The following is a 230,686-nucleotide window of genomic DNA, read 5'->3' as shown; positions in this document are numbered from 1 at the left end:
AAACGCATCTGCATCAAATTTCTGCAAATCCTCGATATGCTCACCGATACCTATATATTTAACCGGAATGTTCATTTCCGACTGAATAGCTATGGCAATGCCACCTTTAGCTGTTCCGTCAAGTTTTGTGAGGATTATTCCCGTAATATCAGCAACCTGACTGAACTGTTTTGCCTGTGCGAGTGCATTCTGACCTGTCGTTCCGTCAAGTACGACAAATGTTTCTCTGTATGCGTCAGGATATTCTCTCTCAACTATCCTGTTTATCTTTTTTAACTCCTCCATAAGATTTTTCTTATTGTGGAGTCGTCCTGCCGTGTCACATATAAGTATATCAGCATTTCTTGCCTTTGCCGCATTAACTGCATCAAATACGACTGCCGCCGGGTCTCCGCCCTCCTGACCTGCGATAAGCTCAACTCCTGCTCTGTTCGACCATTCGGTAAGCTGTTCAATAGCTGCTGCTCTAAAGGTATCTGCTGCCGCAAGAATAACTTTCTTGCCGTCCGCCTTAAACTGTGACGCAAGTTTTCCAACAGAAGTTGTCTTTCCGACACCGTTTACTCCTATAAGCATAACAACCGATTTTTTATTTTCAAAATCATATGCATCATCATGCACACGCATCTGTTCCTTTATTGAATCAATAAGAAGCTGTCTGCAAACTGCAACCTCTTTAATCTTATTTTCCTTAACCTTAGCCTGAAGATTTTCAATTATCTTCTCAGTTGTGGCAACACCTATATCCGCCATAATAAGGACTTCCTCAAGTTCCTCATAAAAATCGTCATCAATCTCAGAAAATCCACTGAAAACATTTTCAAGACCGGAAACAAAGCTGTCCCTTGTCTTAGTCAGACCATCGATAAGCTTTCCAAAAAATCCTTTTTTCTTAGGCTTTTTGGCAGACTCCTCTGCCGTCTTGATTTCGCCATCATCAACATTCTGCGAATTATCCGCTGCTTCATTTGAAACATTTTCATTATCTGGAATGTTATTTTCACTTGAAATGGCTTCATTATCAGAACCATTGTTTTCATTTGATGCTTTTACAACCTCATCATGTGACAAATTTTTTGTTTCTGGATGAATATCATTCTCAATCTTTAAAGACTCTGTTTCTAAATGAACGGCTTCATCATCCGAACTGCTTCCTTCACTCGATGCTTCTACAGCCACATCCTGTGATTTATCCTTATCCTGTGTAACTTCGCCACTCTGTAAAGACTCAGTTTCGGAATGGATGTTTTTCTCGCTCTGTAAACTACTCTCCATATCAGAATTGGCATTTGTCTCCCCACTCTGTAAAAAGGCTTCAGCTTCAGAATTTGTTGCTTCCTCATTCTGTAAGTTTTCCGTTTCAATTTTCTGTTCTTCCTCAATATGTTTATTTCTTCTAAACTTATTCTTAATACTTTCCCACATAATTCCTCCAAATTCTTTAACTTTACTCTACCATATCATACAAAATCATATAACATAATAAATGAATTTCAAATTCCTAATTTACATAATATCTTATCTTTATTAAATATATCAACACAGCTTAAATCAAATCTCTTTAATTCGCAATCTCTTTCTCATCCAGCAGATTGACCGATACAAGTGTCGAAACACCTTTTTCCTGCATCGTTATTCCGTAGAGAATATCCGCAGCATTCATTGTTCCACGCCTATGAGTGATGACAATAAACTGTGTATCTTTCGTCAGTTTATGCAGATACTCCGCATACCTGTCTACATTTGAGTCATCAAGTGCCGCCTCTATCTCATCGAGCAGACAGAACGGTGACGGCTTCAAGCTCTGTATTGCAAACAGTAATGCAATAGCTGTAAGTGCCTTTTCTCCACCTGAAAGCTGCATCATATTCTGGAGTTTCTTTCCCGGCGGCTGTGCGATTATCTTTATCCCTGCCGTAAGAATATCCTCATCTTCCATAAGTTCGAGCGTTCCACGACCACCGCCAAACAATTCCTTAAACACTTTGTCAAAACGGCTTCTTATCTCTGCAAACTGCTCCTCAAACTGTTTTCGCATATCATTGTCGAGATTTTCTATTATCTCCTCCAAAACCTTTGCAGCCTCAATAAGATCATCATGCTGTGTCGTTAGGAGTTCGTATCTCTCTGATACTTCCTTATACTGCTCTATGGCATTTACATTTACCGAGCCTAACGATTTTATCTGTTTCTTTATCTCTGCTATCTTGGCTTTCATTCCTGAAACGGTAAGCTCTGTCTGCGTTTTAAGTGCCAGTGCACTGTGATATGTAAGTTCATACTGTTCCCACATATAATTTGTATAATTGTCAATACTCTCCGTCAGCTTTTCTTTTCTTCCGGCAAGTCTGAAACTTTCCATTTCAAGTTCATTTATATTTTTTGACAATTCCTCTCTCTTGTCAAGGAAAGTCTTGTTTTTTTCAGAAAGTTCCTCTTTTTCCAGATTTTGCTTTTTAATCTCAAGCTCTGAATTTTCTATTTCTTCTTTTGTTGTTTTGATGATATTTCTGGTTTTTATTATCTCATCCTGTTTTTGTTTAATCTGACCACCAATATTTCTACTGTCCTCGATAGTCTGTGCAAGCTGCTTGGATACGGTATCTTTACCCTCACTTGCACGGAGCATATTTTCATTTATAAAGCCCTCGCTTTGTGCAAGTGATGTTATCTTAAGCGTAAACTCAGAATCTTTTTGCTCCAACAAATTAAGTTCTTCTCTTACTTTGTCAAGTTTTTCCTGATACCTGCTTATCTTTTCATCAAAATCCTTTGTCTCGTCTTCGCTCTCCGAAATCCTACGGCCAATGCCGTCCATAACACCCTTTAACTTGTCCTTATCCTCCTCTATCCTCATTCCTTCGATTCTGATAAGCTCAAGCTGCTCCTCGCTCTTCTTAAGATCTGAAACCGCACGCTCATAACCAATTTTTTCCGTATTCTGTTTAACTATAAGCTCCTGTCTTAGTCTGTTGTTGGCACCGATTTTTTCACGCAGCTCTTTTATCTCTTTTTCTCCCTGCTCTATCTGTGCCGCATACTCTGTTAATTTGGTTTTGAATTTTTCAACATCTTCCTCAAGCTGTTTTATCTGTCTTCGTCTGCCTAAAAGATTATTGTTGTTTTTAAATGCACCACCTGACATCGAACCGCCCGGATTTAAAAGTTCTCCCTCGGTCGTTACTATCCTGAGTGTGTGATGATATTTTGCCGCAAGTGCAATGGCATTGTCTATATTATCGACAACGACAAACCTTCCAAGAAGATAATTCACGAGGTCATTATACTTTTCATCTGCCGACACAAGCTCTGATGCCATCCCGATTACACCTTTTTCAGCCATAACATTGCGGGCATTATTTGCCGCTTTTTTATGAATATTTGTAAGAGGTAAAAATGTAGCTCGTCCATATCTGTTTTTTTTCAGATATTCTATCATCTTTTTTGCCGTCTGCTCATTGTCGGTTACAATATTTTGTATGCTTCCGCCAAGTGCTGTCTCAACCGCTATCTCATATTCTTTTTTAACTCTTATGATATCGGCAACTACACCTATGATTCCCGGTGTATCCTCTTTTCTCTCCATGACACGCTTTATACTCTGACCGAATCCCTCATACCTCTCAGTCATGTTTTTAAGAGAATTAAGCCTTGAATTTTCCATATGGAATTTCTGCTGTGTATCACTGTGCTCTCTTCGTCTGTTCTGATTTTCTTCGTTTATACCATTAAACTTTTCCTGCATTACTGCATTTGAATCATCTATCGCTTTTATCTTTTCAGTTATCTCATCATAAACTTTTTTATGTGACGAGATTGTCTCTGTAAGAACAGATGCCTCAGACTTATTTGCAAGCACTCTTTTGTTTAACTCGGCTCTCTTAATATTGTTCTGCTCAAGCAAAGTCTTATATTTTAACTCTTCACTTTTTATATCAGCCGCCGCATTTATTCCGGCAAGCTTCATATCCTGAACGGACTTTATGTCATTTTCTATTTCAAAAGCTGTCTCTTTTTTATTTGCAATAAGTTTTTCATTCTCTTTTGCTAAAAACTTTATCTCTTCTGTCTTTTTGCTGTTTTCTTCTTTTTGGACGGCATACTGTTTATGTTCATCCTCAAAATTTTTAATACGCTCTTTATAGCTCTCTATAGCTTCCCTATAATGATTTTCACTCTGTCTGATACCGTTTATCTGCTCGTTTAAAAGTCTTATATCACCCTCACAGTTGTTTAACATGACACGCGACTGATTCAGTCTGTCTTTTTTTAATTCTATGCTCTTTATCTTTTCATCAAGCTCTGACTGTACTCTCTCATAATCACGCTTGCTTTTTTCATATTCCTGATTGGCATTTTTAAGATCATTATCAGCGATTGCCTGTTTTCCCTCAAACTCCTTTATTTCCTCATGAATACGGTCATACTCAATAAGGAACATATTTACATCCTGAACCCTCAGCTCATCACGAAACGCAAGATACTGTTTTGCCTTTGCTGCCTGCTTTTCAAGAGGCTCTACCTGTTTTTCTATCTCGGAGAGAATATCTTCAATTCTTTCAAGATTATGCTTTTCCTCTTCAAGATTTTTTTGTGCAGCAGCTTTTCTTCTCTTATATTTAACGATTCCTGCCGCCTCATCAAAAAGTTCTCGTCTCTCCTCAGGTTTTCCGCTAAGTATCTTATCTATCTGTCCCTGTCCGATAATCGAATATCCTTCTTTACCGATACCTGTATCAAACAAAAGTTCCTGAACATCCTTAAGCCTGCAAGCCGTGCCATTTAATAGATATTCACTCTCTCCTGACCTGTAAACTCTTCTTGCTATCTTTACTTCCTCATAGGGAACATTTAATTTATGATCTTCATTGCTTATGGTAATGGCTACATATGCAAATCCAAGCGGCTTTCTCATCTGAGTTCCTGCAAAAATAACATCCTCCATTTTTGCACCGCGAAGCTGCTTTGCACTCTGCTCTCCAAGCACCCACCTTACAGCATCGGCAACATTGCTCTTACCGCTGCCGTTTGGCCCTACGATAGCCGTTATGCCGTCGTGAAATTCAAATATCAATTTATTGGCAAATGATTTAAAACCATGTACCTCTAAGCTTTTTAAATACATCTGATGTTTCTCCTACTTATGATTTATGAAGTTTAAGTATAGCCTGATAAGCTGCTGACTGTTCTGCTTTTTTCTTTGTTCTTCCTGTTGCAGTCGTAAGTCTCTCTCCATTTATGTTTACGGCAACCGTAAATGATTTGTTATGGTCAGGTCCTTCTTCTTTAAGCAGCTCATATTCCATCTCAAGATGCTCTCCCTGAACAATTTCCTGTAAAATAGTCTTGCTGTCGTAAAACAGCTTTTTATTTTCTATATCTTTTAATATATGTCTGTCAATATATTCTTTCGCCTTTTCAAATCCACCATCAAGGTAGACTGCACCTATAGTCGCCTCAAGTGTATCAGACAAAATAGAGTCTCTCTCTCTACCGCCTGTAAGATCTTCACCTCTTCCAAGCATCACATACTCACCGAGATCTATATCTCTTGCACATAGTGCAAGCGTCGGCTCACATACCCAGCTCGCTCTCATTCTTGTCATGTCACCCTCAGGCTTTGTAGGATTATCCTTATATATCTGTTCACTTGAAACAAGCTCAAGTACGGCATCTCCCAAAAATTCAAGACGCTCATTACACATATATTTTTTTAATCTGTTTTCATTTGAATATGAACTGTGCGTAAGTGCTGTTATAAGCAGTTCTACATTTTTAAACTCATATCCTGTTTTTTTCTGAAACTCTAATAATTTTTCCTGTTTCATCAGGCACACTCCTAACCTTTTAAGCCCTATATGCCAACGGTTTTGTCAAGCTGATATTCATAGGTCTGCTCTACTATCTGCTCATACTATCTGCCGCTAAAGCAGCCTGCCTATATGTCATATTTAACATATAAGCTCCAGCAAATCTCCAACCGTGTCAACATCTTTCAGACTTTCTTCGTCTATTGATATATCGAATTCCTGTTCAACTCCCATAAGAATCTGAAAAAGTTCCAACGAATCAGCACCGAGGTCATCCACAAAACTCATTTCTTGAAATATTTCCATATCTCCAATACCTAAAACTTCTGCAATAATCTTTTGAAGCTTTTTAAATTCCATACGAGCACCACCTATTCAATAATAAGATTTTCTTTTATTTTTTCATTTATCTTTTCTTCATTGAACTGTATGCACTGTCTTATAGCCTGAGTTATCTCAACACTTGTTGAACTTCCGTGGGCTTTCACTACAAGCCCGTTTAAACCGAGCAAAGGTGCTCCTCCCTGGTCTGATGTATCAAACTGCTTAAGTGTTGATTTAAGTGCAGGTTTGATAAGAAGTGCTCCTATTTTACTTCTGAGGCTTGACATAAGTCCCTCTTTTACTTTTCCAAGAAGTGTTGCTGCAAGACCTTCATATAATTTAAGGATTACATTTCCAACAAATGCCTCACATACTATAACATCTGCATCTCCCTTTGGTATATCCCTTGCCTCTATACTTCCAACAAAATTTATATCTTTACATTCTTTGAGTAATGGATATGTCTCTTTTACGAGCATATTTCCTTTTTCTTCCTCAGCACCAATGTTTACAATGGCAACACGGGGGTTTTTTATGCCGACTATCCTCTCCATATATATTGAGCCCATCTTTGCAAACTGAACAAGATGAGATGCTCTGGCATCCACATTTGCTCCACAGTCAATAAGAAGTGCTGGACCTTTTGCTGTAGGAATAAGCGGTGCGAGAGGCGAACGCTCTACGCCTTTGATTCTACCCACAACAAACTGACCACCAACAAGTATTGCACCTGTACTTCCGGCTGATACGAAAGCATCCGCTTCGCCATGTTTTACAAGGTTCATACCGACAACAATAGATGACTGTTTCTTTTTTCTTATAGCCATTACCGGTGGTTCATCAAATCCTATAATATCCTCTGCATGAACTATAGTTATACGCTCTTTATCATAAGTATATTTAGCAAGCTCTGATTTAATGTCATCAGTTCTTCCCACCAGTACAACATTTATCTTTTCATTTTCATTAACAGCATCAACGGCACCTTTTATCGGTGCTTCAGGTGCATTGTCACCACCCATGGCATCAACTACTACTTTAATAATATCACTCATATTTCACCTCATACTGTATTTTTTTATAATCAGTTTTTTATACACAATTTTCATTTTACTAAAAAACTTAAAATAGTGCAAGTTAAAACAGCAAAACCGACAAAAAGCCTGTTAACTATCTTCACTGTCCACATACAAAAACAAACATAACAAAAAGCAGCCTGCTACCTGGCTGCCTTTTTATAGAAAAATGATTTATATGTAGAAAAGCCTGAATCTCCAGGTGATATTATCTGTTCTGTACTTCCAACAAACAATATGCCGTCACTTTTTAGAGACGCATTAAACTTTTTATATATTTCCGCCTTAGCTTCCTCCGTAAAATAAATCATCACATTTCTGCAGATTATCATATTGCAATCTGAAGGATATGTATCCTTTAAAAGGTTGTGTTGTTTAAATTCTACGCATTTCTTTATATCATCCGAAATCTGATAACTTTTTGTACCGACTTTAGTAAAATATTTCGTGATATATTCTTTTGGAAGTCCCTTAAGACTCTTTTCATCATACAATCCAATATGAGCTTTTTCAAGAACAACCCTGTCAAGATCGGTTGCTATGACCTTTATCTTATTTAAAGGTATAAATTTTGAGAGAAGCATTACAAGCGTATATGGTTCATCTCCCGTTGAACACGCCGCACTCCATATCTTGAGATTATTTCCAAAACGCTCGAAAAGGTATGGAAGTATCTCGTTTTCAAGAAGTTTCCACTGCTCAGGATTACGATAAAACTCTGATACATTTATCGTAAGATAGGTAACAAAATCATCGAGCATTTTTTTATCTGATTTGATAGCTTCTATATATTCATCATAACTTTTTATATTATTTTTTGTTATCAACGAATCAATACGCCTTTTCATCTGTCTTTCTTTGTAACTACTAAGATCAATCTTCGTAAGCTGATATACTTTTTCTTTAAACTTTTCATAATCGCCCATTCTCTCGTCCCTCCTTAATCAAAAACGCCAATCCGAACAAACGGACTGGCGCTTCCAAGAACATCCTGTGTTCTGATTACTCAGTTACTTCCTCTTCTTCCTGATCATTGTCATTTAAAAGAGCTTTTATACTTAAGCTGATCTTATGGTCTTCTGAATTAAAGTCAACAACCTTTGCTTCTACTTCCTGACCAACCTTTAATACATCTGAAGGCTTATCTACATGCTCTCTTGAAATCTGTGAAACATGGAGTAATGCATCAACTCCCGGCTCAAGCTCAACAAAAGCACCGAAATCAGCCATTCTTGCAACTTTGCCTTTCACAACAGAACCTACGCTGTACTTATCAGCAGCGTTTAACCAAGGGTTCTGATCCTCAAACTTAAGGCTGAGTGCAATCTTATCATCCTTGATGTCTTTGATAAGAACTTTTGTCTTGTCTCCGACATTAAATACTTTTCTAGGATTCTCAACACGACCCCATGACATTTCTGAGATATGGAGAAGTCCGTCTGCTCCGCCTAAATCAATAAATGCACCAAAGTCTGTAAGATTCTTAACTGTTCCTTCTACAACATCTCCAACATGGATTCTTGCGAATAATTCTTCCTGAAGTTTCTTCTTTTCTGCAACTAAAAGCTGCTTTCTGTCACCGATGATTCTTCTCTTCTTAGGATTGAACTCACTGATAACAAACTCTATTTCCTGTCCTGCATACTTTGAAAGATCTTTCTCGTATGTGTCTGATACAAGACTTGCAGGGATAAATACCTTTGTCTCTTCAACAACAACACTTAATCCACCTGTTAATACATCTGTTACAGTTGCCTTTAATACAGTGTGATTCTCGAAAGCTTCTCTGATGTGCTCATTACTCTGCTCCATAGCTAAACGCTTGTATGTGAGAAGAACCTGTCCCTCACCGTCGTTTACTTTAAGAACTTTAGCTTTCATCTTGTCGCCCTCTTTAACAACTTCTCTAAGGTCGATGCCTGACTGATTGCTGTATTCATTTCTTGTAATGATACCGTCAGCCTTATAACCGATATTTAAGATGATCTCGTCTTCCTTAACGCTGATAACTGTCCCTTCTACAATCTCTCCATTGTGGATTGTTACTAATGATTCTTCCAATAACTGTTCAAATTCATTATTCATTTCTGACATATGATTGAACCTCCTTAATAATATTATTTGGGGTTGAAGCCCCGGCAGTAATACCCACGCTACGAAAAGATTGAAATTGCTTCAAATCCAGGTCATCAAGTGTCTGTATAAAATATGTGTTCTCACACTCTTTTCTACAAATTTCATAAAGTTTCTGGGTGTTTGAACTATGTTTTCCACCTATTACTAACATCGCGTCGGATTGCCTCGCAATAGTACCCGCTTCTGTCTGACGCTCTTCGGTAGCGTTGCAAATTGTATTCATAACATCTATATCATAACTCTTTTTGGATAAAATATCAACTATATCTTTGAATTTCTTGTAATTAAATGTCGTTTGTGACACAATACACAATTTTTTGCCGCCGAAATTGTCTAGTTTTTCAGCCTCCGAAGCACTTTCTATAACTATCGGTTTGCTGACGCACCAGCCTTTTATCCCCTCTACTTCAGGATGATTATCACTTCCGACAATCACAACCGTTTTCCCATCCTCAGATGCCTGCTTTACTATTTTGTGTATCTTTGACACAAAAGGACAGGTCGCATCAACGATATTTACTTTTTTTTCTTTAAGTGCATTTATGACATTCTGCGGCACTCCGTGTGAACGTATTATTATAGTTGTATTTTCTTTTTCACTTATATCATTAACAGAATCTATGACTTTTACACCTTTTTTTTCTAAATCTTTTACTACCTGCTCATTGTGGATGATAGGTCCGAGTGTAAATACCCTGTTATCTTTCTTAGCCTCAGCATATACCATGTCAACGGCACGCCTGACTCCGAAACAAAATCCTGCACTCTTTGCAGTTGTAACTTCTCTCATATCGCTCCCTTTTATCCGTGACAATGGCTTTTCTTAACATAACCTGAAAGCACATTCTCCGATGATTTTATTTTGTAGCTTCAAATGTTTACTGTTCACACCTACAGTGCGACCAGTAACGATTACAGCCCATTATAAATGCATCTTCGATGCATGGGGCTGTAATCCCATAAAATTCAGTCATTGGCGCATAGCTTGACAGCAAATGTCAAGCTTGCGAATGAGCTGTAGCTTCAAAAGTTTCAATTATCGCATCAACCACCTGCTCAATGCTCATATCAGACGAGTCGATAAGCACGGCATCCTCAGCCTGCTTTAAAGGTGCTGTCTTCCTGTTCATATCCTGCTCGTCCCTTGCTATTATATCTTTCTCTATCTGGTCGATGTCACACTCTATTCCTCTTTCAACCTGCTCTTTATATCTTCTTCTCGCTCTCTCTTTCGCACTCGCCGTAAGGAATATCTTTGTCTTTGCATCAGGCAGTACACATGTTCCTATATCCCTGCCATCCATTATGACATTTTTCTGTGCAGCAAGCTGTCTCTGGAGATTTAAGAGTTTTTCTCTTACAGCAGGATATTTTGATATATTTGAAGTCATCATGCTGACCTGTTCTGTTCTGATAAAGTCATTTACATTTTCTCCATTTAAGATAACCTGCTGTGCACCGTCAACATAATCTATCGAAACATCAATATCCACACATTTTTCACTTATTGTCTTTTCATCCTCGGCTTTCACACCGGCTCTTATAAAATAAAGTGCTATTGCCCTATACATAGCTCCCGTGTCAACATATATAAAATCAAGTTTTTTTGCCGCCTTTTTTGCTATCGTACTTTTTCCGGCTCCTGCCGGTCCGTCTATTGCTATATTATACATATTTCCCTCCGTTGTCCTGTTATGTGCTCTCGAAATCTTCTAAACGAAGAATTTCAGTTCATTCCTGCAAGATACCCTGTTGACCATGCTATCTGAAGATTGTATCCTCCCGTGACCGCATCGAGATCAAGAACCTCTCCGGCAAAGAAAAGACCCTTAACTTTCTTTGATTCCATAGTCCCCGGATTTATCTCCTTAACCGACACACCGCCTTTTGTTATTATGGCTTCATTAAATCCACGCAGACTGTCTATCTTAAATGTCACTCCCTTTAAAAGACTGACTAGCTTATGTCTTTCTTCTTTTGTTATGTTATTTACCTGTTTCTGCTCATCAATACCTGAAAGTTCCACTATCACCGGAATCAGTTTTGACGGCAGAAGCCTTGACAGACTGTTCTTAAAATAACTGTTTTTATTTTCGGAAAAATCTCTGAGTATCCTCTCATCAAGCTGTTCATTTGACAAAGCAGGTTTTAAGTCTATACTTATCTTTACATCAGACATATCCTTACCTGCAACAAGTGTACTCGCACTAAGTACAAGTGGTCCGCTCACGCCAAAATGCGTAAACAGCATCTCGCCAAGTTCCTCATATACAGCCCTGCCTTTATCGGTAAGCGTCATTTTCACATTTCTAAGTGAAAGCCCTTGCAATCTCTTTGGTATATCAGAGTCAATATTAAACGGCACAAGTGACGGATAACATTTTGTCACCTTTATGTCTGCATCTTTTGCAAATTTATAGCCGTCCCCGGTCGAGCCTGTTGACTGGTAAGAACAGCCGCCTGTCGCAACTATAACTTTATCAGCCGTATAATTTTCACTCCTGCTGCCCGACTGTACTTCTACACCTTTGCATATACCGTCTTTAATATCTATTTTATTTACCTTTGTATTTAAAAGTATCTTTACTTTTCTTTTTTCAAGTGCTTTTTTCAGTGTCCTTATCACATCAGATGACTTATCAGACTCCGGAAAAACCCTGTTTCCGCGTTCAGTCTTTATCTTAAGTCCTTCGCTTTCTAAAAAGTCCATCATGCGGTAACTGTCAAATGTATAAAAAGCACTGTATAAAAACTTTGGATTTGACCTTACATTTTTCAGCAGATTTTCAACATCGCTGTCATTTGTTATATTACATCTTCCCTTGCCGGTGATATAAACTTTTTTTCCAAGTTTTTCGTTCTTTTCGATAAGAAGCACACTATCTCCCGACTCTGCGGCAGATATAGCAGCCATAATTCCTGCTGCTCCTCCTCCGACAACTATTACTTTATCCATCTTTTGTCAGCCTTTCTGTATCACATTTTTCCGTCGTCAAGAACTTTCCAGTTCTTAATGAGATAATCCACAAGTGATATTACCGTCAGAGCGATAGCCGCATAGATAAATATATTTTCGATAATATCTATCACTTCACCGTCAAAATTCACAATAAGGAGCACTGACATCACCATCTGGACAGTGGTCTTAATCTTGCCCCACCAGCTTGCAGCGAGCACAATGCCCTCATTTGCGGCAACAAGTCTGAAACCACTTATGATAAACTCTCTGCTTATGATAACAATAACTCCCCATACCGGCATAGGATTATCAGGTACAGATACAAAACATATGAGTGCCGTGCTGACAAGCAGTTTATCTGCAAGTGGATCCATAAACTTTCCGAAGTTTGACACAAGATTGTATTTCCTTGCGATAAATCCGTCAAGCGTATCCGTAAGTGATGCTATGATAAAGATTGCAACGGCAATATACTTAGAATTTCCGACAACATCCGTAAGCATAAAAAATGCAAAGAACGGTATCATTATAACTCTCAACATTGTTATTTTATTTGGTAGATTCATACTGTGATCCTCTCATTCTATTATTTCGGCTATAAGGTCATACTCATCTGATCTTGTTACCTCGACCTTAACAAAATCGCCTGAATCAAGATTGTAATCTGACTGAATGAAAACATATCCGTCAACATCCGGAGCATCCATATATGTTCTCGCAATATATACTCCTTCGTCTGGAAGTCTTCCCTCTATCATTACCTCGTATATTTCTCCCACTCTTGAATTACTCTTGTCAAAAGCAATATCCTGCTGTATCTGCATTATCTCGTCACGCCTTGCTTCTTTGACTTCCTCGTCTATCTGACCGTCCATCTCAGCCGCAGGTGTGTCTTCTTCTCTTGAATAAGTAAATACGCCGAGCCTGTCAAACTCCATTTTCTTTACAAACTCTTTTACCTGCTCAAAATCATCTTCCGTTTCACCCGGAAATCCCGTTATAAGAGTTGTCCTAAGTGCAATGTCAGGGATTTCCTCTCTGAGTTTTGCAACAGTTTTTTCTATCTGCTCCCTGTTCGTCCATCTTCCCATTCTCCTAAGCACATCATCTGAACCGTGCTGGATAGGCATATCAAGATAATGGCAGACTTTCGGAAGATTTTTTATCGCAGATATAAGCTCATCCGTAATCTCCTCAGGATAACAATATAATATCCTTATCCATTTAAGCTCATCAATCTTAGAAAGTTCCTCTAAAAGCTTTGGCAGACTCTTTTCGCCATAAATATCCTTACCGTAAAGGGTAGTCTCCTGTGCGACAAGGATAAGTTCCTTTGCTCCGTTTGCAACAAGATGTTTTGCCTGTGCGATAAGATTATCCATTGGAACACTTCTGTAATGACCTCTGACTTTTGGAATAACGCAGTAGGTACAACACTTGTCACATCCCTCAGCAATCTTTAAGTACGCATAGTAACCGCCTGACATACTGTCTCTGTCGGTAAGCGGTGTCGGAAGATAATCAATGTCCTTTAAAGACTCTAAAACTCCTTTGCCGCCTAAAGCTTCATTTATCTTTTCTGATAAATCCTCATATCCCATCGTTCCGACAATAAGGTCAACTTCAGGAATATCCTCCTTAATCTCATTGTGGTACCTCTGTGCAAGGCAGCCCGCTGCAACCAGAAGTTTGCATCTTCCCTCCTTGTAACCACCCATCTCAATAAGCGTGTTGATGCTCTCCTCTTTTGCATCACCTATAAAACAACAGGTATTTACAACAATAACATCCGCATCATCAATATCATCCGTAAGGACAAAACCGTTTTTTCTAAGAGATGTAATCATCATCTCACTATCCACAAGGTTCTTATCACATCCCAATGATACAAAAAATATATTCACTGTATTCCTCTTTTCTATAATTATTCTTCAACTGAGCTTACACAATTATGCATAAGCATTGCGATAGTCATAGGACCTACTCCGCCCGGAACAGGTGTTATCGCACCGGCCTTTGGCTCTACATCTGCATAATCAACATCTCCACAGAGTTTCCCGTTCTCATCTCTGTCCATTCCGACATCAATAACAACAGCCCCCTCTTTGATATAATCGGCAGTTACAAATTTTGTCTTACCTATCGCAACGATAAGTATATCCGCACGTTTTGTAACTTCTTTTAAATCCTTTGTATGCGAATGGCAGATGGTAACAGTTCCGTTTTCCCTAAGCAAAAGCATAGACATAGGTTTCCCTACGATATTGCTTCTTCCTATGATAACGCACTCTTTACCGTCAATCTCTATATCAGAACGCTTCAAAAGCTGAATGATACCTGCCGGTGTACATGAAACAAAACCTTTCTGTCCTATGCTAAGTCTTCCGACACTCTCAGGATGGAAACCGTCAACATCTTTTTCAGGTGCGATAGTCTTAATAACCTTATCCTCATCAATATGATTAGGAAGTGGAAGCTGAACCAAAATTCCATTAACTGAGTCATCTTTATTTAACTTCTCTACAAGTTCAAGAAGCTCTGCTTCCGTAGTCTCCTCCGGAAGTTCATACGCAAGTGATCTTATGCCAACATAAGCACAAGCCTTTTTCTTATTGCCAACATAAACAGTTGAAGCCGGGTTATTACCAACCTGAATAACCGCAAGAGTAACCTCAACACCCTTTTCCTTAAGAGCAGCCACTCTCTCCTTGAGTTCATCCTTAATCTCCTGTGAAATCTTCTTACCATCAATTATCTTTGCCATATTATGTCGTTTCCTTTCTGTCATTTATCTAAACATTAAAAACACTTCCACCCACAAACTCACGCATAAGCGAATTTTTAGGTATTCCCTCACTGCTTATCGTAAGGAAATAATCAAGGAATTTAAGCAGCCTTTTTGCTTCTATATACTCCGGTGCATCCTTTGGTATTCCAAAGAGTATCGCTTCGGCATATGGTTTTAATACCGCAAGCTCATATATGAGTGCCGAATTGAACATCACATCTGCTTCCTCCTGGAACGGGAATATATATTTGTCCTCCCCCCTCCTTACCGACGGCCACATTGAGATGGTTTTTGCTGCCGATGAACCTCTCGTTCTCGCATCTCTTACCATTCGTCTTATAAGTCTGCCGTCAGTTGTCGATATTCTATTGTGCTCATCAATATTTAACTGGGTAAGTGCACTTATATATATCTTAAACTTACTTTCTTTCGGGAGTGAATATGAAAGTTTGTCATTTAAGCCGTGAATACCCTCAAGCACAAGTATATCATCCTTTCCAAGTTTTAGAAAATCACCTTTGTATTCCCTATGTCCCGTAAGAAAGTTAAACACCGGCATCTGAACGGTCTCTCCGGCTAAAAGTGCAGTCATATCCTTGTTGAACTGCTCCACATCTATAGCTTCAAGACACTCAAAATCATAGTTTCCGTTTTCATCTATCGGCGTATCTTCCCTATTTTTGAAATAATTGTCGAGCGAGATAGGATGCGGTGTTATGCCAAATGTCCTAAGCTGAATGGATAATCTGTGCGAAAATGATGTTTTTCCTGATGATGACGGTCCGGCTATCATCACAAACTTTTTACTCGCATCCCCGGCTATCTTTTCCGCTATCTGTGCGATTTTCTTTTCCTGTAATGCCTCCTGCACAAGAATAAGGTTTGATGCCCCTCCATTTGCAACAATTTCATTTAACGCTCCTACAGTTCTTACATTAACCACTTTCCCCCAGTTTCCGGCTTCCTGAAGTGTCTTAAACAGCTTCGGACTCGGAACATGATTTTTCACTTCCGTAGGAGTTTTCTGGTTTGGCATATTCACCATAAAACCATTATCATACTTTTCTATCGTGAAATATTTAAGTAATCCGCTGCCTGATGGCATATAGCCGTAATAGTAATCCTCAAAACCGTCAAGTGAATAGATATTTGCCGTTGACACTCTCCTATACTCAAACAGTTTCTTTTTATCATACATCTTGTGTTTTTCAAAAATATCCGATGCTTCCTGAGTGCTTACTACACGCTTTTCAAAAGGTATATCCTTTTTAACAAGCTCGTGCATCTTTTCCTCGACTTTTTTTAAAATTTCATCCGTTATTTCAATGCCCTCTGCTTCACAGTAGCAACTGTCACCTATCATATATTTTATAAATACATTTTTGAGCGGCATATCCTTACACACTTCGTAAAAAGCATCCAGCAACAGCAGATTTACGCCTCTGACATATGTTTTGTGACCGTTTGGGTCCGAAATATCTAAAAATTCTATCTCACAATCAGTTTTTATCTTTTTATTTAACTCGATAAGCTTTGCACCCTGTTTTGCCAAAATTATGTCATATTTGCAATTATCTTTAAAATCTTTTGAAACTTCTCCATATGTAATCCCGGTCTCATATTCCTTTGTTACGCCGGAAACTGTCACTTTAACCATATCCACACTATCCCTTTCCGCTCACAAAATTTTATTTACTGCATCCTACATATTGTCTTTAACAATAAATCATATTCAGCAATTATCTTTTGTTTACTTATTTCTTCATCGGACATACCGCTTTTTTTTAGTGAAGCCATCACTTTTTCCATGCGTTCTTTTTCCTTAGCCAGAAATTCAGCAAAGACATCATTCTTTGCAGCTATCAGGTATTTCCCATATACATAATCAGCTTCATCGTATGTCTCATCAATATTTATTATACTTCCGGAATGATTTATTTCCGCAACTTCTTTATTATGCTGTCCTAAACATTCCATCATGTCTTTTCTTACGGCCCTTATTACAACATAGTATTTTCCCATGTCAAAAACCATCTTTTCCATATCTATGAAAAAACCGAGTTCATGAAGACATCTTCTGACAAGATATATTTCTGACTGCGGTGATAAAACAAGTTCACCAGCACTAATCGTCTTGTCTTTCTCTTTCATAAGAATATCTCTTATCAAAGCACCTCCCATACCGCTTATAAGTATGGTATCAGCTTCGCCGCTTTCAAGTTTATCAAGACCGTTTGAAAGTCTCGTCTCTATCTTATCCGTAAGTCCCGCTTGTCTTATATGGCTTTTTGCCTTTTCTAACGGACCTTTATTTATATCCATGGCAATCCCGCATCTTGCCATTTTATTTTCAATAAGATAAATGGAAGTAAAACCGTGGTCACATCCTATATCCGCAACAGTTCCTCCAGTGCTTACACATGATGCGACCGTTTCAAGCCTTTTAGAAAGTTTTGTCTTACTCAAGATAATCCTTTAATTTACGGCTGCGGCTAGGATGTCTTAATTTTCTAAGTGCTTTTGCTTCAATCTGACGGATACGCTCTCTTGTTACCTTGAACTCTTTTCCTACTTCCTCAAGTGTTCTCGCTCTGCCGTCCTCAAGACCAAAACGAAGTTTAAGAACTTTCTGTTCTCTCTCCGTAAGAGTTCCAAGCACCTCATCAAGCTGTTCTCTAAGTAGTGTAAACGCTGCGGCTTCTGCCGGTACAGGTACATTGTCATCCTGGATAAAGTCACCAAGATGGCTGTCCTCCTCCTCACCGATAGGAGTTTCAAGTGAAACCGGTTCAAGCGATATTTTCTGAATTTCCCTTACCCTGTCAACAGGCATATTCATATGTTTCGCTATCTCCTCAGGCTGTGGCTCTCTGCCGAGTTCCTGAAGAAGCTGTCTTTGCACTCTCACATATTTGTTTATCGTCTCAACCATGTGAACCGGAATACGGATTGTTCTCGCCTGGTCTGCAATGGCTCTTGTTATGGCCTGGCGAATCCACCATGTAGCATATGTGCTGAACTTATATCCTTTTTTATAATCAAATTTTTCAACTGCCTTTATAAGACCTAAGTTACCCTCCTGAATAAGGTCAAGGAACAACATTCCTCTGCCGACATAACGCTTTGCGATACTTACTACAAGTCTTAAGTTTGCTTCTGCAAGTTTTTTCTTTGCCTCTATGTCACCATTTTCCATACGCTTTGCAAGCTCTACCTCCTCATCAGCAGAAAGAAGCGGAACTTTTCCTATCTCTTTAAGATACATACGAACAGGATCGTCAATACTTACTCCGTCAGGCACCGAGAGGTCGATATTTTCAATCTCGTCCTCGTCAGGCACTTCGCCGCTCTCCTCAAGTTCAAGGATAAGTGCATCATCGTCGGCATCGTCCTTGTCATCTGAAATTCTCAGTACATCAACACCGCTTGCCTCAAGCAGATCAATAACCTTTTCCGTCTTTTCTTCATCAAGCTGAACATCAGCCAGGAAATTGTTGATTTCTCCAAGCTCCAGCACATTTTTCTTGCTCTTTGCAAGCTCTTTCAAAGCAATAAGCTTCTGTTGAAATTTCTTCTTTTCTTCTTCGATATTCTTTTCTTCTGCTTTCTTAGCTGCAGATTTTTTCCCTGTGCTTCTAGCCGGTTTCTTCTCTGTTGCCATATTGTTCCATCCTTTCTTTTATGTAACAAACTTCATCATCTACCGTATAAATGACTTCGTTTATACTCTAACCATCTTTTAGAGAAATATGCATTTTATCTCTGTTCTGAATTTTATTTTTTTCAATCATTAGCGACTGAAGTTTTGTTATATCTGTCAGATTTTTTAATTTTTTATCAATACTGTATTCTTTTATCTTAAACACCAGCTCATTGAGTGCTCTCTCTTTCTCATCGCTGTTCATATTGACCTTAAAGGTTGTCTGAAAAATATCTGCTATCTCTTTCTGCTCGTCTGCTTCCTCAAAATGATTTACTATCCTTGCCGGAATAACCTCACCCTTTTCAAACTGTTCATATAAAAGTTCTGCCGCCTTTTTATACGGTTCTTCCTCAAAATCTTCTCTGCCAACGATATCGCTTACTTTCCCAAAAAGCTCAGGGCTGTCTACAAGCCATGAAAGCAGTAATTTATATGAATATTCTATTCCTTTTTCCTTAGGTTTCCTGCCGTTTTTCTGATATCCATCACTCTGACTAAATGTTTTCTTTGTCCTGCTTGAAGCCATATTCGCATTTTTTATGACAAGCCCCCGCAAATCTTCTTTTTTTATTGAATATTTTGCTGATAATGTCTCGATATAATTGTCTCTCTGAACCTTATCTTCAAACACGAGAAGTTTTCTTGCCATCTCGTGGTCGAACTTTGTTTTTTGTTCAGGATCAGTTATATCATAGTTTTTTCTGAGAACCTCTATCTCAAACAAAAATGCGTTCTGTGCATCATTTATCCGCTTCTCAAACTCCTCATTTCCAAGAGCTTTTATAAACTCATCCGGGTCTTTATACGGGTCCATATGGATAACTCTGGCGTTTATTCCTGCATCCCTGAGCATCGGTATCGCTCTCAATGCTGCTTTGATACCTGCCGCATCGCTGTCATATGTAAGAAGCACCTCATCGGTATATCTTTTAAGTATGACTGCCTGCTCTGAAGTAAATGCTGTTCCCAGCGATGCCACCGCATTTGTAAAGCCTGCCTGATGCAGTGCTATAACATCCATATATCCCTCGCAGAGAATGATATTTTTTCTTTTTCCAAGTTTTGCGTAATTCAGACCAAATAAATTTTTACTTTTATTGAACAAAATAGTTTCCGGCGAGTTCAGATATTTTGGTTTTGCATCACCCATGACCCTGCCGCCAAAGCCGATGACTCTGTTGTTTATATCCATTATCGGAAACATTACCCTGTTCCAGAATTTGTCATAAGCACCATGCTCGTCTATCTTAAAAAGCCCTGTCTCACTTAGCTCTCTGTCAGAATAACCCTGATTTTTAAGATAGCCATAAAGCTCTCTGCCGCCCTGACCTGAATATCCAAGTCCAAAATGCATTATCGTTTCATCACTGAGTCCCCTGTTTTTAAAATAGTCATACCCCTGTTTTCCGCCCGGAGACTTTAACTTTGCATAATAATATGCTGCCGCTTTTGCATTTATCTGTACAAGTGTACTCCTGAGATTTTTCTGTCTTTTCTGTTCAGGTGTCAGTTCCGTCTTTGGAAGTTCTATACCTGCCTGTTCAGCCAGAAATTGCATCGCTTCGGGAAATGTATAATTTTCATATTCCATAACAAATGTGATGACACTTCCTGCCACTCCGCATCCAAAACATTTATACATCTGCCTTGCGGGATTTACACTGAACGACGGTGTTTTTTCACTGTGAAACGGGCACAGTCCGACATAACCGCTGCCCGAACGCTTCAGATTTACATATCTTCCTATAATCTGAACGATGTCACTTCCGGAACGAACTTTTTCAATCTGTTCCTCTGTGTAATACATATGCTCTCTGAAACCTCCTATCAACAAAATAACTAACATAAAACGCACACGCACAAATCTTGTGTCATGTTACCCTCTATGTTAGTTATTCGACATTAATTTTAAATTTCCTTTTTTAATCTGAATTTTTTAATTTAAAATTACAAAACCATCACGCAAGTTCTCCGATATAGTAAAATCCTTTGCTCTCGCAGAGTTTTACATCTACTATACTTCCTATAAGTGACTTGTCCCCCTTAAAATGAACAAGATAATTTTTGCTTGTTCTTCCGGTCACAAGTGTGGCATCATGGTCGTTTATCTCCTCGACAAGAACTTCCTCCACTTTTCCAACATCCTCTGCTGCTTTCTTTGCCGCTATCTCTTGAACCTTTGCGAGAAGTCTGTCAAATCTTTCCTTTACAACAGCCTCATCAACCTGTTCTTCCATTGCGGCAGCAGGTGTTCCCGTTCTCTTGCTGTAAATAAAAGTGAACGCACTGTCGTACTCCACTTTTTTGACTACATCCATAGTCTGTGCAAAATCTTCTTCTGTTTCTCCCGGAAAACCTACTATTATATCGGTAGAGAGTGCTATATCAGGAACGGCTTTTCTTATCTTTCTCACAAGTTCAAGATAGCCCTCTTTTGTATAATGACGGTTCATTTTCTGTAAAAGCCTGTCACTTCCTGACTGTAACGGAAGATGCATCTGCTTACATACTTTCTTTGACTCACCGAGATACTCTATAAGTTCATCTGAAAGATCCTTTGGATGGGAAGTCATAAATCTAATCCTCTTAAGTCCCTCTATCTTTTCAACTCTCCTCAAAAGTTCTGTGAAAGAAATAGGATTTTCAAGATTTTTACCGTATGAATTTACATTCTGACCGAGAAGCATAACCTCTACAACGCCGTCTTTTACAAGACACTCTATCTCGGCGATTATATCCTCAGGCTCTCTGCTCCGCTCCCTGCCCCTCACATATGGCACTATACAATAGCTGCAGAAGTTGTTGCAGCCAAACATAATATTTACACCACTCTTAAAATGATATTTTCTCTCAACAGGAAGTTCTTCAACTATCTCTGTCGTGTCTTTCCACACATCTATTATCATTTTTTTTGACTCTGCCCGGTCAAGCACTTTCATCGAAAGAAGTTCTGCAAATTTGAATATATTGTGTGTTCCAAAGATAATGTCCACATTTCTGTAACTTTTCTTTATCTTCTCGACAACACTCTCCTCCTGCATCATGCAGCCACAGAGCATAGTTATCATTTCAGGATTTTTATTTTTAATCTTTTTTAACTGACCGAGTCTGCCATAAACCTTAAGATTTGCATTTTCCCTTACGGTACAGGTATTAAATATTACAAGGTCTGCGTCCTCATCCTCAACGACCTTATATCCTATCGTCATCAGGATACCGATTATCTTCTCTGAATCCCTCGCATTCATTTGGCATCCGAATGTATTTACACAGCAGGTAAGTTCTCTGCCTTTTTCTTCTTTTTTAAGTTCCATCCAATGTTGCAATTTCTTTATGAAATAATACTGTCTTTCCGGTTCTTCCTGCGGTGGCGGCAATGTAATGTCAATATCTTTTATTTCTTCTTTTATCGTATCATAATTCATCTGTCGTTTACCTCAGCTTTCATTTTTGTATCATTGTTTTTGTCGTTGTCAGGATAATTCTATTATCGTTCCATAATTTGCAGGAAGTTTAACTATAATATTTCCATTTTCTGCCTTCGCCTCAACTTCCTCATTTTTTGCCTTATTGCTTCCGTCAAGGATAATCTTTGCACCCATGCACTCAGTGCGTGGATTTATCGTAAGAACTGCTTCGTTATCGTCATTATTTAAAGCCACGATAACAGTCTTTTTATCAATACTTCTCGAATAAGCAAACTGTCTGTTCGTAAGCAGAAGTTCCTCATATTTACCTGCACTTAACACCTCGTAATCTTTCTTAAGTTTTCCAAGCTTCGCACACAGGGCTGTTATCTCATTATTTTCATATGCACCCTTAAAATCATCAAGTTCAAGGCATGGACGCAGATTCCAGTCAGAACCGTTTTCTTTCTTTCCCTCAATAGCAAACTCCGAGCCATAATATACCGATGGAATACCGTAAAGAGTGTATAATAATATATAAATATTGTAAAGATGTTCTTTATTGTTTACTTTTGAATAAATCCTCTCCACATCATGATTATCGACAAATGTATATAATCTCGTGTCACCACATATGCCTAAAAGCCTCTTTACAGAATGTGCTATTTCAAAATAATTATGGTCATTGTGTCCCGAATAAAGACCTTTATGCAGTTCATAATTTGTAACGCTGTCAAGCATATCGCCGTTTGCCCATCTGCTGTAATCACCGTGTATAACTTCTCCCATAAGCCAGAAATCTTCTTTTAATCCCGATGTGAAACCTCTTAATTCTCTCATAAAGTCAAAGTCGAGTACATCTGCCGCATCTAGTCTTATACCATCTATATCAAATTCATCAATCCAGAATTTTATCGCTTCAAAAAGGTATGACTTAACTTCAGGATTTCTCTGGTTTAACTTGACTAATAGATTATAGCCGCCCCAGTTTTCATAGGAAAGTCCGTCATTGTACTCATTGTTTCCGCCAAAATTCACATTGCAAAACCAGTCTTTATATGCTGAATTTTCACGGTTTTTGAGCAAATCCTGAAAAGCCGGAAATGTTCTTCCGACATGATTAAAAACTCCGTCCACTATAATGTGCATACCTTTTTCATGGCAATGTGCAACATACTTTTTGAAATCGTCATTTGTGCCCAGCCGGCAGTCTACCTGTTTATAGTCCCTTGTCTCATATCCATGTCCCTCTGACTCAAACAAAGGTCCGATATATATTGCCGTAAATCCAAGTTCTGCCGCATGGTCTGACCACTGTGTCAGTTTGTCAAAATGCTGTTCCTTTTCTCCGTTGTTCTCTTTTTTACATCCGCAAAGTCCGAGCGGATATATATGATAAAAAACTGCTTTATCGTACCACTTCATATTCTGCCTCCTGTTGTTTATTTTAATCTTTGTTATTTATTGTCAGTTATTATGTGACACTGCACCTGTAAATGTCTTTATCCCAAAAATCCCAAGAACTGCTATGACAAACAATACAAACATAACCGCTATATTTATGATATTATTGCCGCTGCCAAGCACTATCGGCAGGATATAACTCGTCCCGTTGAAAATTATATGTGTAAGCATTGAGCAGAGTATGCTCCCTGTTGCCTTTACGATAACCCCTAATACTATTCCAAGACAGAACGCATATAATCCCTGCACGAGATTCATATGGTAAAGACCAAACAATGCCGCCTGTAATATATTTGCCACCCAGTAGTCAAAACCGATATAAAATCTGTCAAATATTGCTCCCCTGAAAATCATTTCCTCAGATACCGGACCTATAAAGACTGCATAGGCAAGTGTCACTGCCATGTTTCCTGTCTCAAAATTTGACATAAGCTTTGTATAATTTTTAAATACTCCCGGCATAAGTGCGGTCAGACCGCTCAAAAGAAAAGTAAGTATTATGCAGCATCCTGCGGCTGTAAAAAATATCATCATTATATTTTTTACTGAAAATACTTTCCTGTAATCCATACTATCGGCTCGAAATCCTGATTTCTTATATAATATGGCACACCATATAAATGACAGTATCGCACTAACTGCCGATATTGTAAGCATCAGATTTGTACTCTTGGTTGTGTTTAATATTGTAATCTCTGCAAGTGCCCTTGCATATCCGATTCCCTGAGCAATCCCAAATACCGTATATCCAAGCACACATAACATATACGCAATAAGCTGCATAAGTATTATGCCGATAAATATAAACAATGCCTTTGTCACCATTGTGACCCTAAGTCTTTTTAACTCTATCTTCTCTTTATTATCCAAATCTTTTCCTTTCAATACATAAACGCATACTGACGAAAAAATCCGAACAAGCATGATGTCCGGATTTTTCTTTTATGTTACAACTGCAATTATCTCTTTCGCTGTAAAAATTCTGGTATCTTAATTCCACCATCTTCACTGCCCCTTGAATATGTAGGCTGCGGCTGTGGAACAACAGTTGGTCTTACCGTTGACTGTGCACTGCCCTGAACACCTGAAGCAGTCTGCTTAACCTGTTTAGGTACCGGTGTCACCGGTCTTACAGGTGTGGCAATCTGCCCTTCTCTTGTAGGAAAGTTTGTCTTTGGTGTCTGCTGCTTTATAAATGAAGATGCCTGCTTAGGCTGTTCTGTGTTATCTTCATCAAGCCCTGTTGCAATAACAGTTATCTTAACCGTGTCATCGCCTGCCCCGTCACTTACACCAAATATAATGTTACTGTTTTCGCCTGTAAGTTCCTCTATATATGAAGCTGCTTCTCCGGCTTCCTGAAGACCTACATCTCCGGCAATATTTATGATGACATCTGAAGCGCCCTCTATAGTAGTCTCGAGAAGCGGACTTGATATGGCCTGTTTTACCGCATCAAGACATTTGTCATCACCGGTACCTGTTCCAATACCGATATGTGCTACTCCCTTATCTTTCATAACTGTCTGCACATCTGCAAAGTCAAGATTGATAAGTCCCGGTACATTGATAAGATCCGTAATACCCTGAACACCCTGCTGTAATACTTCATCAGCTTTGCTTAACGCATCCTGCATAGATGTTCTTCTGTCAACTATCTCAAGAAGTTTGTCGTTTGGTATAACGATAAGTGTATCTACATTATTTTTAAGATTTTCTATACCTGCCAGTGCATTGTTCATACGGCTTCTTGCCTCAAACTTAAATGGCTTTGTAACAATACCTACAGTAAGGATACCAAGTTCCTTTGATATTTCTGCGACCGCCGGTGCTGCTCCTGTTCCGGTACCACCGCCCATACCACATGTTACAAATACCATATCTGCACCTTTTATCATCTCTGTTATATCTTCACGGTTTTCCTCGGCAGCAGCTTTTCCAACTTCGGGATTTGCCCCTGCTCCAAGACCCTTAGTAAGTTTTTCTCCAATCTGGAGACATGTTGCAGAATTGCAATTCATAAGATGCTGCTTATCTGTATTTATACATATAAACTCAACACCTTTTATCCCCTCTTGTATCATTCTATTTACGGCATTATTTCCGCCACCGCCAACACCAACTACGATTATTTTAGCGGTTATTTCTGAATCATTTGTTTTTATCTCTAACAACGCTGCTCCTCCTTAATCTGCTCACAAATTTCCCTAAGATATATAATACTAATTAACTTTTGAATAATCAAGAGAAAGTTTGTTCTTTTAATTGTTTTTTATTATAAATTTTGTCAATTTCTACATTCTTCTACTAATTATTTGTCTTTAAAATGATTTTGTCTCCAGAATGATAGTCAGACATATCAATACTTCCTTTTAAATTTCTCTTTGCTGTAGTCTTTAACACATCCGACAAAGCGGCAAGCTCATCATCATACATATCTTTTTTTCCAAGAAACACCCTTACCTTTCCCGAATAAAGCATTATACCGTCAGAGCTTGAATGTATCCTTGAAACATTTATCTTATAATGGCTTATAAGCTGCGATATATTCATTATCTTTGAAAAAAGTTTTTCATCCTTTACGCTGAATGCTTTACCTATGGAAAATTTTCCAAACTTTATGCCTGTTACCATCGGCACATCTTTTTTATGTTCTGAAAGACTTTGAAGAACTATTCCGTCTTTATCGAAATATACATACTGCCCCATATATTTTATGCATCCGCTTATCTTTTTATCATAGATATGAAGCACAACAGTATCATGGCTTTCATATTTTACATCAATATCCTCGACAAAAGGCAGTTTATTTATGCCATACAATTTGTTATACACTCTGAACACCAGTGCATTGTCGGAAAATTTTCTGCAAAAAACACTTTTTTCTATTTCGCTGTCAGAATATACACTTCCACCCTCTATCTTAACCGTGTCTATATGAAACCAAAAATATAATACAAAAATGATTACAATTACGACGCAAAGCGTTGCAAAGAAACGTTTTAGTATCCTCATAAGCTGTTTAACCTCTTTTCTCTTTTTGAAACACCGAGTACGATTCCCATCTCCGCCATCATTATCATCGCAGATGTTCCACCGTAACTTATAAACGGAAGCGGTATTCCCGTTGACGGTATCGAGTTTGTCACAACGGCAACATTTATAACTACCTGTATCGACAACTGCAGCATTACCCCGGCACACAGCATCGTGCCAAATATATCCTTAGCCTTATAACCTATCTGAATAACTTTAAAGAATAGTATTATAAATGCGATAATGACACCCGCCGCACCTACAACACCAAGTTCCTCGCAGATTACCGAAAATATCATATCATTGTACGCCTCAGGTATATATCCGAGCTTCTGCACGCTGTTTCCTATGCCGTTGCCAAACAATCCGCCTGTAGCAATGGCATATAATCCCTGCTTTATCTGATGTGCATTTTCATTTGTCTCTACATGAAGCCATATCTGTATCCTCTCCATACGGAAAGGATCACCGAAAATTATATAAAGAGCTGCCGCCATCATCATAACTACTATACATACAACAAAATATCCGTTTTTATTGCTTGCTATAAAACACATTCCAACACTTATCCCTGCCACTACTATAGCAGAACTTAAGTTTTCTTTAGCAATCACTGCTATAAGCGGAGTTGTAAATGCCATTACTTTCAAAAAACCTGAGAAGGTGTCAAAGATACTTCTGTTTATGTATGCCACATACGATATAAATATTATGACAACTATCTTTGTTATCTCCGATGGCTGAAACTGGACTGGACCAAATTTCAGCCATCTTCTCGCACCATTATAATCAACACCGATAAAAAGCACGGCAATCTGCATAACAAGTGCAATAACATATAAAATATGCACTACTCTTATTTTCTTGTTTTTAGAAAAAATCTTTCTAATAAAAATATGGTAATCAAAACCTGCAACAAAAAGCATCATTGCACAGCCTGCCAAAAGCCCTGCTGCCTGTGACTTCACAAATCTAAGCTCTGAGCCGAGCAGCATGGCATTGTAAACTCCGGCACTTCTTATCATAACTATACCAAAGACTGCTATTCCTATAGTCAGTGCAATGAGTACATAGTCATATTTAGAGTAAATTTTTTCTTTTCTCGGTCCGGTTGTCTTTTCTTTACTCCAGGCTGTTGACATACTCCTTAAATAACTTACCTCGCTCCTCAAAGTTTTTAAACATTCCCCAGCTTGCACAGGCAGGTGATAATAATACCGCATCCCCTGATACCGCCTGTTTACTGCTTACTTTCACGGCTTCTTCTAATGAATCTGTCATTATGACATTCTCAAAACCTGCTTTTTTAGCAGCAGCAGCTATCTTATCCCTTGTCTGTCCGAGAAGCACAAGTGCTTTTACTTTATCTCCAAACGAAGCTATCCATTCATCATATGATGAATCCTTATCATAGCCTCCACCTATGACAACGGTAGGTCTTACCATAGCTTCAACTGCTTTTATCGCCGCATCAGGGTTTGTTCCCTTTGAATCATTATAATATTTAACACCGTTTACTTCTTTTACATACTCTATCCTGTGCTCTACGGCATTAAACTCTTTTACGGCTTTTCTTATGCAGTCAAGTGGCACGCCTGCGTGCATTGCTATTGCAACGGCAGCCATAACATTCTCATAATTATGTTTTCCTAAAAGTTTCATATCATGGATGGTACAGATTTCTATCGTCTCCAAACCATCATTATACATAATCTTTTCACCATCAAGCCATATGCCATGTTCAAGTATATGCTCACTGCTAAACCAAAATACCTTTGCAGGTATATCTTTTGCTATCTTTTTAAGGTATTCATCCTCATAATTTAAGACACATATCTCATCTTTATTTTGATTTTTGGCAATCCTTGCTTTTGTTTCGACATAACATTCCATAGTATGATGTCTGTTTAAATGATCAGGTGTGATGTTAAGTATCGCACTTATCTGAGGATGAAACTTATTTATAGTTTCAAGCTGGAAACTGCTGACCTCTGCAACTGTCACTGACTCGTCTTTCATCTCTGCGGCATATTCCGTATATGGAAGTCCTATATTTCCGACAACAAACACACTCTTAAAATATGTTTTCATAATCTCACCCGTAAGTGCCGTCGTTGTTGTCTTACCATTTGTGCCAGTTATCGCAAACAGTTTTCCTTTTCCGCAAAGATATGCGAGTTCTATCTCTCCCCAAACCGGTATATTGTTTTCCTGAAGTTTCACCACAAACGGGAGGTCAGTCGGAACGCCCGGACTAAGTATTACAAAATCAATACTGTTCATTTTCTGTTCCGGCAGTTCTCCTATTATGAGGTCAAATTCCGCTTCTTTTGGAAATCTTTTCATTATTTCTTCTGACGAAAGCGAAGCATTTCCCTCAAGCAGGGTTACCTGTGCACCCACATGATTTAATAAATTTACAGCGGCGACTCCGCTTTTTCCTGTACCTACAACTAAAGCTCTCTTATTTGTAAATTTCATAACTATCCTCTTTTCTTCATTCTCTTATCAGTTTTAATCCAATATGGCAGCTATACACATAACTGTCGTAACTATTGAAAACAATGCCACAACCGTTGTCTCCCGCCAGCCGCATTGTTCAAAATGGTGATGCAGAGGTGCCATTCTAAACAGTCTTTTTCCACCGCTTAGTTTAAAATAGACAACCTGCAATATTACTGACAAAACCTCTGCCAGATAAATTATCCCTACTATTGCTATATATAAAGGCATTTTCAACTCCACAGCCATAGCGGCAACAAAACCTCCAAGTGCCAGCGAACCGGTATCTCCCATAAAAACGAGTGCCGGATAAACATTGAACAGCAAAAATCCCATCAATGCTCCCGCAACACAACCGCCTGACAAAACAAGACTGCTGCCGCTTTTTAATGCTGCAATAGAAAAAAACACCACTATAAGTAATGTCACACTTGACGCAAGTCCGTCAAGCCCATCGGTCAGATTTACACCATTGACCGTCCCTATCATTATGATATAAATGAAAATAAAAAACAACCATTTAGGCATCGTAAGATAAATGCCATCTCTTATTCCTCCGGTAAATGGCACAAGCATCTCACATTCATCCGAAATCCTTACCATATAATAATAACAGAACAATAATGCCACAACACCTTGCAAAACAAGTTTCTGAATAACCGTAAGACCGAGAGACCTTTTCAAAACAACTTTTATATAGTCATCTAAAAAGCCTATCGCACCAAATCCTAAAAAAGCAAATAAAAGCAGACTCATCTGACGGTTCATACTTATTTCAAAAATATTTATTATAACCGCACTTATCAGTATTACAAGCCCACCCATTGTAGGTACTCCTGCTTTCTTAAGATGCCCTCTGGGGCCATCGGCTCTTATCTGCTGATTCACATTAAAAAACTTAAGAACATAAATCATAACCGGACAAAGCAGTGTACTTACCAAAAAAGCTGCAAATATCGAAAAAAACACAGATACATATGTCATATAATTCTCCATTCTTACGCCTATTTGCACATGGCGTGATTATTTAGGTTTCCGGTCACCCCTAAATTGTAAGCTGCAGACATTCTTTAGCACGCTCTAATTTCCACTGTAACCGTAATCCTCTTTTCCATCAACATAAGGCAGTATATCATCAAGCAGCTTTGAAATAACAGGTGCCGCAATAGTTCCCCCATAATAAATCCCGGATGGTTCATCTATCAGCACCAAAGCTATGACTTTCGGATTTTGTGCAGGGGCAAATCCCATGCATGATGCAATATATTTTCCGCTTCTTCTTGGAAGTTTTTCCGAAGTTCCTGTCTTTGCACCAACTTTATACCCCTCTATTGCCGCTTTCTTTCCACCGCCCTCTGACACAACGGTCTCCAGTACATTCTTCATAACATCTGATGTTTCTTTTGATATGACATTCTTTTTTGAAGTATATCTGATATTTGTTTTTTTCTGAGTTTCGGTGTCCGATATGCTCACTCCAAAATGTGGAGTTATCATCGTACCCCCGTTTATAACGGCACTTATCGTGGTAAGTATCCTTATTGGAGACAACTGAAACGACTGTCCAAAAGACATGGTCGCAAGCTCAACTTCACCGACATTTTTTTGTTTATGCATTATCGTACCCGCTTCCCCCGGAACATCTATTCCGGTCTTGTCGAGTATGCAAAACTTTTTTAGATACTTAAACATATTAGAAACACCAAGCCTTTGTCCGATTTCCATAAAAACCGGATTGCAGGAATTCTGGACTCCCTGCACAAAAGTTTCTGTTCCATGCCCCGTTGTTTTATGACACCTTATTCTCCTGTCTGCCACTAATTTATAACCGGGACAATTAAAAGTATCCGTAAGCTTGACAACTCCCTGCTCATATGCGGCTGTAGCCGTAAAAACCTTAAACACGGAACCCGGCTCATATGTATCGCATATACAGCCGTTTCTCCACATCTCATTCAATTTCTTATTCAGCTCTTTTATATTTTTGGTCTTATTCTTTCCACTGAGTTTATACGGTTCATTAAGATTAAATTCAGGCACATTTACCATGGAATAAATCTCACCGTTATTCGGATTCATAACAAGTATCTTTACATTTTTTGCATCTTTGGCTTCCATTACATTGAGTGCTGCCTGCATGGCAAACTTCTGTATATTTATATCGATACTTGTGTAAAGATCTTTGCCCGCCTTTGGCTCTATCCTCTCTTCTGCCCTCTTGTCGATTTCAATGCCGCGTGCATTTGTAGTCGTAAGTATATACCCGGCTTCTCCTTTCAAATAATCGTCATACTTTACTTCAAGCCCGACAATCCCCTGATTATCTGCACCCGTAAAACCTATAACTTTAGATGCAATATTGTTAAAGGGATATGTTCTTTTATAATCCTCATCAACCATAACACCATCAAGTTCAAGATTTCTTACCCTATCGGATATTTCCTTGTCAACATTTGACTTTATCTTTTCTCTTGAAGAAACCTTTTCAACCTTTTTTCTTATCTCACTTTCATCAATATCAAGAATTTCTGATAGTTTTTTTATCACCTTCTCCGGCTGTTTAATCTGATTATGTATCACTGAGATAGTCGAAACAGATTTATTTCCGGCAAGAACAATCCCGTTCCTGTCCAATATCCTACCCCTGCTTCCCTTGATACTTCTCTCCCTCTGCTGAACTGCTTTTGCCTTTTTTCCATAATAATCAGCACGGTATATCATAAGATAAACAAGTCTGCCAATAAGCAAAAATGAGCAGAAACATATTACAGCAAATACAAATAACAGGCGTTGCTTTTGTGGTGTCTTGCAATACTTCATAGTCAGTCCTCTTTTTGAATATGGCTATTAAGTATTGTATTACAGGTATAGATTTTTATGCACCAAAAAACGAATTATCCGTTATTTTTTTTACTTTTTGCAACTTTATAAGTTCTTGAAGAAAATCCTCCCTTTGGAACTTCAAGAAGCTGATTTCCTTTTTTTGTTGACGGCAGTGTGATTTTTTTCGCACTGTCAGATTTGCCTGTCTGTTTATATATACCCAACATCGGAAGAACATCTTTAAGAACTTCACTCACAAACTCAGTAGCATATGTACTATGTGCCTGGTCTGAAACATGAGGTTCATCAATAACAACATATATCATAAGTTCCGGCTTATCCGTCGGTGTAAAGCCTGCAAATGAAACAAGATATTTTCCTTCATTTCTCGGCCATTTCTCAGCCGTACCCGTTTTTCCGCCTATAACATACCCTTTTACTCTTGCAGGGCTTGCCGTGCCCTCGTCATCCTCAACAGTCTTTTCAAGATATTTTCTTATAAGTTTGCTCGCATCTTCCGAGACAACTCTCTTTACAAGTGTGTTATCATTGGATGAAACAACTGCTCCACTCTCTGAATTTATCTCCTTAACAACATGAGGCTGATAATAATTTCCGCCGTTTATAACTGCACTAAATGCTGATGCAAGCTGAATCATCGTAACAGTCTGACCCTGTCCAAAACTCGAAGTTGCAAGCTCGACCTGATGCAGTTTTTCTTTGCTGAATATACCGCCCTCAGCTTCGCCCGGCAGGTCTATACCAGTCTTTGAACCAAAGCCAAAACTTCTGACATATTTTGCAAACCTGGTTGCACCAAGATCCGCCGCCATATGCATCATCACATCATTACAAGATTTCATCAAAGCCTTACACGGATCTATATCTCCATGGCCTCCGTTAGAATATGCCACACATTTTATATATGTAGGTCCTATCTTCTGACCTCCGTCACAACGATAATGTTTTCCGTCATATGTCACGCCCTCGTCAAGGCTTGCCGCAACCGTAACCGGTTTAAAAGTCGAACCCGGTTCGTACGCATCGGAGATACAGAAATTTCGCCATAATTTCTGTAATTCTTCACCCTTTTTCTTTGATGACATTTTTGCTATCTTAGACTTTGAAAATTTCACCGAAAGATTTCTAGGATCATTGAGATTATAACTTGGATAATCTGCCATCGCATATATCTCCCCATTTTGGGGATTCATAAGGATAACACCCATATTTTTTGAGCCGGTATCTTTCTGAAATTTTTTCATTTTCTTTTCCAGTACACCCTGCACATTTATATCTATAGTCGATACTATCTTATTTCCGTTTTTTGCTTCCTTTACTTTTTCTATAAGATTAAGATTTGAATCATAATAACCAAAGCTTTTGCCATTCACACCATTAAGACTTGAATTATACCAGCTTTCAATACCTCCAAGTCCGTTACCGTCAGAAGAGCAAAAACCAAGCACCGTACTTGCTACCTCAGAATATGGATAAGTTCTTATATATTTTTCTTCAAACCACACACCTGTTATATCACTGTCCTCATCTGCGAGTTTATTAAATTCTTCAACAATTTTTCTTTGAATTGATGTATATTTCTTCATCGGATAATACATAGAATTAGGTTTTTTTGACAAAATTGAATAAAATGTTTTTTCGCTGATACCAAACACTTTTTTTAAAGCGGCTGCTGTTGCTTTTTTCGATGCATCAGCGTCCTTATCCGCTGCCTGTCTGTTTTCATCTGCCTCTATAACCTGCTTAGGCTCTAATATAAGATCATATACTTTGGTACTCTTAGCAAGGGTATTGCCATTTCTGTCGACAATATCCCCTCTTTTATAATGAATCACCTTATTTACATAACTTTGCTGAGACAAAACTTCTTTTTTATACTCTGTTCCTTTGTTTACATTTAAATAGATTACTCTGACACCTGCACCCATAATAAGTGCAAATATAAGCAGTATGGCTATAACCAGCTTTACTCTTGATTCCCGCCTTAATCTGTTTATATTTCTTCGTCTTATTTTTTTTAACATCGTTTTGTCCATTGCAACAAACCTCTACCAATCTGACAATCATCTGCCGCTCACATTTATTGTGCATCCGGCAATGATAATATTCTATTTATTCGTTGTTTCAGGCACTTTAGCGTACTGCTTAACCATGTCGCTCTTTTTGTTTTTATATTTAAACACCTGATTATTCTCTGCTCTTACCATGCCAAGTTTTCTTGTCGCTTTTTTATATATCTGCGACAAATCTACTCCATTTAATATTTCCTCATACTTCTCATCATTTGAAATCTTCTGCTCCTGAATTTCTGACTGAAGTGCGACCACCTCTTTTTTCAGTGCAACACTTCTGTTCTGTGCACTTATAAATGATGCAGTAACTCCTATAAGGATAATTGCAACACACATCATAAAAACTATATTAAACACTGAAACACCAGGTATTGCAATATTACCCGGATCGAGTTGTCTTCTTCTGCGTTTCTCACGCTCTATTCTCTCTTCTTCTCTTCTTTTTGGTACAGCTTCAAGCTGTCTGACTGTATTTCCCTCAACATATGTGTTTTTCCTGTAATTAGGAATGTGCCTTCTCTTATTATTTTCATATGTATAACCGTTTCTGGTATATTCTGACATTTGACTCCTCCTTGTTCTGCCACTAATTGTGCTCAAATATTCTCAGTTTTGCGCTTTTTGAACGCGGATTAACTTCCATTTCCTCTCCACTTGGAAGTATAGGTTTTCTCGTTATAACTCTCCCTTTTGGTTTTCTCCCACATACGCAAACTGGAAAATCAGACGGACAAACACAAGGGTTTTGTGCCGTTCTAAATGCATTCTTCACAATTCTGTCCTCAAGAGAATGAAATGTGATTATACAAAATCTTCCTCCCGGATTTAGTAAGTCTATCATGTCATTAAGATTTTTCTCCAAAACATCCAATTCATGATTTACTTCTATCCTTATTGCCTGAAATGTCCTTTTTGCCGGATGTCCTCCCTGCTTTTTCATCTTCATCGGTATCGCATGGTCGACTATTTCAGCCAATCTTTTAGTTGTAAGGATAGGACTTTCCTGTCTCTCCATCACAATATGTTTTGCAATATTCTTTGCAAATTTATCTTCGCCATAATTTTTTATAATATGGAAAAGTTCACTTCCCGTGTACTCATTTACAACCGTTTCCGCTGATAACGGCTGTCTTGTATCCATACGCATATCAAGAGGTGCATCCATTCTGTAAGAAAAACCTCTCTCTGCCGTATCTAACTGAAATGATGATACTCCGAGGTCAAGTGTTATGCCGTCAACACCTGAAATACCAAGTTCATGAACAACATCCGGCATATCCGAATAGTTGCTCCTGACTATAGTTACCTTATCACCATATTTTTTCAATCTCTCCGTACTGACTTTGATAGCATCTTCATCCTGGTCTATACCAATAAATCTGCCATCCGTGCCAAGTCGTTCACACACATGACCGGCGTGCCCGGCACCTCCGAGTGTTCCATCAACATATGTGCCATTTTCCTTAATGTCAAGTCCCTCTATAACTTCATCAAGTAGAACCGACTTATGAACAAATTCCATAATAACCCTCACTTCTGCACTAATATTCTTACTTATAACGAAATACCAAGCTCGTCCATAGCCTCATCAAGACCCGCTGTCTCCTCTATTTCCTCCTCAGCTTTAAGTCTCTCCTTGTCCCATACTTCTATACGGTTCATCATACCAAGAAAAACAACATCTTTTTCCAAGCCTGCACTCTCCCTTAACAATCCGGGAATAAGTATCCTTCCCTGTTTATCAGTTGTAACTTCCATAGCCTTTGATAAAAACTGACGCTGTAATCTTCTTGTATTCTGGCTTGACGAAAGACCCATCAGCTTGTCTGCAAAATCTATCCACTCCTGCGACGGATAGATAAAAAGGCAGCCATCTAATCCTTTCGTTATAACGAATGTATCGCCCAATTCGTTTCGATATTTGGCAGGAATGATTATTCTGCCCTTGGTGTCAATAGTATGCTCATACTGACCCATAAACATAATAATCACCCACTTTCTACCACCTATATGCAATTTGTCCCCACTTTTAACCACTTATATCCCCTATAATATAACTTTTCCCCACTTTTTGCAAGTGGGTGACAAAAAAAAGTCATATTTTTCTCCTTAACCTGTTTTCTTGTTGACAAAAAAGCAAAATAACATTATAGTATTCTAAGTACGAAATCGGACTTAAGATAAGGAGCTGATATTATTATAAAAAATATACCTGTATATAAAGATATTCATTCTGATGAAAAACCGGTTATAAGTAAACCGCTTTTGGAATTTAATAAATTTTACAAAGAATTAAATGACCTTTATCACGAAACAGCCTTAAATGCAGGTCTTTCCGAAAGTTCCTTTGACATATTGTACTCGGTCTTTGAACTCGGTGACGGCTGCCTGCAAAGTGACATACAAAAAATTTCTTTTTTGCCAAAGCAGACTATCAATTCTTCGATACACAAACTTGAAAAAGAGGGATATATATATTTTTCAGATGGAAAAGGCCGCTCAAAGCACATAAATCTGACACCGACAGGCAAACTACTTATACAGGAAAAGATATATCCCATAGTAAAGTGCGAAAACAATTCCTTTTCTTCATTAAACAAAGAAGAACAGAAACTTTTACTTAGTATGTGCAAAAAATACATCATATCGCTGCACAATGAATTTAATAAGCTCAACGAATAACTACAAAAGAATAAAATTTAGATTACTTTTGTTTTTGACAATCACAATAAATCAATAAACTCAACAAATGACTGCGGAGGTAAATTATGGGTATCCAATTATCGGAACATTTTACATTTAAAAAACTTTTAAAATTTGTATATCCGTCAATAATAATGATGATATTTACATCAATATACAGTGTCGTTGACGGATTATTTGTATCAAACTTTGTTGGCAAGACGGCGCTCGCTGCTATCAATCTCATACTCCCTTTAATTATGGGACTAAGTGCTCTCGGCTTTATGATGGGAACAGGCGGAAGTGCCATAGTTGCAAAAACACTCGGTGAAAAGAAAAACAAAAAAGCAAACGAATATTTTTCATTGATAGTTTATACGACTATAATCGGCGGTTTATTTTTTGCTGTTCTCGGTGCCATCTTAGTCCGTCCCGTAAGCATCGCTTTAGGTGCAACCGGTGAACTTCTCGACAACTGTGTACTGTACGGACGAATAAGTTTTATATCTCTTATGCCGTTTATGCTCCAAAATGTTTTCCAAAGTTTCTTTGTTACTGCCGAAAAACCAAAACTCGGACTTATGGTAATCGTTGCCGCCGGTCTTACAAACATGGTGCTCGACTATGTTTTCATCGCCGTACTCGGCTTTGGTTTAAAAGGAGCTGCAATAGCAACCGTATGCGGCGAATGTGTAGGCGGTCTTTTACCACTTGCATATTTTGGCAGACACAACAAAAGTCCGCTTAAGCTTGGCAAAACACATTTTTACGGCAAAGTCCTTATACGCACCTGCTCTAACGGTTTATCAGAACTTATGACAAACCTGTCAAGTTCCATCGTAAACTCATTATATAATCTACAGCTCATGAAATTTGCAGGTGAAAACGGTGTTGCCGCCTACGGAACCATAATGTATGTAAACTTTATCTTTGTTGCAATATTCATCGGATATTCCATTGGAAGTGCACCTATAATAAGTTACCACTACGGTGCCCAAAACCACGATGAACTTAAAAACCTTTTCAGGAAAAGCCTTACTCTCATCTGCATATGGGCATTTGCACTTTTTGTACTCGCACAATTCCTAGCCGCACCGGTTTCTAAACTGTTTGTAGGCTATGATCGTTCATTATATGAAATGACTGTCATGGGATTTAGAATATATTGCTTTGTATTCCTTATAAACGGCTGCAACATATTTGGCTCATCGTTCTTCACCGCATTAAACAACGGCCCCATATCTGCCGCAATATCATTTCTCCGGACGCTCGTATTCCAGTTGTCAGCCGTACTTCTGCTGCCGATGATATTAGGGATAAACGGTATATGGTCATCTGTCGCAGCCGCCGAACTCCTGACACTGTGCGTCACCATAACTTTCTTTATAAGAAAGAGAAAATATTATCATTATGCGTGAACTCAGTAAGAGTATAGAACTAAAGTTATGCACCCATAAAAAAATTCAATTTAGCAACAAATGATTTTCATGTAAAGATAGCCAAAATAGATTAAAAAAGTAAAACGGCGGCCTTGATATTTAAAATCAAAGTCACCGTTTCTTTGTACCTGCTTTTATGTCTGTATTAAATTTCTATCTGTTTTTAACCTTTGCCATTATCTGTCTGTAACTTTCTTCTGACCGCTTTATCACATTATTTGTCTGCAGATTTTTTCTTTTTAAACATCACGATAAGTATAATCGCAGATACAACGGCAACTGCCAAAGATAATACCTGTGATACCGCAATATGTGTTCCCGGTATCAAAAGCTGGTCCGTGCGAAGCCCTTCAATCCAGAACCTGCCCAGGCCATAACCTAAAAGGTATATAAGAAACAACTGTCCGTCATATTTTTTCTTTTTGGTAAAGAAGATTATTATCAGTAAAACAACCACATTCCACAATGATTCATATAAAAATGTCGGATGCACCTGAATGTACGAAACATTGTCTATATCAACAAGATGCTTTATCATGTCATGTGTGATATTTGACTGTGCCACATCGCTTCTCTTAAGCTGCATTGCAAAAAGTCCGTTTGTGTAACCACCAAATGCTTCTCTGTTGAAAAAGTTTCCCCAGCGTCCTATTATCTGTCCGATAAGAAGTCCTGCACACGCAGTATCTACAAGTTTCAAAAATGAGACTTTTCTAATCTTTGAGAATACAAATGTTGTGATAACTCCGGCTATCACTCCTCCATAGATAGCCATTCCGCCACCTCTTGTATTGATTATCTCTTTCAGATGCTTACTGTAATAATCCCAACTAAACACCACATAGTAAACTCTTGCACCTATAACGGCAAATATAATATCCCACAAAGCAAGGTCGAGATACATTTCCTTATCCTGCCCTGTTCTCTTTGCCTGCCATGCCGCAATAAGATAGCCACATACCATGCCAAAAGCAATAATGATGCCATAATACGCAATGGCAAAACCACCGATTGAAATGCTCTTGCCAAGTTTTTCAATCTCTATCCCTAAATGCGGAAATCTAACATCAGCTCCCATCAGTTTCCCCCTTAAATGCAATAGTATTAAACATTAAATCTAAAAAGAACTACATCTCCATCCTGAACAACATAATCTTTTCCCTCAGAACGCACAAGACCTTTTTCTTTTGCTGCATTCATGCTGCCCTGCTCCACAAGATTGTCATAACTTACAACTTCAGCTCTGATAAAACCACGCTCAAAGTCAGTATGAATTTTGCCTGCCGCCTGAGGAGCCTTTGTGCCCTCTGTGATAGTCCATGCTCTTGTTTCATCTTCTCCCGTTGTAAGGAAACTTATCAATCCTAAAAGTTTATAGCTGGCTGCTATAAGTTTGTCAAGTCCTGACTCAGATAAACCAAGATCCTCTAAAAACTCTTTCTTCTCATCATCTTCTAACTCTGCAATTTCCTGCTCTATCTGTGCACAGATAACAAAAACTCCTGAGCCCTCTTTAGCAGCATATTCTCTTACTTTTGCAACATATTCATTGTTAGCTGCATCATCCGCCAAATCATCCTCTGAAACATTCGCTGCATATATTACAGGCTTATATGTCAAAAGATTAAAACTCTCTAACAGTTCTTCCTCATCCTCATCTTCCGGCTCATATGTCTTTGCAAGATTTCCATCCTCAAGATGCTTTTTTAACTTCTCAACAAGATTAAACTCTTTAACAAGTGTCTTGTCATTTTTGACACTCTTTGCAAGTTTTGCATATCTGCGGTCTAATATCTCAAGATCCGAAAATAAAAGCTCTAAGTTGATAGTTTCAATATCACGCAGCGGGTCAATGCTTCCATCTACATGAACGATATTTGTATCATCAAAACAGCGTACCACATGAACGATGGCATCAACCTCACGGATATTAGCAAGAAACTGGTTTCCAAGACCCTCGCCCTTTGATGCTCCCTTGACAAGTCCTGCAATATCGACAAACTCAATAACTGCATGAATAGTCTTTGCAGAATTGTGCATCTGTGTCAAAACATCAAGTCTCTTATCCGGCACCGGAACGACTCCTACATTAGGTTCAATCGTGCAGAACGGATAATTCGCTGCTTCTGCTGCTCCTGCTTTTGTAAGTGAATTAAATAATGTACTCTTTCCAACATTTGGAAGACCAACAATTCCTAGTTTCATTTTATCTTATACCTATCCGGAAACACCCTGTTGTATGGAATTTCCGCCTTTCTAAATAATCACGGACTACTACACTGTCCAGAACACTTATTCAGACTTTTAAATCTTTGCCCGTAAAATCAACTTCTTTCTGCTGTGTAAGCATAAAGAGTTTGCTACAGCCTATTATTATATCATAAGTTCTGCAATTTTGAAACTACCAAAATAATATTCACCAGAGGGAGCAGCCATAAAAATAAAAAGAAATAGCATCCCACACCGTCCAAAGTTTAGGATGCCATTCTTATAAACATTTTAACACTGAGGGCAAATCGGAGTCATATCCGATTCACTTTCTAAGTAGATTATACACTAGGGCATTTGAGAAATCAAGTGCCCTTTTTAATTGTCCTGTAATTCTGCATCAAGGCTCAAAAGTCCATATTTTCAAATGGATTCTAAATAGATGTCACTGTCACCATTAACTGCCACTACCTGACAGATTTTTCATTATTGTACTTTATCACGCATCCTGACAACAAGTTCATAAACCTCAGGTCTGCGTTCTTTTAAATGTTCATCAAGTATATGTCTTCTCTCTTTAAAACGCTTTGCAAGCTCCGGATGATGCTCGGAGATATGTTCGTAAACCTCTTTTCTGTGTTCTTCAAGCTTTATTGCGAGCGTCTTTTCATCTTTTCCTGAAATATTAACGATTTCTTTTAAATGTTCTTCAAGATGTTCAAGCCACTCATCCTGGTCAAGCTCCTCCATATGCGTCCATGCTCCGTGCATAAGCTTCTCAACATCAATTTCTCCTACATCTTTTTTAAGCTGCTTTATCTGATTTACTATCTGTTTTTCTATTTCTTTTTCCGTATGCTTTCCAAAAGCCCAGACAAACTCCTGCACACGATTATCCGCTCTTTTTCTTGAGCCGCTTATCTCCTCGTTGTCAACTCCTCCCTCCAACGGATACGGACGGTTTATCCCCATATCCTTAAGAGCGATATGTATTGTTCTTCTTGCACAGCCTGCCTCTACAAGATAGCCTATCCCAAGTTTTCTCATCTGTTCGTTAAGGTCTGCGATATGCTCAGTTATATAAAATCTTATGCCTTTTTCCTCAAGGCTCTTTTGCAAAATCACAAGTCGGTCCGCCGCCGTTATATCAATGCTTCCTACACCGCTCGCATCTATTATGACAGCTTTTGTGTCGGCTTTTAGACTATTTTCTATATCTTTTTGCAAAACCGAAACATTTGCAAAGAAAAGATTACTGCTAAATCTATAGATAACAACTCCCTTTACCTCGTGTATCTGTCTGCCCTCCTCAATATCACGGAAATGCCTGTGTCCCGGCTGTATTCCAAGAAAACATCTTGCCGGCTTTGAAGTCCTGATTATCATTTCTGAAAAAGATAAGATTATTCCTATAAGAACACCGTTTATCGTTCCAAGAAAAAGAACTCCCATAAACGCACCGGCAAATATCAGACACTCAGTCCTGCTGACTTTCCAAAGCCTTGCCGCAAGTTCAAACTCTGTTGCACCTGCCAGTGCCGAGATAACTATAGCCGTAAGCACCGGCACAGGAAGATAACCTATAAAACCTGTTCCACACAACAGTAATGCCATCATTGAAATTCCTGCAACGATACCCATAAGCTGCGTTTTTCCCTGATACTGCTCACCCATTGCCGTTCGTGAGACAGAGCCATTTATAGGACAACATCCCGTAAGTGATGCGAGAAGATTTCCCACCGAAAAAGCGAGTATCTCCTGATTGTCGTCTATCTTGTAGCCATTCTTTTGTGCAAAATTATTTTCGGCAAGAAGTGTCTCGGCAAGTATCACGACCGCCACGGAAAGACTGACCGTTATAACATCCTTTAAAGGCACGACTGAAAAATCAGGCAACGCCCACTTCGGAAGCCCCGTTTCCACTTTATCAAGCGTCTTTATGCCCCATGAACCGACCGGCAGAAAATATGTCATAACTGCTCCGGCACCCATCAACAATACCGCCATCGGAAACTTAGGCATAACTTTTTTAGAAACAGTAAGTATTATAAGCGCCGAAACACCGAGTATAAGCGATGGTATATTTATACTCCCTATCGTTTCCGCAAGATGACTTAAAAGTTCGGGCAATTCCCCTGTTCCCGAAGTTCCTCCGAGTAGTTTTGGCACCTGCATCAATATTATAGTAGTGCATATCCCCGTTATAAACCCTCCCATAACGGGAGCTGATATATAATTTACAAGTTTTCCTGCTTTCATAAGATAAAACACAAAAAGCCAGAGTGCCACAAAAAATGTTATCAGAGGAACTGCTGTAAGTGCTTCCTTTGAACCGCTCTCTATCCCAAAACTGATAAGTGCCGAACCTACAAGTGCCGCCGGAGCCGCATCCACACCAAACACAAACTGTGGTGATGTAGACAGCAATGCAAATGCGATTATTGGAAACACCGAACCGTACAGTCCACAAACGGCTGGCAGCCCTGCTATCTGTGCATACCCCATCGAAATAGGAATTGAGACAGCCATAATGATTATTCCCGCAATCATATCTTTTATAATATTCTTTTTTTCATATCCTCGCATAGTCCCGGCAAATGTAACGCTCATATTTATCCTCATTTCTTTTTTAGTCAAGTCCGTCATTATAAACTTTATTAATGACTGCCTGTGCCGACTCCATCTCGTGTTTTTTACGAAATCTCTCACGGTCATCAAGTATAGCCAGCATCTCATCGATAAGCATTTCCTCACTCAGACTGCTGACCCGGTAAAGATACCCAAGCATCCTCGTCGCCGTATAGTCAGTATTCATATAGCGGTATGCTATCTCTTTGCAAAGTTCTTCATTAAAACCTTTTTTAAGCAGTTCATTATATAACACACCGCTTTTTTCTGATGGCATATTTTTAACCTCACTTTATTTTACATAATAAACATAGTCATTTTTTCTTTCTGCTGCCTGTGGCAACGGCTCAGCCGCATAGCCTATGGCACAGTGACCTATACCCTCATAGTCACCCTCTATTCCTAAATCTTTTAAAATCTTCTTTCCAAAATCTGATTCAAACTCTTCCTTTGCCCTGTGAATCCAAATGCTGTTCACACCAAGACTCTCAGCAGCATTCATAAGATTACCCATGACGAGCGAACCGTCATATTTATATGTAGGCATAGATTTGTCTGCCAAAACCATAAGAATTGCAGGTGCACCGTAAAACGGATCAAAGCCCTCATTCCATCCCCCTATCTTACGGTTTTCCTCTGCAATTTTGTCACGAAGCTTCTTGTTCGTCACAGCGATTATTATAGGTGACTGCTTACCCATTCCTGTCGGTGCGTAAGTTCCGGCTTTGATAATTGCCTCTAACTTCTCGTTTTCAACAGGCTCACTTTTAAAATTTCTGCAGCTTCTTCTTGATTCTAATACTTTTAATGTCTCGTTCATGATAAGACCTCCTTAAATTTTCTTTAATTTTATATTGCTTTTGCATTTGCTAAGCTTAAATATATATGTGTTTGAATTTTGCTATTATATGTTAATTTTGCTATACCGGTTGCCCTTTGCATTATTAATTATAGTAAATTTTTAAAAATTGTAAAGTGTGGTAACTGTTCCGCCCCTCAAATATAGTCTGTACTACACGAGTTTACTCTTTATATTGTAGATTTAAAACTGTTAAGAAGTCCAAGCACTGTGTTATTGTTGCAGCCTGCTCATTATATTGCAGCTTCAGAACCGTTACAAAACATCGGCACTCTCCGTATAATATTTGCATAACTGAAATTTCTAATATATAATAATGAAACAAGATTTCAACTGAATTTAAAGAAATGAGGTTTTATTGTATATGATTAAATTGATTGCTACAGATATTGACGGTACTCTTGTCAAAGACGGTACTCTCATAATAGATCCTGAATATATGACTGTTATAAGCAAACTTATTGATAAGGGAATTATCTTCACCGTCTGCTCAGGCAGACAGTTTTCAAGTGAGCAGAAACTCTTTGCTCCCATCAAAGATAAACTGATGTATATAACTGACGGCGGTACTGTCGTGCGTACTCCTGACAGGATTTTAAAAACATATCCCATGTCAAATGAACTCTGGAAAAATATGTGCCGCATGGTAAGGGATGAACTTCCTGCTTGTGATTATTTTGCGGCAAGTCCTGACCTTTGCTATGCTGAAGACGGTGCAAGTCCAATTTTCCACAGACTCAGGGACTCTTATGGTTTTGAGATGCGTGAAATCGATGACCTGACAAAACTTGAAAATGATGATATTATAAAATTCACTGTTTACCATCCCGATTCCTGCGAAGAACTCTGCTCACCGCACTTCATACCTGCATGGAAAGACAAAGCTCATGTCACATCCGCCGGAAAAGAATGGGTTGACTGTAATCACAGCGGCATAAGCAAATGGACTGCCGTTTCATTTTTAATGGACAAATACAATATCACACCTGATGAAGTCTGCTGTTTCGGTGATAATCTCAACGATACCGAGATGTTAAAAGGTGCAGGCGAAAGTTATGCCGTATCAAATGCAAGACCGGAGGTTATTGCGGCAGCAAAGCATACCTGTGCCCCTTATTGGGAAAATGGAGTGCTGGAGGTACTTAAGCGGTTTTTGTAGGCTAAATTTTTGGCAAATCCATAACGGCAGATATGCTTACCGCATATTATAGTATCGGTTGTAATTTATCAGAAATATATTGCTTATCGAAATTAATTATGATAAGAAAACAAAAATACACAAATGTAAGATTGAGAGTTTTAATTCATGAGCAATCGCAAAATATGATTTATAAATAAGGTCTGTATTGTCTGATTTGATAATACAGACCTTTTAATAGTGTAGAAAAGGTGAATTACAAGCAAGGAAACATTTTATGGCTTCTATCTATGCAAAGTTTCATAACCTCTCACTTTACTGACAATAATCTCATTCATTTTATCATAAGACTCCCAGTCTTCTTTTGAAACTTTCACACCCGCCTTAACTATCAGAAATTTAATCAATTCAAAAATCTGTTTTGATGAAAATCCCGTCTTTTCCTTTATCCATTCCTCAGTGACTGATACTATCTCATGTGCAGCAAGATTTCTTATAGCCTGTTCAATATCCATTATTTCCTTTATTTTCTGCTTTAAAACATTGTCCTCAGAGTATTTATTTATCAATGGAACCATCTGTCTTGTTCCAACATCATTAGGCTTAAAATTACCATCAAACTCATTTTGCAAAGTTTCATAAATATCCGTTCCATTTAACTTTCTTGTATCAAATTTTCGGAGTCCGTAACGATTAATCTTACAATAATCATTTATATCAATGTTACACTGACTTTTTAATATAAGTTCTGATAAATCTGCCGTAAGTGGTGTAAGCCCTCTTATAAAATCAGCATACTCTCCCTTTTTAATCTTGATTTCTAAAGCTAATGCGTATTCAAAAAGCGAACGCTGATTTCCTGATTTAACAGGAATTAAATCTATCTTTTGTTGTGCCAGCAGCTTATCTACAACTTTTGAATTAAGTTTTAATCTTTCAACCGCAATATTTATAAGCATCTTGTCATCATTTGAAATAAAATCATCAATTTCCTCAGCAATCGTAAGTGCTGCCATGTAATCATAAGAATTTATGAACTTACATATCGAATCAATTTTAAGTAAAGCTATAAGATTTCCACTCTTTGCCTCTATACATCTGTCCTCATAGTTTTCCTGATTATCTTCGTCCATTTCCCAATACGTTTCAACATCATATTCAACACTATTTTCTCCATGCAGATTGCTTTTTCCAAGCGGTGTTGAAACCTGAACCGGCTTAAATCTGTATTCACTCAATATCGCCATTACAAGCAATGCACTTTTCATCGCTGGAGTACCTGATGCAATATTAACTATAAGTTCATCTCCATCTGACATTTCTTTTTCTATATCTCTGATAATACCTCTGAAATCTTCATAAAATACATCATACACCTGCACATTTTTAAGTTCCGGTCTGAAAATACATTCTACTTCGATTTCTTTTCCTATCATTTCAGACAGCTTCTCAATGCAATAAACATACCTATTGTCTTCTTTGTGATGTTCCATCATCTCTGCCGACAGATAAAGATATACCTTATCGGGTTTATACTTTCTACAAATATGTAACATTGAACCGTCTCTGTAATTTTTAATTGGATCCGTTGTTCCGATAGGTGAAAATAAAATTCTTTTTGCCATTTATCTTTCCTCCATAATCAAAAAATCAATACTTCCTCACTAATCTCAGGCTTTGCATTTCCCCAGCACATAACTTCTCCATTTCCATGTATTTTGTAAAGTTTTACACTGTCTTCATTGCTCACATACTGCGGTATTCCTGAAACCATCTGTTTAAACAATCTTTTATTAACTCTTATTTCAAATGCAGACTTCTGGACACGGGTTCCATAGCTCTCCATATATTTAGCAAATTTAGTCCGCTTCTTATTGTCTACTATATCATAAATCAATAATGAAAAACTATCTACTTTTCCCTTTGGTTCTTCAAAAGTATAATTTTCAAATAAAAGTTCTTCATCTTCCATACCATACCTCACATTTAATCACTTATTGCCTGATACATTTATCATACCTATAACAAACAACAACTATTTATCTTATAGTTATAGGTTTATATTGTTCAACATCACCTAAATCAACAGTTCTTGACAACATTCTCACCTGATGCCATATCGCCTTTCTAAAACTCATACGCTCATTTATATAACTGAGATATTTTGCTTCACTATGTAATTTTTTCTCCATCTTAGATAAAAATATCTTCATCCCATCCTTTTTCAAAAGACAGGCACCCGTTTCCTCATCATAATAAAATTCATCAATAGAAATCTCATGCCCCTGAATCAGACTCATAACAACAGAATCCACCAACACGGCACGCCATTCCTCCATCATATCGCTTGCTAATGTCGGATGATTTTCCCTGTCCTGATGCAAAAATCCCGCAAATGGATTCAATCCGTGACTTTCAAGTTCTCCATACAATTCATACATAACAAGTGTATAACCTAAACTTAACAGCGAATTAAATGGGTCTTTAGGAGGTCTTCTATTTCGTCCTGAAAACTTAAAATCAGTTTCCACTAAATCAGATAATATCTTAAAATAATATCTCGATGCCGTTCCCTCATATCCCATTATCTGCTCAACCGACTCCGCTTCAATCACTTTCTTTCTGGCATTGGATATTTGAAACAGATTATCACTCTCATCAATATTGCTATTTCGTAAATATCTTTTAACAACAACAAGCTGATTATTTATTTTCGCCTGAATAATCTTCTTAGATAACTTCACACAAAAATCTTTATCCTCAGACAAAAAAATCTGCTTCTTCAACCGCTTGATATTAACATGACCGGTCGAAATCAGACATCCAAAATAAGAACCATTCTTTGAAAAATAGCTGACTCTTATTCCTTTTTCGAGACAAAATTTTGTGCACTGTGTACTCATCTGAGAATTGCCAAAAATAGAAATCGCTTCAACAGTTTCCTTAGGCATCTTAGAAACCTCACCGCTTTTGTAAGTTATCTTTAAACATCCTCCATCAATGCTCATCTTAGAGCCATCTTCAACTACATAGACAAAACTCATAGGCATCCTCCTTTTGTGCTTTATTTTTTTCATATATCTTCAACTTTAATTCATAACATAGTGATTATTATTTTAAAGTATTTGATGATTTTACACAACAAAAATATTATGTCCCCATATAGGGATTCTTTTATTTAATGAACAAAAGGACTTCCTGTCATTCTTGCATCTGAAGTTCTCGTCCCCTCTCTGGGGATTCTTTTATTTAATAAAATATGGTCCTGCAAAAAAATTTAAAAGGAAAAGAGTTCTCGTCCCCTCTCTGGGGATTCTTTTATTTAATTAAAATAAATTCTGCAATGGCAAGAGAAAAACTACTGTTCTCGTCCCCTCTCTGGGGATTCTTTTATTTAATAAATTTTAAAACACAATGAATGGGTAAGAGAAACAAGTTCTCGTCCCCTCTCTGGGGATTCTTTTATTTAATAAAGAACTAAAAATGCAATGGCAAGGCGGCTCAAAGTTCTCGTCCCCTCTCTGGGGATTCTTTTATTTAATAAGGATGGTTGATTTTATGAAAGAATATAAAGGTTCTCGTCCCCTCTCTGGGGATTCTTTTATTTAATTGGAATAAGTATATGAATAGCCATTATGATATTTGTTCTCGTCCCCTCTCTGGGGATTCTTTTATTTAATCTACATTTGGCGTAACTCCATCAACAAGATAAAGTTCTCGTCCCCTCTCTGGGGATTCTTTTATTTAATTAAGGCACAAAGATGTATAATAAGTATATCAAATGTTCTCGTCCCCTCTCTGGGGATTCTTTTATTTAATTAAAATACAAAATTCGGAACAAACAAGATTGCTAGTTCTCGTCCCCTCTCTGGGGATTCTTTTATTTAATGTGTCAAAACAAACTTTATATAAGTATGAAAATGAGTTCTCGTCCCCTCTCTGGGGATTCTTTTATTTAATTATTGCTACAAAGATTTATTGTGCATCAAAGCATGGTTCTCGTCCCCTCTCTGGGGATTCTTTTATTTAATGTAAGCTGATTATACCACAGTCGGCGAAATGGTACAAGGTTCTCGTCCCCTCTCTGGGGATTCTTTTATTTAATGATATTTTGATTATGAATCATTCGGCAGGGATTTGTTCTCGTCCCCTCTCTGGGGATTCTTTTATTTAATCCTGTCTTAGAGAACTCCGATAAACACTTGGCTATTTTGTATGTTTGCGACTGACACATATAAGTACAATATTTCAGCCACAATATTTTCATAAAAACCTACTCAAAGCCCGTGTTTATCGGTATCGGGGCAAAATTATGATTCTTCAGATATTTCTATCCGACATTTGCCCATTTCGACTATATTACCACAATAATTTGTGCATTTCAACATACGCGGAGATACTCCAGCTTCTACATCTTTGTTGTAATGATGTTCACTAAACTTTTTACTCATAAATCTTGCAATAACTTCCGTCCCTCTTTTTTCACCAAGTAGATTATATATAACCGTTTTTGTTCCATATCCACATCCACCGCCAAGATAGATTGTATTTTTTTCTGCTGCTATTTTTATAAACTTATCTACATATACTTTTTTATACATATTATAGAAATTCTGTACTGCCTGTTCTATATCTGCTTTTGTTAATGAAACAATCTTTGTATCAATACTTAAATCAAATTCAGCAGTTACTCCTGCTCTTAAGCTTTCTCTTAAAATATTAGGTACATTTTTACCACCATTTAATCCTATATCTACTTTCTGGCATAAAGTTAAATCTTTATATTTAAGAGGTTTACTATCACTGACAATAACACCCTTCATCTCATCATTTAAAGCATCTTCTCTTTCTTCTTTACAATTCAAGTTGTTAAAGCATAAACTTTCTGTCTGTTTTACTTTGCTACCTAAAAAAATCGGAGTCACATTTCGTCTTCCCCTGCCATATTTTCCCGGATTTTTCATAATATCTTCTGCAAGCAGACAGGTTCTTATCGCTCCCTTTAAACTACTCCCCGGAATATATGGCAATCCATAAGCATCTTTTACAAATTGCTGTATCGCAACCTGTCGGTTAAGTTTTTCCAAAGCATCGGAACAATCCATATGTATATTACAGAATTTTTTAATTTCATAATTATTATACCCAACAGATTTCAGCCAGTTTAATAACGGCATATTTTCACTCATAAGATACTGTTGATATTCGTTATCCAGATTTCTTTTTAATATATCATGAAACAATCTGTTCATATCAGGTATATATACTTCCTGACTATTTCTATAATATACATACTCTTTTTTATTTATCTCTTTTCCCGAACCTATAAAAACCGGTGAAAGCGTTTTTAATTTAATCTTGTATCTTTTAATATAATTCTCCATATCTTACACCCCCAGCATTATAGGTTTTGCATATCTCCATACAGGATGCGTCCCCTGTCCGCCCACATTATATATATCACCGTCAAATCTCTTTTTCATATATGAACCGGCTTTTAAAAAGTAAATGTCCTGCTTTTTTACAAGTTCTTCTGCATAATTGTTTGAACTTATATAACCGCTTCTTTTTTCAAGCAGATAGTTTGAACCATCTAAAACATCCTCAATCTCGCTATCCTTTGGAAGCGATGTGGTCAGCAATATGTAATGTTCTGCATTATCTTCTAACTTTCCGACAATACTTTCAGATAAATTCTGAGGAAGCGTTGAAAACTTTCCAAGCCCCGACGATGTTTTACCTCCTATTCCTTGAAGTTCAAGTGAATATATCAGATTGTCAATCATATTTCTGTCATCTTCATCTTCATATCCAAGAATAAAATATAATCCACATTTCAATTCGTTGTTAAAATGATATATTCCAACAGAAAATAGTTCTGTTTCTTCCTCATTTCTCAGATTGACCGACTGTCTGACTTCAAATTTTCCAAGTTCACTTAATCTGTCATTTTCTTTTTTCACATCAAGTTTTCCTGCAAAATAATCATCTAATTTATCCAATGAAAGATATTTTAGTTTCTTCCATTTTTTTCGGTCTTTTATATCACTTTCAGAGCTTTCAACAGTATATAACGGTTTAGGAATATAAAGGTCATTGTCAATAAAAGGAAATCCGTCACTTATTTTCAATTTCCCACTATTAAATTTTTCATATACATTTTGCAAGTTCTTTTCTCCAAACTTTAAAGCTTCTATACAAAAAGCAGAAAATAGTGTATCTGCACAAAATGTACTTTTGGTATCATTTAACATTCCATCACCAAAATGAACCCCCGTCTGAAAGCATAATTTATATGCTATATATTTCATACAACCTCTTTTCTTTATTCTGCCAATATCTCGTTACATTTGTCTATTATCTCATCTGCGACATCACCCACAACAACATCTGCCACAACACCTGAAAACTTCACTTTTCCATATCCTCTTGAGCCGCTTCCACCAAGATAATCGTACGACAAAAGCGTCATTCCCTCTTTTAATAAAGTTATATCCTCTATTATCTCATCCTCGTTTTCAACATTGTAGATTAACTGTAACGGAAATGTCGCACCTCTTACTACACGCTCTATCTGACGTGGGGTTGCTTCTGCAGTCTCTCTATTAATTGTATTCTCAAATTTTATCTCAGTCTGACTTTGCACTCCTATCTTTTTTAATTTTTCCCAGTTATCCTTATCCATTACCATATCTGAAAAAATCAATCTGCTGCTATGCAATTTATTGTCATTCTTTAATTTATCTTTTTTAGCCCACCCAAACAGTCTCAATATATTGTCAGAATCATCATCTGCCGTTTCTTCTATGCCATTTGGATAAGCCTTCGACAAAAGACTTCTTATCTTTCCCTTAAGACTGCTTCCCGGTATCATCGGAAAATCACTATACGCATCTCTTATAACAGGTGAATCAATCGCCCCTATCGCTGCAAACGCATCAGATGCTCCTATATGTAATCCTGAAACTACTTCTATTTCCCCTGTTATTTCTATTTTTGCAAACATAAACTACCTCCAATTCATTTTTTATTATAGTCTTATTCAATCTTTTCCACCATAAAATTTATGATATGCTACTATTGATTCCATATATTTACAAAACAGAATACATCTCTGTTTATCATCACCAATCCATTCAATTGTTTCAAATATCTCCGCAACCCTTATCAAATTTCTAATCGGATTCTCAATCTTTTTCCCATTCTTTTTTTCTTTTTTATTATTATCCTCTCGACCGGCTTCATATGCAAATCGCATTTTAAGGTACTTAAGTCTTTCCACTATATCTTCATTAAGCTTATCTGACGGATAATGTAACACTTCATTATATATAGTTGATACCATACTCAAAAGACTTCTTATTTTAGTTGTAGTTAAAAGCAGTTTCCCTTCTTTGTCACGCACTAATTCACTTACTACATCTTCTGCCTTATCCACATAATTTGTTTTTTCTAATACCACTATTTAACCCTCCTTATCCTATTGTGTATTCTCTAAAGTCCTTGTAAATAAGTCATTCAAAGAATACATTATGTTAATTTAATATTCATCTCTTATAAGATACACATATAAGTATATCGCTGCTATAAATTCTTTTCTGTCTTTCTCACACCCTATCCATTTGTAAATAGTTGATGAAAAGAAATTAATTTCTTTAATCTGCCCTGCTTCTTTATCTTTTTTTAATGCTTCTTCAAGTCTCGCAAGTGTATATGCAAGTCTCGCAAGATTTATCTTATCATCCTCCATTCCACGAATCAGTTCCAAAATTCTATACAAAAATGCTTTTCCCTTTTCTGGAGTTTTCACAAAAAACTTTTTAAGGAAATTTAATTTAATCTTTACTACATTATTTTCAAAGTCTTTCCACGAAAAAGTCATGTCCTGAGTAAGACTCAAACTATTATTTCCACTTTTCTCCTGTGGTGGTGTAAAAAGCGTTATCGCATTTTTTGATTTTTTTTCACATTCCCTTGAACAATTACCTGATTTATTGCAATCTTTACATAAACCTATTTTCTTTTCCAGTTCTTTATAATTTTTTGAACATTCCTCAAGTTCACCCGTAAGTCTTGCCATATTGTTAATAGGATACTTTGCAGGATATATTCCGATTCCACCTGATATCGTAAGTGTGTCTTGTGAAAATTCTTTTAAACTTTTTTGAAGGTCAACCGCAAATCCAACTACATCATCCCAGCTTCCGACTACAAATACATCATCACCGCCTGAATAAACAATAGTTGCATTTCTATTTCTTTTTTTCCCTTTGTCTTCTTTCTTTTTGTCAACTATGTAAAACTCACCATTTTTAAGAATATAGTTTATATGATATTTAAAAAACATTGACATTTTTCGCGAGAATGTCGCTGTTCTCGAAATTGTCATATATTTTTCTCCATACTTTTCACTCACAAAACCATTTACAAACGCATCTGCAAGATTATCTACATCTGCACGAAACACCGCAATACGATTTATTCCCTCTGATTTTTTAGCAAGCTTTTCAAAACTGTCTCCTAAAGTGTAATCTCCTACCCACAGCTTTTTAACCACTTTAAAACCCGTATAAGATTTATTTTTAGTGTATGCCCTAATATAAGAACTATCATCCTGTTTCATTTTCTCGAGCAGTTCTTCCTTGTTATATGCAACAAGGTATCTGCCAAATGGAAGCGGAAGTGCCACTTTATCCTTTGGATTTTCAGTGACTATATAAAAACCTTCATATAATATATTCTGCGACATATCTATCATAGCATTACATACACTACATATATCATCATCTTCCAATAGTTTTGATGCTCTCCTGCATACCCTGCATTCACGGGTACCATCTTTTTTACCCTTGGAATTTAATTTTATAATCTGTGCCGCACTGTATCTTTTCATCTTCTTTTGAGATATCATTTTTGACACATTTTTAAAAATTTGTCTGTATGTCCCTTCCGGCTCATTGTGAAGTTCATTTGCACTGCACTCTGCATATCCGCATCCCAAAAACAAAGCAGTTTTAAATTCATCAAGCAGCCATTCATTTATTTTTAACTCAAACTCCACTATCTTCTGTTTTATATTTTCTGTATTTGCCGTTATTATGTAAGCGTGTCCTCCGCCTGAATAGATAAGATTTGATCTCGACATACCTATATAGTCTAACAGTTCATCTATAAGATTTTCCATAAATATTTCAAGATAAAAAGACCTTGAACGGAGCATCTTTAGTGCATTTTTACTTGCTATAGTATAAATAAAGTCCTGTATTCCTGACATATCCATACTAAATAACAAAAATACTTTTTTGCCATAAAATCCTGTTGCCCCCTTAAATAATGTTTCCTTATAATCAGAAATATTATTTTCGTCCAGCCATTCCTTGATACTTGCTGCTATCGCCGCCGTAATTTTAACATGGTCATATAACGAAATGTCCGCAACCTCAGACTTCATAGTTGATGACGGAATATAGGATAACTGAGCTTCTAATACTTCAAGTAATGAATTAAGATAATTTTTATTCCATGTAATACCACGAAGATTTTTCTCTATTTCATTTACTATTTTTCCATAAAAAATCTCATCAAAACCTGTTGAAACAGAAGTCGGATAATTTATATTTTCGTTTAACTGCTCCGGACTATAACATAACTTTTCATCATTGCAATTTAATAAGTTAAAAATACTCTGTAATGACATTTCCCTGTCAAATCCTGGTTCTTCTTCCTGAGTTTTACGCCTGTCGCTTGCTGAAGCTATATTGTCAGCAATGTATGTAATATATGCCAGTGAATTATTTTCTATCCGGGCATTTTTTAATAATGAAGCATGATGATAAAGCACCTGCTCTAATATCTCCCTGTCCTCAATATGCACAACATCTTTTAAATATTCATATCCGCTTCTGCTGTGATTTCTTCCATCATTATATCTATACAGTAACTTACCAATATCATGCAATAGTGCACCTATTGCCAATTTTACATTTTCTTCTGTCAATTTATTCGCCCCTTTCCTTATGTTCTACACTTATCGCTCCCATACCTATTGAAGACTTAATACCTACCCCAGTATATTCCCCAAGCATAAGAAGATAATTTACAAGATTCACAAGACTTTGTGAACTCTTGACAAGTATCGTTATCTTTCCTAAAAATGCCGGTATTTTCACACCCTCAAGATAAAAAACTGTGCTTTTAAGATTATACTGTGTTATAAAAGTCTTTTCTTCCAGCAAAGCAAGTACCTCATCATCGTAAACTTCATTGTCACTGCATATGGCATCATGCTTTTTCATCAAACTCCTGAATATCCAATGAATAGTGGGATAATTTTTATAATCCCCCTCACTTTTAAATGAAGTCGGTGATAAAAAATTAATCGTAAAAAAATGTCCATAATCAGTAAAATACTGTTGTTTCATAAAACTTTTCATAGAAATCTGTTCCATCTTTTTACCGATAATTTCAAATTTCATATCACTGTATTTAACATTTATAACTAAAACATCATCTTCCATAAATGGCTTTATAACTTTTTCAAAAGCCTCTTTAGTAGCGGTTAAAATATTCCACCATATATTATTGTCTTTGTATTGTATATATTGGCTATAGGGATTTATCTGATTTTCGTGCAGCCATGCCGCCGTTTTAGAACCCACAACTTCCATTAACACACCTTGAAAAGCCGATGACATACTCATAGAAATTTTTTTATCTGAATCTGCTTTTAAACTTAAAACTAATTTTGCTAACATTTAAACCTCCTCTTTTGTCCCCTTATATTATTATTATACAACGCCATGACATTTTGTGCAACTTTTATTTTTTCAAGTTTATATTTTCTGTTTTTTTATGCAAAAAGACGATTATAATACAACAAAATCACCTCATAAATTTGCATCTTATGAGGTGATTGCCATATGTTCAAATATAATATTAACTGCTTTATTTTATTCCCTCAAACCTCTCCTTCGCCTCTTTTACATACTCCCCCGCATTTTTTATATTCGCTTCTAGTTCTTCGTCTCTTATCTTTCTTACAACCTTACCCGGATTTCCAAACACTACCGAGCCGTCAGGCACATCAACACCACCCGTTACAAGTGCACCTGCTCCTATCAGGCAGTTTTTCCCTATCTTACAGCCGTTAAGCAATATTGCACCCATACCGATAAGAGAGCAGTCCCCAATCTCACAACCGTGTATTATCGCACCGTGTCCGACGGTCACTTTGTCACCTATACGAACCGGATACCCCTCATCGACATGAATTACGCAGTTATCCTGAATATTGCTTTTCTTTCCTATATAAACCTTGTCCGCATCAGCCCTTATGGTTGCATGATACCATACATTGACATCCTCGTCCAAAGTGACATCCCCGATTATATCAGCACTCGGAGCCATATAACAATTTCCTTTTTTTATAACAGGCATAATTCTACTTCCCTTTCCATTCTTTATTTAGCCAGGCGGATATTCACAATCCACTTAAAGCCATATAGTTATTGAATACACTTAATAGCCGGCAAAGTGTTTATTTCACTTCTAAAATATATCTATCATAGACAATTATAACAAAAAAACATAATCACCTCAAATACAAAGTATCTTTTATTTGTTAAAAATCTCCTTTACCACATTGTAAGCAAGTTTTTTTCTACGAAATTCATCAACAATCCCCTTATTGTTCATTGTTCTTGGTCTTATGCCAAACCACTCATCACTTATCCTTATATCACAGAACTGCCAGATATAAACACCAATACAGTCTTTATAACCTAATACCGCCGTAAGCTGTTTTCTAAGTGCTTCTGCCTGATACTCCTCCGTCCATTTTGAATCATAATTGTTTCTATAGCCGTAAAGACCTCCTGCTCCTATCTCCGTTATCATAAATGGTTTTCCCACACCTTTAGTTTCATTTTGCACCCATTTATAAAGGTCATCGAGATATTCATCCGGCTCAGTGTCATGATACCACAGAGGATAAATATTATATGAAACCACATCCGGCAGCTCAAAGCATATGTCCGTCTTAACTTTACAGCTTGCAAATGAACACGGTCTTGATGTATCAAGTTTTCTTATTATGTCAAACTGCTTTTTATAACACTCTTTTCCATACTCCGTGTCACTCGCACACTCATTTAATATCCCCCATATATAAATTGACGGATGATTATAATGTGCCGGTATCATCTCCTCTATCACCTTTTCTGCCTGCGGTTCAAAGTTAGGATTTCTCATGTTCTCCTCACTAAGACCTCTCGCATGATTTTCCTCCCACACAAGTATTCCCTGCTCGTCACATATATCAAGAAAAATCTCATCATTTGGATAATGTGATGTCCTTATCGAATTTGCACCCATATCCTTTACAAGCTCAATATCTGCCGCAATAGCCGCAAATGGGAGTGCACACCCAAACTGTGGATGATCCTCATGACGGCAGACACCTTTTATCCTTATTTTCTCCCCGTTTAAAAGTATTTCTTTTCCCGATACTTTTATCTCCCTGAACCCAAATCTGTCAATAAGGTCATCAAACGCCTTTTCATTTCTTAAAAGTTTAACCTCAATATAATAAAGTTCAGGTGTTTCCTGTGTCCATTCATTTATGTTATCAAATTCCATTTCTGCCTTAACAATATTATTTTTTTCTACATCAATATTTTTTAATATTAAATTTTCTCCTGCCACTTTTACCAAAACATCCACGCTTCTGTTTTCAGAATTTTTTATATCATTCTCTCCATCTGACACACATCTGTTATTTTCACTAATATTTTCTGTCTCATTTATTTTAAAACAATCTTTATCTCCATATTTATTACCCTTTGTATTTTCAAGATAAATTTCAATCTTTGCTTTCCATTTTCCGTCTGCTTTGTAAGGTGTAACATGAACATTTCTAATATAAACATCTGATATTTGCTCAAGCACTACAGGGCGGCTCACTCCACCATATGACATATAATCATTTGGTATATGTAATGCACTTTTTTCGCTGAATCTGTTATCGGCTCTTACTGTCAGCGTGTGCTCGCCATATGAAAGATTAGTGCACACGGCATCAAATATCGTATATGCATTATAATGTTTTGCAATCTTCCTTCCGTCAAGCCATACTTCTGCTGTGTGGCTTATCCCCTTAAATTCAAGCCTTATATTTCCACCAGTTTTAAATGTCGTGGTATATTCTCCCTCTCCACGATACCCTGCAAACTTCGGATGACTCTCCCAGCAGCAAGGCGTTGCAACCTTAAAATGTTCACCTGCATATTTGCCCACGCAAGGAGAAAAATCCCAATATTTTCCCGTTAATTCCTGCTGTTTTCTAATATTATGTGTATTAAATGTCCTTACCATATCAATCTGCCGCCTTTCTTTGTTAATGCACTCTCTTTATCCTTAATTAAATTGCATAGATATAACAACATAATGTTATTTTATTGACGCTATTGTTTCAATGGATTATACTAATAAAAAATTGATATATTCTCATATATCATTTTTTATAATCAGATAAACACAATAATATTTTATACAGCCAGATTTGAATTTTATATATTTTAGGTTATTGCAAAACTATCATAACCCGCAATTAACATAACATATAGCCGGTTTCTCCATTATCTATTTCATGAAAGGACAACAGATAATATATATGATAAACATATTAAAAATAGGCGAAAACGCCACCCATGACTCCACTTTTATCGTGGACAGACCACTCGGACATCCCGCCTACCTTTTACTTTTAATAAAAACACCTGCATCTTTTTTTATTGATGCAGCAAATTCTTCCGAGTTCAAAGCAAGAAATCATTCCACGGATAATTTATTAAACATTCCAAAAGACTGTGCTGTTATCTTTAAGCCATACCAGAAACATCTTTACGGTGCAGCAAGTGACTGCCAATACACTGACAACTGGATGCATATAGACAAGGCTACGCTGTCAATGCCTGATAATTTTCCTTTCGGAAATCCGATACAACTGCACAATCCAGATGATTTCTACAATCTGTTTCATCTGATAAACAGTGAATTTTACGGAAGTGCACCACACAAACAGACAATATTAAATTCACTTACCGATGCCCTTATAAAGATGATAACCGATGAGAGCAAGACCACTGAATTTCCTGATTTATATTACGAACTTGCAGCTTTGCGTGAAAAAATTTATTCGTCACCGCAAAATGACTGGAAAATAAATGATATGGCAAAGTCTTTAAATATAAGCTGCGGTTATCTGCATTACATTTACAAACATTTTTTCAATACAACCTGTATTGCCGATGTTATAGAAAGTCGAATCCAGTCAGCCTGTGAACTCTTGTCCTCCACAAACAAAACGATTGAGGAGATAAGTCTGCAGTGTGGTTATAAAAATGTTGAACATTTTATAAGACAGTTTAAAAAATCACAAAATATTACTCCTGCAAAATACAGAAAAGCTCATATCATCACCCAAAGAATATCTCCATATCGTTCTCAACGGTCGTAATTCCTGCAATGTCAAATTTATCGACGAGCACATCAACGACCTCCGGACTTAAAAATGCCGGAAGTGTCGGACCCAAGTGTATATTTTTTATTCCCAGCGACAAAAGAGCCAAAAGTACAAGTACGGCTTTCTGCTCATACCATGCGATATTATAGATTATCGGGAGGGCATTTATATCATCAAGTCCGAAAGCTTCTTTTAATTTCATTGCTATAACTACAAGCGAATAAGAGTCATTGCACTGACCTGCATCAAGTACTCTCGGTATGTCACCTATCATGCCGAGGTCAAGTTTATTATATCTGTATTTCGCACATCCTGCCGTCAGTATCACTGTATCTTTCGGAAGTGCTTTTGCAAATGCAGTATAATATTCTCTGCTTTTTGCCCTGCCGTCACAGCCTGCCATCACGACAAATTTCTTTATCGCTCCTGATTTGACTGCATCAACAATCTTGTCTGCAAGTTTTATCACCTGTTCATGTGCAAACCCGCCATAAATCTCTCCTTTTTCTATCTCTGTCGGTGGCGGACACTTCTTTGCGTGTTCTATTATCTCACTGAAATCTTTCTTCTCACCATATCCGCCCGTAATGTGCTTACATCCCGGATAGCCTGTCGCACCCGTTGTATAGAGCCTGTCCTTATAGCTTTCCTTTGGCGGCACTATGCAGTTTGTTGTCATAAGTATCGGACCGTTAAATTTTTCAAATTCGTCCTTCTGCTGCCACCACGCATTTCCATAATTTCCGACAAAATTTTCATACTTTTTAAATGCAGGATAAGAGCATGCCGGAAGCATCTCCGAATGTGTATATACATCAACCCCCGTCCCCTTAGTCTGTTCAAGAAGCATCTCTAAATCCCTTAAGTCATGTCCCGACACAAGTATTGCAGGATTTTTTCTAACACCTATATTTACCTTTGTTATCTCAGGTTCACCGTATGCGTCGGTATTTGCCTTGTCTAGAAGCTGCATAACGGCTACACCGTTTTTTCCGACCTCAAGTGCGAGTGACACAAGATTATCTACGGAAATATCATCCCTAAGCGTTGCGGCAAGTTCTTTCTGGATAAAAGCGTCTATCTCAGGATTATCTTTTAAAAGTGCATTTGCGTGCTTTGAATATGCACCGATTCCCTTTATTCCATAAGTGATAAGGCTTCTCAACGAGCGGACATTGTCGTTCTCAGTGTCCATAATACCAACTTCCTTAGCTTTCTTTTCAAACTCACTCTCATCACCGTTCCATAATGCCGCCTCAGGAAGTTTCTCTTTGTCCTCGTCTTTAAGTTTTTTTAATAATCTTTCCTTTTCAAGCAATGTATCTTTTATCCTGTTTTTTATCGACTCATTATCAAAATTTGCATTTGTAATCGTTGTAAAAAGATTAAATGTAACCCTGTGATTTACATTCTCATCAACTGCAAGCTTTTTTTCTCTCATTTTCGTTGTCACGGCTGAAAGACCTTTTGTCACATATATAAGTAAATCCTGCATATTTGCTACTTCAGGAACTTTCCCACACATTCCCGATACCGTGCACCCTTTGTTTCCTGCCGTCTCCTGACACTGATAACAGAACATTCTTGTCTGTTTGCTGTCTTTTACGGCTTCATTTCTTTTTGTAATCTGCTCCATGTTAATCCTCCTTATTTTTCGCATTTAATTTTTCATTTCTACATATAGCATAACCACTCTATAAAATAAATTACACTATATTTTATCTGTCACCATTCACTCATTGACAAATATCTTTGCAAGCAGTGTAATGCTTTCAAGTAAACAGTAACTATAATGCTCTCTTACATTATCTGCCATTTCAAAAAAAATATACTACAAAAGGGCAAAACACTACTTTACAGGCATTTTCCTATACAATAAAAAATGCCATACATTTCTGTATGACACCTTTTATTAAAACTACACCATAATCACAAACTGCAGCTTTTTTCAATAGTTTATTTGCTCATTATATCTTTCATGCTTTTAAGTAATTCCAAATCACTTTCTGTCACTCTCATATTGGAAGTAACAGGTTCTTCATCCGGTCTTTTAACAGTAATCTCAATAATAGTTCCTGCCTCTATCTTCTTTGAAAAAAAGTTTTTAATAAAAGCGGCAAATTTAGGATGATTTGATACAAATTTATTTTTTGTCTGATTTAATTTCATCATTGTAAGTGGATTTATCATTATGTTTTGCCCTCCATTTCCTCAACTGCATCCATATAAGTGTTAAGCCACTCTGACTGCTCAACAATAATTTTTATACTTCACTTCTCTGATGTAAACTTCCACTAAATTTCTTTACAAATTTTCAAATTTTGCAACACCTATTTTTTTCATCCATATATATAACATTACTGATAAAGCAGCAAATACCATATCAACAATTATAACATACATAAACAAACCAATTTTGTACGCTTTAACAATAAACACTAATGCTACCGCAATTGCAAATATCCATCCTCCAAACATTGCTATAAATATATTTAAACTTTGTTTTATTGGAGCCGTCTCATTCGTCCATGTAAGATTTACAAAACTAATCCCAAGCAACATTCCAAATAGTAACATAAACACCATATATAAAATCGGAAGTATAAATAACATTATAAGAGTAACCGGTTTTATATCTGCTCTGAATACTATAAGCATACATATATCACAAAACAATACCGGAATCCCTGTAAAAATAAACTGTACCGCAAGTTTTGCCCTAAATATATCCCATGTTTTTACCGGAAGTGAACGTAGCACCCACAGATTTTTTCCCTCCAGTGATACCGACGGAACAACTATATCATTCATAGCTGCCGTTGCACATATTGCTACTGCAAAAAACAGTGGTACCATGCGTACTGCTTCTTTATATTGAAATATCGTATCCGCAAAAACTACAAGCGAATGACCTTTCACGATAAACACCACACCTAATACAAACAGAAACAGAGAGCCAAGCCCACAATTTAACATATAACTCGGACTTGCAAAAAATCGTGCAAATTCTTTTGAGAGAACCGCCGCAAATTGATTTTTCATTTTACTCTTTTTCTCTTTGTATCTGACTTTTGAAACAGTATTATTTGATGTAACAATATTTATAAAGCTGCCTGAAAGCACACGGTATATTAAAGCACATAAAATCACTATCACAACTGTATAGATAAGCATTGCACTTATATCACCCTCACCTATTCTTCCAAACATATATACAGGGTATGCTTTATTTTTAACATTTTCCCCATAAACAACCGCATTAACCATAATTTTATTTATTACTTCCTGTGCTTTAAAAAATACAAAATAATATGCGGCAAAAAATAAAAGTGATGCCAATACAGTAATAAAGCTTTTATTTTTCAATTTTCTGCTTATCTTTGCCACACACCAGCCGAGAATACATGACAATATAAGCACAATGAGTGAAATAATTACTATAAGTAAAATTGAACCTATTACATTTAATACGGTACATTTTGCAACAACCCAGTAAACAATTACGGCAGGCACTATCACTACTGCTGAATACATAAGACCGAGAAGATAAACGCCTGCAAGCCTTGCTATAAGTATCGTTCTTACAGGAACAGGCATTGACAAGAGCAGATCATTGTCCTTTGACATATAAAGACCTGAATATGTATTAAAAACACTGCCAAATGAACCGAGTGATACAGCAACCATACTCATTATAAGAAAATAAAGCCAACTCATATTTACCGCTGCAAATGGTCCGCAGATACCTTTTGAAAAATATGCAAACATTCCGCCCAGCACACCAACCATCATCACTGCATATATGAGCATAAATAATATTGTTGAAACAGTTGAACGCTTTTTATTCTTCTTTGAATCATAAAAATAGCTCCTGAATATCTCCATCATCTGTTTCTTTATAAGAATCCATGTCATTATTCATCCTCCAATTCCAAAAAGACATCTTCAAGACTGTCATCACCTTTTACTTCTTCCATAGTACCAGATTTGATAAGTCTGCCGCCTTTTATTATAGCCACCTTGTCGCAAAGTTTCTCTGCAACTTCAAGTACATGTGTTGAAAAAAAGATTGCTCCGCCATTATCACAAAACTCCCTCATCATTTCCTTTAATAAATGAGATGCCTTTGGATCAAGTCCGACAAAAGGCTCATCCATGATAATAAGTTTAGGATTGTGAAGCCATGCACAAATAATCGCAAGTTTCTGTTTCATGCCATGTGAATATGCTGCTATCGGCTGGCCAAGATCATCCGTAATCTCAAATATATCCGCATATTTCCTAATGCGTTCCTGCCTTGTGTCAGCATCGACTTTAAAAATATCAGCGATAAAATTCAGATATTTTATTCCTGTCATAAACTCATAAATATCCGGATTATCAGGTATATAAGCAATTTTTTTCTTACATTCAATAGGATTTTTTAAAACAGACTCCCCGTCAACAAAAATCTTACCCTCATCAAACTTCAAAATCCCGACAACAGACTTAAGTGTCGTCGTCTTACCTGCTCCATTATGACCTATAAAACCATAAATCTCTCCCGCATTTATGTGTAGAGAAAGGTCATCAACAGCTTTCTTATCTCCATAAATCTTAGTCAGATTCTCAATCCTTAACATAAAACTCCCTCTCTTTCCTTCTTAGGTAATTGCAAAACAAATTATATACTATATTAAGTATGTATTACTATGCTTTCACAAGTACCTATTATACTTTTCATTTTCATACATATAAAAATATACACTTAAATATACAACACTGTCAAATAAATAAACAAAATCTCCACAAAAACACAAAAAAGTTCACCAATAAAAACTGTACTTACCATACAAAATGCAGGATAATATTTTTATCTCTAAATAAAAAACAGCTTTGAAGAAGGTTTACAATTCTGACCGAAGGGCGTTAGAACATCGCCGGTAAATAAGCGAGCGTATTTTGGCTCACCTATGTACCTCTACGCTATTCTCCGAGTGAAAGCGTCCCTAAGTGCAGAATAATACTCCTTCTTCAAAGCGTCCATTAGTCAAAGTAGTATATTTCTACTTAAAATAATCCAAATTTTTTCTTGTAAGGCTCTGTCTCTACCGACATTACGGTATATCCGGTCTCATCTATAACTGCACGGATTTTATCTTCATCTAATGCTTCCTCTGAGATTATCTCTGTTCTTTTCTTACTGTGTGATGAAGAAACTTTCTTTACATCAAATGACTTTCTTATTACATCATTTACATGACTCTCACACATTCCACACATCATTCCATCAATTCCTACTATTGTCTTAACCATAACTTTTTCCTCCTGTTCCTGTTTTTTTGCATTATATCAGACTTTTTCATATTATGTCAGATACTTTCATAATCAAAAAAACATATACTATTTACATTTTTTTATATTAACAAAGTTTAACCGCAATGCGTTTGTTACAACACAAAAGCTTGATAAACTCATTGCCAAAGCACCAAACATCGGATTTAACGTCCAGCCGAATATCGGTATCCATAAACCCGCCGCAAGCGGTATTCCGATAATATTATAAATAAATGCCCAAAACAGATTTTCATGTATATTTCTGAGCGTAAATCTGCTGAGTCTTATAGCTGCCGGCACATCACTTAATCTGCTCTTCATAAGAACAACATCTGCCGCATCCATCGCTATGTCCGCACCTGCCCCGATGGCTATTCCTATATTTGCCCTTGTAAGTGCAGGAGCATCGTTTATTCCATCACCTACCATAGCAACTTTGCCCTGTCCCATCAGTTCTCTTATAACACTTTCTTTTCCATCAGGAAGAACTCCTGCTATAACCTCGTCAACTCCTGCCTGTGCTCCGATGGCTTTCGCCGTTCTCTCGTTATCTCCCGTGAGCATTACAACCCTTATTCCCATATCTTTTAAATCTTTAACTGCCGCCGGGCTGTCCTCCTTTATCGTGTCAGCTACCGCAATCAGACCACACAATTTATTGTCCTGTGCAAAAAGAAGCGGTGTCTTTCCCTCTTTTGCAAGTTCTTCTGCTTTCTGTCTTATCTCGTCTGATACATTTATCTGTTTGCTTATAAATTTAAAACTTCCTCCGGTTATCGTACCGCCGTTATACTGTGCCGTAAGACCGTTTCCCGGAAGTATCTTAAATCCGTCAACTTCATCTGCCTTTATATTTCTGCTCTCCGCTTCATTTACAACAGCTTTTGCAAGCGGATGTTCACTTTTTGCCTCAAGCGAATAGGCAAGTTTTAACAGCGACTTATCATCATATCCTGTCGTTGGTATCATATCTGTCACCTTGGGCTCGCCCATAGTTATCGTACCTGTTTTATCAAGTGCAACTATGTTTACACGCCCTGTCTCCTCAAGCGAAACCGCCGTTTTAAACAAAATACCGTTTTTGGCACCAACACCGTTACCTACCATTATGGCAACTGGCGTCGCAAGACCTAATGCACAAGGACAGCTTATTACGAGCACGGAAATTCCTCTTGCAAGTGCATAACCGGCTTCTTTTCCTGCAATCAGCCATACTATCGTTGTTATTATCGCAAGTACGATAACAACCGGCACAAACACTCCCGACACTTTATCAGCTATCTTTGCGATAGGTGCTTTTGTCGCAGCTGCATCACTCACCATTTTTATAATTTGTGATAATGTAGTATCCTCGCCTACTCTTGTGGCTTCGCACTTGATATATCCTGACTGATTAATCGTCGCAGCCGATACCATGTCTCCTACTTCCTTATCGACAGGTATGCTCTCTCCTGTAAGTGCCGACTCATTTACGGCACTGTTTCCCTCGATTATACAGCCGTCAACCGGAATATTTTCTCCAGGTCTTACAACAAAAATATCACCTTTTTTCACACGCCTTACCGCAACTGTCTTTTCCTCACCGTCAATCAGTACAACTGCCGTCTTAGGTGCAAGATTCATAAGACCTTTAAGTGCATCTGTTGTCTTTCCTTTAGAGCGGGCTTCAAGCATCTTACCAACCGTGATAAGCGTAAGTATCATAGCCGCAGATTCAAAATAAAAATCCATCATATAATTCATAACGGATTTCTCATCACCTGCAGCCTGTGCACCTGTCATTGCAAACAGCACATACACACTCCAAACGAATGATGCCATAGAACCGAGTGCTACAAGCGTGTCCATATTAGGCGAACGGTTTATAAGTCCTTTAAATCCGTTTATAAAGAAATGCTGGTTTATTATCATGATTATCGCCGCAAGAATCATCTGCAAAAGTCCCATTGCGACATGATTTCCCTCAAACCATTTAGGAAGAGGCCAGCCCCACATCATATGCCCCATTGAAAAATACATAAGTACTGCCAAAAAAACTATTGATGCTATAAGTCTCTTTTTCAATACAGGTGTGTCCGTATCCTCAAGTCCGCTACCTGCACCTGTTGCACCCTGCGACTCGTCACCCTTAACAGACGCACCATAACCCGCCTGCTTAACAGCCGAAATAATAGTCTGTGCATCAGCATCACCATCTACTCCCATCGAATTAGTCAGCAGACTGACCGCACATGAAGTAACACCGGGTACTTTCAAAACTGCTTTTTCAACTCTTGCACTGCACGCCGCACAATGCATACCCGTAACTTTAAACTGTTCCATTTTGTCCTCTCTTTCTTACTTTATAAGCTTTTGCAATGTCACCATCAACTCATCCACAACCTCATCTTTTCCCTCCCTTATGTCTCTGACAACACAGGAATGGATATGATTTGACAAAAGCTCTCTGTTGAAAGCATTTATCGCCGCACCAACCGCCGCTGACTGGATAAGAACATCATTGCAATAAGCATCGTTTTCTATCATCTTTTTTATTCCTCGTATCTGTCCCTCGATACGGCTCAGACGATTTACAAGCTTCTTTTTGTCTTTCTCTGCACGCTCTGTCTTTTTTACATTACCACCACAACAGCAGCATTTTACCTCAGTATTATTATTACCATTTATCTTATTTTGTTCCATATATACTAATCTCCATTTCTGCATATGCTTTCTCATATTAATCCTAATTCCTGCATTGCTTTTTGTGTATATCAATTTATACAAAGCCCAAATCTTAAGTATGAAAATTTTTAATTTTCAAACTGATTTCTCCGTCTGCACACAATTTTCAAACCACAAATACCCCTACAGGGTATATATCATGTTTTTCACAATATATACCCTGTAGGGGTATCTTGTCAAGCGTTATTATTGATATTTTTTATCACTTGTCTTTCAATTATTATATTTTATCATACACAAAGTCTGATTATCAGGTCATTGTCCTGTCAAGCATTTTCTAAACATCTTATCTTTACTTTCTTTATCAAAAAACTCTGCCTGCTTACATTCCAGCCGGTTTTTACCCGGCATTTACTCGTTTTTCATCCTCCAGTCAATGCACCTTTGCAAATAATCAACATATTCAGGATTTTGGCACATTTCCTTTCCGTGTGTATCAGAAATCTTTGCAACATCGGTCGCATTGCACTTTGTCACTTTCATAACAATATTAAGTGCTTCCTTGTCTGTGTCATTTGAGATAAATGTTCCAATACCAAATGCTACATTTATCTTTCCGTCAAAATATCTTTTTATCCTGTCGGCACGCTCAAAATCAAGACTATCACTAAAAAGCAGAGTTTTCATTTTCGGATTAATGCCAAGTTTCTTATAATGGGCTATCATCTTATCCCCCCACACTATAGGGTCACCGCTGTCATGACGCACACCGCTGAAAAGTGTCGCATATGTCAACTGGAAATCTCTTAAAAAGCAATCGGTCGTGATAGTATCAGTAAGTGCAGTTCCATTGAGCACCCCGTACTCTTTTACCCACGCATCGAGTGCATACCAGTTTGAATATGCGGGATTATGTTTTTTATTGCCCTGTCCGGAACACATTATCCACTCATGAGCCATAGTTCCGACCGGAGTAAGTTTGTGCTTTTTTGCAAGATATACATTTGATGTTCCCACAAATGCTGAATTTTCCGACTTGACGCTGCTTAATTCCTCAATAGCATATTCCTGTGCCTGTGCAGATAATCTTCTGCGAAGCCCAAATTCAGAATAATTTCCAAGTCGATATTCTCCACTTTCTATCTTCTGTTTCTTTTCTGCAAGCCTTTTTCTGAAGCTGTCAAAAAGACTTTCATAATCATATGCCATTCTAAAATATACTTCATTTACTATTGCAAGTGTAGGGATTTCATACATGGAAGTGTTGAGCCATGTTCCAGCCGTTTCTATTGAAAGACCACACTCCCCGTCCGTAGTAATCTCAAAATCCTCATATCTGGGCTGCCATAATCTTAAAAAATCAACATACGAGCCCTTTATCCATTTGATATTGTCAAGGTAAGTAAGTTCCTCCTCCGTAAATCTAAGATTACAGAAACCTTTAATCTGCTCTCTGATTTCCTCAATCATCTCCGTACTAAAAAACACATCTTTATTTCTGCACTTAAAAGTCCAGGTTGTCTTATAGTCTGAAAACTGGTGATAAATCGCCTGTCCCATTGAAAATTTATACATATCCTGCTCAAGCAGTGATGTTATTATTTGATGTAATCTCATTTCTTTCCTCGTTTCTTAGCAATTTGCAGCAAAGCACAAATATTTAAAAACTTTTCATTTATCAAGTTCTTTTAAAACTTCATTTTCCAAATTTCTATTTACTAAACATCTTAAAATATTCCTGTGCTTTCTGTAATGATACATCCAGCTTCTTTTGAAGTCTTATCAGAATTTCCTCTTCTGAAAGCCCAAATTCATGACCTGTTTCAATGATTTCCTCTGCCCTTCCCTCCAATTTTCCTTCTAACCTTCCTTCCAATCTTCCTTCAAACCTTGTTTCTTCAAATACTGTACACATATCAACACTTCCTTTCCCTGCTATCATATCATAATCCATCTTACAGTTTGCCGCTCCTGCCACTGTCATTATTACTGACTTATCCACATCATGCTCCGATGCATATTGTATTGCTTTTTCTTTTGTTTCTTTTAACTTTTCGTCTTTATTTAATAATATCTCAAGCAGATTGAATAAATCTATATTATTTATATTATGTAATTTCAGATTATTTTTTCTTGCTTCTATCAGATGCATTTTATAATCATTGACAAATGGTTCCACTTCTTTTGGGATGTTTAACATCTCGTGTAATGACAATGCCCCATCCCACGGATTTTCTCCATAATAAACAACTATGGTGATAACCGGAATAAACTTGTCCATCTTTTTCATTTTAGACATATATTCATCTCTTGACATTCCATTTGCATTTTTATATTTTTTTGCATTATCATCATATTGTTTCTTATATGTTCCATAATCATAGCCCATCACTCTCATAGGCATTGCGTAATGTATTCTTTCCTGTCCTTCCATTCCCAGTATTACTAGTTCTACATTATATATTGTAGATTTTTTTCTTATTTTTACATTATCCCTGGCTGCCCCTATACTCTCTGCGTAGTCTTTATGTTCAAGTATTGAGGACTCCTCTGTATCAATATCCTCCAGCTCATCCGCTTTTATAATCTCCTTTCCATCAAACAATACAGCATTAAAAAAATCTGCAAACTGTTCATTATTACGCCAATAGTTTTTTACAACAATATCAGGTTTTAACTTCTGTTTTCTTTTTCCCATAATTACCTCCCAAATTCTCTACCGTCCGTCTATCAGCACTTGTTACAGTTTAAAAAACATAACCTGCAATAGATTTTGGCAATGCTTCGCATCCTAAATTGCCAAAATCCTCACACGAAACTTTTCACTTACGATATTTTCGGTTCCGAAAATACCTACCTACCGTCTATCAAAACTTCCTTGCCCTTAAACGCAAAACCATAGTGATGTATGTTTTCTTCTTTCACTCCCCGTTTGATAAGCTCTGCATCCTAGTTTTTTTCCTCTATCTGTTTTAATGCCGCTGCGACCGTTTCTTCCAGTGAGTTTTCTTTTCTCTGATTTATCACTTTAAATTCGATTACGATTCCCGGAAGTTTTTCATTTGTTTTGTCTATTGGTTCAAGCATTATGTCATAACGACCAAAGCCACTTTCTCTGTTTGAGGTTATGATATAATTTTCTGTCTGGTCTACCATAAGTCCTAATACAAAGCCCTGGAAAAACGCGATGACTTTTTTTGCCATATGCACCCTCCTTACTAAACGAACTTTATATGCTGTCCCTACAATTTTTAATAAATACATTTTAACATTAAAACAATGGTCTGTAAACGATGTTTGCCCCCCAAACCCTGTCAAATAATTTTTCTAAAAATTTTATTATATCATTTTACACACGCCAATTATTGCCGCTATTTTCCATAGCACTTGACTAATAACGATTTATTGCCTAAAATAAAGACTTGTTGTATATTGTTTTTGTAAATAGCATTTATAATTATTAATTATAAGTTTATAAATATTCTTTTACAATTAAAAAATATGCTTTCACAAAGAGAAAATTTATGTTTCTACTAACAAACTCATAACACTATGAGAAAAAACTACGCCATTATAATGGCAGAATGGAGGAAAACAATGGGCGTTACCTATGTTAAAGAAGTTATTTCACCAGAGGAGCTTTTTGAAAGATATCCTCTCCCTGAAGCTCACAAGAAATTAAAAGCAGAAAAAGATAAGGAGATTGCCAAAGTCTTTACAGGAGAGTCTGATAAGTTTCTGGTTATCGTTGGTCCTTGTTCTGCCGACAATGAAGATGCTGTATGTGATTACACATCAAGACTTGCCAAAGTTCAGGAAAAAGTTAATGATAAGATTATAATCATACCTCGCATATATACAAATAAACCAAGAACTACCGGTGAGGGCTATAAGGGAATAGTTCATCAGCCTGACCCGGAGAAAGCACCTGACCTTCACGAGGGACTTATCGCCATGAGAAAGATGCACCTTCGCTCTATCGCTGAGACTCATCTTTTTTCAGCAGACGAGATGCTCTATCCTGAAAACTGGCCATATCTTTCTGATATATTATCATATGTTGCAGTCGGTGCACGTTCTGTTGAGGATCAGCAGCACAGACTTACAATAAGTGGAATCGATATTCCTTGTGGTATGAAAAATCCTACAAGCGGAACTTTAAGTATCATGCTTAACTCCTGCATAGCCGCACAGGGAAGTCATACATTTATGTACCGTGGATGGGAAGTTAAATCTGACGGAAATCCTCTCGCACATACTATTTTAAGAGGTGCAGTAAACAAGCATGACCAGTCGCTTCCTAACTACCACTATGAGGATCTTGTTTTATTAAACGAGATGTACCATAAGTTAGACCTTAAAAACCCTGCCTGCATAATTGATGCTAACCATGCAAATTCAAACAAATGCTACTATGAGCAGCCTCGTATCGTATCAGAGGTACTCCACAGCCGCAGTGTTTCTAAGGATATTGAAAAGCTTGTAAAGGGTGTTATGATTGAAAGTTACATTGAACCCGGAAATCAGAAGATTGGTGAAGGAGTTTACGGAAAATCCATTACCGACCCTTGTCTCGGATGGGACGAAACAGAACGACTCATCTATGAGATTGCTGACAGAATCTAAGTTCTAACACTATCAAAGAAGAATATAAACTTCTTCTGATATGTTGCGATAGCAACTGATATTATGAGCAGGCAGCTAAGCAGATTACAAATATCCGCCTGGCTAAAATAATTTTTCCTTTAAACAAAAAGAACGAACTATATTAAAAATACAGTTCGTTCTTTTTTATTGTATAGAAAAATACCCGTAATGTAGTGTGGTGCCACCGAGAATTGCGATGCAATTCCTGGTGAGCAAAACGCTGGTTTTGCTCTTTTTTATTTTTCATCACATACCTGAAAAATATAAAACTTCAGATAATACGACTCATTTGCTGCCCAGAGTATTGGATGATCTGGAGCCTGTGTCCTGAACTCAACCTGACGAAGTCTCTTATGCACATTTGAAGCTGCCTGTGCTATGGTCTTTGTAAACAGGTCATAGTCCATAAAATGTGAACATGAACAAGTTGCCAGAAAACCACCGTCTTTTACAAGTTTCATTCCTCTCAGATTTATCTCCCGGTATCCTTTTACCGCATTTTTAATGGAATTTCTTGATTTTGTAAATGCCGGAGGGTCAAGAATTACTACATCAAACTTCTCTCCCGCTTTTTCAAGTTCAGGAAGTTTATCAAATACATCGGCACACTCAAATTTAACCGTATCTGAAAGACCATTAAGTTCTGCATTTTTCCTTGCCTGCTCCACCCCAAGCTCTGATGCGTCAAGACCGAGTACGCTCTTTGCACCAGCCTGTCCGGCATTGAGTGCAAATGAACCCGTGTGCGTAAAACAATCAAGAACTTTTGCGTCCCTGCATAATTTTCTGATAGACTGTCTGTTATATTTCTGGTCGAGGAAAAATCCTGTTTTCTGACCTTCCTTTACATCGACATAATATTTGACACCATTTTCAACTATCTGCACATTTGTATCAAATTCATCACCTATAAAACCTTTTATGCGTGGAAGTCCTTCATTTTTCCTGACTTTCGCATCACTTCTCTCATACACACCTCTTATGTTTATTCCGTCTTTTTCCAGAATAGCCTTTAATATATCGACTATCCTTTCTTTAAACCGGTCAATTCCAAGTGCAAGTGACTGCACTACAAGCACATCTGAAAACTTATCAATAACAAGCCCCGGCAAAAAATCTGCCTCACCAAATACAACGCGGCAGCTCGATGTATCAACGGTTTTCTTGCGGTACTCCCATGCATTTTCAAGTCTCTCTCTCAAAAATGCATCGTCTATCTCCTGCTCCGTATTCCTTGTCATAAGTCTGACTCTTATCTTGGAATTTCTGTTTATAAATCCCTTTCCCATAGGGTAACCGTCGAAATCGTGTACGATAACTATGTCTCCGTCCTCAAACGAACCCATTATAGATGCTATCTCATTATCAAATATCCACATTCCACCGCTTTTTATCGTGCGTCCTTCACCCTTTTTTAATGTTACTACTGCCACATTCCTGTCCTCTCTTTACCCTGACATCAAGGCAACTTATATTTATTTCGATATTCTTTATACATATTTTTGAACTTAGGATCATCTGTTTCTTTTAAGTTGTCAAGATATTCATGTGTATCGAAACCATCTTCATTTGTCTGGATGATACAGACTGCTATATTTGAACAATGATCTGCAATTCTCTCAAAATTCGTCGTAATGTCAGAGAGAACAAAGCCAAGTTCGATAGTACATTTTCCTTTACGAAGTCGTTTTACATGTTTCTTCTTAACTTCATCGTTCAATGTGTCGATAACTTCCTCTAAAGGCTCTACTTTTGTAGCCATCGTAACATCCTGTTTCTCAAAAACATCAAATGTCATTGATACTATATCCCTAATGGCTTTTTCATATATCTTAAGTTCAGCTTTCGCCTTATCAGAAAAATGTTCGTCTTTTCTATATACCTCATTTGCCGTATTCATAAGGTTTACCGCATGATCTGAAATTCTCTCAAAATCTCCGATACAATGAAGTATAGTAGATACTATTTTTGAATCAGCATCCGACAGATCTGCGTTGTTGAGTTTCATAAGGTAAGTGCCAAGCTCATCCTCATAATGATCTACCATATCCTCAAGATTCGATACTTCCTCAGCAATGTTTTTATCATAATGATGGAAAAGATCTATCGCCTTAAATAATGCATCCTCCGATGCTTTCGCCATGAGTATGGCTGTTTTCTGTGCCTGATTTACAGCAAATGCAGGTTTCTCAAGGAAACGCTCATCAAGAAGAGACTTAACCGTATGCTCATCTGTCTCATTGTCCTTGATAGTGAGTTTTGCAAGTGTAACAAGGAAGTTTTTAAGAGGAAGCAGACATACTGTTGCGATTATATTAAATGCCGTATGGATAACAGCTATACCTGCAACTGATGCCGAATGGCTCAGGAAATTAAAATGTACAAACGCATTTATTCCATAAAATCCAATCATAAATACAACTGTTCCTATAAGGTTAAAATAAAAATGTACAAATGCAGCCCTCTTTGCATTTTTTCTCGCACCTACCGCAGACAAAAGTGCAGTCACACAAGTACCGATATTTTGTCCCATGATAATAGGAAGTGCCGATGCATAGCTTACTGTACCCGTAAGACAAAATGCCTGTAATATACCGACTGATGCAGATGAAGACTGAATAATCGCCGTAAGCACCGTTCCTACAATAACTCCGATTATAGGGTTGTCACTGAACATCAAAAAAATCTTTGTAAATGCAGGCATCTTTGTGAGTGGTTCAACCGCATCACTCATCGTGCTCATACCTGTCATAAGAATGGCAAAACCTGCCAGTATCGTACCTACATCCTTCTTTGTGTTGCTCTTTGCAAACAATATCATTCCAACACCTATTATAGCAAGAACAGGTGAAAATGATGTCGGCTTCAACAGATTGATGATAAGACTGTCTCCCTGAATACCGGTGAGTGATAATATCCAAGATGTTATCGTTGTACCTATATTAGCTCCCATGATAATTCCAACAGCCTGCTCAAGTTTCATAATACCTGAATTAACAAAACCTACGACCATGACTGTTGTCGCAGATGACGACTGGATTACAGCAGTCACTCCGGCACCCAGCAATACGGCAAATAAAGTCTTAGATGTAAACTTTTCAAGTATTACCTCCAATTTACCACCGGATGTTTTGGCAAGACCATCTCCCATAACATGCATTCCGTAAAGGAATAAGGCAAGTCCGCCAATCATTGTCAATACATTAAAAATATCCATTGTATTCTTCCTTTCAAAATTGATAGTTTCTTCTTTTACGGATACATGAATATAAATCCATGTACTTCTCCTTTTGTAAAAATGTCCACTATCTAATAATTATACCTAAAAAAAATTTACTTGCAATATACAATGTAAAATTTATGTATATTTTATACAAAATTAGATGTTTCTAACCAGAAAAAAGACCAGACATAATTTATTCTGCATTATTGTATGTCAATAAAATGCTAAATTATGTATCCGGTCTCTTTTATTTTAAATTATCCGTTTTTAATCTTCAAACCTTTTTAACCACCTAAACCTCATCGTTTCCGGCTGCTTCCTCCTCTAAAACATATACATTATCATTTGATGCTATTTCTGATTCCTCATTATTCCCATCAAATATTGTCTTAACATTAAATCTGTTGCAATTATCTTCAAGTACACCTACAAGCTCCATACTGACATCCATCTCACTTCTTATCTTTTGCACCTCTCCTGCAAGTGATGTAGTTCCCTGAGCCGCATTTCCAATACCTCTCGCACTATCTTCTATAACAGTTGTAATATTTGATACTGACTCTACAAGCTTGTTGATAACCTTATGCAGCTTTCTTGTCCTTTCAGTAAAATCATTCATCTCATCATTTATATAAATCGAATCGTCACTGTATTTTCTTCCCGAAGCAACAAAATTGTTATAATCAGGTAAAATATTACTGTCAATATATTCTACTATCCGGTTAGAATTTTTGCTAAGCTCATTAACTGCAGAAATAACAGTTTCATTTATATTCTGTATATTATTTGCTGTCTCCCTGCTGCTGTCGGCAAGCTTTCTTATCTCATCCGCAACAACCGCAAAACCTTTTCCGGCTTCCCCTGCTCTTGCTGCTTCAATCGAAGCATTAAGTGCAAGAAGATTTGTCTGGCTTGATATTGATAATATCTCATTAGTAAGACCTTCAACCTGCTCAACACTCTTGCTGTTATCTATAGCTTTCTTAAGATTTTCGATGATTTCTCCGATCATTTCGCCCGTTGTCTGTCGGCTCTCAACTGCATTCTTTTCAAGTTCTGATGCCCTATGCTGCATATCATCCGAATAAGCTAAGATATTCTCACTTGACTTTGCAAACTCTGCAACGCTGTCATCTACATCTTTAACATTTTTATCTATGGTAACAAGTGTTGCCGATACTTCCTGCATAGATGCCGATAACTCCTGCATAACCGCTGAAACATCACATGACCTGTCATTTACAAGGCCTATGCTTTTCTCAACAACGGCAAAGTTTTCCCTAAGTCCGTTTGATGACTCTACGACATCACCTATAACCCTTTGCAAAACATCCATAAATTTATTCATTCCGTTTACAAGACGACCTATCTCATCCTTTGTCCTTACGGTTATCCTCTCGCTAAGATCTCCGCAATTATTTTCAAGCTTGTCGACAACGCTGTCAAGATCTCTTGCAGTTTCCGTAGCCGGCTTTGTTATCGTTATAATACAGGCAAGAATCGCTATAACACTTATGATAACTGATACAACTATCTGAATAACAGACATTCTTATAGTCATATCAAATGTCTGTGCCTGACTCTTATTTGATGCTGCTATCTCATTTTGTATAGCTTCCGTAAGTGCATTAATGGATGATTCTGTCTTGTCCACAAGCGAAGCCAGTTCATCATTTGCCATCTGTATCGCACCACCTATATCGTCCTCACATAGTTTCAATGACTCCATATATTTTTTATAAAGAGCATCATATCTTTCCTTAAATGTGTTAAAACTGTTTACCTCTTTTGCATTTTTTTTATCAATGCTTTTCTCATATTCTTCTATATTATTTGTCACACCCTCTGCCACATCCGAAATTTCTTTTCTGACTTCTGTCTTGGCAGTTTCATTTCCGGTCACAAAATACACAAACAACAGCTTGTGCATTTTGTGAAACCCAATAGAAAGCGAGTCCAGTTTATATATCGCTTCTGAATTTGATTCAGAATTTTGGATACTTGACTTCTTCAGGCTCTTCATTGATGCAATGTTCCATCCCGAATATGCTATACATATAAATGCAAGTGCAAGTATAGGAATGAGTACTTTTAATCTTATTGTTTTCATATTATTTTCTCCTCTATATCCGCTTTTTTCACCATAAATCTTATTACTTATCTAAACATTATACACGCTTTATATTGTTTAGTCTATATAATTTTATGTTTTTATGCCAATTTTTGTAACAGTTCAGCCTTGCATTTCTTACATTCATAAACCTGCCAGCGAGCTGTCAGGCGCTGCTTTGCAATTCTCGTTGGTACTGCACTACTTTATGAGCATTTTCCTATAACATAAAAAATAAAGACCAGGCTTACTTGAAAGCTCAGTCTTTATTATTAATTTCGGTGTCTTACTCTATCTTTTTTCTTTTTTATGGCTTACACATCCTCCGCAAGTTGCACAGTTTCCGGTGCAGCCTCCATTTTTCTTCCCGTTTATGACACTTCTCAATGCAGCAGCCAGTGCCGCCAATATTATTATGCTTATAACAATTGTTGCAACCATTTTTACGCCTCTTTTCCGTTCATATCAGATTAGTATCAGATGATTTTACCTTTCGTTTTACATTTGTGTACAACAGCAGTAACAAACAGATACAAAATCTTATTTTTATTATTATGTTGACTTTTTGTTTATTATTCCTTACAATCGTTAGTATAACCTAACTAGAAATTATTGTCAATAAAGAGATTTCTTCCGTATGACAGAGCGGCAGCATTGAAAAAACAAGTTCCTTGTGTTAATATATATTATGGAATAAATATATGGTGAGGTGAATTATGATGAATACTAACGAATCTTCTGAAAATTATCTTGAAACTATACTTATGCTCAGTAAGACCCTCCCTGTTGTAAGGGGTGTAGATATAGCAAATCATCTTGGCTTTAAGAAGTCAAGTGTAAGTGTTGCAATGAAAAATCTTCGTGAGAAAAAACATATTACGGTTACTGATGCCGGTTACATATATCTTACGGATTCAGGTCGTGAGATTGCTGAAATGATTTATGAAAGACATGAATTTATTTCAAAATGGCTTATATCACTTGGCGTCTCAAAAGAGGTTGCCCTTGAGGATGCCTGCCGCATCGAGCATGTTATAAGTAAAGAAAGCTTTGAAGCCATGAAAAAAAATCTTCATAATTAATATGAACGTTACCACGGAGGAAACATATGATTTTACAATGCAGCCACATCTGTAAGTCTTTTGCTACAGATGTAGTTTTAGATGATGTATCATTTCATATAAATGACAATGAAAAAGCCGCTATCGTAGGAGTAAACGGTTCCGGAAAGTCCACTTTATTAAAGATAATCGTTGGAAAATCCGGATACGACTCCGGCGATATAATTATAAAAAAAGAGGCAACGGTAGGTTATCTCGCACAGAACCAGGAATTTGAATCAGGTGAGAGCATTATAGAAGAAATGCAGACTGCAAAACCTGAAGTCAAAATCCTTGAAAAAAAGATGCATGAACTTTCAGACCGGATGAACAGTGCATCCGGCGATGAACTTGATTCTCTTATAAGACAATATGACAATGCAAGACACCGTTTTGAACAGCTTGACGGATATTCCTATGAAAGCGAGATAAACGGTGTTTTAAAAGGTTTAGGATTTGAGGATAATGATTTTACTAAACCTATTTCTAAACTTTCAGGCGGTCAAAAAACGAGAGTTGCTCTTGCAAAGATGCTCTTACAGGCTCCCGACCTTATAATACTCGACGAGCCGACAAACCACCTTGATATGAACTCTATCCACTGGCTTGAGGGTTATCTTGCCGGATATAAAGGAGCGGTTCTTATTGTAGCTCATGACAGATATTTTCTTGACAAGATAGTAACAAAGGTTGTTGAATTAAGGCAGACACATTCCACAGTCTTTTCAGGTAACTACAGTGACTACTCCATAAAGCGTCAGGCACTTCTTGACTCCCTCATGAAGCAGTATATGAACCAGCAGGCAGAGATAAAGCATCAGGAGGAGGTTATCACGAAACTTCGTTCTTTCAATAGAGAAAAATCCATAAAGCGTGCGGAGAGTCGTCAAAAAATGCTCGACAAAATGGATCGTATCGAAAAACCGATAGAAGAAAACACACAGATGCATCTTCTTTTCACACCTAAGATACAAAGTGGAAATGATGTACTTACCGTCAAAAACCTTTCAAAAAGTTTTGGTACTCTCTCACTCTTTTCGGATATTGCTTTTGAAGTAAAACGCGGAGAAAAAGTTGCCATTATCGGAGACAACGGTACCGGCAAGACTACTATCCTAAAAATGATAAATAAAATGCTCGCTCCGGATACGGGCAGCATAACACTTGGAACTAATGTGCAGATAGCATATTATGACCAGGAGCACCAGGTACTCCACATGGAAAAAACTCTCTTTGAGGAAATCCAGGACACCTATCCTACAATGACAAACACGCAGATACGAAATATGCTCGCTGCATTTTTGTTTACGGAAGATGATGTTTTTAAGAAGATTAAAAACTTAAGCGGTGGAGAACGAGGTCGTGTTTCTCTTGCAAAACTTATGCTTTCAGATGCAAATTTCCTTATCCTTGACGAGCCGACAAACCACCTCGACATAGATTCAAAGGAAATTCTTGAAAACGCCATAAACAATTTTGAGGGAACCGTACTCTATGTATCGCATGACCGTTTCTTCATAAATAAAACAGCAACAAGAATACTTGACCTGACAAAACATCAGATAGTAAATTATGTTGGAAATTATGACTATTACCTTGAGAAAAAAGAGGATAATGAACGTGCACAGCTTAATGATACTATCATCGCTGCCGCTTCATCTGACAATACTGTTTCTGCGTCTGCCAACACGCCAGAAGGTCAAAATGCCACTTCTGACACAAAGCTCAGTTGGAAACAACAGAAAGAAGAACAGGCACGACTTAGGAAACTGGAAAACGAAGTCAAAAAGATAGAAGCTGAGATTGAAAAGCTTGAAAATGAAAATGAAGAACTAACCGAACTTTTACAAACAGATGAAGTTTCGACAAATTCCGTCAAATTGCAGGAGATTTCTTCCAAGATTGAAAAAAACACCAACAGACTTGAAGAACTTATGGAACGCTGGGAAAGCATCCAATAAATAAAAGTCCGACTGCATTGCAGCTTTGATATTTCATTTTTGTAACAAAAAACCGACCGCATTGTAATTTGAAAATTTAATTTATATTACAATGCAGTCGGTTTTTTGTTTTTTTCTAAGCAATATTATTAATTTCTTTTTGTTTTTAGCTTTTTCATTTTCGACTAGAAATCTCTTATATGCTCACCACTGTATATCTCATCTTTCCTAAGCTTCGACATTATCTCCTCTTTTTTAGTTCCGACAAGAAGTTCACTGTTATATTTAAGATATTTTTCACTTGGATTGTCAGAAAGAAACATTGCAATCTCGCTGTTCATCGTAAGCTCCGTCACAAATACGACCATCTCCTGGCCTGCTCCGAGTGTTTCCTCAATAAATGTAAATACATTTTCAAGCTGCTCTGATGCCATGTCCTCACTCTCTTCAAGTATCTTTCTCTGATTTTCAAAACCTGAAAGTGCTTCTTCAAATGCCGCATCAATGTCTTTCTCTGAACTGATTTCTGTTTCTGACAGCTTATTTATAAGATGTTCATTTGCCTTTATCTCATCTTTATTTAAAAATCCTGCCTTTTTATCTCTCTCAAATAAAGATTTTCTTTCCTCATACAAGGTGTTGTAAATTGTTCCCGTTCCCATACTTTTTTCTTCAAGTTTTGCTTTATAACCTTTTAAAAATTCATACCACATATCAGTGACAAGTTTATTTAACCAAACTTTATGGAATGACACTTCAAGTCCGCTTATCAAAAGATTTACGACACTTACTCTCTCATCAAAAGACGCATCAAATATATTTTGGTATGACTGTTTCAACGGATTACCGTCAAGTATCTCCTGAATGCCATAATCATTTTTATATTTCTCATAAAGTGCAAAATAAGCCGCGACATCTTTTGCCGTATCATCATGCTGTATAAATTCGGCTATTATGTCCTCGTCAACTTTTATCCCTATATCCTGATATGCATCATACAGATTGCTTAAATCCTCCCAGCCTCTCGCCGTCACAAACTGCATTCCGTCTATATCAGCCTCTACTTTGTAGAAATTATTAGGTCGCAGCTCAAGATAATTTATTATTGCTCTGTTTATATGGTGGTTTACCGCATATTCTTTCCATATATTAAAGTCAGCGTCAACATCTATCTTTCTCACACGGTCAAGTGTCACCATGTCAAACTCTCTTACCGACTTGTTGTATTCTGACGGATTTCCTGCTGCCACGATTATCCATCCCTTAGGCACTTGCTGATTTCCAAATGTCTTACATTGCAAAAACTGAAGCATTGTAGGTGCAAGTGTTTCCGATACACAGTTTATCTCATCAATAAATAAAATCCCCTCAGGAATCCCACTCTCCTTAATCTTTCTGTAGACACTCGCAATAATCTCACTCATCGTGTATTCGGTTACAGAATACTTTTTGCCGCCAAACTCCTCCTCAACAATAAACGGAAGTCCGACTGCACTCTGCCTTGTGTGATGCGTGATAGTATATGAAACAAGACCTATCCTGCACTCCTTAGCAATCTGCTCCATTATCTGCGTCTTGCCGACACCCGGAGGTCCGATAAGTAAAATGGGACGCTGTCTGATAGTCGGGATAATATACTCCCCATCCGCATCCTTCTTTAAATAAGCCCTCACTGTATTTTTAATTTCGTCTTTAGCTTTCTTTATATTCATTGTTTTTCCTCTCTTATTCCAGCGAAACTTTCATTGCCCATGCCGGCACTGCTGTCTCACTAAGCTTGTCAATAAATACAAATGCCGTATTATAAGGCATCTTTTTTTTAGGATATTTTCCTTTTCCGTCCGTAAAATATAAAAGTCCCTGAAGTTTCTTTATCTCACCTGTATCAATCAGGTTATTTACATATTCAAATGCAGGTCTGAAATCAGTATTTCCACCGCCTGCAAGTTCAAAATTATTTATAAGTATATCTATATCCGTGTCACCTGTAACTGTTATATCCGAATGTACCAGCTCGTCACACTGTATTATATGTATCTTTCTCTTTCTGAAAAAGCTGTCTGTCTCTGACAATATCGTAAATGTTTCCCTCAAAAACTTTTTGACAAGTTCACCGCTCGTTGAATAACTTGTGTCAACAACTATAACAAGCTCCTCTATCCTAAGATTTTCCTTTGTTTCTACCGGCTCTATAAGCGGCATATTTTTATATATCCTAAGACCATATGTATAATAATTTAAGTCATATTCATCCATATCTATCTTAAGCTCTTCCTTTAATATACAGAACTTTCTCAAAAAATTCCTGTAACTTTTCTTTCCTCTCTCAGTCTTTACCTGCTGCTGCCAGAAATTTTTTCCTTTATCGCTGTCTTTCCCCTGACTTTCTTTTTTTATCTCGCTCTGTCTTGATATTTTATCCCACTTATCCTTTGTTTGATTTTGTGCTACTGACATTTTATCTTCTTTCGGCCAGTGCTTGTGTGTATCGGTATAAAATTCCATATGAAGCCTGTTTACCGTCTCGCTGTCAGTTTTCATAAGTTCTCTGTATATAACTGCAGCCGATATACCGTCAGGATTTTCATCTATCTTTTCATATACCTGCATCCTCAACCAGCTAAGCGGTCTTTTTAATATTTCCTTTTCCATATTGTCTATAGTGTACTCGACAATAATATCACACGCAATGCCCCATATAAATAAATCTCTCTCACCTCTCACCCACAGATGGCTGAAAATGCAATGCAAAACACTATGCAGAAAAAGCCTGTCAAGGTATTTAGAGTTTTTCTTAAAAACGCTTATCATATGTTCAGGCTTAAAAAATATACAATTTCCATCTGTTGACATGGTCTCTATCGTCTCGTCAACTTGCGGTATAAGCTCACTAAAAGCAACATCAAAAAATCTAAGCTCCATATAAAGTTCATTCTTAATAAATTTAAAAATATCATTAGAAACCTGCCACTCCCACCCGCTCTGTGTCTGCACTCTCAATTTTATATCCACCTCCCATGCAATCACCTAAATTTTAAAAAGCATATCTCGACTTCCGTATATCCTCTTTTTTCCGACGGTATTTTAATATAAGTGCTGCCGCCTCACCAAAGCCGGTCTCATTTGCCACAACTATTGCTCTTTCTATCATATTCCTGTCACCACTAAACTTTTCGAGCATAAATTTTATCTCATCAATATTTTTATCATAAATACAGCTACCAATGATTTCATTTTTGTTATTTTTCAGATAATCCATATACAAAACTTCTGATGAACTTCCAAGCATATATGGATACATCAGACGATAGAGTGCGATTTTTCCTGCAACCTTTACGCTTTCCTCTGCAGATGCCTTTGGAAATATCGTATCATACTGGTTCATGTCAGCTTTTCCACCATCAAAACACTGTCTTGCCCGAAATCCTTCACCCTCTATGTTTCTTCCAAATATATGTGCAGGAGCTATCTCGTCATAGACTTCACTATATTCAGGATAAAGCACTTTAGCAATAACTTTTTCTTCTTTTATATATGTGACTTCAATCTCTGAAGAAATCCTGCTGAGCACCTGTTTAAGTCCTGTAATGTCACTTATATCACTTCGTAAATATATCTTATTTAAGCTGCGGCAATTCATAAACACATCACTGCCAACCTCTTTTATATTCTTTCCTATTGTAATACTTTCAAGCTTTTTACAGTTGTAAAAAGCATTATTTCCTATCTGCATCACACCATCAGGTAACTTTATGCTGTTTGCAAACTCACCTGCAAATTCATGGTAAATTGTTTTGTCTATATCTATTTCATCATATTCATTCTGTAATTTTTCCGGCAGATGCAGCTTTTCTGAAAAACAATATGGTGCAATCTTATTTATCTTATCACATTCTCTTTTTATATATAAATCTTCATTTTCAATATCTTTATTTGTCTGGTCTTTTTTTCTATCTGCAATATCTACAGTGCCACTTTTTCCAAAAACACGATAAAGCGTAAAGCCTGTCTCATTTTTATCTAATAATAAAATAAGCTCATTTATTTCTCTTATCATTTTTTTGCTGACTTCCTATACTCTAAAAATAATACTGCCATGTTCTGAATTAATTATCGTTACTGTTCACCCACAAACCTGACAACACGGTCAAGCTATACGCTAATAAGCGAATTTCATAAGTTTAAACAGTACCTTTTATCAAAACATGGCAGTCTGATATTTTCAATTTTTTATAATTATTATTTTATAATTTCACTATGAAAATCTTCACCGTTGCCCGTCGCATTGTAAACCCTTCTGCACCTTACTCTCAGTCCGGTTTATGATTATTTCAAAAGTTCATCGATCATCTTATCCATCTGCTCGACATTTTCTTTTTTAACTGTTGATTTGATTGAAACTATATTTTCACATATCTCAATGTTTTTCATACTCTCAAGACTCTCACGCATTTTCTTTGCTGCAAGAGGAGCCCATGAACCATTTTCAACAAGTGCAGCTTTTCTCTTCTGGAAATTCTTTGATTTTAAATGATTTAAGAAATCTTCCATAACCGGGAAAAGTCCTCCATCATAAGTTGCACAGGCAAGCACCATCTTGTCATATCTAAAAGCCGCTTCAACAGCTTCTGCCATATCGTCTCTTGAAAGATCCATGACTTCCATCTTCTCAACGCCTTTTGCCTTAAGTTTGTCTGCTATCTGCTTTGCCGCTTTTGCAGTATTGCCGTGGATGGATGCATAAGCCACAAGAACACCTTCATCCTCAGGCTCGTAACTGCTCCATGTGTTATAAAGGTCGAGATAATATCCAAGATTTTCCTTTAATACAGGACCATGAAGCGGACATATGGTCTGAATGTCAAGTGCAGATGCTTTTTTAAGGAGATTTTGAACCTGTGCACCGTATTTTCCTACTATATTGAAGTAATATCTTCTGGCTTCACAAGCCCATCCCTCATCATCCTCTGAATCGAGTGCTCCGAACTTTCCAAATCCATCGGCAGAGAAAAGTATTTTTTCTGTTTTCTCATATGCTACCATAACCTCAGGCCAGTGAACCATAGGTGCCATCACAAATGTGAGCGAATGACTTCCGAGAGAAATCTCATCACCCTCTTTTACAACGACCTGTCTGTCAGCAAAATCCTCATCAAAGAACTGTGGGAGCATCTGGAAAGTTTTTGCATTTCCGATAAGCTGCATATTTGGATATTTATGTGCGATAAGCCCTATATTGGCTGCATGGTCAGGCTCAAGATGTGATATAACAAGATATGATGGCTCTTTCCCGTCAAGTGCCTCCTCAATATTTTTAACCCATTCATCTGTTGCTCTTGCATCGACTGTATCCATTATCGTAATCTTTTCATCAAAAATAATGTATGAATTGTATGATACGCCATCAGGTACTACATACTGACTCTCAAATAGATCTATATCCTTATCATCCACCCCAACATATTTTATACTTTCTGAAATAAACATAATTTAAAAATCTCCTTTCGTATCCAAAAAATTTTATCTAATAATAAGTGCAGTCATCTACACTAATTAAACATATTAAACATTTTCTCAATAACTTCCACCGTGCCTTCAATACCGTAGCAAGCTGTATTAAGGCACATATCGTAATTTTCTGAATGACCCCAGTGGCGGCCTGTATAATAATTGTAATAAGCCTTTCTCGCCCTGTCCATATTCCTTACTTTTTCAACAGTGTCATCATATGAAGCTCCGGTACAAGCCATATCGTGTTTTACTCTCTCCTCAAACGGAGCTCCGATAAATACTGAGATGTGAGGTATATCTGCGTGCTCAAGCACAACATCTGCACAACGACCTAAGAATATACAGTCACCTTTTTTTGCCATTTCCTCTATCATCTGGCTCTGTGCAAAGAAAAGTTCATCATTTCCTGCAAACTTGCGAAGTGAAAATGGAGTCTTATTAAGCCATCCTTTTTTGCTGTCTGCCTGTGATGCATCGACACTTGAAAAATCTCTGCCTATATGCTCGCACGCCATTTTGATTATCTGGTTGTCATAGTAAGACATATTTAATCTTGTTGAAAGTCTCATACCAACTTCATGTCCGCCGCTTCCATACTGACGACCTATGCAGAGTATTCTGTGATTTTCGTCTTTAAATCTGTCTTTCATCTCAGATATGTTACTTACAAAGCTGTCTGGAAGCTGTCTTGTCGGATTGTACTGCGCAAGCATCTTATTAAGTTCTTCAAGCTCTTTTTTGCACTCCTCCGCAACTGACGGATTCTTTATAGTCGAAATCATATTTCCGATAAGGATAGTCTCGTCTCTTATAAAATGCCTCTTATCTTCGTCAAGATGTTTAAGCATCTTTTTCACCGATAAATCTTTTCCTGCCGGAAATACCTTTCCCATCGTACTTCCCGTTGCTTCATAAACTTTCACATCAAGTTCATAAATCTTTTCAACAAGCTCTTTAACATCATATTTTTCCATATTCATCAATCCTCCATTCCTGCATAAAATACTACCCTGCCGATAAACATCTGTACATATTTTCTAATAACCTACTTTTTTTCCTTTGGATGTCATATATCCGCTTATCCTGCCCGCTTTATAGTCTTTCTTCTTTGTGGCAGCCGGCACTGAAGGATCTGTAGGGTCATAATTTATTGACTCTGCTATTTTTATCGTAGCAGCTTTTCCGAGAGGTCCCGGTTTTTTAGAATTTCCTTTTTCAATTTTAACTGAACTGCCCACCGCTGCATAATCGTAAAGCCACTTTGCATCAGCAACAGTCATTCTTATGCATCCTGCCGATGCTGCACTGCCAAGTTTGTTATAGTTGCTTGCACGAAGTGCATAATGCGACTGACTTCCAACAGCTATCGCATGAAAATAAACATTTCCGACAACATGACTTGCCCATCTGGCATAAACGGTGCTTCCATCAGGCTCTCCCATAGGCTTTAAACTATATTTTGCTGCCGTACCGTTTGAAGAAATCGAATACGAGCCAAGCGGTGTGTAAGACGATGAAATAGAAAGTCCTGCCGCACCTGATGTGGTTGCAGTATCTCTGCCTACCGAAACTGTACAAGTCTTTACCGGTATGATATATGCTTTTTTCTGACTGTCGTATGCATATATAGTAACACAACAGGCAGCTCTGTTCACTACTATTTTTAATTTATTGTTACCTTTTTTTAATTTAAGCACATTTGTGAGATCTGTAAGTTTTTCTCCGTTTTTATAGTAAAACTTATAAACTTTTCCGGCATATTTTTCATAACGCCATCCATTCTTTCCAACCTCTGAACTCTTTACACTGAACTCTTTTGTCTTAAATTTAATCTCCTTATTCCACTGTGTATAACCACACGCAACAACCTGTGTTCTTCCACTTACCATATACTGATAATTTGCAATATATGTTTCATTTGAATATACACCGATAAGTTTTTTTATCAATGTCCTCTTACCGTTTTTTATACTGTAAACTTTAAATCTTACACTTTTTATATTTCCTGGTATATACGCATTTTTAAGTCTGAATTTTGCGGTACCATTTGCCAGCTTAGTTACTGTAAGTGTCCCCGTTTTTACCCTTACTGACGCAGTTCCGGTCTTTTTAAGTATTCTCACTATCCCCGCGTTGTCCGTCACTGAAACTTCTATCTTATAATTTCCAAACTTATAATTTATCGTTTTTAACGGTATATCTGAATAATAATATGTACTTGTACCGTTATGCACCCCCTTTTCCGTACATACAAGTTTTCCTGCACTGTTATAAATATTAAATGTAACATTCTTTACGACAAGTGCTGAATTTACTTTCTCAACAAAAACTCTAAATGTCTGATTTTTTTCTGTTTTTGAAGTTGACTTTGAGCCGATTTTCCCATAAGTAAGTGCAAGATTAAACTCTTTTTGTGCCAGCAGCTCACTGCCGCCTGAAAGTTTGCTGTTTATAACAGTGAATCTCGCGTAATATGTACCATATGTATTACAATACTTTGTAAGATCAACATCCCAGCTTTTTGTTGCAGTCGGAATAACTGTTGCCGTTCCAACTTTTTTCTCATCTTTTCCGTTTTTCTTCAAAATCGAAAGCTGTATCTGACTGTCTTTTCCCGGAATAATAATATCATTTTCTTTATTTACTAAAGATATAGTCCTGTTTGTTTTTGATTTATATCCTGCAACATCTAATGTTAATTTATCCCTGTGTATTGAAAAATCGCACTTTGCAGCAGCCTCTACAGGAGTACCGTCACTCATAAGAAATGAAACCGTATATTCCCTATATGCATATGTGCTTAAATCTGAAAGTGAAAACGAACCTGAATACTGTCCGTTCTGGCAGTTTTCTGCTGTAAATGTCACCGGCTGTTCAAGCACTGTGACCGTATTTTCAGATTCATCTTTATATGTAACCTTTGTTGTCATCCCCGATGTCTGTGCCGTATCTATACCTGCAAGTGTATAATTGCATAAACCGTTTTCTCTGTCAGCATTGACATCTGCACTGTACTGTGCAGCTTTTGCGTTTGGTGAAATCGCAAATACCGCAACTACTATAGCAATCATAAATACTGCCGGCAATGCAATGAACTTTTTTTTGTGTTTACCTTGTTTTAACATTTTGTTCCTCCCATTTCTATCTACAGATATACTATTTATATGAATAGTGCAGCCACTTTTTCACATACATATATTTTACCACTTCTTAATAATGTAATGCAAGTGCGGCAAATGATATTTTGCCCTGTTAAATATTGATGCGTAACTTCACAAACAGTGTCAGGTTTGCGAATGTGCAACTCTCAATTCAGACATAAAAAGAGCGAAATCAGCGTTTTGCTCCTGGTGTCACACTACTTTACGAGTATTTTCTCATGTATATTTTTAATGCTCTCTGTCACAAGTTTCTTAAAGTCGCCTGATACCCTGTCGGCTGTTTCCTGTACTTCTTTATGGCTAAGTGGTGCAACACTCATGCCACTTGCAAGATTTGATATACACGAAATACCGCATATCATCATACCCATATGGTTTGCCGCCACAGCTTCGCAAGCCGTACTCATTCCGACGACATCCGCACCGAGCACTCTCGCCATCCTTATTTCCGCCGGAGTCTCATATGCCGGTCCTGTAAACTGCAGATATGTTCCCTCTTTTAAGTCAATGTCAAGTTCAGCCGCCGTCTTTTTAATCACCTTTCTTAAACTAATATCGTATATCTCGCTCATATCAGGAAATCTCGCACCGAGTTCATCAATATTTTCCCCAATAAGAGGTGACGGCACAAAGCTTGAAATCTGATCCTTTATCAGCATAAAATCACCCGGTCTGAAATCATAATTCACACCGCCGCCCGCATTAGTAAGAAACAAAACCTTTGCTCCCATCAGTTTCATAAGCCTTATTGGAAGCACTACATCAGAAATATCATATCCCTCGTAATAGTGGACACGCCCCTGCATACATACAACAGGCACATCTCCAACATAACCGAAGATATACTTACCCTGATGTCCCGGAACGGTCGAAACCGGAAACCCCTCAATCTCATGATAATCAAGCTCGCAGACAACCTCAATGCCATCCGCAAAATCACCAAGCCCTGAACCAAGCACCAATGCAATCTCCGGCTTAAAATCAACCTTATTCCTAAAGCACTCGTAACATCTGCTAAGCTTATCATAAACTTTATTCATCCACAAAACCTCCTTACTATTATAATTTCCATACGGTTACCTCGATACAGTAAATTGCGAAACTGTCATAATATATGATTAAATTGTGCAAATATAACAAATAGTGTTAGCAGTGTACTCTGTCACCGTCAGCACTTAGTCAGCGTATTTTGCTGACGGGTCAATGCTTTTTTATTGACCTATGTACTGCTACGAGTGACAGGTAGCGAAAGCGTACATGCGGTACTATTTGTTATAGTTGTGCAATTAACACAACCTATAATCAGTTTCGCTCACCTGTATTATCCGGCTAAACCTTTTCCAAGTTTCCCCGTATAAAGCTGGTAATACTTGCCTTCCTCTTTTATAAGTTCATCATGCGTTCCACGCTCTATTATCCTGCCCTGCTCAAGAACCATGATACAATCACTGTTTCTTACTGTTGAGAGTCTGTGGGCGATAACAAATGTCGTTCTGCCTTTCATAAGTCCGTCCATTCCCTGCTGAACAAGTTTCTCAGTTCTTGTATCTATCGAACTTGTAGCCTCATCAAGGATAAGTGCAGGTGGGTCTGCAACTGCCGCACGTGCTATTGCCAGAAGCTGTCTCTGTCCCTGACTCAGGTTTGCACCGTCACCGGTGAGCATTGTGTCGTATCCGTCAGGAAGTCTTGTGATAAAGCTGTGTGCATTTGCAAGTTTTGCTGCATTTACGATTTCATCGTCTGTCGCATCAAGTTTACCGTACTGGATGTTTTCCCTTACTGTTCCGGTAAACAGATGTGTGTCCTGCAAAACGATACCAAGCGAGCGTCTTAAGTCATTTTTCTTTATCTTGTTTACATTGATACCATCATATCTTATCTTTCCATCCTGAATATCGTAAAATCTGTTTATAAGATTTGTGATAGTTGTCTTTCCGGCACCAGTCGCACCTACAAAAGCTATCTTCTGACCCGGTTTTGCATAAAGCACTATGTCGTGGAGTATCATCTTGTCATCATTATAACCAAAGTCAACATGGTCAAATACTATGTCACCTCTCATATGTGCATATGTGGTTGTTCCGTCATCCTTATGGAAATGTTTCCATGCCCACATTCCCGTGTGTTCTTCTGTCTCGACTATATCTCCGTTTGCATCCTCTTTTGCATTGACAAGCTCGACATATCCGTCATCCACCTCAGGTTCTTCATCAAGAAGCTTAAATATTCTGTCTGCACCTGCCATAGCCATTACGATAGAGTTAAACTGCTGGCTCATCTGGTTTATAGGCATTGAGAACGATTTATTAAATGTAAGGAAACTTACAAGACCACCTATCGTAAATCCGCCAATACCGTTAAGGGCAAGAATACCTCCGACCATCGCACAGAGCACATAGCTTATGTTTCCAAGCTGTGCATTTATCGGCATAAGTATGTTGGCAAATTTGTTGGCATTGTTCGCACTGTCAAACAACTGGTCGTTTAACCTGTCAAATCCCTCCATGCTTTCTTCCTCATGGCAAAATACCTTGACTACTTTCTGTCCTTCCATCATTTCCTCGACATAACCGTTTAACTTACCTATATCTCTCTGCTGAGCCATAAAGTAAGAACCGCTTAGTCCGCCAATCTTCTTTGTAACTACAAGTGTAACACCGACCATCACAAGTGTGAGGATAGTAAGCGGTACATTGAGTATCAGCATATAAATAAATACGCTGACAATGGTTATCGCACTTGATATCGCCTGAGGAATACTCTGGCTTATCATCTGACGGAGCGTATCTATATCATTTGTGTAAAGTGACATAATGTCTCCATGTGCGTGTGTATCAAAATATTTAATAGGAAGTGTTTCCATCTTATTAAACATTTCTATTCTGAGTCTTTTAAGTGTTCCCTGAGTAACATATATCATAAGTCTGTTATACAGAAATACTCCTATGACACCTGCACCGTAAAATATTCCTACTTCTGTTATCTTTGCAAGAAGTTTTGAAAAATCAGGGTCAGAACTCTTTGACAAAGGCACTATATATTTGTCAATAAGTGTCTGCGTAAACATTGTTCCCTGATTTGTTGCAAATACACTTGCTATTATTCCGACTACCACTATAAGACAGTGTACCCAGTAATACTTGAATACATATTTCATCAGTCTTATAAAAAGTTTGCCCGGATTTTCTATTTTTGCACCCGGTTTTCCCGGTCCCATTGGTCCTTTAGGCATAAAGCATTAACCTCCTATATTATTTTTCATCAAAATCGGCATTGCCGTTTACCTGTGATTCATATACTTCCTTATATATCTCGTTGTTTTCAAGCAGTTCATCCGATGTTCCAAAGCCGTTTACACAGCCGTCCTCCATAACGATTATCTTGTCACAGTCCTTTATACTTGAAACTCTCTGTGCAATGATTATCTTTGTAGTTCCCGGTATCTCCTCGGCAAACGCTTTTCTTATCTTTGCGTCAGTTGCAGTATCAACGGCACTTGTCGAATCATCAAGTATAAGTACCTTAGGTTTCTTTATAAGTGCTCTTGCTATACAGAGTCTCTGTTTCTGTCCACCTGATACATTGTTACCGCCCTGCTCGATATATGTATTGTAGCCGTCTGGCATCCTGTCGATAAATTCATCGGCACAGGCAAGTTTGCATGCTCTTATACATTCCTCGTCAGTGGCATTTTTGTCACCCCAGCGGAGATTGTCAAGTATCGTTCCGCTGAACAGTACATTTTTTTGCAATACGACTGCAACCTCATCCCTGAGCGTCTCAATGTCGTACCTTCTTACATCAATTCCGCCAATCTTAACCGCACCGTCAGTTACATCATAAAGACGGCTCAAAAGATTGACAAGACTTGATTTAGCACTTCCCGTTCCTCCTATGATACCGATAGTCTGTCCTGACTTTATCTCAAGATTAATATCCTTTAAAACAGAAGTTTTTGCTTCTTTTTTGTAGCTGAAGTTTACATGTTCAAAAGAAATGTCACCACTCTTAACTTCCATAACAGGCTTCTCAGGATTTGTTATGTCAGGTTTCTCATTTATTACTTCGCATATACGCTCTGCACTTGATACACTCATTGTTATCATTACAAATACCATTGAGAGCATCATAAGGCTCATAAGTATGTTCATGCAGTAAGCAAGAAGTGTTGAGAGATTGCCTATCTCCATATCTCCACCTACGATAAGTTTTGCACCTACTAAACTTATGATGAGAATACAACTGTAAACCGTAAGGTTCATAAGCGGCATATTGTAAGCAACCGTCTTTTCGGCTTTAATAAACATCTTATAAACATTCTCACTTGCTTTCGTAAATTTCTTCTGTTCAAAACTCTCTCTTGAGTAAGCCTTTACAACTCTTATCGCATTTACATTTTCCTGAACACTCTCGTTAAGTTTATCGTATTTTTTAAATACCTGGTCAAAATATTTCATGGCAACTTTTATTATAAGTGCAAGGAAACATCCGAGTATGATAACTGCTATAAGATATATAGAAGCAACCCTTGCATTTACATAAAATGACATTGCCATCGCACAGATAAGGCTCGCCGGTGCTCTCATGCACATACGGAGTATCATCTGATACGCATTCTGAACATTTGTTACATCAGTCGTAAGTCTTGTCACAAGACCTGAAGTACTGAACTTATCAATATTTGAAAAACTGAAAGTCTGAATATTGTCATACATAGCCTTTCTTAAGTTTCTCGCAAATCCCGTCGATGCACTTGCACCGTATTTTCCACCCATAGCACCAGCCCAAAGGCTTACAAATGCTGTTAATACCATCAGTGCACCCATAAGGTAAATATGAGTAAGATTACCTTTTTGCACACCATCGTCAATTATTGAACCCATTATCAATGGAATAATAGTTTCCATGATAACTTCCAAAATCATAAATACAGGAGTAAGAATCGAATCTTTTTTAAATTCTTTAACCTGTCCGCCTAATGTTTTAAGCATTTTTGTCCTCCTTATAATTTATTAAATTAAAAACATGAAGCCGTTAGCATAAATATTATACCTCAACTGAAATCTTCAATGTCCTAATCCACTCTCTTATGGCATCATCCCATCCTCTGTCGAGTGTTTTATCCATTGTAAACTCTCTGTGTGTGATACCTGTCACCATAGTAAGTTCACCTTTTTCATATCTTATCTGAAGATAAAGATCAGGCTGCTCGCTTAAATATCTTGAAAACACTCCACTTCCCGCAAGAATTTTTTCTGCTGCCTTATGGCTCGCCTTAAGCGAGAACTTCATATACTCAGGCGTCTTTTTTCCTTTTATGTAATCAAATAAAAAATCCCTTGCCTCTCCCCAGTATAAAAGTTCGGACAATTGATTTTCTTTTTCGTCATCATCATACCAATTTAAATTTCTTTTTCCATTTATTTCAAACATGGCAAATGTTACCACCTTTGACTCTTCAAGCAAAAACTCATCAAATGTCTCCCTTAAAAGCAGATGAGCCATTGTTATCTTAATATCATTTATTTTTAAACTTAACATAAAATCTCAACTTTCCGTTAATACTATTTACACGACAACAAAGACAGCAAAACCGATGCCTTATTTAGCATCAATCTTCTGTCAGTTGTCTTTATATATATGTAGCTTCAAACCATCGGTGAATGTTACTGAACCCACTTTTATACAGACAGTAACATTGAATACTCCGTACATTTGTGCACCTTGTACAGAATAGTATTTGAGCAGTTATGTAATGCCACACCGAAAGTATAGTCCTGTTCATAATTCAGATTGTTTTCCCTAAAATGAATAAGACCATACAAACACTTAAAATGCACAGAAACGAGGTTTTCCATGAAAAAAAATGCTGAAACAATGAAAGAAGTAGCTTCACTTTGCAGCAAATACTGTAGCTGTGACGATTGCGGATGTAAAAATTCAACATCAGCAAATGCATCCTGTCAGAATTGCACACACTATGATGCTAAAAATGTGTGTGACATCGATCTTTATGAAGAAATCGTGACTAACCACAACCTTTAATACTGTCCGACAACCGACAGTTAAGAACTTTTAGGATGCTGCAAAGCGACCGTAAATACAAACAGTCTTTTTAGCATACCAACAGTTCTTATGAGGGGCAATGTAAATTCATTGCCCCTTTTTGCTGTCAGCATTTATATGATTTGCCGGCATTTTTTCTCTGTCCATACTTCACTCCATGTATCGTAATCATTCTATCTGCCGACAAATACAACTATACTTCTCGGCTCAACCATATATTCCCTAAATAGCTGTTTCTCCGATTTGATTTTCCTTTTTCTTTTTTTCTTCGGTGGCACTGTAAAGAATTCTCCCGAATGGGTATCAATGGCAGGATACCATTTTTTACCAACCGTGGGATTTGGAAGTTCAAACACTTTTTGTTCCCAGAACATATTAAAAGCGATATAAATGTCATCATCCTCGGTGATGCCGTATCTGCCACCGAGCAGTATGCCAAGCATCCTGCTGTAATTTGAAAAATCAGCTCTCCACGCCTGTGTGCCGTGAACCGACATATCAGGTATGCCTATGCCTTTCGTATCAAACATCGAAAGCGGTTCTTTTCCATGCAATACACAGTGTTGTTTTCTGAAAGCTATCATCCTTTTGACAAATTCAAATATATCCTGCTCTGACTTTGTGTGTTTCCAGTTGAGCCATGTGATATTATCATCGTGGCAATATGCATTGTTATTGCCAAGCTGGGTATTGCCAAACTCATCACCCGCAAGAAGCATAGGCGTTCCCTGACTGCAAAGCAGCATCGTAAAGGCATTGCGTATCTGGTTCATCCTGCTTCTCATTACGGCTCTCTTTCTGGTCTTTCCCTCAATGCCGCAGTTCCAACTGTAATTAAACTCCGTCCCATCATTATTATTCTCACCGTTTGACTCATTGTGCTTTATATCATATGACACAAGATCCATCATAGTAAAACCGTTTACATGAGTGATAAAATTTATAATAGAATAATCAGGAGCATTTCTCTTAAATCTCTCCGAGAAAGTCTGAACCATACCCTCATCACTCTTTAAAAAGCGTCTTGCATCATTCATAAAGCCCTCATTGTACTCAGCAAGCACATTGTCATTTAGTGCACCTGTGTCATGGAGCATATTTTCATCCCAGTAAGATGTAAGAAGTTTGACTCCTGAAATAATCGGATCCGATACGAGCGAGATTGCAGGCATTACCTCCTGATTTACCCTGAATCCGTCAATATGGTAATTAATGACCCAATGCCTTAAGCAGTCTGTCATAAGATACAGATTTGTCCCCGGTTTGAAATAGATATCCATAAGAACTTCAATCCCTGCAAGATGCATCTGTCTTACAAACTCTTTAAACTCTACATCTGAATGTCTGACATCTGAGGCATAAGATGATTTAGGGGACAGATAATATGTATTTTTAGTGCCATATCCCCAGTAGTTAATCCTGTGTTTCACATCCTCATCACTATCATTTTCAGACGGTGCATTATAGCTGCCCACGTCCAAGCTCAGTTCATCAAACTCATAACATGGCAAAAGCATAAGTGCATTTATACCAAGTTCTTTAAGGTAGGGGATTTTTTCAATGATACCAAGATATGTTCCCTTATCTTTAACTTTTGAGGATGAATGTTTTGTAAAGCCCCTGACATGAAGCTGATACATTATAACTTCACTGAAATCCCTTCTCGGAAGGACATCCTGTTTCCAGTCAAACTCCTCCAGACTTATACCTGCACGCACACTGTCAGGATTTCGTCTTTTTCCCCATCTGTCACGCCCGTGTATGATCTGTGCATAAGGATCGGCAAACTCCTCACCGTCTGCCTCATACATATACTCATATTCCTCCGACAACACCTTTGCTATATTGCAAGTGTCATCACCTTTTATTCCAGTGACGGTAACAAAATAAACGCTTCCCTTTTTGTATTCATCTTTCAAAGGAATGACAGCCGCCGGAAGTTTCCTGCCTATACGATACAGCTTCAGCATACACTTCTTTTTATTTGGAAGGTAAACCGCAAACTGTACACCTCTGACTACTTTTGTGACTCCGAGTGTCAGGGTATCTCCCGGCTGAACATTAAACAACTCCTTTGACATTTTCGTTTTCTCCATTCAATCTGATGTACTTATTTTGTATGCTTATAGCAATACAATAATCTATAGTATTCTTATTTTACTACAAATTCTTTCTATCTGCAAAACATAATTTGTTAAATATTTGTGTTCACCTTGTAAACATTAAATAAACTATTTTAAGATTTTTGCCTTATACCCTTGCAAAATAGCCATTTTTCTGTAAAATAGAAAGAGTTATATAGTTGACCGAACCAAAGGTAAGGTTATACTTTCTGATTTAAAGTCAGAAAAAAGAAAACTTATAGAATTGATAATTATATTTAAGAAAGGAAACATATAAATGATACAAGCCAGTAATATTACACTCCGCCTTGGAAAAAAGGCGCTTTTTGAAGATGTAAATATTAAATTCACAGAAGGAAACTGTTATGGTCTTATCGGTGCCAACGGTGCCGGAAAGTCAACATTTTTAAAAATACTTACAGGTGAGATTGAGCCAAGCAAAGGTGAGGTTATCATCACACCGGGGCAGCGACTTTCCTTCTTAAAACAGGATCATTTCAAATATAATGAATTTGTTGTCCTTGATACTGTCATTATGGGTAACGAGCGTCTTTACCAGATAATGAAAGAAAAAGACGAAATTTATGCAAAAGAGGATTTTTCTGAAGAGGACGGTATCAAAGCCGGAAAACTTGAGGAGGAGTTTGCAAACATGGATGGCTGGAATGCTGAGTCAGATGCAGCCACACTTCTTAACGGACTCGGACTTTCAACTGACATTCATTATAAAAAAATGAGCGAACTTCCGGACAGTGAAAAAGTAAAAGTATTACTTGCACAGGCACTTTTTGGAAATCCGGATATTCTTCTTCTCGACGAGCCTACTAACCATTTGGATCTCGATGCCATAAACTGGCTTGAAGAATTCCTTATAAACTTTGATAATACTGTTATTGTTGTATCGCATGACCGTTACTTCCTTAACAAAGTCTGCACGCATATCGCTGATATTGATTATGCAAAAATCCAGCTCTATGCAGGAAACTATGACTTCTGGTATGAGTCAAGCCAGTTGATGATAAAGCAGATGAAAGAAGCAAACAAGAAGAAAGAGGAAAAGATAAAGGAACTCCAGAGTTTCATCCAGCGATTCAGTGCGAATGCATCAAAATCCAAGCAGGCTACTTCCCGTAAGCATGCCCTTGAAAAAATACAGCTCGATGAGATGAAGCCGTCAAGCCGTAAATATCCATATATTGATTTCAGACCTGACAGAGAGATAGGTAATGAAGTTCTTACTGTTGAACATATTTCCAAGACAATAGATGGTGTTAAAGTACTCGATGATATTTCATTTGTCATAAACAGAGAAGATAAGGTAGCTTTTGTAGGAAGCAACACTATTGCAGCAACCACTCTCTTCCAGATACTTACAGGCGAGATGGAGCCTGACGAGGGTACTTTCAAGTGGGGAGTTACAACAAGTTTTTCTTACTTCCCTAAAGATAACACTGAACTTTTTGACAGAGACGAAACTATCGTAGACTGGCTTATGCCTTTCTCTCCTGAAAAAGACCCTACTTATGTAAGAGGCTTCCTCGGACGTATGCTTTTCCCTGGTGAAGATGGTGTAAAGAAAGTAAATGTACTTTCCGGTGGAGAAAGAGTTCGTGTAATGCTTTCAAAGATGATGATTCTCGGTTCTAATGTACTTGTCATTGATGAGCCTACCGCACATCTTGACATGGAGTCTATCACTGCATTAAACAATGGACTTATCAAATTCCCTGGTGTAATCCTTTTCACTTCACAGGATCACCAGTTTATACAGACTATCGCAAACCGTATTATGGAGATTACTCCTGGCGGACTTATCGACAAACTCACAACTTATGATGAATATCTTGAGAGCGATGAGATGGCTAGAAAAAGACAGATTTTGTCAGTACAGAGCGATGATGAGGACTAAAACATCAAACAATCCTTGTTTGATGTAGCAAAAAAAGACAGTGCAAAGATTTGCACTGTCTTTTTTGCTGAATATCGCTGCTTCTTATATTTACTCTTTATAAAGAAGTTTTTCTATGATAAATCTTGGTCTTTCTTTTACTTCCATATATATCTTTCCGACATACTCTCCTATTATTCCGAGTGATAAAAGTATCAGGCCTCCTATTCCCCAAAGCGATATTACTATGGTCGTCCAGCCCTGTACCGTATGTCCTAAAAGCCACACAATTAGGAAGTATATCAGCATAACGATACTTATCGTAAATACAAGTGTTCCAAGTGATGTTATCATTCTTATCGGTTTTACACTGCATGATGTTATTCCATCTACGGCAAATGAGAGCATTTTCTTTAATGGATATTTTGACTCTCCTGCAAATCTCTCATGTCTCTCATAATAGACAACATCCGTTTCATAGCCTATCATAGGTACTATTCCTCTTAGGAAAAGATTTACCTCTTTGTACTTTGCAAGTCCCTCTAATGCTCTTTTACTCATAAGCCTGTAGTCGGCATGATCCTGTAATGTATCTGCTCCCATTGCCTTCATCAGCTTGTAGAAAGCGTGTGCCGTACTTCTCTTAAATACAGTATCTGTTGCTCGTGTAGAACGCACTCCGTACACTACATCTTTTCCCTCATTGAACTTGTCTATAAACTGCTCTATAACTCCTACATCATCCTGAAGATCGGCATCAAGCGATATAGCCGCATCTGCATAATCCTTAGCTGTCATAAGACCTGCGAGCAGTGCATTCTGATGACCTTTATTATGTGCAAGATTTATACCGGTAAACATCGGATTTTTCTCATGAAGATCAGTTATTATATTCCATGTATTGTCCTTTGAACCATCGTTTACAAAGGCAATCTTACTCTTATCACTTATCTTGTCTTTTTTTATAAGACCTCTCATTATCTCCTCAAGCTGTCTTGAAGTTTCCGGAAGCACTTCCTGCTCATTGTAGCACGGTATAACAAGCCATATTATTTTTTTCATATCATTATTCCCTCCTCTTGCATTATTTAAACATTCCGCCAAGAACCTGGTTTACAAGCTTTCCATCAGCTTTTCCTTTCACCTTAGGCATAAGGACTTTCATTATCTTCCCCTTATCTTTTGCCGTTGGTTCTGCAATCTCAAGTTCTGCTAAAACTTCCTTGATAACAGTCTCTATCTCAGCCTCATCCATCATTTTAGGAGCATACTCTTCTAACACCTTGATAGTATAGTTACATTCATCTATAACATCCGTTCTGTCTGCCGGAGTCATCTCCAAAGTCTCTTTTGTCTGTTTAATAAGCTTTAAGATAATCTGGTCACCCTCTGCATCAGTAATATCTTCTCTCTTGTCTATCTGAAAGTTTTTAAGTGCAGTAAGGAGACTTGACAGTACAGCCTTTCTCTCTTTATCTCTCGCTTTCATTGCAGCCATCATTTCGCCTCTTATAAAATCTACTTTATTCATCACTAAATCCTCCTCGTTTATATTATGTGCTCTCGAAATTTTTCATTTAAAAGATTCCGAGAGTACATTATTTGTTTTTAGCAAAATGGGTATTCCCACACCATTTCCACCATCACACTTTAATTGATATTCAACATTTTATATGTCAATAGTGAAACATCTTTATAAAACAAAAATCGCAGAATAATCCAATGAAAATTCTACGACCTTTAAACTGGGCTACAAGGATTCGAACCTTGAAATGCTGGAGTCAGAGTCCAGTGCCTTACCGTTTGGCGATAGCCCACTATATTTAATTTTGCCAGTTTTTCACTGAACACACCAAATAAACTTTGGTAAAACTGGGCTACAAGGATTCGAACCTTGAAATGCTGGAGTCAGAGTCCAGTGCCTTACCGTTTGGCGATAGCCCATCATCTTTTGCTTTGTTGCTCTGTTTTGTTTCTCTCTCGCTGAGCACTTGCTTAGTATATAACATCTTTTTTTAAAATGCAAGTACTTTTTTCAATTTTTTTAATATTTTTTTGATTTTTTTGCCACAATCTGTCAAAAGCCCCTAATTTACGGGCTTTCTGAGAATAAACTTTTTTCGCAATAACCTATTTCTTATAAGCAAACAATAAAAGAAGCATCTGCCGCTTCTTTTTTCTCGCAACAAATGCTCCTTTTGTCAATCTATCGTCGTACGGCTCCGTCCTCATAAAACTTGCCGTCTTCCATAATCCAAACTTTATAATGATACTAAGGATAAATGCATATTCTTTGTAAGTTCCTCACATAATATAAGTAATGCATCAACTACTGTATGACAAAGTTCCAATATATATTCACAATCACGTTTCACTCCGCTTTGCATACGCATATAAATCTGATGCATCCTTTGAACAAAACCAAGAATTGCTTCAGGTGTGTGAACCGATTCACTCAATCTGCCTCTTTCTACTCCCGGCTCCCTTACATAACTGCGAAGCTCTTTTTTAAGCTCCTCCTCATAGATACAATGATCTTTTAAATTTCCGGGGAAATTCTGATTGTGTGGAAAGGTAAAGTAATCAGCGACATAATGAGTAATCACTCCTAAATGTCTGCAAAAATAGCTATCAAACCCTCTAATCGGGTCAAAATGTGATACCAGTCTGCTGATTTCTTTCTCAAGTACATCAAAGGAATCCTCAATAGTATGTTTCCTTACTAAAAATGAAGGAATACAATCCGGTAATATACTTCCAATATAGAATGCTCCTTTATGATGTTTAAGTGACTCCATACCTTCATTGTTCATCAAGTACCATGCCAATGAAATATGGGATTTCTTTCGCATATCATCCTCCTCACTGTGACATATACACGATTGACATCGCTGTCTTAATTTGTATGTTTATTGTATAACATTTTTTCATTTTTTGCAATAGTTTTCTGACATTTTTTCTGTGTTTTCATAAAAGTTTCACAATTATATATTCTGCATCAAAACTTGACAACTGCATAATATATAGGTAAAATATTGATTGTTTATACATATTAAACGAATATTAAACGATTGGAGTTGATTTTTTTGGATTCTGGCGACGCCTCGAAACTGATAATATTACTTATTTTACTGGTTCTTTCCGCATTCTTTTCTTCTGCGGAAACCTGTCTTACGACAGCAAACCAAATGCGTCTTAAATCTATGGCTGATGAGGGTAATAAAAAAGCTGCATTAGTCTTAAAACTTTGTGAAAAACCTACTAAAATGTTAAGTGCGATACTGATAGGAAACAATATCGTAAATCTTTCGGCATCATCACTTACCACAACATTTGCTATAAATATTGCCAAAAAATCAGGCTTTTCAAATTCTGCAAGCCTGATAACCGGAATTGCCACCGGAATACTTACTGTTTTGGTAATTATATTTGGGGAGATTATGCCTAAATCATTTGCCACGGTAAATTCAGAAAAAATGTCACTTTTTTATGCAAAACCGATATATTGGCTCACATCAGTATTAGGACCTGTATCATATATATTTGATAAGTTTTCAAAGCTGCTTTTGAGAATACTTCATATAGACGCTACAAAACAGCCTGCCATCACTGAAAACGAGCTTAGAACTATTGTAGATGTAAGTCATAAAGAAGGTGTTATAGAGAGTGAAGAACGCCAGATGATAACAAATGTTGTTGACTTTGGTGATTCTCTGGCAAAAGATGTAATGGTTCCAAAAATGGATGTTGAATTTGTTGAGCTAAACCTTACCTACGATGAACTTATCGCGGCTTACTCAAAAGAAAAATTTACGCGTATGCCTGTATATGATGACAGCAGGGATAATGTTGTTGGTATAATAAATCTCAAAGATTTATTCTTTTATCAGGGTGACAAAAACGATTTTAAGATTTCAGATGTTATGCGTGAAGCTTATTTTACCTATGAATATAAAAAAATATCTGAACTGTTTTTTGAAATGAAATCGGCATCAATCCCAATGGCAATTGTTCTTGATGAATACGGCTCTACATCCGGTATTCTTACTATTGAAGATCTGATAGAGGAGATTGTTGGTGAGATAAGAGATGAATATGACACAAATGAAGAAGATGACATCACAAAAACCGAAAATGGTGACTATATCATACTCGGTGTTGCCAAACTTGATGATATAGACGAAGCACTTGGAATTAAGATAGAGTCTGAAGATTATGATTCCATTGCAGGTCACATAATAAACCTTCTGGATCACTTTCCTGATGCTGGAGAGACTGTTTCAGACGACTATGCGACATATACCGTTTTGGAAGCTGCCAAAAATCATATTGATAAAGTAAAACTTCATCTGCTTCCAAAATCCAATAATAATGATGATGAATTATCATCTGATGACAATACAAAAGAAGCACATTCCGCATAGGATGTGCTTCTTTTGTATGTATGTTCTGCTAAGATATATCGGCTGGTTTACATTCTTCAAACTGGCATTTTTCTATGTGTGTTCCCACCTGCCTGTCTATAGCTCCCCCACCTTTTTTGGCTATACATCTTTTAAAATTGCAATGTTTTACAAGTCCTTTATTGCCATACATACTTATTCCTGCCCCACTTTTGGCACGGCAGTTTACAAACACACATTTCTCAATCTCTCCACCCTGCGTATATATTGCCCCGTCCTGACAAAAATTAAATATGCTTTCTTTTATAACCGGACGATATGCATTAAATACAGCTCTGCCACCATATGTATTCCTAAACAATGAATTTTTTATCGTTACATTTGTTCCCTTGATATTTATTCCGCCTGTCCTTAATGCTCCATCAAATTCGCAATTACTTATTTCACACTTCCTTGCACCCTCAAGATAGAGCATATCTGAATTTTCAAGATGGTTTGCCACAATCCTTGCATGTACCAGCTTTAAATTTCCTGCACACATTACAGGATAATTAAGATATAATGCGGCTTTTGAAACACTGAGATTTCCTGATGACTCAACATAAACAGGACAATCCACTATTGTTGATTTATTGATAAGCATATCACCCAAAATCCTTAACTCTCCATTTTTTTTGAGTACCTGAACAAACTCAGCTCCTTCCGGATGGCAGGCAACATATTCTAATTCACGGTCATCAACATCTGCAAGGCCTGAACAAAAAACTGCTGCACCATACTCTGCAACATTACAATTTGTAAAATGACATTTGTCAAGACAGATGTTTTCAACTATATAAACGGCTCCACCACGCTTTGCCTCACAATCGGCAAAACGACACTTACTTATCTTTCCGACACCGCCGCGAACCATTACCGCACCACCATCCTCCGGCGAATAACATCGACTGAAAATACAATTTGTTATCTCAATACTTTCACCCCAGAATCTTATCGCTGCACCTCTTGTCGTATTGTAAATATTTGACTCGCTGACAACTACCTTTCCTGATTCTGCTCTTATAAACATTCCATAATTTCTACAGTCAGCCTCGCATCCTTTTATAACCACATTGCTGTAATCACCCTTAAGATTTATGCAGGAACGGTGACTGTCACTCTTCCTTATAACCTTACTGTTGATTATTTCAAGAGTTCCGCCGTCTAAAAGTATATTTCCATATACCCTTACAAGTGCATGGTCAAACACCAGTTTCATCCCTCTTCTTAGGACTATATCCTCATAAATCTGACATCTGTCCGTTATCCTTAACTCTTTCTTTTCTTCCAATATCCTCTGCGTACACTCAGAATACTCATATATCTGCAAAGCAAAATATTTCATATCTATGAGCTCTATCTCAGGATAAAGGTTTTTTATTATCTGCGACAGTTCAAAACACTCTTTACTCTCTTCCTTAACCGCACATTCAATAAATCTTCTTACGACCTCAAAAATCTGCTCCGATATTCCAAGTTTGTCAGCAAATTTTTTTAAGAATTTAATCTCGTCAGCAGAAATTTCACTGCCTATTCCCGATACATTTAAAAGATCCATTAAAAAAATAATCTTTTCTTTTCCTGTTTTTATATTTTCTAAAACAAACTCACATATCATTTCGTACTCTTTTGAATTTCTAAGAGCCCACGCAATGTCAGACGAATTCATTTTAAGACCATATTTCATAAGCCGTTCAAGTTCAAAATTATTTAGCAATTTTACTTTTTTATTAAGTCCGGCCTGCATTATAACCGCTGAACTGTATTGCATTTTAAATCCATCATCATATGAACAGAACGGATGCTCAGGGGTAAGATAGATTTTTCGCTTGTAATTAAATTTTGTCAATATATCTACAATCATATCTTTCCTCCCTATAACCTCTGCATCTCAAAATCATCATCATACACATTAAAAACGCTGCTCTCCTCAGGCATACATTCCTTATATGTGCAATTCGTGACAAACTGACCGAATTTGCTATATTTAAAATATATTGCTGAGCCAAGATATTTCGCCTTACTATTCTCGAATGTACAGCTTTCAACCTTTACATTTCCTATTGATTCAGAATATAAACTACCGCCGTATTCTGACATACAATTTATAAATTCGGTATTTTCTATGTTTACCCTTGAATTTTTCATCAATGCCAGTGCACCTGCATTGCAATTTACAAAACGGCAGCGCGTTATGACTGCTGATCTTCCTAAGAACTCAACAGCCCTTTCTCCCGAAGTATTGCTTATAGCCGTGTCTGACAATATAAACCTTCCTGTAGTCTGGTTTATACAACCACATTTTCCGCCACAATCAATAAATGAGTATGTAATCTGAACAATTGCCGTTTTTGACAGTTTCATAAAATAATCGTTCTTATTGTCCATAACCCGTACTCTTGCATTATAAAGCCGAACTCTTCCGCCATCCGTTATTATACTCCCGTATATTTTAAGTATTCCACCTAAAACAAGCAGCGAACCGCCTCTTTCTACAATAATATCACCGGTAACTTTAGTCGGTTTATCTATTATAAATGTCTTTCCGGCCTTAACGGTTATATTATCATAGTTCTCCTCAAGCACAAATTCAGGAAAAAAATACGACAGAACTGAATATCTTATCTCATAACCTTTCTTTCTGAAAAGTTCATATGCTTTCCCTGCCTTTTCAGTATCCTTTTTTTGAGCACTTTCACTAAATGTTTCAAAAAAATTTCTCTCAATATCTGAAAACCTGAATATCTGTTGATAATAATCAAGTACCTTTTCACAATAATCCTGCGACCATAGAGATAACTGATATATCTTATACAGGTCTAATACAAAACAATACTGTATTTCTTTCTCTCTTACCTTTTCAATACATTCAGTCAATCTGAAGTCAAAATAATTATTTATATCTGTTATTATCTGCTCTCTTCCTTTTTCTGAGATACATAATCTTACTGACAACGACTCGAAATACTCCTGAAGTTCTTTCATTGCTTTCATATTTCCAAGTGCCATAACACCAAGTCCAAAAGCATACAGATACCTGAAAGAGTCATCATAACGCACCATAGGATGACTTACTTTTTCAAGTTCGCTCTGTCTTTTTTTTAAATATCCTAATATGTCTGAATTAACTCCGGTCTCCATGCACCCACCTCCCCTTATATTCATATAAGTTTTTCCTATATAATTTTTCGTATATCTCATCTGTTTTCTTTACAGGCATCGTCTATCTTTTGCAACTCAATACTTCTTATCATCTCCTTTTTTATTTCTCTCGCTGTATTTTCCACAAGCTTTGCATTCTTTTTGCAATGTCTTATAAAAAATTCATTTTCTCTGCTGGTCGCTCTCATATAATTGCTGCATAAATACTGCTGCAGCCTGCCTGCATCTATCGCATACTCAAGTTCAATAGTATATGGCATAATCCCTATTCTGTTTCTCGGCACATTATATTCATAGCTTATCCTCTTTCGTGTCCACTTTCTTTCAGGACGGTATTTTCCTACAATGTATATGGCTTTTTCTCTTATCGAAGTATAATTTTCAAAAAAATCTCTTATATTGTCAGGATTTTGTGTAAGATTTACCACAACTATATCTGCATCAAACAATATCTGTTTTGTACTAAGATTTTGATTTGACTCCGTATCTATAAAAATATACTCTGAAACTTCTTCTAATATTTCAAACAACTCTCCGTGAACCATACTGAAATCATAATTGAATACTTCTTTGTTAAAAACCATCCCTGATGGCAAAAGACACATATTAGATAACATCAGATCAACTGTCGAATTTTTGATAAGTTCTCTATCCCTATCTCCACAATAAATCCTCTTTAGTATGTAATCCAGTCCGTATTTTACATTGTACCCTCCGGATTCCCTAAGGAAATCCTGCTGCATTGGCTGCAGCAAAACATCTTCAAGACTTTTGTTTCTGCTAAAATGATTTTCCAATAAAATTTCTTTAACTCTGCCTGCATTTCTAAGTGATACCATTGATGCGATACTCGCCATATTGGCTGTAACGCACATCTTCTCCCCTCCATTACTCCAAAATGCTATTTTCATATATATTCTCCATTCTTAAATTTTTCTCTACCCCTTTAATAAAGCAAACGTTTTTGCACTCTGCTTAATGCTGCATACTCCGAATACACTTATTATATTCGTATATTAAAGAATTTTTTTCGCAATGTAAAGTGGTTTTTGCCTTATTTTTGACAAAACTACATCTTTCTCCATTATTCACAAATTTTTGTTTATTTTTTCTACATATCAAAAAAAATGTCACTTATTTCGTAACATTTTTCTCGTATTACAAGACCAGAAAATATTTTTTTCGTCATTTTGCCAAAATTTCCATGATTTTTTTGTGCATTTTGCTACCACTGACTTTTCCATGCACTGCTGTTTTATAGACCCAATGGACTGCATTTACAATATCTTTTTCATAATTGCTGCCTTTTTGAAGACTTAAACTAAACATTATCGTATCGAGCATCACGATTTCTCCTGCCACCTGATATATCCTGTCATAAGTATCTTCATCCGGATTTTCATATTTTTTTGTAAAAATTCGGTAGTCAGCATAATTTTTATCAAATGTTGCAAGTCTTTCTCCATATTTTTTTGTAAAATCATTGTATCTTCGCCGAAACTCTTCTCCCTGCATCTGCTCCTCATATGCATCAAAACTTCCATCAAAATACATACAGTCTTTACAGCTTATTATAATATCTACTGCCATGTCGGCAAAGTCAAAAAAAAGTTCACTAAGTCTCTCCGGTTTTAAATAATATTTTGTTTTTATATCATTTATCAAAATATCAAATCTGTTCTTGTCCTGCGCAAACCAATTTACACCGCTTATATCGACCGGATACATTTTCTTGTCTGTTCCCATCTCATACCACATATTTTTTATTTTATCATTACTCAGATATTCTATTATGACAGGACATGACGCTGCCATAGATAAGAGCACAGTATCTTTATCTGAAAACGACAATCTCGGATATTTACGACAGGTATTACACAATGTCTTTTCATTTGAATTTCTCTGTATGCGGCAAAGACCATCACCATCGAGCATGGCACAGTCACCATTTGTCCTGTTCTTAAACGAATGCACATCGTCTTTCTCTACAATATTTGATAATATATCAGCCCTAAGACTTTTATTCTCAAGATTTTTAAATCTCTCATAGGCTTCTCTGTCAACAACTATCTTCCACCCACTGCAGCAGGTTGTCTGGCAGTTTCCCGCCAGACATTTAAAATCCATGTAATTTCCAAATACATATATCTTCATTAAAACATAAGCTCCGATTTATCTTTGAGAAGTCTTGCTCCTTTTGCAATAAATAAAACCCCGGTCGTAATCCCTGAAACGATAAGCAGTATTCCCATAACGAGATTAAATGAACCTACGGATTTCATTGTCTTATATATCTTCTCTCCCATATAAGTCTCCTTTTGGTCTTTTATTAAACTAAATTTACTTTAATTTTCGTTGAAATTGCTAATATGAGTTTCTATACATTCATTATTTTTAACTATAGTGCTCTGATTTTTATTATTTTACACCATACTGCTCATAATATTCATCGATTGCTGCCTTGAGTTTGTCGTCGATAAGCACTTTTCCCTGACATTCTTTATTGTAAAGACATTCTACAACATCCTCCATAGTTACAATGGCATTTGCACCAAAACCGTATTTTGACTGAATTTCATCGAGAGCACTTGCATCTGTGCTAAGACCTCTCTCCATTCTGTTTAATGAAACTATAAGACCTTTTATCTCAACATCTCCCTGAGCTTTGATGATAGGGAATGTCTCCTCAATAGATTTTCCTGATGTTGTCACATCCTCGATGATAACAACTTTATCGCCGTCTTTTATCTTGCTTCCGAGTAAGATTCCCGTATCTCCATGGTCTTTTACTTCTTTACGATTTGAACAGTATCTTACCTCTTTTCCATATAACTCACTGTATGCAATAGCAGTCGTAACACTGAGAGGAATTCCCTTGTATGCAGGTCCGAACAGTACATCGAAATCATCACCGTAATGCTCATGTATTGCCTTTGCGTAATACTCGCCAAGTCTCTTAAGCTGTGAGCCTGTGACATATGCTCCCGCATTCATAAAAAACGGTGATTTTCTTCCGCTCTTAAGAGTGAACTCTCCAAATTTTAAAACATCACTCTCTACCATAAATTCTATAAACTCTTTCTTATAACTTTCCATAATCAAACCTCTTTTCTATAAAATTTTTTGTCTGTCAAACTCCTTTAAACATCTTCATTCTTAGCTTTTAGCACATTCATGTCTACTGTCAGTCATCTTTATATCTAGACAAACGGCTTATGTTATTACTTCACGCAGCCGATAAGCTCATTTATATCTTTGACTCCGTTTTTATCCATAAATTCGGCTATTCCGTCAATAACATCTGTTGTTGCCGCCGGATTGTTAAAGTTTGCCGTTCCGACTGCAACCATAGCTGCACCTGCCATGATAAACTCCAATGCATCCTCTGCAGTTCTTATACCGCCCATTCCGAGAATTGGTATATTTACTGCATTTGCCACCTGATAGACCATTCTCACGGCAACAGGCTTTACGGCCGGCCCTGACATTCCGCCTGTCTTATTGGCAAGTGCAAATGTTCTTCTGTTTATATCAATCTTCATGCCCGTAAGCGTATTTATAAGTGATACCGCATCTGCTCCGCCTGCTTCCGCCGCCTTTGCCATCTCAGTTATGTCCGTAACATTAGGACTTAATTTCATTATGACAGGCTGTTTTGCATGATCCTTTATCTTTGATGTTATTTGCTCCACAAGTTTGGGATCCTGTCCAAAAGCAATACCTCCTGCCTTTACATTAGGGCATGATATATTTATCTCAAGCATTGAAACATCCTCATTTGCAAGTCTGTCTACAACCTCTATATATTCTTCCGGAGTCTTTCCACACACATTTACAATAATGTTTGTATCATATTTTTTAAGGAAAGGTATATCCCTGCTTACAAATGTGTCTATTCCGGGATTTTGAAGTCCTATCGCATTTAACATTCCTCCGTATGTCTCGCATACTCTCGGCGTATCATTTCCCGGCCACGGAACATTTGCAACACCTTTTGTCGTAACAGCTCCAAGTCTGTTTAAGTCAACATACTCACTGAATTCCTCGCCCGAACCAAAAGTACCCGATGCCGTTGTAACCGGATTTTTCATCTTAACTCCGGCAAAATCTACTGAAAGATTCATAAGCTTCCTCCATTTCGCAATATTTATTCTTTAAGCAAGTCCTCTACCGCCGCTTATTGCTCTACGCAATAGAAACATAGGACTTCCCTGATAGTGTTAAATCTCTATATCCTCTGCATTAAATACAGGTCCGTCTTTACATATTCTCTTGTTATGAACCTTACTGTGCTCATCAATATCTTTTGACTTGCATACACAGCCAAGACACGCCCCTATTCCACAAGCCATCTTTTCTTCCATTGAAATCTGTGCCTCGATGCCTTTTTCTTTTGCGTATGCCTTAACACCCCGAAGCATAGGAATAGGTCCACATGAGTAAAGTACATCCGCATCAAGCCCGTTTTCCTTTATTGCATCTATGACATTTCCTTTGGTTCCGACACTTCCATCCTCAGTTGATACATACACATTTGCATAAGGCTCAAATTCATCTTTGAGGAACAGGTCATTGTCTCTGTAACCGAGCACTACCGAAACATTTTCTTTTGAGTTAAGAGATTTTGCGAGTTCAAGCATTGGCGGTATTCCTATACCACCGCCGATAAGTACTGCCTTTCCTCCTTTAAGCGTAAAGCCGTTTCCGAGTGGTCCGACAACCGGTATCTTATCACCTTTAACCATCTTTGAAAACTCGTCTGTTCCCTTTCCTACAACCCTGTAAACAACTCTAAGACAGTTTGCAGCTTTGTCAATCTCACATATGCTTATCGGTCTTGGCAACAGCCTGCTGCCGTCAGCACTATACATTGAGATAAATTGTCCCGGAACTGCACTGTTCACAACATTAGCATAGGCTTCAAATTCAAGCCACATACTGAATATATCTTTTGTTATATTTTCCTGCGATCTTATCACCGCCATAGTTTTTTTCTTGTCAGCCATAAACCGTATAACCTCATTTCATTTAGTCAAGTGGATTATTCTCAATCCGCTCTGCTACTTGCTCATAACAGTTACTATTTGATGTCACGGATTGCTCTATTGCTGTGCAATTTTTACAATCCTCCAACATCCGGCAATTTATATGTAACCATACATTGCCGGATACTTTTGACCCTTGCGTCAAAATATGCTGTTGATATCGTTTTTCATATTAATGACAGCTTCCCTTGACGCATCTGCAAAATTCTCCTCACCGAATTTGCTGTATGCATCCTGCTTGTATGCTGCGATTATTCCTCTTGACGAATTTACTATAGCTCCAAGACCGTCCTCGTTAAAGTACGGTTTCAGGTCTTTTGCCGTACCACCCTGTGCGCCATATCCCGGTACAAGAATATATGTCTTTGGCATAAGTTTACGGAGAACTTTTCCCATTTCAGGATATGTAGCTCCGACAACACATCCGACATAACTGTAATCATCGCCCATGCAGTCCTCGCCCCATTTTGAAACCATCTCGCCGACAAGCTCATAGAGAGGTCTTCCTTCAACTTCTTTATCCTGAAACTCTCCACTTGACGGATTAGATGTTTTTACAAGAACAAAGATACCTTTCTTTTCTTCTTTGCACACATCAATAAAAGGCTTTACACCGTCACTTCCAAGATATGGATTTACTGTTGCAAAATCCTCGTCAAATCCTGCATAAGACTTTGAGCCAACCTGAACTTTTCCAAGATGACCTACAGCGTATGCAGCTGATGTTGATCCTATATCTCCACGCTTGATGTCTCCTATGACTACAAGACCTTTTTCTTTACAGTAATCTATAGTCTTTTTGTAAGATACAAGTCCCGGTATCCCAAACTGCTCATACATTGCAATTTGTGGCTTTACGGCAGGGATAAGGTCATATGTCGCATCTACTATGGCTTTGTTGAACTGCCATATAGCCTCTGCCGCTCCCTCAAGTGTCTCTCCATGCTGTGCAAAAGCTTTTTCCTGTATATGCTTTGGCACATAGTTAAGCATAGGATCAAGTCCCACGACTATAGGTGCATTTTTCTTCTTAATCTCTGAAACTAATTTATTTATCATTTATCTTCCTCCGTTTTATTTTTTATATACTCTGTTTACTGCTTATAACACTATTAACTGCTATCTCAGCATATCACCTGTTTTGCAATTATCTTATTTGTTTTCCTAGTATTTATATACGATTTTTCCGTCAACTATGGTCGTAATGACTCTGCCTTTGACTTTTTTACCGTCAAAAGGCGTGTTCTTTCCTTTTGATACGAACTTACTGCTGTCTATTTTATACTCCTTAGTAATGTCGGCTATAACTATATCTGCTGCTTTGCCCGGTGCAAGATTTCCTTTATCTATGCCAAGCACTTTTGCCGGATTTACACTCATCTTTTCCACAAGCTGTGACAATGTAAGCACTCCTTTGTCTACAAGCTCCGTATAGCCAAGTGCAAATGATGTCTCAAGTCCGACTATTCCAAAAGGAGCCTTTAACATAGACTGGTCTTTCTCCTCTTTCCCATGTGGTGCATGGTCTGTTGATATAACTTCCATAATACCTGTTTTAAGTCCTTCTTTTAATGCATCAACATCCTCTCTGTTCCTGAGTGGCGGGTTCATTTTAAATCTTCCATTATCCTCCGTTATCTCATCATCAGACATTGTAAAGTGATGCGGACATACCTCCGCACTTACCGGAAGCCCCTGCTTTTTAGCCATTTCGACAAGAACAACGCTGTCTGCCGTTGAACAGTGACAAAGATGCAGTCTGTTTCCTGCTTCTTTTGACATTATAATATCTCTCGCAACGATAACATCCTCAACAGAGTTTGTGATACCCGGAAGTCCAAGTTCCTCTGCCTTCTGCCCCTTATTCATAACACCGCCCTCGACAAGAGCCTTGTCCTCACAGTGCGAGAACATTGGAAGATCAAGTCTTGCAACTTCTTTAAGCGATTTTCTGAACAATGCAGAATCCATAACCGACTTGCCATCCTCGCTTAATGCCACGATACCCGCATCTTTCATACCCTCAATGTCAGCAAGTTCTTTTCCTTCCTGACCTATAGTACACGCGCCTATAGGAAGAATATGAACCGGTGAGCACTCTGCTCTTTTAAGCAGGTCTTTTACACTTTCCGGACTGTCTATGACAGGTTTTGTGTTTGGCATCGGGCATATGGATGTGACTCCACCTCGTGCCGCCGCCTTAGAGCCTGTCTCAATAGTCTCTTTATACTCAAAGCCCGGCTCTCTTAAATGAACATGAAGATCGATAAATCCCGGCATAACAACCTTTTCATCTGCGTCAATTACATTTGTATCTTCATCTTCCACAATAAAATCAGCAACTTTTTTAATTTTTCCATCCTCTATTAAAATGTCTTTTTTCCCATCAATATAATTTGCAGGATCTACCACTCTGCCATTTTTTATAAGAATTTTTTCCATAAATATATCTTATGCCTTTCCCTATATACAGAGAGAGCACCCGCCAAACAATATGACAGATGCACTCCTCTTATTAATAAAGTTCCGCCTTTTCAAGATCTTCAAGCATTCGCTTATTATGAATGTATTTTTCAAAGTCCATATAATCAATCCACTTAGCATCGTTCAGTTCTTCGGACAAAACCACTTCATCCTCATTCTGCTCTGTAAGGCAAAGATAGGCAAGTCCTAAATTACACTCTGATCCAATCATAAATGTCCATGTATAAAGAACTCTGTCAACCTCGGTTATCAGACCTGTCTGTTCCTGTATTGTTCTTACAACGGCTTTATCCGGTGATTCACCAAACTCTGCCTCTCCATCGATAAATTCCCACTGATACGGCTCCATGATATTATCATCGTACCATTTTTCTACAGCCAGATACTTATTATCTCTCTGGACAATCCCCTTAACTAAAATACGATACTTATTCATATGGTACCTCCCATTCATATGCTGCCGTTCACACTTATTGTGTAACCGGTAACATTCATGCTGCTTTATGATTATTTTGCTGTAATATATCCTTTTGCTTTCAAAAGTTCTGCGATAAGAACAGCTCCACCTGCTGCACCACGAACAGTATTATGTGATAAACCTACAAATTTGTAGTCAAATACAGTATCTTCACGAAGTCTGCCAAGAGATATTCCAAATCCGTTTTCATAATTTACATCAAGTGAAACCTGAGGACGGTTATCCTCCTCAATATACTGGATGAAATGCTTTGGTGCATTTGGAAGTCCAAGTTCCTGTGGCATTCCGCTGAACTCTCTCCATATTTTAATGATTTCTTCTTTTGAAGGCTTCTTTCCCTCTTCAAATGTCATAAATACTGCTGCCGTATGACCATCCTGAACAGGTACACGGATACACTGTGTTGTGATAACAGGACTATCTGCCTTTACTATCTCGCCATTCTCAACATGACCCCAGATACGAAGTGGCTCCTGCTCACTCTTTTCTTCCTCACCACCGATAAATGGAATAATATTGTGCTCCATCTCAGGCCAGTCCTTAAATGTCTTTCCTGCTCCTGAAATAGCCTGGTATGTTGTTGCAACAACTGTCTTTGGCTCATATCCTGCTTTCTTAAGTGCATGAAGTGCCGGTGTATAACTCTGAATAGAGCAATTTGGCTTAACTACAATAAATCCTCTTGTAGTACCAAGACGCTTCTTCTGGTCAGCAATAACTTCAAGATGCTCAGGATTAAGCTCAGGCACAACCATTGGCACATCAGGTGTCCATCTATGTGCACTATTGTTGGAAACAACTGGAGTTTCTGTTTTCGCATATTCTTCTTCAATTTTCTTAATCTCGTCTTTAGTCATATCTACCGCACTAAATACAAAATCAACTTTTGAAGCAACACTGTCAACATCGCTGACATCCTGTACCACAATCTTCTTTACGGCTTCAGGCATTGGTGTAGTCATCTTCCAACGACCCCCGATTGCTTCCTCATATGTTTTACCTGCACTTCTTGGGCTTGCAGCTATAGCTACAACCTCAAACCAAGGGTGATTTTCTAATAATGAGATAAATCTCTGTCCTACCATTCCAGTACCACCAAGGATACCAACTCTTAACTTCTTATCCATGTCTTTCCTCCATATAGTTTAACTCACCGACATATCGGCTTTATTCATCTTTTAATTCTACACTATTCAGTGCAATAAGTCAATTTTACTGTGACTACTTTGATGCAGAGATTGATATAAAAGACCAGATATGGTAAAGTATTAAAGGATTATGATTATTATTTTCAGAAAGGATGATTATTTATATGAAATCTACACCAGTCAAAGGAACGAGAGATTATCTTCCAAAAGAAGTTGAAATAAGAGATTATCTTCAGAATGTAATTGCCGAGACATACAGAGATGCAGGATTTGTACGCATTACTACTCCTATCATTGAAGATGCTGTAAACCTTGACAAGAGCGAGGGTGGCGAAAACTTAAACCTTATATTCAGAGTTCTTAAAAGAGGAAAAAAACTTTCTTCTGCATTAAATAACGAAAATGTGACAGAAAAAGAATTATCTGACATGGGACTTAGATATGACCTTACTCTCCCTCTTTCAAGATATTTTTCAAATAACAAAAATGAACTTATGACACCTTTTAAAGTTATTCAGATGGACAGAGTGTATAGAGCCGAAAGGCCTCAAAAAGGTCGTCTGCGTGAGTTTATGCAGTGTGATATAGATATTATAGGAAATGACTCAAGAGACGCAGAGATAGAACTTATCCTCACCACAACAAAGGCTCTTAACAGAGTCGGCTTAAAGAATTACACCGTAAAGATAAATGACCGCCGCATACTTAAGAGCATTTTCTCATATACAGGCTTTGATGATGCCGACAACGAAAAGCTTGCCATTATATTTGATAAGCTTGATAAGATAGGAATTGACGGTGTAAAAGCTGAACTTGAAGAAAATTCATTTGACAAAAATGCAATTGACAAATTCATAGGTCTTTTTGAGAACGGCAGTCTCACACTTGACTCTATCGCAGATGTATGTGATGCAGAATATGTCAATGACCTTAAATATATCATTGATACAGTTGACAAAGCTTCAAACGGAACTATCCCTGTTGAGTTTACTCCATCACTCGTAAGAGGGCAGGGTTATTATACAGGCACTATATTTGAGGTTGCAGCCGATGGTTACAGCGGTGCTGTTGCAGGCGGCGGACGATATGACAACCTTATTGGAAAGTTCTTAAATGAGGACATTCCTGCCGTAGGATTCTCAATCGGCTTTGAAAGGATTTTCGGCATCCTCATGGAACAGAATTATGCGATACCTGACCGTAAAAAGCGTATTGCCGTATTCTATGACAAAGATAATTATGCTGATGCCCTTGCATATGCTGAAAATTTAAGGGATGAATATATGGTTTCAGTTATCGCAAGACCTAAGAAGCTTGGTAAATTCTTAAACAAACTTGAACAGAATGAATTCGACGGCTTTGCGGTTTTCGGAGAAGCTGACGGAGTTAAGTTGTTTGGATAGTTGAGAATTGGCTTACGGACGCAAAAACAGGATTTTATTTTACGCTCAGGGACGGCTCGCGCCTCGGAGAAAAGCGTAGCGGTACATATGTGAGCTTAATACGCTCACTTAGTACCGACACTTTTCTAACGCCCTTTGCTGCAAAATAAAATCCTGTTTTTGCTGTTTCTCGGAAATTTTTAAACACATTTATATATTTAACTTTAAGTAAAACTATTTTTTAGTTATTGTTTATTTTTCCTTTTCTCAGAAATCTGTTTTGATACACTAATATATTCAAAGTTAAGCAGAAATATTTTTATAGTTGTTGTTTATTTTTACTTTTCTCGGAAATCTGTTTTGATACACTAATATATTCAAAGTTAAGCAGAAATATTTTTATAGTTGTTGTTTATTTTTACTTTTCTCGGAAATCTGTTTTGATACACTAATATATTCAAAGTTAAGCAGAAATATTTTTATAGTTGTTGTTTATTTTTACTTTTCTCGGAAATCTGTTTTGATACACTAATATACTCCAATTTAAACAGAAATATTTTTATAGTTATTTTTTATTTTTCCTTTTCTTGAAGTTTTCTTTAACTAACACTAATATATTATAATTTAGGCATGATTTTTTATATTAAAAAAGATGCAGTTTTTTTTCCATATTGAAATACAAATCTGCATCTTTTAATTTTTTATATTTTCTCTTTTTAGTAGTGCATGAATACCATCTGTTTATATTTTGTGAGTTCATATATTCTCGCTGCACTTGATGGACTTAAATTAAGACATCCATGTGAGCCTCTTACTTTGTAAAGACTTGGACTCCAGCTTCCCCATGGCTGCCATTCTGCCTGATGGAATCCTGTTCCTGTCCATGTGATTCGTACCCAGTTTGCTACAGGTGTTGCATAGTTGTCTCCTGTGAGGACTCTATGTCTCGCATGATCTTTTATGAAGAACATTCCTGTTGTTGTCTTTCTGCCCGGTACAGGTCTTCCTGATATTGTGGCACATGAATAGATTACTTTTCCGTTTTTAAATACATATACCATCTGTGAGCCTAGGTCAGCTTCTATATAACTGTTTTTATTCCAGTCATTCATCTTATTCTTTGGATCGTATCTGTATGCTGTTCCGAGCCACTCCGGCTTCTGCGTAACGGTAATCGCCTTTTTGGCTGTCTCATCCTGATTATTTATATAGTCATTTTGCAATTTTCGGCTTATCTTCTTTGTTACTCCCGCCTTTAACTGGGCACACATTTTCTCATAATCAAGCTGCCATCCGTAATCACCACCGGAAAGTCTCATCATCTTTCCTGTATGACTCTTAAACTTTCTTGTTCCGCCAAGAGTCTTATATTTCAGACAAAGCTTTTCCATCCAGTCTCTCATTGCCTGATTGTCAAGAACTGCTTTTCCATTATTATATGTAATCCATTTACTTATGTCTTCCGGTGTCGCACTCTCCTGAACTCCCTTATGTATAGTCCATGTAACCCATCTAAGTGCTGTTGCATTGCATACATTTACTTCTCTTCTGAGTTCTTTATCTTTAGAAGTAAGTGCCGGTTTTTCGTAAATATCCGGATATTTTTTTTCATCAGAAACATCTATTGAAGTTTCACCATTATCTAAAGCTGTCTTTACTGTTTCTGAAAATTTATCCTTATCAAGAGTGTTTCCCACATCTTCTTTTACAACCTGATAACTGTTTTTCTTTTTTGAATATACAGCCTTTGCATCAACAGGTGCCGTAACCTTATAACTACTGTCTCCTTTTACTATTGATGCCGAGCTAAGGATAGAATCTACTTCATTTTCATCATACGATACCTTTGGTTCGATTTTAGTATCATTATTCTTGAAAAGATTTGAATACGAAAACTTGTCATGCTGCTGCTCAAATGCTTTTTTTACGGCATCTTCAACACCGACTTTGTAATCAATATCATCACCATTTATCGTAAGTTTTCCATCTTTTCTTCCCTTAATGTCAAGCTGATATGAACCATAGACCTTTTCCATTGCCTTTACCGACTCTGAAAGTGTCATGCCTGAAACATCCTTGTCACCTATCTTTGTATCAGGATACCAATGACTGCCATAATAAACTCTTATGCCTATAAAAACTGCGGCAGCTATGACTACAACTGCTGCAACTGCTATCAACGCAATCTTTCTTCCAAGTCCTGAGGTATTATTTCCTGAAATACTATTCTTTTGTTTATTAGCGTTTTTCATAATTTCCTCCATTAATTATAACATCTTTTCCCTATTCCACTTTACGAATTATAGTTTTAAATTGATACAATGTCAATACTTAGCGGCATTACATTTTTATTACGATTGTTACAATTTGTTTAAAGCAATACAGCTATCATAGCACAAATATGTGTCTTAACAGTGTTTTTATGATGCCGTACGCACCTCAAAAGTAAACAGTAATATTTTCATTACTTCCTATAATACAACAAAACTTCCGTTTATGCAAAAAATTAAGGAGACCTGATATAAAGCCTCCTTAACTTTTATTATGTACTCTCGGTATCTTCTGAGCGAAGAATTTCGAGATGGATTTATTATGATATTGGTTTCAAAATTTATTTTATTACCAACTTATGCCCCAAAATTGCTGTCTGTTTTCAATCCCTTTATCATATCTTTAAATCTCATCATCACTCTGTAATGCATCAAATCCACTGTCACCTGTACGAACTTTGACTACATTTTCAACATCATATACAAATATCTTTCCATCTCCGATATTTCCTGTATAGAGTGCTTTCTTAGCTGTATCTATAACAGTTTCTACAGGAACGGCACTGACAACAACCTCGACTTTCATCTTAGGAAGAAGTACCACATCAAGTTCTGCACCACGATATTTTGTAGTCATACCCTTCTGAGTTCCACAGCCAAGCACCTGCGTTACCGTAAGACCGTTTACACCGATATTGTTAAGTGATTCCTTAAGATCCTCAAATTTACTCTGTTTGCATATGATAGAAACTTTTGTAAGTTTTGGAATTTCCTCATTCTTTTCAGTTTCAGTTTTCTTATAGGCAGCAGGTTTTGGTGCTGATACCGTTGATACATTTGTAACCTCGACAGCTTTATCAATAGGCACATTTCCCTTAAGGGTCTCAACTGATGTACCTGCTGAGTAGAACATATTTCCCGCCGGCATAAAGTCTGCATATGCTGATGAAAGACCATGTTCAACTGAATCAAGACCCTGAAGTTCTTCTTCTGCAGACACTCTAAGTCCCAATGTATGTTTGATTGCAAGGAATGTAATCGTAATAGTAACAACCGTCCATGCTATTGTTGCTGCCATTCCTACTATCTGAAGTCCAAGCTGTGTAAATCCGCCGCCATAGAAAAGTCCCTCAGCTTTTATTGCTCCACCGTCAAGTGCAATCTGAAATCCCGGTGCTGATTTTGTTGCAAAAAGACCTACGGCAAATGTTCCCCAGATACCATTCATCATATGTACTGCAACGGCACCTACAGGGTCATCAATCTTAAGTTTATAATCAAGAAGCCATACTCCAAACACAACGAGCACACCTGCTACAGCTCCTATAATAAATGAACCTGTGCAGTCAGTAACATCGCAGGATGCCGTGATTGCAACAAGTCCTGCAAGTGATGCATTAAGACACATTGAAACATCAGGCTTGCCATATTTTATCCATGTGAATATCATACATACTACTGTTGCAACTGCCGGTGCTATTGTTGTTGTAAGGAAGATAGAGCCTAAATCCTCAAGCGAAGTAGCTGCTGCACCGTTAAATCCATACCAGCCTAACCAGAGGATAAATACACCAAGTGCTCCTATTGTAAGGTTGTGACCTGGAATAGCATGTGGCTTTCCTGTTCTTTTACTGAACTTTCCAATACGGGGTCCAAGCATTGCCGCACCAATAAGTGCACAGATACCACCAACCATGTGAATACAGTTTGAACCGGCAAAATCATGAAATCCCATCTTTGCAAGGAACCCACCACCCCATGTCCAGTGTGCTTCGATAGGATAGATGACCGCTGAGATAACTGCTGAATATACGCAATATGAGATAAATTTTGTTCTTTCTGCCATTGCTCCTGAAACAATAGTAGCTGTTGTTGCACAGAATACTAAGTTAAATACAAAGCCTGAAAAATCAAAATTTGCATAATCCTTAAATATATTAAATCCCGGTGCTCCAAAGACACCTCCGACATCGTTTCCAAGAAGTAATGAATAACCTATCACGATGAACATCACCGTACCTATACAGAAGTCCATAAGGTTTTTCATAATAATATTTCCTGAGTTCTTTGCCCTTGTAAATCCGGCTTCAACCATTGCAAAGCCTGCCTGCATCCAGAAAACCAGTGCGGCACCTATAAGGTACCAGACGCCCCACAGATTACTGTTAATATAATCTAAAATTTCATTTGACATATAATGTGCCTCCTTTTTATCCTGATGTACCATAAATTTTATATAATTTTACTGTTCAAATTTACTGTATAACAGTGACATTAACAACATACATATACTTTTTCAAATACATCTCGGTATTAACCCGTTTTAATCTGCGTGTCCGGACAACAAATCTAACTGGCAATATAATTTATACACCAGCACAAGTTTTGTGCTAATGCAAAAAAGGTGCCACGATTATTTCTTCGTGACACCTTTGTCATGGCTATTATTATACACTTAATTGCTTTTCTGTCAACCGTTTTTTTACATTTTGTTCATTTTAGTAAATAGGTCATATAATATATTAAAATTATATAAAATCTTTATCAGAATTATACAAAAATATCATATTAAAAAAACTATTACTCTATCATCCATTTTATAAACTGTTTAGCCTCTTCCGTATTTTTTGATGTAGCAGTTATACCAACTACCGGCTTTTTAAGCAGACCGCCGAGTGTCTCTTTATATTTTTTACTGTCACTCAAATAAAGTCCGAAATTATAAGTCTTTCCCTCTGATGACTTTAACTTTTCTGCACTCTGTTTACTTTTTCTTAATTCCTCACCTGACACATATTTTGCAAAATACTTTTTATTTTTGTCATAATCTTTGTAGAAAGATACAGTATCTGATGAGGACGGGTCTGCCATACAGCCCTCATTTGCCCATCTTTTATATGTATCCTCCGAAGCGATGATAACATCAACCACGCCTGAATAAATATATGTCTGTATCTCCTGGTCGCTCGTTCCATTATCGACTTTTACATACTCATTCTTTGTGTCAATGTTCAGATATTTTTCTACGGCTTTCTCAAAATCAGCAACTTTATCCTCATCAAGCACATCATCTTCTATCGCTATATAAAGTACGCAATGCGGCTTCTTTTGAACGGCATTTTTAAAAAAGAGCACTGCAAGTATCGCCACCACGATAACCACCGCCACCGTACCGAGATAATACTGTCTGAAATATGCTCTCTTTTCCCTGCCTTTAAGTTTTTTAAGCTGTCCGTTATTTGCATCAAGACCATCATCTCTTTTCTGATAAATCTCAGATTCATCCTCAAGCATCTTCTTTTTTTCTTCTTCTGAAAAATTCATTGCCATATAACAAATTTCCTCATTTCTTTTTTAATAAATTATAAAAAAATAATCAACAATACAACTAACAAACTCTTTGTAATGCCAATTATTTTTTATGATTGAACTGTTACGATAAATCAGATTATAACTTTTATACATACTATATAAAACATAACTTTTTATATTATTTTTGCACAGATAATTATATAGATAATTGCGAAACTGTCTATATTTTTTACTAAGTTTTACACATATAATCAGTTCCTCAATTAATTATATATACGATCCCCATATATAGACCACCATATAACCCACTATCTGCAATCCGTTCACAACCGCTCCTATAGTCGGAAAAAGGTATCTGATATTTTCTTTTCTAAGACTTATCCATGACAATATAAATCCCGAAATACTTATAATAAAACAGAGTATTCCCACAATGCCGACTATCATCCCGCCATTTCCTTTGTTATTTCCCGACACAAAACAGGTTACGCCAAACATCACCAACGCAAAAATGCCTATAATCACTGCCCAGATACCCGATGCCGGGTGCTTTTTGTCTGTGAGCCTTAACTCACCCTCTTTTTTTCTTTTTTTCCTGCTTCTCATATTTATCTTTATTTCCTCCTGTTTTTCTTTTTGTTCTTCTTTTCCGTCTTATGTCTAAATATAAACATACAGATTGCAAAACATATATATCCCAATATACCGCCCGATGTATTTAATATCACATCATCGACATCACACGAGCCAAGCTTTGATATAAGCTGGATAAGCTCAACCGTAACCGAGCACAGCATACACATAAATGTTACCTTGAATATACTCCTGTTCTTATATGACAGTACAGGCAGCACAAATCCAAGCGGCATAAAACATAAAACATTTCCCATGAGATTTAATAGAACATAGAAACTTCCAAGTCTTCTGTAATAAGTAATATACCTCTGAATCTCCGTAAACGGTTTAAGGTTGTAGTGATATGTATCACTCGGAGTTCTCCCCAGCATCTCACTAAAAAACAAAAAATAGACCATCATAACAAGATATATTATAAATAAGATCCATGAAATGAGCTGTATTATAAATTTATGTTTCTTTTTCATTTTACTCCTTATTCCTATACTTTTTTACATATATAAATTTTTACATATATGGATTTTCCGTACTATTCTCATTCAAAATCCACTCAAAAACACAGTACCCTATATGTTTTATACATATATGTACTGCGACTTTCTTATATAATATATTATACACTGAAAACTTTTGCAATATTAAAAGATATTAAATTTTTATTACAGTGTAACAGTTCAGCCATAAAAAGATAATTGGCAATACAATGAGCTTGTTCATTGTATTGTTAAGTACCTTTTTATGGTAGAATAGCCTTTCATTTCTGAAATGAGTAAACATAAGCTGCAAAGCTGATTGCAAATATCCGCTTTAAATGAAAAGCTGAACGGTTACTGTAATGATATCTCCTCAAAACACAACAAACAGACAGCCTAATACAGACTGTCTGTTTATCACAAATTTATCTCTTGTAAATATTTCTTCATTAGTGACAATTACTGGCGAAGTTCTACATCCATCTCAGCAAGTGCCTTAATTATCTTATCCATTGCAGCATTTACCTCATCATCTTTGAGTGTGTGGTCTTTTGCCCTGAATACTATCTTATATGCAAGTGACTTAAATCCCTTGACAAGCTGTGAACCCTCATACACATCGAAAAGTTCATATGACTCAACAAGTTTTCCGCCCTTTTTGCTGATTACTTTTTCTATATCTCCTGCGAGAACTTCTTTCTTCATGCTAAGACTTATATCTCTTGTCATTGCAGGGAATTTTGGAACGCCCTCGTATTTTACTTCAAAGTCAGCCATATCCATGATAGCTTTCATATCGACTACGGCGATATATGTTCTCTCACCGATTGCAAAGTTTTTCTGTACTACCGGATGAACTTCACCTAAATAAGCTATCTGAACACCGTCATACATAACTTTTGCCTGGCGTCCCGGATGAAGAAATGCTTTTCCTGCCTCTGGGTCATACTCAGCCTTTTTCTTAAGACCGAGTTTTGTCATAAGCGTCTCGATAATACCTTTCATTGTGAAGAAATCTCCGTCACCGTACATTCCGAGTGTAAGCTGCATACGCTCATCAGGAAGCTCGGTAAGAGGAAGCTGTTTTGGAAGGTAAACATTTGCAAGTTCATAAAGTCTTACATTCTTGTTTCTTCTATTATAGTTTGTTGAAAGTGATGTGAGCATACCTCCGAGTGCAGATGTTCTCATAACGCTGTAATCCTCACCTAAGGGATTTGTTATCTTTATGCTCTTTCTAAGAATATCATCCTCTGGAAGATTTAATTTGTCATATACCTTAGGACTCTCAAAGGAGAATGTCATTCCCTCGTTGAATCCATATCCCTCTACCACAATTCTTGCAGCCTTCTCATGTTTGAGTTTTTCTGACAATCCCCCTGCTGTAGCAGAACTCTTTGGAAGTGTCATAGGAATCTTGTCATATCCGTAAAATCTCGCTACTTCTTCTGCAAGATCGGCAAGTCTTTCAAGATCCTGTCTCCATGTCGGAACAATAACTTCTTTCTTATCAGTATCTACTGTAAGATCAAGTTTTTCAAAATATTTTACCATTGTGGCTTCATCTATATCTGTTCCAAGAAGTGCATTTATCTTATCTGCATCGTAAGGGATAACTATAGGCTCTTTCTCTACCGGATAGTAATCGATTGTTCCACCAACAACCTCGCCTGCACCAAGTTCCTCGACAAGCTGGCACGCTCTGTTCATCGCATCAATGGCATTGTTCGGGTCAAGTCCCTTTTCAAATTTTGCCTGTGCATCAGTACGCATACCAAGTTTCTTTCCTGAAAGACGGATGTTTGTGCCGTCAAATGTTGCTGCTTCAAAAAGCATTGTCGTAACATCATCAGTTATCATAGAGTTTTCTCCACCCATGATACCTGCAATTCCTACCGGTTTCTTGCCGTCACATATCATAAGCATAGTATCGTCAAGCTCCCTCTCCTGTCCGTCAAGAGTCACGAACTTCTCGCCCTTATCAGCTTTTCTTACGATTATCTTTTTGTCCTCAATCTTATCAAGGTCATATGCGTGCATAGGCTGTGCATACTCCTCCATAACATAGTTTGTTATATCTACGATATTGTTTATAGGACGGATTCCTACTGACGCAAGTCTTCTCTGCATCCATTCCGGAGACGGTGCAATCCTGATATTTTTTACAACTCTTGCCGTATATCTAGGGCAGAGTTCAGGATTTTTTACTTCAACTGAAATATAATCATTTACATTCTCACTGTTTCCTGTCTCTTTAACCTCAGGTACTACAAGTTTCTTGCCAAATGTTGCAGCAACCTCCCTTGCGATACCTATCATTCCGAAACAGTCTACTCTGTTTGATGTTATCTCGTACTCAAATCTTACATCGTGAAGTCCTAAAAGTTCTACTACATCTGAGCCAATCTTTGCGTCCTTGTACTCAGGGTTGTCACTCAATATATAAATTCCGTCTTTTGCAGCATCAGGGTACATATCAGTTGTTGAACCAAGTTCCTCGATAGAGCACATCATACCAAATGACTCAACTCCACGGAGTTTTCCCTTTTTAATCTTAAATCCGTTTTCTGACTCTCCGTCCTTGTGTGAGCTTGCAACATGACCGCCATCGAGAACAACAGGAACTTTCTGTCCCTCCTTAACATTTGAAGCACCTGTTACTATCTGTACCTCCTTTCCGTCCTCATCAACCTGTACCTGACAGATAACAAGCTTGTCTGCGTCAGGGTGTTTCTCAATCTTATTTATCTTACCAACAACAATCTTATCAAGGTTTTTGTCAAATTCAGTAAATCCCTCAACCTTTGTACCTGATAAAGTCATTGCATCCGTATATTCCTGAGCTGTACAGTCAAGGTCAGGAACATATGCTTTTATCCATGAAAAAGATGTATCCATATCTCTATACCTGCTTTCTTTCTTCGTTTTACATTTTGTGTTTCAAATATAAAAATCACAAAATCGTCAATATATTTCTTATTAGCTTTATTTTTACAAAGCATCATATTTTAAAACTGCTTAAGGAAACGCGTGTCATTTTCATATAAGAGTCTCATGTCATCAATCTCATACTTGAACAATGTGATTCTCTCAAGACCTACACCGAACGCAAATCCTGTGTATTCCTCAGGGTCGATTCCGCTCATCTCAAGTACATGAGGATGAACCATACCACATCCAAGAATTTCTACCCAGCCTGAACCCTTGCAGAAACGGCATCCTTTTCCGCCACACTTAAAACAGGTAACATCCATCTCAGCACTAGGCTCCGTGAACTGGAAATGATGAGGACGGAACTTAACCTTTGTGTCCTCTCCGAAAAGTCTCTTTGCAAATTCCTGAAGCGTTCCTTTAAGGTCTGCAAATGTGATATTCTTGTCGATAACAAGACCCTCTATCTGATGGAATGTAGGAGAATGTGTGGCATCCACCTCATCTGAACGGAAAACTCTGCCCGGTGCTATCATTCTTATAGGAAGCTTTCCTTTTTCCATCTCATGTACCTGAACTGAAGATGTCTGCGAACGAAGAAGTATATCCTTTGTAATATAGAATGTATCCTGTTCATCTTTTGCAGGGTGGTTGTCAGGGATATTGAGTGCCTCAAAATTATAGTAATCATACTCAACCTCCGGTCCCTCAACAACTTCATAACCCATTCCAACAAATATATCTTCAACTTCTTCAAGTGTTATCGTATTGGGATGACTGTGTCCCATTGCGAGTTTTTTGCCCGGAAGTGTGACATCTATCGTCTCACTCTTGAGTTTTTCATCTAAAATAGCTTTTTCAAATATCTCTCTTTTTTCATCTAATCTTTCTTCGATAGTCTTTCTTGCTTCATTTACAAGCTGACCTACCTTTGGTCTGTCCTCAGGAGCAACATCTTTCATCGCTTTTAATACTGATGTAAGCTCTCCTTTTTTTCCTAAAAACGATACTTTAATCTCATTAAGTCTGTCAAGACGGTCTGATGAATCAATCTGTGCCATTGCTTCATCAAGAATTTTTTTAAGCTTGTCTTTCATTTCTTTTTTCCTTTCTTTATTTTCATATAAACACATAAATGTGCGAGCCTTACGGAACTTTTTTTAAATTTTTTGATTGCTGTTCCTCTCACAGAACATTTCTTTCATAACAAAAAGACTTTCCGTAAAAACAATACGGAAAGTCTAATATTATATATAAAGGTACCTCCCGGACTGCACTACAGTCAGGGACGGCTCTTACTTATCTTAAGTACCGCGGTACCACCCTGATTTTCATGTGATATATTATCATTTTCATGTCTGTGCATGAACAATGCTAAAAATATATACATAAACTCTTAATTTGCGGATAACGGTCGCTAACCCCGTCACTGTCTACTAAAATATTACTTTTCACACATATTGCGAAACAAGTAAAAATAAAATTCAACAGTGAAGCTCCTGTGGGAAATTCATCATAAACCGTAACATAAAGATGCTTTCAGCCGGGGACATCTTCTCTCTGGATGAATGATATATGACTACTTTACACATTCACAGCCTTTAAACTTTAATAATATCATATAAATATAATAATATATTTATGTTAAGCATAACAGCTTTAACGCAGACTATTCTATCACATCTGTTTTAAAACTTCAACTATCTTTTCAAATTTCATTCCGTGTGATGCTTTTACAAGTATCGCATCATTTTCTCTTACTATGTTCTTTAATCGGTCAACGGCTTCATCCCTTGTGGCAAAATAATACAAACCATCTGTTTTTCCTGCTGCCTTTGCACCGTCATAGTATTCTTTTGCGAGTTCTCCCGCACATACAATACAGTCAATACCTTTATCTGCGGCATACTCACCAACCTCATAGTGAAGTTTTCTCTCATCACTTCCTAGTTCAAACATATCGCCGAGTATTGCAACTTTTCGCTCCTCTGCCTCTGCAAGCACATCAAGTCCCGCTTTTGTTGATACAGGATTTGCATTATAACAGTCATCCATTATCGTAAATCTGTCTGTCTCCACGATACTGCTATGACCTGATACCGGCTTAAATGCAGCCACTCCTGCCGCTATCTGCTTTTCATCAAGTCCCAATTCAAGACCTATGGCAACTGCCGCAAGAGCATTTGATACCATGTGGTGTCCCGGAACATTTACACGAAGTCTCATTTTTCCTTTCGGTGTAACTGCTGTAAATACTGTTCCTGCAAGACCTTTTGATTCCACTTTCTCTGCATATATGTCATTCTTTTTGTCAAATCCAAAGAAAACAGGCTCTAAACCGTTTACCTCTTTAACAGTGGCAAGTTTATCATCATCACCGTTAAGAAATGCCTTTCCGCCCTCTTTGAGATAATTAAAAATCTCCGTCTTTGCCTTAAGCACTCCGTCCCTGTCACCCAGATTTTCAAGATGGCACTGACCTATATTTGTGATAACACACATATCAGGCTTTACAATCTTTCCAAGCCTTGACATTTCTCCAAAGTCACTTATACCCATCTCAACGATGGCAAGCTCATGTTCTTCCCTGAGTCTGAACAATGTAAGCGGCACGCCTACTTCGTTATTAAAGTTGCCCTGTGTCTTTAAAGTATTAAATTTCTCGGACATAACTGCCGCAAGCATCTCTTTTGTTGAAGTCTTCCCCACGCTTCCCGTGATGCCAACTATCTTTGTGTTCATTACCTCACGGTAATACTCCGCTATATCTTTCAATGCCTGAAAACATGACTTAACTACTATATATCCGTTTTTTTCTGAAATGTTTATACTGTTTTTATCAGGTTCATCCTCAGACAGACAAACAATGGCACCGTCCTCATATGCCCCGTTTATAAATTTATTGCCGTCAACTCTCTCACCTTTTATTGCAACAAACATACAATCCTTTTCAACTTTTCTGCTGTCAGTAGTAATCGAAGATATTTCTATATTTTCTATGCTTTTATCTGCATAAAGTTTTCCATTGCAGATTTCGGATATTTTTTTTAATGTAAGATTTTTCATTATAACTAAAATTCCCTTCTAACAGTTCAGATCACAGTGACTTCAAATCGTCTTTTCCATAATGACTGTTCGTACCTGGTGCCGGAAGTTCTTCTGTCTCACCATTATATGTGGCAAGTGCCTGTGCGATAACCTGCTCACACAAAACTCCGTACTCTATTCCAAGAACTTTTGCTTCCTGTGGTAAAAGACTTGTCGCTGTCATTCCCGGAAGTGTATTTGCCTCAAGACAATACATATTGTCATCTGCATCAAGAAGAAAATCTATTCTCGCATAAGAACCAAGCTTAAGTTCTCTATACACATCAATGGCATATGTCTGCATTTTGTCCGTTATCTCATCTGAGAGCGGAGCAGGACAAACATCCTCTGCCATTCCCGGCTGGTATTTTGTCTCATAGTCATAAACACCTGACTTTGGAATTATCTCAATAATAGGAAGACTCTTTCCTCCAATAACACCAACGGAAAACTCTCTTCCCTTTATGTATTCCTCGACTACTACCTCAGCTTCATATTTAAATGCAAGTTCCAATGCCTTATTATATTCGTCCTCATTTTTTGCAATGCTCATGCCGACACTTGAACCTCCACAGCATGGCTTTACAATACAAGGATAACCAATCTCATCAGGAAGTTTTATCACTTGAGATTTTTTCATACTGAAACCGTTTGGTGTTGGAATGCCACTCTGTAAAAATACTTTCTTTGCCATTCCTTTATCCATAGCAAGTGCACTTCCAAGATAGTCAGAACCAGTATATCTTATTCCAAGAATATCAAATGCAGCCTGAACCTTTCCGTTCTCGCCATCTGCACCATGAAGCCCCATATAGACAATATCAGCCTGACGGCATATCTCGATAACATTAGGTCCAAACAGTCCCTTTTCGTCATCATATCTCAGCTTTTTAACTGACTCAATATCAGGGTCTACCGCCTGTATATCAGTAACATGGTCATCCATCTCATCTGACTTTTCAAAAATATTGCTTACATCATCGCCTCTTTTTTTATATCCGAGAAACACATCAAGAAGGATTGCCTGATGACCTCTCTGCCTCAAAGCCTTTAAGATACCCGCTCCCGAAATCAGGGAAACATCTCTCTCGGTACTAATCCCACCTGCTAAAACAACTATTTTCATTTTAATCCTCCAACTTTTCATAAAATATATAATAGTAATGTATATGTAAATTTATGTCATAGTGCAAACAGATTGTAACATGATATCATGTTACAATCGTTACAATTTGCCGTACATCACAATACATTTTATGATATAGTGTACCACTATTTCGTCGGTCTTGCAATCATTACTACAGATCTGTTTTTATATGCATAATGAATAACCTTATTATGCGAACTGCTGGCAGAAACACTCTTTCCATTTCCAACATACATCTCAACATGGCTTATGTTCTTATATCTTCCGTTTCTCTGGTATGAATAGAATATTATGTCTCCCGGCAATAATTTTGATGATGATACTCCTGTTCTATATATAACTTTATTGTTTTTCTGACACCAGTATCCCATATTTGCCGCCGTAGGTGCCCACGATGAATTTACCCCAAAGTTTACACCATATCTCTTATATGTTCTCCATACAATAGAACTGCAGTCATAGTAATGTGCTGACATTCTTCTTGCCTGACTGTATCTTGTCTTTGTCTTTGAAATCGCAATTTCTTTTTTAGCTGCATTATATGCTTTTGCAGATGCTATCTCCACATTTGCTGTTATCTTTTTTCCATCTACCTTGGCAACCACTTTAACATGACCTGTTTTTTTAGCTTTAATGACACCGGTTGCAGTCACTGCCGCCATCGATGCATTTTTACTTGTAAAACTCATGCTGCTGTCGTCTACCGTACCATTTATGGCAATCTTTCTGCTGCCGCCTTTATAAGTTATCAGATTATTGTATTTTAATGAAGGATTCGTAACTTCGACATTACAGCTTATCTCTTTTCCGTCAACCGAAAAAGTTATCTTATCACTTCCTTTTTTTGTTGCAAAAATCTTTCCATCATCAGTAAATGATACTTTTTTAGAAGATGATTTTTTCCATTTTACTGCACTGTTCGCACAAGTTCCGTTAAGTGCCAGCGCCTTTTTTCCACCTACTGCGACTACCATTTTACTTTTAGCCATAATAGGATTTGTAACCGTAACCGGAACTTCCACTTTTTCTACATCTCCGTTTTTAGCTGTTATGACGGCACTTACATTTGTATTGCCTATTCCTTCTGCCTCAAGCTGTCCATCCGTAACCTTCACTACATTTTCATCATCCGAAAGCCACTTTACAGGTACATCATTCGATAAACTCGTATAGTCATTTATCTCCGGTGTATATGGTTCTGTTCCTACAGCTCTTACAACTACATCCTCAACTGAACTCGGTGTATTTACAGATATATCTGCAACTGCTATCTTTTCACCTTTTCTTCCTTTAGCATAAATAGTAGAACTCTTAAATCCCTGTACCGTCACATCACCTGTATCATTTACAGATACGCTGTCTTTATCTGAGATAAATGTATAATTATCCTTGTCATAGATTGATGCAGCCTCTATTGATGAGGTATTTCCGTAACTTACATTCAGTTTTTCAGGCTCCATTATATTAACCGTAAACGGAACAATAGAAAGATTATTTTTGTATGAAAACTTTATATCAACGATAACAGTTCCGGGCTTCTTCGTTGTGAGATTTCCGTCACTGTCTAATGCTGCACATTCCTCATCTCTATTGGCAATGTTAAACTGATATGAAAGTAACTGTTTATCTTCTTCCCTGCTATAGTTTTCTCCATAATTGTCAAATATATATGTATCGTCAACAAAATCCCTCAGATTTACTATCGTCCCCGCATACACGCTTGTCTCGCTGCTCTTTAAAAGATTTCCAAATGCCGATGCATCCTTATAGAAAAAACACATCATTATTCCAACCAAAAACATACCTAACAGTACCTTACCATATCTTCTGTTACTCAAAATTTTCCCTCCTGACTCATTGTTCATTCATGCTGCATAATACCATTATTCTATGGTTATTTATGCTGCTGTTTTTCTTCGGCATTAAAACCTTCATAAACCATATCAATGTATTCCATTATCTCATCTCTCCCGCTTTTGGTCAATGATGAAAATGGAATGACCGGAGTTCCATCGACAACATTAAGTGTCTGTTTTATCTCTTTTATAAGTTTTGCCTTCTGTGACCTTTTGACCTTATCTTCCTTTGTGGCAATGATAATAGGATTAAAGCCATACTCTATGCACCAGTCATACATCTGTATGTCATTGGCATTTGGCTTATGTCTTATATCAACCAAAAGAAATACAAGTCTCAACACTTTTGAATTTTCAAGATAATTGTCTATCATCTTTCCCCATTTTGCCACTGTATCTTTTGACACTTTAGCAAAACCATAACCCGGCAGATCCACAAAATACAAAGCTTCATTGATATTGTAAAAATTTATCGTCTGTGTTTTTCCGGGCTGCGATGATGTCCTCGCATATGCCTTTCTGTTCATCAAAGCATTTATAAGCGAACTTTTTCCGACATTTGACCTGCCGGCAAATGCTATCTCTACATTGTCATTTTCAGGCAGCACACTTGTTATACCACATACAGTCTCTAAATTAACACTCTTTATCTTCATATTACTCCTTAACTTTCTAATACAAGTTTCCAAACTTCAGGTGCATTTGTGACAAATCTTATGTCAATATTATCAGTAACCTCACCGTCAAATTCCTCAACATCTTTCCTGTTCTTCTCAGGTACAATTACCATTTTCACCCCAGCCGCTTTAGCTGCAAGTATCTTTTCCTTAAGACCGCCTATAGGAAGAACTCTGCCACGAAGTGTAAGTTCTCCGGTCATCGCCGCATCCGCACGCACTTTTTTACCTGTGCACGCCGAATATATCGCCGTAGCCATAGTGATACCAGCCGAAGGACCATCCTTTGGAACAGCCCCCTCCGGAACATGAAGATGTATGTCATGTTTTCCAAAGAAATCATCTTCGAGTATATCTGCCACCTGTGATTTTACATATGACAATGCTATCTTTGCCGACTCCTGCATGACATCTCCGAGTTTTCCGGTAAGCTGCAAAGCTCCCTTTCCATGCATAATGTTTACTTCTATCTCAAGAGTGTCACCTCCGACAGAAGTCCATGCAAGACCTCTTACTATACCTACCTGTGAACTGTCTGAAACAAGATCAAGAGTATATTTATAATTTCCAAGAAATTTTTTGATATTTCTGTTAGAAATCCTTACTTTTGCCGTCTGGTCTTTTGCCGCCTCCACAGCAGCTTTCCTGCATAGAGTACCTATCTTTCTCTCAAGACCTCTCACTCCGGCTTCCCTTGTATAATTTTCTATGATGGTATAAATGCCTTTGTCAGATATATTAAACTGTTCTTTTGTCAAACCGTTGGCAATTCTTTGTTTATCCACAAGATAATTTTTGGCAATGTGAAATTTTTCATTTTCCGTATATCCCGACAACTCTATTATTTCCATACGATCAAGAAGTGGTCTTGGTATTGTATCAAGCGAATTTGCGGTGCATATAAACATTGCCTGTGAGAGATCTACCGGAAGTTCAACATAATGATCCGAAAAATGCCTGTTCTGCTCAGGGTCTAAAACTTCGAGAAGTGCCGATGATGGATCACCTTTATAGTCAGCACCCATCTTATCAATCTCATCAAACAATATCAATGGATTTTTTACTTTTGCACTTCTTATACCTGCGATTATCCTGCCCGGCATCGCACCTACATAAGTCCGTCTGTGTCCCCTTATCTCAGCTTCATCTCTGACTCCTCCAAGACATATTCTTATATATTTGCGGTTCATTGCCCTCGCAATAGATTTGGCAATGGAAGTTTTTCCTGTTCCGGGCGGTCCTACAAGACAGATTATCGGACTGTAACCATCTTTCTTTATTGCTTTTACGGCAAGGCATTCTATAACCTTTTCTTTCACATCTTTAAGTCCGTAGTGATCCTCATTTAATACTTTTTCTGCATTTACTATATCAGTATTGTCTTCACTCATCTTCTTCCACGGTATAGAGAGAAGTGTCTCTATATATCCTCTGATAACTGCACTTTCAGAAGAATTCGAGTTAGTAAGCTTAAATCTCTTTATCTCTTCAGCAATCTTCTTTTTGACTTTCTTAGAAGCTTTTAACTTACTTAACTTCTCGCCGTATCTGTCTGCATCCGTCTCTGAATCATCATCTCCAAGTTCTTTATGTATCGCCTTTATCTGTTCGTGAAGATAATATTCTTTCTGGTTTTCCTCGACCTGTGACTTTACTCTTTTTGCGACATCATCCTGTATGCGAAGTATCCCTATCTCTCTGCTTAAGATAACTGATATATTTTCATGTCTCTGATAAATATCCGTTTCCGCAAGGATTTTCTGTTTAAACTGATAATTTACCTGCATACCTGTCGCAATCTGATTTATAAGACTGTCAAGATCCGTGCAGTCCATTATCTCATCAACAACATTTTTATTTATCCTGCCACGCTCGTTTACATACACAGAAAACAAATCTTTAAGACCTCTTATAAGTGCGATCGTCTCTATATCATAACTTATCTGTCTGCTCTCCTCTACTTTTTCAAGGTCTGCCTTGTAATATCCGTCTTCAAGCACAAGGCTGCCAAGTTTCATCTTCTCCTGTCCAACAATTATGACTCTAACTACATTTCCGGGCATTGTCACAAGCTGTTTAACCTGTGCCAGTGTTCCAATTTCAAATAGATCATTCTGCTTAGGATGCTCTACCTTTGGGTCTTTCTGTGCAACCGCAAAAATATACTGTTTGCCATGCATAGCTTCATTTACAGCTTTTACCGTAGCTTCCCTGCCAACTTCAAAATACACTGTCGTTCCGGGAAATACCACAACATCCCTCAGAGCCACGACAGGCACATTCTTATATTCATTTATATTTCCAATATTATTATTTGAATAAATTTCATTGTTATCTATGTTTTGTTCCACGTTAATTCCTCCATCCTGCAAACACACTTATCATACATTATATAATATAAAAGAGGGATTAACAAGTAATCCCTCTGAATTTTAATTTTTCATTTGAAACAGTTCAGCCATAAAAATATAATCGGTAATATCTGAGCTTGCTCATTGTATTGCTGATTATATTTTTATGGTAGAATAGCCTTTCATTTATTATATGAAGTAAACATAAGCTGCATAGCAGCGACTGACAGTTTGCTGGCAGGTTTACGAATGTAATAAATGGAAGGCTGAACTGTTACTTTCATTGGTAACAGGTGAAAAATAAATCACTGAACTGTTGCGTTATTTATCTCAGATTTTCACAAAATCTATGCACTTTTTCCATCTTCACCGGATGTAAGAAGCTTTGTCTCATTATCTTCCATAATGAGTTTTGGTGACTCTCCATCTAAAACAGCCTCTTTCGTTATAACACATTCTTTTATGTCATCCTCTGATGGAATTTCATACATAACATCTGTCATAACATCTTCCATAATGGCACGAAGTCCTCTGGCTCCCGTCTTTCTCTCAAACGAAAGTTTTGCCACTGCCTTTATTGCTTCATCGTCAAATCTTAATTTCACCCCGTCAAGTTCAAGAAGCTTTTTGTACTGTTTTGTGATGGCATTCTTTGGCTCAACAAGAATTTTCTCAAGTGCTTCCTCTTCAAGAAGATCAAGTGCCACATTTATCGGAAGACGACCGATAAGCTCCGGAATAATTCCAAACTTTACAAAATCTTCCGGAAGAACCTGTCTGAAAAGATCTCCGATATTATCATCTTTTTCATTTGCGATTTCTGCATTAAATCCAATGGACTTCTGTCCTATTCTTGTACCTATTATCTTTTCAAGACCGTCAAATGCACCACCGCATATAAACAATATGTTTGTCGTATCAAGCTGGTAGAATTCCTGATGCGGATGCTTTCTTCCTCCCTGTGGTGGAACACTCGCAACAGTTCCCTCAAGTATCTTAAGAAGTGCCTGCTGAACGCCTTCACCTGACACATCTCTTGTAATAGATACATTTTCGCCTTTTCTTGTAATCTTGTCTATCTCATCTATATAAATAATTCCATGCTCGGCACGCTCCATGTCATAATCTGCCGCCTGAATAATCTTTAAAAGTATATTCTCAACATCTTCGCCGACATATCCTGCTTCGGTAAGTGCCGTTGCATCTGCAATCGCAAATGGAACATTAAGTATCTTCGCAAGTGTCTGAGCCAGAAATGTTTTTCCGGAACCGGTAGGTCCTACCATCATAATGTTACTTTTCTGCAGCTCAACATCCATATCTTTTCCTGAAAGCACTCTCTTGTAGTGATTATACACTGCAACGGACAATACTTTTTTTGCATCATCCTGTCCTACAACATACTCATCAAGGAAACTCTTGATTTCCTTTGGCTTGAGCAAATTTATATCACTATCGTCGAAATATTCATCGTTCTCCATTTCGAGTTCCTCATCCAGAATCTCTGAGCATAGTTCTATACACTGGTCACAGATATATACATTTGGACCGGCTATAAGTTTACGAACCTGATTCTGGGTTTTCCCACAAAAAGAACACTTTAACTTTGAATCGTCTTTTTTATTTGCCATTTCGACCTCCCCTGAACATTTTCTATTTTCTGTTTGTTACTATTTCGTCAATAAGACCATATTCTTTAGCTTCAAGAGCTGTCATATAGTTATCTCTCTCCGTATCTGCTGCGATAACATCAAGTGGTTTGCCTGTATTTTCAGCGAGTATCTGATTTAATCTTTCTCTTGTCTTAAGTATCTGTTCTGCTACAATTCGTATCTCTGTCTCCTGACCTCTTGCTCCGCCTGACGGCTGATGTATCATTACCTCCGCATTAGGAAGTGCAAATCTCTTTCCTTTCGCACCGCCTGCAAGCAGAAATGCTCCCATACTTGCGGCAAGACCCATACATATAGTAGAGACATCACATTTCACATAGTTCATAGTATCATAGATCGCAAATCCTGCACTAACCGAACCACCCGGACTGTTTATATAAAGATGTATGTCCTTTGTTGAATCCTGTGATTCAAGGAAAAGAAGCTGTGATACAACAAGACTTGCAATATCATCATTTACTTCATTTGAGAGAAAAATAATCCTCTCCTGCAATAATCTTGAATAAATATCATACGAACGCTCTCCACCACTTGTTTTTTCAATTACATAAGGTATGCTGTAACTCATTATCGTTCCCCCTTTATATATGTGCCTGTTTTTCAAACGGCATAATAGTGCAAAACGCCAACCGTATGAACAGATGTGTATATAAATTATACACCATCTGTTCTAAATTCGGCTGACGTAAGCTAATAATTATTTCTCAACTGCAGCTTCTGTTACTATTTCAACTGCTTTCTGTACGGCAAGATCAAGACCGATCTGCTTTTTCTCTTCTTCGCCAATAACTTCTTTTAATTTATCGACTTCCATCTGATACATTGAAGCCATATTCTCAATCTCTTTATCAAGTTCTTCCTCAGTTGTCTCGATGTTCTCTGCTGCAACTACTGCTTCAAGAACAAGGCGGCTCTGGATACGCTTAAGTGCCTGTGGCTTAAGCTCTTCGAGCATCTTCTGAGGTGTAAGACCTGTAAACTGCATATACTGGTCGATTGAAAGTCCCTGTGAAGAAAGTCTCTGTGCAAACTCCTGTGTCATCTGACGTGTCTGTGCATCAACCATCTGCTCAGGAATATCCATCTGTGCATTTTCGATTATCTTCCCGATAACAACTTCTTCTCTTTCTCTCTTAAGAGCTTCTTCTTTGTTCTCTGTAAGTTTCTTCTTTAAGTCTTCTTTATATTCTGCAATAGTATCGAAGTTTGATACATCCTGTGCAAAATCATCATCAAGTTCAGGAAGTTCCTTAACCTTAATCTCCTTAATCTTAACCTTGAATACTGCCGGCTTGCCCTGGAGTTCTTCTGCCTGATAATTCTCAGGGAATGTAACATTTACTTCTACATCATCACCAATGTTCTTTCCGACAAGCTGTTCCTCGAAGTTGTCAATGAATGAATGTGAGCCAAGTACCAACGAATAATCATCAGCTTTTCCACCTTCAAACTGTTTTCCGTCTACATATCCGTCAAAGTCAATAAGAACTGTATCTCCATCCTGTGTTGCTCTGTCATCGATGTCGAGCATTCTTGCATTTGATTCTCTTACTTTGTTTATCTCAGCTTCTACTTCTTCGTCTGTAACTTCAACTTCTTTCTTTTCTACTTCAATCCCTTTATATTCGCCGAGAGTAACTTCCGGCTTAAGTGCAACTGTTGCCGTGAAAATAAATGGTTTTCCACTTTCAATCTGTGTTACATCGATTTCAGGCTGTGCAACGATCTCAAGTTCGCTCTCTTTAGCTGCGTCAGCATAAGCATCAGGAATAATTGAATTGGCTGCATCTTCATAAAATATTCCCTTGCCATACATCTTCTCAATCATAGCACGAGGAGCTTTTCCTTTACGGAAGCCTGGCATAGAGATTTTATTTTTATTTTTCTTGTATGCCTTAGCAATTGCGTTTTCAAACTCTTCGCTTGAAACTTCAATTGTAAGTTTAGCCATATTCTTTTCTAACTTTTCTACCTGTACACTCATTTTAATATTTCCTCCTTAACATTGCCGGGAAATCTCCCGTAAATCACCATTTGTATAATATATCATGAATACCCTGATAAAATCAAGCTGTTTCTTATACTTTTTATTGTTTTTTATGCTGATAAACATATTTTTAATATTTATTATCAATATGATATAACTGTTATCTGCTTCCTCCTAAGATACCATGTCCTTTGGCATACAAAACATCAACTACCTCATCAACATACTTTTTGCAAAGCTCATCACTGGAAGCTTCAACCATAACTCTTATAACAGGCTCAGTGCCGCTTTCCCTTAGAAGTATCCTGCCCTCATCTCCAAGTTCATCCGCAACTTTCTTTACTGCTGCCTGAACATCTTTATCCTCTCTTGCTGCAGGCTTATCAGCAACACGAACATTTTTAAGAAGCTGTGGATAAACCTTTAAATCTTTTCTAAGTTCTGAAAGTTTTGCTTTTTTCTCAAGCATTACCTCCATAAGCATAAGCGATGTGAGAACTCCGTCACCAGTAACAGCATATTTGCTGAAAATGATGTGACCCGACTGCTCTCCACCGAGAGAATGACCGTTCTCCATCATGTTCGCATTGACATATTTATCTCCAACTGCTGTCTGCTCATATGCGATGTCTGCTCTTTCAAGAGCTTTATAAAGTCCGAGGTTTGACATAACAGTTGTAACAATCGTATTATTATTTAATTCACCTTTTTCTTTCAGATAGCATCCGCAGAGATAAAGAATAGCATCTCCATCTATAACCTCACCCTTATCATCAACTGCAAGACATCTGTCAGCATCTCCGTCATATGCAAATCCAACATCAAGATTATTTTCCTTAACAAATTTCTGAAGATTTTCAATATGTGTCGAACCGCATCCGTCATTTATATTGATACCATTTGGCTCCATACCGATGGCATATGTCTTTGCACCGAGGGCATCAAAAACACCCTTTGCAACTGAGTAAGAAGAACCATTCGCACAGTCAAGCCCTACCCTGACATTTTTAAAAGACCTTGTCGCAAGCGACATAAGATAACCTATATATCTGTGTCTTCCTATCGCATAATCAACCGTACATCCGATTTTTTCCCTTGTAGCCATAGGAAGCGTATCTTCCGGACTGTCAATGTATGCCTCGATCTTTTCTTCAATCTCAGCCTCAAGTTTATGTCCTTTTCCGTTAATGACCTTAAGTCCGTTATCATAGTAAGGATTGTGACTTGCTGAAATCATGATTCCACAGTCAAAGTCCTCCGTTCTTACTACATACGAAACACTCGGTGTAGGTGTGACATGAAGAAGATATACATCAGCACCACTTGCCGTAAGTCCGGAAGAAAGTGCATCCTCAAACATATAACTTGATCTTCTTGTATCTTTTCCTATTATTATACGAGCCTTGTGCTCTCTGCCGTAATACCATCCGAGAAATCTTCCGACTTTATATGCATGAACAACATTCAAATTTACATTTGCTTCCCCACGAAAGCCGTCTGTTCCAAAATATTTCATCTATCTTTTCCTCCGCTGTCTGCTTTAATTGTCATACAGTATCTTTATATGTAATTTTAATATACCATTTTATATATTTTTTTACACACATATAAAATCTTATCACATTGCCATTGGCAAATCAATATCTTTTCTGAGTATTAGTTCTCATAAAAGTGGCAGCACTTACTTCTTTTGGAGAGCACATCAAAACCATATCCTTTTTCTTTTAATTCGAGTATAATGTTATTTAAAACTGATAATGTCATCTTGTTTGCACCGGAATCGTGCATCAATATTACCGGTTCGTCGTATCTGACATAATCCTTTCTTATATTCTGCATTATCGAGGTCTGCGTTGGATTTCCAACTGAATCCTCGGCACTTACATTCCAGTCTGCATACTCAAGACCGATATTTTTAAATCTCTGTATGATATTGTCCCTGTAGCTGCTTATATATGTATTGGCACTTCCCCACGGAAATCTCACAAGACCGGCATCATAACCAAACTGTTTTTTTAATATATTTTTTACTTTAATAACATCCTTATAATATGTATCACAATTACAATATATCCGGTCTGCCTCATGACAATAAGTATGCACTCCGATTTCATGCCCTTGCGATATTTCTCTTTTTATCGTCTGCTCCTCTCCGTTTATCTGCTGTCCTATGACAAAAAATGTTGCCTTTACCCCCTCACTCTCTAAAATATCAAGATATTTTTCAGTAAGGCAGCTCGGCCCGTCATCAAAAGTAAGATATGCTGTTTTTTTAGTGTTTTGAATATTTTTTCCATTATCTTTTGCAATTACATCTACCACTTTATCCTTTTGCTCTGTTCTTTCACAACCGCATAACATAGTCACAAGGAACAAGGTGAACACACATAACATTATCTCAAAAAACATCATGATTTTTCTGTAAATAATACAAATTACCCCCTCTTTGATAAAAAAACAATTTTTTCATGTATATCTTATGCAAATTATATGGCTATATGCTTGTTGCTTTTAGTTCTTTTTTAGAATATAATTTGTAGAGATTATTAAAAATCGAATGTACTTTGGGAATCTTCTGACCGAATCCTTTCGTCTGTATTTTTTTAGAAGATACCGTGAGTACATAATCAACATGAACGGAGGAAAAATATGAAATTTGGATTTTTCGATGACCCAAATAAGGAGTATGTCATTACAACTCCTAAAACACCTCTTCCATGGATAAACTATCTTGGAAGCAGCAATTTTTTTTCACTTATTTCAAATACCTGCGGTGGTTACAGCTTCTACAAGGATGCAAAACTTCTCCGCCTTACCCGTTACCGTTACAACAACATCCCTACGGATGAGGGCGGACGCTATTATTACATAAAAGACGGTGATACTGTATGGAATCCCGGCTGGCAGCCTGTAAAAACAGACCTCGACTCTTATGAGTGCCGTCATGGTATGGGCTACAGCCGTTTTACATCAAGCAAAAATGATATTGAAGCATCTCTTTTAGCTTTTGTTCCGGTTAATGACAACTGTGAAATAAACCAGCTTAAGATAACAAATAAATCATCTAAGCCAAAAAATATCACTCTTTTCTCTTATGTTGAGTTCTGCCTCTGGAATGCCATGGATGATATGACAAACTTCCAGCGTAACTTAAATATCGGTGAAGTTGAGGTAGTAGGTTCTACTATCTACCACAAGACAGAGTACCGTGAGCGTAGAAATCATTTTGCCGTATATTCAGTAAATACTGATGTAGACGGATTTGACACAAGCCGTGATGAATTTTTAGGTGCATACCGTGGTGTCGCTGATCCTGCCGTAGTTGAGGAGGGAAAAGCCCACAACTCTATAGCAAGCGGATGGAGTCCTATCGGTTCACACCAGATAAATGTCACTCTTGAGCCTGATGAGACAAAGAGCTTTATCTTCGTTCTTGGATATTGTGAGAACCCTGTTGATGAAAAATTTGTCGCACCTAATGTTATCAATAAAAAGCCTGCTGATGAGCTTCTTGCAAAATACAAGACTGATGAACAGGTATATGCAGCACTTGACGAACTTAAACTTGACTGGGAAAGTCTCCTTTCTAAATTTACCGTTAAATCAGACGAAGAAAAACTTGACCGCATGGTGAATATTTGGAATCAGTATCAGTGTATGGTGACCTTTAATATGTCGCGTTCAGCTTCTTACTACGAGTCAGGTATCGGTCGTGGAATGGGATTCAGAGATTCATGCCAGGATCTTTTAGGTTTCGTTCATCTAATCCCTGAGCGTGCAAGGGAGAGAATTATCGACATTGCATCTACACAGTTTGAGGACGGAAGTGCTTACCATCAGTATCAGCCTCTCACAAAAAAAGGCAACTCTGATATAGGAAGCGGTTTCAATGATGATCCTTTATGGCTTATCGCTGGAACATCTGCTTACATCCGTGAAACAGGTGATACTTCTATTCTTGAAGAAATGGTTCCTTTCGACAATGATGAGAGTAAAGCTGTTACTCTTATGGAACATCTTAAACGCTCATTCGACTATATTGTAAACCATAAAGGGCCACACAATCTTCCGCTTATCGGACGTGCAGACTGGAATGACTGTCTTAACCTCAACTGTTTCTCAGAGCATCCGGGTGAATCTTTCCAGACATTTGGACCTAGTGAGGGTCCTGTTGCAGAGTCAGTATTTATCGGCGGAATGTTCGTCAAATACGGCAAAGAATATGCAGACCTCTGTGCATACACAGGTGACCAGACAGAAGCCGACCGTGCAATGAAAGAAGTCGCAGCAATGAACGATGCTGTACTTGACGGCGGCTGGGACGGAGACTGGTTTGTCCGTGCGTATGACGCATACGGCAAAAAGATTGGTTCTAAGGAATGTGAAGAAGGCCAGATATACATTGAACCACAGGGCTTCTGCGTACTTGCAGGAATCGGTGTTGAGACCGGTGAAGCTAAAAAAGCTCTTGATTCAGTAAAAGAAAAACTTGATACAAAATATGGTATCGTATTATTACAGCCTGCTTACACAAAATATCATGTAGAGCTTGGTGAGATTTCTTCTTATCCACCCGGATATAAAGAAAATGCAGGTATCTTCTGTCACAACAATCCGTGGGTATCATGTGCCGAGACAGTTATCGGTCGTGGAAACAGAGCTTTTGAGATCTACAAAAAGACTTGTCCTGCTTATATCGAAGACATCAGCGAGATTCACTGCACAGAGCCTTATGTTTACTCTCAGATGATAGCTGGAAAAGATGCTCACTTCTTCGGACAGGCTAAGAACAGCTGGCTTACAGGAACTGCTGCATGGACATTTGTAAATGTTTCACAATACATCCTCGGAGTAGTACCTACATTAAACGGACTCAGCATTGACCCATGCATCCCGTCAGAGATGGGAACAGAGTTTACAATGACCCGTAAATACCGCGAGGGAATTTACAATATCAAAGTAGAAAATCCTTCAAAGGTAGAAAAAGGTGTTGTAAAACTTATTGTAAACGGAAAAGAATATACAGACACAACTATAGTTCCTTATGAAAAAGGTCAGACACATTATGATGTAACAGTTGTAATGGGGTAGGGTTGAGTTGAACGATATATAAAAATTTCAATGCAGGAGAACAAGCTCTCTTGCACCGAATAACAACAAAATCCCATGTTTACCGTAAATGCGGCAGACATGGGATTTTTTATCTTCTCTTATATTGATAAAAATAATATTCCAGGTCATAATAAGTCCATTCATCGGAGTCATGCGTCATAATCCACTCGTCTGACTCTTCAAGATTTTCAAGGTAGGCATCTGCCTGATACTCATAATCAACTTTCGTTATATATGCTCTTTCACAGTACGGAAAAAACTCCTTATATACTTTCTCACCACCGACAACAAAAATATCCTCATCAGCATAATTTTTAAGTTCTTCCATTGCTTCATCCATATCATGAACTATTTTGGCATTGCCATAAGAATAATTTTGGTCCGATGTTAAAATTATATTTGTCCTGCCGCCGAGCGTAGTCCCACCCGGTATAGATTCCATAGTCCTTCTGTCCCCAACGACAACATTGCCGTCCGTTAATTCCTTAAACAGCTTTTTGTCTGCCGGAATTGACACAAGAATCTCACCTTTATTGCTTATCGCCCAGTTTGAATCTACACATGCTATAAGATTCATTCCTCCCAAGCCTCCTTTTTCTTCTCCTCTTTCACGAAGAGATACATATATTCTTTCGGAATTAGAGCCTTTATATAAATTCCTTCGTTTCGGTATTCCTCCTCCACTATCTGACCGTACTTTCTGACACTTGCCACGACTGAAGCTTCATCGTATCCAAACACCTTGTCTAGAAGTTTCTTTCCATCCGCTATCACTTCGCTTATAACATCAAGCATATTTTCTATACCGTCACCGGTCTTTGCCGAAATCTTGACTGTCCTGTCTGCTACAAGGTCTTTCAATGTATTTTCACTCTCACAAATATCAATCTTATTAAAAGCCGTAACTATCTTCTTGTCTCCGACTTCAAGCTTTCTGAGTGTTTCATAAACCGTAAACATCTGTGCATCCATATCCTCATTTGAACCGTCAACAACATGAAGTATTATGTCGGCATACTTTGCTTCTTCAAGCGTACTTCTAAACGCCTGTATAAGATGATGCGGAAGTTTTCTTATAAATCCTACGGTATCAGTAAACAATATCTCCTCACCGTTTTCTCTCACAAGTTTTCTCGTTGTAGGGTCAAGTGTCGCAAAAAGTTTATTCTCCGATAAAACTCCTGCCCCCGTAAGATGATTGAGAAGGGTTGACTTTCCGGCATTTGTATAACCTACTATCGCAACGACCGGCACCGGGTTTTCCTGACGTTTCTTTCTCGTCAGCTCTCTAGTCCTTTTTACCTGTTCGAGTTCTTTTCTGACCTGTGTTATCCTCTCCTTGATAAGCCGCCTGTCCATCTCAAGCTTTTGCTCTCCCGGACCTCTAGTACCGATACCTCCTCCAAGTCTTGAGAGTTCACTTCTTCCACCGATAAGATGCGAAGCACGGTATCTAAGCTGTGCCAGTTCCACCTGAAGTTTACCCTCACTTGTCGATGCTCTCTTAGCAAAAATATCAAGTATCATAACAGTCCTGTCAATAACTTTCACATCGAGCATATCAGACAGATTGTTAAACTGTGCAGGTGTAAGCTCATCATCACATACCACCGTATCAGCGTGATGCTTTATAACAAGCTCCCTCACTTCCTCAATCTTTCCCTTTCCTATATAAGTTCCCGGATGAATCTTCTCCCTGTTTTGTATAACTTTTGCAACAGTCTCAACACCAGCCGTCTGCCCCAATTCTATAAGTTCATCAAGAGATTTCTCTGTATCATCATTATCTGAGGTGGCAACACCCACCACGATAATCCTTTCTTTCTGTTCCGATATATCAAATAATTTATCTTCCAACTCTAATCTCCTATTCCACTATATCCTAGTCTTTATAAATCTTACTTCTTTTTTCATTTCCTTATCATCAGGATATGTCTTTACATATTCTCTTGCACACTTTAAAGCATCTTTATAATTTCCTGTTTTTTCATACAAAATTACCTGTTTTTTAAGAAGCTTAACCCCTGCTGTCTGGTCATCCGCTTTAAGTCCTTTTCTAACATATAAAAGGGCATTGTCATAATCCTCTTCAAGCATATAACATTTAGCTATCTTATCGTAAACATCTGATTTCTTTGTCGCCTTCGCTAAAGCACTTTCTTTGTCCGCATATTTTTTATACTGTTTTAAAGCAGATTTGTTGTCACCTTTTTTTGCATATACAACACCCTTATAATATATTGCATCAGCTTCACCATTTTTCTCCGCAGAATTAAACATTTCCATCGCATCATCATATTTACCTTGATAATAATACGCTTTTCCTGCCGGAATATACATACTCTCATCACTTGCAACCATATCTATAACTTTATTTAATATGCCTGTTGCAGAATCATTATCCTTTTTCAGCTTGTAAACATTATACAGTTCAAAATATGCATCCACATTTTTTTCTTCTAAGTCTATGGCTTTTGTAAGATCTTTCTGTGCGTTATCATAATCTTTTGTATCCCTGTAAAGCCCCGCCCTCATAATATATGCTTTAGCATATTTATTGTTGCTCTTTATTACCGAATCATATATTTCTTTTGCTTTCTTTACATCTCCCTTAGTCTGGTATGCCGATGCCATAAGACAATTTATCTTATTATTTAGATTATCTACCTGCTTTATATCCAGTGCTTTCTTACAGTCATCAATAACCTTATCATAATCATTTATACCATAATAAGATATTGCTTCACCATAATATAGCTGTTTGTTGTTCGTGTTTGATATGCTGTTTTCCGATGACTGAAAAGCTTTTGAAAAGCGTTTTATTGCATCCTGATATTTTCCTAGATAATTATATGCCATACCTGATGCAATATAATATTCCGCTTTCTCATTGTTCACAGCGATAGCATCGTCAAAACACTCTAAAGCCTGTTTATAGTCTTTATCTTTAATATAATCCATGCCTTTATCATAGAGACTGTCTGCCTTACCACAACCTGTCACCAAAAAAGCTGCACTGCACACAGTTATCACTGCCTTTAAAATAATTCCATGTTTTCTATGCATAAAACTTCCTCATTTCTATATTTTTTAACTCAAATGTTACCGTTCACACCTATAGTGAAACCAGTAACCCTCAACCTCTGATTTTAAAACATATGTCATATAAACGCAAGCAAAAAAAGAATTGTATGACTATAAGCATATATAATCACACAATCCGCTCTTATACTTTACATTTATAATTTCTAATCCCTACATATATAAAGCATGATTTTTAAATTTCAAATAGATATACCATTTAAATATTATGTCTGTTTAAGTGACTCCTTAAAAAATTCTTCATATTTTTTTACTATAAGTTTTCTTCCACTTTTTCTTATAGGAATCATCTTGTCATTTATCATAATAAAATCAGAATCAACAAGTCCTGCCACATACTGCATATTTACAAGGTAACTCTGATGACATCTCAAAAATCTGTCATCGGAAAGTTCCTTCTCAAAAACATCAAGTTTATTATAAACCTTTACAATACCCTGCGTGGTTGTATAAATGTAAACAACCTTATTATCTGATTCCATGTTTATAATATCTTTGTATGGTATAATGAGTGATTTTCTTCTGGATTTAACTTCTATGTAATTCTGATTTTTCTGCGGATGCTTCTGGACATAGTAATCAATTACTGCACCTATGCGCCCTGGCTCATATGGTTTAAGAAGATATCCCATAGCATGAACCTCATATGCCGCTATCGCAAAATCACTGCTTGAAGTGCAATATACAATCTCAACATTTTTATCCATCTGGCGTATCAGCTTTCCGGTTTCAATTCCATCGATCTCATTCATCATGACATCAAGAAATATAAGATCAAAAGGATGATTTTTATAACCTGCGACAAGACCCTCACCATTTGAGAATGGTGTCATATTATATTCAAGTCCCCTGTCAGTCATAAGGAATCCTATAATCTCTTCTAACATCCCTCTATCTATTTCACTATCTTCACACACTGCAACTTCAATCATAATTCCACTCTCCTATTCCAAATCCTACACTACATATAGCATACCCAAAATCAAAGATAAGGTCAAGCAATTTTTGCATTTTTCTCCCATATGATGACTAAATTCGGCAATTTCCACTCTCTATACTTACTTTCATCTCCGTACCGTTCATTATTTTTAATTTCACACGATTACAAATCTCATTTATCACGATTTTTAAAAAATTACAGCCCCACACATAATAAATTTCAACAGATTGCAGACTCACTCCACCGGATATTCTGCATATACTGTATTATTCATAAATATATGCGGAAAACGGGAGGGAAAAATGAATATCTTTGATGACAGAATCTATATTTTCGGAGATGACAGCAGACAACTTGCACTTTTTAATCTATTTCTCGAAAAGGGATATAATGCGGCATACTCAACAGACTGTTTTTCAAATGATAACAAAAAAATCAAATACTCTCACCACTTTTATGAAGACAACTTATGCACCGGAACTGATTTCTTAATCTTTCCTATTCCGTTAAAGAAACGATCGATTGACAATCTTTTTCCATTTGCCCATAAAAATAATTATATTATCGGCGGACTCTTTGATAAAGAACTGACTGCCTTTTGCAATAGAAATAATATATGTTACTACGACCTTTACCTCTCAAAAAATTTTGTAACAAGCAATGCAAAGATAACTGCCGAAGGTGCGATTTTTTGTGCAATGCAAAACTCAACCAAAACAATTGCAGGCAGTAAAAGTCTCGTTATAGGCTATGGCAACTGCGGCTGTAAAATCGCAGGTATGTTAAAATGCATGAACTCTGAAGTCCATGTTATAGAACCCGCAAAAAAAACATATATCGGACGAAATATCCGTTTATATAAAAACATTACAGAAGTCAGAAACATTCACCGATTTGATTTTATATTTAATACGGCACCACAAAAATCACTTGTCGATGGCATCCTCTGCCGCCTGAAAAAAAATGCAACAATAATTGACATTGCTTCAGCTCCCGGTGGTACTGATTTTGATTATTGTAAAAAATACGGCATATGTGCAAAACTTTGTCCCGGAATTCCCGGACATTATGCTCCTGATACTGCTGCCCGCATTATATTTAATGAAATCGTCAACTTAAAAAGGGAGGGATAACCTTGGAAAATAACAAAATCGGATTCGCTGTTACAGGCTCCTTTTGTACCCATTCAAAAATAAAAAATATCATCTCACAAATGTGCACCGACGGGTATGATATAACACCCATTGTTTCATTTAACACAGCATCAATGGACAGTCGTTTTGGCAAATCATCCGTATTTTTATCAGATATAGAAGATATTACAAAAAAGAAACCGATAATGAGTATTCAAGATGCCGAAAAGATAGGTCCCGGCAATTTTCTTGATGCACTCGTCATAGCACCATGTACCGGAAACACACTTGCAAAGCTGACCTGCGGCATAACAGATTCGCCTGTTCTCATGGCTGCAAAAGCACATATGAGAAATGAAAAACCGCTTATTATAGCGGTTTCTACAAATGATGCTATGGGAATGAATTTTCAGAATATAGGCAGGCTTTTCAACACAAAAAATATTTATTTTGTACCGTTCTTTCAGGATGATACAAATAAAAAACCCCGCTCACTGATAGCAGACTTTGAACTTATTCCACAGACAATTAAAGCTGCCCTCACAGGAAGACAGCTTCAACCGGTATTAAAATGCAAGTCATAGAGTACATTGACGCTAATGTACAAACAATACTTTGAGCAAACAGTATATCGCATCTGACACAAACATTATATACAAAAAATATATGCTTAAATGAATGATAACACCAATTACAGCTCTATTTTTATTTTATATTTATTAAGCCAGTAATTTATCTGTATCAGATACGCAAGCATCTGTGGTCCTGCCATAAGCTGACCGTACCACGGTGCACCGTAATCCTTTTCTCCCGCCATAAAATCTGTAAGTTTTTTTTCGTCTATAAGTGAGAGCACCGGTGCACCGTCTTTAATATCTTTTTTCAATTTTTCTATGAGCATTTTCTCATAATATGGATTATATGATTTCGGATAAGGACTTTTCTTTCTGAACAAAATCTCCTCTGGCACTCGGCCCCTCGCCGCCTGTCTCAATACATTTTTTACAAGTCCATTCCTGCATTTCATGTCCCACGGAATATTAAATACATATTGCAAAAGCTTCCTGTCTGCAAACGGAACTCTCGCTTCAAGACCTGAGTGCATACTTGTTCTATCCATTCGGTTTAGCAATGTCTGCATAAAAAAGCGTATATTCAGATAACTTATCTGCCTTCTCTGAGACTGTATCTCATTTTCCCACGGAAGAATATTTATCTCACTTACCGCACTTTCATATGCCGATTTTACATAATCGTCCATATCAAGTTCCACTAATACCTCCTGCCTAAGCAGCTGCTTTCTCGGAGACAAATCGGGTGTCCAAGGAAAAGTTCCGCATTTTAAAAATTCCTCACGGTGAAACCACGGATAACCGCCAAATATCTCGTCAGCACATTCTCCGGTAAGCACTACCTTATGTTTTTTGCTTACTTCTCTACAAAAATATACAAGACTTGAATCTATATCTGCCATACATGGGAGGTCATGTGAATCTACCGAATCATAAAGCAGCTCAGCCTGTTTATCGTAATCACATTTAAGTATCGTATGATTTGTTCCAAGATATTCCACCATCTTTTTTGCGTATGGTGCATCCTGTGACGGCTGAAAACTGTTTGCCTTGAAATATTTTTCATTTCCTGCAAAGTCAAATGAATATGTCGAAAGAATCTCTCCCTTTTCTTTTAATTTCATTGCACATATAGCAGACACAAGACTTGAATCTATTCCACCGGAAAGAAATGTGCATATAGGCACTTCTTTATCAGAAACCATCTGTCTTACTACAGCATCTTCTAATAAATATCTTGTCTTTTCAATCGTCTTTTCATAATCATCTTTATGGTATCTGCTTTCAAGTGACCAATAAACTTTCTTTGTTATACCATACTTTGTGCACACGAGATAATTTCCGGGTTTTACTTCTTTTATTCCTTTAAACACTGCATTTCCTGGCTGCCTTGCCGGTCCAAGACCAAATATCTCATTTAAACCGTTCCGGTCAACAACAGGCTTTACATCGCCATACTTAAATAATGCCTTTATCTCCGAAGCAAAGACAATGCTTTTTTCATCATCAAGCCATGTATAAAAAAGCGGCTTGATTCCAAACTGGTCACGATAAAGATACAATATATCATGTCCCGAATCATATATAGCAAATGAAAATATCCCGTCAAGTTTTTTCACAAACTCAGGTCCGTATTGCAAAAATAAAAGCAGCACGACCTCTGTATCGGACTTAGTTTCAAAATGCCAGCCCTCACTTTTTAAGTTATATCTCAACATTTCCGTATTGTATATCTCACCATTATAGACAATGACATAATCATTATTATTTATAGTCCTTATCATCGGCTGTCTGCCATTATTAACATCCCGAATCGCAAGCCTTGTATGTGCAAAGCCACAATGTCTGCCCAAATATATTCCCGAATCGTCAGGTCCTCTGTGGAAAAGACTTTTTTTCATCTCGTACAATATGTTTCTATACTTGTCACCTGCTTTAAATTCTATTTGGCTCGAAAAAAAACCTGCAATGCCACACATATATAAAAACCTCCATGCATACGCTTTTTTATACTCACAATAGTGTATGCACTTTTATTTTATATATACCTGATATTGCAGGTTATAACAGTTCAGCCTGTTATTCATTCAACACTAAAGCTGCATCTGCTAAGCAGCGTTTCTACTGCCGCTTTATACTCCGTAAGCTTTTTTGCTTTTCTTATCTTTTTTACATATTTATCCGCATCATCAAAATCATTTGCAAAATAAGCCCACAATTCTTTCAGCTTAAATAATATAAATGTGTCTCCATCATATACCTGGCAGAATTTGTCAAAAATCGCCTGATGATATTTTTTAAAAAATTCCTTATCTATTGCACCTTTTCCTCTTATCTGCCCGAAAAGTCCAGGGTTTGCGAGTATTCCCCTGCCTATCATAATACTGTCCGTGTCAGGAAATCTTTCCGTTATCATATCATAATCGGATTTTGTCTTTATGTCTCCGTTATAACATACCGGATTTTTGCTTGTGTTTAGGGCATAATCAAACATTTCAAGATTTGGTTTATTTTTATACATATCCTGTCTTGTCCTCGGATGGATTATAAGCTCATATACCGGATATTTATTAAAAATTTCAATCAGCCTATAAATCTCATCAGGATTTTCAAAGCCTATTCTTGTCTTAACTGAAATTTTCATATCACATTCCGTATATATCCTGTCTAAAAACGCATCAAGCTCCTCAGGGTATCTTAAAAAACCTGCTCCTCTCTTCTTTGAAACAACTGTTCCTGACGGACAGCCGAGATTAAGATTAACTTCATTATAACCAAGTTCCCTCATTTGTCCTGCCGCATTTATAAAACCGTCAGCATTATTTGCAAGTATTTGTGGAACAAGAGATATATTTTCGTTATTCTCCGGAAGTATATCACGCAGTTCTTTATTTTTCATAATACCTGACGGTCTTGTAACAACAAACGGAGAAAAATATTTGTCAACATCGTCAAAAAAATCTGCATAGATATTTCTAAAAATATAACCGGCAACACCCTCTAACGGTGCAAAATATAACTTCTTTTTTTCCATCACTCAATCGCCCTCTTTGATGATACTTTAGCAAGTGCTCTTCTGTCACAAATAATAGAAAGTGCTTCCTTCATATTCTGCATATATGCGTCTTTGCAACATCCACCGTCCTCTCCGTCAAGTGTCCACTGAATATCATCATCACTTATTATATGTATAAAACTGCTGCTTAAATAACACATATTTTCAGCATCAAGCTGTTTTGACAAAAGTGCATTTAAAACCTGCTGTAATTCAATAGGATTTTTAAGACTCTTTATGAGAAGTGCTTCAAAAAGTCCATCATCCATTTTAATATTTTTCTTTTCATAATATTTATATCCTGCAACCGAAACAGAATTACTGATAAGCCCTAATATAAACTCATCCTCAATAACTCCTCCGTCATATTCTATCTTCATATGATGAGGTTTTATATCTGCGATATGTTTTAAAGCTTCAATAAAATAAGCCGCCTTTCCAAGTGCATTTTTCCACTCCTGCGGTGTCTGATAAGAGACTTCAGTAAATGCACCAAACCCCGCAACATATGTAAAATATCTGTCATTGAACTTTCCCATATCGCAGTTAAAAACATCACCATCCGCAATAAGTGATGCTGCATTTTTCATAACTCTTGGAATTTTCAGGCTTGATGCAAAATCGTTGACAGTCCCTGCAGGTATATATCCGCATATAGGTCTTTTTTCAAGCTTCATAATCCCTGTAGCAACCTCGTTCATAGTACCATCACCGCCAGAGCAGACTATATAATCATATCTCTCACCTTTTTTCTCTATAATCTTTGTGGCATCCTCCCTGCCCCTAGTGGCAAAAATAGTAACCTCAAACCCCTCTTTACAAAAAATCTGTATTATCTCAGATAATTTATTTTTAATCTGCTCCTTACCTGCCATAGGGTTATAAATAAATAACATTTTTTTACTCATAAAGTAACCTCACTTATCATCTTAAATATTATGATGTTGGTGTCCAAATGTATTTTGTCTCCAACTGATGCCACAGATTGCTAAATTGCTTTGCAATTTTCGCAATCCTGCAAACACCTCAAATATCATTGTCAGTGTTTGATTTGTCAAGCCGGCAGATAGCAATGTGTGTAAACATACATTGCTATCTGCTTTTGACCTTTGCATCATATTATACCGTTATAATTTACTCTTTGCAAATGTTTTGTTCGGTGTTATGATATAAACTATAAATAATAATAAATGTTTGGAAAATTATCAATATATTATTCGATTGTGCTGATATGATAAACAATCACATAGCCTGGAATAAATTTACCAAACAGAAATAAACCGGAGGTCCCAAATGAAAACTGCTGATTTTTACTATGAATTACCTGAGGAACTTATTGCACAGGATCCTCTTTCAGATAGAGCCGCTTCAAGACTGCTCGTTATAGACAAGATTACCGAAAAACGCACACACACAGATTTCCACCATATAGGCAATTACTTAAATCCGGGCGACTGCCTTGTTATAAACAATACAAAAGTTATCCCTGCCAGACTTATCGGTGAAAGAGAAAACACCGGTGGCAAAGTTGAATTACTACTTTTAAAGAGAAAAGAAAATAATATCTGGGAAACTCTTGTAAAGCCCGGCAAAAAGGCGCGTATCGGTTCAAGGATAGTTTTTGGCGGCGGTATCTTAAAAGCTGAAGTCGTCGATATTATCGAAGAAGGCAACCGTCTTGTTAGATTTGAGTTTGATGGTATTTTTGAGGAAATCCTTGACAAACTCGGTCAGATGCCACTACCTCCTTATATTACCCATCAACTTAAAGATAAAAATATGTATCAGACCGTATATGCAAAATATGAAGGATCTGCCGCTGCACCTACAGCCGGACTTCATTTTACAGAAAAACTTCTTGAGGATATAGAAAAAAGCGGTGTAAACATTGCAAGAGTGACACTCCATGTAGGTCTTGGCACTTTCAGACCCGTAAAAGTCGATGATGTATCAAAACATCATATGCACACTGAGTTTTATCAGGTTTCAAAAGAAGCTGCTGATACTATAAACAACACAAAGAAAAATGGTGGCAGGATTATATGTGTCGGGACTACAAGCTGCCGTACAATAGAGTCTGCATCTGACAAAAACGGAATAGTTATGGCAGGTGAGGGCGACACTGACATATTTATATATCCCGGCTACCGTTTCAGAGTCCTTGACGGACTTATAACAAATTTCCATCTCCCTGAGTCAACACTCCTTATGCTTGTCTCTGCACTTACCGGACGGGATAACATAATGGCAGCATACAAGGAAGCTGTTGATATGAAATACAGATTTTTCTCATTTGGAGATGCCATGTACACTGACGCAAGACGGCTTGTCTACAACCCTGACGGAACATACAATTCACTTTATTTTGAAAACGACGGAAAATTAAAAATCTCTGCTGATGAATACCAAAAAGCAGAGGAAGAATATCACAAAATATTATTATCAGATGGAATAGATAAGGCATGGAACACATTCCACTCTGATAAATGGAATGTATCTGCCTGTGAAGAATGGTGTAAAAATAATTCAGCCAATCATCGCTTTTAACACTATCAAGAAAGTCCCCCATTTCTGTTGCGTAAAGCAATAAGTTATTGGAGGACTTTCTTGTATCAGTAGGGGCAATCCCCTTCTAATATGCTGCGATAGCAGCTAATAGTGTTATGAGCAAGTATCAGAGCGGATTGCGAATATCTGCTTAGCAATAGACTCGGCAAATATCATATCTTCTTTATAAGTTATCTTTATGTTGGTTCTCTCGCCATTTACAATGGCAACCTTTTTACCGGAGAGAACCAATATTTTTGACGCATCAGTAAGTATCCCCCGCTCACTGTAAGTGAGTGAAAAATAAAGTTCTCTAAGCTGTTTTGCATGAAATGTCTGTGGTGTCTGACACTGGTAAATACTGTTCCTGTCAGGTATATTTTCTATCACACCATTGTTACAGTCTAAAATAGTATCAACAGCAGGTATTGCCGTTGTAGCGGCACCATACTCTAAAGTTTTCCCAACATTTTCGGATATTATCCTGGTATTTATAAACGGTCTTGCAGCATCATGCGTAACTATTATCGTATCATCATCAACACCATAATGCTCCTCTATATAAGCTATCCCGTTCATTATTGTTTCATTGCGGCTGTCACCGCCTGTAATTATCTCTATATCCGCCGCTTTTTTTTTCTCACATTTATCTTTGATAATATCTCTTGTATATCCTATCCATTCATCAGGACAAAGAACTATTATCTTCTCAAAACTTTCATACTCTATAAACCGTTCAATGGTATGCACGATTATCGGCTTGTCTCCTATCTCAAGATACTGTTTCGGTTTATCAGCACCCATTCTGCTCCCTACACCACCTGCTAATATCAATCCAAATATCATATGTTTACACCTTTACATTTTATTTTTTCACTATTCTTCTGCTTCTAGCTCGCCGCTTGTCACACGGCATATGTGCATGGCAAGATAACCAATCTCTGCCTTATTTAACTTATGTTTTATCATCCCTGAAATCTCATCACAAATTTTTTCTGCCATCGCAAACTCGTCAGGATATTTAATGCTCATGTAGTCATTAAGGCTCATTTTTAATTTCTCACCCTTTATAGTCCTAACTATCATATAACGGACATGATTCATAAGCCGGTTGTAAGCAAGCGACATTATATCTATCTTTTTGTCTATTGCTCTCTCTACAATATCCACGCACTGCCTGACTGCCCTTGCAGTCTGCATCGCATCCGAAACTTTCTCGTTATCTATTGCTGAATGAACATGAAGTGCTATATATCCCACCTCATCATCATCTATAAGAATACCAAACTTCTCCTGAATTACCGGTATGACACATAATGCAGCTTTGTATTCCATGTGAAACAAAAGCCTTATATCTTCTGTCAGAGGATTGCTTATTCTCTCACCTTTTTTCATTCGCTTTACCGCATAGAAAATATGGTCCGCAAGGGAAAACAGGATATTCCTGTCAATGTCACCAAACATTTTTTCAGCCTCTTTAAGCACTATATCCGCCGTTTCAAGATACTCAGGTGTAACTTCGTCAACTATATCCTTTGCGTCACCTCTCTCACCACATTCCTGAAGTGAATACACACGGCTGTCCTCTTTAAGCTCTGCCGCTGCACCGGGCTTTTTCCCGAAACCGATTCCTTTTCCCATCAAAAGATATTTATCTTCTTTATCTAAAAGATTTTCTTTTCCATGCAACTTTTCACAATCATCCAAAGCTGCAATCACTGTATTGTGATTTAATACTCTCACAACTTTATACATACCTTTTTCATCCTCTCCATAATGTAATCCTTAATGACCATCAGCCCAAGACATCATAGCTAATACACTAGCCGACATCTTGAGCCTGATAATCAAACTTATATTTTATTCTGCTTAAATAATAAGCTTTTGGGGTCAAAAAGTATTTTTACCCCAACATCATAATAACAATTTTACCACCAAAAATCTACTCATAAATATCTATGGCAAAAAGTTCATCTCCTGCCTTTATATCTCCCGTTTTTAAAAGGCGTACTTTCTGATTGTCTTCAAGTTCAGTACATAAAACCGGTGAAACAAGTGATGGTGCATTTTCTTTTAAGTAGTCAATATCTATCTTCATAAGCGGCTCTCCCTTTTTAACCTTCTGACCGCTTTCGACAAACACTTCAAAGCCTTTTCCATCAAGTTTTACCGTATCTATACCTATATGAAGCAGGAGACTAAGTCCTGAATCCGTCATAAATCCGATAGCATGTTTTGTATCAAATACAAATACTACCTCTCCATCCTCAGGTGCTTTTATAATGGCATCCTCAGGTGTAACAACAGCTCCGTCTCCCATCATCTTACCTGCAAATCCTTCGTCAGGTGCAGTAGATAAATCTGCCGCCGTTCCAGTTATAGGACTTGACACAACAACTGTCTTTACAACTTTTTTTTCATTGTCGGCATTTGGCTCATTTTCCTGTTTATCTTCAAGTTTTTTATTAATCTCTCCTGATAAATCTTCACTGCTTTCAGTATATTCCATATCAGGTGCAGTTTCAAGATAATCTTCAAGATTTGATTTAATAACAGTTACATGAGGTCCGTAGATAACCTGTACTCCGTTACCTTTATGGATAACACCGCTCGCTCCCGTAGCTTTAAGTGCCGCATCATTTACAAGGTCAGGATTTATTACAGTACAGCGCAGTCTTGTCGCACAGCAGTCAACCGTATCTATATTTTTCTTTCCGCCAAGTCCTCTTGTTATATCCCTGCTAAGTTCATCCTCTACCGCTACACCGTCGGCATTGTTCCCTTTTGCCCTTCTTGCGTTCACATCGGCTTTTGTATAAAGTTTAACCTCCCCTGCATCATCTTCCCTGCCCGGAGTTTTAAGGTTAAATTTTTTGATAAGGAATGAAAATATAACATAATACAATATAAAATAAATTATACCGACTGGAATTATCCTAAACCAGCTTGTCTTATCATTTCCCTGAAGTATTCCGAAAAGGAAAAGGTCAAGAAGTCCACCTGAGAAAGTAAGACCTACTGCTATATTTAAGATGTGTGCTATCATATAAGCTGCACCTGCAAGTACAACCTGAACACCGAATAATATCGGTGCTACAAAGAGGAATGAAAACTCAATAGGCTCTGTGATACCTGTAAGCATACAAGTAAGTGCTGCCGAGAACAAAAGTCCCCCTGCCTGTTTCTTCTTTTCAGGCTTTGCAGTACGATACATGGCAAGTGCTGCACCCGGCAGACCAAATATCATAAAGATAAACTCACCTGAGAAATATCGTGTCGCATCAGCACTAAAATGTGTAATATGTGCAGAATCAGCAAGCTGTGCAAAGAAAATATTTTGTCCACCCTGAACAAGATTTCCTGCAACATTCATAGTTCCACCGACCGCCGTCTGCCAGAAAGGCATATAAAATACATGATGAAGTCCAAATGGAATAAGAGCTCTCTTAATTATACCAAAAGCAAGTGTTCCAAGATAACCACTGCCAGTAACAAGACCGCCAAGTGCATAAATACCGTTCTGGACTACAGGCCATACGAAATACATTAAAATTCCTACAAACATATAAACGATAGTTGAAATAATAGGAACAAATCTTGAACCTGCAAAAAATGACAATGCATTAGGAAGCTGTATCTTGTGAAAACGGTTGTGAAGTGCCGCAACGCCAAGACCTACTATGATACCGCCAAAAACACCCATCTGCAAAGTATTTATACCACAGACAGAAGCTATCGTTCCCTCAAGCACATCTTTTGATATACTTCCATCAGAAAGAATTTTTCCGTTTATCTCAAGCATACTGCTGATGGATATGTTCATAACAAAATATGCGATAACTGCAGACAAAGCAGAAACTTCTTTTTCCTTCTTTGCCATTCCAATAGCAACACCGACTGCAAACAACAACGGCAGATTGTCAAAAACAGCACTTCCGACCTTGTTCATAATCACAAGCAGTGCGTGCAAGATAGTACCATCTCCGAGAATCTTTCCAAGATTATACATCTCAATAGTTGTCTCATTCGTAAACGAACTTCCAAGTCCGAGTAAAAGCCCTGCTACAGGCAAGATTGCGATTGGAAGCATGAAACTTCTTCCAATTCTCTGTAAGACTTCAAAAATTTTGTCTTTCATAATAATCTCCATTTCTGCACACATTTTTTGCATAATGTGAAATATAATATATTTCACATATAAGATTTGCGTCAAGTGTGCACAGACACAAATCTTGTGTATGAAAAATCGGATTTTTCATACTATCATCACTTTCTGTGATACTTATATGGAAGCGTTCTTCGTAAAGTGCTCTTACAATAAACAATGATGTTGGGGGCAAAAGGTATTTTGACCCTAACTGATGCTGCGGATTGCTTCATTGCTATCTACTTTTGACCTTAACATCATTATATAAAAGTTTCTCTGAAACTTTTCCAAAATTCACTTTATAAACACATAAAAAAAGAGACACTAACTCCACATAAATATACTATTTGCAATTTATGTATAGTTAATGCCTCGATTTTATAAAATCAAGTAACATACTATTTACTATTTTTATATCACTTTTTGGAATTAATGTCAATTACTTTTTTGCAATTAATATATATTTATATGCCTGTTCCTCGTCTATGGCAAATTGTTTTATCAACTGCTCCGCAATCTGCTCATCTGAATAATCTAACCCTGCCAATATCTTAATAGTTCCACTAATTCCCTGTTCTATGCCACGCTCCAGGCCCTGCTCCAAGCCTTGTTCCAATCCCTGCTCCAAGCCCTGTTCAAATTTTTCCTGATAACTCATCTGTAAAGTCATATAATCCAACCTCCATTTCTCGTTATCTCTTACTTTTTTGACTGCCTGCTCCAATTCTTCCGTAAACTCATCTGATGGTGCCTCTCCGTCTATATAATTTAGTAGCTTTTTCATTTCAGGACTTACATCATCAAGTGTCCCTTTTGTATTTAAAATTATCTTTGTAGTATCATCACCAAGCGGTAATTCCAAATCTTCAATACAACGATTTTCAAATGTATATACATGACGACCTAATCCGAACAAATCAAATGTGCATATAAATATAACAAAACTCTTTTTGAGTTTTTTATAGTTTTCTCCTTTTTCCAGTATATTTAAATCTATCATCCCCTGATAATAACGCATCCTCTTTGGCAGATTATCTTTTAAAATCTTTTTATCATACATCCCCCTTAAAAACCTTATTTTGCATATATAGTTTCCACATATCTGTTACAAAAATTTCTATAATACATCATATACTACAATATTTTATATAAGGTATAGCAAAAATCTTCAATAATATTTTCACAAAAAAAGACCGCACCATACTCTCGCATGATGCAGCCATTTTTGTGTAACAAATAATTTGAATATTAATTTTGATTGTTGGTGAAGATGATGTGTTAAGCACATCCTTAACCTAATCTACTCTTGCAGAACTATGCTCATATTAAATTTGGTAATCCTAGTGCTAGTCTTGACATAATTCATGCAAAAATCATGGAGATTGTTAATGCCGAAGTAGAAACTGGTCGTGGTGGCAAGAGTATGTTGGACAAGGTGTAAATACAATCCGTGAATTAGACGAAGCAATGACAGAGGTTCGTAAGGTTTCTGAAGGAACAGAAGCACAATATAAATCTTTTCAACAAACTGTATCTTCTACGGCACAAGAAATAGCGAGTACAAATAAAGAATTGATTAACTCAAGTGCTGATTTCTCACGTCTTGGATATTCACTTGAACAAGCAGAAAGTCTTGCTAAAAATACAACATTGTTTGTCAATGTTGGTGATGGTATAGATATTACTGCTGCGACTGAGGATATGATTACAGCTATGAAAGCTTTTGATATTAAAGCTGAAGATAGTATAAAAATTGTTGACAATTATAATCAGATCGGCAACAAATTTGCTTTGAGTGCTACAGATATAGGCGAAGCCATGAAGCGTTCCGCATCTGCTCTTGAAACTGGAAATAGCTGTTTGGAATAATCTAAGTGATTCCTCACAAGCAGCCACTCTTGAGCTTGTTGCAGGTAAAACAAGAGCCAATAACGTAGCTGCATTGTTAAAAAATTATAAACAAATTGATAATGTTCTTGGGAGTCTTGGTTAAGCCGAAGGTTCTGCTTTAAGAGAAAATGATGCTATAGTTGATAGTATTAATGGTCGAATTAAGATTTTATCTGCTTCTATAGAAAATTTCTGGAAAACAGCTATTGATAATTCTGTAATTAAAAACGGCGTATCTGCTTTAACCTCTCTCGTAGAAGGTGCAATGAAACTCGTTGACACATTTGGTCTTCTTCCTCCAATTCTTACTACTGTAGGTGCAGCTCTCTCACTTAAAAACATCGGTAAATGTTACATGAGTGCATAATGTTTCAAATCATTGTAATTGTTTTGAATGTGCCCACCTATCTCAAGACTAATAATCAAGAGATGGGATGTATAGTTTTAGTCAGCCTATAGATGTTGTAAAATAAATCGTAATTGGAAGTGTGCTACTTCCAGTGCTGGAAAGAAAAACCGTATATTATAAAATAACACACTACAACATGGTCTGAAAAGACGAGCACGAATGTATTCCGAAAGGATGTTGGTGACAACACGAAAAGTCAAATCCAGAAATGGAGGTTATTCGGATATATGGGGCAACCCTAAGTATCGTGTCTTATAAAAGACTAAAATCGGCAATCAGCAACGGACTCTATTATAATCAGAAAATATTATAATGGAAGTGTTCAGAGAGTATAAACAATTTTGAATTATCATCAGATAGCTTGTAATAGGTACTCCATACGCAGTTATCGGACTGTTCCTTGATGAGTGAGAATCATCAGTGACTAGGATATAAAACCGTTAAAGAGTGTTGCTACTCTCCCCTATTACATAGCACAATAGGTAATAGATAAAAGTAGTGTTCGTGTGTACCGTAAGTTTGAAAGAAACACACAAAGAATAAATAAAATAGGAACTGCTCTACTCAGTTCCCATTCTATCTCACTCATGCAAGTCAACCTCTAATGAGGTATCATCGTATTGAGCTTTTATGCTAACTTCTTTATATTCACAAATTTTATCTGTAATGTGTTGGACTGTATCGCACATGAAGTACAGAGACGTTCCAAGTAGAGCACATACAATGATAACGGCAATAAGTTTATATAGAGAGTTGCATTCAACAACATATTTAATCATTTTACTCATAACAGTCACCTCCTATCATTGTCTTTGTTTTCAACATCGTACTATTGATAGATTGGTGTTTGTTTGAGGAACACCTTTTAAAAATGGAAGTAACTATATTTTCATTTGAAGCCGTAAGTGTATTATATAGCAAATTAGAATGTTTTGGTAGAGAGAACATTTATTTGTAAGGAGATAAAATGATTGAAAAAACTTAAAAATTTTATTGAAAATAATTATATTCGTATGAATTATGTATGCTTATGTTTGGTAATTTCAGTATCACTAGCGATAGGATTTTTCTTGTATGGTCCTACAATAGATTGTCTTACCGATTTTGTTGGAATGATAATTGTCTTTATAGGCAATATACTAAAAATTACCGTTGATGTAAATGTAGTTTCAATGTTTTCAAAGACTATTTCATATTTGATTTTAGTAGTATTTTTTGCCTGCACAACAAAATATACTATAAATAAAATTGAAATTTCAGAAATTGATTAAACCAAGAATTCTCAATTTCAATATTGGAGAGAAATCGTAAAAACATTGCAGTAAACATTATGAGCGTAGTCACACGGCTACTCTCTCACTATATGAATCGTATGTTTTATTTAAAAAACTTCAAATAGGTGTTTACAAATCTCAATTATTGTGTATAATATAGATAAGAAATCAGAAGTGGTTTCTTTGTAATCCGTGGATAACGGAAAGAATATTATCCAATTGTAAGTTTGTCTCCGAGAATGACGGGACTAAAATTTAGAATATCATTCAGTCGTAAGTTTATCTCCGTGGATAACGGGATGTAAATTTAGAATATTATCCAATTGTAAGTGTTAGAGAGAGCCTGTAACGGCTCTTTCTTTATATCAGGAGCAACAGATGAAATTAGTAAAAATATCAAATAAATTTTTCAATGATTGTAAGAAGAATAACATACATAAAGAGTTAATGTTTAATGAAGATGGTCGCCCAAGTGTTTTGATTGTTCGTTTGAAATATAAGGGAAATTTCCATAAGTTCGTTGTACCACTTCGTTCAAACATATCTCCTACCACACCCAAAAATCAATATATGTCATTACCTCCAAATTCAAAGACAAAACCACATCATTCTCATGGAATACATTATATTAAGATATTTCCAATTACAGATAAATATGTTCAATCATATTTAATAAGTGATCCGTTTGATTTAATGGTAAAGAACATAATTGATAATAATGAATCTGAAATTATTCAAGCTTGCCAGGATTATTTGTTTGAATGCGAAAATGGTAATAAACATTTTATGACACCTGATATAGATGGAATAATAAAAATGTTAGATATGTTAGACGAAAACAAAGACACCAACTAAGGTGTCTTTTTATATTGCGGTAAATTCACATCTACTCTTCCATCCAAGTTCAACACAAAATAAACGACCTGTCATCCGACAAGTCTTCTACTCTTAGATTGGTGATGATAAATACGAATATTGATTTAATAAAACTTATTCCTCAACCTAACCTACGAAACCTATTTGACGATTCGGAGCTTCTATCTCAAGTTTTGGAACAACCATTAAAAGAAAATTTAACTGTTGTACATGCTGTATCAGTTCCAACGATTTGCCAGATGTGTCCTCTCCGTGGAAACAGACCAAATTGTAGCCAATGTAACCGATTTATCTAATTAAAAGCGGGGTGAAAATATGAACGAAAATTCAAAAAATAATATTACCACTGATGAATCATCAAATAATATCGTAATTCACAGTGGCAATAGTGATACTATTACTATAGATGATATAGGAATAACTTTTAATCTGGAATCTGGAAAACTCCATTTCCTAAATCAATAACTTCTCCACTTGGAATTATTGTAAAGTTTCCATCTACATCTTGTTCAACAGTAAGGACAAACCCATTTGGATATTTAGAGACAATTCTAGTAATATCATTTTCGGTATGAATTGTTCTTTGAATATCATTTGGGTTGCACCTCAATAAACTTACGAAGACTATTGATTATGCAAAAGCAAAAATGGAATCTTTATTTACTGTTAAAGCAAAGAATACGCAAATAAATAAAGAACTTAAAAACACAACAGATCTTATTATTGCTCAAAGAAAAGCTGCAAGTAAATATCAAGGATATGTTGACAAATTAGCCAAAAATGCAACAAAAGGTAAAAAAGGGTTAAAACAATCAGAAGTTAATAAATATATTAAACTCATCAAAAATGGTTCATTAACAAAAAATGCAATAAAATCCATTAAGAATGAAAAACTTAAAACCTTTGTTGAAAATTATCAAACATATCATGACAAAGCCGTTGATGCTAAAAAAGCGGTACAGGAAAATATTGCTTTCGTTTAAAACGCTTTGGTTTACCAGTTTTGGGATTAAGATATTGAGATTGAATCATGCATTCACATTCTCTTTCATTTATCCATCTTATACTTCCTTGTCCATTTTCGGCTCGTTGTTTCGAATTTGCCATAATATTACCTCCAATATGTTTATCACTTTCTTTTATAAGCAACTATCACTCAAAAACCAAAAGTATCACTTTTTAAAAACTCAAAAAAGACAAGTGATAAAGTGATATTTATAAGTGATATTACAGCAAATATAAAATGCCACCAAACACATTACACTGTTAATAATACCCAAAGTTTTGATGTGCTTAGTGGCGTTTTATTGTGCTTTATGCACTAATATATAATGAAATTTAGAACTTATTTGTAGTTTACAATCTTTCCAAAATCAGCCTTAAGACTTGCTCCGCCTACAAGACCACCGTCAATGTCAGGTTTTGCAAGTAATTCTGCTGCATTTCCTGCATTCATAGATCCGCCATACTGGATACGTACAGCTTCTGCTGTTGCTTCATCATACATTTCTGCAACGCAGTCACGGATTCCTTTACATACTTCCTGTGCCTGATCAGATGTAGCTGTCTTTCCTGTTCCGATTGCCCAGATTGGCTCATATGCGATAACCATACTCTTTACCTGATCTGCTGTGATTCCTGCAAGGTCAGATTTAATCTGGAGACGAATCCAATCCATTGTTACACCCATCTCTCTCTGCTCAAGTGACTCACCGCAGCAAAGGATTGGTGTAAGACCTGCCTCGAATGCTTTCTTAACTTTCTTGTTGAGTAAGCAATCACACTCTTTGAAGTAATCACGACGCTCTGAATGTCCGATAATAACATATTTAACACCTGCATCTACGAGCATTGCAGCAGAAATCTCACCTGTGTAAGCTCCGCTCTCCTCAAAATACATATTTTCAGCACCTACTTCTACATTTGTTCCCTTTGTAGCTTCTACTACAGGCACAATGTCGATTGCAGGTACGCAATATACAACATCAACTTCATCATTCTTTACTAAATCTTTTAATTCATTTACTAATGCAACTGCCTCGCTAGGAGTTTTGTTCATTTTCCAGTTGCCGGCAATAATTTTCTTTCTAGCCATTTTTATCCTCATTTCTGCACACGTTTTTGGTGCTCGGTTTCTTATTTATCGTCTGCTGCTACTACACCTGGAAGATCTTTACCCTCTAAGAATTCAAGAGAAGCTCCGCCACCTGTAGAGATATGTGTCATCTTGTCACCGAATCCTAACTGATTGCAAGCTGCTGCTGAATCACCACCACCGATGATTGTTGTAGCATCTTTAAGCTCAGCCATAGCTTCTGCTACTGCGATTGTTCCTTTTGCAAAGTTTGGCATTTCAAAACATCCCATAGGTCCGTTCCATACTACTGTCTTTGCACCTTTAACTGCATTTGCGAAAAGCTCTGCTGTCTTAGGTCCGATATCAAGTCCTTCCATATCAGCAGGAATTTCTCCACGACCTACTACCTTGAAGTTTGCATCATTTGAGAAATCATCAGCTACTGTTGTGTCGATAGGGATGAGAAGTTTAACACCTTTCTCCTCAGCCTTTTTCTCCATCTTAAGTGCATAGTCTTTGTAATCTTCTTCAAGAAGTGATTTACCAACTTCCTCACCGTGGGCTGCCATAAATGTGTATGCCATACCACCACCGATAATAAGTGTGTCTACCTTGTCAAGAAGGTTTTCGATAACGGAAATCTTTGAAGAAACCTTAGCTCCACCAAGAATTGCTACAAATGGTCTTTCAGGATTGTTTACTGCATTTCCGAGGAAATCAATTTCTTTCTGCATAAGGTAACCAACTACACAGTCACCCTTAACAAACTTTGTAACACCAACATTTGAGCAGTGAGCTCTGTGAGCTGTACCAAATGCGTCATTTACAAATACATCACAAAGTGAAGCAAGCTCTTTTGAGAATTCCTCTCCGTTCTTTGTCTCTTCTGCTCTGTAACGAGTGTTCTCAAGAAGGATAACATCTCCGTCATTCATAGCTGCAACTGCTGCCTTTGCGTTGTCTCCAACTACATTAGCATCTGCCGCAAATTTAACTTCCTGTCCGAGAAGCTCAGTAAGTCTCTTTGCTACTGGTGCAAGTGAAAGCTCAGGCTTTGGCTCTCCCTTTGGCTTACCAAGATGTGAACAAAGAATAATCTTTCCACCGTCAGCGATAAGCTTTTTAATCGTAGGAAGTGCAGCTACAAGACGGTTCTCATCTGTAATCTTTCCATCCTGTAATGGTACATTGAAATCACATCTAACTAAAACTTTTTTTCCTTTTACGTTGATATCATCAACAGATTTTTTATTTAACATAAAAAACTCCTCTCACATTTATTATTATAGGCAACCATAAAACTTATCATATACTTATTGCTTCATGGCACAATCCAACCATATATAATGATTATCTTGCAAATACCTATTCTTTAATTATTATCTTTATCTTCTTTATTTTAATTATTGCAACATAGGCAATTACCTTATAATAAAGAAAAACGAGCCCGGTCCTCTAAAAGACCGGACCCGTATATGGATCATATCCGTACTTGATTGTTTAAAACAACCAGTCACATTAGCTGACTAGCAATTCTCTGAGAAGTACTTGATTGTTCGGAGAACAATCTCTAAATCGCAATGATTAGCAGTTCTCTGAGAAGTATTTGATTGTTCGGAGAACAATCTCTAAATCGCAATGATTAGCAGTTCTCTGAGAAGTATTTGATTGTTCGGAGAACAATCTCTAAATCGCAATGATTAGCAGTTCTCTGAGAAGTATTTGATTGTTCGGAGAACAATCTCTAAATCGCAATGATTAGCAGTTCTCTGAGAAGTACTTGATTGTTCTTACCATCTGAGATGTGTAAGAGTTCTCATTGTCATACCAAGAAACTACCTGAACCTCATAAAGGTCATCAGCTACTTTGTTTACCATTGTCTGAGTTGCATCGAAGAGTGAACCAAATCTCATTCCTACGATATCAGAAGAAACGATCTCTTCATCATTGTAACCAAATGACTCGTTAGCTGCTGCTTTCATAGCTGCGTTAATTCCGTCAACTGTTACATCTTTTCCTCTTACAACTGCTGTAAGGATTGTTGTAGAACCTGTTGGTGTAGGAACACGCTGAGCAGATCCGATAAGTTTTCCGTTAAGCTCTGGGATAACAAGTCCGATAGCTTTTGCAGCACCTGTGCTGTTAGGAACGATGTTTACTGCTGCTGCACGAGATCTTCTGAGGTCACCCTTTCTCTGAGGACCATCAAGTGTCATCTGATCACCTGTGTAAGCATGGATTGTAACCATGATACCAGACTCGATAGGAGCAAACTTGTTAAGTGCGTCAGCCATTGGAGCTAAACAGTTTGTTGTACAAGATGCTGCTGAGATGATCTGATCACCTTTCTTTAATGTCTCATGGTTTGTATTGTAAACGATTGTAGGAAGATCGTTACCAGCTGGAGCTGAGATAACAACTTTCTTTGCGCCTGCATTGATATGAGCCTGAGCCTTTTCTTTAGATGTGTAGAAACCTGAGCACTCAAGAACTACATCTACATCAAGGTCGCCCCATGGACAATTGTTTGCATCTGGGAAAGCGTAGATTTTGATTTCTTTTCCATCAACTGTGATAGAATCTTCACCTGCTGAAACTGTATCAGCTTTCTCATATTTACCCTGTGATGAATCATACTTTAAGAGATGAGCAAGCATTTTAGGGCTTGTCAAATCGTTGATAGCTACTACTTCATAACCTTCAGCACCAAACATCTGTCTGAATGCAAGACGTCCGATACGTCCAAAACCATTGATTGCAACTTTAACTGCCATGTTAAAATTCCTCCTAAATATAAATTTTATAATTTGTCCGACAGGAAAACCTGTCCGACAATTAATCATTTGAATGCAGGCTTTCGCTAAAAATCAATATCTTTTACGATATTTTCTCTTCTGCACAAACCTACCTATAAACTATTGTAACCAATTACCCAAAAAATTTCAAGATTATTTTTTAAATATCTTATATTTTATCTCTCAGGTTCTTTCCACAAAATGATATTTCCACTCTCAAATGACTCTTTTACCATGATTATCCTCTGGTTTGATGAACCCCTGAACACAAGATTTAAATCCTTAAGTTCAAGTTTAAACTCACCATCAACCAAAACATCTATATATGACATAAACTTTTTTGTCACTTCGCAGTTTTCAAGCATATTTTCTTTTATGTCATTTTCAAAATCATATCCCGTATAACACCATATGGACTTGTCAGGATATTCTTTTTTTACTTTTTCAAGCAGAGGGATAAGTGCTTCCTGATTGACTTTTTCCATTGGGTCACCTCCAAGAAGCGTAAGCCCCTTTATATAATCAGGCTTAAGATATTGTATTATCTCGTCCTCGGCTTTCTCATCAAAAAGCTTTCCATAGCCAAAATCCCATGTTTCCGGATTAAAGCACTCCTTACAGTGATGTGTGCAGCCGCTCACAAACAAGGATACCCTCACTCCCGGTCCGTTTGCAACATCTATCCTTTTTATATCCGCATAATTCATTACCGTCATCCATCCCTTTCTTTTTAAGGATATTTGTAATCTGCTTCGCTACTTACTCATATAAAATTTGTGCTACGCACAATCAGGTGCCATGTTCACCACCGGCACCTGATTAAAGAGGCCCATCAACCAAAAGTAATAGGCAACTCTTGAATTTTACAGATGAAGTACTCTTGAATTTATCTCTTTAGTCTTTCCGACATTCCAGAAATTCTCTCCAAGATAACCACAGGTTCTTCTGATAACCGTCATCTTGTTCTTGTCCTTATTATGACACTGTGGGCACTCCCATTCAAGGTCATCATTTATGATTATCTCTCCGTCATATCCACACACATGACAGTAGTCTGATTTCGTGTTAAACTCAGCATACTGTATATTTTCGTATATGAATTTAACAACATCCTCAAGTGCTTCAAGATTATTTCTGAGATTTGGTATCTCAACATATGAGATAGCACCGCCTGATGAGATTTTCTGGAACTGGCTCTCAAATCTAAACTTCTCAAATGCATCTATCTTTTCACGCACATCCACATGATATGAATTTGTGTAATATCCCTTATCCGTCACATCTTTTATAACACCGAACTTCTTTTTGTCTATCTCTGCAAATCTGTAGCAAAGACTCTCTGCAGGTGTTCCGTAAAGACCAAATCCTATACCTGTTTCAAGTTTCCATGTATCACACGCAAGTCTCAATCTTTTCATGAGTCTGAGTGCAAAGTTTGTTCCCTTTGGATTTGTATGGCTTACTCCGGTCATAAGCTTTGTTGTTTCATACACACCTATATATCCGAGTGATATAGTTGAATACCCGTCATGTAAAAGTTTGTCTATAGGCTCATCCTTTCCAAGTCTTGCTATTGCCCCATACTGCCAGTGGATAGGACTTACGCTTGATAATGTTCCCTCAAGTGCATGATGTCTTGCCATAAGTGCATCAAAACATAAGGCAAGTCTTTCTTCAAGCAATGTCCAGAATTTTTCCTCATCGCCCTGGGCTATTATTGCTATCTGCGGGAGATTTATGCTGACAACTCCCTGATTAAATCGTCCCTCAAACTTATATTCTCCGTTTTCATCTTTCCACGGTGTGAGAAAACTTCTGCATCCCATACATGAAAATACATTACCTTCATAATTTTCACGCATTTTCTTAGCTGAAATATAATCAGGATACATTCTCTTTGCCGAACATTTAACTGCAAGTCTTGTAAGATAATCGTACTTACCTCCTTTAAGGCAATTATGTTCGTCAAGTACATATATAAGTTTAGGAAATGCCGGTGTAACATACACACCCTTTTCATTTTTGATACCCTCTATTCTCTGATTAAGTATTTCTTCTATTATCATGGCATTTTCCTCTATGTAAGGATCATCCTTATCAAGATTAAGGAAAAGTGTCACAAAAGGTGACTGTCCGTTTGTAGTCATCAGTGTATTTATCTGGTACTGGATAGTCTGCACACCCGACTTTAATTCATCCATAAGCCTGTCATTTACAAACTCCTCAAGTACATCCTCTGTAATAGTATCTCCATATTTTTGTCTATAATGAGCTTCATACTTATCATGACTCTTTCTGAGATATTTTCCGAGGTGTCTTATATCAACTGACTGCCCGCCGTACTGACTGCTTGCAACCGCCGAGATTATCTGTGTCATGACCGTACACGCAACCTGAAAACTCTTTGGTGTTTCAATAAGTTTGCCGTTCATAACCGTACCATTTTCAAGCATATCGCCTATATTTATAAGGCAGCAGTTAAATATGCTCTGAAGAAAATAATCCATATCATGAAAATGAAGTATTCCTTCTTCATGTGCTTTTACTATCTTCTCTGGAAGAAGTACTCTCTTTGTAAGATCTTTCGACACCTCACCGGCTATAAGATCTCTCTGTGTCGATGCTATATATGCATTTTTATTTGAGTTTTCTTCCATTACATCCTTGTTGCTGTTTTTTATAAGGCTCATGATGGAATCATCAGTAGTGTTTGCCCTGCGGACCATCTCTCTTGTATATCTATAGATTATATACTTCTTTGCAAGTTCAAATTTTCCCTCACTCATGAGCTTTTGCTCTATCATATCCTGAATATCCTCAACCATCATGTTGTCAACATGCTTGTTCTCTATTCCGGCAACAATAGAGTCTATTTTCTCCTCATTTACCTGCTCGTTTTTATCAACTTCCGCATTGGCTTTCTGGATCGCAACAATTATCTTATTGCGGTCATAATCAACGACTCTGCCATCCCTCTTGATTACCTTCATCATCATATTTCCTCCAATCTATGCAGTCATGTATAGTCAAATAACTACATGACTCTATGTTCTTTTCCTGACCTGCATTTATATATGTATTCCACATATACAACATGACTCTCTCAAAGAACGCAAGACTTATTATAGCACCTGGGCGAAAAAATGTCCACAATATATTGTGTTTATTTTGCAATAAATCACAAAATATTGTGGACACCCTTTATTTACTATATCTTACTGCTGTAGTATGCCAATGCGGTCAGATTGATTTATGCCCCGGTGTGGTATCAGCAATACGCTGTGTGTCTTTTGACAATCCCATTATTCCTCTTATCTCATCAACAGGAATTTTGGTATATTCTGACAATTCCTCTTTTGTCGGAACCCTTCCCATCTCCTCAGTCATATACTTTGCCGCTTCATTGAGCAGATTTGTGCGTGCGAGAACTGCTGATTCCCAATCTTTATCCGAAGTCACTGTGTCTAACAAAGATTCTATCGCATTTGTAACTTCCATATATATAGCACCATCTATACTGTCAAAATTTGGAACATTATTATCAACAAAATTCTTTTTATTTTCTTCTATCACGGATATTGCTTCAAGTAATCCTACATTTCCCTCAGCAATAAGTTCATCCATCCCTGTTATCCCTTTTTTGACATTCTCCCTGTCTGCATAATTGCGTGCGATTTTTACTACCTGTGCAAGCCTGTTCTCTACAAATCTATTCCTGGCATTTTTATCACCATCCATAAATTTCTGAATCAGATTTCTCTCTTCAGCGTCATCATAATAGTCAAGTTTTCCTATTTCATCCATATAAAGTTTATTGTTATATTCTGCTCTTTTTTTTGACAACTCCTTTGGAGAAGTATTGTTTTCTTTTTTATCATTATGCTTTTCAGATTCGGTTTCCTCATCCGAAAGCTCTTTATCTTCATTTTTATCACTTTCATTACTTTGCAAGTCAACTGCTTTTGGCACAAATCTGTATCCCTCAACCTCTATTCCTGCAAGGGAAAGATAGTAATAAACCTGTTCCATTTTATCATCAGACAGTTCTAAATCACTTAAATATTTTTTCACTTCATCTTTTGCAAGCTTATTATCCTGCGAAGCTGCAATACTTTTGACTGCCTCTAATTCTTCTAAAAATTTTCCCTGTTCTGACATATATCTCTCCTACTTTCATACATAATAAATTTTGCAATAAACATCTTTCATGGATGCAGCTTTCTTATTTTAATACTATACTCATTATTATGCAAGAAAAATGGACTGCCATATGAATATATAATCCTACTGACAATCCATTTCCAAAATACACTTTGTAATATTATCATTACAAAAGCTTAAGTACCTATAATCTTAATTCATAAAATCTTCTTAAAAATCACTCTTAATTATTTCTTAAATGTGAGCTTGAAGCTTACTTTAAGACTCTTCTTAAATTTTAATTTATTAGGATCTACAGGATAATTTGCCTTTTTAGCACCTGTGCCACCTTTACCATATACATTGAAGATCTCAAGACGGAACTTATTGTTCTTCTGGTCTTTCTCAAGATATCCCTGTTTAAGCTTGTTAGCCTTTACTTTTATAGCTTTGCCGTCAACATAAATCTTTACCTTTGAAATTTTAATCTGGCTTGGCTTATATGTTTTCATCGCATTTTCAATATCTACACAAAATACACTTGCTTTAGATGTTTTCTCTTTTGCTCCTGTTTTAAGCTTACTCTTTGTAAGAGTCATTGAAACATTCTGTGTTCCTTTTTTAGCTTTAATAGTCTTTGGTGAGTCATACTCTCCCTTAGCAGTATTCATGTTTGCAGTTACTTTCCACTTGTCATCTGCAAACATAACATATGTCTTAAATTTCTTTGCAGCACTGGCTTTCTGAGTCATTCCTGCTGTTCCTGCTACTACCATTGAGAGTGCTAATGCAACCGACACTCCTTTTTTAGTTAATTTTGAAAGTCTCATATTCTTTTCCTCCACTTTAACGCTTTATTTTTATATAGAATATATTACTCAATATACACTACAATTTTAAATGCCATTGTCAAGTTCATGTACGGGCAGTAACTATTTAATCTTTACTGTATATGTCACCTTTATGGTTTTCTTTGGCATAGTGTACTTAAATTTGGCAACACGGCTGTTCCACATATTGATAATCTGAAGCTGTACAAATCCGTCTGTCTGACCAGGATCAGGTGTTAAAACTCCTTTTTTGATAGTCTTAACTTTTTTTCCGTCAAAGAAAACTTTTACATTTGTAACAGTAACTTTTTTCTTGTCTTTTCCTTTAATATTTGTATCTACATAGAGTGTATTGAATGTCTTGTCTTTTGCGATACATTTATTAAGTCCTGTAAGCTGAACAGTGTATGTCTTTTTACCTTTTTTCATTGTGGTGTCTTTAAACTTTACACTGTTTTTTGACAATTTGTTTGTCGTGTTCTGAAGTTTGTTTGAAAACTTTGCATCGTCATGCTGATTTCTGAATGTAAACTTCGCTGTCTGCAGACAAAGATAAGCTTTATAACTTGCTGCATCGGCTTTCTTTGTGCTTGGTGTTGCTACAACTGAGCTTGCAGTAACGGCTACTGCGACGGCTACTGCCAATACTTTTTTTGCAAATTTACTGAAATACATAAAATTTCCTCCCTTATCATATCATGATCTAGTGTAATATTTTACAATGTGATTATTATTCATTCACATCTTGTTCACAATTCATATTGTATTTTAATCTTTAAAAAGATAATACACAACAAAAACGAAACCTTTTACCCCAAAAATGAGACATTTAACATACCTGCCTTATTTCGGCTTATTTTGCCATTTTTATGTCGTATTTCTGCCTTATCTTGCAAGTATTTTTGTAATCTTAGCTATATACATAGTATGGTAGTCCTTATCTTTATACCATATTTCGTCAATAGTTTCATCAAGAAAATCTTTCGGTTCTATATCAGTCTTTGACATTACCTCACAGATAAATACCATATTTGCTTCGTCAATATAAGGTACTCCATCACAATAATCAACTTTTACTTTTGCGGCTTTCATCTTATCCTCGTCTCTTCCTGAAACTGTACCAAGATATTTCATATCCCTGCGGTATTCTTCTCCCGGAAAACTAAGTGAAAACTTACCCTTTTTATCAATAAACTCTTTTGTGAATCTGCTCTGTCTTATAAACACAAAGACAGAATCCTTTCCCCACATCTCTCCTACTGCTCCCCATGAAGCAGTCATCGAATTTGCTTTTTCTTCATCACCTGCCGTAACAAGCATCCAGTCCTTTCCTATTTTTTTAAACGGATTCATATCCATGTAATCAACTGAAACTTCCTGAAAACTATGCATTTTTTATTCCTCCTAAAAATCTTTTTATATATTTTAGCATAAAATCGACTAAAAAAATGATTTTTTTATTATTTTATGCATTTTTTTCAAATAGATAATAGTTGTTTTGCCCGCCGCATAATGCTATACTATGAATTACTACTAATTTATTGCTTATTGGAGGCTGATACGGATATGAAAGTTGAGATGCACACACACACAAGCGAAACAAGTCCCTGTGCACATATTTGCGCACAGGATGTAATAAAAATGTATAAAGAAGCAGGATATGATACCGTTGTTATAACCGACCACTACAGCAAATGGGTATTTGAAAAGAACTGTGCAAAAACTCCTGACGAAGTCACTTCACATTTTTTAAAAGGATACAAAACAGCTCTTGGCTGTGCAGAAACATATGATATAAATGTATTGCTCGGCTGTGAGGTAACACTCACGGAAAGTCCCAATGACTATCTTTTATACGGTGTAAACGAAGACTTTTTCCATACACATCCTTTTTTATACAATCTTTCCCTCGAAGAATTATCTGAAATATGTCACAATGAAAATATACTTATCGTTCAGGCTCATCCAAATAGAGCCTACTGCGAACCGGTAAATCCTGCACTTCTTGACGGTGCCGAAGTTTTCAACGGCAATCCACGCCACGACAGCAACAATGATAAAACTTATGCCTGGGCATATGAACATGACCTTATCATGACATCAGGAAGTGATTTTCACGAAAAAGAAGACCTCGCTCTCGGAGGTATAATCACAGAGTACGATATAAAGACTGAAAATGATCTTATACAGACCCTTTTGTCAGGAGATTACAGTCTTATAACGCCTGTTGAATAAAATTATATAACACGATTATAACTTAAAGGAATAGCTTTTATGAAAAATAAAAAAATAATTGATATTTCGGATAACAGAACTTTACTCTCAAAGTTTAGTTATTTATATGCAAAAATTAACAGACTTATGAATCACTTTAAGAAAGCTGCTTTATCTGCATTTGCAGGGCAGGCGGCTTTCTTTATGATTCTTTCTTTTTTCCCTTTTTTCATGTTTTTACTGTCGCTTTTCCGGTACACTCCATTTACCAAAAGTATGCTCCTTAAAACAGCATCTGCACTCGTCCCTGAGTACTTTAGAAATTATCTTGGCAGTATAATAAATGAAATATATAATGTGCAGACTGGTGCCGTACTGTCAGCTACGATCATTGTTGCCATATGGCTAGGCTCAAAAGCATTCTTATCACTTATCCAGGGTCTTAATTCAGTCTATAACCTTGATGAGACAAGAAATTATATAATAATACGCATCTACTCCTTTTTTTATACGGTAGTCTTTGCAATTCTTATTGTTGTAATACTTACAGTTATCGTATTTGGAAATAAACTGTATTATTATATCAGACAGCATTTTCCATTTACTGAAAAGCCTCTTGCTTCTATTATAAATGTAAGAGCTGTCATAAGCTTTTTGGTTTTATTTTTGTTTTTCTGGTTGTTGTATGTAATACTTCCAAACCGCAAAGCAACATTTACGCACCAGCTTCCCGGAGCACTTGTGGCAAGTGCCGGCTGGCTTATCTTTTCATACATCTATTCTTTTTATGTAAACAACATCAATAATTACTCAAAATTTTATGGACCAATGACTACTATGGCTCTGCTGATGTTGTGGTTGTATGCCTGTATGTATATACTTTTTCTTGGAGGTATGTTAAATCATCTGCTCGAAAAAAAAATACCGGCAAAAGCAAAAAAGCTGACAAACAATTCAAAAATATAATTAAAATCATATAAAAAACATAAGGCAGACCGTAAAGTCTGCCTTATAATTTTTATGCAATATTTCAAATACTACTATCAATAACCTTTCAACGCTGTCACTTTAACTCCTGAAAAATAATGATTTAATATCTGTCTGTAGTTAAAGCCCTGCTTTGCCATGTTGCCGGCTCCACTCTGACTCATACCTGTTCCATGTCCGAAACCTCCTCCGGTTATCTTAAATCCGCCTGATACTGCATCTATGTAAAATGCTGCACTTGGAAGCATAAAATAACCTGCCATGTCTGTACCATATCTTCGCTTTATCGTCTCACTTACGGGAGCAAGCACTTTTCTTATGTTATACTGGTTACATACTTTATAAGTGTTTTTGTTTCCTCTTATTATAATCTCTGATGCCATCCCGCTTTTTTCACGCTTTGTTATCTCAATACTCTTTATCTTTCCCGTAACAAAACCTGACCTTGATTTGTATTTTCCATTTTTCAGCTTAGTGAGGACATTTGCATTATTTGACACATAACATGAACTCAAAGCTGAATCTATACGGCTTCTTAAGCTTTTTTCCTTAATCTTTACGGACCAGCGGTACCATTCTTCTTTACTGTCATATGTTGTGCAACTCTCATTATTTATAAAGTTTCTGAAAATCTGCTCATTTGACAGATTATATCCTTTTATTCCTGTTTTTCTTCTGAATCTTGCCGTAATCTGAAACCGGCTGTCAAGATATGATATTTTTGACGGTGTATTCCACACATCCTGACCGTCAGCCGTATAACCCCACGATGTTGAAAAATAGTAAGCAGTTACGACTTTCCCTGATTTTTTCATAACTCTCTCAAATGTCCCGTCAACAGCTTTTCTCGACCTTTTGTCCTCAGGAATGTTGTTATATACCTGACAGGCAACACTATCATCAACATCTGCACCATACTCAGCATATTTTCCGGATTTCATCTGATTGTATGCATAACTTCTCGCACATACTGCCTGTGTTTTAAGTGCCTCCATAGGATTTGAGGTTGACATCTCACTTGGAAGTACCGCATAAAGATACTGCTCTATAGGAAGTGTATTTGTAAGCAGAAGCCCTTTTGATTTATATTTTATTGTCATAGTTCCACGATACTCAGGGTGTATATTCTGCCTTTTTATATTAAGCACTTTTATCTTTGCACCATTGTAAGAACCTGCAACTATCTTTTTCCCTTTTAATTTTTTGTCACTTGCATTAAATACTGCCTTTTTTCCAGCCGCATAACTCTTTGTCTTATTATTTACCTTTACATAAAAACTGCTTGAAGATGTAAGCTTTATCTTTTTGTGAAACATATCAGAAAAATTACTATTTGTAATAAGCACCCTTAAAGGTTTACTGCTTTCAGGATGTGCAGCTATGTGTTCCACCCTCCTTTTCTTATGTTTTTTTCTTTTATTTTTAGCAGTATTATTTTTTTTAACAGTTTTTGTGTTCTTTGTTTTTGAACTTTTATTATCGTTACTATCAGCTTTGCTGCCATCTTTTTCACGGTTTATTGTATTTTGTGTCTGTGTTTTTACACTCTTCTTTTTACCGCCAAAATATCCCTCAATATAAGCCTGTAACACTATACATATAAAAACCATGATGCTTATCACAGCTATTATGATAAGCACCTGCTTTTTATTATTTAATTTTCCTTTATTGTTCTTTTTCATCTTTTCCATTCCCGCCTTATTAATTCTAAAAACTATAATCACCGGTACACCTGACATTCATTGTCAGATATACCGATAAAAAATGACTATTTTGCTGATGTTGCCGTCGGTGCTGCAGTTGCCTCAGCCTTTAATTCCTTTTTGGTAGTTTCAAAATCAGATGTAAATGCAGACTCTACCATGTACACTTTCTTTGTATCATTGTCAATGTAAGCGTATCGTCCTTCACCTGCAACCGACTCGTCTCCTGCCGTCAATGTCTTTTTATTGCCGTCTTTATCTGTAATATCGACCTGTAAAGCAGGTTCTTTAAGTCCGTACTGTGACAAATCGGTGCAATCTGATGTAACCTCACTTGTAGCAGACATCTTTTTTACATCACTTACAAGAGTCTCCACCTTGCTCTGTTCAAGGCTGTATTTGGTGTCATCCTTTAACACCCACTTGTTTTTGTTTTTCACGAATGTAAGCTCCGCCGTGCTGTTCTTGAAATGAAGCTCTGCAATATCTGATTCTTTTATTGAATACAGCTCTATATTATTCTCTGCTTCTTCCTTTTTTTCACTATTGTCCTTATGCTTTGTTGCCACAAAAAATACAATTATCAATGCTATTAGGAGAACACATAATCCAATTATTGTCAATAGCTGTCTGTTTTTCTTTGACACTTTTCCGCCCATGTTGTTCCTCCTTTACTTTCTTCTTCTGCTAAACCATATTGCAAAACCTGTTATAAGAAGTCCGACAGGTATGATAATGATTATTACTGTTGCCCAGAAAAACTGCGTTCCCTGTGTAAGTGAAACATATGTGTAAGAAAGACTCTTTGCATTTATTGAAGTTTCCTCAACATCTGAATTTGATAATAACTTGACCGCATTAGTAAACAATGAACCATTGTCAAGCTGGTTTGTTGAGATTACATCATCTGAGAATGCATATGCTGATGCATAAACAACAAGTTTTGCACTCTTATTATCATCAATCTTGTCTGTTACTGAAACACCCATGGCAAATGGTCCGTCAATATCACCTTTTTCCCTTGCTGCCTTTCCTGATGAAGTATCTAGTTTGAGATATGAACCTTTTGATGTAGTCATAAACTCTGATATTGTAAGTGACTTTCTTGCACCCTTAAATTTTGAAATTCCTACCGGAGACGGCATTACAACTACCCCGGATACACCTGAAGCTATCTCATTTGAAGAATCCAGTGTCGGAATAACTGAATTTACATAGTTATAATAATTTCCCTGTGTTTCGCATACCGAACCTATCTGCTCATTAAGCCCGTAATACTTGAGCAATGCCCTTAAATTTGGTGTATCCTTTGTTCCATACTGAAGATTTATAACGGCATTTCCACCTTTCTTCATGTAGGCAAGAATCTTATTTTTTTCTTCTTTGCTTATATCTTTTGTTGCACCATTTATAAGAAGTATATCACAGTCTGAAGGGACTTTATCCTCTGAATAAAGAGTAAGTTCATCAGTATCTATATTCATCTTACTAAACGAAGTTGACATAGTTGTTCCAACTTCCTGTTCATCATGTCCCTTAAGAATATACATCTTTGTCTTTTTCTCTGCAAGCACCTTCTGTATTGCAGACGTTATCTTTCCTTCAACATCAAGATAGTATTCTCCACTGCTTTGAGTGTATGATGAATAATCTGTATTTGAATAATACATATCCGTATTCTGCACATACGATGAATTTTTTGTTGAGTCATTTACAACGATAACATCATTCTGTGCAACTGAGCCGGCTTCACTCTCTGACAGGTATTTACTTGCAAATCCCGGATTTACAACAGGGTCTATCTTTTTAAGTTTAACCTTTGATGATGCCTTAGGATACTGGTCGAGCACTTTTTCAATATACTCTGTCTCCTTGCCGTCCGTTACAAGATAATACAAAGTAACACTGTTCTTTGCCGATTTCAATGCTTTCTTTGTATCTTTAGATAATGTAAATAAACTGTTTGAACTAAGGTCGCTCGACAGATCAAGCTTTCCAAACACAAGATTTACAACAACTACTATTGCTATTACAAGAATAGTTATAAAAGAACTGTAAGCTCCCGATTTAAATTTTTTGTTAGTAAATGATTTTTTAATTCCTCCGGAGCTTTTTTTCATTTTTGCTGTTCTTAATTCTCTACTCATTTTTGCTGCTCCTTTCTAATTAAAACGCTTTTTCTTTATCATCTGGATAGTTAAAAATACAAATAAAAATGCTATTGAAACATAATATACTATCGCATCATAATTTAAAATTCCAAGACTGAAATCATCAAATCGTGTAGACAGAGCAAGCGTATTTAATATGTTTGTAAGCAGGCTTTCATATAATGAAGATTTTACTGCGTAGATTATCCATATTGCTGCCTCTCCGATAACCGCCATCATAACAAGAACAGTTACATTATTCATCATATGATAAAAAACAAGACATATGACAAGCCAGAGTACAGCTATCATGACACACTGTGATACTGCCTCGGTTGGAAGCATCCCGGTGATATTGCTTAAAAGAAATGTAAGAAGAAGTGTGATAAAACTTACAACTGATGCAATAACCTGACTCTCCGTGAGCGATGAGATAAAAAGACCTATTGCTATCGTTGCCGCTCCTAAAAGATAAAATCCTATGATACTGCTGTATGCAGGTGCAAGTCTTACATCAGTTCCATACATATGAATGATAAGCGGATATATACATATCGGAATAAATGCACATGAAAACAGTGTCAGAACCGCAAAATATTTGCCAACGATTATCTTTGTAAGCGATACCGGTGCCGTGTAGAGAAGCTGATCCGTTTTCTGCCTGTTTTCCTCAGCAACTATTCGCATAGTAAGTATAGGCACAAGCAAAACATACATAAATGATATACCACCGAGCGTAACCTCAAAATTTCCAAGTCCGCTTGAAAGATTGTATGCCCATGTATATATTCCTATGATAACGAGGAAAAATGCAAGAAACACAAAACCTATCATTGAATTAAAATATTGTCTTAACTCTTTCTTATATATTGCAAGCATTATTTTTCTCCTCCTTCCATATCTGAAGAATTTTTTTCAGTTTCAGACACATCAAGTTCTCCGCTAATGTCAGCATTTTTTTCTGAATTTTGATTCTCATTTTCGTTCTGCAGTTCACCTTCTGTTTCAGCTTTATCTTTCTTTTCACTCTTTAATTTTTTGAGTTTTCTGCCACCATACTGCTTTGAACCTCCTCTTGTAAGTGCAAGGAACGCATCCTCAAGTGATGTATCAAGTTTATTCATTTCAATGAGTGGGCACTCCGCCTTTGCAAGTGCATAGAACAGATCCACTCTTATATCCTCGTCCTCTGCACAGTAAATAGTAAGACCTGTCGTATCCTCCTCTGTATCTTTGTCATTGTCATAAGATACATTCTTAATACCTGATATAGTCCTAAGTGCCTCTTTAAGTTTTGTTTTATCACCCTTTACAACAACATGAACACCATTTGTGTCAACCATTTTCTTTGTAATATTTTCCGGTGTATCTTTTGTTATCATCTTTCCTTCATTTATGATAATAATCTCGTCACAGACAGCACTAATCTCCTGCATGATATGCGAACTTAAAAGAACGGTATGATTTTTGCTCAGTTCCCTGATAAGTTCTCGCATCTCTATTATCTGACTCGGATCAAGACCTACCGTCGGCTCATCAAGAATAAGTATGTCAGGATTCCCCATCATTGCTCCTGCAAGTCCGACTCTCTGTTTATAACCTTTTGATAAATGTTTTATAAGTCTTTCAGAAACATCAAGTGTCTTTGTCTTTGACATTATCTTATGGACTTCTATATCCCTATCTTTTTTAGAAACTTTCTTAAGTTCTGCAACAAATGAAAGATACTCTCTCACTTTTAAATCAGGATAAAGTGGTGGTATCTCCGGAAGATAGCCTATATTTTTCTTTGCAAGTTCAGGTTCATCCATAATGTCTATACCATCGATAAGGACTTCTCCCTCCGTCGGTGCTATATAACCTGTTATCATATTCATTGTTGTTGATTTTCCTGCACCGTTAGGTCCGAGAAATCCGACAACTTTTCCTGTCTCAACAGTAAATGAAAGATCGTTTACCGCAGCATGATTTCCATACCTTTTAACGAGATTTTTTACTTCAATCACTGTATTTACCTCCTGTTATTTATATACAAAAGAGGATAACATAAGAATGTCAAGATTTTGTGAACAAAAAGGGCTGCCGCACTAAAATTTAGTGCGGCAGCCCTTTTTAATTACTTTTTATAATATTTTTAGCATTTTTCAGGTTCAGGATATTCTACTCCATCTGTATCTACCGTTACTTTGATTATCATCTGCGGCTCTAATGGTGCATCTGAATAGTCAGTTTCTGTTTCTGCTATAGAATTGACTGTGTCCATTCCGTCTGTTACTTTTCCAAATGCAGCATACTGTCCGTCAAGATGTGGTGCATCTTTATGCATAATAAAGAACTGTGAGCCTGCTGAGTCAGGCATCATTGAACGAGCCATTGAGAGAACTCCTGCTGTATGCTTAAGATCATTTTCTACACCGTTTATCGCAAATTCACCTTTAATGGAATATCCAGGTCCGCCTGTTCCTACTCCGTCAGGATCTCCACCCTGTATCATAAATCCTTTTATGACTCTGTGAAAGATAAGTCCATCATAAAAGCCTTTATTTATAAGTGATATAAAATTGTTTACAGTATTTGGTGCGATTTCAGGATAAAGCTCTGCTGTTATCGTTCCCGCTGTTGTCTCAAATGTTACTATTGGATTTTTTGCCATTTTATTTTTCCTTTCTTGCTGTTATATTTTATATTTTATTTTTCTTTCTATTTAATGTCAAGCACAATTACATCCCCCTACACATAATACTGTGCCTAGGCATTCCAAAGTTCCTATCTTCATTTCTTTCCTCGTTTTTGTTTTATATATTACCTGATTGAAATATCACCATCCGAACACTTTATCTCAACTGTTGCCGTCGCAGACTCAATATTTCTCTCAAAAGATGTTTCCGTTTTATCACCATCTGTTATATTCTTTACACTCACATCACCATAACTTGTCTTTGCATTTACCGAAATGCCTTTCCAGTCATCAAATCCTATTACTTTCACATCCCCATAACCTGACTTAATTTTTATATTGCCGTCAAATTTAGTATCCTCAAATCTTAAATCACCGTCATTTAATTTTACGGCTATATCCTCAAACGAACCGTCATTGCACTTAATATCACCATAATTGTCTGTTATATTTATGCCTTTAAGACTGGTATTTTTAACAGAAATATCTCCATCATTTGTTGATATTTTTCCGCTGTCAATATCAGTATCTTCAAACTTAATATCACCATAGCTGTCGTTAATGGTGACAGTATTAAGTTTGGAATCTTTTACCGACATATCACCGTCAGAAGATGCTATTTTTATTTCTTTTGACTCTGTATCTGAAAGTTTTATATCACCTGCATCCACTGAAATATCTATCCTGTCACTTCTAAGCCTGTCCACGGAAATATCACCCTCTGCCATATCAAGCTCCGCACTGCTTATCTGTTTAGCTTCAGGCAGATACAATATAAACTGATTTCTTTGTGTATAATCTTTCGTACCGCTTATCAAGGCTTCAATACCACTCAAATCCATGTTTACCGTAACATGATTTGATTTCTGTCTGAGCTTAAATTCTCCATCGCTCACCTCATACTCTGCCGTCACTTTACCTTTCTCTTTCTTTAGATTGTATGCTATATAACAGTTTTTGTCATCTGATTTTGCAATCTTAAAATCAATAGTATTTAATTTGACATTTATCTTATCAAAATCATCTATCTTTGTCTTTTCTAATATCGCATACTCTTTTTCAAGATTATTACTGTCAGTTGTGAGCATTGAGCTAAAATCAAGCTTCTTTACAACCTTTCCACCGCCCATTGCTCTTCCGACAAAAAACAATCCTGTCCCAAAAAACAGACATAAAATTCCTGCTATCAAAGATATATTTATAAATTTTTTCATTATTTTTTCCCCCTTTTAGATGCTTTCTGTGCAAACTTAATAGTAATATCAATAAGAAATCTGCTAAATAAAACTCCGATTACCGAAACAATAATTCCAACGCCTATCGCTGCAAGTCCAAGCCCTAATAGCATCAACGCCGCTGATATTGAAAGTTTTATCGTAACTACCGCCCTCGCTATAACGGCAAGTCCGGCTATGACTGAGCACACACCGACTAAAAATACGCATAACAAAACTAATACAATACAAAGCAAGATACAAAACATCACAACCAGCCCACTTATAAGAAGCGGTGTAGCAACAGGAATCGCACATATCGCAAGTATAGCTACCCACAATATACCAAGCACCGACCTTTTCCCACTGTCATCCTGTTTCTTTTCATCAGCTTGTTTTTTCTCATCTATCCTCTTGTCAAGAACATTGCTTATAATGTCACAGGCAGCTTCTTTCGGTGTTCCAAGCTCCTCCATAAGTTTCTTTGCTTCATCATCATCTGTCTCAGAAAAATACTCCGTAAAATATTCCATCGCATCATCATAGTCCGCCTTAGGCAGTTTTTTCAGATATTTGCTAAGCTGCCCTAAATATTCATCTCTCGTCATTTTTTATTCTCCCTTCTACTATACCGTCAATCGTATCTCTGTAACTTATCCACTCTGAATTTAAGAATTTAAGTTCTTCCACACCCGCATCCGTCAAAGAATAATATTTTCTTTTTCTTCCCTGATACTCCTTTGTGTAAGTAGTCATAAATCCGTTTTTTTCAAGTTTCTTCAAGATTGGATAAAGCGTGGACTCTTTTATATCCGCCACAAGTTTAACAGTCCGACTTATCTCGTATCCATATGAATCTTCCTTTTGCAGCACCGACAGGATTAAAAATTCTATCAGATGTGCAGATACAGGATAGTACATCTTTACACTTCCTTTCTGTTTGAATTATATGCAAAATTTTTATATATAAAAATATTATATATAAAATATATACATATTATTGTGCTTTGTCAAGTAAAAAAGGGCAAAACCAGCGTTTTGCCCTCCAAGAATTGCTTCGCAATTCTCATTGGTTTTCCTCTACATTACGAGCATTTTCCTATAACATAAAAAAGAGACTGTCGCAATAAGAAAATTACATACATGATATAGATGCTCTATTATAGTAACTACTTCTATATCATGTACGATTTTTCATTAATGCGACAGTCTCTTTAAAAATAACTCTGAACATAATATTTCTATCAATAAGTTTGTTTTCAAATATTATATTTGTTCTACACTATTAAGATTACTGTATGTTATTTTTGTTTTCTGCTTTATTGTGTGTCTGCTGCAGAGCCGTTTATCTCCTCTATAACACAAGTATGATGCTTTTTATCTTTTCCCTCCGCATCATAGCTTATCCCTACAAGAAGTATTTTGTCACTGTAGCCTGACAATGCACCGTGGTATCTGTTATCTTTTATCTGTTTAATCGCAGTGTCCGCCGATTTATTATACTTTAATTCCACTACCATTGCAGGTCTGAATCCCGCATTTGCCCTCGGAATAAACGCAAAATCAGCAAAGCCTTTTCCGGCAGGCATCTCACGGATTATATTGTAATAACCCGGTGCCGTAAAATATGCCATTGTAAGAACACAGCTAAGTGAGTTTTCATCATTATACTTTAAAACAGATGTGTAAGTATCATGAGCAAGTTCTATAAGTTCGGCAACTTTTTCTGCATTTCCATCTATAGTTTCAAAAAGCAGTTCATCACAAGTTGAAATCGCTTTTGCAATCTCTTTCCACCCACCTGTTTGCAATGCAAGTTCAAATGCAGTTGCCACTTCATAGTTTGGCACATATGCACTCTTTCTGTCCGCATCATATCCAAGATAACCCAAATGTATCAATGCCGTTAAAGCATCATCCTTTGATGCAATAGTTGAAAAATCATTTTGAAATGTATTTGGATTTACCATGACTTTTCCACCTGCAAGCATCTTCATAATATCATCCTTTAGTCCTGCATAATTCATCGTTATAAATGTATTTATTGATGCAAATGAAGATGTATTTCTCCAGTATGAATCAAAATCATTTCTCTCTATCGCCATAGAAACAGAGTTTGGATTATACATATGAATACCGTCGATCAAATATCCGTTGTACCATGCTTTTGTACTCTCAAAATCCATATCAAACCGCTTGCATAATTCTTTAACCTCGTCTTCCGTAAACCCATAGTATTTTGTAATCGGACTTGATTTTAACATCGTATATTCACTGAAATTATTTAAAGCCGACTCATCTTTAATCTTCTTTATCGGCAAAATCCCCGTAATATATGCCAGTGCAAGAAAAGATTTTGACTCCTCCGATTTAAACAGCGAGTGTAAAAACTGTAAATACTCGTGTACCAACTCTTTGTTATCACTGTTTCTGATAACACAATCCCATTCATCAATTATTATAACAAACTGAGTATCTGTTATCTCATAAATCTCCTGTATCAGCAAATATAAATCTTGGCTGTAATCTAATGTATCATTATATTTTTTCTTAAAATCTTTACATACCCTCTCCTTAATTGATTCTACTAAATCTTCTTTGTGAAAATCCCAGACTGATGCTATATCCAGATGAATAACATTATACTTGTTCATATATTTTTTATAATCTGCACTTTCAGAAATCTTTGTCCCGTCAAAAAGCTCAGTCGAATCACACCCAAGACTATAATATGCGTCTATCATCCCAGCCGCATGGGACTTTCCAAATCGTCTTGCATGGCTTACCGCAAGACATTTATCCTCCGTTGACAGTCTATCATTAAGATACTCTATCAATTTTGTTTTATCTACATAAATCCTGCTGTTTTTTGCCTGCCTGAAACTCGCATTACTCGGATTAAAATATACACCCATCTTAATTCACCTCATTTCATCTATATAACATTGGTATCCGCAAAATCCTGTTCCAAACTCACCTACAGATTGACACATTGCTGTGTATTTTTCATTATCTTACAGATAACAACACTTAATACTTCCGACTTTACTTACCCCTAGTATATTTTTAATCCGAAACAATGTCAATCGCATTTTTAACACAAAATCGTGTCCTTCTCTTTTTTTGTTTATCCGAATAAAATTTTACGCTAACTTTCACCCCTGTCGCAATCAACTTATTATTGCAAGTGTACAGACGAACAGAAACGGTCACTCTTTAACTTATCTCTCCACAAGTTCATAAGGCTCTTTTTTCTCAATCACATATCCACCTGTCTCATCGCCTGTCACCCCTTTCTTTTTTATTATCTCATCTGCCTTTGTCTTTTTTATCCCCCACTTGTAGTTTGAATCAAAATACTGCACATCCCCCCATTTTGCAAGTGGTACTATATAAAAGTCAAATAAATCTTTCTGTGAAGTTTTCTCATAAACCTGTATCTGTACCGTATAGCTGTCGATTTTTGTAATTCCATTTATACGCTGTTTTTCTGCTATTGATTTTTTACCGGCTTCATTAAGTACGATTTTTTTCACCTTGGCATTATAATTTTTTCCGGTCACCTTACTCAGTTTTTTATAATCCCAGCCGTATTGACCCGCAACCTGATTTATAACTTTTTTTGCATCTTTCTTTTTAGCCTTATATTTCGGTTCCAGTGAAAAAAAATAAACAAACAAATCCCGTGTCCTCGGATATTTGTCTGTTATGTAAGAATATGTTTCATCCCGATAAAGAGAACTTGTCCATTCAAACGCATCTTTTATTTCGGGATATATTATTTTGTTTTTTATTTCTTTTTTTATTTTAGCTGACGGCTTCTTTAATTTTGAATTAAGTATCTTCTTTGCCTTATCACCGCCACTATATCCTGTCTGATAACTTAAAAGTCCCGCAATATTGCATTTGTAAACATTATCAGAAGACTCATATGAGCTGTCAGTTCTAAGATAATAATTAAACATCAGGTCATCAGCAGTTATCATTGTACCAGCCGATGCTTTTAGCCCCTCTTTCAGTCTTACCGTATATGTTGTCAGCTTTTTTCCTTTCTTCTTTTTATCTTTTTTATTATAACGGCTGTCACTTTCAATACTCTCAAAAAAATCCGAACCTGACTTTGCTTTTATCTTCTTTAATTCGTTATATATATTTATATAACACTTATCAAGAATATATCTGTCAGCCTTTGTAGAATAAATAAAAGGTGACAGATTTTTTGACACATCACCTTTTATGTGAAGTACCTTTCTGGTTCTCTCAGAACTGTTTTTGACCTTTACATCAGCCTGTTCTATCTGGGAATATGTGATTTTTTCACTATCACTTTCATTTTTATTTTTGCGGAATGATGTGATTATTATTATGACAAGACAAATGTAAAAAACTACGACAATTATATTTTTTTTCATAGTGTAGATATTATTCCTTTCGTTAATAATAAATATCAATATAATTAGAGTAAATCTACATCCGCGTAAAGTCAATTTAAACCATCATTCAATTTTCGACAGCAAATATCTCGCCATCTACTATCTTAACTACCCTCTTTGCCGCCTTTGCGACCTCAAGGTCATGTGTTATCATAACTATCGTGTTTCCCATATCATTAAGTTTTCTGAATAATTTAAGAACTTCCTTACCGCTTTTACTGTCTAACGCACCCGTCGGCTCATCTGCAAGAAGAATCGCAGGCTCTCCGACTAATGCTCTTGCGATTGCTACTCTTTGCTTCTGACCACCCGAAAGTTCATTTGGTTTATGATTTATCCTTTCCTTAAGACCGAGCATTTCTATCGTATCCATGCACATCTCCTGTGCCTCTTCATGCTCATATCCTCTCACAAGAAGCGGCATTATGACATTCTGGATAACCGTATATGTAGGTATCAGATGATAATTCTGAAAAATAAAACCTATCTTTTCATTTCTGATGCTTGTAAGTTTCTTCTCTTTCATCGAATGTATCGCAAGTCCGTCAAGATAATACTCACCCTCATCAAAAAGGTCCATGCAGCCAATAACATTCATCAGTGTAGACTTGCCGGAACCCGACGGACCAAGAATTGCAACAAACTCACCCTCATCCACGGTAAAATTAATATCTTTCAGAACATGGAGAGACTCTCTCCCCATATCATAAATTTTATTAACATTAACAATCTCTATCTTATGCTCATTATGCTGCTTAACATCGCTCTTTTTATCAATATCCTTATCCGCCTTTTTCTTTCTGAACTTTATCATAAAAATCTTCCTTTCTATAATGTTGTTCCAAATTTAAAGTCTTATCTAGTCATAAACAATAACTTATATTGGATTGAACAAAGACAGCAAATAATATTAACCGACATTTTGTCGCCGTCAGTACTTAGTCAGCGTTTCCTGCTGACTTATTGTACTGCTACGAGCGACAACATAGCGAAAGCGTGCCGGTTGTTATTATTGCTGTTCTTGTTCAATCATCATAGCTTTAAATCATCACGAAACAATCCACATACCTACAACAACCTTTTCCCCACCTGAATCTTTCTCCATTATCATTTTAATAATGTCTCCGTTTGAAAGTCTTGAAAATGTTGTTGTTTTCCCAAATGATGTTATCACATCTGTTCCGACAGGTATCGTTGTACTGCCTGTTTCGTCCGTGAGTGTATAAATCTTCTTGCTGCTTTTATCCGAAGATTTGCTGCTGTCAGACTTTTTATCTGAACTGTCAGAAGAACTCTGACTACTGTTTTTATCTGATGAACTATTCTGGCGGTCTTCGAACTGCGAACTTTCTCCGTTCATATCGGCTGCTCCTCCACTCTGCGAATTTACTCCATTCGTATCGTGTGCTCCTCTCTCCACCATTCATATCGGGTGCTCCTCCGCCCTGTGAACTACCTCCGTTCATATCTGGTGCTCCGCTTGCAGACGGCATCCTGCCTTTCTTTGAATTTGAGTCAGATGCACTCTGCTCTTTCACAACGGTGTATTCTATCTCATTGCCGTATATCGCCGTTATTTTGCAGGCAACAATCTCCTGATTTGATTTCAGTTTAACTAAGCTTATATCATTGGTTGTCTCCTCCGTTTTCTTAGAACATCCCGACAACACAAGGCACATACCAAGAAACACCGCAAGAACTTTTCTACACCTTTTTACATTAAGATACATTTTTCACCCTCCTTAAACTCTTACTCCTCATTTAATGCCTCAACAGGTACAAGTTTTGAAGCCTTTAATGCAGGATAAAATCCAAATACAGTTCCCGTAAATACCGCAAATACTACGGCAAGTGCTGCTCCGAATACAGAGAGTTCTACTCTTACATCAAAATGCTCTACAACAGGCGTTATGCCAAAACTTAGTAAAACACCGAGTATTCCTCCAAGTATGCTTATAAAGCACGCTTCAAGCAAAAATTCTATAAGTATGTCTTTTTTTGTACAACCGATGGCTTTTAATATACCGATTTCTTTTGTTCTTTCTTTTACCGATACGAACAATACATTCATGATACCTATACCGCCTACGATAAATACTATCGCCGCCATTGCAATGAGGAGTGTTGTCAGTGTATTGTTTGACTCTGATGCAGCTTCCATCTTACTTCCGGCATCGGTTATCGTAAATTCTGCATTTGGATAATTTTCTGCGAGAACTGACTGTATATTTTCCATTACCGTATCCACTTTATCAACATCCGATGCGATTACTGTTATCGTCGGGTCTGCATCTGTTCCAACGATATATTTTACTCCGGTACTGTATGGTATAAATATGGAATCATCAGGGCTTATTCCTGAAGAAACAGTTCCTACCTCCGATATTACACCGTTTACTACATATGCTCTGTCGTCTATGTAAATAGTGCTGTCATATGCGTCTTTTACACTTCCAAATATCTCTTTTGCAACAGAATAACCGAGTACGCACACTTTCTCTTTGTTTGTCTCGTCTGATGACTCGATAAAACTCCCTGCTACCATCGTCAGATTACTCATGCCTGCATAATTATTTTTCACTCCTGCTATCGTATAGCTTTCAGCGTCATCGAGCTCTCCTCCATCTACATCAGATTTTGTAGTATAAGATATCGTTATGTCTGAAATGCCCGGAAGAAATGTTTTTAAGTCATCCATATCGTCTTCGGACAAAGTAATCTTTTCCTGATTTATCTTTGAGCTTTCACTGCTTTTACCGCCCTGCATAAATCCACCAAAGCCGCCGGGCATCCCACCCCCCTGCATTTCTCCGCCGCCCTGCATCTGTGGCATTCCACCGCCGTTTGACGAACCGTTTCCTTTTTGTGATTTATCTGAGGATGAATTTCCACTATTCTTTGAATTTCCACTTGAACCGCCGCTGCTTTTTGAGTTTCCGGAGTCTCCCGATGCTCCACCCGGCATCTGCGGCATTCCCTGACCGCCGCCAAAATCACCCTGTCCCCTATTTCCGGACTCAGAGTTTCCATTTGATGATTTCCCTGACGAGCCTGATTTTGATGAACTCTTAGAGTTTGACGATGAACTGTCTGACGACTGCTCATATGAAATATCTATAGCACCCGCGTTCAAATTTTTGAACTGGTCCGCCACATCCATCTGACCGCCCCTGCCTATTGCTATAACCATGACTATCGTTGCCGCGCCCACTACTATACCTATAGAAGTAAGCACCACCTTAAATTTATTCTGAATAAGGTTTATCCAGACAAGTCTTAATATCTCACTTAGTTTCATTCGCTCACCCGGCTTTCTATAAGAACTGTATCACCTTCGCTTAATCCGCTTTCGATCTGAACATTATGTCCGTCTGAAAATCCTGTTTTTACCTGTGTCTTTGTCGTACTTGCATCACTGTTTTTCTTTGTTACATATGACTTTGTTCCCTCTGTCTCAACAGCCTTATTTGAAATATAAAGAACATCCTTTACTTCTTTTGTAACAAATGTAACATCAGTACTCATTCCTGCATAAATACTTGAAACATCACCTGTCATTGTGACTACGACCGGATAACTCACCGTACTTGTTCCCGATGAAGTGGTTGATATTGATGTGACTTTTCCGTGGAATGTCTTACCTTCATATGCAGAAAGACTTATATTTACTGTATCTCCAACTTCTATCTCCGAAATATCGTCCTGTGCGACAGACACTGAAGTTGTGACCGCATCCGAATTCATATATGTAGCTATGTCGGTATCAGTGCTTAATGTCTCTCCGTCCTCATATCCGACAGATGTTACCGTGCCTGAACATTCAGCTTTTATCACCCCTGTTCCTGCATACTTTTCAAAAGTTTTTAATGCTTTCTGTGCATCCTTTAATGTCTCCTGTGCGTCTTTTACATCATCGTCAATTCCATCCATCGCAACATTATAAAGAGTCTTTGCATTTGAATATTGAAGCATTGCCGCATCATATGTCTTTTTTGCACTTACTTTTCCTGTTTTCCTGGCTTTTTTAGCAGATTTAAGCTGTGATTTCAGGTTTTTTAGGTTTGATTTATATTCCGATAACTGCTGCTGATATGAAGCTAACTGCTGTTGCATTATCGTTACAGTGTTTGAACTGCTCTGACTGCCCGTTGAGCCTGCAGTTGTACCTGTTCCTGAAGTTCCTCCGTTTTTATCATCTCCCATACCTGTACCGTTCATGTTTCCTGTATTATTTCCGGCATTACTGCCTGTATTCTGATTTGTCGATGTACTTTTATATATGGTTGTACTCCCGCCTGCTTTTTTAATCTTTTTCTTTAGATTTTTAATCTTTAAAGGAAGTGTCTTAATACCTGAAACTGCCGTATTATAGTTATTCTGTGCTGTCACAACCGCACTGTCAAGGCTTTGCAATGTAGCTTTATATGTTGTCTTTGCACTCTTTCCTGCCGCAATCCTTTCTTTATATTCATATTCTGCCGTAAGTTTATCAGAGTCTCTGTCTACTTTTGCTTCTTTTAATGAAAGTTTTGCCGAATTTACCGCCGCCTTATAAAGTTTTCTCACATTTGAAACACTTTTTGTCGTGAGTTTTAAAATTGTGTCACCTTTTTTTACATTCTGACCCGATGTGATACACACTTTTTTTATAACAAGGTCTGAGTCCGATACGCTCTCATTTCCTGATGATGAAGATGTTGTCTTTGTTGTGGAAGAACTGCTGTCTGAACCCGACTGTCCGCCTGCCATTCCCATTGCACCACTCATGTTCTGCATTCCCTGTGCATCACTTTTATTTGAACTGTCCGAAGATGATGAACCTGAACTGCTTGTTCCTGATGAAGATGATGAGCTGCTTGTTCCCATCGAAGATGTGTCAAGCTCATATGACTGTGTGATAGAACCAATCTCCATTGTTCCACTCTCAGTTATCCCCACTGTGAGGTTTCCTTTTTTCGCCGTGTTCTCTTTAGTTACTGTCGCTGTCTTTGTATCGTCTTTTTTATTATTCACATTAAAAACCACAATAACAGTTATGCACCCAATAAGGATTATGGAAATTATAGCTTTCTTTATCTTTTTCTTATGCGACTTAGATTTTACCGCTGCCTGTTTTTTTTCTTTATCTGCCATTTTTATTTTCCTTTCTACTAATTTTCTTCATTATTCTGATTAAAGATAACCTGCGTTGCAGCACCGCTTGATAACATTTTCTGCGAATTATCAATGGAAACAGTTACCGTATATGTTACTTTTGATACACTCTCCGATGATGAAGATGTTTCAATAGCTGCAACTTTTCCCGTTACTGTCTGCGGCATATTCTGAACACTTACCGAAGCCTCATCGCCTACTGAAATTTTTCCTATATCCGTCTGGTCAACAGTCACATCAATACTGAGTGTATTTTCATTACTGTAACCTGCTATCGCTGTCATACTGTTTAACATATCTCCGCTTTCATATGACATTTCAGATAAAGTTCCCGACATCTGTGCCACAACATTATTTCCTGATATAAGTTTGTTAAATGCTGCTACTCTTGCTTTCGCATTTGTATAATTGTCTTTTGCTTTCTGTAATGTATCTTTTGCCGATTTTATAGCCGCATTATAGACTGTGTCTGCATTTTTATAGGCTTTCACACTCTCGTCATATGTCTTTTTTGCACTTACTTTTCCTGTTGTCTCCTCTGATAAAGCCTGATTGTATGTTGAACTGTAATTGTTCAGGTTAAGTTTTGCATTTTTGTAATCAGTTCCATATAACGAAATATTATTTTTAAGTGTACTTATACTATTTGACAACTGAGTTTTTTTCGTATTGTATTGCTCGTATGTCTTTTCCGCTGATGTTGACGATTTCAAAGCCTTGCTATATGCTGTGTTCTTTGACTCCATGTCTTTTTTTGCCAATGCAAGCTTTTGCTCAACATTTGTTGTCAACTGTGAAATATCACTTTTATTTTCACGACTGAAATCTCCAATATATCTTGATACTGTACTCATTTCATCATATTTTTGTTTTGCCTGTTCATATAATTTTTGCTTTGTGGCAAGAACTTTAGCTTTACTCTCTGCCTGTTTTTTTGCCTTTTTGATTTTTTTATTTACACTGCTCAACTGTTTCTGTTTTGCAGCAAGAGTCTTTTTTGAATTTTTAATCTTCCCTGGATATGTACTTATTATCTTTTTGCTTTTATCAAGCTGCTTTTTCGCTTCTTTTACCGTTCCCGTATATTCCGATAAACTGTCTTTATAATCGATAAGTGCTGATGAATATGCTGACAAACTCTCCTGATAATCACTTTTTGCATCATAAACCGTTTCTTCATAATCAAGTTTTGCCGATGCATATTTCTTTTTATAAGTTTTTACCGCTTTATATAGAATTTTTCTTGTATCTGAAACACTGTCTTTGGTAAGTTTTATAAGTGCATCTCCTTTTTTTACCTCATCACCTGAGCTTTTCAAAACACTTTCCACTTCCAATGCTCCTGTTTTACTTGTACCCTTAAGATTCAGATTGTATAACTGATAGTCCGTTCCTCCCGATGTCGTTCCCTCTGCCTGCAATATATTACTATTCTGCGTCTTTGCCGAAGCAATGTTTTTTTTATCTGAATTATTTGTCTGTTCCGATTGTTCAGATGAATTATTTTTTAAAATCCGGTTTCCACCATATACTCCCACACCTGCTATAACAAGCACTACTGCCATCGTCAATGCAATCTTTCTTTTTCGGTGCATCATTTTTCCTCCTGTCTGCTTACGCTGATTTTTCTTTATTGTTCCAGCATATTCTTGCCAAAGATATTCACAATACGCTTTATATTTTATAATCAAAATAGTACAGTAAATTTGTGAAAATCAAGTGGAAAAGTTGTGTGCAAAATGTGAAACGGAATATTTTTAAATATCTGTCATAAGATGATGTAAGAGGAGAATTTCCCCTCTTTTAAGAAAGTCCGCTCGCCTTTAACACGATAAAAGTGCAGCAAAACATTAACATAATAAATCTGAAAGGCAGGTTATCGCTAAATGAATAAAACTTCCACAACCAATATACGAAAAAGGACAATGCCACGCATATGTAAAACGGTTATCATATTCTTTTTTATAGGTATGCTTATCGGTACTCTTGTCGGAAAGCTTTTTAATCCAATCATCCTGCCTGTGTTAAAAACAATTTACAGCGAAACCATAAGTGCCCTGCCATCAATGGACATACCGTCAGACCAGATAGTCCTCTCATCCTTTAGCAGAAACATCAAATTTGTAATGCTGCTTTTTATTTTCTCAATGACAGACCTCTGGCGTTATTACTGCCTTGTTTTTTCGGTTTATACAGGCTTTTCAAACGGACTCCTGCTTTATTTTAATATTTCACTTTACGATTTTGCCGGAATAGCAAACTATACCTGCTGCATTATGCCGCAATATCTTGTCTTTGTCCCTGCATTTTTGTTTATAATAATGAAGCTTCACAGAATAAACTGCTTAGATGAAACAAAACAAAAAGGGAAACTGTTATTAAAACAATTTCCCTTATTTCTGCTCAGTATTTTACTTATACTTATCGGAAGTCTCGCCGAGGGCTGCATAAATCCACTGCTTTTGATGCATCTTGCAAACTGATTATACATACTGTCAATGCAGGCAACAGACTTCTAATCTTTAAAAATTCAAATAAACTAAATCCGTTTTAATTGCTGCTTAAGCTCCTCAACAGAACCGTCATTTTTTATGACTCTGTCACTTCTGCTTATATAAAACTCATCAGGTTTCTGGCTTCTCATCACCGCATCGCACTTTCCGTCAGAATAGCCCCTGCTTTCCTTAAGCCTTGCTATCCTTATTTCTCTCGGAACATACACATACCATACCTCATCACAGTATTTATCGCACTCCGTCTCGAACAATATGGCACTCTCAAGAATTATATTACCGCCTTTTTCCTTTCTCTGTTCAATATAGTTCTCAATATATTCCTTTACTTTAGGATGCACGATATTATTCAAATCCTGTATCGCACTTTTGTCATTAAACACTATATCCGCAAGTTTCTTTCTGTCAATCTCCCCCGTGTCAGAAAGAATATCCTTACCAAATCTTTCCACCACATCTTCAAAGGCACTACCACCCTTATCCGTGACAATATGACCAATATCATCCGTCAATATAAGCTCAGCACCAATTTCTTCCTTTAAAAACTGTGCCACAAGTGACTTACCACTACCGACACCACCTGTCAAACCAATAACTTTCATCTCAATCCTCTCAATATCATAATAACCACACTAAGCCTTTGCAAAACTTACATAAACTGTAATTAGATTGTGCAACTATAACAAAATAATGTTAGCTGACATTTTGTCACCGTCAGCACTTAAGAGTGGTCTTTTCACTCTTTATGTGCTGCTACGAGTGACATCATAGCGAAAGCGTGCCAGCGGTATTATTTGTTATAGTTGCACAATCAACACAACCTGCAGCAGTTTTGCAAATGTTAGTGTGCCTCAAACCAATCATCCCCCTGCTCCACTTCCGCAATAAGAGGAACTTTAAGTTCAGCCGCCGACTGCATATTTGAAATAAGTATCTCTTTCACCTTTTCAATCTCATCAACACTTGTCTCTACCAGCAGTTCATCGTGCACCTGGAGAACTATCCTTGATTTAAGTTTTTCTTCTTTTAATTTTCTTGCAACTTTTATCATCGCTATCTTTATTATGTCTGCCGCTGTTCCCTGTATAGGCGAGTTCATTGCAATTCTCTCACCAAATGAACGCTGCATAAAGTTTGATGATTTTATTTCAGGCACTGGTCTTCGCCTGCCAAATTTTGTGTAAGAATATCCTGTTTCTTTTGCTTCTTCTACTTTCTCGTCAAGAAATGCCTTTATCGCCGGATATGTGGCAAAGTATTTCTTTATTATCTCGTCCGCTTCTTTTCTCGTTGTGCCAAGATCCTGTGAGAGACCGAATGCACTTATCCCGTAAACTATTCCGAAGTTTACTGCCTTTGCATTTCTTCGCTGAAGATCGGTGACCTCGTCAAACGGTGTGTGGAATACTTTTGATGCGGTACTTCTGTGTATATCATCACCGTTCTTATATGCCTGTATAAGATGTTCATCCTCCGACATATCAGCTAAAACTCTCAATTCTATCTGTGAGTAATCTGCATCAAGGAATACAAATCCGTCTTTTGCCTTAAATACTTTCCTGAATTCACGCCCCATCTCCATTCTGATAGGAATATTCTGGAGATTTGGCTCTGTCGAACTTATTCTTCCCGTTGCTGTTATCATCTGGTTAAATTTGCCGTGAATTCTCTTATCGTTCTCGATAAACACAGCAAGTCCCTCTGCATATGTTGACTTTAATTTTGTAAACTGCCTGTAATCAAGTATCTTTGATATAATAGGGTCTTCTTTCTTTAGTTTTTCAAGAATATCCGCTGATGTTGAGTAGCCTGTCTTTGTCTTTTTTGCAAATGGCAGTTTCATTTTTTCAAACAATATCACACCAAGCTGTTTAGGTGAATTTATGTTAAACTCCTCACCTGCAAGGTCATATATATCACTTTCAAGTTCAATTATCTTTCTGTCAAGTTTTTTTGCAAGCTGTTCAAGAACGGCTATGTCTGCCTTGACTCCGACTCTCTCCATCTGATATAAGAAATATGCCGTCGGCATCTCCACTTCACGGTAAAGTTTTATCATGCCTGTTTTTTCGAGTGTGCTTTCAAGATTTTTATATCCAGCCACAGCCACATACGAAAGTTCTCCCGTATATTCCAAAAGATTGTTTATTACAACATTCTTTTCCTCGTCCGCACTCTCCCTAAGATAATCGTCATCTATCTCCGATACGATTTCTGAAAGTCTGCTTTTTCCAAATCTCTCACTATATGATGGTATCGTCATATCAAGATAATCCCTTGCTATATCGTCAGCACCGTAACTGTCTTTAAGCGGATTTATAAGATATGCAGCTATACTTACATCTGATATTTTATTAAACAGCCTGTCAAAATCCGAATCATCAAAAGCCATCTGTAAAGGTGCTTCCCTATCCTCTGAAAGATTTTCTGCAACTGCCGTAAGATGCAGTTCGTTCTTCCAGTCTATCAATGCGATATGAGGTATTTTCTTTTGAATTTTTTTATAAGTTTCTATCAGAAAATCTCCGTCTGTCTCATCATTTTTTAATATGCTTACGGTTTCATACTCACCATTTTTTTCGTAGCTTAAACTAAGTCCCAAAAACAAATATTCATTTGTGCTGTCACTCTCATCTTCAAGAGAAACTGCTGATATATCATCAAATACAAATGCCATCTGTCCGCCGCTTTTTTTCTTATTTTTCTTTTTCGTAACACCTGAATTTGACCACTCATCGCCAAAAAATGATACTCCAACAACCTCAGGTGCATCCTTTATAAGCTCGTCAGCAAATCTCTTTACCTCTATTTTTTTCTTCAAATATTTAAAATTCTTTGGTCTTTCAACCGCTTTATTCATTGCCTCGGAATCGAATTTTTTTACAAGTGATTTTAGTTCTAGTTTCTTTATCCACTCAAATGCCTCAGATGTAAATATATTTTCAAGTTTTGCATCTTTGATACTGTAATCAAGTTCGCAGTCTGTCTTTATCGTCGCAAGTTTTTTGCTTAAGAAAGCCATATCCTTTCCTGCTCTCAAAAGTTCCCTCGCCCTCTTTGGCTCTACTTCCTCGATATGCTCATAAGCCTCCTCGACACTCGGAAATGCCTTAAGTATCTTTACTGCCGTTTTTTCACCGACACCTGCAACTCCCGGTATATTGTCAGCCGTATCTCCCATAAGACCTTTCATATCTATTATCTGAACCGGCGTGACACCGTATTTTTCTATTACATCCTCTGTATGATATTCTTCAACCTCAGAACCGCCTTTTTTTGTCTTTGGAATACTTATCTTGATATTTTTTGTAGCAAGCTGCAAAAGATCTCTGTCTCCTGATACAAGAGTAACTTCTTTTCCTTCTGCTTCTGCCATCTTTGCGATAGTTCCGAGTATATCATCCGCTTCAAATCCCTGTCTTTTTACAATCGTGATACCCATCGCTTCAAGCACATCCTGTATAACAGGCACCTGCTGTCTTAACTCCTCAGGCATAGGTTTCCTCGTGCCTTTGTACTCCTTAAACATCTCATGTCTGAATGTAGGCTTTTTCACATCAAAAGCAACCGTCAGATATTCCGGTTTTTCCGTATCAAGTATCTTAAACATGATATTTAAAAATCCATAAACCGCATTTGTATGCATCCCTTCTGAATTTGTCAGATCAGGCACTCCATAAAATGCCCTGTTTAATATACTATGCCCATCTATTAAAACTATTTTTTCACTCATCTGTTAAATTTCCCTTTCGATTTTTGGTAACTGTCCACACATATATGACTGCCTATCTTTGCTGTAAAAATTCATATTTATAATATATACCAAAGTGTCATTATCAGTAAATAAGAATAACACTTATACATACAAATATAAAAAGAAGAACCTTTTCAAACAATACAAACCGGTATCTTAAAATATAAGATTTTGCATCATCTATCCTATCCTGTGAATCTATCTGCGTTTTGCCCCTGAGATTATCGCTGTCTAGAAGTTTCATTCCCATTATCAATGTATAATATACATCATATTCTTCACGGCACTCCTCACAGTTCTCAATATGACTTATAAACTGTTCCATTTCTTTTATGTCCATGTTATCATTTATAAAATCAATGATACCGGACTGCACCTGTTTACAGTCCATCTTCTTTTTTCTATCTGTCCTGAACCCATGTAATGTGACTTCCATCGTTATCCTTTCTTACAATTATCTTTGATGGTATCTGCTCTTTAAGTTCTGATACATGCGAGATTACTCCGACCAGCCTGCTGCTGCCTGCAATGTCTAAAAGTATCTTTACTGCTTTGTCCCTCACATCATCACTCAGCGAGCCAAATCCCTCATCAATAAACATTGTATCAATCTGCGTTTTGCCTGAATTATTCTGCACAATATCTGACATTCCGAGTGCCATTGCAAGCGAAGCCATAAATGTCTCACCTCCCGACAAAGAGTGGGCATCTCTTACCTTTCCGGTAACCGGACTGTAAACATCAAGCTCAAGTCCTGTCTCACCTGCCGTAGTAAGCGAAATATCTCTGCACTTTAATAAAAATCCGTTTGATGTCATAACCGCAAGTCTTTTGTTTGCGTAAGAAATTACCATATTAAAATATTGTCTGAGCACAAAAGTCTGGAAATGAATTTTTTTACTGTTCGCCACATTATTAAGAGAAGATATTATTTTATATTTTTCATTGAGTTTTCCTCTCTGTTCCATAAGTTTTGAAACTTTATCTCTCACTGAATTGTTCGTACCAAGCTTTGAGACCGTAATCTCATTTTCATTTGCAAGCCTTTCTGCTTCGATTTCCATTTCTGCTTTTTGCTGTAACATAACATCTGTGTCAATCTCTTTTTCGCCGTCAAGCATATCATCAAGGACACTGATAAGCGAACTGACTTTGCTCACTTCTTCTTTGTATTCCTGTATCTGTCTGTCGAATATCTCAATACTTTCTATATGAACAAGACTTTCATTGTATGCTTCTTCGTTTTCAAATTCTTTTTCTTTAAGCACTTTAATAAAATCGTCATACTCAGTTTCAAGATTTTTCCTGTCTGTTTCGAGCTGATTTTTGTTCTCTTTTATCGTACCATTAAGATTACTTTTTGTTCTGTCGGATTTTAAAATATTTTCATCAAGTTCCTTTTTTCTTTTCTCCAGAACTTCTATTTTATTTCTGATATTTTCAAGTTCTTTTAAGGCGGTATCCGAACTTTCATAGGAGAGTTCTTTTTTTAACATCTCCATTTCTGCACTTAAACTTCCAACGCTCACAGACTGTTTATTCAACATTTCTGCGTTATCAGATATATTTTCTTCCATTTCCTTAAGCTTTGCTTCTGTTTCTTTTTCAGCTTTCTCACGCTTTAGCTTTTCTTCCTTTTTGCTATATAAATCTTCTATCGTCTGCTCGTTTTCTGTCAAAGACTTTTTAATTTCTTTTATTTTTGTTTTTACATTCTCCTCCAGCTTGTCAGTTTTATTTTCACCGAAACTTGTATATTCCTTGTCTTTTATATTTTCCTGTTGTCTTATATTCTCATGCTCTTTTATATCAGTATCAGTTTTATCTTTTATACTAGCATTGTAGCCCTTTTTATCTTTTAAAGAAGTATCCGCTTTATCTCCTAAATAATAACAAATCTCATAATACCTCTTTACCTCGGCAAAAGCCACATCTTTTTTTCGCTTATTATCTTCAAATATTTTCTGTGAATTATTTTTTTCTTTTTCACATTCATTTTCTTTTGACTTTGCTCCGTCAAGTTCTTCTTTCGTGACCGTATCTTTTGTCATCGCCGCAGGGTGTGTATGATTAATCGAACCACAGACCGGACAAGGCATACCGTCTTTTAGTCCCGCCGCAAGTATTGCAGCCTGAGCCGCCACATATCTGTCACTTGTGTTCTCATATATTTTTCTGGCTTCTTTCCATACCAGATATTTATCCGCATATTCTTTTTCTGCACTATCCAGTCTGCTGTTTTCTTTTTTATATGAAGATATCGCTTTTTTTAATGCTTCAAATTCTTTAAGATTTCTCTTTTCATTCTCATCTGCCGATATATATTTTTGCAATTCCAGTTCAATATCTTTAAGCTGCAAAAGTATTTTTTTATTTTCTTCACTTTTTATGAGAGCTGCTTTTTTTTCATCATTTAATAAATCTGATTTTTCTTTTAATTCTTTTAACTTTTTTTCTTCTAAAATATATAACTTATTTTTTTCATCATATACTTTGTATTTTTCCATCTCATTTTCAAGCCTGTTTTTTTCTTTTAACAGCTTTTCATTGTCAGTTAAATAACTCTTTTCAAAACTTTCCTTTTCTGATAAAAGTTTTTTATGGCTCTGCTCTAACAAAACAAACTTTGACTTATTCTGTTCTAACTGTTTCTCTCTTAATTCTATTGTATTTTTTGTTTTAATATAAACTGACTGCACCTGCCTTACTTCGCCTGCCGCCTTTGCCTTTTTTAATATCACAGCTTTATTATCATATGTTTCTTTTTGCTCCATCAGAGACTCATACCGCAAAACTGCTTCTTTTCTCTGTCCAAACTTACTATTTATCTTATCTGCATCCGATATTCTCTTTACAAGCTTTACAATGTCAGCATTTTTTTTATCAATTATCTTTTTTTCTTCATTTTTCTTTATCTCAAGTTCTTTTATCTCTTGTTCAAGCACATCAAGCAGAAGCCCCGGTTCTGTATCTCTCTTTTCAAAGGCTTCTCTCCACGCATCAGTATTCCCGTTTTCCTCACTTACATAAGCTGTATTAAAATTTTCCTCCAGCAAAAGATTGTTATCTTTTATCTGTGCATATATCTTTTTAAATCTGTCGTTTATTACTCTCTCAATCTTCTCATATATATCCATAGAAAAAATACTTTTAAATATCTCTTTTCTGTTCTTTGTATTTTCCATTATAAGCTCACGAAACTGTCCCTGTGCAATCATCACTATCTTTCCAAACTGCTTATAGTCAAGTCCAACTATACTCTGGATTTTTTCATCTGTCTCCTTATTCTTTCCATTAAAGACTTCTCCATCAGGCAGAGTAAGAACCACATCAGATGTAACACCGCTTTTTCTAAAATTGGTAGTTCTTTTTACGACATAGACACCTTTATTTTCCCCATGTGTATATTCAAATGTAAACTCCACAAATGTTTTCTGCTTGTCCTTAGCATACTCACTTCTCATCATTTTTGTTTCTCTGTCACCACCACCCATCTTATTGTAGAGAGCATACATTATTCCATCAAAAATAGTAGTCTTACCTGAACCCGTATCACCCGATACAAGAAAAAGACCTCCTTTTATTTTTGAAAAGTCAATAATCTCCTCTCCTCCGTAAGAGCCAAATGCTGACATAACAAGTTTTAATGGTTTCATTTACTCTTCCCCCACTTCACTAAGTATTTCCCTGAATAGTTCACTCTCTGCATCATTCATTTTTCTGTCCGTAAGCTGTTCAAAAAAAGTATCAAACGCATCATATGGTGACATTTCTTTTAATTCACCTACATCCTCAAGCATTATCTTTCTTGTCTCGGAATTATCAACGACCACTTCTAATATGTAGTCAAAATACGCACCCAGTTTTTCCTTTACATCAGGAATTATTTCTTCATCCCTCAAAGTAATGCTCACATAATCATTTTTAAGTTCTTCATCAGCCGAAGCTATTATATCATCAAAATATCCCGTAAGTTTCTTTACATCTCTTATCTGTGTCAGCGGAAGTTTTGTTATCTCAATCTCTTTATTTTTTTCTTCCATATCCACCATTACAATGTTCTTATTATGATTTCTCTCACTCACTGAAAATTTAATCGGTGTTCCACTGTATCTGTTTTTCTCACAGCCCACAAACTGTCCGCCGTGAATATGTCCGAGTGCTGCATACTCAAAATCATCAAATGCCGATACATCGACAGCATCAAGTCCGCCCACTATAGCCGGAGTCTGCTCCGACTCACAAAGTTCAGGCTCTTTGTGACCTGACACAAAAAACTGATGTGCAAGAATAATATTCCTCTCATTTTTATCTATGTCTGTATTTTCAACAAGCTTTTTTATTATTGCGTCTTCCCCTGCTGCCGCCTCCTCAGGCATTGAATTTTTAAACAGTGCAGGCTTCAAAAACGGCAGCATATAGATATTTACATTTCCATATTCATCCGCAAATGTAACTTTTTCTATCTTTTCATTTTCCCCGGTCTGAGGAACCGTTGATATATATATATCATGCTTTTTAAGAAAATCTTTTCCAAAACTCAGCCTTTTTGCATTATCATGATTTCCTGAAATAATAAAAACCTTTCTTCCGGAAAGTTTATTTAAAAGTTCATCAAGCAGCGTCATTGCATCTGCTGATGGCACTGACCTGTCGTAAACATCACCTGCAATAAGAACCGCATCGGGATTGTATTTATCGCAGTAATCTCCAAGCTGCTCTATAAAATTTCTGTGTTCCTCCGTAAGGTCATAACCATACAGAAGTTTACCAAAATGTAAATCCGAAATATGAAAAAATCTCATTTTACTCCTCATTTCTATCACATATCTTAGGCGTTTGCGAAACTCTCATAAAACTTGATTAAATTGTGCAGATATAACATATAATTAGTTTCACAAATGCCTATATCACATATCTATTCATTATCTGTCCCCTGCACTTCTTCTATCACACAGGTATGATGCTTTTTGTCTTTTCCCTCCGCATCATAGCTTATCCCTACAAGAAGTATTTTGTCGCTATAGCCTGACAATGCACCATGGTATCTGTTTTCTTTTATCTGTTTAATTGCCGTGTCTGCCGATTTATTATATTTTAATTCTACTACCATTGCCGGTCTGACCCCCGCATTTGCTCTAGGAATAAACACAAAATCTGCAAATCCTTTTCCGGCAGGCATTTCACGGACAATATTATAATACCCCGGTGCTGTAAAATATGCCATTGTAAGAACACAGCTAAGCGAATTTTCATCATTGTACTTTAATACTGATGTGTAAGCATCATGAGCAAGCTCTATAAGTTCGGCAACTCTTTCTGCATTTCCATCTATAGTTTCAAAAAGCAGTTCATCGCAAGTTGAAATCGCTTTTGCAATCTCTTTCCACCCACCTGTTTGCAATGCAAGTTCAAATGCAGTTGCCACTTCATAGTTTGGCACATATGCACTCTTTCTGTCCGCATCATATCCAAGATAACCCAAATGTATCAATGCCGTTAAAGCATCATCCTTTGATGCAATAGTTGAAAAATCATTTTGAAATGTATTTGGATTTACCATGACTTTTCCACCTGCAAGCATCTTCATAATATCATCCTTTAGTCCTGCATAATTCATCGTTATAAATGTATTTATTGATGCAAATGAAGATGTATTTCTCCAGTATGAATCAAAATCATTTCTCTCTATTGCCATAGAAACAGAGTTTGGATTATACATATGAATACCGTCAATCAAATATCCGTTGTACCATGCTTTCATACTGTCAAAATCCATATCAAACCGCTTGCATAATCCTGTAACCTCATCTTCCGTAAAACCATAATATTTTGTGATCGGACTTGATTTTAACATTGTATATTCACTGAAATTATTTAAAGCTGACTCATCTTTAATCTTTTTTATCGGTAAAATTCCCGTAATATATGCCAATGCGAGAAAAGATTTTGACTCCTCCGATTTAAACAGCGAGTGTAAAAACTGTAAATACTCGTGTACCAACTCTTTGTCATCGCTGTTTCTGATAACGCAATCCCACTCATCAATTATTATCACAAACTGAATTTCTGTTATCTCATAAATCTCCTGTATCAGCAAATATAAATCTTCATTATAATCTAATGTATCGCCATATTCTTTCTTAAAATCCTTACATATTCTCTTTTTAATTGTGTCCGCCAAATCTTCTTTATGAAAATCCCAGACTGATGAAATATCTAAATGGATAACATTATATTTGTTCATGTATTTCCTATAGTATGCACTATCCGCAATTGCTGTGTCATCAAAAAGATTTGACGAATCACAGCCAAGACTATAATACGCATCTATCATTCCAGCCGCATGAGATTTGCCGAACCGTCTTGCATGACTTACAGCAACGCATCTGCCACTCGTCCCCAGCAGACCGTTAAGATATTCCAAAAGTCCTGTTTTATCCACATATATCCTGCTGTTTTTGTCACCTGTAAAGCTCCCATTCTTTGGATTAAAATATACACCCATTATATATCACCTCATAATTTCCGTTATGTTATTTTATATGATATTTAATCAAAAGATATTTTTTCCAAAAAATAATGTTATGGATTTTTATCTGCTTTTGACTATTACATCATATATGAAAACAGTTTGCTGTCTGCCTTTAACCCTTGCATCTTTTATTCCAAGTATAACACATATCACAAAACCTTAAAAGAACAAAGTCGGTTAAAAAAGACCCTGCACAGCATTTCCACCATGCAAGGTCTTTTATATATATTTTGATTTTACTTCCAGCTCAGTTTAATCTGTAAATAATGATGTTGAATAATATCTGTCACCACTGTCCGGTAATAATACTACAATATTCTTTCCTTTGTTTTCTGCTCTTTTAGCATACTCGATTGCTGCTGCAATTGCTGCTCCTGATGAGATACCTACGAGGATACCTTCCTCTTTTGCAATCGTCTTGCTATATTTAAATGCATCATCATCCTTTATAGGCAAAACTTCGTTATAGACTTCTGTGCTAAGTGTCTTTGGAACAAATCCTGCACCTATTCCCTGAATCTTATGTGCTCCTGCATGTCCCTGTGAAAGTACAGGTGATGCTTCAGGCTCAACTGCTATAACTTCAATTTCAGAATTTTTAGCTTTTAGATACTGACCTACTCCGGTAAGAGTTCCACCTGTTCCCACACCTGCTACAAATGCATCTACTTTTCCATCCGTGTCATTCCAGATTTCAGGACCTGTTGTCTTTTTGTGTGCAGCAGGGTTTGCAGGGTTCTCAAACTGTCCCGGTATAAAGCTGTTTTCTATCTCTTTTGCAAGTTCCTCCGCCTTTGCAATAGCACCTTTCATTCCCTTTGTTCCGTCTGTAAGTACAAGTTCAGCACCATATGCCTTTATAATATTTCTACGCTCGATACTCATTGTCTCCGGAAGTACAATGATGATTCTGTATCCCTTTGCTGCTGCGATTGCTGCAAGTCCGATACCCGTATTTCCCGATGTCGGCTCAATGATAGTTGAACCCTCTTTTAAAAGACCTTTTTCCTCTGCGTCTTCTATCATCTCTTTTGCTATTCTGTCCTTAACGCTTCCTGACGGATTAAAATACTCAAGTTTTGCAAGAATTTTTGCTTCAAGATTAAATGCCTTTTCAATATGTGTGAGTTCTACAAGCGGTGTGTTTCCGATAAGTCCAAGTGCACCTTTATATATATTTGCCATAATAATAATCCTCCTGTTTATGTTATATCTATATTCTAACACTTAATGAATCGTCTGAATATAACTTTTATTTTACTTTACAATGTTTTTTATTTACTGAACTGCCTTAAATGCTTCATCAAGATCTTCGATAATATCGTCAATGTTCTCTGTTCCGATTGAAAGTCTTATAGTATTTGGCTTGATACCCTGGTCTGCAAGTTCCTCTTCGTTAAGCTCTGCATGGGTTGTTGATGCAGGGTGGATAACAAGTGATTTAACATCTGCTACATTTGCAAGGAGTGAGAAAAGTTCAAGGTTATCGATAAATTCTTTTGCTTTGTCTGCATCTCCCTTAATCTCAAATGTAAAGATAGAGCCACCGCCATTAGGAAAATATTTTTTATGAAGACGCTGCTGCTCAGGGTCTTTGGATACTGACGGATGATGAATAGCCTCTACAAGTGGCTGTTTCTTAAGGTAATCTATTACTTTAAGTGCATTCTCTATGTGTCTCTCCACACGAAGTGACAATGTCTCAAGCCCCTGAAGGAATATCCATGAATGTATAGGCGAGATAGTAGCTCCTGTATCACGAAGAAGGATAGCTCTGATTCTTGTAACAAAAGCTGCCGGACCTGCTGCATCAGCAAAACTTATTCCATGATAACTTGGGTTTGGCTCTGTAAGCTGTGGAAATTTACCTGATGCTTTCCAGTCAAACTTTCCTCCGTCAATAATAACACCACCGATAGTCGTTCCGTGACCACCGATAAACTTAGTAGCTGAATGAACTACAATGTCTGCTCCATACTCGATAGGACGAAGAAGGTACGGTGTTGCAAATGTGCTGTCGATAACAAGTGGAATCTTGTGTGCATGTGCTATCTTGGCAATTGCTTCTATATCTGTGACTTCTGAATTTGGATTTCCAAGAGCCTCTATGTAAAGAGCTTTTGTATTGTCCTTTATAGCAGCTTCAAAAGCTGATGGATCAAGCGGATCAACGAATGTTGTCTCAATATTGTAATCTACAAGTGTATGTGCAAGAAGGTTGTATGTTCCTCCGTAGATATTCTTTGCTGCAACAATATGGTCTCCTGCAAGTGCAAGGTTCTGAATAGTGTATGTAACTGCTGCCGCACCCGAACCAACTGCAAGTGCTGCAACACCACCTTCAAGTGCTGCTATTCTTTTCTCGAAAACATCCTCTGTAGGATTTGTAAGTCTTCCATAAATATTACCTGCATCCTTAAGACCAAATCTGTCAGCGGCATGCTGTGAATTGTGGAATACATAAGATGATGTCTGGTAAATAGGAACTGCTCTTGCATCTGTAACTGCATCTGCTGTTTCCTGACCAACATGTAACTGTAATGTTTCAAATTTAAAATTTCTATCTGCTCTTGATTTCTTACTCATATATCTGTCCTCCATATATCAATTCTATTCTTTGTTTGTGTCTGTATTCTTTATTTCCAATCAATAAGTATCTTTCACTCTCAGCTTTTGACTCTCAGCTTGACTTTCAGCAAAAAAATATCTTTGCTCTCAGCTTTTAGTTCTTTCATCACTTTCGCTCGGTCTTTTTTAATATATATCAGCGGCAACAGTAATCATGCCACCATTTAAAGCTGCACATTCGACTGTCTTTCATTGTGTAGTCAACTAAAAATCGTCTGTTTATCATTTAACTCCCTCCATACTCTACTTGTCATATATTTCATATTACCTTGGTATGATTTGCTGACAAAAATTATAATACTCTCTTATTCCTACTTTGTCAATAGGAAATATATATTTTTTTTACTAATGTAAGAAATGCAAGGCTGAACTGTTACACTAATATCTAGTTATCCATCCGCCGGCAGCTATCACATCCCCATCATAAAATACAATAGCCTGTCCCGGTGTGACTGCCCTCTGCTTCTCATCAAACACACATTTTAATCTTCCGTCTTTCTCTGGGTAAACAATACATGGCGAACCCTGGTGTGCATATCGTATCTTTCCGATAAACCTCGTCGGCTCTGTTATGTTCTCAACCGACATATAGTTTATGTTTTCGACATATACCGTATCTGAAAATACACTCTTTCCGTCACCTAAAACTATCTCTCTCGTGTCAGGACATATTTTATTTATATAATAAGGCTGTGTAGATGGAAGTCCAAGTCCTTTTCTCTGCCCTATGGTATAGTGTTCTATTCCCTTGTGGACTCCGAGAACATTTCCGTTTTCATCCACAAAATTTCCGGGAACTGTCTTTTTTCCTGTCTCTCTCTCAATAAAACCTGCATAATCATGGTCAGGTACAAAGCATATATCCTGACTGTCACTCTTGTGTGCGACTTCAAGACCTATTTTTTCTGCAATCTCTCTTATCTGGTCTTTATTATATTCACCAACCGGCATAAGCGTTCTTCTAAGCTGCTCCTGACTGAGATTAAAAAGCACATATGTCTGGTCTTTCTTCTTTGTCGCAGACATTTTGATGGTATATCTGCCATTGTCAAGTTTCACTATTCTTGCATAGTGGCCTGTAGCAATATAATCAGCACCTATCTCCATCGAACGCTGTAAAAGTGACTGCCATTTAACATACTTGTTGCAGGCTATACAAGGATTAGGCGTATGTCCCTTTTTATATTCATCAACAAAATAATCTATAACATATTTCTGGAAATCATCCCTGAAATTCATTACATAATAAGGTATGTCAAGCTGTGCAGCCACACGCCTTGCATCCTCCACTGCTGACATTCCGCAGCAGCCTCCCTCATGCTCAACTGTACAGGCATCTTCCTGCTGCCATATCTGCATCGTAACTCCGATAACATCATATCCCTGTTCTTTCAATAAATAAGCCGCAACCGATGAGTCAACACCGCCCGACATTCCAACAACAACTTTCTTCTTCATATATCCAAAACCTTTCTTAAAACTCATTCAGTCAGACAGATATTCACAATCCACTCTGCTCATTTCACAATTTCCACAAAACAATAATAGCCGTACCATAAAAGATAAATGTACCTTTTCATCATACACTATCTTTTACAATACGACCACTACTTTTAGTCAGCAACTCTCTAGTATTCTTCCTCAGGAGCTTCCTCTTTTTCACTTATATCATTTACAGGCTTTTCAAGTCCTTCAATCTTAATACCATTCTTCTCTGCATAATCCCAGAGTGCTGCATGTATAGCTTCCTCTGCAAGAAGTGAACAATGAACCTTAACAGGTGGAAGTCCGTCAAGTGCTTCCATAACAGCTTTATTTGTAACCTGTAAAGCCTCCTGAACTGTCTTTCCTTTTACAAGCTCAGTTGCCATACTGCTTGTTGCAACTGCCGCACCACATCCAAATGTCTTAAACTTTACATCTTGTATAATTCCATTATCATCAATATCAAGGTACATTCTCATAATGTCACCGCATTTTGCGTTACCAACTGTACCTACACCGCTTGCATCTTCTATCTCTCCGACATTTCTTGGATTGTTGAAATGATCCATAACTTTTTCACTGTACATAGTAAGCCTCCATTCTGTGTTTTTATCTATTTATTATTCTTTACAAAATCCTCATAAAGAGGCGACATACTTCTAAGTCTCTCGATAATTCCCTTAAGTTTGTCTACCGTAAAGTCAACTTCTTCCATTGTGTTTTTCTCTGATAAAGTAAGTCTCAATGAACCATGTGCTATCTCGTGCGGAAGTCCGATGGCAAGTAAAACATGTGAAGGATCAAGTGAACCTGATGTACATGCTGAACCGCTCGAACCACAGACACCGTTCTGGTCAAGTAAAATGAGCATCGACTCGCCCTCGATAAACCTGAAGCATACATTTACATTGTTTGGAAGTCTTTTAACTTTATCACCATTTAATTTAGCATAAGGGATTTCTTCCATAACTCTGCTTATAAGATGGTCTCTGAGCTTTGTCTCATATTCCATTCTCTCTTTCATATTGTCTCTTGCAAGCTCAACAGCTTTTCCTATTCCGACAATACCCGGAACATTGTGAGTACCTGCTCTTCTCTGTCTCTCCTGTGCTCCGCCGTGAACAAATGAACCGATTTTTACACCTTTTCTGATATACATGATACCGATTCCCTTAGGTCCGTTTATTTTGTGACCGCTTGCACTGAGCATATCTATATTCATCTCATCAACATTCATAGGAATATGACCGAATGCCTGAACCGCATCAGTATGGAACAATACACCATGATCTTTAGCAATCTTTCCTATCTCAGCTATAGGCTCTATCGTACCAATCTCATTATTTGCTGTCATGATTGAAACAAGTATCGTGTCAGGTCTTATCGCTTTTTCAACATCAGCAGGATTTACAAAGCCGTTCTCATCTACATCAAGATAAGTAACTTCAAATCCTTTTTTCTCAAGATATTCACAAGTGTGCAAAATAGCATGATGCTCTATCTTTGAAGTGATAATATGCTTGCCTTTGTTTGCGTAAGCATCGGCAGTTGCCTTTAATGCCCAGTTATCAGATTCACTTCCACCGCCGGTAAAATAAATCTCTTCCGTTCTTGCACCAAGAAAGTCTGCAATAGTCTTTCTTGCATCCTCAACAGCTTTCTTACTGTTTCCTGCAAAACTATATATACTTGATGGATTTCCATAAAACTCAGTAAAATATGGTTTCATAGCATCAAACACTTCAGGATATACCTGCGTGGTAGCCGCATTGTCCATATAAATACATTTACTCATATTTGTCCACTCCTTTGTCTATATAATAAATTTTATTTTCTAACGAAAACTCTTATCAACAAGGATTATTATAACATTGCTTTTTTCAATGTCAACATGATAATTACCGTATATATGCAATCTTATTGAAAACATTTATCAATAAACCTTTTTGACAGATTGAGTAGAAAAAAAACTTGAACATCAAAGTATAAACTCCAATGTACAAGTTTTAAACTCTCAATATGTAAATGCACCAGGAGGGATTTGAACCCTCACGAAGTCACCCCCGACGGATTTTGAGTCCGTTGCGTCTGCCGTTCCGCCACTAGTGCATATTGTGCTGTCACAACATTTGCTATCATATCATTAAACATCCGAAATGTCAACAATATTTTTTCTTTTTTCAACTCATCCCCGAATGATTTTATTGAAAAGAAACTGCCACATAATCACAATCAAAAATGCGGCAGATTATTTTCAATAGGAATATTAATAATTATGTAGATATATTAACCAATAACTTTCTTAACAGCCTCTAAAACTCTATCTGCCTGGAATGGCTTAACAATAAAGTCTTTAGCTCCATTCTGAATAGCTTCAATAACCATTGCCTGCTGTCCCATTGCTGAACACATGATAACATTTGCTCCGGCATCAGCTTCTTTAATCTTCTTTAAAGCCTGAATACCATCCATCTCCGGCATAGTAATATCAAGTGTAACTAAATCAGGCTTTAATTCTGTATATTTCTGGATAGCGACAACACCATTTTCAGCCTCACCGACTACATTGTAACCACCTTTTGTTAAAATATCCTTTACCATCATGCGCATAAATGCGGCATCGTCAACAACTAAAATATTATTTCCCATGGTCATTCTCCCTTGCATAAATTAATAACAGATCTTATTTTATAACATAATCTGCCCAAAACTAACTTTTCTTTTGTCAGTCCTATAGACTACAATCTTGATAAGATTATATATCTTTTAATTCTTTGTGTCAAGTAAAATGGATTATCTAAAAGCATTTACTTTAAAAATACTTATGACTTCCCCATAAATTACTTCTTTTAAGATCAAGATATTCACTATATGCTTTTTCCAGTATCTGCTTTTCATTTGAAAATTTGAGCATATGATATGCTTCATGATACTTATAATATCCTGAGTCTACAAAATATTCCTCCTTCTGAGGTTTACTGTGATAACTGTCTGCCATCATAAGATACCAGTGTACATCTTTTACTACTGTGTCATTTGGTGTGTTAAAGGTATATTGGCTCTTGCCAACATATTTGATAATACTGGCAGCCACATTCGTTTCTTCTTTCACTTCCCTTAAAGCAGTTTCCTTATATTCCTCGCCTGCTTCGACTGTCCCCTTTGGAAGAACCCAGCCATCATAACGATGTTTATAATTCTTGTAGAGCAATAAGATTTTTCCTCTAAAAATCACCACGCCGCCACAGCTCGTTGCTTCAATCATTGCAATTCCTCCTTGGTGTGCGTGTACATATTGTGTATATTATACCCTTTTTAACATACTTTTGCAACAAATTTTCAAAATCCCACAATTTATAACTAATTCCCCAGATACTCACTAAACATCGCTTTTGCTATTGGCACTGCATACCTGTTTCCTGTTCCTGCTGCCTCGACCACTATACTCACCGCTATCTTAGGCTTATCTGCCGGTGCAAATCCCACAAACCATGCATGCGAGTTTCCCTTTGAGTTAAATTCAGCAGATCCTGTCTTTCCGGCAGCCTTATAAGAAAATCCGTTAAGTGCAGTTCCTGTTCCCTCACTGACAACGGCTTTCATCAGTTTCTTTACCGTTCCTGCTGTTTTTTTGTCTATTATATTTCCTATTTTTTTAGGTGAATAGCTTTTAACCGTCTTTCCGGCATCATTTTCCGTATGATCGACTATATACGGTGTCATCATTTTTCCATCATTTGCTATCGTACTGCTTATAAGTACATTCTCAAGAGGTGTTATTCCCGTCTTTCCCTGACCTATAGATGTCTGCATTACCTCATATTTATCTGACTTTCTGTTAAGTACAAAACTGCTTTTCTTATAATCAAAGTTTACTGAAAGACTCTTGTTAAAATTAAATTTTTCGCATAATTCCCTGAATTTATCCACATTAAGTTTTAAGCCTATATCTGCGAATGAACAGTTACATGATTTTGCAAATGCCCGTCTTAAATCTACTTCCCCGTGTCTTTCCCCGGCATAACACCTTATCCTGTTACCATAAAATGAATCTGAGCCTTTACACACATATCTGTATTTTTTATAGCTGTCCTGATTTTCAAGAATATATTCAGTTGCAGTCATTATCTTAAATGTAGAGCCCGGAGGATATAACCCTTGAGTTGCCCTGTTTAGTAATGCCGACTCCGTACTGTTCCCGGATATTAGTTTACTCCAGTCCTTAGAAACATTGTTTGGGTCATAGTCGGGTTTTGAAACCATAGCAAGAATCTTTCCTGTTGACGGTTCCATCGCAACGACTGCTCCCTTATAACTTCCAAGTGCATTATACGCCGTTTTCTGAAGTTTGTAGTCAAGTGTGGTTATAACATTATCCCCAGGCTTTTTTTCTCCCTTGAAATCTGAAAAAAGCTGTTCGGCTGGATTTGCATGGGAAGTAAGCAGCGGATAACACTGACTTAATTCCACTCCCGTCATACTGTTTGTAATTCTTCCGACGGCATGGCAGAACATATTTTTATATGGATAATATCTTGTATCATTTCCATGTTTGTCTGTTATCGTCTTTGCAAGTACCTTTCCGTCAGCAGATACTATATCGCCACGCTTTACTTTTTTGGCAAGTACCTCCTGCCTTTTATTATATGAATTATTTATTATATCCGCACTGTCACGCACCATAAATCTTGTAATATACAAAACCATTGCAAGAAATAGTGCAACAAAGCAATAGGTTACTACCAATATCTGACGGTTTCCCATTTTTCTTTCTCTGTTTTGAACATCCTGTTGACGCATATCAGAGTCATGTCCGCTCCCCCATGCCCCCCTGATGCTTCGTCCTATTCTTACGCTTCTGCCGGCTCTCTTTAAATCCGTGTTCCGATTTTTCCCTGAATTTTTTTCTCTGCTCCTGTCATTATGACTCCGCCTCATCATCATCCCCCCTTTTATTGTTTATAACATATAATCCCTGTATTATAGCAAACAATATCAGTGTACTTGTGACTGAACTTCCTCCGTAACTTACAAGCGGCAGGGTAACTCCGGTAGATGGAATAAACTTTGTAACTCCGCCTATTGTAAGAAATACCTGAAACATATATTCAACACTTAAGCCGAGTGCAGTAAGCTTATAAAATCTATTTTCTATCTTCAAAGAAATATTTATAAACATTATAAAGCAGCTTATCTCCACAAGTATAATGCATATACCAAAAAAAACTCCCATCTCCTCGCATATAGCAGAAAAGATAAAATCTGTTTTTGAAACGGGTATCTTTTCCGGTGTACCCTCGCAAAATCCCATTCCAAACCATCCGCCGGTACCTATCGCAAATAATGACTGTGTTACCTGGTAACCTTTATTTGCAACATCGCTCCAGGGGTCTTTCCATGCTGAAACTCTTACCCTTACATGGTAAAACAGCTTGTACGCAAGAACTGCTCCTGCTGCCAATGCCCCTGTTCCAAGAACAAGATAACTCTCTTTTCTTGTCGATACATATAATATAACAAGATAAGTTATATAAAATATGAGTGCACCGCCTAAATCTTTTTCTGCTATGAGTATAAGCACATGAATTGCCGCTGGTATAGAGACTTTTACTACATCTGCAAAATTTCTCACTCTCGACAAAAAAGCTGCCGCAAAAAATACAAATATTATTTTCACAAATTCTGACGGCTGAAGTGCAAAACTTCCGATTATTATCCAGTTTCTTGCCCCATATTTTTCCTTTCCTATCACAAACACAAGTGACAGCATTGCTATACCTATCAGGGCATATACAACTCCAAATTTGTCGAAATAAGGAAATTTTTCTATAATAAATGGTATAAACAAAGCCACAACCCCTATAGCCGCAACAAATATCATCTGTCTGATTATGTCCACCATGCTGAGTCTTTCTATCATTATGAAACCGATAGTCAGAAGCATCATCATATTATTTAAAACAAGCTTTGACATTCCCTTATACACAAAAGGATAAGCCTTGCACATAAATACCAGCATTAAAAACTGGCACACATAAAATATCAATATATTTTTGTCAAGACTGTTTAAGAACAATACAAATGTTGCTATAAAATGTATTGCAAACATCATTTTCTGCTGCCTTGCATAAACTCTTTGTTCTCTCTCTTTATTTCTCCCGATAAAAACCATAAAACAATGCCATGTATATATTGCAAACAATATAATTATTATATATTTTGATGTTTCAACAAGTATAGAATGAAGTACACCGATAATGTTCATGTCACCAAACAGATTTATCAGCTTTTCTGCTGCCTGTTGTTTATTCATTAAATCCCCCCAGTTATTCTACGCCATTTGTAATATGACCTTCATCATATATGCCGTTGTATTTTCCTGAAAGCACAGTCTTTACCTCTTCTATGCTTTCAAATGTAAAATCATATCTGAACTTTGATATGCCTTTATCTTTAAGCTTGTCTTCATATTCTTTAAGATACAATGGTGTCTTTTGATATATTATATTATAACAATATTTACAATAATTTATTGCCATAAACTCTCTCGATTTTCTGTCTGTAAGAATAATTTTTTCATTTATTCCTTTTTTCTCTGAAAAAGCACATTTTTTTGTGTTATATCTGACACACTGTGCAGATACCATAAGAGGAATATGTGTATATAATATAAACTCACATCCGGCTTTTTTGGCAATGCCGTCCATCTCATACTCCGTCAGTTCAAACGGCATCGTAAATTTAGTTATGCCGTTTTCTTTCCAAAAATCATATGCACTTTTGTTCATGACATACATCTGTGCATCACACACAATTTTTTCAGAAGAAATCATACATTTTTCCGTCAGAAATGTGTATTCCTCAAAGTTTTTGATTACAAATCCGTCACATTTTTCAAGATATGAACTATCTTTCCCTGTTAAGACTGCACTTTCCCTTTCCCAGACATTCTTTCTGAATATCTGCGGCATCACTATAAATGCTTTCTTTTTGTTTTTGTGTATCTCATCTATGGCATGATTTATCTCATTATCGTCTAAAATTTCCGTGCGAAGATAAATCTTTGTGATATTTTTATCTTTAAAATCTAAAACGGCTGACAACTGTTCCATGTTCATGACAGATACAATATACTCCGTCGTTTTGCCCAGCTCTTTTTCAGACTCTCCAGTTAAATATTCTTTAACTTTCTCTCCCTCATCACATGGCATGACACTTCTCCTATGTTTTTCTAAAATCTTTTTTTTAAGACCGTCAAGTGCCTCACGACGCATTTTTTTCAACATTCCTACCGGAATAAAAAGACCATCATCCATTGTCACATCAAGTGTTGAAAACTCAAATTCCGTATTGCCTGTCTGCATAATACTCTTTTTTACACTCTTTTCATCTGCCGGATTTTTAAGTGCATTCTGACACACATCACCGCTCACGGAATACACTACATCTTTAAGTATCACCTGCAATACGGCATTTTCACCTGTATGTGCTTCAAATTTTCCTGTTATTATGACCTTTTTTTCTTTATCTATATATTTTTCTCTTATATCGTCAAGAAGAACTGCTTTTTTTGTTCTGTAAACTTCATCACCGGCAAAAATACGGCTGCCTTTTTTAAATCTCGCTTCAACCTGCATACCTGCTTTTAAATGAGTTCCTACCGTATATTCATACTCCTGTCTCATATTTTTATCGCAGAACTCCACAACATCCTGCGGATATATATCTTTACCAAGTTTGTATCTGAGCGAACCTTTCCCCACAGAAATGACCTTTCCCACTAATACTCCGCCATGTTTTGGTCTTTTTGCCGATAACATCACCCCGCTGTCATATTTTTTCTTTTCAAGCGGAACACCGCTTCTTCCTTCAAGATACCCCTGGGTAAATCCACCTCTATTATAAATCTCTTTGAGATGGCAAATGTCATTTTCAAATTCAGCTCTATTTGTTTTAATGTAATCTCTATATCCGTCTTTCCCAAGTTCAACATAAAGGTCTGTATATTTTCTGAACATTGCCGTAACAAATGCAGTATATTCCGGTCGTTTCATCCTGCCCTCTATTTTAAAGGAGTCAATGCCGCACTCTATCATTTCTGCTATATAAGGAAGATTTGAAAGCTCCATCGGACTTAACACATACTCACCAATGCCACACTTTTTGCCGTCAACAAGATACTGCTGTCTGCAAGGCTGGGCACATCTTCCCCTGTTTCCGCTTCTGCCGCCTAACATACTGCTAAAAAGACACTGACCTGAATAGCAGTAACAAAGTGCTCCGTGAACAAACACTTCCATTTCAAGAGATGTGTCTTTTCTCATCTGAACAAGTTCTTCCATAGAAAGTTCCCTCGCAGGAACCATCCTCGTAACACCATATTTTTTTAACAGTTTGTCCGAGACTCCCATCGTAAGTGTCATCTGTGTACTTGCATGGATTTCAATATCAGGAAACCATTCATGTATATTTTTTAAAACTCCTATATCCTGTACTATCACGGCATCAAGCCCTGCTTCATAATATGGTTTCAAAAACGGATAGAGTTCATCCATTTCCCTGTCCTTTAACAATGTATTGACCGTCATATATATCTTAACTCCGTGTAAGTGACAATATTCTATGGCACTTAACATTTCATCTTTTTCGGGGTTGTCGGCATATGCCCTCGCACCAAATCTGCTGCCACCGATATATATAGCATCACACCCGGCTGCTACTGCCGCCTTAAGGCTCTCCATAGAACCTGCCGGTGCAAGTATCTCCGGAACTTTTATCTTATCTTTCAAATCCACATCCTCCATAAATATCTTATATACCTTTTATTTTGTGTAAAGCAATGGGGACTGAATACAGTCCCCATTATTTATTATCTGTGTTTATTTCTTCCTAACTCCGTTTCAAGCCTAATAACCTGATCCTTAGCTGCCTGTCTTTCTTCTGCCAGTTTTTTAATCTGCTCATTCGCTTTGTCAAGCTCCGACTGCATTGTGAGCATTTCATGTTTTATATCAAATATTTCTTTTTCCATTTCTTCATTTTCTTTTTTTATATCATTTGAATCCTTTAATGCTTTATAATATTCATCTGACAGATTTATCGCAAGAAGAATATTTTTCATCTCAGTATCAAGTCGTAAATATCCATCCTGTTCTTTGAACTCAGCGATCTTATCATTAATATGATTTGCAATTTTCTGAAGATACTCACTGCTTTCATAACCACTGAGTGTATATTGTTTTCCATTTATTATAACTTCAACATCATTTTTCGTATTCATCTGCCACTCTTTCTCCTTTAACCGTAAGTTACCCTAAAACAGTAATACCATTTGTCCATGTATGTGTATCAGTCATATATCTGCATGGTAGTATGTATGCTGTATGCTATCTTATTCTTCTTCGTTTGAAGAACCTGACTGTCTTTGTCTTTCTGCCGTTTCGCCGCCCTGCTCACTCTCATGTACATCTGACTGATTCTGATCTACTACAAGCTCCGCCTTATTAGTTCTTACTGTATCAAGATATTCTTTAAGAGACTTCTCAAGTACTTTTGAATTGTTTATAGTATTTGTGTATGCAGCCTGTATAGTTTTTTCTGCCATCGTAAGAAGATCTGATGTATAATAAATAGCTCCACTTCCTATTTCCTCTGCCTGCTTTCTCGCATCATTGAGGATTTCCTGTGCTCTTTGATTGGCTTCGTTTACCGTTTTTTCTGCCTGCTGGTATGCCTGCTGCATGATGTTATGTTCCTCTACAAGTGCCTTGTATTGCTCTTTTGCATCTGCAAGCATTGCCTGTGCCTTTGTATTTGCATCATCTAAAATAGCATCTCTCTGATTTAATATTTTTCTATATCTTTTTATCTCTGCCGGAATATCTCTGCGAAGATCGTCAAGCAGGTCATAAAGTTCATCTTTTGGAACTATAACCCTTGTAGCTGATAATCTCTGCATCTTACAACTTTCAACAAATGAATAAATATCCTCTATTTTCTGTTCAATCCTGCTCTCTCTGCTTTCCTGCATTTTAATTCCCCCGTCTTTTATCTTAATTTAGGTATTTAAGTGCTTCTTCTGGTACAAACCCACTTATGTCGGCATTATATCTCATCAGTTCCTTTACTGCACTTGAACTGACATATGAATATTCCGGCGATGTCGCAAGAAATATCGTATCTGCACTCTCATTTAATTTATAATTTGCCTGTGCAAGTGGAAGTTCATACTCAAAATCATTGGATGTTCTCAGACCTCTCACTATCACATCCGCATCACATCGGTCAACAAAATCCACTAAAAGCCCGTCAAAAGCTTCAACTTCAACATTTTTTAAATCTTTTGTTACCTCTTTTAAAAGTCTCACTCTCTCCTCAACGGTAAGCAGCGGCTTTTTTGAACTGTTTATAAGAACTCCAAGTATCAGCCTGTCAAACATCTTTGAAGCTCTCTTTATCAAATCTAAATGTCCTGATGTTACCGGGTCAAAACTCCCCGGAAATACTGCTGTTTTCATATCTTCCCTCTGTTTTTCAAACTGCATTCCGCTTTTTTATGCGAACAGCAGATTTTACTTTGCTCTAATGAATATATGACGATTTGTCTTATATTCTTTAACTCTTTCAACCTTACATGGCATATCATACATATATGATATATCAGTCTCAAGCGATGTCTCAATAATTATAAGAGTATTTTCATGCACAACTCCTGAATCAAGCAAAATATTAAGAATCTTTGCTTCCGTATCGTGATTATACGGTGGATCCATAAATATAATATCAAATGTTCTCCCCTCGACATCTAATTTTTTCAATGCTGATACTGCTTCCATCTTTAAAACTCTTGCCGAATCTTCAAAGTGAGTTCTCTTAATATTTTCTTTTATACATCTTACGGCAGCCGCATCATTGTCTATCATAACCGCTTCTTTAGCACCACGGCTTAATGCTTCTATCGAAATACCACCGCTCCCGCTGAATATATCAAGAAAACGCACATCATAAAGCTCCTGCTGAAGCATATTAAACAATGTCTCTTTTATCCTGTCAGAAGTCGGTCTTGTATTTTTGCCTTCCGGTGTCACCAGATTAGTTCTTCTTGCTTTTCCTGCAATCACTCTCATTATTATCTCTCCATGCAATTATTATTATTTTAACACACTCTTTGCTAACGGTCAAACACATCCTCTTCCTTTATCGTCATAAGATCATCTCTTGTCGGATTTTCAAGTTTTACAAGACGGTTTGCCTGATTTACCACAAATTTTTCAAACATATTTCTCATTCCACGTGCATTTCCAAAATCTTTCCACTGCTCTTTCCTCTTTTTTCTGAGAAGTTCAAGAACTTTTTGTTTTGCTGCATCATCTATCTTAAGTCCTGCTTTTTCCGCCATGACAGCAAGTATGCTTACAAGTTCCTCTTTCGTATAATCCGGAAAATTGATAAATTTGTTAAATCTTGATATAAGACCCGTATTGCTCTTAAGGAAATTTTCCATTTCATCGGTATATCCAGCAACGATTATGACAAGATCATCTCTGTTGTCCTCCATCAGCTTTACAAGTGCATCAACAGCTTCCGTTCCAAAATCATTTGGCATATCCGGATTTACAAGTGAATATGCCTCATCTATAAACAAAATACCGCCCATTGCTTCCTTGACAACATCATGTACTTTCATTGCAGTCTGACCTACATAACCTGCCACCAGACCTGATCTGTCAGTTTCTATCATTTTCCCGTCTGACAATATTCCAAGTTCCTTGTATATCTTTCCGACAAGCCTTGCAACAGTTGTCTTTCCTGTTCCCGGTCCACCGGTAAATACCATATGATATGACATATCCATAACGGGCATATTCATTTCTTCTCTGAGTTTTCTTATCTTGATAAGATTGACAAGTGACCTTATTTCTTCTTTTACTTCACTTAAGCCGACCATGTCATTAAGCTCATCAACCAAAGCCTTAATGCGTTTTTCCTGTTCTTCTTTCTGGATACGCTCTCTTTCAAGGATACGCTGCTTGACTTTCATAAATTCTTCTCTGGCAAGCCGCTGTTCCTCCTGCTGCTTCATTATCTTTAGCTTTTCGGCTTCAATATCAGTAAGAATGTCACCGTTATTTGTTAGTATTCCCCTCTTTGCATTATCACTCTCCGGCTCATTCGTCATGATTTCATTTTTAGAACCATTGCTTTTTTTAACATTTTTCTTCAGCTCATTCAACGAAAGCTTTTTTATGTCTGTCTTTTTTTTATTTTCTTTCTGCGGCTCTGCTTCATCTTCTTTTTTTACTACGCTGCTGTCTTTCTTTTTATTTTTCTCCTCCTGAGCCTTTTTTTTCTCAATTTCTCTCTTTCCTGCAGCCTCCCTTTTCTTTTCAGCTTCTTTTTTTCTCTGTGCCTGTCTCTTTTTTTCGGCTTCTTTTCTCTTTTTTTCCTTTTCTTCTATCTCAGTCTGTTTTTTCCTGACCCACTCTACATCGCACCTTATAACTCCGGAGGTAAGCTTTCTCACAATATATTCAGAATGAATACTCCTGTCCCTGTTTACTATAAAATTGCTTATCTTGTCATAATATTTCTGGATAAACTCATTTATTTCATGGTCTTTGCCATCATTCATATATGCCATACACAAAAGAATGTTCAGAAATGAATCAAGAAAATACTCTGTCATTATCTCCTTACGCTCTTTATCATAAAGTCCACAAAGCTGCAGCAATACCGGAGGAAGTTCATAATACTGTCTGCTTTCGGCAATTGTCTTTTGCTCTATATTTCCATTTTCGGGTATGCCAAGCGGATTGGTCTTAGTGACCAACCTTATAAATTCTCTTTGCTGTCCTTCTACTGTATCTGTGCATTTAATCACAAAATTGATGAGCACTGACTGCACATACAGGTCAAGCACCTGCATACTCGTCTTTTTCATCACCTGTCTTGCCTGGTCCCAAAAACCATTTACCTCGAGTATCTCACAATACGATACGAGCTTTTCATAATTATTTTTACCAAGTTCAAACAGTTTCTCCGGTGTGTACTGTTCTTTGGTCATCAATTCACATTCCTCCAAAACTAAAATCAATGAACTGTCAAAATTATCTTTATTGCCTATATTACTATCTTTTTGCCATAATTGCAATCTTTTAACGATATTTCACATTCCTTTGCTGCTTCATTTGCCATTTTCATTATATCGGCATCCTGATATATATCTGCAAGTGCAAAGTCAAGTTCTCCACTCTGTCTTATGCCGAAGAAATCCCCCGGTCCTCTGAGTTTAAGGTCCTGCTTTGCCACAAAAAAGCCGTCATTAGAGTCCTCTAATACCCTAAGTCTTTTCATTGTCTCCTTTGACGGATTTCCAGCCATAAATATACAATATGACTGGCTGTCTCCTCGTCCGACACGACCTCTTAACTGATGAAGCTGTGCAAGTCCAAACCTCTCTGCATTTTCAATCATCATAACGGTAGCATTAGGCACATTTATTCCAACTTCTATTACGGTAGTCGAAACGAGTATATCTATCTCATGTGCCGCAAACTGTTCCATTATCTCATTTTTAAGTGACGCTTTCATTTTTCCGTGAAGTGCTTTTATCCTTATCGATAGTGCAAGCGTTGTCTCCAGCATATTGGTATAATCAGTTACATTCTCAGCCTCCATGTTCTCGCTTTCCTCGACCATAGGACATATTATATACACCTGATGTCCAGCTGCTATCTCTTTCTCCATAAACCTGTAAGCCTGAGGTCTGTAATTTGTTCCGACAACACAGTTTTTTATTGGAAGTCTTCCTTTCGGCATCACATTTATAACTGATACATCAAGGTCTCCATATAAGATTATCGCAAGTGTCCTCGGAATAGGGGTCGCACTCATAACGAGCATATGAGGTTCCCTGCCTTTTGATGACAATGCCTCCCTCTGTCTCACACCAAATCGGTGCTGCTCATCAGTCACCACAAGTGCAAGGTCTTTAAATGACACTTTCTCCTGTATAAGTGCGTGTGTGCCTACTACTATATCAATCTCACCATCTTCTATTTTTTTATACTCTTTTTTCTTCTGAGCTGCTGTCATTGAGCCTATCAACATTCCTATTCTTATGCCAAACTCCCCAAGCACCTCGCAAAAAGACTGATAATGCTGTTTTGCGAGCACCTCCGTCGGAACCATTATCGCTCCCTGATACCCATTTTTCACTACAAGTGCAAGTGCGATAACTGCAACAATCGTCTTTCCGGAACCTACATCACCCTGTATAAGTCTGTTCATAACATAACCCGATTCCATATCATTTATAATGTCTGATACCGCTGCATCCTGTCCCTCGGTAAGAGTATATGAAAGTACGGCTTTTATTTCTTCAATAATATACATATCAGAAATTTCAAATATCGATTTTTCTTTGTTTCTCTCTTTTTTTAACCGGTTCATCATCGTAAAGAATGAAAAAAATTCATCAAACACAAGCCTTTTTCTTGCTTTTATGCACTCCTCCTTATCTTTTGGAAAATGAATACTCTGTATTGCCTTTTTCCACATGATAAGGTCATATTTTTTTCTTATTGCTGCCGGAAGTATATCTTTTTCAAAATCCGTGTTATCAAAACAGTTTTTTACGGCTTTTAATATTGTATTGTTTGTCATTCCAGCCGTGAGTGAATATATTGGAAACAGCTTATTTATGCTGTTTGCATATTCTTTCATGCTTATTATCTTTGGCTGCTGAAGCCTTAATATACCGTTTTTATTTACCGCTGTGCCCCTCAATATGTATTTTGTCCCCATATGAAGTGTTTTCATAAGAAACGGCATATTAAACCACACTACTCTCAAGAGTCCTGTGGAGTCCTTTATATCGCACTCTATTATTTTCAGATTGCCATGTCTTGATGCTCTGGGTTTTGACACTATACTTCCCTCGACTATCACTGTCCGCCCCTCTGCCACACCCGATATTGGCTCAATCTGTCTGAATATCTCATATTCTCTCGGATAATAGCAAAGAAGCTCTCCAACCGTAGATATTCCAAGTTTGTTGAAAAGCTTCTCACTTTTTTCTCCGATTCCCTTAATATTTATGATGCTGTCATTAAGTTCCATCGAATTTCTCCTGTATTTGTATTGTTTCATGATACCTGCTCTATGATATGTAACATTTTAGCCTTTTAATAAATAAAAGACTCTCCCGCCCTCAAAAATAATCTGCAATCCAATGAGCAAGCTCATGTATTACAGATTATTTTGCGGACTAAACTGTTACATATTACCATCACAGCGCATATCCGACTGCTCTACTCGACTGATACAAAGTATGAATATACAGGCTGTCCGCCATACTGTACTTCAAACTCTATGTCTTCGTACTCAGCTTCAAGGCTGTTTGCAAGTTTTTCAGCTTCTTCTTCACTCACATCTGCACCATAATAAATGCTTACAAGCTCTGCATCATCATCTATCATTTCGGCGATAAGTGCTTTTGTGGCATCATCGACATTTTTTTCCACGGCAACTATGGTCTTGTCAGTAAGTCCCATAAAGTCACCCTGCTTTATATCCTTGCCGTCCATATTTGTATCTCTTACCGCATATGTCACCTGGCCTGACTTTATATTAAGCATTTCGGTTGACATATTTTTCTCGTTTTCCCCGACACTCTTATTTCCGACAAAGTTTATCATTGCTGAAATTCCCTGTGGAATGTTCTTAGACGGAATGACTATTAAATTCTTGTCCTCCGTAAGCTGTTTTGCCTGTTCTGCCGCAAGGATTATATTACCATTGTTTGGAAGTACGAATATATTTTTTGCATTTACCTTGTCAACAGCTTCTAATATATCCTCGGTGCTTGGGTTCATTGTCTGACCGCCCTCGATGATATAGTCAACACCTAAGTCCTTAAATATGTCTGACAGTCCGTCACCTGCTGAAACAGCTATAAATCCTACTTCTTTTGCAGGCTCGCTGCTTTTTTCTTCCTGAGCCTGTGCCGCTTTTTCTGCATCTTTTATAACTTTTTCGTGATGTTCCTCACGCATATTATCTATCTTCATGCTTGTGAGCGAGCCGTAAGTAAGTGCTTTCTGAATGGCAAGTCCCGGATCATTTGTGTGAACATGGACTTTTACTATATCATCATCTGCCACAACAACAACGCAGTCACCTATCTTCTGAAGATACTCTTTTAACTGGTGTTCTACAACATCCTTTTCTCTCTCAAGCATGATTATAAACTCAGTACAATATCCAAATTTAATATCTTCCTCTGTTGCAGTGGTACTGGCTTTGACAACTCTTGATGTTCCGGAAACTTTTACGGTAAAGTCTGAGACTTTTCCCTTAAGAGCATCTATCGCACCTCTTAAAAATGTCATAAGTCCTTCTCCGCCTGAATCGACAACGCCTGCCTGTTTAAGAACCGGAAGCATATCAGGAGTCTTTAATAATGTCTCTTCCATGCAGGCAACAACTGCATCACAAAACTCAATTATATCTTCCGTGTCGGAATTTATGAGCATGTCCTGTGCTTTTTCGGCACCCGCCTTTGTAACTGTAAGGATAGTTCCCTCCTTAGGCTTCATAACTGCTTTGTAAGCTGTCTCAGCCGCGTGCTGTACTGCATTTCCGATAATATTTACATCAAGTGTATCATTTCCTTTTATTTCTTTTACGAAACCTCTGAATATCTGAGACATAATAACACCGGAGTTACCTCTTGCACCTCTTAATGAACCGCTCGATATTGCTTTTCCAAGCTCATCCATACCCGGCTTTTCAAGACTTGTGACCTCTTTAGCCGCAGACATTATCGTCATCGTCATATTTGTTCCCGTATCTCCATCAGGTACCGGAAATACATTAAGTTCATTTATATACTCTTTCTTTGCTTCTAATGCTTTTGCACCAGACAAAAACATTTTCTGTATCATCACTGCATCTATTGATTTTAAAGCCACTTTCTGTTCCTCCTTGTACCTGCTTAATCCTCATCAATAATACGAACACCTTCAACAATGACATTTATGGATTCAACATCCATACCGGTAAATTCTTCTATCTTGTATTTTACATTTTCAATAACATTCTGTGAAACCGCACGGATGCTTACTCCGTATGCCACGATAATGTGAAGTTCTATCTTTATCTTATTGTCAACTATTGATATATTTACTCCTCTGCCAGCACTTTCCCTTTTGAGAAGCTTTGTAACTCCGTCTTTGACATTTACAGATGCCATTCCGACAATACCGATGCACTCAGTTGTCGCAGCTCCTGCATATTTGGCAAGGACATCCTTATCTATGATAATTTCTCCCATATCCGTACTCATTTTACCTCTCATATACATTCCTCCTAGTCTTATATTTTATCAGCAGTCGTGTACTACATTTAATCTCGACATCATATAGTAATACTATACAATAATAGGAATTTATTTGCAACCATATGAAAAGAATGATAGGTTTTATATTTTTTTGGATTGCCATCGGTATGACAATAATGTTTTTTGTCACAAATGGGATACTCGCAATAATAATCATTATACTTTTGCTTATCCTCGGATATAATTTATTCTGCTGTTAAAAAATGTAAATTAAAATTTTTATATGAACATTAATTTGTCCATTTTAAAAATTTGTCCATAGTTTAAATAGTCAAAAAGAAAAGGGACCGGTTTATCCGATCCCCATTTATATCCGAGATGCACTTACGCACGCTCAACAGCTCCAGAACGTAAACATCCTGTACATACCGGCATCTTCTTTGTGCCGCCATTAACTTTAACTCTGACTGACTTAATGTTTGGCTTCCACATTTTATTACTTCTTCTGTGTGAATGGCTCACCTTAATACCGAAATGAACACCCTTTCCACAAACTGCACATTTTGCCATCGTAAGCACCTCCTTATTTTAATCTATTGAATCCTGATTCATACTTACTTCTAATCAGTATTTATTAGCACAACACGACCATTCTAACAAACTTTATCACAAAATGCAAGCACTTTTTTATTTTTTATTCCTCTTCGACATAATCCGTTACCACATCTTCTATATCCTGTGCCTGTTTTTCTTCGCCCGAAGCAGCCTTATCTGCCTTATTTTTCTTAGTTTTGCCTTTTTTTGACGGTGCATATTTATCTATTACTCCCGGTATCATATCGAGAATTTTTGTCATTCCATCCTGATTTTTGACATTTACAAGTTTTGTCTCTCCGTCTTTTATGACAAGAATGGCACTTGGCTGTATCTTTCCACCCATACCGCCGCCAGCGTTGTTCTTCCCGTCTGTTTTTCCCTTGTCAGCCGAATGTCCTGAAAATGCTCCTGCACCTGCACCGAATGTCACATCGACAAGTGGAAGAATGATAGTCCCATCATCAAATTTCACTGCATCTCCGACAACCGTTTTTGTTGTCAGAAAACCTTCA

Annotated in this window: 189 protein-coding genes, 3 tRNA genes, 1 pseudogene, 1 CRISPR repeat array and 1 other annotated feature (2 of these 195 cut by a window edge); of the genes and pseudogenes, 23 read left to right on the top strand and 170 right to left on the bottom strand. The window is 37.1% G+C overall.

Annotated features, from left to right (window positions below):
• From ftsY to mraZ, 30 genes are all read right to left on the bottom strand, one after another.
• On the bottom strand, positions 1 to 927 hold the 5' portion of the coding sequence (gene ftsY, locus DWZ63_RS01600) for a signal recognition particle-docking protein FtsY (protein ID WP_243020447.1). It extends 33 nt beyond the left edge of the window; the window shows 927 of its 960 coding nt (coding positions 1–927); the start codon lies at positions 925 to 927; the stop codon falls past the left edge of the window.
• A 634-nt stretch (positions 928 to 1,561) separates the two neighbouring features.
• Entirely contained in the window at positions 1,562 to 5,125 is a 3,564-nt protein-coding gene (smc, locus tag DWZ63_RS01595; protein ID WP_118498416.1) for a chromosome segregation protein SMC, read from the bottom strand.
• Positions 5,126 to 5,141: 16 nt separating this feature from the next.
• A complete protein-coding gene (gene rnc / locus DWZ63_RS01590; protein WP_118498414.1) occupies positions 5,142 to 5,828 on the bottom strand; it encodes a ribonuclease III in 687 nt (228 codons plus the stop codon).
• Positions 5,829 to 5,951: 123 nt separating this feature from the next.
• Positions 5,952 to 6,170 (bottom strand): acyl carrier protein, encoded by a 219-nt coding sequence (locus tag DWZ63_RS01585; RefSeq protein WP_022014594.1) that lies wholly within the window; start codon positions 6,168 to 6,170, stop codon positions 5,952 to 5,954.
• An 11-nt stretch (positions 6,171 to 6,181) separates the two neighbouring features.
• A complete protein-coding gene (gene plsX / locus DWZ63_RS01580) occupies positions 6,182 to 7,189 on the bottom strand; it encodes a phosphate acyltransferase PlsX (RefSeq protein WP_022014593.1) in 1,008 nt (335 codons plus the stop codon).
• Between the two features lie 164 nt (positions 7,190 to 7,353).
• Positions 7,354 to 8,136 carry a protein-glutamate O-methyltransferase CheR gene (locus DWZ63_RS01575; RefSeq protein ID WP_055943355.1) on the bottom strand — a complete coding sequence of 261 codons (783 nt, stop codon included), beginning with the start codon at positions 8,134 to 8,136 and terminating at the stop codon, positions 7,354 to 7,356.
• A 76-nt stretch (positions 8,137 to 8,212) separates the two neighbouring features.
• Entirely contained in the window at positions 8,213 to 9,304 is a 1,092-nt protein-coding gene (gene rpsA, locus DWZ63_RS01570; protein WP_055943358.1) for a 30S ribosomal protein S1, read from the bottom strand.
• Positions 9,288 to 10,136: a 4-hydroxy-3-methylbut-2-enyl diphosphate reductase gene (gene ispH / locus DWZ63_RS01565; protein ID WP_022014590.1), complete on the bottom strand. Its 849-nt coding sequence runs from the start codon at positions 10,134 to 10,136 to the stop codon at positions 9,288 to 9,290. The genes rpsA and ispH overlap by 17 nt, the downstream gene beginning before the upstream one ends.
• A gap of 208 nt (positions 10,137 to 10,344) precedes the next feature.
• Positions 10,345 to 11,019, bottom strand: a complete 675-nt coding sequence (gene cmk, locus DWZ63_RS01560) for a (d)CMP kinase (protein WP_022014589.1) — start codon at positions 11,017 to 11,019, stop codon at positions 10,345 to 10,347.
• 53 nt (positions 11,020 to 11,072) lie between these two features.
• Positions 11,073 to 12,302 carry an NAD(P)/FAD-dependent oxidoreductase gene (locus DWZ63_RS01555; RefSeq protein ID WP_118498412.1) on the bottom strand — a complete coding sequence of 410 codons (1,230 nt, stop codon included), beginning with the start codon at positions 12,300 to 12,302 and terminating at the stop codon, positions 11,073 to 11,075.
• A 20-nt stretch (positions 12,303 to 12,322) separates the two neighbouring features.
• Positions 12,323 to 12,871, bottom strand: a complete 549-nt coding sequence (pgsA, locus tag DWZ63_RS01550) for a CDP-diacylglycerol--glycerol-3-phosphate 3-phosphatidyltransferase (RefSeq protein WP_022014587.1) — start codon at positions 12,869 to 12,871, stop codon at positions 12,323 to 12,325.
• Between the two features lie 12 nt (positions 12,872 to 12,883).
• On the bottom strand, positions 12,884 to 14,209 hold the full coding sequence (gene rimO / locus DWZ63_RS01545; protein ID WP_118498410.1) for a 30S ribosomal protein S12 methylthiotransferase RimO: 1,326 nt from the start codon (positions 14,207 to 14,209) through the stop codon (positions 12,884 to 12,886).
• Positions 14,210 to 14,229: 20 nt separating this feature from the next.
• Positions 14,230 to 15,069, bottom strand: coding sequence for a bifunctional methylenetetrahydrofolate dehydrogenase/methenyltetrahydrofolate cyclohydrolase FolD (folD, locus tag DWZ63_RS01540; protein ID WP_055943364.1), 840 nt, complete (start codon positions 15,067 to 15,069; stop codon positions 14,230 to 14,232).
• Between the two features lie 28 nt (positions 15,070 to 15,097).
• Positions 15,098 to 16,750: a nucleoside kinase gene (locus DWZ63_RS01535; RefSeq protein WP_055943367.1), complete on the bottom strand. Its 1,653-nt coding sequence runs from the start codon at positions 16,748 to 16,750 to the stop codon at positions 15,098 to 15,100.
• Positions 16,751 to 16,785: 35 nt separating this feature from the next.
• Complete coding sequence (locus DWZ63_RS01530) at positions 16,786 to 17,559, bottom strand: class I SAM-dependent methyltransferase (protein WP_182431413.1); 774 nt, start codon at positions 17,557 to 17,559, stop codon at positions 16,786 to 16,788.
• Positions 17,552 to 18,682, bottom strand: a complete 1,131-nt coding sequence (rpoD, locus tag DWZ63_RS01525; RefSeq protein WP_055945552.1) for an RNA polymerase sigma factor RpoD — start codon at positions 18,680 to 18,682, stop codon at positions 17,552 to 17,554. Before rpoD ends, DWZ63_RS01530 begins: the two co-directional genes overlap by 8 nt.
• 139 nt (positions 18,683 to 18,821) lie before the next feature.
• The gene (gene dnaG, locus DWZ63_RS01520) at positions 18,822 to 20,603 is read right to left on the bottom strand and encodes a DNA primase (RefSeq protein ID WP_055943373.1); all 1,782 of its coding nucleotides are present in this window, start codon (positions 20,601 to 20,603) and stop codon (positions 18,822 to 18,824) included.
• Between the two features lie 151 nt (positions 20,604 to 20,754).
• Positions 20,755 to 22,221 (bottom strand): tRNA (N6-isopentenyl adenosine(37)-C2)-methylthiotransferase MiaB, encoded by a 1,467-nt coding sequence (miaB, locus tag DWZ63_RS01515; protein WP_022014580.1) that lies wholly within the window; start codon positions 22,219 to 22,221, stop codon positions 20,755 to 20,757.
• Between the two features lie 48 nt (positions 22,222 to 22,269).
• Positions 22,270 to 23,628, bottom strand: a complete 1,359-nt coding sequence (locus DWZ63_RS01510; RefSeq protein WP_118498406.1) for an alpha-amylase family glycosyl hydrolase — start codon at positions 23,626 to 23,628, stop codon at positions 22,270 to 22,272.
• 42 nt (positions 23,629 to 23,670) lie between these two features.
• Entirely contained in the window at positions 23,671 to 24,537 is an 867-nt protein-coding gene (locus DWZ63_RS01505; RefSeq protein ID WP_182431412.1) for a type II CAAX endopeptidase family protein, read from the bottom strand.
• Positions 24,538 to 24,626: 89 nt separating this feature from the next.
• Positions 24,627 to 25,841, bottom strand: coding sequence for a cell division protein FtsZ (ftsZ, locus tag DWZ63_RS01500; RefSeq protein ID WP_118498403.1), 1,215 nt, complete (start codon positions 25,839 to 25,841; stop codon positions 24,627 to 24,629).
• Between the two features lie 133 nt (positions 25,842 to 25,974).
• Entirely contained in the window at positions 25,975 to 26,682 is a 708-nt protein-coding gene (locus tag DWZ63_RS01495; protein WP_118498401.1) for a cell division protein FtsQ/DivIB, read from the bottom strand.
• The gene (locus tag DWZ63_RS01490; protein WP_022014575.1) at positions 26,679 to 27,845 is read right to left on the bottom strand and encodes an FtsW/RodA/SpoVE family cell cycle protein; all 1,167 of its coding nucleotides are present in this window, start codon (positions 27,843 to 27,845) and stop codon (positions 26,679 to 26,681) included. Before DWZ63_RS01490 ends, DWZ63_RS01495 begins: the two co-directional genes overlap by 4 nt.
• Positions 27,826 to 29,184 (bottom strand): UDP-N-acetylmuramoyl-L-alanine--D-glutamate ligase, encoded by a 1,359-nt coding sequence (murD, locus tag DWZ63_RS01485; RefSeq protein ID WP_118498397.1) that lies wholly within the window; start codon positions 29,182 to 29,184, stop codon positions 27,826 to 27,828. Before murD ends, DWZ63_RS01490 begins: the two co-directional genes overlap by 20 nt.
• A gap of 33 nt (positions 29,185 to 29,217) precedes the next feature.
• Positions 29,218 to 30,189 carry a phospho-N-acetylmuramoyl-pentapeptide-transferase gene (mraY, locus tag DWZ63_RS01480; RefSeq protein ID WP_022014573.1) on the bottom strand — a complete coding sequence of 324 codons (972 nt, stop codon included), beginning with the start codon at positions 30,187 to 30,189 and terminating at the stop codon, positions 29,218 to 29,220.
• A gap of 96 nt (positions 30,190 to 30,285) precedes the next feature.
• Complete coding sequence (locus tag DWZ63_RS01475; protein ID WP_118498395.1) at positions 30,286 to 32,025, bottom strand: penicillin-binding transpeptidase domain-containing protein; 1,740 nt, start codon at positions 32,023 to 32,025, stop codon at positions 30,286 to 30,288.
• Between the two features lie 74 nt (positions 32,026 to 32,099).
• The gene (locus tag DWZ63_RS01470) at positions 32,100 to 34,085 is read right to left on the bottom strand and encodes a penicillin-binding transpeptidase domain-containing protein (protein ID WP_118498393.1); all 1,986 of its coding nucleotides are present in this window, start codon (positions 34,083 to 34,085) and stop codon (positions 32,100 to 32,102) included.
• A 72-nt stretch (positions 34,086 to 34,157) separates the two neighbouring features.
• Complete coding sequence (locus DWZ63_RS01465; RefSeq protein ID WP_055943399.1) at positions 34,158 to 34,685, bottom strand: hypothetical protein; 528 nt, start codon at positions 34,683 to 34,685, stop codon at positions 34,158 to 34,160.
• A 22-nt stretch (positions 34,686 to 34,707) separates the two neighbouring features.
• Positions 34,708 to 35,643, bottom strand: a complete 936-nt coding sequence (rsmH, locus tag DWZ63_RS01460) for a 16S rRNA (cytosine(1402)-N(4))-methyltransferase RsmH (RefSeq protein WP_118498391.1) — start codon at positions 35,641 to 35,643, stop codon at positions 34,708 to 34,710.
• 32 nt (positions 35,644 to 35,675) lie between these two features.
• Positions 35,676 to 36,158, bottom strand: a complete 483-nt coding sequence (mraZ, locus tag DWZ63_RS01455; protein ID WP_022014568.1) for a division/cell wall cluster transcriptional repressor MraZ — start codon at positions 36,156 to 36,158, stop codon at positions 35,676 to 35,678.
• Positions 36,159 to 36,386: 228 nt separating this feature from the next.
• Here mraZ and DWZ63_RS01450 point away from each other — a divergent pair, with 228 nt between their 5' ends.
• Positions 36,387 to 36,803: a MarR family transcriptional regulator gene (locus DWZ63_RS01450; RefSeq protein WP_243020441.1), complete on the top strand. Its 417-nt coding sequence runs from the start codon at positions 36,387 to 36,389 to the stop codon at positions 36,801 to 36,803.
• Positions 36,804 to 36,889: 86 nt separating this feature from the next.
• Positions 36,890 to 38,221, top strand: coding sequence for an MATE family efflux transporter (locus tag DWZ63_RS01445; protein WP_118498389.1), 1,332 nt, complete (start codon positions 36,890 to 36,892; stop codon positions 38,219 to 38,221).
• Positions 38,222 to 38,456: 235 nt separating this feature from the next.
• Here DWZ63_RS01445 and lgt read toward each other — a convergent pair whose 3' ends face one another.
• The 5 genes from lgt to DWZ63_RS01420 form a co-directional block, all read right to left on the bottom strand.
• Positions 38,457 to 39,320, bottom strand: coding sequence for a prolipoprotein diacylglyceryl transferase (gene lgt, locus DWZ63_RS01440; protein ID WP_118498387.1), 864 nt, complete (start codon positions 39,318 to 39,320; stop codon positions 38,457 to 38,459).
• A gap of 26 nt (positions 39,321 to 39,346) precedes the next feature.
• Positions 39,347 to 40,447 carry a redox-regulated ATPase YchF gene (ychF, locus tag DWZ63_RS01435; protein ID WP_022014564.1) on the bottom strand — a complete coding sequence of 367 codons (1,101 nt, stop codon included), beginning with the start codon at positions 40,445 to 40,447 and terminating at the stop codon, positions 39,347 to 39,349.
• Between the two features lie 489 nt (positions 40,448 to 40,936).
• Positions 40,937 to 43,060, bottom strand: a complete 2,124-nt coding sequence (locus DWZ63_RS01430; RefSeq protein WP_118498386.1) for a SulP family inorganic anion transporter — start codon at positions 43,058 to 43,060, stop codon at positions 40,937 to 40,939.
• A gap of 19 nt (positions 43,061 to 43,079) precedes the next feature.
• Positions 43,080 to 43,355, bottom strand: coding sequence for a hypothetical protein (locus DWZ63_RS01425; protein WP_118498384.1), 276 nt, complete (start codon positions 43,353 to 43,355; stop codon positions 43,080 to 43,082).
• A gap of 15 nt (positions 43,356 to 43,370) precedes the next feature.
• Complete coding sequence (locus DWZ63_RS01420) at positions 43,371 to 43,898, bottom strand: nitroreductase (RefSeq protein ID WP_118498382.1); 528 nt, start codon at positions 43,896 to 43,898, stop codon at positions 43,371 to 43,373.
• Between the two features lie 403 nt (positions 43,899 to 44,301).
• On the opposite strand from DWZ63_RS01420, the gene DWZ63_RS01415 reads away from it, so the two are divergent.
• Complete coding sequence (locus DWZ63_RS01415) at positions 44,302 to 45,096, top strand: Cof-type HAD-IIB family hydrolase (RefSeq protein WP_118498380.1); 795 nt, start codon at positions 44,302 to 44,304, stop codon at positions 45,094 to 45,096.
• A 263-nt stretch (positions 45,097 to 45,359) separates the two neighbouring features.
• Here the strand turns inward: DWZ63_RS01415 and DWZ63_RS01410 are convergent, their stop codons facing one another.
• The 11 genes from DWZ63_RS01410 to DWZ63_RS01360 all read right to left on the bottom strand — a co-directional run bounded on the left by DWZ63_RS01410 (position 45,360) and on the right by DWZ63_RS01360 (position 58,446).
• Positions 45,360 to 46,700 (bottom strand): CRISPR-associated protein Csm6, encoded by a 1,341-nt coding sequence (locus DWZ63_RS01410; RefSeq protein WP_118498378.1) that lies wholly within the window; start codon positions 46,698 to 46,700, stop codon positions 45,360 to 45,362.
• Between the two features lie 17 nt (positions 46,701 to 46,717).
• A complete protein-coding gene (gene cas2, locus DWZ63_RS01405) occupies positions 46,718 to 47,047 on the bottom strand; it encodes a CRISPR-associated endonuclease Cas2 (RefSeq protein WP_022014558.1) in 330 nt (109 codons plus the stop codon).
• 67 nt (positions 47,048 to 47,114) lie between these two features.
• The gene (gene cas1, locus DWZ63_RS01400; RefSeq protein WP_243020439.1) at positions 47,115 to 48,119 is read right to left on the bottom strand and encodes a CRISPR-associated endonuclease Cas1; all 1,005 of its coding nucleotides are present in this window, start codon (positions 48,117 to 48,119) and stop codon (positions 47,115 to 47,117) included.
• Positions 48,120 to 48,222: 103 nt separating this feature from the next.
• Positions 48,223 to 49,250: a CRISPR direct-repeat array (repeat unit 36 nt; unit sequence GTTCTCGTCCCCTCTCTGGGGATTCTTTTATTTAAT).
• Positions 49,251 to 49,385: 135 nt separating this feature from the next.
• A complete protein-coding gene (gene csm5 / locus DWZ63_RS01395; protein ID WP_118498374.1) occupies positions 49,386 to 50,459 on the bottom strand; it encodes a type III-A CRISPR-associated RAMP protein Csm5 in 1,074 nt (357 codons plus the stop codon).
• A 3-nt stretch (positions 50,460 to 50,462) separates the two neighbouring features.
• Positions 50,463 to 51,386, bottom strand: a complete 924-nt coding sequence (csm4, locus tag DWZ63_RS01390; RefSeq protein ID WP_118498372.1) for a type III-A CRISPR-associated RAMP protein Csm4 — start codon at positions 51,384 to 51,386, stop codon at positions 50,463 to 50,465.
• A 14-nt stretch (positions 51,387 to 51,400) separates the two neighbouring features.
• The gene (gene csm3 / locus DWZ63_RS01385; RefSeq protein ID WP_118498371.1) at positions 51,401 to 52,081 is read right to left on the bottom strand and encodes a type III-A CRISPR-associated RAMP protein Csm3; all 681 of its coding nucleotides are present in this window, start codon (positions 52,079 to 52,081) and stop codon (positions 51,401 to 51,403) included.
• A 36-nt stretch (positions 52,082 to 52,117) separates the two neighbouring features.
• Positions 52,118 to 52,537, bottom strand: a complete 420-nt coding sequence (csm2, locus tag DWZ63_RS01380; RefSeq protein ID WP_118498369.1) for a type III-A CRISPR-associated protein Csm2 — start codon at positions 52,535 to 52,537, stop codon at positions 52,118 to 52,120.
• A 78-nt stretch (positions 52,538 to 52,615) separates the two neighbouring features.
• Entirely contained in the window at positions 52,616 to 55,072 is a 2,457-nt protein-coding gene (cas10, locus tag DWZ63_RS01375; protein WP_118498367.1) for a type III-A CRISPR-associated protein Cas10/Csm1, read from the bottom strand.
• A 1-nt stretch (position 55,073) separates the two neighbouring features.
• Positions 55,074 to 55,829, bottom strand: coding sequence for a CRISPR system precrRNA processing endoribonuclease RAMP protein Cas6 (cas6, locus tag DWZ63_RS01370; RefSeq protein WP_118498365.1), 756 nt, complete (start codon positions 55,827 to 55,829; stop codon positions 55,074 to 55,076).
• Positions 55,830 to 56,019: 190 nt separating this feature from the next.
• Positions 56,020 to 56,511 carry a gamma carbonic anhydrase family protein gene (locus DWZ63_RS01365; RefSeq protein WP_118498363.1) on the bottom strand — a complete coding sequence of 164 codons (492 nt, stop codon included), beginning with the start codon at positions 56,509 to 56,511 and terminating at the stop codon, positions 56,020 to 56,022.
• A gap of 177 nt (positions 56,512 to 56,688) precedes the next feature.
• A complete protein-coding gene (locus tag DWZ63_RS01360) occupies positions 56,689 to 58,446 on the bottom strand; it encodes a glycoside hydrolase family 2 TIM barrel-domain containing protein (protein WP_118498361.1) in 1,758 nt (585 codons plus the stop codon).
• Between the two features lie 298 nt (positions 58,447 to 58,744).
• Here DWZ63_RS01360 and DWZ63_RS01355 point away from each other — a divergent pair, with 298 nt between their 5' ends.
• A complete protein-coding gene (locus DWZ63_RS01355) occupies positions 58,745 to 59,590 on the top strand; it encodes an AraC family transcriptional regulator (protein ID WP_182431411.1) in 846 nt (281 codons plus the stop codon).
• Here the strand turns inward: DWZ63_RS01355 and hcp are convergent.
• From hcp to DWZ63_RS01305, 10 genes are all read right to left on the bottom strand, one after another.
• Positions 59,550 to 61,232: a hydroxylamine reductase gene (gene hcp / locus DWZ63_RS01350; protein WP_118498357.1), complete on the bottom strand. Its 1,683-nt coding sequence runs from the start codon at positions 61,230 to 61,232 to the stop codon at positions 59,550 to 59,552. The genes DWZ63_RS01355 and hcp overlap by 41 nt on opposite strands.
• A gap of 320 nt (positions 61,233 to 61,552) precedes the next feature.
• Positions 61,553 to 61,786: a hypothetical protein gene (locus DWZ63_RS01345; protein WP_243020438.1), complete on the bottom strand. Its 234-nt coding sequence runs from the start codon at positions 61,784 to 61,786 to the stop codon at positions 61,553 to 61,555.
• 114 nt (positions 61,787 to 61,900) lie between these two features.
• Positions 61,901 to 63,511 carry a hypothetical protein gene (locus DWZ63_RS01340; protein WP_118498355.1) on the bottom strand — a complete coding sequence of 537 codons (1,611 nt, stop codon included), beginning with the start codon at positions 63,509 to 63,511 and terminating at the stop codon, positions 61,901 to 61,903.
• A complete protein-coding gene (locus DWZ63_RS01335; RefSeq protein ID WP_055943508.1) occupies positions 63,511 to 64,218 on the bottom strand; it encodes an ABC transporter ATP-binding protein in 708 nt (235 codons plus the stop codon). The genes DWZ63_RS01340 and DWZ63_RS01335 overlap by 1 nt, the downstream gene beginning before the upstream one ends.
• Positions 64,219 to 64,645: 427 nt before the next feature.
• Entirely contained in the window at positions 64,646 to 64,891 is a 246-nt protein-coding gene (locus tag DWZ63_RS01330) for a cation transporter (RefSeq protein ID WP_022014370.1), read from the bottom strand.
• 87 nt (positions 64,892 to 64,978) lie between these two features.
• Positions 64,979 to 67,234, bottom strand: coding sequence for a heavy metal translocating P-type ATPase (locus DWZ63_RS01325; protein WP_118498353.1), 2,256 nt, complete (start codon positions 67,232 to 67,234; stop codon positions 64,979 to 64,981).
• Between the two features lie 15 nt (positions 67,235 to 67,249).
• Complete coding sequence (locus DWZ63_RS01320; RefSeq protein ID WP_055945571.1) at positions 67,250 to 67,594, bottom strand: metal-sensing transcriptional repressor; 345 nt, start codon at positions 67,592 to 67,594, stop codon at positions 67,250 to 67,252.
• Between the two features lie 393 nt (positions 67,595 to 67,987).
• Positions 67,988 to 69,193 (bottom strand): nicotinate phosphoribosyltransferase, encoded by a 1,206-nt coding sequence (pncB, locus tag DWZ63_RS01315; RefSeq protein WP_118498351.1) that lies wholly within the window; start codon positions 69,191 to 69,193, stop codon positions 67,988 to 67,990.
• A gap of 94 nt (positions 69,194 to 69,287) precedes the next feature.
• Positions 69,288 to 70,274: an Rpn family recombination-promoting nuclease/putative transposase gene (locus tag DWZ63_RS01310; protein WP_118498349.1), complete on the bottom strand. Its 987-nt coding sequence runs from the start codon at positions 70,272 to 70,274 to the stop codon at positions 69,288 to 69,290.
• 251 nt (positions 70,275 to 70,525) lie between these two features.
• Positions 70,526 to 70,780, bottom strand: coding sequence for a PD-(D/E)XK nuclease domain-containing protein (locus DWZ63_RS01305; RefSeq protein ID WP_055943514.1), 255 nt, complete (start codon positions 70,778 to 70,780; stop codon positions 70,526 to 70,528).
• A 393-nt stretch (positions 70,781 to 71,173) separates the two neighbouring features.
• On the opposite strand from DWZ63_RS01305, the gene DWZ63_RS01300 reads away from it, so the two are divergent.
• On the top strand, positions 71,174 to 72,202 hold the full coding sequence (locus DWZ63_RS01300) for a 3-deoxy-7-phosphoheptulonate synthase (protein ID WP_055943517.1): 1,029 nt from the start codon (positions 71,174 to 71,176) through the stop codon (positions 72,200 to 72,202).
• A gap of 257 nt (positions 72,203 to 72,459) precedes the next feature.
• On the opposite strand, the gene DWZ63_RS01295 is transcribed toward DWZ63_RS01300, so the two are convergent.
• The 4 genes from DWZ63_RS01295 to DWZ63_RS01280 all read right to left on the bottom strand — a co-directional run bounded on the left by DWZ63_RS01295 (position 72,460) and on the right by DWZ63_RS01280 (position 77,997).
• The gene (locus DWZ63_RS01295) at positions 72,460 to 73,656 is read right to left on the bottom strand and encodes a class I SAM-dependent rRNA methyltransferase (RefSeq protein WP_279217354.1); all 1,197 of its coding nucleotides are present in this window, start codon (positions 73,654 to 73,656) and stop codon (positions 72,460 to 72,462) included.
• A gap of 26 nt (positions 73,657 to 73,682) precedes the next feature.
• On the bottom strand, positions 73,683 to 75,440 hold the full coding sequence (locus DWZ63_RS01290; RefSeq protein ID WP_118498347.1) for a Na/Pi cotransporter family protein: 1,758 nt from the start codon (positions 75,438 to 75,440) through the stop codon (positions 73,683 to 73,685).
• A 298-nt stretch (positions 75,441 to 75,738) separates the two neighbouring features.
• The gene (locus tag DWZ63_RS01285) at positions 75,739 to 77,556 is read right to left on the bottom strand and encodes a methyl-accepting chemotaxis protein (protein WP_118498345.1); all 1,818 of its coding nucleotides are present in this window, start codon (positions 77,554 to 77,556) and stop codon (positions 75,739 to 75,741) included.
• A 291-nt stretch (positions 77,557 to 77,847) separates the two neighbouring features.
• A complete protein-coding gene (locus DWZ63_RS01280; protein ID WP_022014380.1) occupies positions 77,848 to 77,997 on the bottom strand; it encodes a FeoB-associated Cys-rich membrane protein in 150 nt (49 codons plus the stop codon).
• Between the two features lie 278 nt (positions 77,998 to 78,275).
• Here DWZ63_RS01280 and DWZ63_RS01275 point away from each other — a divergent pair, with 278 nt between their 5' ends.
• Positions 78,276 to 78,638, top strand: a complete 363-nt coding sequence (locus DWZ63_RS01275; protein ID WP_022014381.1) for a metal-dependent transcriptional regulator — start codon at positions 78,276 to 78,278, stop codon at positions 78,636 to 78,638.
• Positions 78,639 to 78,664: 26 nt separating this feature from the next.
• Positions 78,665 to 80,617: a ribosomal protection-like ABC-F family protein gene (gene abc-f / locus DWZ63_RS01270; RefSeq protein WP_055943525.1), complete on the top strand. Its 1,953-nt coding sequence runs from the start codon at positions 78,665 to 78,667 to the stop codon at positions 80,615 to 80,617.
• A 164-nt stretch (positions 80,618 to 80,781) separates the two neighbouring features.
• On the opposite strand, the gene DWZ63_RS01265 is transcribed toward abc-f, so the two are convergent.
• The 10 genes from DWZ63_RS01265 to DWZ63_RS01220 all read right to left on the bottom strand — a co-directional run bounded on the left by DWZ63_RS01265 (position 80,782) and on the right by DWZ63_RS01220 (position 94,812).
• On the bottom strand, positions 80,782 to 82,308 hold the full coding sequence (locus DWZ63_RS01265; protein WP_118498343.1) for an AAA family ATPase: 1,527 nt from the start codon (positions 82,306 to 82,308) through the stop codon (positions 80,782 to 80,784).
• Between the two features lie 13 nt (positions 82,309 to 82,321).
• The gene (locus DWZ63_RS01260) at positions 82,322 to 83,590 is read right to left on the bottom strand and encodes a VWA-like domain-containing protein (protein ID WP_243020446.1); all 1,269 of its coding nucleotides are present in this window, start codon (positions 83,588 to 83,590) and stop codon (positions 82,322 to 82,324) included.
• A 40-nt stretch (positions 83,591 to 83,630) separates the two neighbouring features.
• Positions 83,631 to 84,653 carry a leucine-rich repeat domain-containing protein gene (locus DWZ63_RS01255; RefSeq protein ID WP_022014385.1) on the bottom strand — a complete coding sequence of 341 codons (1,023 nt, stop codon included), beginning with the start codon at positions 84,651 to 84,653 and terminating at the stop codon, positions 83,631 to 83,633.
• Between the two features lie 269 nt (positions 84,654 to 84,922).
• Complete coding sequence (locus DWZ63_RS01250) at positions 84,923 to 86,083, bottom strand: FprA family A-type flavoprotein (RefSeq protein ID WP_118498341.1); 1,161 nt, start codon at positions 86,081 to 86,083, stop codon at positions 84,923 to 84,925.
• A gap of 62 nt (positions 86,084 to 86,145) precedes the next feature.
• A complete protein-coding gene (locus DWZ63_RS01245) occupies positions 86,146 to 87,081 on the bottom strand; it encodes a cytidylate kinase-like family protein (RefSeq protein ID WP_182431410.1) in 936 nt (311 codons plus the stop codon).
• Positions 87,082 to 87,144: 63 nt separating this feature from the next.
• Positions 87,145 to 89,232: a L,D-transpeptidase gene (locus DWZ63_RS01240; RefSeq protein ID WP_118498337.1), complete on the bottom strand. Its 2,088-nt coding sequence runs from the start codon at positions 89,230 to 89,232 to the stop codon at positions 87,145 to 87,147.
• A 233-nt stretch (positions 89,233 to 89,465) separates the two neighbouring features.
• Positions 89,466 to 90,308 carry a purine-nucleoside phosphorylase gene (locus tag DWZ63_RS01235; protein WP_172794160.1) on the bottom strand — a complete coding sequence of 281 codons (843 nt, stop codon included), beginning with the start codon at positions 90,306 to 90,308 and terminating at the stop codon, positions 89,466 to 89,468.
• 281 nt (positions 90,309 to 90,589) lie between these two features.
• On the bottom strand, positions 90,590 to 92,488 hold the full coding sequence (locus DWZ63_RS01230) for an ABC transporter ATP-binding protein (RefSeq protein WP_347474810.1): 1,899 nt from the start codon (positions 92,486 to 92,488) through the stop codon (positions 90,590 to 90,592).
• Positions 92,489 to 92,522: 34 nt separating this feature from the next.
• Positions 92,523 to 94,262: an ABC transporter ATP-binding protein gene (locus DWZ63_RS01225; RefSeq protein ID WP_118498334.1), complete on the bottom strand. Its 1,740-nt coding sequence runs from the start codon at positions 94,260 to 94,262 to the stop codon at positions 92,523 to 92,525.
• A 55-nt stretch (positions 94,263 to 94,317) separates the two neighbouring features.
• Complete coding sequence (locus tag DWZ63_RS01220) at positions 94,318 to 94,812, bottom strand: DUF5721 family protein (protein WP_118498332.1); 495 nt, start codon at positions 94,810 to 94,812, stop codon at positions 94,318 to 94,320.
• Positions 94,813 to 95,127: 315 nt separating this feature from the next.
• On the opposite strand from DWZ63_RS01220, the gene DWZ63_RS01215 reads away from it, so the two are divergent.
• Positions 95,128 to 95,316: a hypothetical protein gene (locus DWZ63_RS01215; protein WP_022014393.1), complete on the top strand. Its 189-nt coding sequence runs from the start codon at positions 95,128 to 95,130 to the stop codon at positions 95,314 to 95,316.
• A 194-nt stretch (positions 95,317 to 95,510) separates the two neighbouring features.
• On the opposite strand, the gene DWZ63_RS01210 is transcribed toward DWZ63_RS01215, so the two are convergent.
• Positions 95,511 to 97,418: an alpha-amylase family glycosyl hydrolase gene (locus tag DWZ63_RS01210; protein ID WP_182431409.1), complete on the bottom strand. Its 1,908-nt coding sequence runs from the start codon at positions 97,416 to 97,418 to the stop codon at positions 95,511 to 95,513.
• A gap of 319 nt (positions 97,419 to 97,737) precedes the next feature.
• Here DWZ63_RS01210 and DWZ63_RS01205 point away from each other — a divergent pair, with 319 nt between their 5' ends.
• The gene (locus DWZ63_RS01205; RefSeq protein ID WP_022014395.1) at positions 97,738 to 99,369 is read left to right on the top strand and encodes an ATP-binding cassette domain-containing protein; all 1,632 of its coding nucleotides are present in this window, start codon (positions 97,738 to 97,740) and stop codon (positions 99,367 to 99,369) included.
• A gap of 90 nt (positions 99,370 to 99,459) precedes the next feature.
• On the opposite strand, the gene DWZ63_RS01200 is transcribed toward DWZ63_RS01205, so the two are convergent.
• The 5 genes from DWZ63_RS01200 to DWZ63_RS01180 all read right to left on the bottom strand — a co-directional run bounded on the left by DWZ63_RS01200 (position 99,460) and on the right by DWZ63_RS01180 (position 102,200).
• Positions 99,460 to 100,410 (bottom strand): glycosyltransferase family 2 protein, encoded by a 951-nt coding sequence (locus DWZ63_RS01200; protein ID WP_118498328.1) that lies wholly within the window; start codon positions 100,408 to 100,410, stop codon positions 99,460 to 99,462.
• A 22-nt stretch (positions 100,411 to 100,432) separates the two neighbouring features.
• Positions 100,433 to 100,879, bottom strand: coding sequence for a GatB/YqeY domain-containing protein (locus DWZ63_RS01195; protein WP_022014397.1), 447 nt, complete (start codon positions 100,877 to 100,879; stop codon positions 100,433 to 100,435).
• A 214-nt stretch (positions 100,880 to 101,093) separates the two neighbouring features.
• Positions 101,094 to 101,165, bottom strand: a tRNA-Gln gene (locus tag DWZ63_RS01190).
• Positions 101,166 to 101,220: 55 nt separating this feature from the next.
• Positions 101,221 to 101,292, bottom strand: a tRNA-Gln gene (locus DWZ63_RS01185).
• A gap of 317 nt (positions 101,293 to 101,609) precedes the next feature.
• A complete protein-coding gene (locus tag DWZ63_RS01180) occupies positions 101,610 to 102,200 on the bottom strand; it encodes a zinc dependent phospholipase C family protein (protein WP_022014398.1) in 591 nt (196 codons plus the stop codon).
• Positions 102,201 to 102,434: 234 nt separating this feature from the next.
• Here DWZ63_RS01180 and DWZ63_RS01175 point away from each other — a divergent pair, with 234 nt between their 5' ends.
• Positions 102,435 to 103,772 carry a hemolysin family protein gene (locus tag DWZ63_RS01175; RefSeq protein ID WP_055943559.1) on the top strand — a complete coding sequence of 446 codons (1,338 nt, stop codon included), beginning with the start codon at positions 102,435 to 102,437 and terminating at the stop codon, positions 103,770 to 103,772.
• A gap of 28 nt (positions 103,773 to 103,800) precedes the next feature.
• On the opposite strand, the gene DWZ63_RS01170 is transcribed toward DWZ63_RS01175, so the two are convergent.
• From DWZ63_RS01170 to asd, 12 genes are all read right to left on the bottom strand, one after another.
• Entirely contained in the window at positions 103,801 to 105,654 is a 1,854-nt protein-coding gene (locus DWZ63_RS01170) for a right-handed parallel beta-helix repeat-containing protein (protein WP_118498326.1), read from the bottom strand.
• A gap of 11 nt (positions 105,655 to 105,665) precedes the next feature.
• Positions 105,666 to 106,931, bottom strand: coding sequence for a right-handed parallel beta-helix repeat-containing protein (locus DWZ63_RS01165; RefSeq protein ID WP_182431408.1), 1,266 nt, complete (start codon positions 106,929 to 106,931; stop codon positions 105,666 to 105,668).
• A gap of 56 nt (positions 106,932 to 106,987) precedes the next feature.
• On the bottom strand, positions 106,988 to 107,863 hold the full coding sequence (locus tag DWZ63_RS01160; protein WP_118498322.1) for a hypothetical protein: 876 nt from the start codon (positions 107,861 to 107,863) through the stop codon (positions 106,988 to 106,990).
• A 274-nt stretch (positions 107,864 to 108,137) separates the two neighbouring features.
• Entirely contained in the window at positions 108,138 to 109,106 is a 969-nt protein-coding gene (gene fliB, locus DWZ63_RS01155; protein WP_118498320.1) for a flagellin lysine-N-methylase, read from the bottom strand.
• Positions 109,106 to 109,258 (bottom strand): hypothetical protein, encoded by a 153-nt coding sequence (locus DWZ63_RS15590; RefSeq protein WP_022014404.1) that lies wholly within the window; start codon positions 109,256 to 109,258, stop codon positions 109,106 to 109,108. The genes fliB and DWZ63_RS15590 overlap by 1 nt, the downstream gene beginning before the upstream one ends.
• Positions 109,259 to 109,370: 112 nt before the next feature.
• On the bottom strand, positions 109,371 to 110,048 hold the full coding sequence (gene pyrE / locus DWZ63_RS01150) for an orotate phosphoribosyltransferase (protein ID WP_022014957.1): 678 nt from the start codon (positions 110,046 to 110,048) through the stop codon (positions 109,371 to 109,373).
• A 125-nt stretch (positions 110,049 to 110,173) separates the two neighbouring features.
• Complete coding sequence (locus DWZ63_RS01145) at positions 110,174 to 111,076, bottom strand: dihydroorotate dehydrogenase (RefSeq protein ID WP_022014956.1); 903 nt, start codon at positions 111,074 to 111,076, stop codon at positions 110,174 to 110,176.
• A gap of 96 nt (positions 111,077 to 111,172) precedes the next feature.
• On the bottom strand, positions 111,173 to 111,958 hold the full coding sequence (locus tag DWZ63_RS01140; protein WP_118498318.1) for a dihydroorotate dehydrogenase electron transfer subunit: 786 nt from the start codon (positions 111,956 to 111,958) through the stop codon (positions 111,173 to 111,175).
• A 180-nt stretch (positions 111,959 to 112,138) separates the two neighbouring features.
• Positions 112,139 to 113,056 (bottom strand): orotidine-5'-phosphate decarboxylase, encoded by a 918-nt coding sequence (gene pyrF / locus DWZ63_RS01135; RefSeq protein ID WP_055943573.1) that lies wholly within the window; start codon positions 113,054 to 113,056, stop codon positions 112,139 to 112,141.
• 105 nt (positions 113,057 to 113,161) lie between these two features.
• Complete coding sequence (locus DWZ63_RS01130) at positions 113,162 to 114,439, bottom strand: dihydroorotase (RefSeq protein WP_118498316.1); 1,278 nt, start codon at positions 114,437 to 114,439, stop codon at positions 113,162 to 113,164.
• 73 nt (positions 114,440 to 114,512) lie between these two features.
• Positions 114,513 to 114,917, bottom strand: coding sequence for an NUDIX hydrolase (locus DWZ63_RS01125; RefSeq protein ID WP_022014952.1), 405 nt, complete (start codon positions 114,915 to 114,917; stop codon positions 114,513 to 114,515).
• 71 nt (positions 114,918 to 114,988) lie between these two features.
• Positions 114,989 to 116,086: an aspartate-semialdehyde dehydrogenase gene (gene asd / locus DWZ63_RS01120; RefSeq protein ID WP_118498314.1), complete on the bottom strand. Its 1,098-nt coding sequence runs from the start codon at positions 116,084 to 116,086 to the stop codon at positions 114,989 to 114,991.
• A gap of 185 nt (positions 116,087 to 116,271) precedes the next feature.
• On the opposite strand from asd, the gene hisS reads away from it, so the two are divergent.
• Entirely contained in the window at positions 116,272 to 117,510 is a 1,239-nt protein-coding gene (gene hisS, locus DWZ63_RS01115) for a histidine--tRNA ligase (RefSeq protein WP_118498312.1), read from the top strand.
• 695 nt (positions 117,511 to 118,205) lie between these two features.
• Here hisS and DWZ63_RS01110 read toward each other — a convergent pair.
• From DWZ63_RS01110 to DWZ63_RS01030, 17 genes are all read right to left on the bottom strand, one after another.
• Positions 118,206 to 119,741, bottom strand: a complete 1,536-nt coding sequence (locus DWZ63_RS01110; RefSeq protein WP_182431407.1) for a L,D-transpeptidase family protein — start codon at positions 119,739 to 119,741, stop codon at positions 118,206 to 118,208.
• 421 nt (positions 119,742 to 120,162) lie between these two features.
• Positions 120,163 to 121,953 (bottom strand): ammonium transporter, encoded by a 1,791-nt coding sequence (locus DWZ63_RS01105; RefSeq protein ID WP_118498309.1) that lies wholly within the window; start codon positions 121,951 to 121,953, stop codon positions 120,163 to 120,165.
• A 386-nt stretch (positions 121,954 to 122,339) separates the two neighbouring features.
• Entirely contained in the window at positions 122,340 to 123,089 is a 750-nt protein-coding gene (locus DWZ63_RS01100) for a hypothetical protein (RefSeq protein ID WP_118498307.1), read from the bottom strand.
• Positions 123,090 to 123,338: 249 nt separating this feature from the next.
• Positions 123,339 to 123,677: a DUF6142 family protein gene (locus tag DWZ63_RS01095; protein ID WP_022014946.1), complete on the bottom strand. Its 339-nt coding sequence runs from the start codon at positions 123,675 to 123,677 to the stop codon at positions 123,339 to 123,341.
• A gap of 8 nt (positions 123,678 to 123,685) precedes the next feature.
• A complete protein-coding gene (locus DWZ63_RS01090; RefSeq protein ID WP_118498305.1) occupies positions 123,686 to 124,174 on the bottom strand; it encodes a VanZ family protein in 489 nt (162 codons plus the stop codon).
• A gap of 465 nt (positions 124,175 to 124,639) precedes the next feature.
• A complete protein-coding gene (pheT, locus tag DWZ63_RS01085; RefSeq protein WP_118498303.1) occupies positions 124,640 to 127,078 on the bottom strand; it encodes a phenylalanine--tRNA ligase subunit beta in 2,439 nt (812 codons plus the stop codon).
• Positions 127,079 to 127,188: 110 nt separating this feature from the next.
• Positions 127,189 to 128,208, bottom strand: a complete 1,020-nt coding sequence (gene pheS / locus DWZ63_RS01080; protein ID WP_022014943.1) for a phenylalanine--tRNA ligase subunit alpha — start codon at positions 128,206 to 128,208, stop codon at positions 127,189 to 127,191.
• A gap of 184 nt (positions 128,209 to 128,392) precedes the next feature.
• Positions 128,393 to 128,716 (bottom strand) — a binding site (T-box leader).
• 72 nt (positions 128,717 to 128,788) lie between these two features.
• Entirely contained in the window at positions 128,789 to 130,177 is a 1,389-nt protein-coding gene (murF, locus tag DWZ63_RS01075; RefSeq protein ID WP_118498302.1) for a UDP-N-acetylmuramoyl-tripeptide--D-alanyl-D-alanine ligase, read from the bottom strand.
• Positions 130,178 to 130,208: 31 nt separating this feature from the next.
• Positions 130,209 to 131,324 carry a D-alanine--D-alanine ligase gene (locus DWZ63_RS01070; RefSeq protein ID WP_118498300.1) on the bottom strand — a complete coding sequence of 372 codons (1,116 nt, stop codon included), beginning with the start codon at positions 131,322 to 131,324 and terminating at the stop codon, positions 130,209 to 130,211.
• Between the two features lie 146 nt (positions 131,325 to 131,470).
• A complete protein-coding gene (locus DWZ63_RS01065) occupies positions 131,471 to 133,183 on the bottom strand; it encodes an NlpC/P60 family protein (RefSeq protein ID WP_182431406.1) in 1,713 nt (570 codons plus the stop codon).
• A 56-nt stretch (positions 133,184 to 133,239) separates the two neighbouring features.
• Positions 133,240 to 133,857 carry a ribosome biogenesis GTP-binding protein YihA/YsxC gene (yihA, locus tag DWZ63_RS01060; protein ID WP_118498296.1) on the bottom strand — a complete coding sequence of 206 codons (618 nt, stop codon included), beginning with the start codon at positions 133,855 to 133,857 and terminating at the stop codon, positions 133,240 to 133,242.
• A gap of 8 nt (positions 133,858 to 133,865) precedes the next feature.
• Positions 133,866 to 136,229, bottom strand: coding sequence for an endopeptidase La (gene lon / locus DWZ63_RS01055; RefSeq protein WP_347474801.1), 2,364 nt, complete (start codon positions 136,227 to 136,229; stop codon positions 133,866 to 133,868).
• Between the two features lie 347 nt (positions 136,230 to 136,576).
• Positions 136,577 to 137,860 (bottom strand): ATP-dependent Clp protease ATP-binding subunit ClpX, encoded by a 1,284-nt coding sequence (gene clpX / locus DWZ63_RS01050; RefSeq protein WP_055943604.1) that lies wholly within the window; start codon positions 137,858 to 137,860, stop codon positions 136,577 to 136,579.
• A 22-nt stretch (positions 137,861 to 137,882) separates the two neighbouring features.
• Complete coding sequence (gene clpP / locus DWZ63_RS01045) at positions 137,883 to 138,470, bottom strand: ATP-dependent Clp endopeptidase proteolytic subunit ClpP (protein WP_022014935.1); 588 nt, start codon at positions 138,468 to 138,470, stop codon at positions 137,883 to 137,885.
• A 129-nt stretch (positions 138,471 to 138,599) separates the two neighbouring features.
• Positions 138,600 to 139,886, bottom strand: coding sequence for a trigger factor (tig, locus tag DWZ63_RS01040; RefSeq protein ID WP_118498294.1), 1,287 nt, complete (start codon positions 139,884 to 139,886; stop codon positions 138,600 to 138,602).
• 163 nt (positions 139,887 to 140,049) lie between these two features.
• Complete coding sequence (gene glmM / locus DWZ63_RS01035; RefSeq protein WP_118498292.1) at positions 140,050 to 141,405, bottom strand: phosphoglucosamine mutase; 1,356 nt, start codon at positions 141,403 to 141,405, stop codon at positions 140,050 to 140,052.
• Positions 141,406 to 141,545: 140 nt separating this feature from the next.
• Positions 141,546 to 142,211 carry a polysaccharide deacetylase family protein gene (locus tag DWZ63_RS01030; RefSeq protein WP_182431405.1) on the bottom strand — a complete coding sequence of 222 codons (666 nt, stop codon included), beginning with the start codon at positions 142,209 to 142,211 and terminating at the stop codon, positions 141,546 to 141,548.
• A 327-nt stretch (positions 142,212 to 142,538) separates the two neighbouring features.
• Between DWZ63_RS01030 and DWZ63_RS01025 the strand changes: the two genes are divergently transcribed.
• On the top strand, positions 142,539 to 144,980 hold the full coding sequence (locus DWZ63_RS01025) for a glycosyl transferase (RefSeq protein WP_118498288.1): 2,442 nt from the start codon (positions 142,539 to 142,541) through the stop codon (positions 144,978 to 144,980).
• Positions 144,981 to 145,089: 109 nt separating this feature from the next.
• Here the strand turns inward: DWZ63_RS01025 and DWZ63_RS01020 are convergent, their stop codons facing one another.
• The 4 genes from DWZ63_RS01020 to DWZ63_RS01005 form a co-directional block, all read right to left on the bottom strand.
• A complete protein-coding gene (locus DWZ63_RS01020; RefSeq protein WP_118498286.1) occupies positions 145,090 to 145,578 on the bottom strand; it encodes a dihydrofolate reductase in 489 nt (162 codons plus the stop codon).
• Complete coding sequence (gene hflX / locus DWZ63_RS01015) at positions 145,575 to 146,858, bottom strand: GTPase HflX (protein ID WP_118498285.1); 1,284 nt, start codon at positions 146,856 to 146,858, stop codon at positions 145,575 to 145,577. The genes DWZ63_RS01020 and hflX overlap by 4 nt, the downstream gene beginning before the upstream one ends.
• 18 nt (positions 146,859 to 146,876) lie before the next feature.
• Positions 146,877 to 148,067, bottom strand: a complete 1,191-nt coding sequence (locus DWZ63_RS01010; protein ID WP_118498283.1) for a tetratricopeptide repeat protein — start codon at positions 148,065 to 148,067, stop codon at positions 146,877 to 146,879.
• Between the two features lie 242 nt (positions 148,068 to 148,309).
• The gene (locus DWZ63_RS01005) at positions 148,310 to 149,035 is read right to left on the bottom strand and encodes a LytTR family DNA-binding domain-containing protein (RefSeq protein WP_022014927.1); all 726 of its coding nucleotides are present in this window, start codon (positions 149,033 to 149,035) and stop codon (positions 148,310 to 148,312) included.
• Positions 149,036 to 149,345: 310 nt separating this feature from the next.
• Between DWZ63_RS01005 and DWZ63_RS01000 the strand changes: the two genes are divergently transcribed.
• Entirely contained in the window at positions 149,346 to 150,176 is an 831-nt protein-coding gene (locus tag DWZ63_RS01000) for a hypothetical protein (protein WP_118498280.1), read from the top strand.
• On the top strand, positions 150,173 to 150,760 hold the full coding sequence (locus DWZ63_RS00995) for a dipicolinate synthase subunit B (protein WP_118498278.1): 588 nt from the start codon (positions 150,173 to 150,175) through the stop codon (positions 150,758 to 150,760). The genes DWZ63_RS01000 and DWZ63_RS00995 overlap by 4 nt, the downstream gene beginning before the upstream one ends.
• A gap of 107 nt (positions 150,761 to 150,867) precedes the next feature.
• Here DWZ63_RS00995 and asnB read toward each other — a convergent pair whose 3' ends face one another.
• From asnB to DWZ63_RS00980, 3 genes are all read right to left on the bottom strand, one after another.
• Positions 150,868 to 152,727, bottom strand: a complete 1,860-nt coding sequence (gene asnB, locus DWZ63_RS00990) for an asparagine synthase (glutamine-hydrolyzing) (protein ID WP_118498276.1) — start codon at positions 152,725 to 152,727, stop codon at positions 150,868 to 150,870.
• Positions 152,728 to 152,831: 104 nt separating this feature from the next.
• Positions 152,832 to 153,782, bottom strand: a complete 951-nt coding sequence (locus DWZ63_RS00985; RefSeq protein WP_118498274.1) for a tRNA-dihydrouridine synthase family protein — start codon at positions 153,780 to 153,782, stop codon at positions 152,832 to 152,834.
• On the bottom strand, positions 153,782 to 154,711 hold the full coding sequence (locus tag DWZ63_RS00980) for a YegS/Rv2252/BmrU family lipid kinase (RefSeq protein ID WP_118498272.1): 930 nt from the start codon (positions 154,709 to 154,711) through the stop codon (positions 153,782 to 153,784). Before DWZ63_RS00980 ends, DWZ63_RS00985 begins: the two co-directional genes overlap by 1 nt.
• Before the next feature lie 385 nt (positions 154,712 to 155,096).
• Between DWZ63_RS00980 and queA the strand changes: the two are divergent.
• A pseudogene (gene queA / locus DWZ63_RS00975) lies at positions 155,097 to 156,113 on the top strand (tRNA preQ1(34) S-adenosylmethionine ribosyltransferase-isomerase QueA); the annotation flags it as partial.
• Between the two features lie 351 nt (positions 156,114 to 156,464).
• Here queA and ispD read toward each other — a convergent pair.
• The 4 genes from ispD to DWZ63_RS00955 form a co-directional block, all read right to left on the bottom strand.
• The gene (ispD, locus tag DWZ63_RS00970) at positions 156,465 to 157,196 is read right to left on the bottom strand and encodes a 2-C-methyl-D-erythritol 4-phosphate cytidylyltransferase (RefSeq protein ID WP_118498268.1); all 732 of its coding nucleotides are present in this window, start codon (positions 157,194 to 157,196) and stop codon (positions 156,465 to 156,467) included.
• Between the two features lie 30 nt (positions 157,197 to 157,226).
• Positions 157,227 to 158,105 (bottom strand): PRD domain-containing protein, encoded by an 879-nt coding sequence (locus DWZ63_RS00965; RefSeq protein WP_118498266.1) that lies wholly within the window; start codon positions 158,103 to 158,105, stop codon positions 157,227 to 157,229.
• A 187-nt stretch (positions 158,106 to 158,292) separates the two neighbouring features.
• Positions 158,293 to 160,488, bottom strand: a complete 2,196-nt coding sequence (locus DWZ63_RS00960; RefSeq protein WP_118498264.1) for a PTS transporter subunit IIABC — start codon at positions 160,486 to 160,488, stop codon at positions 158,293 to 158,295.
• Between the two features lie 448 nt (positions 160,489 to 160,936).
• Complete coding sequence (locus DWZ63_RS00955) at positions 160,937 to 161,557, bottom strand: Rpn family recombination-promoting nuclease/putative transposase (protein WP_243020437.1); 621 nt, start codon at positions 161,555 to 161,557, stop codon at positions 160,937 to 160,939.
• Between the two features lie 386 nt (positions 161,558 to 161,943).
• Here DWZ63_RS00955 and DWZ63_RS00950 point away from each other — a divergent pair, with 386 nt between their 5' ends.
• Complete coding sequence (locus tag DWZ63_RS00950; RefSeq protein ID WP_270466895.1) at positions 161,944 to 162,366, top strand: phage tail tape measure protein; 423 nt, start codon at positions 161,944 to 161,946, stop codon at positions 162,364 to 162,366.
• A gap of 1,011 nt (positions 162,367 to 163,377) precedes the next feature.
• Here DWZ63_RS00950 and DWZ63_RS00940 read toward each other — a convergent pair.
• Entirely contained in the window at positions 163,378 to 163,584 is a 207-nt protein-coding gene (locus DWZ63_RS00940; RefSeq protein ID WP_055943652.1) for a hypothetical protein, read from the bottom strand.
• Positions 163,585 to 163,767: 183 nt separating this feature from the next.
• Between DWZ63_RS00940 and DWZ63_RS00935 the strand changes: the two genes are divergently transcribed.
• From DWZ63_RS00935 to DWZ63_RS00925, 4 genes are all read left to right on the top strand, one after another.
• On the top strand, positions 163,768 to 164,067 hold the full coding sequence (locus DWZ63_RS00935) for a hypothetical protein (RefSeq protein WP_055943656.1): 300 nt from the start codon (positions 163,768 to 163,770) through the stop codon (positions 164,065 to 164,067).
• A 381-nt stretch (positions 164,068 to 164,448) separates the two neighbouring features.
• A complete protein-coding gene (locus DWZ63_RS00930) occupies positions 164,449 to 164,925 on the top strand; it encodes a hypothetical protein (RefSeq protein WP_055943659.1) in 477 nt (158 codons plus the stop codon).
• Between the two features lie 336 nt (positions 164,926 to 165,261).
• Positions 165,262 to 165,411 carry a hypothetical protein gene (locus DWZ63_RS15585; RefSeq protein WP_156335812.1) on the top strand — a complete coding sequence of 50 codons (150 nt, stop codon included), beginning with the start codon at positions 165,262 to 165,264 and terminating at the stop codon, positions 165,409 to 165,411.
• Positions 165,412 to 165,593: 182 nt separating this feature from the next.
• Positions 165,594 to 165,929, top strand: a complete 336-nt coding sequence (locus DWZ63_RS00925; RefSeq protein WP_147353189.1) for a hypothetical protein — start codon at positions 165,594 to 165,596, stop codon at positions 165,927 to 165,929.
• Positions 165,930 to 166,291: 362 nt separating this feature from the next.
• Here the strand turns inward: DWZ63_RS00925 and tpiA are convergent, their stop codons facing one another.
• From tpiA to DWZ63_RS00880, 9 genes are all read right to left on the bottom strand, one after another.
• Positions 166,292 to 167,041 carry a triose-phosphate isomerase gene (tpiA, locus tag DWZ63_RS00920; RefSeq protein ID WP_055943665.1) on the bottom strand — a complete coding sequence of 250 codons (750 nt, stop codon included), beginning with the start codon at positions 167,039 to 167,041 and terminating at the stop codon, positions 166,292 to 166,294.
• A 41-nt stretch (positions 167,042 to 167,082) separates the two neighbouring features.
• The gene (locus tag DWZ63_RS00915; protein WP_022014214.1) at positions 167,083 to 168,282 is read right to left on the bottom strand and encodes a phosphoglycerate kinase; all 1,200 of its coding nucleotides are present in this window, start codon (positions 168,280 to 168,282) and stop codon (positions 167,083 to 167,085) included.
• A 499-nt stretch (positions 168,283 to 168,781) separates the two neighbouring features.
• Positions 168,782 to 169,798 (bottom strand): type I glyceraldehyde-3-phosphate dehydrogenase, encoded by a 1,017-nt coding sequence (gap, locus tag DWZ63_RS00910; RefSeq protein ID WP_055943667.1) that lies wholly within the window; start codon positions 169,796 to 169,798, stop codon positions 168,782 to 168,784.
• Between the two features lie 197 nt (positions 169,799 to 169,995).
• Entirely contained in the window at positions 169,996 to 170,535 is a 540-nt protein-coding gene (gene nrdG, locus DWZ63_RS00905) for an anaerobic ribonucleoside-triphosphate reductase activating protein (RefSeq protein WP_347474797.1), read from the bottom strand.
• Between the two features lie 147 nt (positions 170,536 to 170,682).
• Positions 170,683 to 172,809, bottom strand: coding sequence for an anaerobic ribonucleoside-triphosphate reductase (nrdD, locus tag DWZ63_RS00900; RefSeq protein ID WP_055945582.1), 2,127 nt, complete (start codon positions 172,807 to 172,809; stop codon positions 170,683 to 170,685).
• 250 nt (positions 172,810 to 173,059) lie between these two features.
• Positions 173,060 to 173,977: a sigma-70 domain-containing protein gene (locus tag DWZ63_RS00895; RefSeq protein ID WP_055943669.1), complete on the bottom strand. Its 918-nt coding sequence runs from the start codon at positions 173,975 to 173,977 to the stop codon at positions 173,060 to 173,062.
• A 230-nt stretch (positions 173,978 to 174,207) separates the two neighbouring features.
• Positions 174,208 to 174,789 (bottom strand): hypothetical protein, encoded by a 582-nt coding sequence (locus DWZ63_RS00890; RefSeq protein ID WP_055943671.1) that lies wholly within the window; start codon positions 174,787 to 174,789, stop codon positions 174,208 to 174,210.
• A gap of 102 nt (positions 174,790 to 174,891) precedes the next feature.
• Positions 174,892 to 175,464, bottom strand: coding sequence for a hypothetical protein (locus tag DWZ63_RS00885; RefSeq protein ID WP_055943673.1), 573 nt, complete (start codon positions 175,462 to 175,464; stop codon positions 174,892 to 174,894).
• Between the two features lie 210 nt (positions 175,465 to 175,674).
• A complete protein-coding gene (locus DWZ63_RS00880) occupies positions 175,675 to 176,181 on the bottom strand; it encodes a flavin reductase family protein (protein WP_055943675.1) in 507 nt (168 codons plus the stop codon).
• 75 nt (positions 176,182 to 176,256) lie between these two features.
• Between DWZ63_RS00880 and DWZ63_RS00875 the strand changes: the two genes are divergently transcribed.
• Positions 176,257 to 177,024, top strand: coding sequence for a PHP domain-containing protein (locus tag DWZ63_RS00875; protein ID WP_118498258.1), 768 nt, complete (start codon positions 176,257 to 176,259; stop codon positions 177,022 to 177,024).
• A gap of 39 nt (positions 177,025 to 177,063) precedes the next feature.
• Positions 177,064 to 177,969 (top strand): YihY/virulence factor BrkB family protein, encoded by a 906-nt coding sequence (locus DWZ63_RS00870; RefSeq protein ID WP_055943677.1) that lies wholly within the window; start codon positions 177,064 to 177,066, stop codon positions 177,967 to 177,969.
• Positions 177,970 to 178,046: 77 nt separating this feature from the next.
• On the opposite strand, the gene DWZ63_RS00865 is transcribed toward DWZ63_RS00870, so the two are convergent.
• The 17 genes from DWZ63_RS00865 to DWZ63_RS00785 all read right to left on the bottom strand — a co-directional run bounded on the left by DWZ63_RS00865 (position 178,047) and on the right by DWZ63_RS00785 (position 196,919).
• Positions 178,047 to 179,672 (bottom strand): SpoIID/LytB domain-containing protein, encoded by a 1,626-nt coding sequence (locus tag DWZ63_RS00865; protein ID WP_182431404.1) that lies wholly within the window; start codon positions 179,670 to 179,672, stop codon positions 178,047 to 178,049.
• Between the two features lie 86 nt (positions 179,673 to 179,758).
• Positions 179,759 to 180,352 (bottom strand): DUF4340 domain-containing protein, encoded by a 594-nt coding sequence (locus tag DWZ63_RS00860; protein WP_055943682.1) that lies wholly within the window; start codon positions 180,350 to 180,352, stop codon positions 179,759 to 179,761.
• A gap of 12 nt (positions 180,353 to 180,364) precedes the next feature.
• A complete protein-coding gene (locus DWZ63_RS00855; protein WP_118498255.1) occupies positions 180,365 to 181,840 on the bottom strand; it encodes a Gldg family protein in 1,476 nt (491 codons plus the stop codon).
• 15 nt (positions 181,841 to 181,855) lie between these two features.
• Positions 181,856 to 182,722 carry an ABC transporter permease gene (locus DWZ63_RS00850; protein ID WP_055943688.1) on the bottom strand — a complete coding sequence of 289 codons (867 nt, stop codon included), beginning with the start codon at positions 182,720 to 182,722 and terminating at the stop codon, positions 181,856 to 181,858.
• On the bottom strand, positions 182,722 to 183,849 hold the full coding sequence (locus DWZ63_RS00845; RefSeq protein ID WP_055943691.1) for an ABC transporter ATP-binding protein: 1,128 nt from the start codon (positions 183,847 to 183,849) through the stop codon (positions 182,722 to 182,724). Before DWZ63_RS00845 ends, DWZ63_RS00850 begins: the two co-directional genes overlap by 1 nt.
• A 128-nt stretch (positions 183,850 to 183,977) precedes the next feature.
• A complete protein-coding gene (locus tag DWZ63_RS00840; RefSeq protein ID WP_022013380.1) occupies positions 183,978 to 184,496 on the bottom strand; it encodes a peptidylprolyl isomerase in 519 nt (172 codons plus the stop codon).
• A gap of 149 nt (positions 184,497 to 184,645) precedes the next feature.
• Complete coding sequence (locus DWZ63_RS00835; protein ID WP_055943693.1) at positions 184,646 to 185,734, bottom strand: DUF4097 family beta strand repeat-containing protein; 1,089 nt, start codon at positions 185,732 to 185,734, stop codon at positions 184,646 to 184,648.
• Positions 185,734 to 186,342: a DUF1700 domain-containing protein gene (locus tag DWZ63_RS00830; RefSeq protein ID WP_055943696.1), complete on the bottom strand. Its 609-nt coding sequence runs from the start codon at positions 186,340 to 186,342 to the stop codon at positions 185,734 to 185,736. Before DWZ63_RS00830 ends, DWZ63_RS00835 begins: the two co-directional genes overlap by 1 nt.
• The gene (locus DWZ63_RS00825; RefSeq protein WP_022013375.1) at positions 186,329 to 186,655 is read right to left on the bottom strand and encodes a PadR family transcriptional regulator; all 327 of its coding nucleotides are present in this window, start codon (positions 186,653 to 186,655) and stop codon (positions 186,329 to 186,331) included. The genes DWZ63_RS00830 and DWZ63_RS00825 overlap by 14 nt, the downstream gene beginning before the upstream one ends.
• A 398-nt stretch (positions 186,656 to 187,053) precedes the next feature.
• Positions 187,054 to 188,649 carry an AAA family ATPase gene (locus DWZ63_RS00820; protein ID WP_055943699.1) on the bottom strand — a complete coding sequence of 532 codons (1,596 nt, stop codon included), beginning with the start codon at positions 188,647 to 188,649 and terminating at the stop codon, positions 187,054 to 187,056.
• A gap of 306 nt (positions 188,650 to 188,955) precedes the next feature.
• Positions 188,956 to 190,146 (bottom strand): hypothetical protein, encoded by a 1,191-nt coding sequence (locus DWZ63_RS00815; protein ID WP_118498253.1) that lies wholly within the window; start codon positions 190,144 to 190,146, stop codon positions 188,956 to 188,958.
• Positions 190,147 to 190,234: 88 nt separating this feature from the next.
• Positions 190,235 to 190,981 (bottom strand): ABC transporter ATP-binding protein, encoded by a 747-nt coding sequence (locus tag DWZ63_RS00810; protein WP_118498251.1) that lies wholly within the window; start codon positions 190,979 to 190,981, stop codon positions 190,235 to 190,237.
• Positions 190,982 to 191,215: 234 nt separating this feature from the next.
• Positions 191,216 to 191,527, bottom strand: a complete 312-nt coding sequence (locus DWZ63_RS00805; protein ID WP_118498249.1) for a hypothetical protein — start codon at positions 191,525 to 191,527, stop codon at positions 191,216 to 191,218.
• Positions 191,487 to 191,897, bottom strand: coding sequence for a hypothetical protein (locus tag DWZ63_RS00800; protein WP_118498248.1), 411 nt, complete (start codon positions 191,895 to 191,897; stop codon positions 191,487 to 191,489). The genes DWZ63_RS00805 and DWZ63_RS00800 overlap by 41 nt, the downstream gene beginning before the upstream one ends.
• 20 nt (positions 191,898 to 191,917) lie before the next feature.
• A complete protein-coding gene (locus tag DWZ63_RS00795) occupies positions 191,918 to 193,465 on the bottom strand; it encodes an ABC transporter permease (RefSeq protein WP_118498246.1) in 1,548 nt (515 codons plus the stop codon).
• Positions 193,462 to 195,300 (bottom strand): efflux RND transporter periplasmic adaptor subunit, encoded by a 1,839-nt coding sequence (locus DWZ63_RS00790; protein WP_118498244.1) that lies wholly within the window; start codon positions 195,298 to 195,300, stop codon positions 193,462 to 193,464. Before DWZ63_RS00790 ends, DWZ63_RS00795 begins: the two co-directional genes overlap by 4 nt.
• Positions 195,301 to 195,317: 17 nt before the next feature.
• Positions 195,318 to 196,919: an HlyD family efflux transporter periplasmic adaptor subunit gene (locus tag DWZ63_RS00785; RefSeq protein WP_118498242.1), complete on the bottom strand. Its 1,602-nt coding sequence runs from the start codon at positions 196,917 to 196,919 to the stop codon at positions 195,318 to 195,320.
• A 288-nt stretch (positions 196,920 to 197,207) separates the two neighbouring features.
• Here DWZ63_RS00785 and DWZ63_RS00780 point away from each other — a divergent pair, with 288 nt between their 5' ends.
• Positions 197,208 to 197,804, top strand: coding sequence for a stage II sporulation protein M (locus DWZ63_RS00780; protein ID WP_118498240.1), 597 nt, complete (start codon positions 197,208 to 197,210; stop codon positions 197,802 to 197,804).
• A 56-nt stretch (positions 197,805 to 197,860) separates the two neighbouring features.
• Here the strand turns inward: DWZ63_RS00780 and coaE are convergent, their stop codons facing one another.
• From coaE to DWZ63_RS00645, 27 genes are all read right to left on the bottom strand, one after another.
• Complete coding sequence (gene coaE, locus DWZ63_RS00775; RefSeq protein WP_118498238.1) at positions 197,861 to 198,436, bottom strand: dephospho-CoA kinase; 576 nt, start codon at positions 198,434 to 198,436, stop codon at positions 197,861 to 197,863.
• Between the two features lie 239 nt (positions 198,437 to 198,675).
• Positions 198,676 to 201,567 (bottom strand): DNA polymerase I, encoded by a 2,892-nt coding sequence (gene polA, locus DWZ63_RS00770; RefSeq protein WP_118498237.1) that lies wholly within the window; start codon positions 201,565 to 201,567, stop codon positions 198,676 to 198,678.
• 103 nt (positions 201,568 to 201,670) lie between these two features.
• Positions 201,671 to 202,024, bottom strand: a complete 354-nt coding sequence (locus DWZ63_RS00765; protein ID WP_118498235.1) for a zf-HC2 domain-containing protein — start codon at positions 202,022 to 202,024, stop codon at positions 201,671 to 201,673.
• Positions 201,990 to 205,244 (bottom strand): SbcC/MukB-like Walker B domain-containing protein, encoded by a 3,255-nt coding sequence (locus tag DWZ63_RS00760; RefSeq protein ID WP_118498233.1) that lies wholly within the window; start codon positions 205,242 to 205,244, stop codon positions 201,990 to 201,992. The genes DWZ63_RS00765 and DWZ63_RS00760 overlap by 35 nt, the downstream gene beginning before the upstream one ends.
• Complete coding sequence (locus DWZ63_RS00755) at positions 205,245 to 206,393, bottom strand: exonuclease SbcCD subunit D (RefSeq protein ID WP_182431403.1); 1,149 nt, start codon at positions 206,391 to 206,393, stop codon at positions 205,245 to 205,247. It lies immediately after the preceding gene.
• Between the two features lie 113 nt (positions 206,394 to 206,506).
• Positions 206,507 to 208,096, bottom strand: coding sequence for an AAA family ATPase (locus DWZ63_RS00750; RefSeq protein ID WP_118498230.1), 1,590 nt, complete (start codon positions 208,094 to 208,096; stop codon positions 206,507 to 206,509).
• Between the two features lie 279 nt (positions 208,097 to 208,375).
• Positions 208,376 to 209,308, bottom strand: coding sequence for a cysteine synthase A (gene cysK / locus DWZ63_RS00745; protein WP_055943764.1), 933 nt, complete (start codon positions 209,306 to 209,308; stop codon positions 208,376 to 208,378).
• 93 nt (positions 209,309 to 209,401) lie between these two features.
• Entirely contained in the window at positions 209,402 to 210,709 is a 1,308-nt protein-coding gene (locus tag DWZ63_RS00740; RefSeq protein ID WP_118498228.1) for an O-acetylhomoserine aminocarboxypropyltransferase/cysteine synthase family protein, read from the bottom strand.
• 420 nt (positions 210,710 to 211,129) lie between these two features.
• Positions 211,130 to 212,209: a tRNA 2-thiouridine(34) synthase MnmA gene (gene mnmA, locus DWZ63_RS00735; RefSeq protein ID WP_055945586.1), complete on the bottom strand. Its 1,080-nt coding sequence runs from the start codon at positions 212,207 to 212,209 to the stop codon at positions 211,130 to 211,132.
• A gap of 170 nt (positions 212,210 to 212,379) precedes the next feature.
• Positions 212,380 to 212,823 (bottom strand): Fe-S cluster assembly scaffold protein NifU, encoded by a 444-nt coding sequence (nifU, locus tag DWZ63_RS00730; protein WP_022013524.1) that lies wholly within the window; start codon positions 212,821 to 212,823, stop codon positions 212,380 to 212,382.
• 26 nt (positions 212,824 to 212,849) lie between these two features.
• A complete protein-coding gene (gene nifS / locus DWZ63_RS00725) occupies positions 212,850 to 214,031 on the bottom strand; it encodes a cysteine desulfurase NifS (RefSeq protein ID WP_022013523.1) in 1,182 nt (393 codons plus the stop codon).
• A gap of 231 nt (positions 214,032 to 214,262) precedes the next feature.
• A tRNA-Leu gene (locus DWZ63_RS00720) sits at positions 214,263 to 214,345 on the bottom strand.
• A gap of 177 nt (positions 214,346 to 214,522) precedes the next feature.
• Positions 214,523 to 214,885, bottom strand: coding sequence for a response regulator (locus DWZ63_RS00715; protein ID WP_022013522.1), 363 nt, complete (start codon positions 214,883 to 214,885; stop codon positions 214,523 to 214,525).
• 163 nt (positions 214,886 to 215,048) lie between these two features.
• Positions 215,049 to 215,501 (bottom strand): NUDIX domain-containing protein, encoded by a 453-nt coding sequence (locus DWZ63_RS00710; protein WP_022013521.1) that lies wholly within the window; start codon positions 215,499 to 215,501, stop codon positions 215,049 to 215,051.
• Positions 215,502 to 215,596: 95 nt separating this feature from the next.
• Positions 215,597 to 217,177 (bottom strand): penicillin-binding transpeptidase domain-containing protein, encoded by a 1,581-nt coding sequence (locus DWZ63_RS00705; protein WP_243020435.1) that lies wholly within the window; start codon positions 217,175 to 217,177, stop codon positions 215,597 to 215,599.
• Complete coding sequence (locus tag DWZ63_RS00700; protein ID WP_243020434.1) at positions 217,158 to 218,549, bottom strand: FtsW/RodA/SpoVE family cell cycle protein; 1,392 nt, start codon at positions 218,547 to 218,549, stop codon at positions 217,158 to 217,160. The genes DWZ63_RS00705 and DWZ63_RS00700 overlap by 20 nt, the downstream gene beginning before the upstream one ends.
• Positions 218,550 to 218,562: 13 nt before the next feature.
• Positions 218,563 to 221,025 (bottom strand): U32 family peptidase, encoded by a 2,463-nt coding sequence (locus DWZ63_RS00695; RefSeq protein ID WP_182431402.1) that lies wholly within the window; start codon positions 221,023 to 221,025, stop codon positions 218,563 to 218,565.
• A gap of 80 nt (positions 221,026 to 221,105) precedes the next feature.
• The gene (locus tag DWZ63_RS00690) at positions 221,106 to 221,516 is read right to left on the bottom strand and encodes a cell division protein ZapA (protein ID WP_022013517.1); all 411 of its coding nucleotides are present in this window, start codon (positions 221,514 to 221,516) and stop codon (positions 221,106 to 221,108) included.
• A 111-nt stretch (positions 221,517 to 221,627) separates the two neighbouring features.
• Complete coding sequence (locus DWZ63_RS00685; protein ID WP_022013516.1) at positions 221,628 to 222,266, bottom strand: hypothetical protein; 639 nt, start codon at positions 222,264 to 222,266, stop codon at positions 221,628 to 221,630.
• 22 nt (positions 222,267 to 222,288) lie between these two features.
• Positions 222,289 to 222,753 (bottom strand): pantetheine-phosphate adenylyltransferase, encoded by a 465-nt coding sequence (coaD, locus tag DWZ63_RS00680; protein WP_022013515.1) that lies wholly within the window; start codon positions 222,751 to 222,753, stop codon positions 222,289 to 222,291.
• A 54-nt stretch (positions 222,754 to 222,807) separates the two neighbouring features.
• Entirely contained in the window at positions 222,808 to 223,362 is a 555-nt protein-coding gene (gene rsmD, locus DWZ63_RS00675; RefSeq protein ID WP_118498222.1) for a 16S rRNA (guanine(966)-N(2))-methyltransferase RsmD, read from the bottom strand.
• Between the two features lie 44 nt (positions 223,363 to 223,406).
• Entirely contained in the window at positions 223,407 to 225,299 is a 1,893-nt protein-coding gene (locus DWZ63_RS00670; RefSeq protein ID WP_118498221.1) for an AAA family ATPase, read from the bottom strand.
• Positions 225,300 to 225,355: 56 nt separating this feature from the next.
• A complete protein-coding gene (gene recG / locus DWZ63_RS00665; RefSeq protein ID WP_279217353.1) occupies positions 225,356 to 227,386 on the bottom strand; it encodes an ATP-dependent DNA helicase RecG in 2,031 nt (676 codons plus the stop codon).
• A gap of 161 nt (positions 227,387 to 227,547) precedes the next feature.
• Complete coding sequence (locus DWZ63_RS00660; protein ID WP_118498217.1) at positions 227,548 to 229,209, bottom strand: DAK2 domain-containing protein; 1,662 nt, start codon at positions 229,207 to 229,209, stop codon at positions 227,548 to 227,550.
• A gap of 23 nt (positions 229,210 to 229,232) precedes the next feature.
• Positions 229,233 to 229,595, bottom strand: a complete 363-nt coding sequence (locus DWZ63_RS00655) for an Asp23/Gls24 family envelope stress response protein (RefSeq protein ID WP_022013510.1) — start codon at positions 229,593 to 229,595, stop codon at positions 229,233 to 229,235.
• 366 nt (positions 229,596 to 229,961) lie between these two features.
• On the bottom strand, positions 229,962 to 230,147 hold the full coding sequence (rpmB, locus tag DWZ63_RS00650) for a 50S ribosomal protein L28 (protein ID WP_022015606.1): 186 nt from the start codon (positions 230,145 to 230,147) through the stop codon (positions 229,962 to 229,964).
• 124 nt (positions 230,148 to 230,271) lie between these two features.
• On the bottom strand, positions 230,272 to 230,686 hold the 3' portion of the coding sequence (locus tag DWZ63_RS00645) for a GerW family sporulation protein (RefSeq protein WP_055943786.1). The gene runs 50 nt beyond the window's last position; only the last 415 of its 465 coding nucleotides appear in the window; its start codon lies off the right edge, out of view; the stop codon is at positions 230,272 to 230,274.

This window comes from Clostridium sp. AF34-13, from assembly GCF_003477845.1.
Lineage (GTDB): Bacteria > Bacillota > Clostridia > Lachnospirales > Lachnospiraceae > Butyribacter > Butyribacter intestini.
This window is presented reverse-complemented; position numbering and strand designations above follow the sequence as displayed.

Excerpts from the sequence above, each read along its gene's own strand:
- DWZ63_RS01355 (WP_182431411.1), top strand. The coding sequence starts at position 58,745 with ATGATAAACATATTAAAAATAGGCGAAAACGCCACCCATGACTCCACT.
- DWZ63_RS01340 (WP_118498355.1), bottom strand. The coding sequence starts at position 63,511 with ATGACATGGATTCTTATAAAGAAACAGATGATGGAGATATTCAGGAGC.
- DWZ63_RS01510 (WP_118498406.1), bottom strand. The coding sequence starts at position 23,628 with ATGAAGTGGTACGATAAAGCAGTTTTTTATCATATATATCCGCTCGGA.
- DWZ63_RS01160 (WP_118498322.1), bottom strand. The coding sequence starts at position 107,863 with ATGAAAATAGCATTTTGGAGTAATGGAGGGGAGAAGATGTGCGTTACA.
- tpiA (WP_055943665.1), bottom strand. The coding sequence starts at position 167,041 with ATGGCTAGAAAGAAAATTATTGCCGGCAACTGGAAAATGAACAAAACT.
- DWZ63_RS01535 (WP_055943367.1), bottom strand. The coding sequence starts at position 16,750 with ATGGTTAAAGTGACAGTTTCCGGCGTAACAAAGGAATATGAGACCGGG.
- clpP (WP_022014935.1), bottom strand. The coding sequence starts at position 138,470 with ATGAGTTACAGCATACCTTATGTAATTGAAAAAACAAGTGGTGGAGAG.
- DWZ63_RS01320 (WP_055945571.1), bottom strand. The coding sequence starts at position 67,594 with ATGGAACAAAATAAGATAAATGGTAATAATAATACTGAGGTAAAATGC.
- ispH (WP_022014590.1), bottom strand. The coding sequence starts at position 10,136 with ATGAGAGAAGTTACAACTGCAAAGAGTGCAGGATTTTGTTTCGGAGTC.
- DWZ63_RS00765 (WP_118498235.1), bottom strand. The coding sequence starts at position 202,024 with ATGGAAGTCACATTACATGGGTTCAGGACAGATAGAAAAAAGAAGATG.
- DWZ63_RS01360 (WP_118498361.1), bottom strand. The coding sequence starts at position 58,446 with ATGGTAAGGACATTTAATACACATAATATTAGAAAACAGCAGGAATTA.
- DWZ63_RS01010 (WP_118498283.1), bottom strand. The coding sequence starts at position 148,067 with ATGCATAGAAAACATGGAATTATTTTAAAGGCAGTGATAACTGTGTGC.
- DWZ63_RS01210 (WP_182431409.1), bottom strand. The coding sequence starts at position 97,418 with ATGTCAAAGGAGTTGTTTAATGTTCAGCCGGGAGATACCCTGACACTC.
- DWZ63_RS00835 (WP_055943693.1), bottom strand. The coding sequence starts at position 185,734 with ATGAAAAAATTTATAAATATATCTTTGATAGCAGGAATTTTATGTCTG.
- folD (WP_055943364.1), bottom strand. The coding sequence starts at position 15,069 with ATGGCAAAGATAATTGATGGTAAGAAGATTTCACAGGAGATTAAGGAT.
- DWZ63_RS00790 (WP_118498244.1), bottom strand. The coding sequence starts at position 195,300 with ATGGCAGATAAAGAAAAAAAACAGGCAGCGGTAAAATCTAAGTCGCAT.
- coaE (WP_118498238.1), bottom strand. The coding sequence starts at position 198,436 with ATGAAAGTTATTGGTTTGACAGGTGGTGTCGGTAGTGGTAAGTCACTT.
- murF (WP_118498302.1), bottom strand. The coding sequence starts at position 130,177 with ATGAAAAATCTTACATTAAAAAAAATATCCGAAATCTGCAATGGAAAA.
- DWZ63_RS01365 (WP_118498363.1), bottom strand. The coding sequence starts at position 56,511 with ATGCCTGTTATAAAAAAAGGAAATTGTTATATGGCTCCGAGTGCTGAT.
- rsmH (WP_118498391.1), bottom strand. The coding sequence starts at position 35,643 with ATGGAATTTGTTCATAAGTCGGTTCTACTTGATGAAGTTATAGAGGGA.
- plsX (WP_022014593.1), bottom strand. The coding sequence starts at position 7,189 with ATGAGTGATATTATTAAAGTAGTAGTTGATGCCATGGGTGGTGACAAT.
- DWZ63_RS01470 (WP_118498393.1), bottom strand. The coding sequence starts at position 34,085 with ATGGACAAAACGATGTTAAAAAAAATAAGACGAAGAAATATAAACAGA.
- rsmD (WP_118498222.1), bottom strand. The coding sequence starts at position 223,362 with ATGAGAGTGATTGCAGGAAAAGCAAGAAGAACTAATCTGGTGACACCG.
- nifS (WP_022013523.1), bottom strand. The coding sequence starts at position 214,031 with ATGAGTAAATGTATTTATATGGACAATGCGGCTACCACGCAGGTATAT.
- DWZ63_RS01025 (WP_118498288.1), top strand. The coding sequence starts at position 142,539 with ATGAAATTTGGATTTTTCGATGACCCAAATAAGGAGTATGTCATTACA.
- DWZ63_RS01180 (WP_022014398.1), bottom strand. The coding sequence starts at position 102,200 with ATGCGAAAGAAATCCCATATTTCATTGGCATGGTACTTGATGAACAAT.
- DWZ63_RS01095 (WP_022014946.1), bottom strand. The coding sequence starts at position 123,677 with ATGAGAAGCAGGAAAAAAAGAAAAAAAGAGGGTGAGTTAAGGCTCACA.
- DWZ63_RS01140 (WP_118498318.1), bottom strand. The coding sequence starts at position 111,958 with ATGGCTGACAAGAAAAAAACTATGGCGGTGATAAGATCGCAGGAAAAT.
- asnB (WP_118498276.1), bottom strand. The coding sequence starts at position 152,727 with ATGTGTGGCATTGCAGGTTTTTTTTCGAGCCAAATAGAATTTAAAGCA.
- DWZ63_RS00880 (WP_055943675.1), bottom strand. The coding sequence starts at position 176,181 with ATGCATAGTTTTCAGGAAGTTTCAGTTGATTACATGGATATGAATCCG.
- recG (WP_279217353.1), bottom strand. The coding sequence starts at position 227,386 with ATGAAACAATACAAATACAGGAGAAATTCGATGGAACTTAATGACAGC.
- nrdD (WP_055945582.1), bottom strand. The coding sequence starts at position 172,809 with ATGAAGGTAATCAAGAGGGATGGCAGAGTCGTTGATTATGACCGCAAT.
- DWZ63_RS01110 (WP_182431407.1), bottom strand. The coding sequence starts at position 119,741 with ATGAAAAACGCTAATAAACAAAAGAATAGTATTTCAGGAAATAATACC.
- DWZ63_RS01475 (WP_118498395.1), bottom strand. The coding sequence starts at position 32,025 with ATGAAGTATTGCAAGACACCACAAAAGCAACGCCTGTTATTTGTATTT.
- DWZ63_RS00760 (WP_118498233.1), bottom strand. The coding sequence starts at position 205,244 with ATGAAACCATTAAAACTTGTTATGTCAGCATTTGGCTCTTACGGAGGA.
- DWZ63_RS01265 (WP_118498343.1), bottom strand. The coding sequence starts at position 82,308 with ATGAATATAAAGAAAGCTAAAGACGAAATTAAAAATACAGTGAGGGCT.
- DWZ63_RS01220 (WP_118498332.1), bottom strand. The coding sequence starts at position 94,812 with ATGTTAAGTTTAAAAATAAATGATATTAAGATAACAATGGCTCATCTG.
- DWZ63_RS01235 (WP_172794160.1), bottom strand. The coding sequence starts at position 90,308 with ATGAATAAAGTTTATGATAAGCTTAGCAGATGTTACGAGTGCTTTAGG.
- hisS (WP_118498312.1), top strand. The coding sequence starts at position 116,272 with ATGAAATCTACACCAGTCAAAGGAACGAGAGATTATCTTCCAAAAGAA.
- cysK (WP_055943764.1), bottom strand. The coding sequence starts at position 209,308 with ATGGCAAATATATATAAAGGTGCACTTGGACTTATCGGAAACACACCG.
- dnaG (WP_055943373.1), bottom strand. The coding sequence starts at position 20,603 with ATGTATTACACAGAGGAACAGATTGAAAAAGTTCGTTCCGGAAGTGAC.
- DWZ63_RS01145 (WP_022014956.1), bottom strand. The coding sequence starts at position 111,076 with ATGAATCTTTCAGTAGATTTTGCCGGAGTTAAGATGAAAAATCCGGTT.
- DWZ63_RS00980 (WP_118498272.1), bottom strand. The coding sequence starts at position 154,711 with ATGAGTAAAAAAATGTTATTTATTTATAACCCTATGGCAGGTAAGGAG.
- DWZ63_RS00940 (WP_055943652.1), bottom strand. The coding sequence starts at position 163,584 with ATGAGTAAAATGATTAAATATGTTGTTGAATGCAACTCTCTATATAAA.
- cas1 (WP_243020439.1), bottom strand. The coding sequence starts at position 48,119 with ATGAGTTTTGTCTATGTAGTTGAAGATGGCTCTAAGATGAGCATTGAT.
- cas6 (WP_118498365.1), bottom strand. The coding sequence starts at position 55,829 with ATGTTAGCAAAATTAGTTTTAAGTTTAAAAGCAGATTCAGATAAAAAA.
- DWZ63_RS01005 (WP_022014927.1), bottom strand. The coding sequence starts at position 149,035 with ATGATTGAAGTTGCAGTGTGTGAAGATAGTGAAATAGATAGAGGGATG.
- nrdG (WP_347474797.1), bottom strand. The coding sequence starts at position 170,535 with ATGACGGTAATGAATTATGCGGATATAAAAAGGATAGATGTTGCAAAC.
- DWZ63_RS00795 (WP_118498246.1), bottom strand. The coding sequence starts at position 193,465 with ATGAAACTAAGTGAGATATTAAGACTTGTCTGGATAAACCTTATTCAG.
- DWZ63_RS00805 (WP_118498249.1), bottom strand. The coding sequence starts at position 191,527 with ATGAACGGAGAAAGTTCGCAGTTCGAAGACCGCCAGAATAGTTCATCA.
- coaD (WP_022013515.1), bottom strand. The coding sequence starts at position 222,753 with ATGAAAACAGCAGTATTTCCGGGGAGTTTTGACCCGGTAACATCAGGA.
- DWZ63_RS00915 (WP_022014214.1), bottom strand. The coding sequence starts at position 168,282 with ATGTTAAATAAAAAATCTGTTGATGATATCAACGTAAAAGGAAAAAAA.
- DWZ63_RS01240 (WP_118498337.1), bottom strand. The coding sequence starts at position 89,232 with ATGTTAAAACAAGGTAAACACAAAAAAAAGTTCATTGCATTGCCGGCA.
- pheS (WP_022014943.1), bottom strand. The coding sequence starts at position 128,208 with ATGAAAGACAAGCTTAAAAAAATTCTTGATGAAGCAATGGCACAGATT.
- DWZ63_RS01165 (WP_182431408.1), bottom strand. The coding sequence starts at position 106,931 with ATGGAGACCGGAGTTAATTCAGACATATTAGGATATTTAAAAAAAAGA.
- DWZ63_RS01000 (WP_118498280.1), top strand. The coding sequence starts at position 149,346 with ATGAATATCTTTGATGACAGAATCTATATTTTCGGAGATGACAGCAGA.
- cas2 (WP_022014558.1), bottom strand. The coding sequence starts at position 47,047 with ATGGAAGATGAAGAACTTTTATTTGAAAATTATACTTTTGAAGAACCA.
- DWZ63_RS00850 (WP_055943688.1), bottom strand. The coding sequence starts at position 182,722 with ATGCTTGCAATATATAAGAAAGAGTTAAGACAATATTTTAATTCAATG.
- DWZ63_RS00865 (WP_182431404.1), bottom strand. The coding sequence starts at position 179,672 with ATGAAAAAGAACAATAAAGGAAAATTAAATAATAAAAAGCAGGTGCTT.
- DWZ63_RS01100 (WP_118498307.1), bottom strand. The coding sequence starts at position 123,089 with ATGGCAATGAATTTTTCAGAAGAAGAAAAAAAGAAGATGCTTGAGGAT.
- DWZ63_RS01195 (WP_022014397.1), bottom strand. The coding sequence starts at position 100,879 with ATGAATAAAGTAGATTTTATAAGAGGCGAAATGATGGCTGCAATGAAA.
- lgt (WP_118498387.1), bottom strand. The coding sequence starts at position 39,320 with ATGGGAGCTGATGTTAGATTTCCGCATTTAGGGATAGAGATTGAAAAA.
- DWZ63_RS15585 (WP_156335812.1), top strand. The coding sequence starts at position 165,262 with ATGAACGAAAATTCAAAAAATAATATTACCACTGATGAATCATCAAAT.
- DWZ63_RS00820 (WP_055943699.1), bottom strand. The coding sequence starts at position 188,649 with ATGGGTGTATATTTTAATCCGAGTAATGCGAGTTTCAGGCAGGCAAAA.
- DWZ63_RS00710 (WP_022013521.1), bottom strand. The coding sequence starts at position 215,501 with ATGATTGAAGCAACGAGCTGTGGCGGCGTGGTGATTTTTAGAGGAAAA.
- pyrE (WP_022014957.1), bottom strand. The coding sequence starts at position 110,048 with ATGGAAAGTTATAAGAAAGAGTTTATAGAATTTATGGTAGAGAGTGAT.
- DWZ63_RS01285 (WP_118498345.1), bottom strand. The coding sequence starts at position 77,556 with ATGAAAACAATAAGATTAAAAGTACTCATTCCTATACTTGCACTTGCA.
- csm3 (WP_118498371.1), bottom strand. The coding sequence starts at position 52,081 with ATGTTTGCAAAAATAGAAATAACAGGGGAAATAGAAGTAGTTTCAGGA.
- pheT (WP_118498303.1), bottom strand. The coding sequence starts at position 127,078 with ATGGATACATCTTTTTCATGGATAAAAGCATATGTTCCTGACCTTGAC.
- polA (WP_118498237.1), bottom strand. The coding sequence starts at position 201,567 with ATGAGTGAAAAAATAGTTTTAATAGATGGGCATAGTATATTAAACAGG.
- DWZ63_RS01310 (WP_118498349.1), bottom strand. The coding sequence starts at position 70,274 with ATGGGAAAAAGAAAACAGAAGTTAAAACCTGATATTGTTGTAAAAAAC.
- DWZ63_RS01020 (WP_118498286.1), bottom strand. The coding sequence starts at position 145,578 with ATGAATCTTATAGCATGTGTAGATTCAAACTGGGCGATAAGCAATAAA.
- DWZ63_RS01230 (WP_347474810.1), bottom strand. The coding sequence starts at position 92,488 with ATGGGACCGGGAAAACCGGGTGCAAAAATAGAAAATCCGGGCAAACTT.
- murD (WP_118498397.1), bottom strand. The coding sequence starts at position 29,184 with ATGAAATTTACAAATAAGAGAGCTTTAGTTGTAGGTACAGGAAAAAGC.
- DWZ63_RS00965 (WP_118498266.1), bottom strand. The coding sequence starts at position 158,105 with ATGTATAAAGTTGTGAGAGTATTAAATCACAATACAGTGATTGCAGCT.
- DWZ63_RS01495 (WP_118498401.1), bottom strand. The coding sequence starts at position 26,682 with ATGAGGATACTAAAACGTTTCTTTGCAACGCTTTGCGTCGTAATTGTA.
- DWZ63_RS00985 (WP_118498274.1), bottom strand. The coding sequence starts at position 153,782 with ATGGAAAAAAAGAAGTTATATTTTGCACCGTTAGAGGGTGTTGCCGGT.
- DWZ63_RS01215 (WP_022014393.1), top strand. The coding sequence starts at position 95,128 with ATGAAAAAAAATGCTGAAACAATGAAAGAAGTAGCTTCACTTTGCAGC.
- DWZ63_RS01330 (WP_022014370.1), bottom strand. The coding sequence starts at position 64,891 with ATGGTTAAGACAATAGTAGGAATTGATGGAATGATGTGTGGAATGTGT.
- DWZ63_RS01255 (WP_022014385.1), bottom strand. The coding sequence starts at position 84,653 with ATGATAAGAGAAATAAATGAGCTTATTTTATTATTAGATAAAAATGAG.
- DWZ63_RS01335 (WP_055943508.1), bottom strand. The coding sequence starts at position 64,218 with ATGTTAAGGATTGAGAATCTGACTAAGATTTATGGAGATAAGAAAGCT.
- DWZ63_RS00800 (WP_118498248.1), bottom strand. The coding sequence starts at position 191,897 with ATGTATCTTAATGTAAAAAGGTGTAGAAAAGTTCTTGCGGTGTTTCTT.
- DWZ63_RS00860 (WP_055943682.1), bottom strand. The coding sequence starts at position 180,352 with ATGGGCGGAAAAGTGTCAAAGAAAAACAGACAGCTATTGACAATAATT.
- DWZ63_RS01585 (WP_022014594.1), bottom strand. The coding sequence starts at position 6,170 with ATGGAATTTAAAAAGCTTCAAAAGATTATTGCAGAAGTTTTAGGTATT.
- ispD (WP_118498268.1), bottom strand. The coding sequence starts at position 157,196 with ATGATATTTGGATTGATATTAGCAGGTGGTGTAGGGAGCAGAATGGGT.
- DWZ63_RS01290 (WP_118498347.1), bottom strand. The coding sequence starts at position 75,440 with ATGGATATTTTTAATGTATTGACAATGATTGGCGGACTTGCCTTATTC.
- DWZ63_RS00870 (WP_055943677.1), top strand. The coding sequence starts at position 177,064 with ATGAAAAATAAAAAAATAATTGATATTTCGGATAACAGAACTTTACTC.
- DWZ63_RS01275 (WP_022014381.1), top strand. The coding sequence starts at position 78,276 with ATGAATACTAACGAATCTTCTGAAAATTATCTTGAAACTATACTTATG.
- cmk (WP_022014589.1), bottom strand. The coding sequence starts at position 11,019 with ATGTATAATATAGCAATAGACGGACCGGCAGGAGCCGGAAAAAGTACG.
- tig (WP_118498294.1), bottom strand. The coding sequence starts at position 139,886 with ATGAGTGTACAGGTAGAAAAGTTAGAAAAGAATATGGCTAAACTTACA.
- DWZ63_RS01200 (WP_118498328.1), bottom strand. The coding sequence starts at position 100,410 with ATGAAAAAAATAATATGGCTTGTTATACCGTGCTACAATGAGCAGGAA.
- fliB (WP_118498320.1), bottom strand. The coding sequence starts at position 109,106 with ATGAAGATATATGTATTTGGAAATTACATGGATTTTAAATGTCTGGCG.
- DWZ63_RS00715 (WP_022013522.1), bottom strand. The coding sequence starts at position 214,885 with ATGGGAAATAATATTTTAGTTGTTGACGATGCCGCATTTATGCGCATG.
- smc (WP_118498416.1), bottom strand. The coding sequence starts at position 5,125 with ATGTATTTAAAAAGCTTAGAGGTACATGGTTTTAAATCATTTGCCAAT.
- DWZ63_RS01070 (WP_118498300.1), bottom strand. The coding sequence starts at position 131,324 with ATGAAAATAGTTGTTTTAGCAGGTGGGATTAGTACCGAGAGAGATGTT.
- DWZ63_RS00690 (WP_022013517.1), bottom strand. The coding sequence starts at position 221,516 with ATGAATACGAAAAATGATGTTGAAGTTATAATAAATGGAAAACAATAT.
- DWZ63_RS01280 (WP_022014380.1), bottom strand. The coding sequence starts at position 77,997 with ATGGTTGCAACAATTGTTATAAGCATAATAATATTGGCGGCACTGGCT.
- DWZ63_RS01300 (WP_055943517.1), top strand. The coding sequence starts at position 71,174 with ATGGGCGTTACCTATGTTAAAGAAGTTATTTCACCAGAGGAGCTTTTT.
- hcp (WP_118498357.1), bottom strand. The coding sequence starts at position 61,232 with ATGGAGCAGATTACAAAAAGAAATGAAGCCGTAAAAGACAGCAAACAG.
- DWZ63_RS00955 (WP_243020437.1), bottom strand. The coding sequence starts at position 161,557 with ATGTATGATAAAAAGATTTTAAAAGATAATCTGCCAAAGAGGATGCGT.
- DWZ63_RS01325 (WP_118498353.1), bottom strand. The coding sequence starts at position 67,234 with ATGGAACAGTTTAAAGTTACGGGTATGCATTGTGCGGCGTGCAGTGCA.
- DWZ63_RS01205 (WP_022014395.1), top strand. The coding sequence starts at position 97,738 with ATGATACAAGCCAGTAATATTACACTCCGCCTTGGAAAAAAGGCGCTT.
- DWZ63_RS00655 (WP_022013510.1), bottom strand. The coding sequence starts at position 229,595 with ATGAGAGGTAAAATGAGTACGGATATGGGAGAAATTATCATAGATAAG.
- DWZ63_RS00855 (WP_118498255.1), bottom strand. The coding sequence starts at position 181,840 with ATGAGTAGAGAATTAAGAACAGCAAAAATGAAAAAAAGCTCCGGAGGA.
- DWZ63_RS01130 (WP_118498316.1), bottom strand. The coding sequence starts at position 114,439 with ATGGAAAAAATTCTTATAAAAAATGGCAGAGTGGTAGATCCTGCAAAT.
- DWZ63_RS01465 (WP_055943399.1), bottom strand. The coding sequence starts at position 34,685 with ATGTCAGAATATACCAGAAACGGTTATACATATGAAAATAATAAGAGA.
- glmM (WP_118498292.1), bottom strand. The coding sequence starts at position 141,405 with ATGAAATATTTTGGAACAGACGGCTTTCGTGGGGAAGCAAATGTAAAT.
- abc-f (WP_055943525.1), top strand. The coding sequence starts at position 78,665 with ATGATTTTACAATGCAGCCACATCTGTAAGTCTTTTGCTACAGATGTA.
- rpsA (WP_055943358.1), bottom strand. The coding sequence starts at position 9,304 with ATGTCAGAAATGAATAATGAATTTGAACAGTTATTGGAAGAATCATTA.
- DWZ63_RS00815 (WP_118498253.1), bottom strand. The coding sequence starts at position 190,146 with ATGAAAAAAAATATAATTGTCGTAGTTTTTTACATTTGTCTTGTCATA.
- miaB (WP_022014580.1), bottom strand. The coding sequence starts at position 22,221 with ATGAATTATGATACGATAAAAGAAGAAATAAAAGATATTGACATTACA.
- pyrF (WP_055943573.1), bottom strand. The coding sequence starts at position 113,056 with ATGATAAATAAATTAGTTTCAGAGATTAAGAAGAAAAATGCACCTATA.
- DWZ63_RS01430 (WP_118498386.1), bottom strand. The coding sequence starts at position 43,060 with ATGAGCGTTACATTTGCCGGGACTATGCGAGGATATGAAAAAAAGAAT.
- gap (WP_055943667.1), bottom strand. The coding sequence starts at position 169,798 with ATGGCAGTTAAAGTTGCAATCAATGGTTTTGGACGTATCGGACGTCTT.
- DWZ63_RS01425 (WP_118498384.1), bottom strand. The coding sequence starts at position 43,355 with ATGCCATCAGAAAAAAGCGGTGTGTTATATAATGAACTGCTTAAAAAA.
- DWZ63_RS00830 (WP_055943696.1), bottom strand. The coding sequence starts at position 186,342 with ATGACGAGAGATGAATATTTAGGGCAGCTTAGCAAATATCTGAAAAAA.
- DWZ63_RS01345 (WP_243020438.1), bottom strand. The coding sequence starts at position 61,786 with ATGATAAATCCACTTACAATGATGAAATTAAATCAGACAAAAAATAAA.
- DWZ63_RS00925 (WP_147353189.1), top strand. The coding sequence starts at position 165,594 with ATGGAATCTTTATTTACTGTTAAAGCAAAGAATACGCAAATAAATAAA.
- DWZ63_RS00895 (WP_055943669.1), bottom strand. The coding sequence starts at position 173,977 with ATGTCAGAACAGGGAAAATTTTTAGAAGAATTAGAGGCAGTCAAAAGT.
- DWZ63_RS00670 (WP_118498221.1), bottom strand. The coding sequence starts at position 225,299 with ATGACCAAAGAACAGTACACACCGGAGAAACTGTTTGAACTTGGTAAA.
- DWZ63_RS01225 (WP_118498334.1), bottom strand. The coding sequence starts at position 94,262 with ATGCTTAAAACATTAGGCGGACAGGTTAAAGAATTTAAAAAAGATTCG.
- rpmB (WP_022015606.1), bottom strand. The coding sequence starts at position 230,147 with ATGGCAAAATGTGCAGTTTGTGGAAAGGGTGTTCATTTCGGTATTAAG.
- DWZ63_RS15590 (WP_022014404.1), bottom strand. The coding sequence starts at position 109,258 with ATGGGAGAGAAGATATATAAGACAATGAAATCCGTAGGTTCATTTAAT.
- DWZ63_RS00750 (WP_118498230.1), bottom strand. The coding sequence starts at position 208,096 with ATGGGTGTATATTTTAATCCAAAGAATGGGAGCTTTACAGGTGACAAA.
- DWZ63_RS00890 (WP_055943671.1), bottom strand. The coding sequence starts at position 174,789 with ATGAGACTTTCAAAATTAACTAAAAAAGGAGTGTCGGTTGCATTAGCA.
- clpX (WP_055943604.1), bottom strand. The coding sequence starts at position 137,860 with ATGGCAAATAAAAAAGACGATTCAAAGTTAAAGTGTTCTTTTTGTGGG.
- DWZ63_RS00810 (WP_118498251.1), bottom strand. The coding sequence starts at position 190,981 with ATGATAAAGTTCAGAAAGAAAAAGGCGGATAAGGATATTGATAAAAAG.
- mnmA (WP_055945586.1), bottom strand. The coding sequence starts at position 212,209 with ATGAAGAAGAAAGTTGTTGTTGGAATGTCGGGCGGTGTTGACTCATCG.
- DWZ63_RS01555 (WP_118498412.1), bottom strand. The coding sequence starts at position 12,302 with ATGGATAAAGTAATAGTTGTCGGAGGAGGAGCAGCAGGAATTATGGCT.
- ychF (WP_022014564.1), bottom strand. The coding sequence starts at position 40,447 with ATGAAACTAGGAATTGTTGGTCTTCCAAATGTTGGAAAGAGTACATTA.
- DWZ63_RS01250 (WP_118498341.1), bottom strand. The coding sequence starts at position 86,083 with ATGTTTATTTCAGAAAGTATAAAATATGTTGGGGTGGATGATAAGGAT.
- DWZ63_RS00930 (WP_055943659.1), top strand. The coding sequence starts at position 164,449 with ATGAAATTAGTAAAAATATCAAATAAATTTTTCAATGATTGTAAGAAG.
- csm5 (WP_118498374.1), bottom strand. The coding sequence starts at position 50,459 with ATGGAGAATTATATTAAAAGATACAAGATTAAATTAAAAACGCTTTCA.
- DWZ63_RS01090 (WP_118498305.1), bottom strand. The coding sequence starts at position 124,174 with ATGAAAAAGAAACATAAATTTATAATACAGCTCATTTCATGGATCTTA.
- DWZ63_RS00885 (WP_055943673.1), bottom strand. The coding sequence starts at position 175,464 with ATGTATTTCAGTAAATTTGCAAAAAAAGTATTGGCAGTAGCCGTCGCA.
- DWZ63_RS00875 (WP_118498258.1), top strand. The coding sequence starts at position 176,257 with ATGCATTTTTTTCAAATAGATAATAGTTGTTTTGCCCGCCGCATAATG.
- csm4 (WP_118498372.1), bottom strand. The coding sequence starts at position 51,386 with ATGAAATATATAGCATATAAATTATGCTTTCAGACGGGGGTTCATTTT.
- DWZ63_RS00705 (WP_243020435.1), bottom strand. The coding sequence starts at position 217,177 with ATGATGAGGCGGAGTCATAATGACAGGAGCAGAGAAAAAAATTCAGGG.
- mraY (WP_022014573.1), bottom strand. The coding sequence starts at position 30,189 with ATGACATATGTATCTGTGTTTTTTTCGATATTTGCAGCTTTTTTGGTA.
- pgsA (WP_022014587.1), bottom strand. The coding sequence starts at position 12,871 with ATGAATCTACCAAATAAAATAACAATGTTGAGAGTTATAATGATACCG.
- DWZ63_RS01415 (WP_118498380.1), top strand. The coding sequence starts at position 44,302 with ATGATTAAATTGATTGCTACAGATATTGACGGTACTCTTGTCAAAGAC.
- DWZ63_RS00960 (WP_118498264.1), bottom strand. The coding sequence starts at position 160,488 with ATGAAAGACAAAATTTTTGAAGTCTTACAGAGAATTGGAAGAAGTTTC.
- DWZ63_RS00840 (WP_022013380.1), bottom strand. The coding sequence starts at position 184,496 with ATGGCAAAAAATCCAATAGTAACATTTGAGACAACAGCGGGAACGATA.
- DWZ63_RS01490 (WP_022014575.1), bottom strand. The coding sequence starts at position 27,845 with ATGTCAACAGCCTGGAGTAAAGAAAAGACAACCGGACCGAGAAAAGAA.
- asd (WP_118498314.1), bottom strand. The coding sequence starts at position 116,086 with ATGGATAAGAAGTTAAGAGTTGGTATCCTTGGTGGTACTGGAATGGTA.
- yihA (WP_118498296.1), bottom strand. The coding sequence starts at position 133,857 with ATGAAGATAAAGAGTGTTAATTTAGAGACTGTATGTGGTATAACAAGT.
- nifU (WP_022013524.1), bottom strand. The coding sequence starts at position 212,823 with ATGTACAGTGAAAAAGTTATGGATCATTTCAACAATCCAAGAAATGTC.
- DWZ63_RS00685 (WP_022013516.1), bottom strand. The coding sequence starts at position 222,266 with ATGCAGGAAAGCAGAGAGAGCAGGATTGAACAGAAAATAGAGGATATT.
- DWZ63_RS01170 (WP_118498326.1), bottom strand. The coding sequence starts at position 105,654 with ATGATTGTAGATATATTGACAAAATTTAATTACAAGCGAAAAATCTAT.
- DWZ63_RS01105 (WP_118498309.1), bottom strand. The coding sequence starts at position 121,953 with ATGTCAAATGAAATTTTAGATTATATTAACAGTAATCTGTGGGGCGTC.
- DWZ63_RS01420 (WP_118498382.1), bottom strand. The coding sequence starts at position 43,898 with ATGAACGAGACATTAAAAGTATTAGAATCAAGAAGAAGCTGCAGAAAT.
- pncB (WP_118498351.1), bottom strand. The coding sequence starts at position 69,193 with ATGAGATTACATCAAATAATAACATCACTGCTTGAGCAGGATATGTAT.
- DWZ63_RS00700 (WP_243020434.1), bottom strand. The coding sequence starts at position 218,549 with ATGAATAAACAACAGGCAGCAGAAAAGCTGATAAATCTGTTTGGTGAC.
- DWZ63_RS01575 (WP_055943355.1), bottom strand. The coding sequence starts at position 8,136 with ATGGGCGATTATGAAAAGTTTAAAGAAAAAGTATATCAGCTTACGAAG.
- DWZ63_RS00780 (WP_118498240.1), top strand. The coding sequence starts at position 197,208 with ATGAATAAAACTTCCACAACCAATATACGAAAAAGGACAATGCCACGC.
- DWZ63_RS01125 (WP_022014952.1), bottom strand. The coding sequence starts at position 114,917 with ATGAATAAGTATCGTATTTTAGTTAAGGGGATTGTCCAGAGAGATAAT.
- DWZ63_RS01445 (WP_118498389.1), top strand. The coding sequence starts at position 36,890 with ATGGGTATCCAATTATCGGAACATTTTACATTTAAAAAACTTTTAAAA.
- DWZ63_RS01410 (WP_118498378.1), bottom strand. The coding sequence starts at position 46,700 with ATGGCAAAAAGAATTTTATTTTCACCTATCGGAACAACGGATCCAATT.
- DWZ63_RS00755 (WP_182431403.1), bottom strand. The coding sequence starts at position 206,393 with ATGAGATTTTTTCATATTTCGGATTTACATTTTGGTAAACTTCTGTAT.
- DWZ63_RS00740 (WP_118498228.1), bottom strand. The coding sequence starts at position 210,709 with ATGAGTAAGAAATCAAGAGCAGATAGAAATTTTAAATTTGAAACATTA.
- rnc (WP_118498414.1), bottom strand. The coding sequence starts at position 5,828 with ATGAAACAGGAAAAATTATTAGAGTTTCAGAAAAAAACAGGATATGAG.
- DWZ63_RS01245 (WP_182431410.1), bottom strand. The coding sequence starts at position 87,081 with ATGGAAAAATATGATGTTAAAGAGCTTGTTGAAAAGATTTATGAACTT.
- DWZ63_RS00785 (WP_118498242.1), bottom strand. The coding sequence starts at position 196,919 with ATGATGCACCGAAAAAGAAAGATTGCATTGACGATGGCAGTAGTGCTT.
- DWZ63_RS00825 (WP_022013375.1), bottom strand. The coding sequence starts at position 186,655 with ATGTACTATCCTGTATCTGCACATCTGATAGAATTTTTAATCCTGTCG.
- DWZ63_RS01305 (WP_055943514.1), bottom strand. The coding sequence starts at position 70,780 with ATGGCAAAAAAAGTCATCGCGTTTTTCCAGGGCTTTGTATTAGGACTT.